The sequence below is a fragment of the Asanoa sp. NPDC049573 genome, assembly GCF_040676615.1.
In the GTDB taxonomy this organism is placed as follows: Bacteria; Actinomycetota; Actinomycetes; order Mycobacteriales; family Micromonosporaceae; genus Asanoa.
Window position 1 is genome coordinate 509067 of sequence record NZ_JBFAPI010000001.1, and the last position, 224777, is coordinate 733843.

A 224777-nucleotide genomic window follows, 5' to 3' on the forward strand; every position below is an offset into this window, starting at 1 on the left:
GGCCGCACACACCGTCTCGACCTGAGCGACCCGACGCTGCGCGAGTGGGAGTGCATACCCACATGCGAAAACATGTGCGCGCCGAGACACCTACCCGTCCCCGGTCGTTGCCTCTCCCGCGACGTCCGGTCGTACCCGTGCGCGTTTTGGCTCGGCCCCACCCGGCCGGAGTTGCTGCCTAGGCAGACTGGTTGTGCGACACCTGGGCTGGACGCGCGAACGCGGACGACATCTAATAGCGCACATGCGTCGGTCGCGCTCTGTCGAAATGCGAGCACACTGCGTGTGCATTTCCGAGCGGGACCGTATCCGAGGCACGGATGGCCGGTTACCTACGACAAGGCCTAGCGAGCGGAGAATCAGGTGAGCATGGCTCCTGCCAGCGCGCGCACCATGCGCCCCATCGTCAAACCGGTGATCCCGTCGGGCTGGCGTGATCTTCGGAAGATGCGGATGCGGGCGCTCGCTGAGTCGCCTATGGCGTTCCTCAGTGACCCCGCCGCCGAAAGTGCCTGGTCCCAGGCGCAGTGGATGGCGGCGTGCGAGCAGTCGCACTGGTTCATCGCCCGGATCGGCGACAGTGCGGTGGGCCTGGGACGGGTGGCCGACTATCCGGACGAGTCGCCGCGGCTGCACCTCGAGGCGATGTGGGTCGATCCGCCGCGGCGCAAGCAGGGGATCGGGCTGGAACTGCTCGACTACGCGGAAGGCCACGCCCGCGGTCGCGGCGAGACCGCGCTGGGCCTCTGGGTCATCGGCGGCAACGACGCCGCGCTCCGGCTCTACGAGTCGCGCGGCTATGTCGCGACGGGCCGGGAAGGGCCGCTTCCTGACGGCCGCGACGAGCGGGAGTTCGCTCATCAATTGACCTAGCCTGGGCGGGCAACCCTGGGGAGGGCGCGGGAATGGGTGTTTCGCTCGACGTGGCGATCAATCTCATCGCCGCGTTCATCGGGCTCCTCGCCGGCTTGGCATGGCAGGCATTGGCACGGCGCTATCGATTCCGCGGCCGGCGCGAGTTCTGGCGGCCGTTCTCCGGAAAGGGCTGCACCTTCGTCGTCGGCCAGCTGAGGTCCGAGATCCTTCTCGACGCCGAGGCGGCCGACGAGCTGTTCCACGAGGTGCTCGATCGTGCCGACCGGCGGAAGATGGTCGAGCGGCTCACGACGCACCTGGACTCCCAGGAGAACTCCGGGCTTATCGGTTTGGGCGATCTCCAAGCGCTGATGTACATCAACCGGCGGCTCGCCGAAGCCGGCATCCCGCGGGTGCTGGCCGTCGTCAACGCGGCGACGCCCGAGGGGGACGACGGGCGCAACTTCGTGCTTATCGGCGGCGAAGACGTCAACGCGCGAACGCGGGCGCTGACCGAGCGGGTCGGCTGCAGCTACCGCAACGTCATCCGTGCCGGCCGCAACGCCGTCTTTGACTCGCGCCTCGACGAATACCACGGCATCCGCGAGGTGCACGCCGAGGCGACTAACGGCACCGCCACCGTCGAGCACGGCGTCATCGTCCGTGCCCTCCGCCGCGAGCCCACCGGCCGGCACAGCGCTTTCCTCGTCTTCGCCGGCGCCCACGGGCTGGGCACGCTCGCCACAGCGCGCGCGGCGTTCGACAACCTGGACGAGCTCGCGGCCTACCACCGCAAATATCCCTCTGGTTTCGAATGTGTCGTCCGGTATGTGCGGCAGCTCAACGCGCGTGGCGAGCTGCTGAAGGAGACGATCGAGACGTTCGGTGCGCGGCCGCTCGCGGAGGCCTGAAAAAGTTCCCGCCGGTTGTCGATTTGGGCACGTGCGGGTTCGTCGGTGCGGCAAAGGGGTTCCATCGGGGGCCCTGACACCGGGAAGGTGTGTCACATGGCGAAGTACATGCTGCTCATCTACGGCGACGCCGAGCAGTGGGATTCGATGACAGCGGAGCAGTGGCAGGCGCATGACGCCGCGCACGTCGCGTTTCGGGACGCGGCCGGTGCGCAGGTGATCGGTGGCCATCAACTCGTGTCGTCGCCGGTTGCGACGTCGCTGCGGGTCGACCCGGCCGGGGAGGTGTTGCTGACCGACGGGCCGTTCCTGGAGACGAAGGAGGCGCTCGGCGGCTACTACCTGCTCGAGGCCGACGACCTCGACGCCGTGGTCAAGCTGGCCTCGCTGCTGCCCGAGGTACGCGCCGGGCACAGCGGCGTCGAGATCCGGCCGGTGGTCGAGCACGAATGAGCGACGCGGTCGTCGCGGCGGTGGCGGTGGCCCACCGCCGCGAGTGGGCACAGGTGCTCGCCACCACGGCGCAGGCCACCGGTGACCTCGACCTGGCCGAGGAGTGCGCCCAGGACGCGTTCGAGCGAGCGCTCAAGGTCTGGCCGGAGACGGGCATACCGGCGCGGCCGGGTGCCTGGCTGACCCAGGTGGCGCGCAACCAGGCGCGCGACGAACTGCGTCGGCGGGCGGCGTTCCGGCGGCGGATGCCGCTGCTGGTGACCGGGGACGCCGCCGACGCGGCCGACGCGGGGCTCGACGACGACCGGCTGCGGCTGATCTTCACCTGCTGCCACCCGGCGCTCGCCCGGGAAGCACAGGCGGCCCTGACACTCCGGCTCGTCTGCGGCCTCTCGACCGGCGAGGTGGCGCGGGCGTTCCTGGTGTCGCCGGCGACCATGGCCGCGCGGCTCACCCGGGCCAAGAAGAAGATCGCGGCGGCCCGGATCCCGTACCGGGCGCCCGCACCCGACCAGCTCGGCGCGCGCGTCGGTGTCGTCCTCGAGGTGGTCCAGCTCATTTTCACGACCGGTCACGCCGCGCCCGCGGGCGCCGCGCTGATCCGGCACGACCTGCTCGACCGCGCTCTCGACCTGGGCCGGCTGCTGCACCTGTTGATGCCCACCGACACCGAGGTGAGCGCACAACTGGCCCTGATGCTGCTGATCGACGCCCGGTCGGCGACCCGGGTCGGCCCCGACGGCCGCATGCTGCTCCTCGACGAGCAGGATCGCAGCCGCTGGGACCGCAGGCGGATCGCCGAGGGCATCGCCCTTCTCACGCAGGCACTACGGCAGGCCGGGCCGAGCCGGTACGCGCTCCAGGCCGCCATCGCCGCCGTGCACGCCGAGTCGCCGAGTTGGGAGCGCACCGACTGGGTGGAGATCGTCGCCCTCTACGACCGGCTGCTGGCGCTCTGGCCCTCGCCGGTCGTCGCGCTCAACCGGGCAGCGGCCATCGGCATGCGCGACGGGCCGCGCGAAGGCCTCGCGGCACTGGACCCGCTGCTGGCCGATCCGGCCCTCGCGACCTACCCCTACCTGAGCGCCGCCCGCGCCGACTTCCTGCGCCGGCTTCACCGATGGGACACCGCCGCGGCCGCGTACGAAGAGGCCATCGCCCTCACCGACAACGACCCCGAGCGCCGCTTCCTCACCGAGCGCCTCGAAGCCGTGCGGCGGGCCTCCGCGTAGCCAACGCGTCAAGAAAGCCTCAGGCCGCGTATGGAAAGCGTCTGAGCCCGTTCCGCCGCGCCAACTCCCGCGTTTCGATGCCTCCGGCACCCGTCCTCGTCGACGGCTGCCCCGGTTTCGATGAATAGGAGTTATGCACGTGCCTGACGTGCTGTTCGTACTCGTGACGGTGGCCTTCTTCGCCATCCTCGCCCTCGTGGTGCGAGGGGTGGAGAAGCTGTGAGCGCCGTCAACCTGATCGGCCTGATCGTCGCGGCCGGCCTCGCGGTCTTCCTGCTCGCCGCCCTGCTGTTCCCGGAGCGCTTCTGATGAGCATGACTGTCGCCGGCATCCTGTTCGTCGTCTCGCTCCTGGCCGCACTGGCCGTCGCCTACCGCTACTTCGGCGACTACCTGTACCGGGTGGTGGTCGGGGCCAGGCACTCCGTGGTCGAGCGCGGCATCTACCGGGTGCTGCGGGTCAACCCCGATGGCGAGCAGAGCTGGAAGGCGTACGCCGGAAGCCTGTTGGCGTTCTCCGCGCTCTCGATTCTCTTCCTCTACGCGCTGCTGCGCCTGCAGGGTCTGCTCTGGGACAACCCGAACTTCCCGGGCGTCACCGACCACATCGCCTGGAACACGGCGGTCTCGTTCGTGACCAATACCAACTGGCAGGCCTACTCGGGTGAGTCGACCATGACCCACCTGTCGCAGATGGCCGGTCTCGCGGTGCAGAACTTCGTCTCGGCCGGCGTCGGCATCGCCGTCGCGGTGGCCCTCGTGCGCGGGTTCGCCCGGCGCAGAAGCGGCACGCTGGGCAACTTCTGGGTCGACCTGACCCGGATCACGCTGCGCGTGCTGCTCCCGGTCGCGGTCGTCGCCACGGTCGCGCTGGTGATCGGCGGCGTGGTGCAGAACTTCTCCGGCGGCCACGACGTGACCACGCTGACCGGCGGGACGCAGACCGTCACCGGCGGCCCGGTGGCCAGCCAGGAGGCAATCAAGGAACTGGGCACCAACGGCGGCGGCTTCATGAACGCCAACAGCGCCCACCCCTTCGAGAACCCGACGCCGTGGACCAACTGGATCGAGTTGTTCCTGATCCTGCTGATCCCGGTCAGCATGCCGCGGGTGTTCGGCCGGATGGTCGGTCAGAACCGCCAGGGGTACGCGATCCTAGCGGTGATGGGCATCCTGGCCATCGCCAGCATCGGCCTGACCAACGTGTTCGAGATCGCCGGCAACGGCACCGTCCCACACGCGGTCGGCGCGGCGATGGAGGGCAAGGAGATCCGGTTCGGGGTGTCCGACTCGGCGACGTTCGGCGCGATCACGACGCTGACGTCGACCGGTGCGGTCAACTCCTTCCACGACTCCTACACCTCGCTCGGCGGCATGCTGCCGATGGTCAACATGATGCTCGGCGAGGTCGCGCCCGGCGGCGTCGGCGCCGGTCTCTACGGCATGCTCGTGCTGGCCGTGATCACGGTCTTCGTCGCCGGCCTGATGGTCGGCCGGACGCCTGAATACCTGGGTAAGAAGATCGGTTCGCGGGAGATCAAGTTCGCCTCGATGTACTTCCTGATCACACCGGCGGTGGTGCTGATCGGGGTCGCGGCGGCGATGGCGACGAAGAACCACACGACGATGCTCAACGTCGGTCCGCATGGTTTCTCCGAGGTGCTCTACGCCTTCACGTCGGCGGCCAACAACAACGGGTCCGCGTTCGCCGGCATCACGGTCAACACCGGTTGGTGGGACAGCGCGCTCGGGTTCGCCATGCTGCTCGGCCGGTTCTTGCCGATCATCATGGTGCTCGGCCTGGCCGGCTCCCTCGCCAGACAGCAACCGGTGCCCGAGTCGAAGGGCACGTTGCCGACCCACCGGCCGCTCTTCGTCGGCATGCTCGTCGCGGTGACGGTGGTCCTGGTGGCCCTGACGTTCCTGCCCGCCCTCGCCCTCGGCCCGCTGGCCGAGGGTCTCTGAGCCGCCACCATCCATAAAGGACACTGGAGATGACTGTCGTAACCCCAACGGCCGGCGCACCGCGCCGGATCGGCGGCGGGCTGCTCGACCCCCGGCAACTCTGGACGTCGTTGCCCGACGCGATCCGCAAGCTCGACCCGCGCACCCTGTGGCGCAACCCGGTGATGTTCATCGTCGAGGTGGGCGCGGTGTTCACCAGCGTGCTCGCGTTCGGCTACCCGAGCCTGTTCGCCGCTCTGATCACGGTCTGGCTCTGGCTCACCGTGCTCTTCGCCAACCTGGCCGAGGCCGTCGCCGAGGGGCGCGGCAAGGCGCAGGCCGCGACCCTGCGGGCGGCCAAGCGCGACACCATGGCGGTGCGGCTGACCGGTTGGAAGCAGGGCGCGCCCTCGTCGCAATACCGCGACGAGGTGGTCGCGGCCGGCGAGTTGACCCTGGGCGACATCGTCGTCGTCGAGGCCGGCCAGACGATCCCCGGCGACGGTGACGTCGTCGAGGGCATCGCCAGCGTCGACGAGTCGGCGATCACCGGCGAGTCGGCACCGGTCATCCGCGAATCCGGTGGCGACCGCAGCGCCGTCACCGGCGGCACCAAGGTGCTCTCCGACCGCATCGTCGTCAGGATCACCCAGAAGCCGGGCGAGAGCTTCATCGACCGCATGATCGCGCTGGTCGAGGGCGCCACCCGGCAGAAGACGCCCAACGAGATCGCGCTCAACATCCTGCTGGCCGCGCTGACCATCATCTTCCTGCTCTCGGTGGTCACGCTCCAGCCGATGGCGATCTTCGCGAAGGCGTTCCAGGCCGCGGCGCCGGACACCTTGTCGCTGGGCGCCGACGGCATCTCCGGCATCGTGCTGGTGTCCCTGCTGGTCTGCCTGATCCCGACCACGATCGGCGCGCTGCTCTCGGCGATCGGCATCGCAGGCATGGACCGGTTGGTGCAGCGCAACGTGCTGGCCATGTCCGGCCGCGCCGTCGAGGCGGCCGGCGACGTCAACACGCTGCTGCTCGACAAGACCGGCACGATCACCCTCGGCAACCGGCAGGCGTCGGAGTTCCTGCCGGTCGAAGGGGTCACCGCCGAGACGCTCGCCGACGCGGCGCAACTGTCCAGCCTCGCCGACGAGACCCCGGAGGGTCGCTCGATCGTCGTCCTGGCCAAGCAGGACTACGGCCTGCGGGCGCGCGAGGAGGGCGTGATGCCCCACGCGCAGTTCGTGCCGTTCAGTGCCGAGACGCGAATGTCCGGTGTGGACCTGGCCGGCCGCCGGATCCGCAAGGGAGCGGCCTCGGCGGTGATGAAGTGGGTACGGGAGAACGGCGGCCACCCGACCGACGCGGTCGGCGAAACGGTCGACGCCATCGCGGGCAGCGGTGGCACGCCGCTGGTGGTCGCGGAGCACGTCGAGGGGGAGCCGGCCCGGGCGCTCGGTGTCGTACACCTCAAGGACGTGGTCAAGGCCGGCATGCGGGCCCGCTTCGACGAGATGCGCCGGATGGGCATCCGGACCATCATGATCACCGGCGACAACCCGCGCACGGCCAAGGCGATCGCGGACGAGGCCGGCGTCGACGACTTCCTGGCCGAGGCCAAGCCCGAAGACAAGATGGCCCTGATCCGCAAGGAGCAGGAGGGCGGCCGGCTGGTCGCGATGACCGGCGACGGCACCAACGACGCGCCCGCGCTGGCGCAGGCCGACGTCGGGGTCGCCATGAACACCGGCACGTCGGCGGCCAAAGAGGCCGGCAACATGGTCGACCTCGACTCGGACCCGACCAAGCTGATCGAGATCGTCGAGATCGGCAAGCAGTTGCTGATCACCAGGGGCGCACTGACGACGTTCTCGATCGCCAACGACATCGCGAAGTACTTCGCGATCATCCCGGCCATGTTCGCCGGCATCTACCCGAGCCTGGACACGCTCAACATCATGAAGCTGTCCAGCCCGGAGTCGGCGATCCTCTCCGCGGTCATCTTCAACGCGTTGATCATCATCGTGCTGATCCCACTGGCCCTGCGCGGCGTGCGCTACCGGCCGAGCAGCGCGTCGAAACTGCTGACCCGCAACCTCTGGATCTACGGCCTGGGCGGGATCGTCGTCCCGTTCATCGGCATCAAGATCATCGACCTGATCATCCAAGGGATCTTCTGATGCGCCTACCTTCGTGGCTCTCCCAGCACCTGACGGCGTTGCGCGCCGTACTGGTCTTCACCGTCCTCCTGGGCCTGGCCTACCCGCTCGTGATGACCGGCCTCGCCCAGGCTCCCGGCCTGCACGACAGGGCCGACGGCTCGATGATCACCACCGCCGACGGCCGGGAGGTGGGCAGCGGTCTGATCGGCCAGTCGTTCACCGACGGTGACGGCAACGCGGTGCTGACCTACTTCCAGTCCCGCCCGTCGGCGGCCGGCGACGGCTACGACCCGACCTCGTCGGCCGCCTCCAACCTGGGCCCGGAAAGCGTCGAAGACGTGCTGCCCACACCCGGCGACGACGGTACGCAGAGCCTGCTCACCCAGGTCTGCGCCCGCAGTCTCGAGGTCGGTGCGCGGGAAGGCGTCTCCGGCGCCCGCCCGTTCTGCACCGCCGACGGCGTCGGCGCCGTGCTCCGGGTGTTCCGGGCCCAGGGCCTGACCGGCACGGTCACCCGGGCGGTCAGCGTCAACCAGGCCTGCCCGGCCACCCCGTTCGTCGCCACCTACGAGGGCGTCGCCGTCGAATGCGGCAAGCCCGGCGAGGACTACTCGGGCGGCGTGCTGACCGCGATCCGCGGCGACGCGCCGGCCGACCCGGCGGTGCCCTCCGACGCCGTCACGGCCAGCGGCTCGGGCCTCGACCCGCAGATCAGCACGGCGTACGCGGACCTGCAGGTCAACCGGGTCGCCCGGGAACGTGGTGCCGACCCGGCGGCGGTTCGCGCGCTGGTCGACGACAACACCGCCGGCCGCTCGCTGGGCTTCATGGGTGAGCCCGGCGTCAACGTGCTCAAGCTCAACCTCGCGCTGGACCGCGAGCTTCCGGCCCGCTGACGGGTCGCTGAGAAGGCGAGGGGCGGTTCCGATGGCACGCGGAGAACTGCGGATCTACCTCGGGGCCGCCCCCGGCGTGGGCAAGACGGTGGCCATGCTCGAGGAGGCACACCGCCGCCTCGACCGGGGCACCGACGTGGTGGTCGGGCTGGTCGAGACGCACGGCCGGGCGTACACCGGTCGGATGCTCGCCGATCTCGAAGTGGTGCCGCGGCGCGCGATGGACTACCGCGGCGTCGCGTTCACCGAACTCGACGTCGACGCGCTGCTCGCCCGGGCGCCCGAGGTGGCGCTGGTCGACGAGCTGGCTCACACCAACGTGCCCGGCTCGCGCAACGAGAAGCGCTGGCAAGACGTCCAGGAACTGCTCGACGCGGGGATCACCGTGTTGTCCACGGTGAACATCCAGCACCTGGAGTCGCTCAACGACGTGGTCGAGCAGATCACCGGCGTGGCGCAGCGGGAGACCGTGCCCGACAGCGTCGTGCGCGGCGCGGATCAGGTCGAGCTGGTCGACATGACGCCCGAGGCGCTCCGCAGGCGGATGGCGCACGGCAACGTCTACCGGCCCGACAAGATCGATGCCGCCCTGGGCAACTACTTCCGGGTCGGCAACCTCACCGCGCTGCGCGAGTTGGCCCTGCTGTGGGTCGCCGACAAGGTCGACGAGCAGCTCGAGCGCTACCGCGCCGCCAACCGGATCGGCGCTACCTGGGAGACCCGGGAGCGGGTGGTGGTCGCGGTCACCGGCGGGCCGGAGGGCGAGACGCTGATCCGCCGGGCCGCCCGGATCGCCGCCCGTGGCAAGGGCACCGACCTGATGGCCGTGCACGTGGCCCGCTCCGACGGGCTGACCGGCGCCGACCCGGCCCTGCTGGCCAAGCAGCGGCTGCTGGTGGAGAGCCTGGGCGGCAGCTACCACCAGGTGGTCGGCGGCGACATACCGCGGGCGCTGCTCCAGTTCGCCCGCGGCGTCAACGCCACCCAACTCGTGCTCGGGGTGAGCCGGCGCGGCCGGTTCGCCCAACTGCTCGCCGCCGGCGTGGGCGTGACGACCTCGGCCCGCTCTGACACGATCGACGTGCACCTGGTGCCGCACGACGAGGTGGGCCGGGGCCGCCGCCTGGCCGCGCCCGCGCCCGCGCTCTCGGCCCGGCGCAGACTGGTCGGCCTGGGGTTGGCGGTCGCCGGGCTGCCGGCGCTGACCGGGCTGCTGTGGCCGTTGCGACACGACCTGTCGCTGCCCAGCGAGATCCTGCTCTACCTGGCCGCCGTAGTAGGCATCGCGCTGGTCGGCGGCATCTGGCCGGCCCTGCTCGCCGCCGTCGCCGCGTCGCTGCTGATCAACTATTTCTTCACCGACCCGGTCAATACCTGGACCATCGCCGAGCGGGAGAACATCCTCGCCCTCGTCGTGTTCGTGCTGATCGCGGCGGCGGTGTCGTGGATCGTCGACGTCGCCGCCCGCCGGACCCGCGACGCCGCCCAGGCCAGCGCCGAGGCGCAGACGCTGTCCACGGTGGCCGGCAGCGTGCTGCGCGGCACCCGGCCGCTGGCCGCGCTGCTGGAGCGGCTGCGCGAGACGTTCGGGCTGGAGGCGGTCACGCTGCTGGAACGGCGGCCCGGCGCGCGGCCCGACCAGCAACGCGACCCGCGGGCCTGGTCGGTCGCCGCCTGTGTGGGCGGGCCGCCGTGCGCCGCGCCCGGCGATGCGCAGACCGAGGTGAGCGTCGACGACGGGCTGGTGCTCGCGCTGAGCGGGCGGACCGTGGCGGCCGCGGACCGGCGGCTGATCGAGGCGTTCGCCGCGCAGGCCGCGGTCGCGCTGCGGCACGAGCGGCTCGCGGCACAGGCGGCACAGGCCCGCCCGCTGGCGGAGGCAGACCGGATGCGTACCGCCCTGCTGGCGGCCGTCAGCCACGACCTGCGTACCCCGTTGGCCTCCGCCAAGGCCGCCGTCGACAGCCTGGTCAGCCAGGAGGTGGCGTTCTCCGACGACGACCGCGACGACCTGCTGGCCACCGCCGACGAGTCCCTCGACCGGCTGGCCCGGCTGGTCGACAACCTGCTCGACCTGAGCCGGCTCCAGGCGGGCGCGCTCGGCGTGACGCTCGCCGAGATCGGCCTGGAGGACGCGGTGCCGCGGGCGCTCGACGAGTTGGGCGAGGCCGGCCGGCTGGTGCGCGCCCAGATCACCGCCGACCTGCCGGCCGTCGCCGCCGACCCGGCCCTGCTGGAACGGATCCTGGTCAACCTGATCGCCAACGCGCTGCGGTTCAGCCCGCCCGGCCGCCCGCCGCTGGTCACCGCGCGCTACCACGGTTCGCTGGTGGAGTTGCGTGTCGTCGACCGTGGCCCCGGCATCCCGGAGGCCGACCGCGACAAGGTGTTCGTGCCGTTCCAGCGGATGGGTGACCGCGACAACCACAACGGTGTCGGCCTGGGCCTGGCCCTGTCCCGCGGGCTGGCCGAGGCGATGGGCGGCACCCTGGTGCCGGAGACCACCAATGGCGGCGGGCTGACCATGGTGCTCGCGCTGCCCGCCGCGGTGTCACCGGGCGACGGCGCGGCCACCGAGGCGGTCGAGCGGGCCGTGCGGGAGCGCCGCCACCGGCGATGACCGCCTAGAGCCGGTGCTTCTGGACCTTGCCGAGGGCGTTGCGGGGGAGTTCCTCGACGAAGACCACGTCGCGGGGTCGCTTGTGGTTGGACAGCTGTCCGGCCACGTGCTGGATCAGGTCGTCTCCGGTGGCGCCGTCGGCCACCACGTAGGCCACGATCCGCTGGCCCAGGTCGTCGTCGGGCCGACCGACGACCGCCGCCTCCCGGACGCCTGGGTGGGTGAGCAGGGCGTCCTCGACCTCGCCGGCGCCGACCCGGTAGCCGCCCGTCTTGATCAGGTCGGTCGAGGCGCGGCCGACGATCCGGTGCACGCCGTCGGCGTCGATCGTGGCCACGTCGCCGGTGCGGAACCAGCCGTCGCCGGTGAAGCTGGCCGAGGTCGCGTCGGGACGGCCCAGGTAGCCGTCGAACACCGTGGCGCCGCGGATCTCGAGCGCGCCCGGCGTCGTGCCGTCGTGCGGTCCCGGCGCGCCGTGTTCGTCGACCAGGCGGGTTTCGACCCCGGCGATCGGCACGCCGACGGCGCCGGGCTGCCGGTGGCCGTCGGCCCGGGTGGCGACGGTGATCAGGGTTTCGGTCATGCCGTAGCGCTCGACCGGGGCCTGACCGGTCAACTCGCGCAGCGCGGCGAAGACGCCGGCCGGCAGCGCGGCGCTGCCGGAGACCAGCAGGCGGGCCTGCCTGAGCCGCCGCGCGGCGTGGGGGGCCGCGGCGACCCGGTGCCAGACGGTTGGCACGCCGAAGTAGAGGCTGCCGCCCGCGGCCGCCAGCAGGTCGGGGTGTGGCCGGCCGGTGTGGTGCAGGCGGCAGCCGGTGCGCAGGGCGCCGAGCACGCCCAGCACGAGCCCGTGCACGTGGTAGAGCGGCAGCGCGTGGACGAGCAGGTCGTCGGCGGTCCACCGCCACGCGTCGGCCAGGCCGTCGAGGCAGGCGGCGATCGCGTCCGGGGTGATCGGTACGCCCTTCGGCGGGCCGGTCGTGCCGGAGGTGTAGAGGACCAGGGCCGGCTTCCCCCCGGCGCGCGGATCCGTCCACGATGACCGGTCGTCGGCGCTGACGGCGACCTGCTCGATCGCCGCGCCGGTCGCCGGCGCGCCTGGCGGGGTCAGCAGGAGGTCGGCACCCGAGTCGCGAAGGATGTGGTCGCGCTCGGCCGGGCCCGCGTCGGGTGGGACGGGGACGATCGGCACGCCGGCGCTCAGGCCGCCGAGCACCGCGGCGACGGTCTCCAGTGTGGGCGTGGCCAGCACCGCGGCGGCCCGTGCGCCGGTCAACCGCCGGGCCACGGCGCCACCGGCCGCGGCCAGGTCGGCGAACGAGAGCACGTGGTCACCGAAGCGGACGGCGCCCGGCTCGTCGGCGTCGTCGGCGGTCAGGGCTGGGAGCAGGGACACCCGGTTCACGCTGCCACATCGGGGTGGGCGGGCCGCCCGTACCCCCGTCCCGGTGTCCGTAGCCGAAGGACAACGCGCCGTAACCCTTCCGGCGGGCCGCGTGTCGTGGGAGCTTTGTGGGTACATCGGGTGGATCCCTCTCCGACGGGCGGTGACTGATGGGCGAAGAGGTCGACCAGCGGGAGTTCACCCGCGAAGACCGGGCGCGCTACCGGCAGAAGGTGCGCCGCTGCCTCGACGTGTTCGCGGAGATGCTGCGCGAGTCACGCTTCGACTTCGAACGGCCGCTGACCGGGATGGAGATCGAACTCAACCTCATCGACGACTCGGCCGACCCGGCGATGCGCAACGCCGACGTCCTCGCCGCCGTCGCCGACCCGGCCTTCCAGACCGAGTTGGGCCAGTTCAACGTGGAGATCAACGTCGCGCCACGCCGGCTCGGCACGCGCGGCTCGGCCGATTTCGAGAGCGACATCCGGGCCAGCCTCAACGCCGCCGAAGACAAGGCCCGGGCGGTCGGCGCTCACATGGTCATGATCGGCATCCTGCCCACGCTGCGGCAGAGCCACCTGACCGTCGAGTCGCTGTCGGCCAACCCGCGCTACGCCCTGATCAACGAGCAGATCTTCACGGCCCGCGGCGAAGACCTGACCATCCGCATCGACGGGGTCGAGCGCCTCAACACCACCGCCGACACGGTGGCGCCCGAGGCGGCCTGCACGAGCACCCAGTTCCACCTCCAGGTCAGCCCGACCCAGTTCGCGTCCTACTGGAACGCCGCGCAGACCATCGCCGGCGTGCAGGTCGCGCTGGGCGCCAACTCGCCGTTCCTCTACGGCCGCGAGCTGTGGCGGGAGACCCGGATCCCGCTGTTCGAGCAGGCCACCGACACCAGATCGGAAGAGATCAAAGCGCAGGGTGTACGCCCGCGGGTCTGGTTCGGCGAGCGTTGGATCACGTCGGTGTTCGACCTGTTCGAAGAGAACGTGCGCTATTTCCCCGCGCTGCTGCCGATCTGCGACCCGGCCGACCCCGCGGAGACGCTGTCGAACGGCGACACGCCGAGCCTGGCCGAGTTGCGGTTGCACAACGGCACCATCTACCGGTGGAACCGCCCGATCTACGACGTGGTCCGCAACCGCCCCCACCTGCGGGTCGAGAACCGCGTCCTGCCGGCGGGCCCGACCGTCGTCGACACGATCGCCAACGCGGCCTTCTACTTCGGCGCCGTCCGCACGCTGGCCGAGTCGGACCGTCCGCTGTGGTCGCAGATGTCCTTCAGCGCGGCGGAGGAGAACTTCCACAACTGCGCCCGCAACGGCATCGGCGCCCAGGTCTTCTGGCCGGGCCTGGGCTATCTCCCGGTGACCGAGCTGGTTCTGCGCCGCCTGCTCCCCTTGGCATCGACCGGCCTTGACCGGTGGGGCGTGGACCCGGACGAACGCGACCGCCTGCTGGGCATCATCGAGCAGCGCTGCCTGTTGGGCCGCAACGGCGCGAGCTGGCAGGTCGACACCCTGCACCACCTGGAGGTGGAAGGAAACCTCGACCGCCGCGAGGCGCTACGCGAGGTCGTCCGCCGCTACGTCCCGCTGATGCACAGCAACCAGCCGGTCCACGAATGGCCGTCATCCCCGTAGACCGCGCCGATCGCCTGGCCGCAACCCCGGTCCCGCCGGAGGCTTGTCCGGACCGACGCGGGTCGGCCGTGAACGGCCTCCTAGCGGGCTGCCGTCCAGACGGCGAAGGCGGCTCCCAGGAGAGTGAGGCCCAGCGTGGCCTGGAGAAGCAGCGCGGGGCCGAGGTGGGACCACAGGGTGGGGATGCGCGGGCGCAGGAGTTGGCCGGTCGTGATGTTGACGATGCGCTCCACTTTGGGGGGTGTGGCGCGGTCTTTCGGGCGGACGACCGTGACCTGGATGTGGTCGGCGGGTTCGAGGGCGCTCTGCGGCAGGTGCCCGTGGATCTCGACCTCGCAGAGGCGACCCGCGTCGTCGCGCAGGCGTAGCGGGGTGACCAGGAACTCCGGTGCCTTGCGGAGGTCTTTGAACCGCCTGGGCGCGCCGCCGCGGGTGCCGGACTGGAGGAGGGACATCAGGGCGCGGCCGATCAGGCGGCCTACTGTCGCCGCCGTCACGACCGCCACCAGGACTGGTTGGCCGACCTTCATCTCGCGGGCGTAGCCGGGCATCAGCCGCACGACGCGGCCGGTCAGGATCGGGCCACTGTGGTAGAAGACGGTGTCGTTCATCATCGCGGGCCACCACTTTGCGTCAAGCCGTGTTCACCCAGTGTATTGATCAACACGAATGATCGCCCGTGAATGAATCGTCCGCTGGATCACCCCACCGGGCGACCCGCCACCTCCTCGTAGAGCGCGACGTAGCGTTCGGCCATCGCCGCCGGGGTGAAGCGGCGGGCCGCCTCGCGCCGGCATTCGGCCGGGTCGAGCTTGCCTGCCGCCAGCACCAGGTCGGCGAGTTCCTCTTCGGACGTGGTGAGCAGGCCCGTGCGGCCGTGCTCGATCAACTCGGGCAGGCAGCCGCGGGCCGTTGCCACCACCGGGGTGCCCAGGGCCAGCGACTCGACGACGAACGTGCCGCCGGGCTCCTCCCAGCGCAGCGGGGCGAGCATGGCGCGGGCCTCGGCGACGAGGTTGTCGCGGGCCGCGCCGGTCAGCGTGCCGACCCAGCGAACCCGGCTGCCGTCGACGAACGGGCCGACCTTCTCGCGCCAGAAGCGGACGTCGGGGTTGGCGGACGCCGCGGGGTCGCGGAGGGCGGCGGCGAGGTCGTCGGGCTGCTTGTAGGGGCCGACCGGGCCGGCCAGCACGAGGTCGAAACCGGCTTCGTGCGCCAGGCGTACGCCCAGATCCTGGCCTTTCCCGGGGGTGATGCGGCCGAGCATGACGACGTGTTCAGCGCGGTCGGGGATCGGTCGTCGCTCGGCGTCGACGGCGAGCGGGGTCGCGAGGTGGACGTGGCCTATGGCGTGCGCGCGGAGCGCGCGCGGTGCCCTCCTCAGCTGAGCGGCGCTGACGCCGTTGACGCTGATCCGGCCGCCGCCGTCGAAGGCGCCGTAGAGCTCCGGATGCTTGGCCAGGTCCCAGTGCAGGGTGTGCAGGACGGGTGTCGCGGTCGGCTCCATCGCGGCCAGCATGGCCAGGCCGATCGCCTCGACGTGGTCGTGCACTAAATCGATGTCGTCGCGTTGCCGGACCGCGCGGACAACGGCCGCCTGGTGCGCGGTGGCCACGCCGTTGGCCTGGTTGTAGGGCCGCTGCAGCCAACCGAACTGCCCGTCCGGGAAGGGCGCGAGCAGTTCGTCGACGGGTTCGGTGCTGGTGCCCACGGAGGCGAGCACCACGGTGACGCCGAGCCGGCGTAGCTCCGGCACCAGCGTCGCGACGATATTCTCGATGCCGCCGTAGCCCTGCGGCGGGACGGGCAACCAGGGCCCGGCGTTGACCAGCACGGTGAAGGTCATGCCGGCGCCCCGGATATTCGTGGGTCGCGGCCGTTCTTCATGCCGCCACCCGGCTGCGACGTCGCCTGGTTTGCAGGTCGGCCATGTCGCGCATCGGTGGGCGCTCCTGCACGGAGACGTCGGTGACGACGATCTCGCGGTCGAGGTTGGGCAGTGAGTCGGTGCCGCCGCGGCGGAACTGGGTGAGCAGCGTCGAGGGCTGCGTATCGGCGGTGACCCAGCCTTGGCGCTGGAGGCGTACCCAGACCGTGTGCATGATCTGCGCCGACATCCGGCCGAGCGCCTCGGTGCTCTGGTGGCGGTGGCGCCGTTCGCCGAGGTCGACCTGGGCCAGGGCGTCGAGCCCGACCAGGTCGAGCAGGTCGATCAGCATGGCGATCTCGACCCCGTAGCCGGAGACGAACGGGAGCTTCTCCAGCAGCGTGCGACGGCCCGCGTACTCGCCGGCCAGTGGCTGGACGAACCCGGACAGCTCGGGCCAGAAGAGGTTGAGCAGCGGCCGGGCCGTCAGCTCGGTCACCCGGCCGCCGCCGTCGGCCTCGACCACACCGGCCGAATGGTGCAGGCCGCGGTGGTAGAAGCCTTTGACGTAGCCGACGCTCTGGTCGGTGAGCAGCGGCCCGACCAGCCCGGTGACGAACCTGGCGTCGAAGTCTTCGAGGTCGCCGTCGACGAACGCCACGACGTCGCCGCTGGCGGCCACGAGCCCGGCCCACAGGGCGTCGCCCTTGCCTTCCAGCCGCGGCAGGCCGCGGGTCATCTGGTCCTGGCTGACCACGTGCGCGCCGGCCGCGGCCGCCACCCGGGCGGTCGCGTCGGACGACCTCGAGTCGACCACGATCAGCTCGTCGACCAGGTGGACCCGTTCAACGAGCTGTTGCCGGATGGTCGCCACGATCGCTCCGATCGTGGCTTCCTCATTGCGGGCGGGAATGACCACGCTCACCGTCGTGCCGCGCTTGGCGGCGACGAGCTGGCGCGGCGTCCATTGCCCGGCTGATCCGGTGCGGTAGGTCGACCAGGCCTCGACCACTGGTGAAACGCTTGTTCGCGAGTGCCACACAGGCACACCCCCAGACGCGATCCGCTGTGCCTAATTAAGTTTCTTCTGTGCCATCAGCGGGGCTGTGGCCCTCGAAGCGCCGGTCAATTTCCCCGGTTTGCCCGCCCCAAACTGTGCCCGCTTTTACACATACTGATCATCGAATTGCGCATTGCCCACTCACCTGTGTGAACGTTTGATGACGCGGGAAGTGTCGATGGTTCCCGAGGTCCGCCACATATCAGATGTTTGATCCGAATACGCCGGTGGCAAAAGTAACCCCTGTGACGGTGACGTTCGAGGTGAAAGGTCGGCTTATGGCGTTTAGCGAAAAGTGTCGAGTAGGGATGATCGGTGCGGGAAATGTCGCTCAGCGCCATGCGCGCGTCCTGTCCGGTTTCGCCGACGTGGAGATCATCGGAGTGACCGACGTGGTGCTGCCCGCTGCTGAGGCGCTGGCCGCGACGCACGGCATACCCGCACTACCCGACGCTGCGGCCCTCCTCTCGCTCCAACCCGACGCCGTCTACGTGTGTGTTCCCCCTTTCGCCCACGGCCATGCCGAGGAAGCCGTGCTGGCCTCCGGGGCGGCCATGTTCGTCGAGAAGCCCATCGGCGTCGACCTGACGGTGCCGACCCGGATCGCCGCCGAGGTCGCCCGCCGCGGTGCGGTCACGGCGGTCGGGCACCACTGGCGATACCTCGACGTCGTACGCGCCGCCGCCGCCCTGCTGGCCGACCGCCCCGTGCGGTTGGTCAACGGTGTGTGGTGGGACAAGGTCCCGCCGGTGGCCTGGTGGATCCGGGCCGACCGGTCCGGCGGACCGGTGGTGGAGCAGGCGGCGCACGTGGTCGACCTGGCCCGCGCCCTGGTGGGGCAGGTCACCTCGGTGCACGCCGTCGGAACCGGGGCCCCGCCCCCGGTTGACGGCGCCGACGTCGACGCGGCGACGGCGGCGACGTTGACCTTCGCCAATGGTGCGGTCGGCACGGTGAGTTCGACCTGTGTGCTGGGTTGGAAGCAGAAGGCCGGCGTCGAGATCATCGCTGACGGATTGGCGCTCTTCGTGGGTGAGGACGAACTTCTCATCCGGGACGGATCGGGCGAGGAGCGGCGGATTGCCGGCGACCCGGACGGCGCGCGGACGGCGGTCGACCGCGCATTCGTCGACGCCGTGCGCGGCGTGGCCGACGACATCCGCGTCCCGTACGCGGAAGCGCTGGAGACGCACCGGGTGACCTGCGCGATCGCGGAATCGGTCAGGACCGGGCAGGTGGTCCCGCTGGTCGGCCAGGCCCCTGCCTCCATACCCGCACCACGCCCGGCGGAGCCCGCGGCGCGCCTTGAGCCAGGGCCGGCCGAGGGCACCCTCCGCCCGGCGGCCGGGATCCGAAGGGGCGGGGAGCGGGCGGATGGGTGACCGCGTGGTGGTGGTGACCGGGCCAGGGGAGGTCGCCATCCAGGACGTCGCCGCCGAGCCGGTGCGGCCTGGGACGTTTCGGGTCGAGACCGTCTTCAGCGGTGTGTCGGCCGGCACCGAGCTGAGCTATGTCAAGGGCACCAATCCTTACCTCGGGTCGAGGTGGAACGCCGAACTCGGGCTGTTCGAACCGGGCGCGACGGCCTCGCCGTACCCGGTGGAGCGCCTGGGTTATATGGAGGTCGGGCGGGTCGTGGCCAGCCGGACCGCGGCGGTCTCCGACGGTGACCTGGTCGCGATGACCATCGGTCATCGCACCGGCTATCTCGGCGACCCCCTGGTCGACCGCGTCGTGGCGCTGCCGGCCGACCTGGACCCGATGCTCGGCGTCTATGCCGCCCACATGGGGCCGATCTGCGCGAACGGGCTGCTGCACGCGGCCGCCGACCTGGCGGGGGGCGACGTGCGCGACCTCGGCGACGGCGTGCGCGGGCGGCGCGTCGCGGTCGTGGGCGCCGGCGTCGTCGCGCTGCTCACCGCCGCCTTCGCCCGGCACCACGGCGCGGCCTCGGTCGTCGTCGTCGATCCGACCCCGCAGCGCCGGGCCGTCGCGGCCGCGCTGGGCTTCGAAGTGCTCGACCCCGACGACGACCAGGACCCGGCCGTGGCGCTGAAGACCCGGTGGCGGCACGCCGCCGGTGACCGTGGCGCCGACGTGGTCTTCCAGTGCCGCGGGCAGGCCCATGCCCTGCACCTGGCGCTGCGGCTGCTGCGGCCGCAGGGCACGGTGGTCGACCTCGCCTTCTATCAGGGCGGCGCGGACGCGGTGCGGCTCGGCGAGGAGTTTCATCACAACGGCCTTTCTGTGCGCTGTGCGCAGATCGGGCGGGTGCCCCGTGGGCTCGCGCACTCCTGGGACCGGGACCGACTCTCCGCCCAGACCATCGACCTGCTCCGTTCTCCCTGGGGTGCGCTGCTCCGTCAGCACCTGGTGTCGGCCGTCGTGCCCTTCGAGTCGGCAGCTTCGCTGCTGGTCGATCTCGCCGACCGCAAACGCCAGGAGCTACAGGTGATTCTGAGCTTCTGAGGGAAGATCAGGTCGGTTATCCACAGGCAGTTTCGAACACTTGTCCACAGGGCCGTGCCGGGCTCCTCCAAACCGCACCTTCCGGGTACCGTTTCCGTCCATGGGAGTCATGCAGCGGTTGAAGAACAGGACCCAGCGGTTCCTCCAGCGTCCGGGCACGACGGTCGACCTGGCACCGCTGCAGAAGATGCTTCCCGAGATCGAGGCGTTCGAAGACGAGCTCAAGGAGCTCGACGACGAGGCGTTGACGGCACGGGCCGACGAGGCCACCAAGGTCGCCGAGATCTGCGCGATCGGTCGCGAGGCCGCCCGCCGGGCGATCGGCGAGCGTCCCTACGACGTGCAGCTCCTGGGCGCGATGGCGATGCTCGGCGGCAGCGTGGCCGAGATGGCCACCGGTGAGGGCAAGACGCTGACCGCGGCGATCGCGGCCTACGGTCACGTCCGCAGCGGCAACGGCCCGGTGCACGTGCTCACCGTCAACGACTACCTGGCGCGCCGCGACGCCGAGTGGATGGAGCCGATCTACAAGCTCCTCGGCCTGACGGTCGGCTGGGTCACCGAGGCGTCGACTCCCGAGGAGCGGCGCGAGGCCTACGCCAGCGACGTCACCTACGCGTCGGTCAGCGAAGCCGGCTTCGACTATCTGCGTGACCAGCTCGCCACCGACGTCGCCGACCGGGTGCACAGCACGCTGGCCACGGCGATCGTCGACGAGGCCGACTCGATCCTGATCGACGAGGCCCGGGTGCCGATGGTGCTCGCCGGCGCGGTGCCGGGCGAGCAGGACCCGGTGCACGTCGCGGCGGGTGTCGTCAAGGGGCTGCGCTCCGGGCGCCACTACGAGATCGCCGACGACGGGCGCAGCGTCGCGTTCACCAACGCCGGCCTGTCCGTCGTCGAGCGCAAGCTCGGCGGCATCGACCTCTACGACGACGAGCACGTCGAGCAGCTCTCCGCGGTCAACGTCGCCCTGCACGCGCACGCGCTGCTGCACCGCGACGTCGACTACATCGTGCGCAACGGCGCGGTCGAGCTGGTCGACGAGATGCGCGGCCGGGTGGCGCAGCGGCGCCGCTGGCCCGACGGCCTGCAGGCGGCGGTCGAGGCCAAGGAAGGCCTCGACGCGACCGCCGAGGGCGAGGTGCTGGGCACCATCACCGTGCAGGCCTACATCGCCCTCTACCCGACGGTGTGCGGCATGACCGCGACCGCGGTGCTGGTCGGTGAGCAGCTCCGCGAATACTTCAAGCTCGAGGTCGCGGTCATCCCGCCCAACACGCCCAACATCCGGGTCGACGAGCCCGACCGCATCTACGCGACCCGCGCCGAGAAGGAAGACGCGCTGGTCGCCGAGATCACCCTCAGCCACGAGAAGGGCCGGCCGGTGCTGGTCGGCACCCTCGACGTCAAAGAGTCGGAGAGCCTGGCCAAGGCGCTCGACGCGGCCGGCATCCCGTGCAACGTGCTCAACGCCAAGAACGACGACGAGGAAGCCGCGATCATCGCCGAGGCCGGCAAGTTCGGCGCGGTGACCGTCTCGACGCAGATGGCCGGCCGCGGTGTCGACATCCGGCTGGGCGGCAGCGACCAGGCCGACCGCGAACGCGTCGCCGAGCTCGGCGGCCTCTACGTCCTCGGTGGCGGCCGGCACCACAGCCGCCGCGTCGACGACCAGCTCCGCGGCCGCGCCGGTCGGCAGGGTGACCCGGGTGCGTCGACGTTCTTCGTCAGCCTCGAAGACGACCTGATCCAGCGCAACGCGCCTGACGCGATCCCGGCCTCGCCGAAGATGAACTTCGACGGCCTGGTCACCGACGAGCAGGTCGACTACGCCGTGGAGCACGCGCAGCGGGTGTCCGAGGGCGTGCAGCACGAGATCCACCGCAACACGTGGCGCTACAGCGTGGTGATCGAGCAGCAGCGCAAGGCGCTGTCCGAGCGCCGCGAGCGGGTGCTGACCACCGACGTGGCCGCCGAGATGCTCAAGAAGCGCAGCCCGGAGAAGGCCGAGGAGCTGGTCGAGCTCGACGAGGAGCTGCTGCCGCGGGTGGCACGGTCGATCGCGCTCTACCACATCGACCGGTTGTGGGCCGAGCATCTCGCGGAGCTGTCGGAGGTACGCGAGGGCGTGCACCTGCGGGCCCTCGGCCGCCTCGACCCGCTCGACGAGTTCCACCGCGCGGCGGTGCCCGCCTTCAACGCCGTGGTGCCGGCGATCGAGGAGCGCACCGTCGAGACGTTCGAGGAGAACGAGTTCGACAAAGACTGGGCGCCCGACGACAAGACCCTGGTCCGGCCGAGCGCGACGTGGACCTACCTGGTCCACGACAACCCGTTCGGCTCCGAGCTCGACCGCCTGATCGCCTCGGTGGGCCGGCGCCTCAGCTCAGGCGGCGGCAACTAGGCCAGGGCCGGCTGCGCGCTGGGGCCGGCTGCGCGCTGGGGCCGGCTGCGCGCTGGGGCCGGCTGCGCGCTGGGGCCGGCGGCGACCAAGGCGGCGGCTGCGGCCGTCCGCTGCGGCGTTCCGGCGATCCGGACGTCTGCGAACGGGCGGCAGGTGCGGTCGATTTGGTGACGAACGACGCAAAGCGCGCCGGATCATGCCCGAGCCGATCTCTGTCCGGGCAGGATGGCGTGGAGGCGGGCACCGGGGGTACTCGGTGTCGCGCGGCGCACAGGGGGGCCTAGGCGTCCGCGGTGCGGGGGGAGGACAACCGATATGGCGGGTCCGGGTTCGAATGGGGATCCGATCAGTCTGGTGGCCGTGGAGACCGCGGCTCTGCTCCGGGAACTGACCGCCGGTCTGTTGGCCAGCAACGACCTCGAGGAGGCGCTCGACCACCTGGCGAAGACCAGCCGGCACGCCCTGCCCGGTGTGTCCTGGTCGAGCGTCACCCTCCTCCGGGCGGGCGAGCCGGCCAGCGTCTCCGCCTCCGACCGCCGTGCGCGGCGGCTGGACTCGCTGCAGTACGCGGCCGACGGGCCCGCGATGAGCGCCATCCGCCAGCGCGAGGTCGTGCTCTGCGCCGACCTGATCACCGAGACCCGCTGGCCGGAATGGACGCCTCGGGCGGTGACCTACGGCGCCTGCGCGGTGCTGGCCGCGCCCGTCGACGTCGACGACCAGGTGCTCGGGTCGATCAGCCTCTACGCGTGCGAGCCGGGCGTGCTGGAGCAGAGCGCCCAGTTGACGGCGATGCTCCTGGCCGAGCACGCCGGTTTGCTGCTGGCCGCGGTCCGCGAGCGCGACCGCCGTGACTCGGTGCCGAGCGACCTCGCCGACACGCTCGCCTCGGGCGAGGTGATCGGCCAGGCCATCGGCGTGGTGATGATGCAGCGGCGCTGCCCTCCGGCGGAGGCCCTCGACGTGCTCCGTGGCGCGTCGACGGCGCTGTCGCTGCCGGTCGAGGACGTGGCGCGCCGCCTGGTGCATTCGGCCGAGGCCCGGGCCCGCGCCAGCTGACCGGGCGATCTCGTTGATCCGCATGGGATCCGCCGGGCAGTGTCGCGACTGTCGGTAGTGGAGGGTGCGAGAACCCGAACGGGCCAGGGGGTGGCGACGAACCGGCGAGCCCTAACGGATGGTGCTAACTGGGCTTAAGCCGTATCGATCGGGTGAATCGGGCGACGTGGGTTTTCGTCCGGCGGTTTCGGGTATGGCTGCGTGGCACCCTGACCTCGACAACAGGGGTGGAGGAGCTCGTGGATACCCGCCTTCGAATCTCCGGCCATCCGATCCAGCCGGTACTGATGACCTTTCCCGTCGGGCTTTTCGTGTGCGCCGTCGTGTTCGATGTCGGACGGTTGGTCGGTGCGCCGGCCGTCGTCGGAGAGGTGGGCTACTGGACGGCGGTCGCCGGGCTGGTCGCCACCGCCTTGACGATGGTCGCCGGGCTGGTCGACCTGTGGGACGTGCCCGCCGGGCCGGTCCGCCGCGACGTCGTGACCTTCAACGCGGTCAACGGCGCGATGGCCGGGATCTTCCTGGTGGTCTGCCTGATGCGTGCCGGCAGCGGGCATCCGCTGGCCAGCGTACCGATGGTGGTCATGGAGGGCCTGGCGCTCGGCGTCGGCTTCTTCGGCATCTGGCTGGGCGCCCGGTTGATGCGCCGGTTCGGCACGATGGCGGGGGACCGGGTCGGGCCGCCGCGGGGGCGGCGGCTCGTCGCCAGGCCGGACGCCGACGGATCCGGCACCGTCTACGCCACGAACCGCGCCGCGAGTCGGGCCGGGCTCCTTCGGCAGCCCGACGCGAGCGACCTCGACCTCACCACCGAGATCCGTCCCGGCCTCGCCGGCCTGGGCGGCCTCGGCACCGACAAACCAAACGCACCCGCCTGACGCCGGCGGCAACCCGGCAGCCAGGTCGTCGGCCGCCTGATGCTGGCGCCCGCGGAAACGACCGGCCCCCGGCGGTAACCGGCAGCCAGGTCGTCGGCCGCCTGATGCTGGCGCCCGCGGAAACGACCGGCCCCCGGCGGTAATCCGGCAGCCAGGTCGTCGGCCGCCTGATGCTGGCGCCCGCGGAAACGACCGGCCCCCGGCGGTAATCCGGCAGCCAGGTCGTCGGCCGCCTGATGTTGGCGCCCGCGGAAACGACCGTCCCCCGGCAGCAACCCAGCCGCCAGGTCGGCGGCCGACGCCCGTGGACAAGACCGGGGACATCCGCCAGGCCGACGATCAGAGGACGCGGGTCACGCCCTCGGCCGCTACCCGGGACTCGATCAAGGACGGGTCGAGGTTGGCGCACAGGACCACCGACGCGCCGACGGATAGTGGGGCCAGGAGCCACTTCAGGGGATGCTCGTGTTCCGCGGCGTCGATCAGCAGCCGGTCGCCGGCCACGAGCCCGGCGTCCGTCGCGATCCCGTGAGCCAGCGAGCCCCACTGCCCGTACGTCGTGCCGTCGACGGTGGCCGGGTCCGTCGGGAGCAGGGAGACCGGCGGCGCACCGGCGAACCCGGACAGCGACGGCAGGAACTCCCGGTAGCCCTCCGGCACGTCGACGGGGCGCTTCTCGTCACCGACCGCGAACAGGAACCGGTGGGTCGCCGCCGGGACGTCGACCAGCCAGTCGTCGAGTTGACCGCGGGAGACGAAGAGTGCGTCCAGCGGCTCGTGCGAACCCGGCCCCAGCGTCGGCAAGCCCGCGGTGGCCGACAGCCGGAACGACACCGAGACCCCGGCCGACCACGCACCCAGCAGCGCTGCCGCCGTCTGCCAGTGCGGCGGCAGCAGCACCGCCGCGCGGCTGCCGGCGCCCAGGCCGCAACCCGAGGTCAACAGCCCCGCGACGCGAGCGGCCCAGTCGCCCAGCGACGCCGCCGACAGAGCTGTGCGCTCCCCGGTCGCGTCGTCGAAGAACGTGAGCAACGGCCGCGGCTCGTCGGCCAGAGCGCCGGCACGGGATGCGAGAGACGACGACGCGGAGCTGTCCACGGACGACACGATATAGAAACTCAGCGGGGCAGCGCGCCCTCGGACACGCAGGCCGCCCGCAGGGCCGCGGCCTCCGCGTTCGACGGGCGCACCACCGCCACCATCGACGGGCCGCGCGACAGGCGGCCCGCCTCCAGTGCCCGCACGCCGTGCTCGCGCAGCGACGCCTTCGTCGAGCTTGCGAACATCTCCTGCAGCCGCCGGTATTCGGGCTCGCTCAGCTCTACCGACGCCCGCCGGGCGAACGATCCGCAGGCGCGCAGGCCCGGGTCCTGCCTGACCCGCTCGTCGTATGTCATCCAGACGCTGCCGGCCAGCAGCACGATCACCGCGCCGACGATCAGGCCGATGAAGGACTTGCGGGCGCGGGTGGTCATCTGCCACTCGGGCGTGGCGGCCGGAACCTGTGTCATCTGGGCAGCTCCGTCGCGCGGCGATGCGGGACTCAGCTATTGAACAGGACGAAAGCGCCCATGCCGCACCTGACGGGAACAACCACACGATCGACGCGGCGTCTCGACCGCCCGGATTAACCCGAAAGAAGCATGATCAGTGGTACGCCGACCGGTGCTCGGCCAGCAGATCCGCCCCGAAGTCGCTGGACGGCCGGCGCAGCACCGAGTGGGCGTGGTTGCCGGTGTCGGTGTTGTCGTACTCGATCAACAGATCCGAACCCTGGACCCGGTAGTAGTACGGCGCGCCGGGGCGCTCGGGCCCCGCCCACGCGAACCGCAACTCCTCCAGCCCGGGGCTCAGTTCCTCGGCCAGCGGGGCCGGAAGCCGATCGAGATAGACCTCCACCAGTGCGGCCAGCAGCGCACCGGCCGCCGGGTTCAGCACGGTCGCCGAAACACCGGCCGGCGACAGCGGCACGGCCGCGGCCGACGCGCCGCTCTCGATGTCGGCCGGCGGCACCTCCGACACCACCGCCAGCGACCGCTCGGTCGGCGACAGCGCGGCGAGCAGCGCGAACGCCACGTCCTCCTCCGGTGCCAGCGGCCGCGACACGACGTGCGCGCCGTAGGAAACGCGCGCCGGGTTGGCGCCCAGGAACACCGGCGCCGGCGACACCCGACCACCGACGACCGTCATCGACACCGACAGGTGGTGCCCCTCGAAGCGCCAGCCCCACGAGGAACCGGGCGTCCCGAACACCGACACCCAGAAGTCGTTGAGATGCCGGCCGCGGCGGTAGCCCTCCGAGCGGTCCAACACCTCCTCCAAGGACATGATCGACAGTGCCTGGGCGTACGCGTGCGGACTCAGGCCCGTGGCCAGCAGCCGCAGCGCCGCCTTGCGGGCCGGCACCTCCAGCGCGGCCAGGCTGACGCCGGGCCGGGTGCGCGGCCGGTATTCGATCCAGCGCCGGCCCGAGTCGTCGAACGGGTAGGGCAGCGGCGGACCGACCAGCGCCAGGAACTCGCGGGCCTCGGCCGCCATCGACTCCGCCAGATCGCCGGCGGAGGTGTCTTCGATGCTCACCGGAACAGCCTCACACACCCGCGGAGCCGCCCACCATGCAAGGATCAAGAACGTGGGAGACGTCCGCCGGATCGACCTCGGCTACTTCGTCCGCCCGGCCGAGGAAGCCGGCGCGCCCCATCCACGGGTCGAGCCGGTCTACGGCTACCTGGTCCGCCGCCCCGAGGGGCTGCTGCTCTTCGACACCGGCATGGGCACGCATCCCGACGTCGACGCCCACTACCGGCCGACCCGCCGGCCCGTGGAAGAGGCCCTCCGACGCGCGGGCGTCGGCACCGCCGACGTGACGATGGTCGTCAACTGCCACCTGCATTTCGACCACTGCGGCGGCAACCCGCTGTTCACCGGCCGGCCGATCCTGGTGCAGGCGAGCGAGCTGGCCACGGCCCGCAAGACCACCGACTACACGCTGCCCGAACTGGTCGACTTCGCCGGCGCGCACTACCTGGAGATCAACGGGGAGACGGAGTTGTGGCCGGGTGTGTGGGTCATCCCGACGCCGGGGCACACCGACGGGCACCAGTCGGTCGCCGTACGCCGCGCCGACGGCACCGTGGTCCTCGCCGGCCAGGCCCGCGACGACGCCACCAGCTACGGCCGGGACCTGCTGGCGCACCAGAGCGGGCACGACATCCCGTACCCGAAGTGGGTGGAAAGGCTGGTCGAGCTCGACCCCCGCGCGATCGTCTTCGCACACGACGCCGCGGTCTGGATGCCCGGCGAACGAAAGGACTAGCAGCGTGTTCCAGGTCCGGATCACCGTCCGCGGCTACGAGCTCGACAGCCTGGGGCACCTCAACCAGGCTGTCTACCTCCAGTACGCCGAGCACGCGCGGTGGGAGATCCTGCGCGCCGCGCAGCTGCGCCAGGAGACGTTGCTGGCCTCGGGCATCGCGCCGGTCGTCCTGGAGACCACCATCAAATACCGCCGCGAGCTGCGCGCCGGCGACGAGGTCGACGTGAGCTGCGAGTTCCGCTGGGGCGACGGGCGCACCTTCGGGGTGCACCAGGAGATCCGCAGGACCGACGGCATCCTGGCCGCCGAGGTCGACGGGGTCGGCGGGCTGATCGACCTGAAGACCCGCAAACTGGTCGCCGACCCCAGGGAACGGTGGAAAGCGATCACCCCGGAGCCCGCCACGCTGGGCCTCTAGCCAAATCGGGATACCGCCACGGCCTTGCGATCTGTCGTCGAGGCGCCCCCGGTCATAGGCTGAACGGATTCACGCTGGCCGGGGGACGAGGAGGTTCCGATGGCGGAGAGCATCCGTGCGGCACTGGTGCAGACGAGCTGGACCGGCGACCAAGAGTCGATGATCAAGGCACACGAGGAGTACGCCCGCCAGGCCGCCGCGCAGGGCGCCAGGGTCATCTGCTTCCAGGAGCTGTTCTACGGCCCCTACTTCTGCCAGGTCCAGGACAAGCAGTTCTACTCGTACGCGGAGAGCATCCCCGGCCCGACCACCGAGCGGTTCCAGGCGCTCGCGAAAGAGCTGGGCATGGTCATGATCCTGCCGATGTACGAGCAGGAGCAGCCGGGCGTCCTCTACAACACCGCGGCCGTGGTCGACGCCGACGGTTCCTACCTCGGCAAATACCGCAAGACGCACATCCCGCAGGTCAAGGGCTTCTGGGAGAAGTTCTACTTCCGACCCGGCAACCTCGGCTACCCGACCTTCGACACCGCGGTCGGCCGGATCGGCGTCTACATCTGCTACGACCGGCATTTCCCGGAGGGCTGGCGGGCCCTCGGTCTGGCCGGCGCGCGCATCGTGTTCAACCCGAGCGCGACCCACCGCGGCCTGTCCAGCTACCTCTGGAACCTGGAGCAGCCGGCCAGCGCCGTGGCCAACGAATACTTCATCGGCGCGATCAACCGCACCGGCATCGAGCCGCTCGGCGAGAACGACTTCTACGGCTCGTCCTACTTCGTCGACCCCGAGGGCAAGTTCGTCGGCGACGTCGGCGACGCACACGAGCCCGAGTTGATCGTCCGCGACCTCGACATGGGGCTGCTCGCCGAGGTGCGCGACCGGTGGCAGTTCTACCGTGACCGCCGCCCCGACGCCTACGACCAACTCGTCCAGCCGTAAGGGAGCGACAGATGACTCTCCTGATCACCGGCGGCGAGGTGGTCGGCCCGACCGGCCGTTTCGCGGCCGACGTCCTGGTCGACGGCGAGACGATCAGCGCCCTGCTGGCGCCGGGCACCGGGCCGGCGCAACCGGACAAGACGCTCGACGCCACCGGCAAGCTGGTCATCCCCGGCGGCATCGACGTGCACACGCACATGAAGCTGCCGTTCGGCGGCACCTTCGCCTCCGACGACTTCGACACCGGCACCAGGGCGGCGGCGTTCGGCGGCACCACCACGATCGTCGACTTCGCGGTGCAACGCACCGGCGAGGTGGTGCAGGACGGGCTGGCCGCCTGGCACGCGCTGGCCGACGGCAACGCGCACATCGACTACGGCTTCCACATGATCATCGGTGGGGTCGACGACGACGCGCTCAAGGCGATGGACCAACTCGTCGCCGACGAGGGCGTGACCAGCTTCAAGCTGTTCATGGCCTACCCGGGCGTCTTCTACTCCGACGACGGCAAGGTCCTGCGCGCGATGCAGACGGCGCGGGAGAACGGCGCGACGATCATGATGCACGCCGAGAACGGCATCGCGATCGACGTGCTGGTCGCCCAGGCCCTGGCGAAAGGCCAGACCGACCCCGTCTACCACGGCATCACCCGCCCGTCGATCCTCGAGGGCGAGGCCACCCACCGCGCCATCGCGCTGGCCCAGGTCGCCCGCGACACCCCGCTCTACTTCGTGCACCTGTCGGCCAGCGAGGCGCTGGCCGAGGTGGCCGCCGCCCGCGACGCCGGCCGCAACGTGTTCGCCGAGACCTGCCCGCAATACCTCTACCTGACGCTGGAGGACCAGCTCGGGGCGCCCGGCTTCGAGGGCGCCAAGTGGGTGGCGTCGCCACCGCTGCGCCCCAGGGACGAGCCGCACCGCGACGACCTCTGGCGCGGCCTGCGCACCAACGACCTGGCGATCGTGTCGACCGACCACTGCCCGTTCTGCATGAAGGACCAGAAAGAGCTGGGGCTGGGCGACTTCTCGAAGATCCCCAACGGCATCGGCACCGTCGAGCACCGGGTCGACCTGGTCTACCAGGGTGTCGCCGAGGGCAAACTGTCGGTCGAGCGCTGGGTCGAGACGATCGCGACGACGCCCGCCCGGATGTTCGGCCTCTACCCGCGCAAGGGCGTGATCGCGCCGGGCTCCGACGCCGACATCGTGCTCTACGACCCCCACGGCCAGACCACGATCAGCGCCGCGACGCACCACATGAACCTCGACTACTCCGCGTGGGAGGGCGTGCGGATCGCAGGCAAGGTCGACACGGTCATCTCGCGCGGCGAGGTCATCGTCGACCGCGACGGCGGCTACCACGGCCGCAAGGGCCGCGGCCGCTATCTCAAGCGCGGCCTGTCCTCCTACCTACGGTGAAGGTGATCCCGATGCGTCAGATTCCACATTGGATCGGCGGCCGCGAGGTCGCCGGCACCGGGTCCCGCCGGCTGCCCGTCTTCGACCCGGCCACCGGCGAGATCCAGGCCGAGGTGGTCGCCGCCACCGCCGAGGAGGTACGCACGGCGGTGCGGACCGCGCTCGCCGTGCAGCCGGCCTGGCGGGCCGCGAGCCTGTCCCGCCGGGCCGAGGTGATGTTCCGGTTCCGCGACCTGGTCGACGGGCACCGCAAGGAGATCGCCTCGCTGCTCTCCTCGGAGCACGGCAAGACGGTCGCCGACGCCTCCGGCGAGGTGGCCCGCGGCCTGGAGAACGCCGAGTTCGCGGCCGGCGCGCCCCACCTGCTCAAGGGCGGCTACAGCGAGCAGGCCGCCGGCGGCGTCGACGTCTACTCGATCCAGCAGCCGCTCGGGGTGGTCGCCGGCATCGCGCCGTTCAACTTCCCGGCCATGGTGCCGATGTGGATGTTCTGCAACGCGCTGGTCGCCGGCAACGGCTTCATCCTCAAGCCGAGCGAGAAGGACCCGTCGGTCTCGCTGCTGCTGGCCGACCTGCTGCGCCGGGCCGGCCTGCCCGACGGTGTGTTCAACGTCGTGCAGGGCGACAAGGAGGCGGTCGACGCGCTGCTGGCCGACCCCGACGTGAAGGCGATCAGCTTCGTCGGCTCCACACCGGTGGCCCAGTCGATCTACGAGACCGGCACCCGCAACGGCAAGCGGGTGCAGGCGCTCGGCGGCGCCAAGAACCACATGGTGGTGCTGCCCGACGCCGACGTGCCGGCGGCCGCCGACGCGGCGGTCTCCGCCGGGTTCGGCTCGGCGGGGGAGCGCTGCATGGCGGTCTCGGTCGTGGTCGCGGTCGGCGCGGTCGGCGACACGCTGGTGGAAGAGATCGCTACCCGGATCGGGAAGATCCGGGTGGGCGCGGCCAGCGACCCCGACGCCGAGATGGGCCCCCTGATCAGCGGGGCACACCGCGACAAGGTGCGCTCCTACCTCGACGGCGAGGGCGGCGACGTGGTCGTCGACGGCCGCAAATCCGAAATTTCGGATGGCCCGGGCTTCTTCCTGGCGCCGTCGCTGGTCGACAAGGTGGACACCGCGTCGCCCTACTACACCGACGAGATCTTCGGGCCGGTGCTCTCCGTGGTCCGGGTCGACACCTATGACGAGGCGCTCAAGCTGGTCAACGACAACCCGTGGGGAAACGGCACCGCCATCTTCACCCGCGACGGCGGCGCCGCCCGCCGGTTCCAGTACGACGTCGACTGCGGCATGGTCGGCGTCAACGTGCCGATCCCGGTGCCGGTGGCCTACTACAGCTTCGGCGGCTGGAAGGCGTCGCTCTTCGGCGACGTGCACATGTACGGGCCCGACGGCCTGCGCTTCTACACCCGCACCAAGGTCGTCACCTCGCGCTGGCCCGACCCGGCCACCAGCGAGGTCGACCTTGGGTTCCCGAAGGTGCGCTGAGAGAGGAACCTCTGGATGGACATCGGTGTCGTCTTCCAGTGCGACCCGCCCGCGAGCGAGGTCGTCCGCCTCGCCAGGCAGGCGGAGACGCTGGGCTTCAGTCACGTGTGGACCTTCGACTCCCACCTGCTCTGGGAAGAGCCGTTCGTCATCTACAGCCAGATCCTCGCCCAGACCTCGCGGGTGATGGTCGGCCCGATGGTCACCAACCCGGGGACCCGCGACTGGACGGTGACGGCATCGCTGTTCGCCACGCTCAACGAGATGTTCGGCAACCGCACGGTCTGCGGCATCGGCCGGGGTGACTCGGCGCTGCGGACCCTGGGCTACAAGCCGACGACGATCGCCGAACTGCGCGAGTGCGTCACGCTGATCCGCGAGCTGGCGCACGGCCGGGAGGCCGACTACAAGGGCCGCCCGGTGCACTTCCCGTGGGTCAAGGACGGCCAACTCGACCTGTGGATCGCGGCGTACGGGCCGCGCGCGCTCGCGTTGGCCGGCGAGGTCGGCGACGGTTACATCCTGCAGCTCGCCGACCCCGACATCGCCGCCTGGATGATCGCGTCGGTGCGGGCCGCGGCCGAGAAGGCCGGCCGCGACCCGCTGTCGGTGAAGTTCTGCGTGGCCGCACCGGCCTACGTCGGCGACGACCTGGCACACCAGCGCGACCAGACCCGCTGGTTCGGCGGCATGGTCGGCAACCACGTGGCCGACATCGTCGAGCGCTACGGCGAGTCCGGCGCGGTGCCGCAGGCGCTCACCGACTACATCCGGGCCCGCGAGGGCTACGACTACGCGGAGCACGGGCGGGCCGGCAACACGCACACCGACTTCGTACCCGATGAGATCGTCGATCGGTTCTGCCTGCTCGGCCCGGTCGAGGCGCACCTGGAGAAGCTCGAACGGCTGCGCGAGCTTGGCGTCGACCAGTTCGCGCTCTACCTGCAGCACGACGACAAGGAAAACACTCTCCAGACGTACGGAGAGAAGATCATCCCGGCGCTCACCACACCCCGATGAGACCCGGGCGGCGCCGACTGCGGTTGGTGCTCGGCATTCTCGGCGCCGTGTTGGTGGGCGTGCTGCTCTGGGAGGGTTACAAGGCCCTCGGGCCGGCCGACGGCGTCGAGCTGCTCGGCGCGCGGGTCCTGCCGCGCACCGACGACGCCGCGATGCCGCACGTCGGCACGATCCTGGCCCGGTTCGGCGACCCGGAGCTGGCCGGCGGCGACCCCATCTGGCTGGTCGTGCTCCGGGCCTGCCTGGTCACGCTGCGCAGCGTCGCGGTCGGCTTCGTCGCCGGCGGCGTGGTCGGGCTGCTGCTCGCGGTGCTCATGCAGCGGCTGCGGATCGTCGAGCGCGGCCTGCTGCCCTACGTGATCCTGTCGCAGACGGTCCCGCTGATCGCGCTCGCCCCGGTCATCGCCGGCTGGGGTGGTGCGCTGTCCATCGGCTCGTACCCGTGGCAACCCTGGATGTCGGTCTCGGTCATCGCGGCCTATCTGGCGTTCTTCCCGGTCGCGGTCGGCATGCTGCGCGGCCTGCAGTCGCCGGCGCCGATCGCCGAGGAGCTGATGCGCAGCTACGCGGCCGGCTGGTGGCAGACGCTGGTCAAGCTCCGGCTGCCGGCGTCGACGCCCTACCTGTTCCCGGCGCTGCGGCTGGCCGGCGCCGCGGCGGTGGTCGGTGCCGTCGTCGGCGAGATTTCCACCGGCACCCGTGGTGGAGTCGGTCGATTGGTGATCGAATACTCACGGGAGGCCACCACGGATCCCGCCAAGGTCTACACGGCGATGATCGGTGCGGCCGCGCTCGGTCTGGCGGTCGCCGCGGTCGTCGGGCTCAGCGAGTTCCTGGTCCGCCGGCGGAGGGCCGACGCATGACGGCAGTGGCACTAGCGGGGGTAACGAAGGTCTTCAACGCGGGCCGGGCCGACGAGGTGACCGCGCTGACCGGTGTCGACCTGACGGTCGGGCGCGGCGAGTTCGTCTCGTTGATCGGCCCGTCCGGCTGCGGCAAGTCGACGCTGCTGCGGCTGGTCGCCGACCTGATCCAGCCGACCGCCGGCACGGTCACCGTCGCGGGCAAGCCCGCCAAGCAGGCCCGGATCGACCAGGAGTACGGCATCGCGTTCCAGCAGGCCGGCCTCTTCGACTGGCGGACCGTGCAGCGCAATGTGGAGCTTCCGCTGGAGTTGCGTGGCTCCTCGAAAGCAGAGCGGCGGGCCCGGGCCCGGGAGATGCTCGACCTGGTCGGCCTGGCCGAGTTCGCCGGCCACTATCCGGCCCAACTGTCCGGCGGCATGCAGCAGCGGGTCGCGATCGCCCGGGCGCTGGCCGTGCACCCGCCACTGTTGCTGATGGACGAGCCGTTCGGGGCGCTCGACGAGATGACCCGCGAACGGTTGCAGGACGAGTTGCTCCGGATCTGCGCCCGCTTCGGCACGAGCGCGGTCTTCGTCACCCACTCGATCCCCGAGGCGGTCTACCTTTCCGACCGCGTCGTCGTGATGTCGGCACGGCCCGGCCGGATCACCGAGATCGTGCCGGTCGACCTCGGCGAACGCGGCGAGGCGACCCGGCAGTCGGCCGGGTTCTTCACCGGCATCACCAAGGTCCGCCGGGCCCTGCGCGGCGGACCGGTCCCGGCCGAGGCACAAGCATGACGCAGGCCGTCGATCCGGTGGTCGCGGCCGATCCCACCGCACCCGTGCTGTCGGCCCGGCGCCGGGGCGGCGGGCTGCTCGCCGTCGTGCCGCCGGTGCTCGTCGGCGTCGCCGGGCTGGTCGCCTGGGAGTTGGTCGTCAAGGTCGGCCGCGTCGCGCCCTACGTGCTGCCCGCACCGTCGGCGATCGGCGAGGAGTTCTGGGCGACCCGCGAGGTGGTCTGGCGCACCGGCCTGGCCAGCGGCGAGAACGCGCTGATCGGCCTGCTCGTCGGTGCCGTGGTCGGGCTGCTGGCCGCCATGGTCGCCGCGCGCTTCCGGTTTCTCGGTGAGGTGTCGATCCCGGTAGCGGCCGCGGCGGGGGCGCTGCCGATCATCGCGCTGGCACCCATCCTCAACAACATGTTCGAGTCGACCAGCAACGTGCCCCGTCGGCTGGTCGTCGCGATCGTGGTCTTCTTTCCCGTGTTCGTCAACGCGTTACGCGGGCTGCGCGAGGTCGACCCGATCCACCGGGACCTGATGGCCAGCTACGCCGCGCGTGGCTGGACGGTGACCCGACTGGTCCGCCTCCCCGCCGCCCTGCCGTTCGTCTTCACCGGTCTGCGCCAGGCGTCCTCCCTGGCGGTGATCGCGGCGGTGGTCGCGGAGTACTTCGGCGGTCTGCAGAACGGCCTCGGCTCCCGGATCACGTCGGCGGCGGCCAACACCGCGTACCCCCGCGCCTGGGCCTTCGTGGTCGGCGCGTGCGTGCTCGGTCTCGTCTTCTATCTGGCGGCCCTTCTCCTGGAACGGCTCGTGATGCCGTGGCGGAGGGTCTAGCGACAAACGGAGGACCATCGTGATGCGTACGAGAATCGCCGTGTTGGCCATGGCCACCCTGCTGCTCACCGTGGGTGCCTGTGGCACCGCGGACCAGCCGGCACCGTCGACCGGCAGCGGCGGCACGAAGAGCGTGAAGCTGCAACTCCAGTGGTTCGTGCAGGGTCAGTTCGCCGGCTACATCGCCGCGGCCGACCGGGGTTTCTACCAGGAGCAGGGGCTTGACGTCGAGATCCTCGAGGGCGGCGTCGACATCGTCCCGCAGACCGTGCTGGCCCAGGGCCAGGCCGACTTTGCGATCGCCTGGGTGCCCAAGGCGCTGGCGTCCCGCGAGCAGGGCGCGCAGATCACCAACATCGGCCAGATCTTCCAGCGCTCCGGCACCTACCAGGTCTCGTTCGCCTCGTCCAACATCAAGTCGCCGGCCGACCTGAAGGGCAAGAAGGTCGGCAACTGGGGCTTCGGCAACGAGTTCGAGTTGTTCGCGGCGATGACCAAGGCCGGGCTCGACCCCGGCAAGGACGTCACGCTGGTGCAGCAGCAGTTCGACATGCAGGGTCTGCTGCGGCACGACATCGACGCGGCACAGGCGATGAGCTACAACGAGTATGCCCAGTTGCTGGAGGCCAAGGACCCGGCCACCGGCCAACTCTTCCAGCCGTCGGCGTTCAGCGTCCTCGACTGGCAGACGGTCGGCACCTCGATGCTGCAGGACGCGGTCTGGGCCAACACCAGCAAGCTCTCCGACCCGTCCTACCAGGACACCGCGGTGAAGTTCCTGACCGCGTCGATCAAGGGCTGGGCCTACTGCCGCGACAACCCCGAGGCCTGCCGTGACCTGGTCGTCAAGCGCGGCTCGAAGCTCGGTGCCAGCCACCAACTCTGGCAGGTCAACGAGGTCAACAAGCTCGTCTGGCCGGCCACGGCCGGCGCCGGCATGATCGACGAGGCGGCCTGGAAGGCGACGGTCGACCTGTCGATGACCACGAAGAACGCCGACGGCCAGACGGTGCTGACCAAGGCGCCGGAGGGCCTGGCCTACACCAACGACTACGTCAGCAAGGCCCTCGACACCCTCAAGCAGCAGGGCGTCGACGTCAACGGCGCGTCATTCACCCCGAAGACGGTCACCCTCGCCGAGGGTGGGGCGTAGGGATAAGCAAGGGTCCCTTGTTAACGCTTTTCGCATAACAAGGGACCCTTGTTAACACCCGCCACAGATTATCGTTATAAGGGGGGCAATAACGAATCGAGAATGTCATGACAGGCAACAAGGGTGTCGCCTATGTCAAGCCGGGTCAGGTCGAGGTCACCGAGATCGACTACCCGACATTCGAACTCAAGGACGGTCCTGGCGTCCACCCCGACAACGTCGGCCGCCAGGTGCCGCACGCGGCGATCCTGAAGTGCGTCGCGACCAACATCTGCGGAAGTGACCAGCACATGGTGCGCGGCCGCACCACGGCGCCCGAGGGGCTGATCCTTGGGCACGAGATCACCGGCGAGGTGGTCGAGACCGGCCCCGATGTCGAATACATCAGCGTCGGCGACCTGGCCTCGGTGCCGTTCAACATCTCCTGTGGACGATGTGTCAACTGCAAGGCCGGCAAGACCGGCGTCTGTCTCAATGTCAACCCGGAGCGGCCCGGTTCGGCTTACGGCTACGTCGACATGGGCGGCTGGGTCGGCGGCCAGGCCGAGTACGTGATGGTGCCGTACGCCGACTGGAACCTGCTGGTGTTCCCCGACAAGGACCAGGCGATGGAGAAGATCCTCGACCTGGCCATGTTGGCCGACATCTTCCCGACCGGCTATCACGGCTGCGTCGGTGCCGGCGTCACCACCGGATCCACGGTCTACATCGCCGGCGCGGGCCCGGTCGGGCTGGCGGCCGCGACGGCGGCCCAGTTGCTCGGCGCGGCCACGGTCATCGTCGGCGACCTGCAGGAGGACCGGCTGGCCCAGGCACGCAGCTTCGGCTGCGCGACCGTCGACGTGTCCAAGGGCGATCCGAAGGAGCAGATCGAGGAGATTCTTGGTACGCCCGAGGTCGACTGCGGCGTCGACGCGGTGGGCTTCGAGGCCCGCGGCCACGGCGAGAACGCGACGGTGGAACACCCGGCGACGGTCCTCAACTCGCTGATGGACGTCACCCGCGCCGGTGGGGCGCTGGGCATTCCGGGCCTGTACGTCACCGGCGACCCGGGCGCGCGCGAGGAGGCCGCCAAGCAGGGGTCCCTGTCGATCAGGCTGGGGCTCGGCTGGGCCAAGTCGCACTCGTTCGTCACCGGCCAGTGCCCGGTGATGCGCTACAACCGCCAGCTCATGATGGCGATCCTCAACGACCGGGTGTCGATCGCGAAGAACGTCAACGCGACGCCGATCCCGCTCGGCGAGAGCCCGCGGGGATACGCGGAGTTCGACGAGGGCGCGGCCCGCAAGTACGTGCTCGACCCGCACGGGATGCTGGCCACCGCGAGCTGAACTATGGTTGCCAATCGGCAACTGTGAGTTCCGCTCGCGGATGGGAAGCGCATGGAGGCTGGGCGGCGACTGGCTGATCGCTACGAGATCGGGGAGGTGGTGGCCAAGGGCGGAATGGGCGTCGTCTGGCTCGGTCGCGATCTGCGGCTGGGCCGGCCGGTCGCGATCAAGCTGGTGTCCGGCGAGGCGCTCGCCGACCCCACCGTGGTCGCGCGGTTCGACCGCGAGGCCAGCACGGTCGCGCGCCTCAACCACCCCAACATCGTGGCGGTCTACGACGTCGGCACGGACGGGGCCGACTCGTTCCTGGTGATGGAGTTCGTCGACGGAAGCAGCATCGCCGCCGCGATCGGCGACGGGCCGCTTCCGGTCGACGAGACGGTCGACATCGCGGCGCAGGCCTGCGCCGGCCTGGCGGCCGCACATGCCGCCGGGGTGGTCCACCGCGACGTCAAGCCGGCCAACCTGATCCGTACGCCGGACGGTGTGGTCAAGGTCTGCGACTTCGGCATCGCCCGGCTGCAGGACGCGGTCGGTCAGGCGTCGCTGACCGGCACCGCGATCGCCCTGGGCTCCACCAGCTACATGTCACCCGAGCAGGTCAGCGGCAATGCGGTCGACGCGCGGGCCGACCTCTACGGGCTGGGCTGCACGATCCACGCGATGCTGACCGGACGGCCGCCGTTCGTGGGCGACAGTCCGCTGGCCGTGGTGCACCAGCACGTCACGCAGCCACCGCCGGACGTGCGGGCCGTGCGGCCCGACGTGCCCGCGCCGCTGGCGACGCTGGTCGGCGAGTTGCTGGCGAAGTCGCCGGACGACCGGCCGGCGTCCGCGGCGAGCGTCGCCACCCGCCTGGCGGCGATGCGGGCCGCCGCGACGGTCCCGGAAGCGCCACCGCCCGGGTCGGGCCCGCCCGGGAACGGCCACCGGAGGTGGCTGTGGGGCCTGGCCGCGGGCGGGTGCGCCGCGCTGGCCGCGATCATCGTGACGTCCTTCCTCGTCACCGGCGACGAGGTGCCCACCGCGGTCAGCACTCCGTCGGCGCCAACCTCGCCGGCGGTGACGGCCTCCGCCGTGCCGGCCACGGCGCCGGCCGCTCGGCCGAGCCGGACCACCCAGGCGCCGGTCACCCCGACGCCGACCCCTTCGGCGGCCGCCTCGTCGTCCCCGCCGCCGGCGCCGCGGGAGCCGATCGCCGGCCTGCGGCTGTCCATCCGGACCCAGGTGGCGGCGGGGCACCTCGCCGAGGCCGCGGCACCCGACCTCAACAAGCGGGTCGACGACATCGCCAAGCGACTTCGCGAAGGGAACGACCGGGACGCCGCCAAGAAGATCAAAGAGCTGCGGACCAAGCTCGCCGACCTGCACCGCGAGGGCCGCTTGACCCAGCCGGGCTACGACGCGCTCGTCGACGACGTGGACCGGGTCGCGGCCCTGGTGCCGTCGATGCCACCGGCGCCGCCTAAGCCGTAGTGCCGGCCACCCGGGTCACGGCGGGCGGGGCGGCGGTCAACCCGCGCAGGTCCACCGCGGCGACGGCGGCCAGCAGCGGGGCCAGCGCCGCGAGCGTCCAGGTGAGACCGACGAGGTCGGCGACCGCGCCGATGACCGCCGGGGCCAGCAGGATGCCGGTGTAGGTCATCGTGCTGAACCGGGCCACCGCGGCGGCGGCACCCGCTCCGGTCGCTTCGCCGAGGCGGCCGGCCGCGCCGAACAGAAGCGGCAGGGGAGTGGCCAGGCCGAGACCGACGACGGCGAACGCGGCGATCGCCAGCAACGGCCAGGGGCTGGCCACGACCAGGACCAGGCCGCCGGCGGCGAGCAGGGTGCCGGCGCGGAGCAGCGTCTGTGGCTCGCGCCGGGCCGTGAGCCGGTCGCCGACCAGCCGGCCCGCGGTCTGGCAGGAGGTGAAGGCCACGTAGCCGACGGCGGCCAGCCCGAGCGGGGCGGCCAGGTGCTCGTGCAGGTAGACGCCGCTCCAGTTGGCCACGGCGGCCTCGACGGTCAGGACGGTGGCGCCCATCGCACCGAGCACGACCAGCGGGCGGCTCCAGCGGGCGCGGGGCGGCCGCGCGACCGGATCCCGGTCGTCGGCGGTGGCCGGCAGCAGGCCGCGCGTCCAGGTCGCGACCACCGGCACGAGCACCGCGGCGACCAGTCCATAGTGCGCGACCCGGGAGAGCCCGAGCCCGGCGGCGCCGGATGCCAACAGCGACCCGCCGACGGCCCCGATGCTCCAGGCGGCGTGGCACCCGTTGAGGATCGGCCGGCCCAGCGCCCGTTCGACGGCGACCGCGTGCGCGTTCATCGTGACGTCGAGCAGGCCGTGCACCGCGCCGAAGAGCAGGTGCGCCGCGGCCAGGGTGAGCAGGTCGCCGGCCAGGGCGGTGGCGAGCAGCGCGAGCGGCAGGACCACGGCGGTGGCCCGTACCACCCGGCGACTGCCGAACCGGGCGGCCAGCGCGGCGGCGCCCTGCATGGTGAGCACGGCGGCGATCCCGAACGCGGCCGTGACCAGGCCGAGCTGTCCGGGCGAGAGCCCGAGATCCTGCTTGAGCGACGGCGTCCGCGCCGCCAGGGTGGCGATCAGCAGGCCGTTGGTGGCGAATACCGCGGTGATCGCCCATCGTGCCGGTGCGGCCATGTCCGTCCTTCCGACGTGGTGCCCCGGGCGGGCACCGCACACAGATACGACGAATGGGCCTCCCCCCATATCTACCGCCGCGACACACCCGATAGGACGACCGACGCGGCGGCCCGCCGCCAGGTTCGGTCGTCGCACTACAACAAGGATCGTGCGGTCTCTTTCCTCCCGGACCGGCTCCTCATCCGGTCCCGCCCAGCGGCCGGCGCATGTCGGCGCGAAGCAGCTGGCAGTCGGCCGCCGGGCCGCCGCGCAGCCCGCGGGCGGGCCGCCGGGCCGCCGCGCAGCCCGCGGGCGGGCCGCGAGCCGCCGCGCAGCCCGCGGGCGGGCCGCGAGCCGCCGCGCAGCCCGCGGGCGGGCCGCGAGCCGCCGCGCAGCGCGCGGGCGGGCCGCGAGCCGGACGACGGCTCGGGGAGGTCCGTCGCGACAGGATCGTTGTGACCTGCCGGCCGGAGTCGGGGGCTTCCGGCCGGCAGGGGGCGGGGGGCGCCGCGCTGCCCAGCCGGCGCGCCCCCGCCTGTGGACGCGCGTCGGTCACAAAAGGCGCCAACCGGAAGTGAACCGTCGCGTTCCACGGGACAACTTATTCCAACTGGTTCCACCTGGTCAATGTGCAATCTCAACTTGTTGCAACAAGATGACATGACAAGGGCGGGTGTGGTGGACTCGCGGTGGCCAACTGGAAAGCGAGCGACTCCACCGTGGAACCCACGACCGAATACCGCCGCGTCCTCGACGACCTGGTCCGCCGGATCGGGTCGGGCGAGCTGGCGCCCGGCGAGAAGCTGCCGTCCACCGTCCGACTAGCCGCCGAATACACCGTCAGCATCTCCACGATCCATCGCGTCACCACGACGCTCGAAGACCGCGGCCTGATCCGTGGCGTCCCGGGCAAAGGGCGCTACGTCCGCCAGTGACCGGTGTCCCAGATCGCGGGATACACTACTAAGTCAGTAGGATTAGTAGGCTAACCTCGGAACCATGTTCCTGACACCTGACCTGCTCGGCGTCGCCCGGCGGCACGCCGGCGACCCGGCCGCCTGGCCGGTCGCGCCACGCTTCGACCCGGTCGAACGCTGGTACCACCGCATCGCCGCCACCGCGCAGCACGAGGTCTGGCTGCTCACCTGGCTGCCCGGCCAGCACACCGACCTGCACGACCACGGCGGCGCCAGTGGCGGGTTCACCGTCGTCTCCGGCACGCTGACCGAGGAAACGGTCGGCCGCGACGGCCTGAAGGCGAAGCCGCTGCCGCCCGGGGCCGGCCGCCGGTTCGGCCCGCGCTACGTGCACCGGGTCAGCAACCTCGGCACCGACCCGGCGATCAGCGTGCACTGCTACGCGCCGGAATTGCGTAGCATGACCAGATATGACCTGAACGACGGCGTCCTTCGGGTCGCCGCTGTGGCTCGTGCGGGGGTGGCCTGGTGAGGCGTTCCATCGACGAGATCCTGGAGGCGGCGCGGGAGCGGCTGGTGCGGCTCGACCCCGAGCCGGCCCACCTCGCCGCCCGCGAGGGCGGCGCGGTGCTGATCGACACCCGCCCGGTCGGCCAGCGGGACGCGACCGGCACGATCCCGGGCGCCGTCATCATCGACCGCAACGTGCTGGAGTGGCGCCTCGACCCGCGCAGCGACGCCCGGCTGCCGTTCGCCGACTCCTACGACACCCACTACATCCTGTTCTGCCAGCAGGGCTACTCGTCGTCGCTGGCCGCGGCGTCGCTGCAGGACCTCGGCCTGCACCGGGCCACCGACCTGGCCGGCGGGTTCATCGCCTGGCTCGGCGCCGGCCTGCCGGTCCTGCAGCCCGGCACACTGGCCGGACGCCCGCCCCAACTCGTCGGCGCACACCCCGCCCCCCGGGAGGACCCGTGACCGTCACCGCACACACGTCGCTGCTCGCCTTCGCCGCCCCGCCGGTCACCGACGAGGTCCTGATCGACGTGCCGGCCCGCCAGGTCGTGCGGCAGGGCCGCGAGGTGCCGCTGACCCGGCTCGAGTTCGACCTGCTGCTCTTCCTGGCCCGGCATCCGCGCCGGGTGTTCACCCGCGACCAGTTGCTGCGCAACGTCTGGGGCTACGAGATCGCCGGCCCGCGCACCGTCGACGTCCACATCAGACGGTTGCGGGGCAAGCTGGACGCGCCGGTGGTGCGCACGATCTACGGCGTGGGCTACCGCCTCGCCGACGCCGCTCCGGTCACCCTCAGCGGCGACGACGAGCGGTGATCAGGTAGGGCGCGCCGCCACCGAGGTCGAGTTCGGGCCGGACAGTCGCGGCCGGGTCGGCGAAGCCCGCCGCCGCGAGCGCGACCAGGATCGGCCCCGGCCCGTCGAGGTGCATGAACGGCAGCTCACGCCGGGTGTCGGCGGTGTAATGCGAGGCGAAGACGGCGGGCACCTCGCCCTCGTTCCAGTCGGTGAACCAGAAGCCGTCGACCGCCACCAGGAGGCCGCCGGGGCGCAGCACCTGCCGCCAGTTGACCAGCGCCCTGGCCGGCTCGCGGAGTGTCCACAGCAGATGCCGGCTGGTCACCGCGTCGAAGCTGGCCGGCGGGAAGGCCGGCGCCACCGCGTCGCCGACCCGGGCGTCGACGGTGAGGCCGCGGGTGGTGGCGGTGGCGACGAGTTCGTCGAGCATGGCCGGCGACAGGTCGGTGGCCGCCACCCGGTGGCCGAGGCCCGCTGCGGCCAGGGCGAGATAACCCGTGCCGGCGGCCACGTCGAGGACGTCCGCCGGCGGGTCCGGGAGGACCGAGGCGAGAGCGTCCAGCCAGCGTCGGTACGCCGGAGACCCGTATTCGGCCACATTTCCGCCGTGTGCCTCGTAGCCACCCGCGGCCATGCTCCAGAAGGCGGTGATCTGCTCCTGCGCCTCGCTCACGACTCGGCGCCGAGCAGGCCCAGGAAGGTGTCGGCGTTGCGCTGCGCGTAGTCGGAGTAGCAGTTGTTCATCAACACGTGCGTCTCGTCGGCCGAGGACGCCAGCTTGCGCAGCTTTGGCACCCACTGCTTCAGTTCGCGCTCGGAATACTCGTACCCGAACTTCTCGTAGATGTTCTTGCTCGTCCACTTGAGACTGTGACCGTGGAAGCGCATCACCGCCAGCTCCGCGGTGGCCTCCAGGATCGGCGGGATCGAGGAGCGGTGCCCCTGCGGCATGTCGACCGCGACGTAGGGCAACCGGTGGTGGCGTAGGAACTCGAGCGTCTCGGCGTGGTTGTCGCCGTCGAACCACGACGCGTTGCGGAACTCGAACACCGGCCGCAGCGGCTTGACCCGGTCGCGCACCTCGACGAGGAAGTTCTTGTTGGACCGGCGGATGCCGAACCACGGCGGGAACTGGAACAGCAGCGCGCCGAGCTTGCCCGCCGCGACGAGGGGGTCGAGCGCGGTCAGAAAATCGCGTCCAGATCTCCTCGTACGCCTGGGTAGGTAGATCCTTGGGGTAGACGTTGGTCTTGTCGGTCGATGGCCGCAGGTCCTTGAAGATCGAGTTGACCCTGGTCGGATGACCGGTCAGCAGGCTGTAGGCCTTGACGTTGAAAGTGAACCCGGGTGGGGTGCGGGCGGCCCACAGGGTGGCGGTCTGCTCCGACGGCGGCGCGTAGTAGGTCGCGTCGACCTCGACGAGGGGGAACCGCCCGGCGTAGTAGGCGAGCCGCTTCTCCGGCGTGTCGGCGTCGGGCGGATACCAGCCCGACGCGAGCAGCGTCTTGTCGGTCCACGACGCGGTGCCGACCTTGATGTCGCCCACACGAAAACCCTAGGCCGCCCGGCGCTCCCGCGTCTGCTTGCAGGCGACGCAGGTCGTCGCCGCGGGGAAGATTTCCAGCCGCTCGACCGGGATCGGTGCCGCGCAGGCCTCGCAGGAGCCGTAGCCGCCGGCGGCGAGCCGGTTCAGCGCGTGCTCGTACTGGTCGCGGCGGTCCAGGATCGTCCGCAGCACCGAGCCGGCGGTGTCGCGCTCGGCGGCCTTCGAGCCGCTGTCGGCCTGGTCGTCGCCGGCCGAGTCGCTGACCTCGACCAGCCGGAGCACCTGGCCACGGTCTCGTTCGGCTTCGTATTCGGCGGTCAGCTCGTCGTAGCGGGCCAACAGGGTCCGCCGGATCTGCTCGGTCCGGGTCGCTTCGTCGACAGGCATGGCGGCCGCCTTCCGGGTTGTCGCGGATGCGGGCTCTTACCCAGCGGCCACACCCGCCAAACCGGTCACGGGCGTTCCACCAGCGCCGGGTGTCGCGGGTCGTCGGTGCGTACCACCACGTCGGCCCAGCCGGCCGGGTCGACCTCGTCGGCGTAACGCTCCCAGGCCGGCAGCGTCCACGCCCAGTCCGGCGGCGTGCGGCGGGCCAGCGCGGCCGGCGACACCACCAGGTGGACGGTCAGGTCGAACGGCAGCCCCCCGCCGAGCAGGAAGCCGCCGGTGACCAGCACCACCGCCGCCGGCTCGAGCGGGAGATAGCCCGCGCGGCTGGCGCGGTCGGTCGCCGGGTCCCACAGCGAGGGCAGGATCTGGCCGCTGCCGTCCGGCCCGGCCGGATCGAGCACCTCCCGGCGCAGCCCGGACTCGTCGAGCCAGTCGGTGTAGAACGCGTCCGGATTGGTCCGGCCCTGCTCGAAGCGCAGCGACGCCGACCGCAGAAACCCGTTCGCGGGTACGACGTGCGCCGGCCGCCCGCGCAGCCGCAGCTCCTCGACCAGCGCGGCGGCCAGCGGCTGGGGCCCGGCCAGCGCGCTGCCAGCGGCCACGTCGCGGCTCAGCGGCGTGGCACCCGCCGGCGGCGGACCGTCGATCGCCACTCTCGATCGGGCACCGGAAGGGCCGGCGGCGATCCGGTCGGCGAGATCGTCGACGAACAGTTCCGGAGTGATCGGCCGCACACGCACCCGCCCATGATCTCTCGGCACGGCAGGATGGCCGGCATGCGGGCGGTGCTCACCGGGTTCGCCGGGATCTGGCTGGTGACGCTGGCCGGCTACCTGGCGGGCCGGTTCGGCGTGCTCGGCCCGGACGCGACCGCCCTGCTCGCCCGCCTGGTCTTCTACCTCGCGGCCCCGGCCCTGCTGTTCTCCACGCTGGCCACATCGAGCCTCGACAAGGTGTTCACGCCGGCGCTCGCGGTGTTCGTGCTCAGCACGGTCGTGGTCGCCGCCCTCTACGTGGCCTGCACGCTCCGGCGTCAGCCGGCGGCCGAGACGACCGTCGGCGCGCTCTGCGCCTCCTACGTCAACGCTGGCAACCTGGGCCTGCCGATCGCGGCCTACGTACTCGGCGACGCCTCGCTGGTCGTACCGGTGCTGCTCTTCCAGCTCCTGATCGCGACACCGACCGGCCTGGCCGTGCTCGACGTGACCGCCGCCGGCCACCGTCCGAAGCCGTTGCGGCTGTTGTCGGCACCGTTGCGCAACCCGATCAGCGTGGCCTGCCTCTGCGGGCTGGTGGTGGCGGCCGCCGGCTGGCGCCTGCCGCCCGAGGTGCTCCGCCCGTTCGACCTGGTCGGCGGCGCCGCCGTGCCGCTGGCCCTGATCGCCCTCGGCCTGGCGCTGCGCGGCAGCCGCCCGTTCGCCGCCGGCACCCAGGCCGGGCAGCGCTACCTGGCGGTCGTGCTCAAGGTCGCGGTGCAGCCCACGGTCGCCTGGGCGATCGGCCACTTCGCCTTCCACCTCGACGGACACGCGCTGCTCGCCGCCGTCGTGCTCTCGGCGCTGCCCAGCGCGCAGAACCTCTTCGTGTACGCCACCCGCTACGACCGCGCCACCGCGCTGGCCCGCGACGCGATCGTGCTGTCCACCCTCGCGGCCGTCCCGGCGCTGGTGATAATCGCCGCGCTGCTGACGTGAAAGCTTGTTAGTGTCGCGCGGGTGACGGTTACCCCCGCTGACGTGACGACCGCGGTCGCGCTGCTCCGCACCACCCTGCGCGACGTGCCCGACGACGCCTGGGACGTGCCGGCCGGCACGCTGACCTGGACGTGCTGGGAGACGATCGAGCACACGGCCGACGACCTGTTCGCCTACGCCCTGCAGATCGCCCCGAGCGACCCGCCGCGCGACAGCCATGTCCCGGCCGGCTGGCGCTACCTGCGCGAGGGCGGCCCGGCCCTCACCATCTTCGTCGAGCGCGACAGCGGCACGCAGGGCCTGCTCAGGGTGCTCGAGGGCTGCGGCGCGATGCTGGCCGGCGTGGTCGCCGGCGCACCCGCCGACCGCCTGTCCCACCACTCCTACGGCATCAGCGACCCGGCGGGCTTCGCGGCCATGGGCGTTGTCGAGACCCTGGTGCACGGCTTCGACGTGGCCGGCACGCTGGGTGTCACCCTGCAGCCGCCCGCCGACCTGTGTGAGCGGGCGATCGACCGGCTGTTCCCCGATCTGCCCGAGCACCCCGACCCGTGGGAGCGGCTGCTCTGGGCCACCGGCCGCGGCACGCTGCCCGGCCACCCGAAGCGCGAGTCATGGCGCTGGGACGGCCGCCCGGAGGCGCTGCGCCTGGCCGCGACGGCCCAGGGCTGATGCTGACCGCGAGGCCCACTAGCATGTGGCGCAACCGCTACGAGATCGCTGTCGACGGCCGGCCGTTGACCACCTGGGACCAGTCGTTCTGGAAGCACGGCGGCACGTTCACCCTCGACGGCCGACCCTACGAGGTGCGCGGCAACTTCTGGGGCACCCGCTCGTCGCTGCTCGACCAGATGGGCGGCGAACTCGCGTCGGCCGAGCGGGTCGGTCGCCGGCGCTGGACCGTCACGTCGGCCGGCCAGACCTACCAGTTCCGCCGCGGCTCGTGGTGGGGCAACCGGCAGGACCTCTATGTCGACGACCGCCCGGTCGGCTCGGTGGCCCAGCAGAGCGCCTGGCGTCGCGACGTCGACGCCGACCTGCCCGGCATCCCGGTCCCGGTGCAGGTCTTCGTCCTGGCCGTGGTCCTCGCGATGTGGGACGCCCGACGGGCGGCGGCCGCGTCGAGCTGATCGGCGTCTACACCCGGCGTGCCGCGCGGAGCTAGCCTGGCGGTGTGCTGGTCGCACGCGAAATCAGCAGGTGGACCAACCGCTACGCGGTGAGCCGCGACGGCCGGAGGGTCACCACGCTCGACGCGATCGTGCGCGACACCGACGCCGGTTCGTTCACACTCGACGGTCACCGCTACGCCCTGCCCGGCGCCATCTGGGACGACCACTTCACCGTGCGCGACGGGCGGCGCGACGTCGTCGCGGAGGCCCACCGGGTCGACCGCACACGCTGGACCATCGTCGCGGCGGGGCAGACCTACCACCTGCGCCGCGGCAACTTCTGGGGCACCCGGCACCAGCTCGACGCCGGCGACCTGCCGCTGGGCATGGTCTACCGGGTCGGCGGCGCGGAGCGGGCGGTCGAGGCCGACCTGTCCGGCGTGCCGGCACTTGTCGAGATCTTCGTGCTGGCGCTGGTCCTGGCCATCCGCGACAACCAGACGACCAACCGGGTCGGGATCAGATCGCGCTGGTGGTGACCGGTCAGAGCCCCGGCAACTCCACGTCGGTGGCTTCGCCCAGGGCGCGCAGCGGGGTCACCGCCGCGTAGCCCTCGCCCAGCAGCGCCAGGTCGGTGCCGGCCACCAACTCCTGCTCCGACTGGCGCAGGGCCGTCCGCACGAATCCCTCGCCCGTCTCGACCACCGTCATCACGACCTGACCGAACGCGGCCAGCGTGGCCCGGCGTACGCCGCGCAGCCGGCCGGCGGGCAGGTCCGGTGCGTTGACGTTGAGCACCACGCCCGGCGGGGCGGCCAGCAGCGCGTCGACCAGGCCGACCGCCGTGGCCGCGGCGGAGTCCCAGTTGCGGGCCGCCTCGTCCTCCGGCGACAGTGTCACCACGCCGCCGCCGCTGGCCGTTGTCGCGTTGGACGCGGAGAGGATGTCGAGCGAGACCGCCATCGCCCGGCAGCCCGCGGCCGACGCCGTCAGCGCCGCGCCGACCGTGCCCGAGTGCAGCACCGCCCGGCCCGCGTTGGCGCCCCGGTTGATACCGGAGAAAACCAGGTCGGGCGGGGGACCGAAGGCGCCGCGCAGGCCGAGCAGCGTGATGTAGGCCGGTGAGCCGGCGATCGCGTAGCCGACCAGGCCGTCGAGATCGCGCCGTTCGATCAGCACCCGGCCGTCGTCCTCGGTCGCCCGCAGCGCGGCGCTCGTGCCGCTGGAGTCGGACCGCGGCGCGGCGACCACCGGGTCGCAGCCGTGCGCCGCCAGCGCCGCCACCAGCACCCGGATGCCGACGGCGTCGATGCCGTCGTCGTTGGTGACCAGGACCCTCATGGCGTACGCGACGGGTCCAGCCCGACCGCCGACGCCTGGCGCGCGAACGCCGCCGCGTCGACGACGGCCGCCCCGCCGTGGTCGTTGTTGAAGTAGACGTACGCGTCCGTGAACCCGTCCTTCAACCGCTTGGCCCAGGTGCGCAGCGCGGTCCGCCCGTACCGCGGCCGGGGTGTCGCCCTTCCCTCGTGAAACCGCAGGTATCCCCAGTCGGCCGTGCGCCACAACGGCGTCATCGGCCGGCCCAGCCGATCGGCCCAGGCCAGCGCGGCGTGATGCCGTTCGAGCACCGACCGCACCTCGTCGGTCCACCAGCTCGCGTGCCTCGGCTCGACCGCCACCCGGACGCCGCGCGGGAAACGGGCCAGCACGGCATCCAGCGCGGCCGGCGAGCCCTTCAGGTTGGGCGGGAGCTGGATCAACACCGGCCCGAGGCGGTCACCCAACCCGGCCGCGTGGTCCAGGAAGCGCTGCACGGGCTCCTCGGGGTCCTTGAGGCGCTTGATGTGGGTGAGGTAGCGGCTCATCTTGACGGCCACGGTGAAGTCGCCGGGCGTCCGCGACCGCCACTGGACGAACGTGGACCGCTCCGGCAGCCGGTAGAACGCGTTGTTGACCTCGACCGTCGCGAACCGGTCCGCGTAGTGCTCCAACCAGGCCCGCTGCGGCATCTTCTCCGGGTAGAAGGGGCCGCGCCAGTCCCGGTACTGCCACCCCGAGGTGCCGACGAGAATCACGGGTCCTCCATACCCCGCATTCGTCCCCCCAGCCCCGCGCCCACGGGTCATTCTGAGGTTGGTCGACCGGTTACAGGTGATCGTTGGCCGGGTACAGGGGCGTCTGGAGCGCCCCTTTGATCCGGGGCGCCGCAAGCGCGAGGGGGCAACTCGATGACACTCGACGACGACGACATGGCCACGACCGGATCCGGTAGCGCGGAAGGCCCGGCCGACGGCGGAGCCATGCCCGGCCGCCAGGACGGCGGTGCGGACGGCAGTGCCGAGGGCCCGGCGGACGGCGGCACCAATCCGTCCGGCCACGACGGAGGCGCCGACGGCAGCGCCGAAGGGGTCGCCGACGGCGGCACCAACCCCCAGGGCCACGACGGTGGCGCCGACGGCAGTGCCGAAGGCCCGGCCGACGGCGGCACCGACCCGAACGCCCGCGACGGCGGCGCCGACGGAAGTGCCTGACGGGTACCGCGGGATGACAGCTCGCGGGATGACAACCGGAGCGCCGGGCGGTGTACATCGCCCGGCGCTGTCCCGCTGTGTCAGCGTCGACCCGGCGAAGTTCGCCGGCGCCTACTGGGGCCGGGCGCCGTTGCTCTCGCGGGCCGGCGAACTCGACGGGTCCGACGGCTTCCGCGACCTGCTGTCGCCGGACGACGCCGACGAGTTGCTCAGCCGGCGCGGGCTGCGTACCCCGTTCATCCGGGTCGCCAAGGACGGTGCGATCGTGCCGCCCGGCCGCTACACCGGCGGCGGGGGAGCGGGCGCTGAGATCGACGACCAGGTGCTCGACGAGAAGATCCTCACGCAGTACGCGGACGGCGCGACCCTGGTCTTCCAGGGCCTGCACCGCACCTGGCCGCCGCTGATCGCGTTCGCCGGTGAACTCGGCGCGGCCCTCGGCCAACCGCTGCAGATCAACGCCTACCTCACGCCGCCCGGCAACCAGGGCTTCGCCACCCACTACGACACCCACGACGTGTTCGTGCTCCAGGTCGACGGTCGCAAGCGCTGGAAGATCCACCCGCCGGTGCTGGCCGACCCGCTGGAGCGGCAGAACTGGAACGGCCGGGCCGACGAGGTCACCGCCACCGCGGCCGGCGAACCCGCGCTCGATGTCGTGCTCGAGCCCGGCGACGCGCTCTACCTGCCGCGCGGCTGGCTGCACAGCGCCGCCGCGCAGGACGACTCCTCCCTGCACCTGACCGTCGGCATCCGCGCACTGACCCGCTATGCCCTGGTGGAGGCGCTGCTCGGCGAGGCTGCCGACGACCCGCGGTTGCGGGCCACGCTGCCCTACGCCCTCGACGTCAGCGACCCGGACCAGATCGAGCCGGAGCTGACCGAGACCATCGAGGCGCTGCGCGACTGGCTCGACACGGCGTCGCCGGCGGCGGTCGCCGAGCGGCTGCGCCGCCGTTCCTGGCCCGCCGCCCGCCCGGCCGCCCTGCGCCCGCTGGCCCAGGCCGCGGCGATCCGCACGCTCGCGCCGGACGATGGGATCGTCCCGCGGGAACGGCTGCGCTGGCGGCTGGAGCCGGCCGGCGACGACCGGATCACGTTGCGCGTGTTCGACCGCGCGGTGACCTTCCCGGCCGGCTGCGCGCCGGCGTTGCGGGCGTTCCTCGACGGCGCCGTCACCCGGGTCGGCGACCTGCCCGGCCTCGACGGCGACGAGGACCGCCTGGTGCTGGCCCGCCGCCTCCTGCGCGAGGCGATCGCAGTCCCGGCCGGTTAGGCGTCGGCCGGCGCCGTCATGAGCTCCTCGGGTGCCGACTCGAGCAGCGCCCGTGTCGTGAAGGAGATGTGCTTCGTCAGCGCCGCCTCGGCCTGCTCGACGTCGCGCGCCAGGACCGCGTCGCGCAGCGCCCGGTGCTCGCCCGCGATGTCGCGGGTGTCTTCGCTGCCCAGATGGCGTGACCAGCGCCGGTAGAGCTCGGCCGAGTCGCGCAACGACGCGGCGATGTCGCGCAGCCGGCGGCTCGGGCAGCCCTCCAGCACAGCGGCGTGGAACGCGGCGTGCGCGGTCGCCCAGTCTTCGTTGACCGCGCGCGGCTGCACGGTCGCGAGCTCCGGCGTGCGGTCGAGGGTGTGGTAGGCCGCCACGACGCGCGACTCCCAGGCCAGGTCGCCGTGGTTGATCGCGTGCCGCAGGCAGAGCGTCTCGATGTCGATCCGGGTGTTGGTCAGGTCGCGCAGGTCTTCCTCCGACACCGGCGTGACCCGGAACCCGAGCTGCGGCTCCGACAGCACCAGGCCCTGCTCGACGAGCCGGGACAGCGCCTCGCGGAGGACGCCGACGCTCGTGCCGTAGCGGACGCCCAGGTCAGCGAACGGCAGCCGCTGCCCGGGCAGCAGGCGCCCGGTCAGGATGTCGCCGCGGAGGTTCATATAGATGCGCTCCGCTCGGGTTTCACTGCGTGGCATGGTTGACACTCTAGCGGACTCGCGAATGTGGCGGGCGAAGTAACAGATCCCCTCTGGGATTCGAAAATGTATTGACACCTCGAACGTAGGCTGAACATACTCGGCGATCACAGGGGCCCAGCGGCGGCGGGCGGCCTTTGACCGACGAGGAGCGTGGGCAATGGCGATCCAGCGGGTCGAGGTTTTCCGGCTCAGCCAACCCATCGCCGCGGCGGCGGGTCCGTCGGGCGCCACCTACCGGGAGCGCAACAGCATCCTGGTGCGCCTCCGCGACAGCGATGGGCTCGACGGCTGGGGCGAGACCTACGCCCGCGCCGGCGTGGCCGCCGCGATCGAAGAGGTGGGCGGGCTGCTGGTCGGCCGCGACGCCGCCGACGCCCGGCCCCTGCTTGACGCGCTGCGCATCGCGACCCCCGACGGGTTGGCCCTCAGCGCGCTCGCCATCGCCCTCGACGACCTGCGCGCCCGCCGTCTCGGCGTGCCCGTGTCCACTCTCTACGGCGGCCGCCGGCGCGAATCCGTCCGGGGCTACGCCTCCAGCGGTGGCTACGTCGAGGGCGTCGACCCCGAGCGGACCTGGCCCGACGAGGTTGCCGCCGCGGTCGCTGACGGCTTCACCGCTTGCAAGATCCGGATCGGCCGCTTCACACCCACCCGCGAGCTGCCGATCCTCGCCAAGGTGCGCGACCAGGTCGGCCCCGACGTCGAGTTGATGGTCGACGCCAACGGCGCCTACGCGGTGCCGCGCGCCCGGCAGGTCGCCCGCGGCCTGGCCGACCTCGGCTTCCGCTGGCTCGAGGAGCCGCTGATCCGGCACCGTGGCGGCCTGGCCTACCCCGGCTACGAGCACCTCGGCGGCCTCGGCATCGCGATCGCCGCCTACGAGGGCCTGGAGACCCGCGGTGCGTTCGACTCCTATCTGACACACACCCCGGTCGACATCGTCCAGCCGGACGTGGCGATCTGTGGCGGGATCGGCGAGTTGCTGTTCGTCGCCGACCTCGCCGCCTTGCGTGGCCGGCAGTGCGTCCCGCACGCCTGGGGCGGCGCGGTGCTGCTCGCCGCCACCCTTCAGGCGATCAGCCTGCTGCCCGAACCCTCCGAACTGGACGGACCGGACTCGCCCGTGCTCGAGGTGGACCGGTTCGAGAACCCGATGCGCACCCGGCTCGCCCACGAGCCGTTCACCCTCACCGCCGGCCGGATGACCATTCCGGACGGCCCCGGCCTCGGCATCACCGTCGACGAGGACTTCGTGCGGCACGCCTCCGCCGGCTGAACACCACGCCTTGCACTGATCGCGATCGGAGACCCCCCTCATGACGAATGTGATCAATCGACGCACGCTGTTGAAGACGGGCGCGGGCGCCGCGCTCGGCCTCGGAGTCTTCGGGCTCGCCGCGTGCGGCGACGACGGTTCACCGGCGCCCGCGGGCGCCGGTGCCGCCGGCGGCCCGAAGAAGGGCGGCACGCTGCGCTGGGCGGTCGCCGCCGGTAACGCCACGCAGGTCGCCGACCCGGCCAAGGCCGGCGGCACCATGCCGCTGCTGATCGCCACCAACTGCTACGACACGCTGGTCCGGGCCGACCAGAACTACCAGCTCACCCCGGCGCTGGCCACCGAATGGTCGTCCACCCCGGACGCGCTGACCTGGACCTTCAAGCTCCGGCCCTCCGTCACGTTCCACGACGGCAGCCCGCTGACCGCACAGGACGTCGTCTACTCGTTCAAGCGGATCCTCGACCCGGCGCTGGCCGCGGTGGGCCTGGCGCAGATCGGGCCCTACCTCGACGCGTCCGGCATCGCGGCGGCCGACCAGAGCACGGTCAAGCTGACGCTGAAGAAGCCCAACGCGTTCATCCCGGTGATGGTCTCGCACGCCGGCTTCAGCATCGTCAAGGACGGCACCACCGACTTCAGCAAGGGCAACGGAACCGGCCCGTTCACGCTGGCCGGCTTCGACCCGGCCGCCCGCACCTCGCTGGCCCGCTTCGACGGCTACTGGCAGGACAACAAGCCCTACCTCGACCAGATCCAGATCGTGGTCATCGCCGAGGACGCCACCCGCCTGCAGGCCGTCACCTCGGGCAGCCAGGACGTCGTCGACAACATCACCGGCGCCAACACGCTCCTGCTCAAGGGCAGCGTCGAGCCCTACATGCTGAAGAACGGCGGCTGGGTCGGGCTGACCATGTTCGGTGACACCGCGCCGTTCGACAACCAGAAGATCATCCAGGCGATGCAGTACGCCGCCGACCGCAAGAAGATCATGTCGGTCGTGGCACCGGGCATCGACATCATCTCGCCCGACATCCCGATCCCGCCGGACGACCCGTTCTTCCCGTCCGGCATGCAGCCGCGGGCCTATGACCCCGACAAGGCCAAGGCGCTGCTCAAGGAGGCGGGCGTCGGCGGCAACTTCAGCTTCGACGTCTACGCCTACGAGGGCGACAAGCTGGACACCGCCGTGAGCTTCAAGAGCACCGCCGAGGCGGCCGGCATCAACGCCAACGTGATCACCTGGCCGCACGCCACGTTCTTCACCGACATCTTCAAGAAGAAGCCGGCGATCGGGATCAGCGTGGCCCGCCTGCACATCTCGCAGGCCCTGCCCCGGCTCTACGGCAAGGGCGGCGACCTCAACATCACCCACTTCAGCAACCCGCGGTTCGACGACCTGGTCGCGCAGGCGACCGCGTCGGCCGACCCGGCGAAGCAGAAGCAACTCTTCACCGACGCGCTGACGATCGTCAATGACGGTGCCGCCAACGTGATCCCCGGCTGGGAGGGTCAGGTGTACGGCAAGAACAAGCGGGTGCAGGGGTTGGACGCCGCCAACGGCGCGCACATGTACCTGGCCGGCGCCTACCTGCGCTAGCCATGACACAGACCGCACAGCAGGCCGGGCGCCCTCGGATCCAGCGGGCGCCCCGCCGCCTGCCCTACCTCGTCCGCCAGCTGATCACGCTCGTGGTCACGCTGTTCGCCATCACCATCGTGATCTTCGGGCTGACCGCCATTGCCGGCGACCCGGCCCGCGACATCCTCGGCCAGTACGCCACCGACGAGCAGGTGACCGCGTTCCAGCACCTGCACCACCTCGACCAGTCGGTGGTGGTGCGCTACCTCGAGTGGCTCGGCGGCGTGTTCCGCGGCGACCTCGGCGTCTCCTACCAGTCCAACGGGCCGGTCTGGGACGTCATCTCGCCGCGTCTCGGCCCGTCGATCGTGCTGGTGCTGCTCTCCTGGGTGCTCACCGTCGTCGTCTCGGTGCCGATCGGCCTCTACTCGGGTGTCCGGCTGCGCGGCAAGCGGGACGCCTCGCTGACCTTCGTGACGCTGATCGTCGCGGCGTTCCCCGAGTTCGTGCTCGGCCTGATGCTGGCGATCCTGCTCGGCGTCTGGCTGGCCTGGCTGCCGGTCGACTCGACGGCGGTCAGCTACGGCGGCCTGTTCGACAGCCCGTCGGCCTACGTGCTGCCGGCCATCACGATCGCGCTCGGCACGATCCCCTACATCATCCGGCTCATGCGGGCGAACGCCCGCGAGGTGGCGTCGGAGACCTATGTGCGGGCGGCGGTGCTGCGCGGCGTCACCGAGCCGTCGCTGTCGCTGCGGCACATCCTGCCCAACGCGGCCCCGCCGGTGGTCACCGCGCTGGGCCTGCAGTTCGCCGGTCTGATCGGAGGCGTGGTGGTCGCGGAAACGCTGTTCGGCTTCCCGGGAATGGGCCAACTGCTCGCCCAGTCAGCGGCGTCCCGCGACGCACCGGTGGTCGAGGCACTGGCGCTGATCATCGGCGCCGTGTTCGTCATCGCCAACCTGGCCGCCGACGCGATCGTGGTCTACGTGACCCCCAAGCTCCGGGACTCGGTGCGATGAGCGTCCTCGACAACGTGACCGCGGCCGACCTGCCGATGCCGAGGCAGCGGCGGTGGCGCAGCTTCCTGGCGATACCGCAGGGCGGCTTCGGCGTGGGCCTGCTCCTGCTGCTGCTGGCGCTCGTCGTGGTCGGGCCGTTCATCGCGCCCGACTCGCCCAACGAGATCAGCGACCAGCCGATCCTCGGCCCGTCGGCGCAACACTGGCTGGGCACCGACTCCTACGGCCGCGACATCCTCAGCCGGGTGCTGCACGGCGGCGCCTCGGTGATCCTGCTGCCGCTGGTCGCGGTCGCCGCCGCGATGGTGGTGGCCACCCTGGTGGGGCTGGTCGCCGGCTATCTCGGCGGCAAGGTGGACGCGGTCGTCACCTGGGTGATCAACATCGCGCTGGCCATCCCGTCCTACCTCGCGGTGCTGGTCGTGGTCGCGGCGTTCGGCGGCGGCGGTGCGGTGGTCGTCACCGCGGTCGCGGTGGTCTACGCGCCCTACATCACCCGGGTCATCCGCTCGGCCACCCAGGCCATCGCGCCGCGCGAGTTCGTGCTGGCCGCCAAGGCCCGCGGCGAGTCGCTCGGGTGGATCCTGTTCCGCGAGATCACCCCGAACATCGGGCCGACCCTGTTGGTCGAGATCGCGCTGCGGTTCACGTACGCGATCATGTTCATCGCCTCGCTGAGCTTCCTCGGTCTCGGCGTCCAGCCGCCCAGCGCCAACTGGGGCGTGATGGTGGCCCAGAACCGGGCGCTGCTGCTGGTCTCGCCGGTCGGCGTGCTCGTGCCCGCGCTGCTGATCGGCGTGCTCGCGATCGCGGTCAACCTCATCGCCGACGCACTCACCCAGTTCTTCGGCGACCGCATCCACGAACGGCTGATGGTTTGACATCCTTCGCCGCCCTAAAGAGCGGGAATTCCCTTGGTCGCCCTTGGGTTTTCCTGCTTCGGCACCGACTGCCTCGTGCGGGCGTGTGCCCGTTGAGGACTGTTGCGTGCCGCGTTCACGTCGCGGTCGTGGATGGTGCCGCAACGGCACGTCCACTCCCGCACGCTCAGCGGCATCTTCTCGGCGAGTACGCCGCATACGGAGCACAGCTTGCTCGAGGGGAACCAGCGGTCAACGACGATCAGGTTCCCGCCGTGCCAGTCGGTCTTGTACTCCAGCATGGTCCGCAACTTTCGCCAGGCAGCGTCGCTGATTGCCCGGGCAAGGCTCCTGTTTCTGACCATGTTGCGGACGCTCAGATCCTCGATCACGAGCGTTTGGTTTTCGCGCCCGAGTCGAGTAGTCAGTTTGTGCAGATGGTCGTGCCGGCGGTCGGCGATCCGAGCCTGGACGCGGGCGACCTTCACCCGGGCCTTGGCCCGGTTGTTGGAGCCCTTGGCCTTGCGGGCGAGCCGCCGTTGAGCACGGGCGAGCCGCACCCGGTCCTGGCGTTCGTGGCGCCGGTTTGGGACCTTCTCCCCGGTCGACAGGGTGAGCAGGGAGTCGAGCCCGGCGTCGATCCCGACCGCGCTCGTGGCGATGGTTTCGGCGATCACGTCGTCGCAAAGCAGCGACACGAACCAGCGGCCGGTCGCGTCCTGCGAGACCGCCACCGTGGACGGCGTGTGAGCGACATTCGTGGAGGCGCGCCGTCCGGGTGCCTTCGTTTCCTACCCGCCCTGAGGGATCGGGTATCCATGGAGGTGATCCGATGACGACGCAGACAGCGCAACGCGACGGTGACCTCGCGGCGGAGGGCCTCTCGGTCGGCTACCGGTCGCGTGACGGGCTGACCCAGGTGCTCGCCGACGTCTCGGTGCGGTTGCACGCGGGCCGGATCCTCGGCCTGGCCGGCGAGTCCGGTTCCGGCAAGAGCACGCTGGCCCTGTCGCTGCTGGGCTACCGGGTCGCCGGGCAGGAGACGCTGGCCGGCAAGGTCGCGTTCGACGGCCGCGACCTCGACCGGGCGTCCGTCAAGGACCTGCGCAAGGTGTGGGGCGCCCGGCTAGCCTACCTGCCGCAGGACACCGCGACCTCGCTCAACCCCGCCCTGACCATCCGCCGGCACTTCGTCGAGGGGCTGCGCCGGCACCGCGGTCTCGACACGGCGGCCGCCCTGGCGCGTAGTGCGGAGTGGCTCGGCCGGGTGGAGATCCCGGAGCCCGAGTCTGCGCTCCAGAAATATCCGCACCAGTTCAGCGGCGGGCAGCAGCAGCGGATCGCGCTGGCGCTGGCGCTGTCGGTCGAGCCCGAGGTGCTGATCCTCGACGAGCCGACGACCGGGCTCGACGTGGTCACCCAGGCACACGTCAACCGGCTGATCGTGGCCCTCGCCCGGGACGCCGGCATCGCCGCCCTCTACGTCAGCCACAACCTCGCGCTGCTGGCCACCGTCTGCGACGAACTGGCCATCATGTACGCCGGCCAGATCGTCGAACAAGGCAATGCGGCCAGCCTGTACGCGGCGCCGCGGCACCCGTACACCGCCGCCCTGATCGGTGCCGTGCCCACGATCGCGTCCGACCGGCCGCTGCACGGTATCCCCGGCATCCCGCTGCCGTCGGTGCCGGTGCACACCTGCGGTTTCGCGCAGCGGTGCGGGTTCCGCAGCGATGCCTGCGCGACCGACATCCCGCTGGTCAGCCTGGCCGACGACCGCGCGGCCCGGTGCGTCCGGCTCGACGACCTGCCGCCGTTCGACCCGGCCGCCGAGGCGGGGCCGGCGGTGGTGACCTCGCGCCCCGCGGCCGCGGCCGGCCTCGACGCGATCCTGACCGTCGACAACGTCGGCGTCGTGTTCGCCCGGCCCGGCTCGGGTGATCCGTTCGTGGCGGTCGACGACGTCTCGGTGCGGGTGCCGGCCGGCCGCGCGCTGGGCATCGCGGGGGAGAGCGGCAGCGGCAAGTCGACGCTGCTGCGCGCGATCGCCGGCCTGGTGCGCCCCTCGTCGGGCACGGTCACCTATCGCGGCGCGCGACTGGCCGGGCTGGCCGGCGAGCGACCGGTCGCGCTGCGCCAGGCGATCCAGATCGTCTTCCAGAACCCGGACTCGACGCTCAACCCGCGGCACACCGTCTACCAGTCGCTGGAACGGCCGCTCAAGCTGTTCCGTTCCGATATCGCCAAGCGCGACCGGCGCGAGGCCGTCGCGGCCATGATGCGCCAGGTCCGGCTCTCGCCCGACCTGCTCGACCGCTATCCCCGCAACCTGTCCGGCGGGCAGCGGCAGCGGGTGGCGATCGGCCGGGCGCTGCTGGCCGAGCCCGAGGTGCTGCTCTGCGACGAGGTGACCTCGGCGCTCGACGTGTCGGTGCAGGCCTCGATCCTGGAACTGCTGGTGGGCCTGCAGGCCGACCGGGAGCTGACGGTGGTCTTCGTGACCCACGACCTGGGCGTGCTGCGGGCGGTCGCCGACGAGGCGATCATCCTGCAGAACGGGGTGATCCGGGAGGAGGGGCCGACGACCAAGCTGCTGCGGGAGCCGACCCACGCCTACACGAAGGAGCTGATCGCGGCGGTGCCCAGCCCGGAGCGGTCGACCGAGTTCCTCGGTGGAGGCTCCTAGTGCATCCGTCCGCGCGCGCCGAGTTCGCGCCGCTGTCCCGCACCTACCTCAACACCGCCGGCTACGGCCTGCCGTCGCGCCGCACGGTGGCCGCCCTCGAGGGCGCGCTCGCCACGTGGCAGGACGGGTCGGCCGACTGGGTCGACGACTGGGACGTGCGGGCCGAGCGCTGCCGGGCCGCCGCCGGGCCGCTGCTCGGCGCACCGGTCGACGAGATCGCACTGCTGCCGGCCGTGTCGGTGGGTGCCGGGGTCGTGCTCGGCTCACTGTCGCCCGGCGACGAGATCCTCGTGCCGTCCGGTGAGTTCGCCTCGGTGTTGCTGCCCGCGCTGGTCGCGGCGGCCGCGCGGGGCCTGCGGGTCCGGCAGGTTCCGTTCGACGCGCTCGCCGACTCGGTTCGCGCGGATACCGCGCTGGTGGTGACCAGCCAGGTGCGCTCCAACGACGGCCGGGTGCAGGACCTGGCGGCGGTCGCGTCCGCCGCCCGCGCCGTCGGTGCCGCCGTGCTGGTCGACGCGACCCACGCGGCCGGCGTGCTGCCGGTCGACGCCGAGTCGCTCGGGCTCGACTACGTGCTCGTCGCCGCCTACAAGCACCTGCTCTGCCCGCGCGGCGTGGCGCTGATGCGGGTCGCCCGCTCGCGCTGGGACCAGGTCCCGGCGGCCGTCGCGTCGTGGCGGTCGGCGGGCGACGCCTACGCCCACTACTACGGCCCCTCGCTGGCCGACCTGGCGCCGACCGCGGCCCGGTTCGACGTGTCGCTGGCCTGGCACGCCTGGGTCGGCGCGGTGCCCGCGCTGGAGTTCCTGGCCGCCGTGCCGGCCGAACAGCGGCGCGACTGGTGTGTCGGCCTCGCCGACGAGGCGGCCAAGCTGCTCGGCCTGCCGCCCACTGGCTCGTCGGTGCTCGCGGTCCCGGTCGCCGACCGGGCCGCGGCCGCTTCCGCGCTGCGGGCGGCGAACATCGTGACGTCGGTGCCCCCCACCGGCCCCGGCGCCGTGATCCGGTTGTCGTTCCACCTCTACAACGACCTGTCCCAGGCGCGACTCGTCACCGACGTGCTGGCGCCGCACATGGAAACCCGGAGGTAGCCCGCGATGAGTTCGGTCGTGCAGCTCGAGTACGTCGGCGATCTCGCGCCGTACGACGAGGAGACGGCGGCGCTGGCCGAGGTCGGCGCCGAGCTGACCGTGGTCCGCGCCGCGGACGGCGACGCGCTGGTCGAGGCGGCCCGCGACGCCAACGTGATCTGGGTCGAGTGGACCCCGCACCTGACCCGCGACGTGCTGGAGCGGCTGCCCAAGCTGGGCCTCGCGATCCGCTGGGGCGTCGGCTACGAGCAGATCGACGTGGCCGCGGCGACCGAGTTGGGCATCGCGGTGGCCAACGCGCCCGCGTACTGCACCGAAGACGTCGCCGAGCACGCCCTCGCCCTGCTGCTCGCGGTCTCCCGCCAGGTGGTCTACCGCGATCGGCAGGGCCAGCAGGGCCTGTGGCGGCACGGCCCGGCCCAGCAGCGGCGGCTGGCCGGCAGCACGGTCGGCGTGGTCGGGCTCGGCCGCATCGGCCGGCACGTGGCCCACGTCGCGGGCGCGTTCGGCGCGACGGTGCTCGGCTACGACCCGGTGGTCACCTCGACCGACCCGGCGGTCCGCCAGGTCTCGTTCGAGGAACTGCTGGCCGCTTCCGACTTCGTCAGCGTGCACGTGCCACTGACCGACGGCACCCGCCACCTCTTCGACACCGACACGCTGGCCCTGATGCGGCCGCACGCCACGCTGGTCAACACCAGCCGCGGCGGCGTGGTCAGCCAGGCGGCGCTGGTCGAGGCGCTCGACGCCGGCCGGCTGGGCGCCGCCGCGCTCGACGTCTTCGAGCAGGAGCCGCTGCCGGCCGACAACCCGCTGCGCGGTCGCGCCAACGTGATCCTCACCCCGCACGAGGGCGCCAACTCGCCGCAGTCCGGTCGCGACCTGCGCCGCGCGGTGTACGGCGCCACCGTCGAGTGGCTGACGACCGGCTGGACGGACGCGATCGTCAACCCGTCGATCCGCCCGCACGCCCGGGGTGTGCGCTGATGGCCCGCCGGGTGCTGGCCCAGGGTGGTGGTGTCATCCTGCGCGACGTGCCGGACCCGACGCCCGGCCCCGGCGACGTGCTGGTCCGCCCGCGCTACTCGGTGATCAGCCCCGGCACCGAACGGTCGATCGTGCGGGCCACCCGCACCAGCATCGCGGCGGCGCACGAGTATCCGAACGCCGCGTACGAGTGGCGCACCGTCCGCTCCGGCGCCGTGCGCGGCCAGACCCGGATGCCGCAGCCGCCGCCCGACGACGCGGCGTCGCTCGGCTACAGCCTGGCCGGCACGGTCGTCGCGGTCGGTGAGGACGTGCTCGACCTGCGCCCGGGCGACCTGGTCGCGTGCAGCGGCAGCCAGTGCGCCTACCACTGTTCGCTCGTCGCCGTGCCGCGCAACCTGACCGTGCCGGTGCCGGCCGGCGTCGACCTCGCCGCCGCCGCCCACGTCACGCTCGGCGCGGTCTCGATCGAGGCGCTGCGCCGCACCGAGTGCCGGTTCGGTGAGACGGTCGCGGTCTTCGGCAGCGGCATGCTCGGCCTGCTGATCGCCCAACTCGCGGCGTCGGCCGGCGTCTACGTGGTCGCGCTGGACACCAACACCGAGCGGCTCGCGCTGGCCACCCGGCTGGGCGCGGTCGCGACGCTCACCGACACGGGCACTGCCGGGCTCGACCGGGTACGCGCCCTGACCGGCGGCTTCGGCGTCGACGCGGTGATCGTGGCGGCCGCCGACCCGGGCAGCACGCTGGTCAACTTCGCCTTCGACCTGCTCCGCCCCGGCGGGCGGGTGGTCGCGCTGGGCGACTTCGGGATGGACCTCGACCGGGCGAGGTTCTTCGGCGCGCAGGCCACCTTCGTGCCGTCGATCGCCTACGGTCCCGGCCGTTACGACCCGGTCTACGAGGAGAACAACGTCGACCTGCCGATCGGCGTTGTGCGCTGGACCGAGAACCGCAACATGGGTCACTTCGTCCGCCTGCTGGCCGAGAAGCGCGTCGACCTCGACGTCATGACCGCGGCCCGGGTGCCGTTCGACGACGCGCCGGCGGCTTACGCGGCCCTGTTCGCCGCCGACTCGCCCCTGACCGCGGTGCTCGACTTCGGTGACTGACCTCCGCTGGCTGGCCGACCCCCGCCTGTCACCAGACGGCACCCGGGTGGCGTACGTGGAACGCACCTTGGACCACACCACCGATGCGGTGGTATCCCGGGTGGGTGTGGTGCCGGCCGCCGGCGGCCCCACGGCGTGGCTCGGCCCCGGCGAGGCCCCACGCTGGGCCCCGGACGGCACCCGGTTGGCGGTGTCACGCGGCGAGACGCTGTGGCTGATCGACCCGCACAGCGGCGAGGCGACGCGACTGGCCAGGCAGGCCGGCGGCCAGATCACCGAGGCGGCCTGGGCCCCGGACGGCTCGATGCTGGCGCTCGCCCGCTCCGCGGTGGTCGAGTCGCTCGACGGCGTCCGAGTCGACGGCCGGCCCGGCCGCTGGCGCCGGCACCGCCGCATCCAGGTGGTCCGGGCCGACGGCCATCCGCTGTGGACACTAGCCGGCGACGCGCACAGTCCACAGTGGTCAGGCGACCGGCTGGCCTTCCTCACCGACGAGTTCGGCTCCGGCGGCGACCTGTGCGTCGCGACCGGCCCGGACGAGGTCACCCGCCGCACCGACGGTTCCGGCCCCGTGCGCGGCTTCGCCTGGAGCCCCGACGGGACCCGGCTCGCCTACCTGGGACATCGCCATGGCGACGCGGGCGACGTCAACCTGCGGCTCTGGCTGACCGATCCCGACGTCGAGTTGACCGCCGACTGGCGCCACGGCCTGGGCAACCCGGTCCGCGGCGACGACCCCAGAGGCACCGGCGACGCGACCGTGGTCTGGTCGGCCGCCTCGGGCCGCGTCTACACCGAGGTCGCGATAGGCGGCCGCGGCCCCCTGGCCTGGTTCGCCCCGTCATCCGGACGCAGCGGCCGCGCGTTCGACGGCGGCCACACCTGCCTGTCCCCATCCGTCGCCGCCGGTCGGATCGCCTTCATCCGCACCGACCCCCGCGACCCGGGCGACATCCACGTGGCCGAGGAAACCACGGAACGCCCGCGAGCCCTGACGGAAGCCAACCCGTCGGCGGTACGCGCGGCCGCCCCGACGGTCCCGTTGGAGGTGCACGCGTCCGACGGCGTCGAGATCGACGCCTGGCTGACCACGAGGCCGGGAGGACGCCGACCGCTGCTGGTCAACATCCACGGCGGCCCACACGGCGCGGTCGGCTGGCGCCACACGGCCGAGGTCCAACGCCTGGCCGCGAGAGGCTACGCGGTGCTGACCCTCAACCCGCGCGGCAGCCAGGGCTACGGCGAGGACTTCGCGACGGCCATCAGAGGCGACTGGGGCGGCAAGGACTGGTCCGACATCACCGCGGCGGTGGACGAGGCGGCCGGGTTGCCCGGCGTCGACCCGGCGCGCATGGCGATCTGGGGCGTCAGTTACGGCGGCTTCATGGCCCAGTGGGCGATAGCCCACACCGACCGCTTCGCCTGCGCGGTGAGCGAGAACGGCCTCAGCAACTTCCTGGCCGCCTGGGCCGCCCCCGGCTTCTGGGACCTGCCCATGGCCGGCACCCCCTGGACGTCGAAGCGCTACGTGGACCGCTCACCCCTGCTGGAAGCTGACCGGATCAACACACCGTTGCTGCTCATCCACGCCGAGCACGACCAGGTGGTGCCCCTGTCGCAGAGCGAGCAGATGCACGCCGCCCTGCGGCTGCTCGGTCGCGAGGTCGACCTGGTCCGCATCCCCGGCGAGGGCCACCTGATGAACCTCCTCGGCCGCCCGTCAGCCCGAGCCCGCCGCGCGGCGGCGGTCGACGCTTTCCTGGACCGCCACCTGCGCCCCGAGTCGAAGGATGCCTGTCCGTAGGCCCGCCGGGGCGGCGGGGCGGGCGATCCAGGTCGCGAGCGTTCAGACGGCCGCGTGAACGCCCACGACGCAGCGCTGGCGGATCGCGCCGATGCCTTCGACCGTGCTGACCACCTCGTCGCCCGGGCGCAGGAAGACCGGGGGAGTGCGGCCGGAACCCACTCCGTCCGGGGTGCCGGTGAAGATGAGGTCGCCCGGCAGGAGGGGGCACACCGCCGACAGGCGGGAGACGAGCGCGGGGACCGACATCAGCATGTCGCGGGTGCGCCCGGACTGCATCACCTCGCCGTTGACGGTGCAGTCCAGGGCCAGGTCGTCGACGTCGTCGAACTCGTCGAGGGTGACCAGCCAGGGCCCGGTCGGGCCGAAGCCCGGGAACGACTTGCCCAGGCTGAACTGTGGCGACTGCCCGAGGGTCTGCACGCGGCGCTCGGAGTAGTCCTGGCCGACGGTCAGGCCCGCGATGTGCGACCAGGCGTCGTCGGTCGTGACGTGGTCGGCCCGGGTGCCGACGACCGCGACCAGCTCGACCTCCCAGTCGACGGAATCGCCCGGGATCGGCAGCTCGCCGTGCGGGCCGGTGATGCAGGTCGGAAACTTGGTGAAGGTGATCGGCACCTCGGGGATGTCGTAGCCGGCTTCGAGCGCGTGCGCGCCGTAGTTGAGGCCGACCGCGAACACCTGCGCCGGCCGCGGCGACGGCGCGCCCAGGTCGGTCTCGTCGAACGGCGTCGCGTCGCCGTCGAGCACGGCCGCCCAGGCGGTGAACTCGGCCCAGCGGGCGTAGACCGCGGCGGGGTCGGCCGCGAAGCGGCCGCCGCTCGCGCGCTCGACGTCGATGCCGCCGGACGGCGTGACGACCGTCAGCCGGCCGGCGACGTTGGCAATCCGCATGTGCCGCTCCTTGCTCGCCAAAAGGGCCGGCCGCCCGGCCCGCCTCAGCATCGACCGCAAGTGTTCGAGTAGTCAATAGACTTTCGAAAACAGGCCGACATTTCCTTGAGCGCGGCTGACAACGAAAGCTAGTCTGTGGCTCGAATGTGGTCCACAGGGGAGGCAACCGATGACGACCGAGTCCCCACCCGAGACGGCCGGCCGCGCCCGCGCCGTGCTCAGCGGCCTCGACGGGGTCATGCCGGCCGTCGACGCGATCTACCAGGACCTGCACGCACACCCCGAGTTGTCGGGGTGTGAAGCGCGCACGGCCGGGATCGTCGCGGAGCGCTACGCCGCCGCGGGCCTGGCGGTGACAGCCGGCTTCGGCGGGCACGGCGTCGTCGGCGTGCTCGCCAACGGGCCCGGGCCGGTGGTCGGGGTGCGGGCCGACTTCGACGCGCTGCCGATCGCCGAGGACACCGGCCTGGCCTACGCGAGCATTGCGGTCGGCGACCGCCCCGACGGCACGACCGTGCCGGTCATGCACGCCTGCGGCCACGACCTGCACACCGCCAGCCTGATCGGCGCGGCCGAGTTGCTGGCCGCCCGCCGCGACCTGTGGCGCGGCACGCTGCTGCTGATCGCGCAGCCGGCCGAGGAGACCATGCAGGGCGCGAAGGCGATGCTCGGCGAGGGACTGTTCGAGAAGTTCCCGCGCCCCGACGTGGTGCTGGCCCAGCACTGCGCGGTGACCCGCACCGGCATGGTGCACCACCGGCCGGGGGTCGCCTACTCGGGTTGCCGCAACTTCCGGGTCACCATCCACGGCCGCGGGGCGCACGGCGCGGCACCGCACTGGTCGGTCGACCCGGTGCTGCTGGCCGCGCAAACCATCGTGTCGCTGCAGGGCATCGTCGCCCGCGAGATCGATCCTGGCGAGATGACCGTGGTCACCGTGGGTTCCGTGCACGCCGGCACCCGGCCCAACATCATCCCGCCCGAGGCGGTGCTCGAGGTGACGTTGCGCGCCACGAGCGAGCCGGTGATGGACACGCTGCAGGCCGCGATGGAGCGGATCGTGCGGGGCGTGGCCGAGACCGGCCGGGCGCCCCGGTCACCGGACATCGAGTTGCTGGAGCACACGATCCCGGTCGACAACGACGCGGCGGTCACGGATCGGGTGCGTGCCGTGCACACCGAACTGTTCGGGGCCGGCGACGTGATCGACCTGCCGTCGGCCAACAACGGCAGCGAGGACTTCGCCTACTTCTCATCGTGGGACGGCGTCTCGATACCGGCCACGATGTGGTTCTACGGCAGCACCGACGCCGCGCTGTGGGACGCGGCGCCCGGCGACCTGCGCGAGCGGATGGCGCGGATGCCGGGCCAGCACACCCCGTTCTACGCGCCGGACCGGTTGCCGACCCTGCGCCGCGGCATCGAGACGCTGGTCAGCGGCGCCCTCGCCTACCTGCCGGGGCGGCCGGCATGAGGGCGGAACTGGAAGAGATCGAGCGGCGGGTGCTCTGGCTCGCCGTGCGGATGGTCGACGCCGCCAACCGGGAGCGCGACACCGGCGACGGCGTCAAGGTCGGCGGGCACCAGGCCTCGTCGGCGTCGCTGGTCTCGGTGCTCACGGCCCTCTACTTCGGGCACCTGCGGGCCGCCGACCGGGTCTCGGTGAAGCCGCACGCCGCGCCGGTCTTCCACGCGATCAGCTACCTGCTGGGCAACCTCGACCGGTCCTACCTGACCCGGTTGCGGGCCCGGGGCGGCCTGCAGGCCTACCCCTCGCGCACGAAGGACCCCGACGGCGTCGACTTCTCGACCGGCTCCGTCGGCCTGGGCGCCGCCGCTCCGCTGTTCGCCGCCGCCACCCGGCGCTACGTCGACGCGCACTTCGGCGAGCGCGAGCCGAGCCGGTTCGTGGCCGTCATCGGTGACGCCGAACTCGACGAGGGCAGCGTCTGGGAGGCGGTGGCCGACCCGGCGACCGCGGGCCTCGGCAACGTGATGTGGGTCGTCGACCTCAACCGCCAGTCGCTCGACCGGGTCGTGCCCGGCATCCGGGTCGCGCAGTGGGCCGCCCAGTTCGCCGCGGCCGGCTGGCACGTGGTCGAGGTCAAGTACGGCTCCCGGTTGCGCGCGGCGTTCGCCCGGGAGCACGGCGGCGCGCTGCGGGACTGGCTCGACGCGATGCCCAACGAGCACTACCAGTCGCTCTTCGGCCTCGGCGGCGAGGAGCTGCGCAAGCGGTTCCTCGACGGCGCGCCGGCGCCGGTCACCGCGGCCGTCGCCGGCGTGCCCGACCCGGAACTGGCGGCCCTGCTCCAGGACCTGGGCGGGCACGACGTCGAAGCGCTGCTGGCGGCGTACGCCGAATGCGACGCCGTGACCGACCGGCCGAGCGTCGTGTTCGCGTACACCGTGAAGGGTTGGCACCTGCCCGCCGCCGGCCATCCACGCAACCATTCGGCGTTGCTCAGCGGCGAGCAGATCGACGCGCTGCGGGAAGCCAGCGGGCTGACGGCCCGGACCGAGTGGGACCGGCTCGACCCGTCGTCGGCCGCGGGCGCGCTGGTCGAGGCCCGCCGTGCGGCGCTGGCCCGGCCCGAGGCGGCGGCGCCGCAGCGGGCCACGGTGCCCCGGCGCTCCGGCGTCCGGGTCGGTGCCCGGGCGTCCACCCAGGAGGTGTTCGGCCGGGTGCTCACCGACCTGGCCCGCGACCCGGCCGTGGCGCCCTACCTGGTGACCACCGCACCAGACGTGGCCACGTCGACCAACCTGGCCGGATTCATCAACCGCACCGGAATCTTCGCGCCCGACCCGCGCACGACCTGGTCGACCGACCCGGTGCTGCGCTGGGTGGAAGGGCCCGGCGGGCAGCACATCGAGCTTGGCATCTCCGAGATGAACCTGTTCATGCTGCTCGGCCAGCTCGGCCTGGCCGGCGAGCTGTCGGGCCAGCCGCTGCTGCCGGTGGGCACGGTCTACGACCCGTTCGTCTGCCGCGGGCTGGACGCGTTCATCTACGCGGCCTACACCGGCGCCAGCTTCGTCGTCGCCGGCACGCCGTCCGGTGTGACACTGGCGCCGGAGGGCGGAGCGCACCAGTCGACGCTGACCGCCTCGATCGGGCTGGAGCTGCCCGGAGTCACGTTCGCCGAACCGGCCTACGGCACGGCGCTCGACTGGCAGCTGTGCGCCGCGCTCGGTGCGGTGGCGTCGGGCCAGGGCGCCTTCTACTTCCGGCTCACCACCCGGCCGATCGACCAGGCGCCCTTCGACGCCGCCCGGGACCGGCTCGGCGACGCGGTGCTGCGCCGGCAGGTGCTGGCCGGCGCCTACCGGCTGCGCGACGGTGGCGCGGCGGCCACCGTGCAGCTGGTGGCCAGCGGCGCGGTGCTGCCCGAGGTGCTCGCCGCGGCCGACGAGCTGGCCGGCGAGGGCGTCGCCGCCCATGTCGTCGACGTCACCTCGCTCGACCGGCTCTACACCGACTGGCAGGCGGCATTGCGCACCGGCATCCGATCGGCGCGGGTGCCGGCGCTGCCGGGTGTGCTGCGCGGTGTGTTCGCTGCGGGCCTGCCGCTGGTGACCGTGCACGACGCGGCCTCGCACGCGATGGCCTGGCTGGGTTCGGCACTCGGCGTGCCGTGCGTGCCGCTCGGCGTCGACGGCTTCGGGCAGTCCGGCAGCGTGGCCGACCTCTACGCCCTGCACGACCTGGAGCCGGGCGCGATCGTCAACGCGGCCCTGTCCGCGCTGGCCCTCCATGGCTGAGCACGAGCTGGTGCTGGCCGGCGGCACCGTGGTCGACGGCCCTTTGGGCCCGCCGGTCAGGAGTCGCAGCCGATGCCGTCGCCGTCGCGGTCCAGGTCGTAGATGTCCGACCCGATGACCCTGACCGGACCCTGGACGTACGCCGGCCCGTTGCCGCCGCCGCCCGAACAGTCCACATCGGACGCTATCGGCACGCAGCCACTGTAGTTCGGGTCGCACGCGCGGGTGCTGGTCTTCGTGCCGACGGCGACGACCTGGGTCACCGGCGCCTTGGTGATAGTCGAGCTGACCTGCTTCTTCGCGGTCTGCTTCCCGTCGGTGTAGGTCACCTCGTAGGTGATCGTCCGCTGCCCGGCGACGCCCTTGGTGCGCACCTTCTTGGTGCCCGAGGCCAGGCTGGAGTCCTTCACCGTCCGGGTCGAGAACGCGATCCGCTGTGTCTCGCGGACCATCTTCTTCTCCACGACCGGCTGCGCGGGCGCCTCGGTGGTCGGCTCGGCCTCGGGGGTCTGCGCTGCGGAGGTCTCCGGGGCGGCCGTTCCCAGGCCGGCCGGGATCGGCACCGCCACGTCGACCGGTCGCGTCGCGGTGTCCTGCGGACTGCCGCAGCCCGCGACGAACACCACTGCCGCGACGACCGCCAGCAACCCGAGTCGCGCCCCTCGATACGTCATCGTCGCAGTCTGCCGATGATCCATGCGGGAAACGACAAGCGGTCGTGCGGACTCTGACGCTCAAGTGACACGTCCCGCCGCCGGCCCGGCGGTAGCCGCCAACCGATCGACGTGATCAACCTCGGACATCCGGCCGTACGGCTGACAAGACATTCGGCCGATCCGGGGTACGCGGAAATCCGGTCGCCGGCACCTGAGTGCCCGGCTCGGTGGCTGACCAGGTGCGTGCCGGGGGTAGGTTCGGAGCAGTCGCCGACCCCGGGAGGACTGCCATGACGGAGGAACTGTCGCGGCGGCGGCCGCGCTCGGGGCGGGCGCGCAAGCGGGCCATCCGGGCGCATGCCGCGCGGTCCGGTCTGCCCTACTCGATCGCGGCCCGGCAGATCGCCGCGGGCCTCGGCGCGGGCGAGACGCCCGGCACGCACGGCCGCACGGTGTACCCGATCGCCTTCAACGGCCGCGGATCGCTCGGCCTGCGCGCCGCCCGCCCGGCGGCCGAGCAACTCGCCGACGCCCGCCTGGCCGCCCGCCTCCCGCTGGGCCGGGCCGAGCACCTGGTCGGGCGCTTCCCACCGGGCGAGGCCGGCCACGGCCCCTGCTACGCGGGCGCCGGCCGCGCCGACCTGCTCGCGATGCTCTACCTGGTCGCCGCGGGGTACGGGCACACCGCGGACGGCCGTGCCCGGTCCGCCGGCACCGGCGAGCACACCCTGGACCGTCATGCCCGGTCCGCCGGCACCGGCGAGCACACCGCGGACCGTCATGCCCGGCCCACGGGGACCGGCGACGACACCGCGGACCGTCATGCCCGGCCCACGGGGACCGGCGACGACACCGCGGACGGCCGGGCCTGGGCGGCCGAGACCGGCCAGGAGACCGCGGTCGACCTGGTCTGCGGTGACCTCGACCGGGCCGCTCGGCGCCTGCTCGACGGCGACTGGACGATCCTCTGGGACCGCATCGACGCGGCCCTGACCGGCGGCCGCGGCGCCCGGCTCCGCGACGCGTTCCGCGCCTTCCGCGACGAGGCCGGCGCGCCGTGGACCGGCGTACGCCAGATTCTGGACGCGCTCCTCGTGGTTGCCGACGACGGGCACGCGGCCGGCACCCGGGTCCGCACGCCGGCCGGGGCCGAGGGGTCGATCGTCGGCGCCTGGTGGGCCGCCGCCGGGCCGCCGACCGGCTACGACGTGTGGTTCGACGGCGCCGCCGGGCCGCGGCGGATGCGGCCCGGCGACATCGTCGTGCTGGCGGGGCAGGAGACCGGCTACCCGACCTGACCGACGGCGGGCTCGCCGACCCGGAACTCCAACTCGGAGTCGGGGCAGTCGACCACCACCCGCTGGCCCGGCCGGAGTTCCTCGAACAGGATCCGCTCCGACAGGGCGTCCTCGACCGCGGTCTGGATCGTGCGGCGCAACGGCCGGGCACCCCACGCCGGGTCGAAGCCGAGCCGCACCAGGTGGGCCCGGGCCCGGTCGGTCACCTCCAGTGTCATGTCGCGGGCCGCCAACCGCTGCGCCACCTGGGCCAGCATCAGGTCGGCGATGGAGCCCAACTCGGCCTCGGTGAGCTGCCGGAAGATCACCGTCTCGTCGATCCGGTTGAGCAGCTCCGGGCGGAACTGGCGCGCGAGCTCGTCGCGTACCAACCGCTTGACGTGCTCGTCACCACCCACGCTGTTGAAGCCGACCGGAAGAGCCCGCGCCAGGTCCCGGGCGCCGAGGTTGGTGGTCAGGATGATCACCGTGTTCCGGAAGTCGACCTTGCGGCCCTGCCCGTCGGTCAGCGCGCCGTCCTCGAGCACCTGCAGCAGCGTGTGGAACACGTCCGGGTGGGCCTTCTCCACCTCGTCGAAGAGCACGACCGAGAACGGCCGGCGGCGCACCCGCTCGGTGAGCTGGCCGCCCTCGTCGTGACCGACGTATCCGGGTGGCGCGCCGACCAGCCGCGACACCGTGTGCCGGTCGTGGAACTCCGACATGTCGAGCTGGATCAGCGCGTCCTCGGTGCCGAACAGGAACTCGGCCAGCGCTCGGCACAGGTCGGTCTTGCCCACGCCGGTGGGTCCCGCGAAGATGAACGACCCGGCGGGGCGGCGCGGGTCCTTCAAACCGGCACGGGTACGCCGGATCGCCCGCGCGACCGCGCCGACGGCCTCGTCCTGCCCGACGACGCGGCCGTGCAACTCCTCCTCCATGGTGGCGAGCCGCTGGCTCTCGGCCGCGGTCAACCGCCGCACCGGCACGCCCGTCCAGTCGGCCAGCACCTCCGCGATGTCGTCGGCGCCGACCTCGGCCCCCGCCGGCAGCCCGCGCAGGTGGGTGCGCGCGCCGGCCTCGTCGATCAGGTCGATCGCCTTGTCGGGCAGGAACCGGTCGGCGACGTAGCGGTCCGCCAGGGTCGCGGCCGCGACCAGGGCGGCGTCGGTGAACACCACCCGGTGGTGCGCTTCGTAGTGGTGCCGCAGGCCGGTGAGGATCGCGACCGTCTCCGGCACCGTCGGCTCACCCATCGCGACCGGCTGGAACCGCCGTTCCAGGGCGGCGTCGCGGGTGAGGATCCGCCGGTACTCGTCGGTGGTGGTGGCGCCGATCAGCTGCAGCTCGGGGCGGGCCAGCAGCGGCTTGAGGATCGACGCGGCGTCCAGCGCGCCCTCCGCGGCACCGGCGCCGACCATCGTGTGGATCTCGTCGACGAACAGGATGATGTCGCCGCGGCCGCGTACCTCCTTGACCACCTTCTTGAGACGTTCCTCGAAGTCGCCCCGGTAGCGCGAACCGGCGACGAGCGCGCCCAGGTCGAGCGTGTAGAGCTGCTTGCGGCGCAACCGGTCGGGCACCTCGCCGGCGGCGATCCGCTGTGCCAGTCCCTCGACCGCCGCGGTCTTGCCGACGCCGGGCTCCCCGAGCAGGACCGGGTTGTTCTTGGTGCGCCGGCAGAGCACCCGGATCACCCGCTCGATCTCGGTCTCCCGGCCGATCACCGGGTCGAGCCGGCCGTCGCGGGCGGCCTGGGTGAGGTTGGTGCCGAACTGGTCGAGCACGGCGCTGCCGGTCGGCCCGGCCTCGTCGTCACTGCCGCGCCTGGCGAGCACCTCGATCACCTGCCGGCGGACGGCCGCGGCGTCGGCGCCGAGGCCGGCCAGCACCTGGGCGCCGACCCCGCCGCCGTCGCGGACCAGGCCGAGCAGGATGTGCTCCGGTCCGATGTGGCCGTGGCCGAGCTGCAACGCCTCCCGCAGGGCCAGCTCCAGCACCTGGCGGGCCCGCGGCGTGAAGGGCATGTGCCCGGCCGCCACCTTGCCGCCCAGGCCGACGACCTCTTCGACCTGCTGGCGGACGGTGGACAGGGACAGGCCGAGCGCGACCAGCGCGTCGGCGCCGGCGTTGTCGCCTTCGTGGACGATGCCGAGCAGCAGGTGCTCGGTGCCGATGGTGCCGTGGTTGAGCATCCTGGCTTCTTCCTGAGCCAGCACGACGACCCGGCGGGATCTGTCGGTGAACCGTTCGAACATGCCGTCACGCCCTCGCGAGGCCCCACGCGCCTCAGTCCGGGGACGCGGCAGGGCCGCGCGGAGCTGGGGCGCTGAGTCGAAGCCTCTTGGCCGCAACGGCGGTCGGCGTGGGCGACCGCACGAGGCGCGGGCAGGCGCACTACCCGCCTAGACGGTAGCCCCACGCGGGTCGATCACGCCCGTCATGGTCGTTCGCCTACAGCGAACCTCATCGCCCGATGGCCGCCGCCATCCGGTCGACGGCCGCTTCCAGGATCTCCGCGCTCGTGCCGAAGTTGAGCCGGACGTGGCCGTCGCCCGCGGCGCCGAAGCGTGGGCCCGGCTCGAGTGCCACTCGACCCTTCTCGAAGAACAGGTCGCGCGGCGCGGCGCCGGCGCCGATGGTGGAGCAGTCCAGCCACGCCAGGAACGTCGCCTCGGGCGGCGCCCAGGAGATCTCGGGCAGCCGTTCGGCCAGCAGCCGGCCGAGCAGCGCCCGGCGGTCGTCGAGCGTGGCCAGCAACCGGTCGAGCCAGGCCGATCCCTCGGTGTAGGCGGCCACGCTGGCCAGGACCCCGAAATGCCCGACCCGCCACGGGGTGTCAGGCGGCAGGCGGTCGGCGAGAGCGGCCATCCTCGGCGACGCGGTCACCAGGGTGGCGCACTTCAGCCCGGCCAGATTCCAGGCCTTGCTCGCCGACACCAGCGACACGGCCACCGCGGCCGCGCCCGGGATCGTCAGGATCGGCGTGAACGTCGCACCGGGCAGCACCAGCGGTGCGTGGATCTCGTCGCTGACGACCGGCACGCCGTACGCCGTCGCCAGGCGCACGATCTCGGTCAGTTCCTCGCGGCTGTGTACCCGGCCGATCGGGTTGTGTGGGTTGCACAGCAGGAACGCCGCCGACTGCGCGGCGAAGGCCCGCTCCAGCCCCACGAGGTCGAGCCGCCCGTCGCGCAACGGCACCTCGTGCACCCGGCCGCCCGCCTCCGGGATCCAGCCGAAGAACGGCGGGTAGACCGGCGGGCAGATCACCACCGGGTCGCCGGGCCGCACCAGCACCCGGAGCAGTTCGACGACGCCGACCCCGACGTCGGCGACGGCGGTCACCGCGGCCGGGTCGATCTCCCAGCCCCAGCGCTCGCCGGCGAAGCCGACCAGCGCGTCGGCGAGCGTCGGCGCCGGTGCCGGGTAGCCGGTGTCGGACCGTTCGACGGCCGCACGCAGCACGGCCTGGACCGGCGGTGCGAGGTCGACGTCCATCTCGGCCACCGGCAGCGGCAACACGTCGTGCGGATGAAAGCGCCATTTCGCGCTCCGGCGCTGGCGCAACGTCTCGATCGGGGCGACAGGCAGCAGGTCCATGCGGCCCAGCCTGCCATCCCCGGGCCCACCCCGGATCTCCCCGGGGCGGGCCCGTGCGGCGGTCAGCCGACCCGGTAGGAATACAGGTCGGTGTCGACCAGCGAGAAGCGCAGCTTGATCTGCTGCCCGGCCAGGGCCGCCAGGGTCCCGCCGCCCTTCCAGCGCACCTGCGCGTCCAACCGGTCGCCCGTGACCGGGATCGACGTGTAGCCGGGTACCGTGTTTCCCGCCGCGTCGAGCACCTCGACGGTCAGCGAGCCCTTGCCGCGTACGACTGCGTTGACGTGCAGGTTCTCGCCGTCGGTCACGAGCGGCCTGGTGGTGACGGTGCCCGGGTCGCCGGCGCCCGGCGTGGCGGCGTTGGTCAGCGATACGAACCCGTCGCGGCGCCAGGTCGCCATGCCGACCCCGCTGGTGTACGGCACGGACCCGGCGACCTGTCCACCATGCCCGGCGTTGAAGGCGCCGTAGTACATCGTGATCTTCTTGTCGTCGACCACCACGTTGGACGCGGTGTAGAGCGCGCCGTCGTCCCACGCGCCCGGCAGGCCCGGCCGGATGACCGGGTCACGTACGGGCCGGCTCCAGTCGACCAGGTCGCGCGACGACGCGATCTGCGGCAGCACCGGACCGTCACCGGCCGACGCCTGCGAACCGTGTGTGAAGTTGGTGATCAGCAGGACCCAGGGGATGCCGATGTAGGTGCTCTCGTACGGCAGGACGGGCATGCCGTAGATCTGGCCCTCGAGCCCGTTCAACGCCTGCGCCGCACCGTCGTCCGCGTAGTCCCCGGCGACACCGAGGATCGGCGTGCTCCAGGTGAGAAAGTCCGTGCTGGTGGATACGAACGCCGCCCGGTCGTAGACGCCCGGGGTGCGCGAGGTGAACATCCGCTTCTTGATGGTGGCGATGTAGCGCCGCGTCTTGGCGTCCCAGGCGACCTGCGAGACGTCGCCGTCGAGCAGCACCGGCGCGGTGCTGGCCTTCGTCCAGGTGTAGCCGTCGGGGGAGAAGTAGGCGTAGTAGCCCAGCGTCTGGTTGACCACGCCGGTCTGGAACTGCAGCAACGAGAAGCGGCGATCGGCCGGCGCGCTCGGGTTGTAGGCGATCGTCCCGCCGCCCGCGATGATCAGGTTGGTCCGCGAGGCCGGGATGTCCTTGTAGCCGACGTTGCCGCGACCCAGCGGCTTGGTCCACGTCACGCCGTCCCTGCTCTCGGCGTAGCAGAGGAAGTAGCCGGGGGAGACGTCGTTGTTGCAGTCGTACCACATGCGGTAGACGTCGCCGATCTTGAACACCGACCCGTAGATGTAGGCGTTGCTCTCCCACGGGTAGGTGGCCCGGATGACCGGCTCGGGCCGCTTGTCGGCCGCGTGCACCACCCGCCCGACGTCGCTGCTGGACTCGATCCGGTAGTCGTCGAGGAACAGTTCCCGCTCGGTGCCGAGGTGCGGGTCGTAGGCGGGCGGCGCCTCGGTCAGGCTGACCTCGTCGACGTAGGACCATCCCGCGTCGGCCCCGGTGATCCGCACGGTCACCTGCGCCGTGTTGGCGGGCGCCGTGCCGGTCACGGTGACGGTCTGCCAGTCGGCGCTGTAGGTGACGTCGGCCGCCTTGACCGCCAGTTCGGCGCGGTTGAAGTCGGTGAAGGACATGGCCAGCTCCGCGGGCGTGCCGCTACGACCTTTGACCCGGGCCTTGAGCGTGTACGCGCGGTCCGGCGCGGCGACGATCCGGTCGCTGGTCAGGGTGACCGGGTTGCCCGCCGGCACGTTCACCTCCAGCGAGCCCTGACCCGCGGTGCGGTAGGCGGCGAGGTTGACGACGTTGGCGGCGCCTTCGTTGCCCTCGACACTCCAGCCGATCGGATGCCCGTCCGGGTCACCGACATCGAACCCACCGTTGGCCACCATGTTGCCGTCCTGCGGCACCCCGAGATCGACAGGCGTCTGCCCACTGGCCGCGGTCGGCACGACCAACGCCCCGACGCCCACCAGCCCGACGAGAACCCCTGTTCGGACGCGCCTGCCAGTGGCCGTGCGCCACCACCCTTTGTGCACCACGCCAACCTCCCGTGTACCCACTGTGCGGAGATCAGCAGTCCACCTGGAACACCGTTCCATGTCAATGCCGGTTGCATCATGACCATCCAACATAGACTGGGCTACTTGATCTCACCGCCAAAACAGTCCTGTGACGGCGCTTGATGGGTTGCTGGTAGCAGGGCGCAATCAGCCGGCGCTATCACCCTGACCCAGTTGTGTGGAGGCCGGCGGTGGCCGGGCCGCTCAAGCGACGGGGCGCGGCAACCGTCTTGGTCAGCCCGACGCGTGCTGGCCGAGTGGAATGACTGTCATTCAAACTGCCTGGCCAGACCTAGATCGTCGACCGACGACCCGAACTAGCCACGTAGGCCCAGAGGATCGCCGTTCCGGCCGTCAACCCAACCGAACCTGCAACCCAACGAACGAAGATCGTATCGCTCCCGAAAAAAACACTGAGTGCGATCAGCAAACACGTCAGCAGCGGGGCCACTGGGCTGGCTGTCGGCACCGGGGAAAGGCCAGAACTCGATTGGTCGGATCTACGACCGACTCGTGGCGATCTTGGAATCACTTCCCTAGCCTCTCATCGGCTAATGCTCAACGTCCAACTACATGACATCTTACGCCTTCCCTAATCAAAATCAATGCCATACTGGGCGGCGGAATTTGGGAAAGGCAATACCCTTGAATGATTTCGCCGCTTTGATCGCCGCGATAGCTGCGCTCTTGACCGCAGTGCCAGGCCTTATAACCATCTCGCGCCGGACATCCGGTCGCCAGGATCCTCCAATTGACGCTTCTGCGCCACGCGAGAACGGTTTCCCGGTGGGCCTCGCCAGCGTCGCCGCGCTTGTGCTCGGTATCGTGGCGGTGGGCCTGTTCGTCTGGCCGAGACTCAACACTGGTCCCAAGTCAGACCCAATTCCTCAAGCGGCTACTGCCGTAGTCCTTGACAGGATCGCAACGGCACCGATGTGCGCAACATTTAGCGGCAAAGGAGCGCCCCCGGACGGTACGATCTTGTGGCTTGCGGTGCTCAGTGACGAGCCTAAGTACTACTTCTTCCCCGTCCAGGTGGATGTCGACCGGTGGCGAGCGGACAACGTAACCCTGGGAGTCGTCGGTGAGGGCGCGGGCGAGCCATTCGGGATATCGGCCATTCTGGCAAACGAGTCCGCGAGTGACGCGATACGTGGCGGTGCTTTCGAATCAGGGATAAGTCAACTGCCTTCCGGGGCAACGGTAGCCGATAGCATGAATATTCGCAGAAACCAAACGAACAAGCCCTGTCCGGGATAATCGGGAAAGAGCACACCTGAGCCATGGACTGGGCTTTCCGAGCGACGCGGTCGAACAACGCACAGCCGGCCCGCGGGAGAGGTTAGGGCCCTAGCCAACGCGGGCCGTGGACGGTCGCGCCGAGGGCGGCCACCCGGCCGCGTAGCTCGCGGTCGGCGGTCACCACCACGACCGGGCGGTCAGCGCCCCGGTCGCGGACCACCGCGACGATCGCGTCGTCGCCTGAGCCCGGCGCGGAGACCACCTCGACCCCAGGCACCGGCCCGACCCCGCCGGCCCGGCCCTCGACGACCAGCACCAGATCGACCGGCGGCGGTAGGTCGCCGATCGGATGCCCGGCGGCGACCGCCGCGGCCAGGTCGTCGCGGATCCGGGTGGCCGCGGCCGCGCGGTCCCGCCACCAACCGTCAGGCCGCGAGCCCATCACGTTGGCGACGTCGACCACTACCAGCGGCGCGACCTCAGGGCTCCTCGTCGATGCTGGGCGCGCTCAGGCCGAACGCGTCCAGGGCGTCCTGCCGCTCGGCGCGGATCTCCTCCTCGCGCGCCAGCAGGGCGGCGAACTCGACGACGTGCTGTGGCTCCGGCAGTTCGGGCACCCGGCGCAGGAACGCCTCGATCTCGCGGGACGCCTCGGTGTGCGCGGCGGCGGCGCGGCGCGCGTTCTCGTGGTCGCTCATGATTCGCAACCTACCCCGCCCGCCGCGGATGATCGCGGCGGACGGGGCGGTGTGGCGGAAGCGAAACCGGGCTACGGGTTCGAGTAACCCAGCGAGTAGCTACCCGAGCCGCTGTACGCGTGCACCTGGTAGCGGTAGTAGCCGGCCGTTCCGTTGTAGGAGAGCGTCTCGTCCGCCGCCGGCGTCGTGCCCTCGGCCACCGTCACCCACGTCGACCCGCTGTACTTCTGCAGGTAGATGTCGAAGTCGGCACCGGTCGGGCCGTCCAGGCAGGCGCGGTGCGTGCCGGACAGCGACGAGTAGTAGTAGCTGCCGTTCGGCTGGTAGACGGCGCCGCCGGAGGACAGCGAACCGCTGACCGTGAACTCGTAGCCGGTGCAGCCGGTCGGCGGGGGCGGCGGGTTGCCGCCGCCGGAGGTGCGCAGCGTCAGGCCGAACGCCGAGAGGATCTCGTTGACCGGCTGGAAGTAGGTGGTGCCGCCGCTCGTGCAGTTCCCTGAACCACCCGAGGTGACGCCCTGGCCCTGCTGGCCGCTCATCCAGCCGCCGCCCGAGTCGCCGGGCTCGGCACACACGTTGGTACGGGTCAGCCCGCTCACCGAACCCTGCGAGTAGTTGACCGTCTGGTTCTTGGCACCGACCGTGCCGCAGTGCCAGCCGGTGGTGGAGCCCGACCGGCAGATCGCGGCGCCGACGGCCGCCTCGGTCGATCCGGCGACCGTCACGTTGCCGCCGCTGTAGTTGTTGACCCACGGCTGCGGCGTCCAGTTGCTGTTGACCGAGACCCACGCGTAGTCGTTGCCGGGGAAGGAGGAGCCCTGGAACGTACCCTGGGAAACCTGGTTGTAGCCCTGGGTCGTCGTGCCGCGGGTGCCGCAGTGCCCGGCGGTGACGAAGCCGCCGTCGACCGACAGGCCGACCGAGCAGCGCCCGCCGCCCATGTAGTAGGCGTCGCCCCCGCGGACGTCGTAGAGCGGGCGCGGCGCCTCGGTCGAGGCGACCACCCGCACCGCGGAAGGGTCGGCGCCGCTGGCCCGCACGAAGCGTCGGGCCGCGGGAACCGAGCGGGCCAGCACGACGACCGTGTTGGTGGTGACGTCGACATACCAGCCGGCGACGCTCGCGGCCGGCGCGCCGGTCTTGTCCAACGAAGCCTTGACCGCGTCGAGGGACGCCGAACTGCGGCCGACCACGCGGGCGGTGGCGCCGGCCGCGGTGACCTCCGCGGCCCGGGCCGGGGAGGTCACGTTGACCACGAACGAGCCGGACGGGGTGAGGTAGGCGCCGGCGAACGCGCCGCCGAGCGACTTGCGCAGCCGGGCTTCGGTGCGGCTGGCCGCGTCGTCCCTGGCGATCCGGACGCGGGCCTGGTCGGCGGTCAGGCCGAGGTCGCGCTGCATCGCGGCGAGCATGTCCGGCGACGCGGCCTCGGCGGGCGCCGGCGCGGGTGCCGGAGCCGGTTTCGCCATGGCCGGTGCGGCCATGGCTACGGTGATGCCGGCCGGCAGCAGGGTGGCTGCGGCGAGGCCGGCGAGAAGACGGTTCACGGTGCACTCCTCGGGGGCGTAAGGGAGCGAGGAAAAGCACCGTCAACGTAGCGGCGAAGAATCGATGGCGGTATATACCACCTGACTCATACCGCCGGTTCGAACTCCGGGTTGACCTGGGCGCCGAAGCCCGGGTGGCCGGCCAGCCAGGCCCGGTAGGGCGGGTTGCGGTCGAGGATGTCGGCGTAGCCGCCGGCCGCGTGCTTGATGACCCGGTCGGCGAACTGGCCGGCCTGCGCCTCGGGGTGCCAGCCCAGCAGCAGCCGCCAGCGCAGCGGCGAGCCCTTGATCGGCCGGCTGGCCAGCCCGGGCACCGGGCGGAAGGTGGCCTGGCACAGGGCGATCGCCTCGCCGGCCTCGACCAGGTCGATGCTGCCGCGCACGTCGGTCTCGTACATCTTGCGCGGGGTGAATCCCGACCGCGCGCAGGCGGCCGCGAAGCAGTCGCCGAAGCAGCCGTCGCCGGGCGCCGCCACCCAGCGCTCCTCGGCCAGGTCGGCCAGGTCGACCTCGTCGGCGGCGGCCTGGGCGTGGCCCTCGGGCAGCAGCACCCAGACCGGGTCGATCGCGATGGCGAGCCAGGACAGCCCCAGTTCGGCGCTGGGCACCGCGTCGCCGCAGACGCCGGAGAGCGCGAAGTCCAGCCGTCCCGAGAGGATCATCCGGGCCAGCTCGTCGACCGACCAGCTCACGTAGGTGGTGATCTGCGAGGTCGGCTGGTCGGCGGTCAGCCGGTGCACCAGCCGGCCGAGGATCGGGCTGTTGACGCCGCCGAGCCGGTAGCGACTCATCGCCGCGTCGCCGCCGGCCAGCCGGGCGGCCTCGTCCTGGAGCCCCTTCATCGCCGGCAACAGCACCCGGGCCCGGTCGAGCACCAACTCGCCGAGGGCGGTCGGCCGGGCGCCGCGGCGGTCGCGCTCGAACAGCGGGCCGCCGAGGGCGCGCTCGATCCGCTGGAGTTGGGCGGTCAGGGCCGGTTGGGCGAGGCCGAGCATGGAGGCGGCCTTGGTCACGCTGCCGGTCTCCGCGATGGCGGTAACCACCCTCAGGTGCCGCAGCTCCAGGTTCATAGCGTGACGGTAGGACTCCGGAAGGATCCATCGGAAGACCTTGATATGTCCTTTCAGAAAATCTGGGGCCATGTGTCGAATCCGACGGAGCCCGTTCGAGCTAGGGGTGAGAGCACCCGAACGGGCCGAAGAAGGAGATCGACATGACCACCACGACCGCCGCCGTCAGCTGCGCACCCGCCGAGCGGGTGACCAAGAGCCTGCTGGGGTACGGCGTCATCGCCGGACCGCTGTATGTCACGGTCTCGCTGGCACAGGCCTTCACGCGGGACGGATTCGACCCCAGCCGGCACGCCTGGAGCCTGTTGCAGAACGGCGACCTCGGCTGGATCCAGACCGCCAATCTGATCATTTCCGGTCTCATGGTCATCGCCGCGGCCGCCGGTGTGCGGCGCGCGGTCGGCCGCGGCGGCGTGCCGCTGGGGATCTACGGCCTCGGCATGGTCGTCGCCGGCGTCTTCCGGGCCGACCCGGGCCCGGGTTTCCCGCCCGGCAGCGCGGGCGGCACGGTCAGCTGGCACGGCCTGATCCACCTGGCGGCCGGCGGGGTCGGTTTCGTCGCCCTCGCGGCGGCCTGCTTCCTGCTCGCCGGGAGCACCGGCTTCCCGCTGCTCACCCGCGCGGTCGGGGTCGCCCTGGTCGGCACGTTCCTCGCGCTCAACGCGAGCGGCGGCGCGGCCTGGGGGATCATCGCCTTTACGGCCGCCGTGGTGCTGGTCTCGGCGTGGCTGTCCGCCGTCTCGGTCCGTTTCTACCGCTCGATCTGAAGAATGAGCCCACTAGGAGGAACCATGCGTTACGTCGTCCTGCTCACCGCCACCCGTCCGGACACGCCCCCGCCGCCGGAGCTGCTGGAAGCGATCATGAAGCTCGGTGAGGACGCCACCAGCGCCGGCGCGCTGGTCGACCAGGCCGGCCTGTCGCCGAGTTCGTTCGGCGCCCTGGTCGGGGTGTCCGGCGGCGAACTGACCGTCACCGACGGGCCGTTCGCGGAGGCCAAGGAAGTGATCAGCTATGCCGTGTACGACGTACGCGACAAAGCCGAGGCCGTCGAGTGGACCTCCCGCTTCATGCGCGTGCACCGCGACCTGTGGCCCGGCTGGGAGGGCGAGTCCCAGGTGCTCAAGGTGATGGGCCCGGAGGACTTCGCGCCACCGGCGTGATCGCGCACGTGGCAGGATCGGTGGTCGTGACGGCCGCCGATCCTGCTGTTGTGCACCGCACGGTCGAGGCGGTGTGGCGGATCGAGGCCGCCCGCATCGTCGCGGTGGTCGCCCGGCTGACCGGCGACGTCGGGCTCGCCGAGGAGATCGCCCAGGACGCCCTGGTGGTGGCGCTGGAGCAGTGGCCGCGCGACGGCGTACCCGATGACCCGGGTCCGTGGTTGCTGGCCACCGCGCGGCACCGGGCGATCGACCAGATCCGCCGCCGGCAGAACTACGCCGCGAAGCTGCAACTGGTCGGCCGGGCCACCGCGGAGACCGATGACGGCGGCTTCGACGAGGTGCTCGACACCCGGATCGGCGACGATCTCCTCAGATTGATCTTCACGGTCTGCCATCCCGACCTGCCGGCCGAGTCCCGGGTCGCGCTCACGCTGCGCTTGCTCGGTGGCCTGACGACGGCGGAGATCGCCCGGGCGTTCCTGGTGCCCGAGCCCACCATGGCCGCCCGGATCACCCGCGCGAAGAAGGCCCTGGCCGGCGTCGAGTTCGCGCTCCCGCCCGCCGAGGAGCTGGCCCCCCGCGTCGCGTCGGTCCTGGCCACGGTCTATCTGATCTTCAACGAGGGTTACGCCGCCACGGGCGGCCCGGCGTGGGCGCGGCCGGAGGTGGCCGACGAGGCGGTGCGGCTGGGCCGGCTGTTGCAGGGGTTGCTGCCCCGCGAGGCCGAGGTGCACGGGCTGGCCGCGCTGATGGAGTTGCAGGCCTCCCGGCTCCCGGCCCGCCTCGGCCCGGCCGGCCGGCCGGTGCTGCTGCCCGACCAGGACCGGCGGCGCTGGGACCGGCTGCTGATCCGGCGCGGGCTGGCCGCCCTGACCCGGGCCGGCGAACTGGGCGGCGGCTACTACACGATCCAGGCCGAGATCGCCGCCTGTCACGCCCGGGCCCGCTCGCACGAGGAGACCGACTGGGAGCGCGTCGCGGCCCTCTACGAGGTGCTGTTCCACCTGCGACCGTCGCCGGTGCTGCGGGTCAACCAGGCGGTGGCGTACGCGATGGCCGGTGATCCCGCCCGCGGCCTGGCCCTGGTCGACGCGGTCGCGGGGGAGCGGTCGCTGCGCGACTATCCACAGTTGCCGGCCGTCCGCGGCGACCTGCTGGCCCGTCTCGGCCGGGCCGACGAGGCCCGGGCGGCGTTCGCGCGCGCAGCCGAACTGACCCGCAACGATGCCGAACGGACGCTTTTCCAGGCCCGGGCCGCCGGTGGCTGAGTTATCCACAGCGAACCGTGCCCGGTCGGGCACCGCGCCCGCCGTGCTGGTAAGAAAGACCGCATGACCAGCCCCGCCCTGTCCAGTGCCGACGAGGTCGTCGACATCTGCCGCGACCTCATCCGGATCGACACCACCAACACCGGTGACACCCAGACGTCGGCGGGCGAGCGGGTGGCGGCCGAATACGTCGCGGAGATGCTGGCCGAGGTGGGTGTCGAGGCCGAGTTGCGCGAGTCCGCGCCCGGCCGGGCCAGCCTGGTCGCCCGCATCCCGGGCTCCGACCCCTCGCGCGGCGCGCTGCTCGTGCACGGCCACCTCGACGTGGTGCCGGCCGACCCGGGCGAGTGGTCCGTCGACCCGTTCGGCGGTGAGATCCGCGACGGCTACCTGTGGGGCCGCGGCGCCGTCGACATGAAGGACTTCGACGCGATGGTGCTCGCGGTGATCCGCGACTGGCAACGCCGCGGCGTCCGCCCGCCGCGCGACCTGGTGCTCGCGTTCACCGCCGACGAGGAGGCCGGTGGCGACTACGGCGCCCACTTCCTCGTCGACAACCACGCCGACCTGCTCGAGGGCTGCACCGAGGCGATCGGCGAGGTCGGCGGCTTCTCCTTCACGGTCTCCGAAGACCTGCGGCTCTACCTGATCGAGACCGCCGAAAAAGGCATCCAGTGGCTGAAGCTGACCGCGCACGGTCGCCCCGGCCACGGCTCGATGATCCACGACGACAACGCGGTCACCGCGCTGGCCGAGGCGGTCGCCCGGGTCGGCCGGCACAAGTCACCGATCGTGCTGACCGACACCGCCCGCACCTTCCTGGCCGAGGTCTCCGGCCTGCTCGGCATCGAGTTCGACCCCGCCGACCCGGAGGCGACCATCGGCAAGCTCGGCCCGATCGCCGGTTTCGTCGGCGCCACGGTGCGCAACACGGCCAACCCGACCCGGCTCGACGCGGGTTACAAGGAAAACGTCATCCCGAGCCGGGCCAGCGCCACCCTCGACTGCCGCAACCTGCCCGGCCAGGCCGAGTCGTTCCTCGCCGAGATCCGCGACCTGATCGGTCCCGACATCGACGTGGCACACATCCAGCGACAGCCCGCCGTCGAGACCACCTTCGACGGCCCGCTGGTCGACGCGATGTCGGCGGCGCTGCTGGCCGAAGACCCGGGCGCCAAGGCGGTGCCCTACATGCTGTCGGGCGGCACCGACGCCAAGGCCTGGCAGCGGCTGGGCATCCGGTGCTTCGGCTTCGCACCGCTGCGGCTCCCGCCGGACCTCAACTTCGCCAACCTGTTCCACGGCATCGACGAGCGGGTGCCCGTGGAGGGCCTCCGGTTCGGCGCGCGGGTGCTCGACCGCTTCCTCCGCAGCTGCTGATCTTCTTTCTTTCTCCCCGAGGGATGGTTTCACCATGACCGACCAACACGCTTCGCTCGACGCCGCGCTCGAGGAGGTCATCGCCGCCGCCCGGGCCCACCTGACCGCGGTCAAGGCCGCCGAGGGCCGGGTCGACGACGACGACGTGTGGCAGGCCTACGTCACGCTCAACAACGCCTCCTACGCCTACGACGAACTGCTGCTCGAAGCGTTCGGCGAGGTCACGCCCTGGGACGTCGAGTCGATCGACCCCGACGAGGTCGAGGGCCAGCTCGGCGGCATCCCGACCGTCGACGGTGTCGAGGTCCGCGACGCCCACCCGCACGTGATCTCGGTGCGGCAGCGCCGCGACTACCGGGTACCGAGCGTGATGGCCCTGGTCCGGCGGGCCGAGGAGACCCGCACCGAGGTGAGCCCCGACGAGGTCGGCGGCCCGGTGGAGACGGTCGGCGAGGCCGTGCTGGAGCTGCTCCAGGCCGGCGATGGGTCGCTCAGCGCCCTCGACGTGCCAGAGCTCGAACCGCTCGACGGCGTCGTGATGGTCAGCGAGGTGACGACCGCGCTCGACCTCGAGGTCTTCGAAGAGCACGACAGCCACGGCCCGTTCCGCCCGGCCGGCGAAGACCGCCTGGTCGGCCGCCTCGACGAGCACCCGTTCCTGCCGGGCGACCTCGACGGCGAGGTTCCCGACGAAGAGGACGACGAGGACGAAGACGGCGAGGGACGCCCGGGCGCCTGACGGCCGGTGCCCGGGGCCGAGCGCTTCGGGCTAATAGGAGAGGCCCGGTTGCGGCTTGTTGACCATGCGGCGCCGCAGAACCACCTGCCGCGTCCCGTCACGGAACAACCGCACCCGGGCCAGCTCCCACCCCGAGAACTCCGCCTGGATTGCCAGCTGCGCCTCTGCGGTCGCCCGATCGACATTCGGCGGCAACCGCAGGGGCGCGTACTCGTAGTCCATGGCACCTATCCTGCCCACTCCCAGCGGCCGGAATCCAGCCCTTCCCCCAACCAGCGCAGCCCCCGCTGCCGCGGGCCGCGCACCTGCCTACCCGAGGCGCAGCAGCCCGGTCGGCGGGACGCGCTGCCACGTCTGTCACATCGGCCCCTCCGGTTCGTCAGGTTTGATCTTGTCTCGCCTCTGGTTAGGCTGGCGGGATGCAGTCTTGGACCGGGCACGAGGTGCCGCGGTTGCCGGGTACCGGTCAACCGCTCGTGTTGTTCGACTCGGCGCGGCGCAGCGCCCACCCGACCCGGCCACAGCCGGAACCCGGGGCGACCATGTACGTCTGCGGGATCACGCCCTACGACGCGACGCATCTCGGCCACGCGGCCACAATGATCACCTTCGACCTGGTGCAGCGGGCCTGGCTCGACGCCGGGCATCCGGTGCACTACGTGCAGAACGTGACCGACATCGACGACCCGCTGCTGGAGCGGGCCGCCCGCGACGGCGAAGACTGGGTGGTCCTCGCCATGCGCGAGACCGCGCTGTTCCGGGAAGACATGGAGGCGCTGCGGCTGATCCCCCCGGCGCACTACGTCGGCGCGGTCGAGTCGATCCCGGCGATCGTCGACCGGGTGGTCGAGTTGCTCTCCGACGGCGCGGCCTACGTGCTCGACGACGGCACCGGCGACGTCTACTTCGACATCGCGGCCGCGCCCTCGTTCGGCTACGAGTCCAACCTGAGCCGCGAGGAGATGCTGGTGCTCGCGGCCGAGCGGGGCGGCGATCCGGAGCGGGCCGGCAAGCGCGACCCGCTCGACCCGCTGCTCTGGCGCGGCGCCCGCGACGGCGAGCCGGCCTGGCCGGGCGGCCCGCTCGGCCCGGGCCGGCCGGGCTGGCACATCGAGTGCGCGGTGATCGCCCTTGGCCTGCTCGGCGACACGATCGACGTGCAGGGCGGCGGCAGCGACCTGCTGTTCCCGCACCACGAGTTCTCCGCCGCGCACGCCGAGCGGCTCACCGGGCAGGGGCCGTTCGCGTCGCACTACGTGCACGCCGGCATGATCGGTCTCGACGGCGAGAAGATGTCGAAGTCGAAGGGCAACCTGGTCTTCGTCTCCCGCCTGCGGGCCGACCACGTCGACCCGATGGCGCTGCGGCTGGCGCTGATCGCCGACCACTACCGCGCCGACCGGATCTGGACCGACGACCTGCTCAAGACCGCCCAGGAGCGGCTGGGCCGCTGGCGCGCGGCCGCGTTGGCCACCGCCGGGCCGTCGGGTGCCGACCTGCTGACGGGGGTACGCGGCCGGATCGCCGACGACCTCGACACCCCGGGCGCGCTCGCGCTGGTCGACGCCTGGGCCGACGCCACGCTGGCCGGTGCCGGCGACGACCCCGACGCCCCGAAGCTGATGGCACACATGGTCGACGCCCTTCTCGGCATCACCCTGCGCCACACCGCGATCTAGAACCAGTTCCTGCTCTGCACCCCTGCAGGAAGCACCTGTCAAGCTGGGGCGCTTCCCACAGGGGTGCGGAGCAAAGCCTGGATCGGCCGCTCGCGATCTACATCGGGGGCCAGGGCACCGACGGCCAGTCGGTGCCCGGCTCCGGGAAGCTCGCGTTCTCCAGCAGCCGGCGCACCCGGCCGCGGACCCGGGCCACCTCGGCACCGGTGAGGTGCTCGCGCAGCGCCCCGCCCAGCTCGCCGCGCAGCCCGCTGGTCAGCCGGCCGAGCACGTCGACGGCCTCCTCGGGGAGCACGGCGCCGGTCCAGCCCCAGAGGACGGTGCGCAGCTTCGGCTCCACATTGAACGTCACGCCGTGGTCGACGCCGTAGACCCGGTCGTCAGGGCCGATCAGCACGTGGCCGCCCTTGCGGTCGGCGTTGTTGATGATGATGTCGAGGACGGCCAGCCGGGCCAGCCGCTCGTCGTCGGCGTGGGCGAGCGAATAGGCGTTGCCGTCTTCGTCGCGGGCCGAGGCGATCCGCTTCCAGCCGGTCGGCAGCTGCCGCGCGGGCACGAAGCCGACCAGCGGCTGGGCGCCCTCCGGCTCGTCGATCCAGAGCTGGCACATGCCGGGCCCGAGCGGCCCCTCCTCGCGCAGCAGCGTCGGCGGCACCAGGTCCCAGCCGGTCGCCGCGGAGACCAGGTAGGCGCTGACCTCGCGGCCGGCCAGCGTGCCGTCGGGGAAGTCCCACAACGGGCGCTCGCCGCTGATCGGCTTGTAGACGCAGCGCGCCGTGACGCCGTCGAGCGAGACGAACGCCCGCATGGTGGTGTTGGACGCGTCGACGAGCCGGCCTTCGAGCTCGATCTCGCCCGAGCGCAGCAGCGTCAGTGCGTCGAGCTCGGGGAGCCGGGACGGAGAGCCCACCGGCGCGGCGCCGTCACCGGTGATAGCCATTGTGGCGCGGGCAGAGGTGGCCGCGGGGGTCGAGCGGTTGGCCGCAGAGCGGGCAGGGCGGGCGGCCGGCGGCGACGACCCGCTTGGCCCGGCTGATGAACTCGCGGGTGGCCTGCGGGGTGAGCCGGACCCGGAGCCGGTCGAGGTCGTCGTCGGGCTCGTCGTCGTCGTCCTCGTCGTCTTCGACCGCTTCGGCCTCGGCCTCGTCGACCTCGAGCTCGCCCTCGCCGGCGGCGATCGCCTCGATCACCACGGTGGCCGAGTCGACGTCGAACGCGAGGCCCAGCGTGCCGACCCGGAACTCCTCGTCGACCGGGCTCTCCAGGGGCTCGTTGTCGGACGAGAGCGGCTCCTCGGTGGGCAGCTCCAGGTCGACCCCGAACCGGCGGGCCGCCTCGGTAAGCAGCTCTTCGAGCTTCTCGGCCAGCAGCGAGACCTGCACCTTCTCCAGCGCCACGCTGACCACGCGGCCGCCGCCGCGAGCCTGCAGGAAGAAGCTGCGCTCGCCCGGCGGGCCCACGGTTCCAGCCACGAACCGCTCCGGCGGCTCGAACGCATGCACCTGGTGGGTCATATGAAGACCCTATCCGCCCACTCGTACGCGCGCGTAGCGCACCGGCTCGATTGTGGGGAGCGGATCAGCCGCGTTCGCCCAGAGCGAATTTCAGGTCGTGCCGGCGCCGCCGCCGACCACCGCGTCCGAGGAGGTGGCGGCGCTTTTGCGCGGTCGCCGGCGGCGTTTCGGGGGTACGAGCGCGGCCAGGTCACCGCCGGTGTCGTTGAGGCGCATCAGGAAGGGGCGGGTGGGTGTGTAACGGATCACGGTCACCGACGCCGGGTCGGCCACGATCCGCTGGAACTGGTCGAGGTGCAGGCCCAGCGCGTCGGCCACGATCGCCTTGATGATGTCGCCGTGCGTGCAGGCCAGCCAGAGCGCCTCGGCGCCGTGCCTGCGCGTGACGTCGGCGTCCCAGCGGCGCACCGCGGCGATCGCGCGGCCGGCCATCGCGGCCATCGCCTCGCCGCCGGGGAAGACCACCGCCGACGGATGCAATTGGACGACCGGCCAGAGCGGGTCCTTCGCCAGCTTCTTGAGCGGCTGGCCCTCCCAGTCGCCGTAGCCGCACTCGATCAGCCCGTCGTCGACGGACGGCGCACTGTCGGGCAGGGCCAGGTCGAGGGTCTGCCGGCAGCGGATCAGCGGGCTGGAGACCACCTCGGCCAGCGGGAGGCCGCGCAGCCGGGCTCCGACCGCGACCGCCTGTGCCCGCCCGGTGTCGTCGAGTTCGACGGGCTGCCGGCCGGCCAGGCCGCCGTCGGCGTTGGCGGTGGTCCGGCCGTGTCGCAGGAGGAGGAGGGTCGCCACGCGCCAACCCTACGTGGCGGCGATGGTGCCGTTGATCAGCAGCGCGAGGACGATCGCGCCGAGGGCTACGCGGTACAGCACGAACGGGTAGAACGTGTGCGCCGACACGTACTTCAGCAGCCAGGCGATCGAGGCGTAGCCGAGCACGAACGCGATGATCGTGGCGACCACCATCTGCGCGCCCGACGGCACGAGACCGCCGCCGGTCTTGTCGAACACGTCGGGGAGGCTGAACACCCCCGACATGACCACCGCCGGGATGGCCAGGAGGAACGAGAAGCGCAGCGCGGCCTCGCGGGTCAGGCCGAGGAACAGGCCGGCGCTGGCGGTGCCACCGGAGCGGGAGACGCCGGGGATCAGCGCCAGCGCCTGCGCGAAGCCCATGGTGACCGCGTCCGGCATCTTGAAGCGTTCGAGGTTGCGGGTCTGGCGGCCCCAGTATTCGGCGAACGCGAGCACGAACGAGAAGACCACCAGCACGATCGAGACGAGCCACAGGTTACGGGCCGCGGTGCGGATCTGGTCCTTGAAGACGAAGCCGATGATGCCGATCGGGATCGACCCGACGATCACGTACCAGCCCATCTTGTAGTCGAACTCCTTGCGGGCCGACTTGTCCCAGATGCCGACGACCCAGGTCTTGCTGATTCGCCAGATGTCCTTGGCGAAGTAGACGAGCACGGCCGCCTCGGTGCCGAGCTGGGTGACCGCGGTGAAGGAGGCGCCCGCGTCCTGACCGAAGAAGATGGCCGAGGTGATCCGCATGTGCCCGGACGAACTGATCGGCAGGAACTCGGTGAGCCCCTGCACGATCCCCAGCACGATCGCCTCGGTCCACGTCATGCCCCGACCCCCGACATTTCCAGCGCCTCCGCCACAGTGCGCAACGTCTGAACCCCCGATTCGGCGTCGGCCACGAACGGACTCACCGAAAGGGTGGTGACGCCCGACTCGGCGTACGCCTTGAGCCGGTCGGCGATCCGTTCCTTCGGCCCGAGCAAAGACGTGCGGTCGATGAACTCCAGGGGTACGGCCGCCGCCGCGTCCCGCTGGCGCTTGTCGAGGTAGAGGTCCTGCACCGTCTTCGCCGCGTCCGCGTAGCCCATCCGGACCGCGAGGTCGTTGTAGAAGTTCTGCTTGCGGCTGCCCATCCCGCCGACGTAGAGGGCGGCGTACCAGCGGATCAGCTCGGCCGCCATCGCCACGTCGTCGCCGACCACGACCGGCACGCTGGGCACCACGTCGAAGCCCTCGGTCGGCAGGCCGGCCTTGGCCCGACCGGCGTGCCAGGAGGCGTGCTGCTCGCCGGCGAACTCGGGGGAGTAGAAGACCGCCAGCCAGCCGTCGGCGATCTCGCCGGCCAGCTCCAGGTTCTTCGGGCCGACGGCGGCCAGGTAGATCGGGATGTGCTCGCGCGGCGGATGGAAGCCGAGCCGCAACGCCTTGCCCGGGCCGTCGGGCAGCGGGAGCGTGTAGTGCTCGCCGTCGTACTGCACCGGCTTGCGGCCGACGGCCAGCTTGACGATGTCGACGTACTCCCGGGTGCGGCCCAGGGGCTTGCCGAAGCGGACGCCGTGCCAGCCCTCGGAGACCTGGGGGCCGGAGACGCCGAGCCCGAGCCGGAACCGCCCGCCGGACAGGTTGTCGATCGTGGTCGCGGTCATCGCGGTCGCGGCCGGGGTGCGGGCCGGGATCTGCATCACCGCGGCGCCCAGGTCGATCGTCGAGGTCTGGCCGGCCAGCCAGGCCAGCGTCGACGGCGAGTCGGAGCCGTAGGCCTCCGCCGCCCACACGACCGTGTAGCCCAGCCGCTCCGCCTCCTGGGCCAGCGCCAGGTCGGTCGCCGGCGAGCTCCAGGCGGTCTGGTATCCGAGGTTCAGTCCGAGTCGCACCGTGCCCCTCCCCAATGCCGCCGTGTGAGGGGCGACGCGGGACCAGGGTACGAAATGCCGGCGCGACGGTTGGGGACGGCGTCCCCAACACGCGGGCGCCATGCCTGCATCATGCACTGACCGGCCGGCTATACCGCTCCGCGCGCGCGGCATAAGGTGCACCCATGCAGCTAAGACCGCTAGGCCGTAGCGGGCTCGCGGTCTCCCGGCTCGCGCTCGGCACCATGACGTGGGGTGCCGACACCGACACCGACGACGCGGCCGCCCAGCTCAAGGGCTTCGTCGACGCCGGTGGCAACCTGGTCGACACCGCCGACGTCTACGGCGACGGCGAGGCTGAGGCCGTGATCGGCTCGCTGCTGGACACCCTGGTCTCCCGCGACGACATCCTGATCGCGACCAAGGGCGGCCTGCGCCCCGGCCACGGCCGGCGCCGCGACGGCTCGCGCGGGCACCTGCTGCGGTCGCTGGACGCCTCGCTGCGCCGGCTCGGCACCGACCATGTCGATCTCTGGCAGGTCCACGGGTACGACGAGACCACGCCGCTGGAGGAGACCCTGGCGGCGCTGGACTTCGCGGTCAGCAGCGGCCGGGTGCGCTATGCCGGCGTCTCCAACTTCGCGGGCTGGCAGACGGCGCGGGCCGCGGCCTGGCAGCAGGCGGTGCCCGGGCGGACCCCGGTGGTGGCCACCCAGGTCGAATACTCGCTGCTGGAGCGGGGCATCGAGCGCGAGGTGCTGCCGGCCTGCGAGGCGCTGGGGCTGGGCGTGCTGGCCTGGTCGCCGCTGGGCCGCGGTGTGCTGACCGGCAAATACCGGCACGGCCGGCCGGCGGACAGCCGCGCGGCGTCGCCGCATTTCGGGCCTTTCGTGGCCAGTTATCTGGATTCCCGCTCGTCCCGGGTCGTCGAGGCGGTGGCCACCGCGGCCAGCGGGCTCGGCGTCTCGCCGCTGGAGGTCGCGCTGGCCTGGGTCCGCGACCGGCCGGGCGTGGTCGCACCGGTGCTGGGCGCGCGCACGGTCGGGCAGCTGCTCGGTGCGCTGAAGGTCGAGGAGATGACGTTGCCGGCCGAGATCGAGACCGCGTTGGACGACGTCTCGGCCATCCCGATCGGCTATCCGGAGCGCGACGCGTAGCTCGCCCCACCCCGCCTTCCGTCCGCGCCTCGGCCTCGGCCTCCGCTCGCGCCTCGGCCTCCGCCGCGCCTCGGCCTCCGCCGCGCGCCGGCCTCCGCCCGCGCCGCCGCCTCGGCCGCGCCTCGCCCTCCGCCTTGGCGCCGCCGCCTCCGCCGCGCCGCCGCCTCCGCCGCGCCGCCGCCTCCGCCGCGCCGCCGCCTCCGCCGCGCCGCCGCCTCCGCCGCGCCGCCGCCTCCGCCGTGCCGGCGGTGCCGGTGTGGAGCGCCGCGCCGTGCCGCTCGCGGAAGGCGGCTAGCCGGCGAACCAGCCGGGGACGTCGAGGCGGAACGGTTCCGAACCGGTGACCGTGGCCAGGTCGGCCTCGAGCGCGCGGAGACGGTCGGAGCCGATCTGGGCCGCCCACTCGGCGCGCAACTCGTCGAAGATCCGCGCCGACCGGGCCAGCATGTCGACGCCGCGGTCGGTGAGGCGGACCAGCTTGCGCCGGGCGTCGGCGGGGTCGGTGGCGCGCTCGACGTAGCCGAGGCGTTCCAGCCCGTCGACGGTCTTGCCGGCCGCCTGCTTCGAGACGCCGAGCCGGCGGGCCAGTTCCACCGCCGTCGTGCCGTCGCGGCCGATGGCCTGGAAGACGAAGCCGTGCAGCGGACGCACGTCGGGGTGGCCCTCGCGCGCCAACTCGGCATGGACGGCGTCGATCAGCTGGCGGAAGCCGATGAACAGCCGCAGCGGCAGCAGGAACCCGGGTGGGTCGACGGTTGACACGTTAGACAACCAGGTTTACGTTTTGGACAACCACGTTGACTATCTTAGGAGACGCGAACCATGACTGTCATCCGCCAGGACCAGACCCGTCGCTTCGAGACACCCGCCGGAGTGATGACCACCCTCGGCTCGCCGACCCTGGGCGGCGCGACCCGCCCGATCTGGCGGGTCGAGATGCTCGCGGGGAGCGCCGGCCCGGTGCACACGATCGACGCGGAACAGATCTGGACGGTGCTGTCCGGCGGCGCGGAGGTCCGGGTCGACGGCGCGGAGGTGCGGATCGGCACGGGGGACACCCTGGTGCTCGCGCCCGACGTCGAACGCCAACTGACCGCCGACGCCGAGACCGGCCTCACCGCGATCGTCACCAGCCCCGCCGGCAGCACGGCCACCGCGGCCGGCAACCGCGTCCAACCGCCGTGGGCCGCCTGACCCGTCGACCCCTTCCTTGCTCTGCTGCCATATAGGCAGCAGCCGACCGAGGCGGTGCTGCCTATATGGCAGCAGAGCAAACGCAGCCGGCGGCGGCCCTCGGCCGGGGGTCAGCCCAACGCCAGGCCCGGCCCGTCGTCGGGCAGGTCCTCGACCGGGCCGGGGATCTTGTAGTTCTCGGTGAGCGTGGTCATCGGCCCGGGCCAGGTCGCCTGGCTGACCTCGATGGCGCGGTGCTTGTCGTCGTACGCGACGTGCAGCAGGTGCAGCACCGGGGTGTCGGCGCGGATCTGCAGGATCTCGGCCTCGTCGCGGTCGGGCTGGCGGGCGGTGATCACGTCCGACGCGGTCGCGTAGCGGCGGCCGATCGCCTCCTCGGCCTCCTGGTAGAGCGGGCGGCCGAAGCCCTCGAACCGTTCCAGGCTGGTGCCGGCCGCGTCCTCGACCCGGAACCACGCCGCACCGATCTCGACCGGCACGTCGTCGGTGCGCACCAGGTGGCGGCGGACCAGCAGCGGGGTGTGGTCGGCGACGCCGAACGCGTCGGCCACCTCCGGCGGGGCCGGCGCCCGGCCCACCTCGGTCAGGTGCTGGCGGTAGCGGGCCGCCAGATCCGCGTGGTAGCCGCGATGCCCGCCGTAGCGACCCCGGGACAGGCGGTTGAGGCGGCGTTTGGTGCCGCGGACGTACGTACCCGATCCGGGTTTGGTGATCAGCACGCCCTCGACCCGGAGTTGGTCGATGCTGCGCTGCAGGGTCTGCTTGGCCACGCCGAACGTCTCGGCCAGCGCGGGGATCGATGGCAGGCGCTCGCCGGCGGCCCAGTCACCGCGGCGGATCTGGGCCTTGATCTGCTCGGCTATCTGGCGGTGCGGCGCCTCGGCGGCACCCGGGTTGAGTTGCTGCATGGCGCGACCTCCCGCGGAGCGATGATCCTAGGATGCACCACTACGCGGCGGGTCGCGCCCGACACGCCGGCTTTACCAGGAGCCGGCGGTGGGGCCGGCCGAGCCGCCCCGGCGCCGCAGGTATTTCTCGAACTCCTGGGCGATCTCGTCGCCGCTGACCGACTGGATGCCCGCGTCGCCGGCGCGTTCCTCCAGCTCGCGGACGTATTCGCCGAGTTCGGCGTCCTGCTCGGCGGCGGCCCGCACGCGCTGCTCCCACTCGGCGGACTCTTCGGCCAGGTCGGCCATCGGCACCGGGAGGTCGAGCACCTCTTCGACCCGGTGCAGCAGCGCGAGCGTCGCCTTGGGGCACGGCGGGTTGTTGGCGTAGTGCGGCACGTGGACCCAGAACGACAGCGCGTCGACCTCGGCCCGGTGGCAGGCGTCGTGCAGCACGCCGACGATGCCGGTCGGGCCGTCGTAGCGGGTCGGGGTGAGCTGGAAGCGGTCGGCGGCGTCCTTGTCGGACGCGCTGCCGCTGATCGGCAGCGGCCGGGTGTAGGGCACGTCGGCCAGCAGCGCGCCCAGCAGCACCACCCGGTTGATCTCCAGGCTGTGGCAGACCTCGAGCACCTGCTCGCAGAACGTGCGCCAGCGCATGCTCGGCTCGATGCCGCGGATCAGCACGACGTCGCGCTCGGTGCCCTCCGGGCTGGCCCGCATGAACCGCGTGGTCGGCCATTCGATCCGCCGGGTCTCGCCGTCGGCCATCGTGATGGTCGGCCGGCTCACCTGGAAGTCGTAGAAGTCCTCGGGGTCGAGGGCCGCGATCTCGCGGGCGCCCCAGACCTGCTCGAGGTGTTCGACCGCGGCGGTCGAGGCGTCGGCGGCGTCGTTCCATCCTTCGAACGCCGCGATCGCCACCGGGGAACGCAACTCGGGCAGGCCATCGAACTCGGTCATGCCACGCCCTCCGTCCACCATGTCGCTGCGGTCACCTGGTCGGTCCACACGTTCACCCAGCCAGCCTACGTGGCCCCGCCAGCGAGGGCTCGGCGGCGCGACGCGGGCCGGGCCGGCAGGCGACGCCGGTCACACAACAGGACCGGGTTGGATCATCACTTCCTTCGCGAATCGGACGACGCCGTAGCCTGAAGGGGTGTCGAACTCGTTTCTTGACGCGCTCGCCGACCGGGTGCTCATCGCCGACGGCGCCATGGGCACCATGCTCCAGGCCGCCGACCTGACGCTCGACGACTTCGAGGGCCACGAGGGCTGCAACGAGGTGCTCAACGCGACCCGGCCCGACGTGGTCGGCGAGGTGCACGACGCCTATTTCGCGGCGGGCGCCGACTGCGTGGAGACCAACACCTTCGGAGCCAACCTCGGAAACCTGGGGGAGTACGGGATCGAGTCGCGGATCCGCGAACTGGCCGAGGCCGGTGCCCGGATCGCCCGCGCGTCGGCGGACCGGTTCGCGACCGCCGAACGGCCGCGCTTCGTGCTCGGTTCGATGGGGCCGGGCACCAAGCTGCCGACGCTGGGGCACGCGGCGTACCGGACGCTGCGCGACGCGTACCAGGAGAACGCCCAGGGTCTGATCGTGGGCGGCGCGGACGCGTTGATCATCGAGACCTGCCAGGACCTGTTGCAGCTCAAGTCGGCGGTCAACGGCGCCCGGCGGGCGATGAGCGACGCGGGGCGCGAGGTGCCGGTGATCGCGCACGTGACCGTCGAGACCACCGGGACGATGCTGCTGGGCAGCGAGATCGGTGCGGCGCTGACCGCCGTCGAGCCGCTCGGCGTCGACCTGATCGGGCTCAACTGCGCCACCGGGCCGGCGGAGATGACGGAGCATCTGCGTTATCTGGCGCAGCACGCGCGCGTACCCCTGTCGGTGATGCCCAATGCGGGGTTGCCGCAACTGACCGCGGACGGCGCGCACTATCCGCTGACGCCCGAGGAGTTGGCCGCGGCGCTTTCCGACTTCGTCTCCTCCTACGGCGCCGCCTTGGTCGGTGGGTGTTGCGGCACCACCCCCGCCCACATCGAGGCCGTTGTCGGCGCGCTGGGTGTCGGCGCCGCGCGGGTTCCCCGGGAGGCGCGGGTCGAGCCCGGCGTGTCGTCGATCTACCACCACGTGCCGTTCGCGCAGGACGCCAGCGTGCTGATGATCGGTGAGCGGACCAACGCCAACGGCTCGAAGGCGTTCCGCGAGGCGATGCTGGCGTCCGACTGGCAGGCCTGCGTGGAGATGGCGCGGTCGCAGGCACGCGACGGGTCGCACCTGCTCGACCTGTGCGTCGACTACGTGGGCCGGGACGGCACCGTCGACATGCGCGAACTCGCGGGCCGCTTCGCGACGGCGTCCACGCTGCCGATCATGTTGGACTCGACCGAGCCGGCCGTGGTCGAGGCCGGGCTGGAGATGCTCGGCGGGCGGTGCGTGGTCAACTCGGTCAACTTCGAAGACGGCGACGGGCCGACCTCGCGCTACGCGCGGGTGATGCCGGTCGTGCGGGAACACGGTGCGGCCGTGGTGGCCCTGTTGATCGACGAGGAGGGGCAGGCGCGCACCGCGGAGTGGAAGGTACGGGTCGCGCGGCGGCTGATCGACGACCTGACCGGGCGGTGGGGCCTGAGCCGATCCGACATCCTCATCGACGCGTTGACGTTCCCGATCGCGACCGGGCAGGAGGAGACGCGGCGGGACGGCATCGAGACGATCTCCGCGATCCGCGAGATCGCGTCGTTGTATCCCGGCGTCAACTTCACGCTCGGCGTCTCCAACATCTCGTTCGGGCTGAACCCCGCCGCCCGGCAGGTGCTCAACTCGGTCTTCCTCCACGAGTGTGTCGAGGCCGGGCTGACGAGCGCGATCGTGCACGCGAGCAAGATCCTGCCGATCTCCCGCATCCCGGACCGGCAGCGTGAGGTGGCGCTCGACCTGGTCTACGACCGCCGGGCGCCCGGCTACGACCCGGTGCAGGAGTTCATCTCGGTCTTCGAGGGCGTCGACGTGGCGTCCGCGCGCGCGTCGCGGGCGGCGGAGCTGGCGGCCCTTCCGCTCGACGAGCGGCTCAAGCGGCGGATCATCGACGGCGAGCGCAACGGGCTGGAGGACGACCTCTCCGCCGCCCTCGCCGACCGGTCGGCCCTGGAGATCATCAACGACACGCTGCTCGACGGCATGAAGGTGGTCGGGGAGCTGTTCGGCTCGGGCCAGATGCAACTGCCGTTCGTGCTCCAGTCGGCCGAGGTGATGAAGAGCGCCGTCGCCTATCTCGAGCCACACATCGAGACGACCGACGACGACCAGGGCAAGGGTCGGATCGTGCTCGCCACCGTGAAGGGCGACGTGCACGACATCGGCAAGAACCTGGTCGACATCATCCTTTCCAACAACGGGTACGAGGTCGTCAACATCGGCATCAAGCAGCCGATCGCCTCGATCCTGGAGGCCGCCGAGTCCCACGACGCCGACGCGATCGGCATGTCCGGCCTGCTGGTCAAGAGCACGGTCGTGATGAAGGAGAACCTGCAGGAGATGCAGGCCCGCGGTGTCGCCGAGCGGTGGCCGGTCCTGCTGGGCGGGGCGGCCCTGACACGGTCCTATGTGGAGGATGACCTGCGGTCGCTGTATTCCGGCGGCGAGGTGCACTACGCGCGCGACGCGTTCGAGGGCCTCTCGCTGATGGACCGCGTGATGGCGGCGCGCCGCGGTGGTGCGCCGGTGGTCGATCCCGCGCGCGAGGCGGCGCTGGCCGAGCGCCGGGCCCGCCGGGAGCGGCAGCGCGCCCGGGTCTCCGACGCGTTGCCACCGCTGGAGGACGACTCGGTCCGGTCCGACGTGGCGACCTCGGTCGACATCCCGACACCGCCGTTCTTCGACACGCGCGTGGTCAAGGGCCTGCCGCTGGCGTCGTACGCCGCCCTGCTCGACGAGCGAGCCCTGTTCCTGGGCCAGTGGGGCCTGCGTGGCGGCCGGGGCGGCGGACCGTCCTATGAGGAGCTTGTGGAGACGGAGGGCCGCCCGCGGCTGCGCTACTGGCTGGACCGCCTGACCGCCGACCAGGTCCTGGAGGCGTCGGTCGTCTACGGCTATTTCCGGGCCCGTTCCGCGGGCAACGACCTGGCCGTGCTCTCGGAGTCGGGTGCGGAGCTGACCCGGTTCTCGTTCCCGCGCCAGCGCCAGGAACGCCGCCTGTGCCTGGCCGACTTCTTCTCCTCGTCGGGCGACGACGTGCTCGCGATGCAACTGGTGACGGTGGGCCAGCCGATCAGCGAATACACGGCGAAACTGTTCGCCCGCAACGAGTATCGCGACTATCTCGAGGTGCACGGCCTGTCGGTGCAGCTGACCGAGGCCCTGGCCGAGTACTGGCACCAGCGGATCCGCTCGGAGCTGACCCTGCCGTCGGGCGAGACGGTGGGCTCGTCGGACCCGTCGTCGCTGGCCGGCCTGCTCCGCACGGAATACCGCGGCTGCCGCTACGCCTTCGGCTACCCGGCCTGCCCCGACCTGGAAGACCGCGCGAAAGTGGTCACGCTGCTGGACGCCTCGCGGATCGGCGTGACGCTGTCGGAGGAGTTCCAACTGGTCCCCGAACAGGCCACCGACGCGATCATCGTCCACCACCCGGAGGCCAACTACTTCAACGCCAAGTAGCGGATGCGGCGCTGAGCGAGACAGGGACGCCGTCGTTACGGAGCCTCGTCTGCCGTTCGGGTCGTGCGGCGCAGCTGCTCGATGACGTTCACGGTCTGCGCGACGAGTTCGTGGACGAGCCGGCCCGCTGGCCGGACGTCGCGGACCAGCTCGACCGATTGGCCGGCGTAGAGGGCCATGTCCGCCAGGTCGCCGGTCATGCCGGGTAGGGGAATCAGATCCTCGTACCGGTAATGGGCCTGGCCTGCGCTGTCGAGGGCGACGACGTCGCCTTCGTCCGGGCGCACTGGCGCTGGCGGCGAACCGGCCAGTTCCCACCGTCGCAGGGTCCGATTCCGCAATGCGCGGTGCGCGGCGTCGGGCCATCCGCCGTCGAAGCAGCGGGTATGGACGGTGTCCTCGGCGGTGCCGTCAACGAGACGTTGCCGATACAACGGGTGGGCGAAGGCTTCGGTGGTCGCCAGGAAACGCGTGCCCAGCCACGCGCCCTGCGCGCCCAGGGCCAGGACGGCGGCGAGGCCGCGGCCGTCGCTGATGCCGCCGGCGGCCATGACCGGAATCGGGCCCACCGCGTCGACGACGGCCGGCACCAGCACCATGGTGGCGGTCGTGCCGCGAACATGGCCGCCGGCCTCCCAGCCCTGCGCCACGATGACGTCGACGCCGCAGCCGGCGGCGTGCACCGCCTCCCGCAGGCTGCCGACGGTGTGCATATGCAGCGCACCGGCGTCACGGATCCGGCGGCTCACGGGTTCGGGATCACCCCAGAAGGTGGAGATGACCGGCACGGCCTCGTCCAGGCACACCGCCAGCGTGTCGATGACAGGAAAATCCAGCACCAGATTCACCCCGAACGGCCGCGAAGTCCGCCGCCGAACGTCGCGGATGCCGAGGCGTGCGCGTTCGGGACTCTGCCAGGTCGCGGCCAGCATGCCGAGCCCACCGGCTTCGGCCACCGCCGCAGCCAGTTCGGGCGCGGCCGCGGAACCTATCGGCGCCTGCACCACCGGCACATCGATGCCCAGCCGCTCGCACAACGCGGTGCGCAACCTGGGCGTCATGCCTGCCTTCCCGTGCTTCGGAAATCGAATCACTGGCGAGGGGCTACTGTATCGGAAAGAGAAGCACCGGGAGAAGTGGGGCGAGATCTGTATGGCGACGCCGAGGCCGGGCAGGCCGGTTCGCGGGTCGAGCACGGGGCGCCCCTTGATGGTGGCACTCGACCTCTTCGGACGTCGATGGAGCCTGCGCATCGTCTGGGAGTTGCAGCGCGGCGCACTCGGCTTCCGCGCGCTGCGGCAACACTGCGACAACATGTCGTCCAGCGTCCTGCGGCAGCGGCTGACCGAGTTGATGGAGGCACGCATCGTCAAGCAGGAACCGGACGCCGCATACGCCCTCACCGACTTCGGGCAGGGCGCCTACCGGGCCCTGCGCCCCCTCGCCCGGTGGTCGGACGACTGGGCCGGCGCCCTCGCCGACGGCTACCCGGCCACCGAGCAGGAAACACCGACATGACCGGGAGCAACGGCCACGACGTGACGATCGTCGACGCCTGCACCCGGCGCGGGGAAGGCGGCAGCCCCACCGCCGTGCTGGCCGACGACATCGCGCTCAGCGACAGCACTCGGCGAGCGATCGTCCGGCAAGCCGGCACCTCGCACGCCGCGTTCGTCGACGCCCGCGCGGGAACCACGCCGACGGTGCGGTTCTTCACCGCACAGGGTGAGCTCACCAACTGCGGGCACGGCACCATCGCCGCGCAGGCGTTCCTGTTGCACCGTCGCCGGGCCAGGGAACACCGCGCACGTCAGCGGACCGGTGGCCGCACCTTCGACACAACCGCGATCCGCCGCGACGACGGCATCGAGGTCTGGTTCGACCAGGGCACGGTGGAGCTTCAGGGCTGCGCCGCCGCAGGACTCGACGGCATCCTCGCCGCCCTCGGCATCAGACCGGACGACATGGCCACCGACGACTCACCCTGTGTCGCCTCACCGGGGACGCCGCGCCTGCTCCTACCGGTCGCGGCGCTGCCGACCCTGCTCTCGATGCGGCCCGACCTGCGTCGACTCGCGGCCGAATGCCGTCGCCTCGGCTATCTCGGCTGTTTCGTCTACACGCTCTCCCCGACCCGCGGCGCCGCGGCCGCGCGCATGTTCGCACCGGCGATCGGGGTCGGCGAGGACATCGTCAACGCCAACAGCACAGGATGCCTCGCCGCACACCTGTTCGCGACCCACCGCGACAGCAGCATCGAAGTCGAGCAGGGGCACACCGCAGGCCGCCCCTCGTCGGTCTTCGCCACCGCGACCGCCACCAGGGAAGGCATTTCCGCCAGAGTCGGCGGGATGGCCACCATCCGATCCGGCTCCAACGGCGCGGCAAGCGGAGAAGCACCATAACTGCTCGACTCCATGGATCGGTTCAACGCCACGTCGCGGCCAGCATCGCCGGGAGGGCGAAGAGGGAGAACCGGATCACCCGGCCGAGCAGGCACGCGGCGGCGAACTCCCAGCGGCGCAGGCCCGCCGTCCCGGCGGCGAGGCTGACCACGGCCAGCGGCGGGATCCCGGCGGCGGCCGAGACGAACACCGTCGGGAGCCCGGTGCGGCGGCTCGACAGCCAGCGCCGGATCGGCTCGGCCCAGCGAGCCGTCCGGGCCGCCGCCCGGCTGCGGCGCTCGAACCGCCGGGCCGCCGCCCGGCCGCGGCGCTCGAACCGCCGGGCCAGCCAGCCGGTCCCGCCCCGCGCGGATTCGAACAGCAGCAGCTTGCCGGCGGTCTGCCCCAGCGCGAGGGCGAACACCGCGACCAGGCCCTGGCTGCCGTGCCGGCCGGCGACCACGGCGTACGCCTCGGCGTTGACGAGTGGAACGAGGGCCGAGCCGAGACCGTACCCGAGGCCGGAGACCGCCTCGACGAGGCCGTTCACGCCCGGCCGTCGCGGGCGAGCAGCCCGGCGACCTCGACCGCCGACCACAGCTTGACCGCGACGACGGCGAGGGCGATGCCCAGGGCGATCGCGTCGTGGCCGAGCACGACCGCGGCGATCACTCCGGCGGTGTTGGCGGCCTTGGCCGGTGGCGACCAGTTCCACGCCCACACCCGCCGGTCGACCTCGTGGAAATAGTTGGGGCCGGCGATCGGCCAGCACAGGAACGCGAGCGACAGCATGGTGTCCAGCACCATGAACGAGAGCAGGAACACCACGGCCACGAGCGCGATGCCGGGTACGAGCGAGACCAGGCCCACGCACAGCACGGCGGTGCACGCGCGGTCGCAGACGATGTCGAGGACCGCACCGGCCCGGGTCTCCTGACCGAGTCGCCGGGCGGCCCAACCGTCGAGCACGTCGCCGAGCCAGTAGACCGCGTACGCCACCGCGATCAGCGCCACGGAGCCGGCGGCGAGAGCGGCGACACCCACGGCGACGGCGACGACCGTACGGCCGGCCGTGATGTAGTTGGGCACCGTGCGGAGCGGGCCGACGCTCAGGGTGGCGCGCGGCGGGGCAGGAGTCATGGTCCCGAGCGTCGTGCGCGGGCGCGTTCCCGCGGAACGAGCCACGGTGCCGTCCCGGACGCGGGGTCGGCACCCGGGTTCCGCCGTGATCCGGTACCCGGGTACCTGGTCGGTACCGTGCCCCGTGGCCAAGAATGTGCTGGTGGTGACGGATCTGTTGGGCAACCCCGAGCGGGTACGCCGGGTCGCCCGCGCGGTGGTCGCCTTGATTATCGGCGTCGTGGTCGCGACCGTCGACGGCGGCATGACGCTGCCGCCGGGCTGGGTGTGGCTGGTGCTCCCGGCCGGCCTGGGAGCGACGGCGCTGCCGCCCCGCCACCGGGCCTGGATCTTCGCGCTCTGCGCCGGGTTCGTGGTCGCCCTGAGCACCCAGGAATCGGTGCAGCTCGGCCTCGTCGCCGCGGGTTTCGTGTTCCTGTCGACCAGCGACGATCCGACACCGCGCCCGTGGCGGGGATGGGTGGGCGGCCTGGCCGGCGCGGCCTTCGCGCTCGGCCTGTCGCTCCTCGCCGGTCGGGGGTTCTACGAGCAGCCGATCATCTTCGCGACGGTCGGGTACCTCCTGGGCGTCCTCTGGCGATCATGGTCACGGGGCCGGGCCCTCGCCGTGGAGACCGGCGAGCTGCGGGGCCAGGCGGCCTGGCTCGAACAACGCACCCACCTGGCGCGCGAGCTGCACGACGTGGTCGGTCACCACGTCACGGCGATGGTCGTCCAGGCCGAGGCGGGCCAGCTCGGCAACGACCCGGCCGCCGCGCTGCGGGCGATCGCCGAGACCGGCCGCACGGCCCTCGGCGAACTCGACACGCTCGTCGTACACCTTCGTGAACCGGAAACGGCGATCGCGGTGAGCGCGCCGCCGCGCCTGTCCGACATCGACGAGCTGCTCGCCCGGCCGCTGCGCCAGCAGGGCGTGACGGTGCGGGTGCACCTCGATCCCGACCCGGGCCTGGACGAGGTCAGCGTGCTGACCGCCTACCGCATCGCCCAGGAGGCCATCACCAACATCGCCCGCCACGCGAAGGCCACCACCGCCTGGGTGGAACTGGTCCGCGTCGGCGACCGGGCCCGCCTGCGGGTCAGCGACGACGGAATCGGGCCGGCCCGGCCACCCGGCCGCGGGTCGGGCCTGATCGGCATCGGCGAGCGGGTCCGCGCATGCGGTGGCGGTTGGCAGATCGGCGAACGCGCCGGCGGCGGCACCGTCCTGCAGGCCGACCTGCCGGTGGCGACGCCGTGATCCGGGTCGCGATCGCCGACGACCAGCAACTCGTACGCGACGGATTCGCCCTGATCCTGCGCTCCCAGCCCGACATCCACGTCGCCGCCGAGGCGGCCGACGGCCGCCAGTTCCTCGACGCGGTGCGCCGCGACCCCCGGATCGACGTGGCCCTGGTCGACATCCGGATGCCGGTCCTCGACGGGCTGCGGGCCACCCGCGCGCTGGCCGACGTCCCACAGGCCCCGGCCGTGATCATCGTGACCACCTTCGACGACGACGCCTACGTCCTGGACGCGATCGCCGCCGGCGCACGCGGGTTCCTGCTCAAGCGCTGCAGCGGCGCCGACCTGATTGCCGCGGTCCGCACCGTCGCATCCGGCGAGGCCATCCTGTCGGCGGAGGTCACCGGCGCTGTGCTCGACCGGGTCCGGGCGGCCGGCCCGGTTGCCCGGGTGGACCTGTCGCCCTACCAGCTCACCGGCCGGGAGGCCGAGGTGCTGGCCCTGATCGGGGCCGGCCTCAACAACAACGAGATCGCCGAGCGCCTCTACCTGTCGATGAGCACGGTCAAGTCCCACGTCACCAACGTGCTGTCGAAGACCGGGAGCCGCGACCGCGTACGGGCCGCGATCCTCGCCATCCAGGCCGGCCTGACAGTCTGAGGGCACTCAGGTCGGTCGGTGACGTTGCATCGCCGCGATGGACAGGAAGCGGCGGGCGACCGGCCCCAGCGGCCGCCCGGCGGCCCGGGCGATCGCGATGCGGTAGGTCGGCCGGGCGCCGCGGATCCGCAGGAAACGCAGGTCGTCCGTGCGTTCGGCGACCGACAGGGGCACGAAGGCGATCCCCAGACCCAGCCGGACCAGGTCCAGGATCGTCGCCATGTCGTTGAGCTGCACGGTGATCCGCCGGGAGACGCCGGCGGCCGCGAAGGCCATGTCGACCGAACTGCGCACGCCCCAGCCCGGCGGGAACTCGATGAACGGTTCGTCGGCGACCTCGGCCAGATCGAGATCGGGGCGTGACGCCAGCCGGTGCTCCGCCGGCACGGCCAGCACCACCTCGTCGGTGGCCAGCACCTGCTGGTCGATGTCGGGCACCGGGCCGTGGGTGATCACGATGGCGAGGTCCAGGGACCCGTCCCGGATCCGGTCCAGATGGTCGAGCGTCCCCCGTTCGCCGGGCGCCGTCAGCCACAACTCGACGGCCGGCAGTTCGGCGCGGAAAGCGGCCAGCGCCTCCCGCACCCGCCCCGGCGTCAGCGCGTAGAGGATCCCCAGCCGCAGCCGCCCGCGCAGCCCCTGGCCGACCTGGGCGACCGTCTCCCGCGCCGCCTCGACCGCGGCCAGGATGCGCTGCGCTTCCGGCAGCAGCGCCAGGCCGGCCTCGGTGAGCGACACCCGCTGCGTGGTCCGGTCGAGCAACGGCGTCGCCAATTCGCGTTCGAGAGCCCGGATCGCCGTCGACACCCCCGACTGCGCGGTGTGCAGGCGCGCGGCGGCCCGGGTGAAGCTGCGCTCCTCGGCCACGGCGGTGAAGACCTCGATCTTGCGGATGTCCACACGGCCATTATTCCAAGATCCGATAACCGTATCCAAACTTGATATTGGATGGCGATGGAGCGGCGCGCCAAACTCGCGATCATGGCTCGCACCACCCACCGCGCCGGCTTCGCGCTCGTCGCCCTCGCCTATGCCGCCACCACCGCGGGCGGCTCCGTGCCGACCCCGCTCTACGTGCTCTACCAGCGGCGCGACCACTTCGGCACCACCATGATCAGCGTCGTTTTCGCCGTGTACGTCATCGGCGTCATCGCCGGCCTCGTCCTCGCCGGGGCGCACGCCGAGCGGGTCAGGCGACGGCCGCTGCTCGGCGCCGCTCTCGCCGTGCAACTCCTGGCCTGTGCCGTCTTCCTCGTCTGGCCCGACCTGGCCGGCATCCTCACCGGCCGGGTGCTGTCGGGCCTGTCGATCGGCCTGCTCTCCGGGCCGGCGACCGCCTACCTGATCGAACTGCGCCGCCGCGCCCTCCCGGACGGCGACCCGCGGCAGGCCGAGGTCGTCGCCACCGCGGCCAACCTCGGCGGAATCGCGGCCGGCCCGCTGCTGTCCGGCGTGCTCGCCGAATGGGCACCCGCCCCGCTCCGCCTGCCCTTCCTGGCCATCGGGGCCCTGCTCGCGCTGGCCACCGTCCTGCTCGCCACGGTGCCGGAAACCACCGACAACAGGGCCACGGCACCGGCCCGCCGCCCGCTGGACACGGCACCCGGGCAACGGCACCTCTTCGTCGCCTCCTGCCTCGGCGGGCTGCTCGCCTTCGCGATGTTCGGCCTGTTCAGCGCGCTCAGCCCGTCGTTCCTGGCCGGAACCCTCGGCTACCACTCGCACGCGCTGGCCGGCCTGGTCGCGTTCGTCGGCCTCGGCGCCGCCGCCTCAGGCCAGGTCGGCCTGCGCAAGCTGCCGCCGCGGCAGGCGATGACCGCCGTGGCCGCGGCCATGCCGGTCGGGCTCGCGCTCCTGGTCGCCGGCGTGTGGGCCGGCAGCCTCGGGCTGTTCGTGATCGGCGGCGCGCTCACCGGCGGCGCCGCGGGGCTGCTCTTCCGTGCCTCGCTCACCACCGTCGTCCAACTCAGCCCGCCGGAGCGCCGGGCCGGCACGCTCGCCACCCTGTTCGTCGTCAGCTATTCGGGTCTGGCCGTCCCGGTGATCGGGCTCGGCCTGGCCACCCAGTTGGCCGGCACCCGCGGTGCCCTGGCCGGCTTCGCCACGTTGGCCCTCGCCGGCCTGGCCGCGGTCGCCGCGGTCCGGCTCCGCCCGGACCGACCCAGCGACCCGGTGGAGATCTAGCGATGCTCCTTAATGGACCACCGACCCCGCCTCGATCGCCGCCGGCGATCCCGCTCGCGGTGGCGAACGCGGGACCCTAACCTGGCGGCCTGAAACCGGCGAAGACGATGTCGAGGGTGCGCTGCTGCAGGTCGCTGTCCCAGCCGCCGTGCAGTGCGCCCTGCACGGTGCTGGTCAGCAGCGCCATCGTCTCCGGCACGCCGACGTCGGCGCGGACGGTGCCGGCCGCCTGGGCGATGGCCAGCAGGCGTGCGACGGCGTCCGTGAAGCCGTCCAGGGAACCGACCGGAAAGCCGAGCAACTCGACCACCGCCCGCTTGGCCGCCGCCTCCGCGACGAGGCTCGCGAAGAAGCGGTAGAACGCTGTGCCGCCGTCGGCGTCGGCCAGCGCGCCGACCTCGTCGACCAACCGGGCGAGCAGGTTCTTCATGATCGCCCTGAGCAGGTCGTCCTTGGTCGGGAAGTGCCGGAACACCGTGCCGATCGCGACGCCGGCCCGGCTCGCGACCTCGTCGGTGGACGCGCTGGCGCCCTGCTCGGCGAAGACCTCTTCGGCGGCGGCGAGGATGCGCGCCCGGTTGCGCTCCGCGTCTGCTCGCACGACCCTCAGCCTAACTTCCACCACGCCGGGGGTACGAGAATGGCCCGATGAGCCAAGCGCCCACCGGCACGCTGCACCACGTCGAGCTCTGGATCCCCGACCTCGGGCGGGCGGTGACCAGTTGGGGCTGGCTGCTCGGTGCGCTGGGCTACGACCAGTTCCAGGACTGGCCGGGTGGCCGCAGTTGGCGGCTGGGCGCCACCTACGTCGTCGTCGAGCAGTCGCCGGCGCTCAGTGCCGACACCCACGACCGGCTCCGCCCCGGCCTCAACCACCTGGCGTTCCACGTGGCCAGCCGGGCCGAACTCGACGCGCTGGTCGACGAGTCGCCCAGGCACGGCTGGGCGCTGCTGTTCCCGGACCGTCACCCGCACGCCGGAGGCCCGGACACCTACGGCGCCTACCTGGAGGACGCCGACGGCTTCGAGGCCGAGTTGACCGCCCCGTCCTAGAGGTCGCAGGCGGCCAGCGACTTCTCGTACCCCAGGAAGAACGACTCGGTGCGCTGCTCGGCCGTGCCGTGCGCGCCCGGCGCGAACCAGGGCACGCTCGGGTCGTCGCCGACGGCGAGCAGGCCGCGCTGGAACTCGTCGAGGTCACCCTTGTCGATGGTCAGCCCCCCGGCTTTCACCGAGTCGCCCAGATAGGCGCCGGCCATGCAGTCGGCCTGCAACTCGTGGTCGATGGTCAGCCGGTGCTCGATGCCCAGCCGGGCCTGGATCGCGTGCGCGTATTCATGCCCCAGCAGGTAGTAGAGGAAGGCGTCGCCGACCTGCTGGAAGGCCGCGACCGCGAAGTTGACGTCGTAGGCGATGAAGTCGCCGTCGGGGCAGTAGACGGCGTTGTTGCGGGGCACCGCCTCGCCGCCGCAGTCGACCTCACCCTCGCGGGCGTAGGGTACGACCTCGCGGATCGGGCGGAACCGCTCGCCGGACTGCTTGAACACGTCGGACCAGTAGGCCTCGGCGGAGGTTTTCGCGCCCTCGATGTCTCTCTTGAACTCGGCGGCGGTCATCGTGCCGTCTTCCTCGGTGCCGCCGCTCGCCGCGGGCGGATTGTCCTCGGGCGAACCGGCGCCGTCACCGAGGCCGCAGGCGAGCGCGACGGCTCCGGCGGCCAGCAGGGCGAGCACCCGCATCACCACTGTTCTGGTCATCGCGACATCCCCTCCAACTCGGTCCTCATTGTTCACGGGCGGCACAAGCAGTACCCGTGGAGAACGGCCGATGAACACGAGCTTTACGTCGAGGTCGGTCGATCCGACGGCCGGGTGATGCTCGCCACCGGCTGGGGCGTCGATGCCGGGCGCGCGGGTCATCCGGGCGATACTCGTCCTGATGACTGATCTGGTGCAGGGCCCCGAGCAGCCCGCGGCGGTGCTGTTCGACATGGACGGCACGCTGCTCGACAGCGAGCGGGTCTGGGACATCGGGCTCCGCGAGCTGGCCCGCGAGTACGGCGGCGAGCTCTCCGACGCCGCCCGGTTGGCCATGGTCGGCGGCAGCATGGACAGCTCGATGGCGATCCTGCACGCCGACCTCGACCAGCCCTGGCGCGACACCGGGGCGAGCGCGGCCTGGCTGGTCCGGCGGATGGCCGAGCTCTACCAAACGGAGCTGCGCTGGCGCCCGGGTGCCCAGGAACTGCTGACGGCGACCCGCGCGGCCGGGATACCGACGGCGCTGGTCACCAACACCGGCCGCTTCCTGGTCGATATCGCCCTCGACGTGATCGGGCGCCACTGGTTCGACGCGGTCGTCTGTGGCGACGAGGTCGCGGCCGGCAAGCCGGACCCGGAGCCCTACCTGATGGCCGCGCGCCTGCTCGGCGCACCGGTCGAGCGCTGCGTCGCGATCGAAGACTCTCCGGTGGGCGTCACGAGCGCCCTCGCGGCGGGAGCGGCGGTGATCGCCGTTCCACACGACGCGGCGGTCGCCCCGCGCCGCGGCGTACACCTGATGGACAGCCTGACCGACGTCGACCTGCCGCTGCTCGCGGCGCTGGCGTCCCGGTCGGTCCCGACGCCATGACGGCGTCGGGCCGGACCAGGTTCCCCTGATCCGGCCCGTTCCCCCTATTCGTGCGCGATCGCGCCCAGCACGTTGAGTCGCGCCGCACGGACGGACGGCAGGATCGCCGCCACGACGCCAACCACGGCCGCTACGCCCAGGTAGAGCAGCATCGTTCCCCAGGGCAGGGTGAAGTCGGTGAAGCCCTGGTCGCGCAGGGCGCGGACCACCGCCGCGCCCAGGCCGGTGCCGACCACGACGCCCATCAGCGCGCCGAAAACCGAGATCACCACCGCCTCGACCGTGATCATCCAGGTGGTCGCGCCGCGGCTGAGGCCGATCGCCCGGAGCAGGCCCAGCTCGCGGGTCCGCTCCATGACCGACAGCGCCAGCGTGTTGATGATGCCGAGCACCGCGATCAGGATCGCCAGCGCGAGCAGGATCTGGATCATGACCAGGATCTGGTTGACCTGACCCTTCTGCTGCTCGATGTAGGCGGCCTGGTCGACCACCGAGACCTCGGGGCTGTCCGCGACCAGCGCCTCGATCCGCGGTTGCACCGACGCCACCGAGGCGCCGTCGTCGAGCCGGATGTAGCCGGCGAACGGCGCCGGATGTGCGAAGTCCCGCATCGCGGCCGCCGGCAGCATGATCTCGCCGATCGACTTGTCGGTCGGCGCGATCCCGCTGACGGTGTAGCGGTGCTCGTCGCCGCGGGCCAGCTGCACGGTCAGCACCGAGCCGATCGACCAGCCGTTGTCGGTCGCCGCCTTCTCGTTGACGATGACCTGGTCCGGGCCCTGCGCGGAGATCGATCCGGCCACCGCCGTGCTGTGGTACATGCCCGGCACCGGCGCGGCGTCTGTCACCGACGTCACGTACTCCCTCTTGCCGTCGACCGTGGCGAGGTCGGACGCCACGCCGACCACGTCGCGCACACCGGGGACCTGCTTGGCCCGGTCGACCACCGCCGGGTCGAAGGTCGGCGGCTGCGGGCTGTTCTGCTCGCCCATGATGATCAGCTGGGCGTCGGTCGACTCGACCGCGCCGGCGATGCTGGTCTTGGCCGACGAGACGATCACGCCGACGCCGACGACCAGCGCGATGCCGACCATCAGCGCGGCCGCGGTGATCGCGGTGCGGCGCGGGTTGCGGCCGGAGTTGAGCCGGCCCAGCTTGCCCGGCACCGACCACGCGAACACCCGGCCGAGCAGCCCGACGACCGGACGGCTGAGCAGCGGCGTCAGCAGGGCCACGCCGATGAACGCGAGCAGCACACCGCCGGCGACCAGCAGCAGGCTGCCCGACCCGAACAGGCCGACTCCGAGCAGGGCCGCCGCGGCCGCGGTGACCACCGCGCCCATGACGGTGACCCGGGTCAGCGGGCGGTCCGGCGTCGCGACGTCCTGCATCGCGGCGATCGGCGGGATCCGGGAGGCGCGGATGGCCGGCACGATCGCGGCGATCACGGTGACCACCAGGCCGACCGCGAAGGACGCGATGATCGCGGCGGGCGGCACGCCGAGCCCGGCCAGGGTCAGCCCGCCGGAGAACGTGCTGAACAGATAGGCGAGCAGCGCGCCGACCCCGATGCCGGCGCCGAGGCCGATCACCGACGCGACCATGCCGACGATCACCGCCTCGGTCAGCACCGAACCGATCACCTGCCGGCGGCCGGCGCCGATCGCCCGGAGCAGGGCGAGTTCCTTGGTCCGCTGGGCGACCACGATCGAGAACGTGTTGACGATCAGGAAGATGCCGACGAACAGCGCGATCCCGGCGAAGCCGAGCAGGATCTTGTTGAAGAACCCGAGCGCGTCCTGCAGCCCCTCCGCGTCGGCGGCGGCCGCCTCGTCGCCGGTGCGCACGGTGTAGTCGCCGCCCAGCGTGGCCGCGACGCGCTCCTTGAGCTCGGCCGGGCTGGTGCCGTCGGCGGCCCGCACGTCGATGCTGCTGAACACGCCGGTCTCGCCGAGCATCAGCTTCTGCGCCACGGGGTCGGTGAACGCGATCTCGTTGGCGCCGCCGATGCTGTCCCGGCCGCCGCTGTAGCCGAACGTGCCGACGATGGTGAACATCTTCTTCGGTTCGAGCGTCAGCACCCCGACCCGGTCGCCGACCTTCACCTTGGCCGCCTTGGCCAGCCCGACGTTGACCACGATCTCGTCGTCGGCGGTCGGGCCGCGTCCCTCGCGCAGCTCGGTCATCTCGTTCTCGCCCAGCCAGTTCTCGCCGACCCGCGGCGGCCCGGAGGTCGCGACCACCTTGCCGTTGCTGCCGATCAGCCGGGCGCCGTCGGCCGCGACCACGCCGTGCGCCTGCGCGACGCCGGGCACCGCGGCCACCTGGTCCACCGCTGACGCCGGGATAGGCGCCGGCACCTCCTCGCCGTCCATCTCCCCGACCTGGATCTTGGGCTTGCCCTTGACGGTCACGTCGGTCTGCGAATAGACGTCGGAGAAGATCGAGTCGAACGACCGCGACAGCGTGTCGGTGAGCACGAACGAGCCCGCGACGAACATGACGCCGAGCACGACCGCGAGGCCGGACAGGACCAGGCGGACCTTGCGGGCCAGCAGGCTCTTGAGCGTGGCGCGCAGCATCAGCGCTCCACCTCGACCGGCGTGTCGAGCTTCTTCATCCGGTCGAGCACCATGTCGGGCGTCGGGTCCTGCAACTCGTCGACCACGGCGCCGTCGGCCAGGAAGATGACCCGATCGGCGTACGACGCGGCCACCGGATCGTGGGTGACCATGACGATCGTCTGCCCGTGCGTCTTCACCGAGTCGCGCAGGAAGCCGAGCACGTCGGCACCGGAGCGCGAGTCGAGGTTGCCGGTGGGCTCGTCCGCGAAGATCACCTCGGGCCGGGCGACGAGCGCGCGGGCGCACGCGACCCGCTGCTGCTGGCCGCCGGAGAGCTGCGCCGGCCGGTGGCCGAGCCGGTCCTCCAGCGCCACCGTCTTGATCACCGTGTCGAACCACGCGCCGTCGGGCTGGCGCCCCGCGATCGACAGCGGCAGCAGGATGTTCTCCTTCGCCGACAGCGTCGGCAGCAGGTTGAACTGCTGGAAGATGAAGCCAACCTTGTCGCGGCGCAACCGGGTCAGGCCGGCGTCACCGAGCCCCGTCACCCGGGTGTCGCCGATGTGCACCTCGCCCCGGGTCACCGAGTCGAGCCCGGCCAGGCAGTGCATCAGCGTCGACTTGCCGGAGCCGGACGGCCCCATGATCGCGGTGAAGACACCCCGCTGGAAGGTGACGCTCACCCCCCGGAGCGCGACCACCTCCGCCTCACCACTGCCGTAGATCTTCCACACGTCGTTCGCACGGGCCGCCACCGAGTCGCTGGCCGTCGCCGTCACCTGGTTCCCCCTCGTCAACAGGTCATGGTCCGGCCGGACCAGGGCGGTCCGGCCGGCATGTTCCATGCTGGGGGAGGGGGTCAACCCGTTTCGTCCGCCCCGCGGTGGAGGCCGGGCGGATTTTCCGGTGCGGGTTACCCGTACCCCACCTCAGGGTTTGTCCCCGAGTCCTTACTCGTACGCGATGGCTTGCAGGACGTTGAGCCTCGCCGCCCGGATCGCCGGGAGCACGGCCGCGATGGCGCCGGCGAGCACGGCCAGGGCCAAGGTGATCACGAGGTACGCGTAGGGCACGGTCAGCGAGAGGAACTCGTCGCCGAGCGCCGCGACGATCGAGACGCCGAGGCCGACGCCGATCACGATGCCCAGGGCGGCGCCGAACACGGAGATCAGCACCGACTCAACGGTGATCATCCGGGCCACCTGCGACCTGCTCATCCCGACCGCGCGGATCAGGCCGAGCTCGCGGGTGCGTTCGAAGACCGACAGCAGCAGCGTGTTCACCACGCCGAGCACCGCCACGATGATCGTCAGCGCCAGCAATGTGTTGACGATGCCGAGCAGGATGTCGACGAAGTTGTTGGCCTGGTCGATCAGCTGCGACTGGTCGTTGACGGTGACCTCGGGGTTGTCGGCGAACAGCTTGTCCAGCTCGGCGCGTACCTGCGGCACCTGGCTGTCGTTGGCCACCTGCACGAAGCCCGACTGCGCGAACGGCGACCGGAACCCACCCGCGTCGGCGCTGCTGATCAGCGAACTGGAGATCGCCTGGTTGGGCTTGAAGATCCCGACCACGCGCAGACCGATGGGCTGGCCGCGGGCGGTCCGCATGGTCACGGTGGTGCCGACGCCCACGTGCAGCGCGTCCGCGGTGTTCTGGTCGAGCAGCGCCTCGCCCGGGTTGAGCTGCCGGACGTTCCCGGCGACCGGCTTGAGGTTGAAGATGGTCGACGCCGCCTGCGCGTCGCCGGCCTGCACGAACCGGTCGCTGCCGTTGAGGTTGACGGTGTCGCCGCGCAGCGCGACCGCGGTCTGCACGCCCGGCAGCGCGGCCATGGTCTGCTCGAGCTGCGGCGGGAAGCCGGCGGCGGCGCCCGGCCCGTTGCTGAAGCTGGTGGTGACCGCGAGTTGGGCGTTGACGTCACGCTCGAACGCGTTGCTGATGCCCGCCTTCGCGGACTGGGCGAACACCCCCGCGCCGGTGGCCAGCGCCACCCCGATCATCAACGCGGCCGCGGTGACGGCGGTGCGGCGCGGGTTGCGCCCGGTGTTGCGGGCACCGAGTTGCCCCGGCGCCGACCACGCGAACGCCTTCCCCGCGGCGGCGGTCAGCGGCCGGCTGATGATGGGTGCCAGCAGCGCGACGCCGAGGAAGCACAGCGCCGACCCGACCCCCAGCGTCAGCCAGGTGGGCGGGTCGCCGACGTGCCCGACGCCGAGCCCGAGCAGCAGCGCCCCGGCCAGCAGGATGACCGCGCCGCCGACGGTGAGCCGGGTGAGCGGCTTGTCCGGGGTGACGGCCTCGCGCATGGCCGCGATCGGCGGCACCCGGCTCGCGCGCAGTGCCGGGATCAGCGCGGCGACGACGGTGAAGGCGGTGCCGACGGCGAGCGTGGTGAGCACCGCGTAGGCCCGGACCACCACGCCCGAGACCGGCAGGCTGGCGTCGATGAACGACTGCAGGGCCTTGTTGAGGATGTAGCCGACCAGGATGCCCAGGCCGAGCCCCACGATGCTGGCGCCCAGCCCCACGAGCACCGCCTCGGCCAGCACGGACCGGTTGACCTGCCTCCGACTCGCACCGAACGATCGATAGAGCGCAAGTTCCCGGGTCCGCTGCGCGACCAGCATCGAGAACGTGTTGAAGATCAGGAACGCGCCGGTGAACATCCCGATCAGCGCGAACACCACGAGCCCGGTCTTGAGGATGTTGACGAAGCTGGAGGTGGCGCTCTGCTGCTCCTCGGCGACCTGGGCCCCCGTGCGCACCACCTCGCCGGGCAACGCCGCCGCGATCCGGTCCCGCAACGCGTCGTTGCTGACCCCGCCGGCCGCGGTCGCGTCGATCGAGGTGAACTTGCCGGGCGCGTTGAGCAACACCCGCTGCGCCTGCGCGAGCGTGAAGGCAACGGTCGTCTCGCCGGCGAGCGAGGGCCGGTTGCCGGGAAAACCGAAGATCCCAACCACGCGATACGGCGTACGCGGCTGCAAGGTGATCACATCCGCCGTCTGCCCGAGGGCAAACGGCCCGGCCTCGGCGAGCCCCTGGTTGATGGCGATCTCGTTGTCGGCGGCCGGTGGTCGCCCCTGGCGGAGCTGGATCAGCGGATCGTCGTTCTGCCAGTTGATACCCTGCTGCGGCGGCCCGTTGCCACCGATCACCTTGCCGTCGCCGCCGACGACCCGGGCACCGGCGGAAAACACGCCCGGCGTGACCTTGGCGACCCCGTCCACCTTTCGCACGGTGTCGACGTCGTTCTGGTCGAGCAGCGCGGTCGGGCTGCCGAACTGCTGTTGCTGCCCGCCCGGGGTGGTGTCCTTGGCCGTGACCTCGACGTCGATGTCGCGGTTGACGGTCGAGAAGAGCGCGGTGAAGCCCTGGGAGAAGGTGTCACCGGCGACGAACGCCCCGGACATGAACATGGTGCCGAGAACGACGGCCAGCGCGGACAGCGCGAGCCGCAGCTTGTGGGTCAGGAGCCCTCGCAACATGGACCGGAACATCTAGACCCCCTCAGTCGTCGGCCGCCGGCGGCTGCTGCCGCGTCCCGGCACCACTGTCGCGAGTGGACGCCGCGGTGGTCTTCTTGGTGCCCCTCCGCGGCGCGACGTCGCTGTCGGCGGCGCCGGTCGGGGTGGTCGCTGTTCCGCTCGCGTCACTCGCCGCGGCGCCGGCTCCACCCTCGTTCCGCGCCGGCGGCGGTGATTCTGCTTGGGCGTCCGCTGAGCTGGATCGCTTGCGCGGTTTGCCCTTCGGCGGCCGCGTGGCGGCAGGCCCGGCGCCGACGCCGCGCGGGGCCTTGCGCCGTGCGGCCCGCACGGGCGCATCACGTCGGCCGGTTTCCCCGGCTTGGGCCGGGGTGTCGGCTTGGGCCGGGGTGTCGGCTTGGGCCGGGGTGTCGGCTTGGGCCGGGGTGTCGGCTTGGGCCGGGGTGTCGGCTTGGGCCGGGGTGTCCGCTTGGGTCGCGGTCTCAGCTTGGAGTTGGGTCTTGGCTTGGGCCGGGGTGTCGGCTTGGGTCGCGGTCTCAGCTTGGGCTTGGGTCTTGGCTTGGGCCGGGGTCTTGGCTTGGGTCGCGGAGTTGACTTGGGCCGGGGTCTCGGCTTGGGCTTGGGCCGGGGTCTCGGCTTGAGTGGCGGTGTTGTCTTGGGCTGGGGCCTTGGCCCGGGTTGCGGTCTCGGCCCGGGTCGCGGTCTCGGCTTGGGCCGCGGTCTCAGCTTGGGCTTGAGTCTTAGCCTGGGCCGGGGTCTTGGCTCGGGTCGCGTTTTCGGCCCAGGTCGCGGTCTTTGCTCGGGTCGCGGTCTTTGCTCGGGTCGCGGTCTTTGCGCGGGTCGCGGTTTCGGCTTGCGTCGCGGTGTTTGCCTGGGCTGCGGTCCCCTCCTGCGTCTGCGTCGCGGTCTCGGTCAGGGACTCGACGTGAGCGTGAGCGGCGGTGTCGAGCTGGCTCGCCGTGTTGGCTTGGGTCGCGGTGTTGGGCGGCGTGGTGGTTTCGGCGGTGTCGGCCCGCGTCGCGGTGCCGCCCTGCGTCGGGGGTTCGGGCAGGGCGGCGGCGGTGTCGGTCGGCGCCGTTGACTCGGGCTGCGTCCGCTCCTGCGGCTGTGTCGGGGTCGCCCCGGCGTGGTTGTTCTTCGTGCGGGCCTGCCTGGGCGCCGGTTGGCTCTGCACCGCGCGGCCTTCAGGCTGCGTGGCGGTCCTTGTGGCGCGGGCGCTCGGCCGGGCTGTCGTTACCTGGTTGCTCGTGCGCGCTTGCCTGCCGGCCGCCGCCTGGGTGCTCGTGCGCGCTTGCCGGCCGGTCGTTGCCGTCCGGGTGGCTGCCGCTTCGGGCTGCCCGACCGTTGTCCCGCCCGGCGGCGCGGTCGTCGTCGCCTGGGTGTCGGACCCGCTCCGCGTGGCGGTTGCTTCCGGCGGCGTCGCGGTGGTCGCCGCCCGCGGGCCGGTCGCGCGCGTTCTCCGGGCGCCTGCCGCTGAGCCTGCCCGCACGGTCCGGGGCGCCGACCGGCCGCCGGCGCGGGCGCTCGGAGACCCCCGATCCCCATGCCCGCCGTCGTTGCCGGCGTCCGGCGTTGTCCGATGTGGATCCGTGACGTCGGCCTGGTCGCCGGCGCTGTGGCCCGGGTGGGGGGTGCGGCCGGTCGGGTCCGTCGTGCCGCGGCTTTCCGGAGGCTGGCCGCCGCCGCTGACCGGAATCGGTCCGGCGGCCGAGCCGTGGTCCTCAGGCGTGTCGATGGTCCGCATGCGGTCGAGCACCCCGTCGGCCGTCGGGTCGATGATCTCGTCGACGACGGCGCCGTCGCCGAGGAAGAGGACGCGGTCCGCGTAGGAGGCGGCCACCGGGTCGTGGGTGACCATCACGATGGTCTGGCCGTGGGTTTTGACCGAGTCGCGCAGGAAGGTCAGCACGTCGGCGCCCGAGCGGGAGTCGAGGTTACCGGTTGGTTCGTCGGCGAAGATGACCTCGGGGCGGGCGACCAGGGCGCGGGCGCAGGCGACGCGCTGTTGCTGGCCGCCGGACAGCTGTGACGGGCGGTGGCCCAGGCGGTCGCCGAGGTGGACGGTTTCGATGACCGTGCGATACCAGTCGGGGTCGGGCTTGCGGCCCGCGATCGAAAGCGGCAGCAGGATGTTCTCCTCGGCGGTCAGCGTCGGCAGCAGGTTGAACTGCTGGAAGATGAAACCGATCTTGTCCCGCCGAAGGCGGGTCAGGCCGGCGTCGCCGAGGCCGGTCACCTTGGTGTCGCCGACGAAGACCTCGCCGCGGCTGACCGAGTCGAGGCCCGCCAGGCAGTGCATCAGCGTCGACTTGCCGGAGCCCGACGGGCCCATGATGGCGGTGAACTTCCCGCGTTCGAGCTCGACGGTGACGTCGCGGAGGGCGACGACCTCGGTCTCGCCTTCGCCGTACACCTTCCACACCTGGACGGCCCGCGCGGCCGCCCCCATCCCGGCTGTCGTCGTCACGACTCCCGATCTTTCCGCAGCACCTCTCGATAAGCGGACATTTGACCCTTAAACACCCGACCGCGTCCTCCCGAGGCACATCGCGCGGGGCGAAGGCTGGGAAGATGTTCCGGGGACACGAAGGGGTGAGAGGTGGCGATGACGGCGGAGGGGCCGGGCGAGGTCGCGGCCCCGGCCGTGCGGCCGGTCCGGGTGTTGCTGGCCGACGACCAGCCGCTGCTGCGCACCGGGTTCCGGATGGTGCTCGGTGCGCAAGGCGACATCGACGTCGTCGGCGAGGCCGGTGACGGGGTCGAGGCGGTCAACCTGGCCCGCCGGTTGCTGCCCGATGTGGTGCTGATGGACGTACGGATGCCCCGGATGGACGGCGTCGCCGCCACCCGCGCGATCGTCGAGTCCCGCTTACCCGTGCGGGTGCTGGTGCTTACGACTTTCGACCTCGACGAATACGTGGTCGGTGCGTTGCGGGCCGGCGCCAGCGGGTTCCTCGCCAAGGACGTGCCGGCCGACGACCTGGTCACCGCCATCCGCACCGTCGCCGCGGGCGAGGCCGTCGTCGGGCCGCGGATCCTCAAGCGGCTGCTCGACCGGTTCGCCGCCGCGTTGCCCGACCCGCACGAGACCAGGCCGCCGGCCCTGGCGACCCTCACCGAGCGGGAGCGCGAGGTGCTGGTGCAGGTCGCGCGGGGCCTCTCCAACGCCGAGATCGCCAAGAAGCTGTCGGTCAGCGAGACCACGATCAAGACGCACGTCGGCCACGTGCTGACCAAGCTCGGCCTGCGTGACCGGGTGCAGGCCGTCGTGCTCGCCTACGAGTCGGGCCTGGTCCGACCCGGAGCCTGAGGAGCTAACGCCGCGGCGGCAGATCGCCCTCCGCCGTGGGCGGGTCGGTCAGCCCCGGCACGTAGTCGGCCAGCAGGGCCGGCGTCAGACCCGATTTGTGGATCGCCTTGAGCGCACCCAGCAGGTCGTCCATCAGCGCCGGGCGGAAGTGCATCAGCAGCACGTCGCCGGGCTTCACGACCTTCTCCGGGGTCTGGTAGCGCACGTACCCCTCGTTGACCGTCTCCGTCCAGTTGACCATCACCGTCGCGCCGCAGTCGCGGGCCGCCTGCGCCGTCGTGTGGTCGTATTCGCCGAACGGCGGGCGGAACAGCGCCGGCCGCTTGCCGAACAGCTGCTGCAGCTTGTCGGCGGAGCCGCAGATCTCGCGGCGCTGGTAGTCGTAGGACCGGCCGCGCAACTCCGGGTGGTCGATCGTGTGGTTGCCGACGACGGCGCCGGTCGCCTCGATGCGCGTGAAGTAGTCGGTGTATTCCGTCGCCGCCGGCGAGTTGAGGAACATCGTCACCGGGATGTGTGCCTGCCGGATGAACTCGGGCACGTCGGCCGGGCGGGCCAGCGCCCCGTCGTCGATGGTGATGAAGGCGACCTTCTGGTCGGTCGGCACGTGGGACCACACCGTCGCCGGCCCGCTCGAAGCGACCTGCACCGGCACCGGCACCGGCGCGGGAGGAAAGGTCGGCACCTGGGCCACGTACCACGCGAGGCTCTTCGGTTTGGGCTTCGCCGTCGGTGACGGGCTGACCGTCGGGATGGCCGACGACGGCGTCGGGCTCGGTGTCGTCGCACGGGCGAACGCGTGGCTCGGTTGGGCGGAGCAGGCACTCAGCGCCAGCGCGGACAGGAGCACGGCGACCGCGCGTGGAGCGGTGTTGGACGGCACGCCCGGAACCGTAGCGGCCCCATGTCATGAAACGGCAAGCACCCTCGCGGTGATCGGGCCTATTCGTCGGCCCCCGGCGTCACCACCTCCTCGACCGGCTGGCGTGGCGCCGGGAACGGTGGCGGGGTGCCGCCGAACGCCGGGCAGACCGCCTGGTGCGCACACCAACCGCAGAGCTTGCTCGGCTGGGGCCGGAACTCCTTGGCCTCCGTGGCCCGCTTGATCGCCTGCCACAGCGCGAGCAGGTTGCGCTCGAAACGGGCCAGCTCGTCGGCGTCGGGGGAGTAGTCGCAGATCTCCTGGTCCTTGAGGTAGAGCAGCCGGAGCACCCGCGGCACCACGCCCCGGGTGCGCCACAGCACCAGGGCGTAGAACTTCAACTGGAACAGCGCCCGTGCCTCGAACGCCTCGCGCGGCGCTCCACCGGTCTTGTAGTCGACCACCCGCAGCGCGCCGTCGGGCGAGACGTCGAGCCGGTCGATGTAGCCCCGGATCAGCAACTGGTCGTCGACCACGGCGCTGATCAGGCTCTCGCGCTCGGCCGGCTCGAGCCGTGACGGATCCTCGACCGTGAAATAGCCGGTCAGCAGCGACCGCGCCGAGGCCAGGAAGTCGTCGGTCGTCCACGGCCGGCGCACGTCGACGGCCTCGTCGGCGACCAGAGCCGCCGGCTCGCCGGAGAACAGCGCCGAAAGCTCGGGCGAGTTCTCGATCATCTGAGCCCAGGCCGGCCCGACCAGGTCGGCGGCCGCCGCGGCGGTGCGGTCGCCCGCCGGCAGGTCGAACAGTCGCTCCAGCACCGCGTGCACCAGGGTGCCCCGGGCCTGGTCAGGGCTGGGTGTCTCGGGCAGGCGGTCGATCGTGCGGAACCGGTAGAGCAGCGGGCAGGTCTTGAAGTCGGCCGCGCGGGACGGGGACAGCGAGGGATAAACCGGTGCGTCACCGTCGTGCGCGTCGAGAGACACAGCCTGCGTTGTCATGCCCCAGACGCTAATCGAGGGGTACGACGAAACCGCGGGGGTGGGTCGTGTCGATAGCATCGATACGATGTCAGACAACGCGAGCGGCGAAGAGCGGCCCGAGCGACGGCCCGGGTTGGTGGTCGGCCGCCTCTGGGGCGTCCCGCTCTACCTCAATCCCTCGGTCATCCTGCTCGCGGCCCTGATCACGCTGCTATACGGCAACTTCGTCCGCAACCAGCTCAACCTCAGCGGCGCCGCCGGCTACCTGGTCGGCTTCGGCTTCGTCGTCTGCCTGCTGGTCTCCGTCCTGCTGCACGAGTTGGGCCACGCGATAACCGCCCGGCGCTTCGGCATCGGGGTGAAGGGGATCACGCTGGAACTGCTCGGCGGCTACACCGAGATGGACCGCGACGCGCCCAACCCGCGGGTCGACCTGCTGGTCTCGCTGGCCGGCCCGGCCGTCTCGCTGGTGCTCGGCGCCGGCGCGCTCGGCGTCACGCTGGCCCTGCCCGACGGCACCCTGCTCAACGAGCTGAGCTTCCAGGTCTCCTTCAGCAACCTGGTCGTCGCGGTCTTCAACGTGCTGCCGGGCCTGCCGCTGGACGGCGGGCGGGCGCTGCGCGCGGTGGTCTGGTGGGTCTCCAAGGACCGCCACATCGGCACCGAGGTCGCCGGTTGGACCGGCCGCGGGCTCGCCGTCGCGGTGGCGATCACGGTGGCCGCGCTCGCGTACTTCGACATCCTGTCGCTGTTCGGTCTGGTGTTCATGCTGTTGATCGCGTTGACCCTGTGGCAGGGTGCCGGCCAGAGCATCCGGTTCGCGCGGATCAGCCGCCGGTTCCCGCTGATCGACCTGGCCCGGCTGGCCCGGCCGGTGTTCAGCGTGCAGAGCGGCACCCCGCTGGCCGAGGCCCAGCGGCTGGCCCTGGCCGCCGGCCGGCAGGAGTACGCCCTGGCCACCGTCGACTCCGCCGGGCGGCTGGTCGGGCTGGTGGAGAAGGCGGCGGTCGAGGCGGTGCCGATGGAGCGCCGGCCCTGGGTCTCGGTCGACACGGTGGCCCGTGGCATCGACGGCGTGCCCACCATCCCGGTCGGCACCAGCGGCGATCAGGTGATCAACACGGTGCAGCGCAACCCGGGCTCGCAGTATCTGGTCACTTCGGGCGAAGATGTGGTCGGTGTGTTGCGCCTCTCCGACCTGGCGCAGCTCCTGGAGCCCAACGGAAAGATGAGGACGTGAGCACGCTGCACCCGACGACCACCGAGACCGAGCCCGACACGACCCCGCACAACCGGGGTCCGTTCCGGGTCGGCGAGCGGGTCCAGCTCACCGACCCCAAGGGCCGGATGCACACCGTCACCCTGGAGCCCGGGCGCGAGTTCCACACCCACCGCGGCGCGCTGGCCCACGACGAGATCATCGGGCTGCCCGACGGCAGCGTCGTGCGCTCCGCGGGCGGCACCGAATATCTGGCCCTCAGGCCGCTGCTGTCCGATTACGTGCTGTCGATGCCGCGCGGCGCCCAGGTGATCTACCCGAAAGACGCCGGCCAGATCATCACGATGGGCGACATCTTTCCCGGCGCCCGGGTGCTCGAGGCCGGCGCCGGTTCCGGTGCGCTGGCCAGTTGGCTGCTGCGCGCGGTCGGCCCGTCCGGTGACCTGATCTCCTACGAGCTGCGCGACGACTTCGCCGCCATCGCCCGCAGGAACGTCGAGGCGTTCTTCGGCGGCCCGCACCCGGCCTGGACCCTGCGCAACGGCGACGTGCTGAGTTGCACCGAGACCGGTTTCGACCGGATCATCCTGGACCTGCTGGCCCCCTGGGACGCCGTCGACCTGATCTCCCGCGCGCTGGTGCCCGGCGGCGTGTTCATCGGCTACGTCGCCACCACCACCCAGCTCTCCGACCTGGTCGAGGCGCTGCGCGAGAAGGGCGGCTTCACCGAGCCGCGCGCGTGGGAGTCGCTGGTCCGCGACTGGCACGCCGAGGGCCTGGCCGTGCGCCCCGACCACCGCATGATCGCGCACACCGCGTTCCTGGTCTCCGCGCGCAAGCTCGCCCCCGGCGTGATCGCTCCGCCGCGCAGGCGCAAACCGTCCAAGGGCGCAGAGGCATATGCGATACGAAAGGCCGCGAACCGGGCGCCGGTGGACCCGCCGGGCGACGGGGCCGCCGGAGCAGAGGGCGGCTCGACGCCGGGCGACCTTCCGGGCGAGCCGAGATGAGCCGCCCCTCGTTCGGCGGCGGCAACGACCTGCCCGCCGTCTTCCCGGACTGGTCGCCCTACCCCGACCTGGACTCCGCCGCCCGGGCCTACCTGCGCGACCCCGACGTCGCGCTGGAGGCCCTGAGCGGCGTGCTCAACGGCGCCACCGTGGTCTGTTTCACGCTGGAACGTTTCGTCAACGAGGTCAACGGCGTCTGGCAGGAGGTCGTCGTCTGCGACGGCAGCCGGCTGATCCTCTGGCACGGCGAAGACGTGCCGCCCACCGACGGCCCCGCCGGCTCGATGACCTCGTCGCTGCGGGTGGTGCCGCTCTCGACGGTCACCGAGGTCGGTTGCCGGCGGCGGCTCTCGCGCTCGCCAAGCGGCCAGGCCCGCACCGACTCGATCGACGTCTACCTGTTGCTCAGCTCGATGGACGAGGCCGGCTCCGCCGAAGACAGCCAGGTGCCCCGGCACGACGCGCTGCGCTTCGGCAAGACGCTCGACGACGGGGGAGCGGGGCAGATCGGGCGGCTCGAAGACTTCGCCCGGCTGGTCGCCTCGCTGGTCGGCCGTCCCACTCTCTGAGACGGCGGCCGGGTTATTCGACCGGGGCGTTGGGCCCCGCGACCTCGTCGTCGGAGTCGCCGCGGGTCACGTGAATGCACTCGCCGGGGCAGTCCTTGGCCGAGTCGATCACGTCCAGCCGCAGGTGGGCGGGCACGTCAACCCGGACACCAGGTGACACCTGGAGCTCTCCGGACGCGTCCTTGACGTAGGCCAGCCCGTCGATGTCGAACTCGAAGACCTCGGGCGCGTACTGCACGCAGAGCCCGTCGCCGGTGCACAGGTCCTGGTCGACCCAGACCCGCAACTGATCAGTCTCGGTCTGAGTCGTCACTTCGCCTCCCACGCGCTACGTTCGTACGTTCCGACCGTACCCGACGATGTTTTTGATGGCTCCTCGCCGGTGGGAAACCCGAACCGGACGAGATCAAGAGTCGGTGACGAGGGTGTTGCCTGGGTCTAAATCGTCGTCGGAGCGGTTAGTGTTATGACAGAACGTTTTTAGCCCCCCGGGGAGGTGGGACGTGGCACGCAGCGACGACGCGGATGCGCGCGCCGCACGGTGGGAGAAGGAGACCCACGATCTCTCCACCCAGGTCGCGTTCCTTCAAGAGGAACTCGCTCTGGTGCGGCGCAGGCTCACGGAGAGCCCCCGACACGTCCGTCAGCTCGAGGAGCGGCTCGCGGCAACGCAGGCGCAGCTGGCCCGAGTGTCCGAAAACAACGAGCGGCTGGTCACGACTCTCAAAGAGGCGCGGGCCCAGATCGTCACACTCAAGGAAGAGATCGACCGGCTGGCGCAACCGCCCAGCGGTTACGGCGTCTTCCTGACCCGCCACGACGACGGCACGGTGGACGTGTTCACCGGTGGTCGCAAGCTGCGCGTGGCCGTGTCTCCCTCGATCGAGACCGAGGAGCTCAAGCGCGGCCAGGAGGTTCTGCTCAACGACGCGCTCAACGTCGTCGACGCGTTCGGTTACGAGCGGGTCGGCGAGGTCGTCATGCTCAAGGAGATCCTGGAAAACCCGGGTGGCGGTGCTGGTGACCGCGCCCTGGTGATCTCCCACGCCGACGAGGAGCGCATCGTCCACCTGGCCGAGTCGCTGATCGGCGCACCGCTGCGCACCGGCGACTCGCTCATGATCGAGCCGCGCTCGGCCTACGCCTACGAGCGCATCCCGAAGAGTGAGGTGGAGGAGCTCGTCCTGGAGGAGGTCCCCGACGTCGGCTATGAGGACATCGGCGGCCTGCACACCCAGATCGAGGCGATCCGCGACGCGGTGGAGCTGCCGTTCCTGCACGCCGACCTGTTCCGCGAGCACCAGCTGCGGCCGCCGAAGGGCATCCTGCTCTACGGTCCGCCCGGTTGCGGCAAGACCCTGATCGCGAAGGCGGTCGCCAACTCGTTGGCGAAGAAGATCGCCGAGCGGCGTGGTGAGGAGAAGCACACCAGCTACTTCCTCAACATCAAGGGTCCGGAGCTGCTCAACAAGTACGTCGGCGAGACCGAGCGGCACATCCGGCTGGTGTTCCAGCGGGCCCGTGAGAAGGCCGGCGAGGGCACCCCGGTGATCGTGTTCTTCGACGAGATGGACTCGGTGTTCCGCACCCGCGGCTCCGGCGTCTCCTCCGACGTGGAGAACACGATCGTCCCGCAGCTCCTGTCGGAGATCGACGGTGTCGAGGGGCTCGAAAACGTCATCGTGATCGGCGCGTCCAACCGCGAAGACATGATCGACCCTGCGATCCTGCGGCCCGGCCGGCTCGACGTGAAGATCAAGATCGAGCGTCCGGACGCCGAGGCGGCGAAGGACATCTTCAGCAAATACATCCTGGCCGGCCTGCCGCTGCACGGCGACGACCTGGCCGAGCACGGCGGCGACACACAGGCCACGGTCGAGGCGATGATCGAGGCGGTCGTGCTGCGGATGTACTCGGAGTCCGAGGAGAACAGGTTCCTCGAGGTCACCTATGCCAACGGTGACAAGGAGGTCCTCTACTTCAAGGACTTCAACTCCGGCGCGATGATCCAGAACATCGTCGACCGGGGCAAGAAGATGGCCATCAAGGAGTTCCTCGCCTCGGGCCGCAAGGGCATGCGCCTGCAGCACCTGCTCGACGCCTGCGTCGACGAGTTCCGCGAGAACGAGGACCTGCCCAACACCACCAACCCCGACGACTGGGCCCGCATCTCCGGCAAGAAGGGCGAGCGGATCGTCTACATCCGCACGCTCGTCTCCGGCGGCAAGGGCACCGAGGCCGGCCGCTCCATCGAGACGGCCTCCAACACCGGTCAATACCTGTAGCAAGGCACACACTGACGGGGCGGTGCCGACCGGCACCGCCCCGTCGGCGTGCCCGGCGCGTTGCCGAGGGGTGACGTCACGGCGGTTATCACTTCGGTCCCGGCCGGGTAACGGGCGGTTCCGCCGGTGCTCCTGAGCGTTACCGTGCTGGCATGCGTCGATCCGCCGCGCGGGCGCGGGTGGCCGAGCCGATCCCGTGGCGGCTCTACCTCCTCACGTTCGTCTCGTGGGTCCTGCTGTCCTTGCTGGGCGGGCCCGACACGGTGCCCGGCTCGGGGAGCGGGCCGTTGCCCGAGCAGCCGGTCGTGGCGGTGCAGGAGGCTGTGGCCCGCACCATGAGGTCTACCTTCCGGGTGACGGTGGCCGACGATGACCAGACTCAACCCGAGTTGGCTGTCGCGCTCGACGCGCGGGCCGATGTGCTGATCCTGTGGAACGGCGACCAGCTGTACGCGTTCCGCCACCGGCACGACGCCTATGCGATCAACGAGAGCCCCGGCAAGCCGTGGTACCACTTCGAGTGGCCGCCCAGGACCCCACCCCAGGAACTCGGGGTCCTCTATTACGCGGCGTTCGACCTCGAGGCGTGGCAGCCCACGCTGTGGCTCGACGGGGTGACCCAGGCCCAGCGGACCGGTCGACGGACCTACGCGGGCACCATCGACAAGCGGCGGGCCGGCCCACGCCATCCGGGTCTCGTTCGCGACGTCTGGGGCGACGGCACCTCATCGGTCGATGACGACGCCACCGTGCCGTTCGAAGCGGAGGTCGACTCCCGGGGCCGCCTGGTTCGCCTCACGCTCACGACCGGCGACAAGGGCGAGACCCAGACGTTCCGACTCTCCGGCTTCGGCGAGCCGGTGCGCCCGCCGTCCCCGCCACCTTCCGACATCGAGGAGATCACCCCCTGAGAACGTTACGGCCGGTATCGTCACGATCGATGGCCCCGGGCCCACCGTCGCTCCGTACCCCCGCTGCCTTTGTTCTGGACAGCTCCGCCGGAAGTTCGCATGCGGCCCGGGGGCGGGTCGGGGCGTAATCGGACTACGCTTTGACGTCATGGGGCAGCGGAACGAGGTGGCGACGTGACGGTACGTCGGATCATGGGCACCGAAGTCGAATACGGGATCTCGGTGCCGGGCCAACCCGGTGCCAACCCGATGGTGACGTCGTCGCAGGTCGTCAATGCCTACGGGGCCCGCCCGGAGCTGACCCGCGGTGGTCGGGCGCGCTGGGACTACGAAGAGGAATCGCCGCTGCGCGACGCGCGGGGCTTCACCTACTCGGGCGCCGCCTACGATCCGGCGGAGGCACTGGCCGACGAGGATCTCGGGCTCGCCAACGTCATTCTGACCAACGGCGCCCGGCTCTACGTCGACCACGCGCACCCCGAATACTCCACGCCCGAGGTGACCAACCCGATGGACGTGGTCCGTTGGGACAAGGCCGGCGAGCGGGTGATGGCCGAGGCGTCCCGGCGGGCGGCGACGATCCCGGGCACCCACCCGATCCACCTCTACAAGCACAACACCGACAACAAGGGTGCGAGCTACGGCGCCCACGAAAACTATCTGATGCGCCGGCAGACCCCGTTCGCCGACATCGTCGCCTACCTGACGCCGTTCTTCGTGACCCGCCAGGTGTTCACCGGCGCCGGCCGCGTCGGCATCGGGCAGGACGGTTCGCAGCCGGGCTACCAGCTCACCCAGCGCGCCGACTTCTTCGAGGTCGAGGTCGGTCTGGAGACGACGCTCAAGCGGCCGATCATCAACACCCGTGACGAGCCGCACTCCGACGCCGACAAATACCGCCGGCTGCACGTCATCATCGGTGACGCCAACCTGTCGGAGATCTCGACCTTCCTCAAGGTCGGCACCACCTCGCTGGTGCTGACGATGATCGAGGAGAAGGTGCTCACACCCGATCTCGGCATCGCCGACCCGGTGGCCGAGCTCAAAGAGGTCAGCCACGACACGACGCTGACGCACCGGATGCGGTTGCGCGACGGCCGCCGGCTGACGGCGCTCGACCTCCAGTGGGCCTACTTCGAGCGGGCCAAGGCGTTCGTCGACGACCGTTACGGCAACGACGCCGACGCCGACACCGTGCAGGTGCTCGACCACTGGGAGGGCATCCTCGACAAGCTCGGCCGCGACCCGATGTCGTGTCAGGACGAACTCGACTGGGTGGCCAAGCTGCGCCTGCTCGAGGGCTACCGCGAGCGCGAGAAGCTCGCCTGGGCCTCGCCCAAGCTCCAGCTCATCGACCTGCAATACAGCGACGTGCGCCCGGAGAAGGGCCTCTACCACCGGCTGGTCGCCCGCGGCTCGATGAAGACGCTGCTGACCGACGAGCAGACCCGCTCGGCGATGGTCGAGCCGCCGGAGGACACCCGCGCCTACTTCCGCGGCCGCTGCCTCGCCCAATATCCGTCGGAGGTGGTCGCCGCGTCGTGGGACTCGGTGATCTTCGACGTCGGGCGCGAGTCGCTCGTGCGGGTGCCCATGATGGAGCCCGAGCGCGGCACCAAGAAGCACGTCGGCGCCCTCTTCGACCGCTGCCCGAGTGCCAAGGACCTCCTCGAAGCCATAACGGGGGGCTAACCCCAGTTATTTGGTACGCCCCGGCGCGCCGCCGTGCGTACCCCATCGGGATCTGGCATTGTCCCCGAACCGTCCGCCGTGCGCGAAACATCGCGCGCGGCGGGCCAGTTTGTCGTACCGGCGAGGTAGGTTTTTCGCAGGGCACAGTTGAGGCCTGTTGAGGGAGGGCACGCATGGCAACTCGGGACAGCGGCGGCCAGTCGCAGTCGGGCAAGGCCCGCCGCGATCAGGAGACAGAGGACGTCACCACCGAGGCCAACCCCGAGGTGGCCGAACGGCAACAGGAGATCACCGAAGACGTCGACGACCTGCTTGACGAGATCGACTCGGTTCTCGAGGAGAACGCCGAGGAGTTCGTGAGGGGGTACGTCCAAAAGGGCGGCCAGTAGGCTTTAGTCCGGTTTGGTGCGGCGCGGCGGGTCTCTCCCGCGGCGCCGTAACCATTGCGGTCAGGGGCGTATGGCGCGCATCGTCGCGTCTACGCCGCGCCCAAGATAGTCTGCTCCAGCGCCGCTCGATCGCGGCGCCTACATCTGAAAGGGACCACGTGGCAACGGGATTCGATCCTTCCGGGCGCCTACCCGACGTGTTCACCAACGCGGGCACCTCGTCGTTCACGCAGTTCCTGAGCCAGGTTGCGCCCGAGCTGATGCCCGGCCGCCGGCCCCTGCCGCCCGGCACCGCCGCCGAGCTCGCTCCCCACGCGACCACGATCGTGGCGATCGCCGCGAGCGACGGCGTGGTGATGGCCGGCGACCGCCGCGCCACGATGGGCAACCTGATCGCCAGCCGTGACATCGAGAAGGTCCACCCCGCCGACGAATACTCGCTGGTCGGCATCGCCGGCACCGCGGGCATCGGCATCGAGCTCATGCGCCTGTTCCAGGTCGAGCTCGAGCACTACGAGAAGATCGAGGGCGCGATGCTCTCGCTCGACGGCAAGGCCAACCGGCTGGCCGCGATGATCCGCGGCAACCTCGGCGCCGCGATGCAGGGCCTCGCGGTGGTGCCGCTGTTCGCCGGCTACGACCTGTCGGCGAAAGACCCGGCCAAGGCCGGCCGCATCTTCAGCTACGACGTCACCGGCGGCCCTTACGAGGAGCGCGGCTACGACGCGATCGGCTCCGGCTCGATCTTCGCCAACTCGGCCCTCAAGAAGCGCTTCCGGGCGGGCCTCAGCGTCGCCGACGCGACCCGGCTCGCGGTCGAGGCCCTCTACGACGCGGCCGACGACGACACCGCCACCGGCGGCCCCGACCTGACCCGCCGGATCTTCCCGGTGGTGATGACGGCGACGGCCGAGGGCACCCACCGGCTGACCGACGAGGAGACCTCCGCGATCGCCAACGCGGTGGTCACCGCCCGCATGGAAAACCCGGGCGGCTGAGACCCGATGGCTGATCTGTTGTCCGACCTCGACCACCGCTAGGAGCCGCCGCCGTGGCGATGCAGTTCTACACCAACATCGACCAGATCATGCGGGACCGCTCGGAGCTGGCCCGCAAGGGCATCTCCCGCGGCCGCAGCGCGGTAGCCCTGACCTACACCGGCGGCGTCCTGTTCGTCGCGGAAAACCTGTCGAGCTCGCTGCACAAGATCAGCGAGATCTACGACCGCATCGGCTTCGCGGCCGTCGGCCGCTACAACGAGTTCGAAAACCTTCGCCGCGCCGGCGTCCGCATGGCCGACCTCAACGGCCTGAGCTACGACCGCCGCGACGTGACGGGCCTGGCGCTGGCCAACGCCTACGCGCAGACGCTGGGCGCCATATTCAGCGACCAGCAGAAGCCGTTCGAGGTCGAGATCTGCGTGGCCGAGGTCGGCCTCACCCCGGCCGACGACCAGATCTACCGCCTGGCCTACGACGGCTCGGTCAACGACGAGCCCGGCTTCATGGCCATGGGCGGCCAGGCCGAGGCCATCGCCAACGTCCTCAAGGGCGCACACCAGTCCGACATGTCGCTGGCCGACGCCGTCAAGCTCGCGGTGCGCGCGCTGAGCAGCGTAGGCGGCGACGGCGGCGCCGCCCGCACCATCGCGGCCAACCAACTCGAGGTAGCCATCCTCGACCGCGCCCGCCGTGGCCGCACCTTCCGCCGCCTGACCGGCACGGTGCTGACCGACCTCCTGAACGGCAACGGCGGCGGCGCCGCCGCTCCGTCGCCCTCCAAACCGTCCGGCAACGGCGGCGAGTCGGGCGACGACAAGGCCGCGGAAGGCACGGAGAACGCCAAGCCTCCGGCCAAGGGGCCGGACAAGCCGACCTCGTCGGCGGGTTCTGCCGACCTGGAGTAGCGGGCGGGGTTGGTCTAGCGCCTCGCTTCACCCCCCGGGCCGCCGGCTGCGGGGTGGGCATGGGGTGGGTCGTGCGTGCGGGCGGAGTTGCCGGCTCGCGGAGCGTGGGTGGCGGCTTAGGTTGCCGGTCTTTCGCTTCGTCGCGCCGCTGCCGGTCCGTCGTGGGTTGGCTCGGCGTTGCTGCCGCCGCTACTGCGGGCGGGCGATGCGTTGGAGCTTGCGCGGCGTGCAGTGGTGCGTTCCGTCGCGCGCGGCGATCGTTGACCTTGCGAGCGGTGCCGCTGCTGCTGGCGGCTTGCGGGGCATGAGCCTGCGGCGTGCAATGGTCCGTTCCGTCACCCGCCGCGACCGCTGACCTTAGTGCCGCTGTCGGGTGCCGGTGCCGGGTGCCGGGTGCCGGGTGCCGGGTGCCGGGTGCCGCTGGCAGCTTCCGCGGCGTGCAGTGTCCGTCAGCCGCCGCGACAGCGGCCCTGGCAAGCGCTGCCCGCCCCTTGCCCGCGTCACCGTCGTGGCTGCCCGCCGCGGCGGCGGTGGCTGCAGGGCATCGTGGCAGGCCCCCATGGTTTCACTGCTGGTCCCGTGCCGGCTGGGCCGCCTCCGTCTCGACAGCGGCCGTCATCCTAGGATGCTCAGGGCGTGTTGCCCGCCCGGCAGCAGCGAATGTGCCGGCCCGGGAGGCGGTCCTGAGCCGGTCGGTCGCCCGTAGCCGCTTTCGGCTGCCGATGAGCCGCTGGCAGGCCACACCGGGCGGCGGCCACACCGGGCGGCGGCCGCACCGGGCGGCGGCCGCACCGGGCGGCGGCCACATCGGGCGGCGGCCACACCGGGCGGCGGCCACGGCTGGGGCACCCTGGCCGCGAGCGAGCCACCCGGACGCCACGGACGGTCGGAACCGCGGGCCGGCGCCGGGGCCTGCCTCGTGGATCATGCCGACCATCGGCCGGGCCTGATCCACGAGACGAGCCCTAGCGGGATGGGAGCTGCTCGTAGAGCGCCGTCAATGCCGCGCCGTAGATCTCGGAGAACGTGGGGAAGGGCTGGATCGTGTCGCGCAGGATGTCGAGGGGGATCTGGGCCCGGATCGCCAGCGTCGCCTGCTGTAGCCACTCGGCCGCCTCCGGGCCCACGCCGTACGCGCCCGTCAGCGTGGTGCCGTTGCTCAGCAGGGTGAGGAAGCCGTTGGACTCCGCGTACTTCTCCGTGTAGGTCGCGGTCTTGGCCACCTCCGACAGCTTCGCCGTCGCCGTGAACTCGGCCTCTGACGCGCCTACCGCGCCCACCGCCGGGTCGGTGTAGACCACCCGCGGCACCGCGGTGTAGTTGGCCTCTCGGGGGTCGCCCAGGATGTTGGCCGCCACCACGTCGCCCTGGTACTTGCCTACGTGGGTCAACGGCCATAGGCCGGTCACGTCGCCGATCGCCCAGACGCGGTCGGCCACCCGCAGGTGTTCGTCCACCGGGATGCCGTGTTCGTCCGCGGTCACGCCGATCGTTTCCAGGCCGATGTCGCGCACCCGTGGGCGGCGGCCGGTCGCCACCAGCAGGCGGTCGCCGCGCAGTTCCTTGCCGTCGGCCAGGGTCAGGACGTAGTCGTCGCCGTCCATGCGGGCCGCGGTCGCGTGTGGGCCGGGCACCAGTTCGACGCCGTCGCGGCGGAGGATCTCGGCCATCGCCTCGCCCAGCGGGCCGGGCTCGCGTGCGAGCAACCGGCCGTTGAGGACGACCTCGCCGCCCATCCGGCGGACCACCTGGGCCATCTCGGCGCCCACCGGGCCGCCGCCGAGGACGATGAGGCGGCGTGGGACCTCTTTCATGCCCGTCGCCTCGCGGTTGGTCCAGACGCCGGGAAGGTCGGCCAGGCCGGGGATGGGCGGCTTGAAGGCGTACGCGCCGGTGGCCACGACCACGTGCCGGGCCGTGTGGCGGGTGCCGGCCACCTCGACCGCGCCCGTGCCGGCCAGCTTGCCGCTGCCGCGGAGCAGGGTGATTCCCTTGGTGTCGAGCCAGCGGGTGGCGCCCGTGTCGTCGTAGTCGGAGACCATGAAGTCGCGGTAGGACAGCGCCGTCGCCACGTCGATCGTCGCGGTCGCGCCGGCGTCGCGGGCGGCCTGCACGGCCTCGCCGGGGCGCAGGAGCGTCTTCGACGGGATGCAGGCCCAGTAGGAGCATTCGCCGCCGACGAGCTCGCGTTCGACCAGGGCCACCCGCAGGCCGCCGTCAGCCAGGGCGCCCGCACAGTGCTCACCCGGGGAGCCGGCGCCGATGACGATCACGTCGAAGTCTTCGGTCATCCCAGCAGTCTCCTCCATAGACCGCGACGAGCGGGCGGCCACGCCGGGGGCGACCGGGCCGGGACCCCGGAGACAGCCCGGTCGGGCCGTCTCCATGCGGGGTGCGGTCGTGGTCTGCGAGAGTTTCGTCATGCGTAGTGACATCATCCCGGGCGGCGTGTTCCCCGACTACGCGTTGCCTGACCACACCGAGACTGTGCGGTCGCTGAGCGAGCTGCAGGGTGACGATCCGATGATCCTCACGCTGGCCCGCGGGCATTTCTGCCCGAAGGAGCACCAGCAGCACCTCGACCTGGCCTCGTTCCAGTCGAAGATCGCCGTGGCCTACACCCAGGTCGCCACCATCGCCACCGACGAGCACCACGTGCTGCAGGAGTTCCGGGCGTCGGTGGGCGCGCAGTGGACCTTCCTGTCGGACCCGGGGCGCACGGTGCAGCAGGACCTCGACATCAAGGAATACACCGACCCCGAGCACGACCCGATGATTCCGCACACCCTGGTGCTCAAGCCGGGGCTGATCGTCCACAGTGTCTACAACGGCTACTGGTTCTGGGGGCGGCCGTCGCTCGACGACCTCTGGCGCGACCTGCGCGCCGCGACCCGCGACATCCGGCCCGACTGGGACCTGAGCACGCCCGGCCTGCGCGAGGCATGGGACGCGGGGGACTGGTCCCGGTTCCACGGCTACGACCGCCGACCGAAACCGAACGACTAGGCCGACACCGGGCCTGAACCGACACCGGGCCTAGACCGACACCGGGCCTAGACCGCCCCGAACAGCTCCAGGCAGGGCGCGAGGCCCTCGATCACGACCGGTGGCCGCCGGGTCGCCGCCCAGCGGTCGCGGGTCAGCCGGAGCCGCTGGGAAACCACCACCGAACCATCGAGAAGGTCGCGGGTGATGCCGTCGTCGGTGTAGCCCAGCTTGCGCGAGACGCCCAGCGGCGCCGGGTTATCGACGAACGACGCGGTGGTGGCGTCCGACGCCGACAGGCCCTCGAACGCCAGGTGCAGCACACCGTGCCGCATCGCCGTGCCGATGCCGCCGCCCTGGTGGTCGAGGCCGAGCCACGACGACGTGGCGACCTCGCGCAACGAGCCGAACGACGACGCCCGCAGGCCCTGCATGCCCACCGGCACCCCGTCGGCGAACACGCCCAACCCGAGCCACCAGCGCTCCGGCGTCCACTCGCCGCGGCCCGACCAGGACGACTGCACGACCCACCGCGCCCGTTCCGCGGGAGGCAGGTCCGTCCACGGCGTCAGGAACGTCCGCGTGCCGGGCTTCTGGATCCCCGCCGCCGCCACGGAAGCCAGCAGCGACAGTTCGGCGTCCGTCGGCAGCCGCAGTTCGACGGCACCGACCCGGATCCGCAGGCCGAACAGCGGCCAGTGCTCAGCGAGCACGGACCGCACCCGCCGCCACCGCGGCGGAAAGCGACGCCCGCCAGTCCGGGAGCGGCGACAGACCCGCCGACGACCAACGATCATGACCCAGCACGCTGTACGCCGGCCGCGGCGCCGGCCGCACGAAGGCGGCACTGGTGGTCGGCCGGATCCGGGCCGGGTCGAGACCGGACAGCTCGAACACCGCCCGGGCGAAGCCGAACCAGGTCGTCTCGCCGGATGCCGTGCCGTGGTAGATGCCCGCCGGCGCCGAGGTCGCGGAGGCCAGCGCGACCAGCTGCCGGGCCAGCGCCAGCGACCAGGTCGGCTGCCCGCGCTGGTCGTCGACCACGTCGAGCGTCTCCCGCCCGCCGGCCAGCCGCAGCATCGTCGCCGGGAAGCTGTTGCCGTGCTCCCCGTAGAGCCAGGCCGTGCGGACCACATAGCCCGACGAGGGCAGCAGCGACAGCACAGCACGTTCGCCGACCAGCTTGCTGCGCCCGTAGGCGTTGACGGGGGAGGGCACCGCCGACTCCGGATAGGGCGACGACGCGGAGCCCGCCAGCACGTAATCGGTGGACACGTGGATCAGCCGCGCGCCGGACGAAGCGCAGGCGGAAGCGAGCGACGAGACCGCGGTGCCGTTCAGCGCGGTCGCCGCGTCCTCCGCGGTCTCGGCCCCGTCGACGTCGGTCCACGCCGCGGCGTTGATCACCACGTCGTGCCCGGGCACCGCCGACCGCACCGCGGCCGGGTCGGTCAGGTCGAGATCCGCCCGCCGGGCCGCCGTCACCGTGAACGCCGGCGACGCGGACAGCACCGAGACCAGGTCCGACCCCAGCATGCCGCCGGCGCCGGTGAGCAGGACCTTGGTCATCGGGCCGAGGCCGCCTTCAACGGCTCCCACCACGCGCGGTTCTCCTTGTACCAGGCCACGGTCGCCGCGAGCCCGCGGTCGAGGTCGACGCTCGGCGCGTACCCGAGCTCGCTCTGGATCTTGGCAATCGACAGCGAGTAGCGCCGGTCGTGCCCCTTGCGGTCGGCCACCGGCACGACCTGGTCCCAGGACGCCCCGCACGCGGACAGCAGCCGCCCGGTCAGCTCCTTGTTGGTCAGCTCCGTGCCGCCGCCGATGTGGTAGACCTCGCCGGCCCGGCCCTTGTCCTGCACCAGCGCGATGCCGACACAGTGGTCGTGCACGTGCAGCCAGTCGCGGATGTTGCCGCCGTCGCCGTAAAGCGGGACCGTGCCGCCGTCGAGCAGGTTGGTCACGAACAGCGGGATGACCTTCTCCGGGAACTGGTAGTGCCCGTAGTTGTTGGAGCAGCGGGTGACCACCACGTCCATGCCGTGCGTGCGGTGGTAGGCCAGGGCCAGCAGGTCGGAGCCGGCCTTCGAGGCCGAGTAGGGCGAGTTGGGCGCGAGCGGCCAGTCTTCGGTCCAGGAGCCCTCGTCGATCGAGCCGTAGACCTCGTCGGTGGAGACGTGCACGAACCGGCCCGTGCCGTGCCGCAGCGCCGCGTCGAGCAGCGTCTGGGTGCCGAGCACGTTGGTCGTCACGAACACGCCGGCGCCGTCGATCGAGCGGTCCACGTGGGACTCGGCCGCGAAATGCACGATCACGTCGTGGTCGCGGACCACCTCGTCGACCAGCGCGACGTCGCAGATGTCGCCCTCGACGAAGCGCAGCCGCGGGTCGGCGACGACCGGCGCGAGGTTGGCCCGGTTGCCCGAGTAGGTCAACTTGTCGAGCACCGTCACCGCGCTCGGAGCCAGGTCCGGCCCCGACCCCGGGGTCAGCAGCATGCGGACGTATTCCGAACCGATGAACCCGGCACCGCCGGTCACGAGGATCCTCACGGGTTCCGGAGTCTACGCGACGGGCACCACCCAGTAGGCTGCCCGCCGTGCGAGGGATTCTTCTGGCCGGTGGCACCGGATCGCGACTCTGGCCGATCACGATGGCCGTCTCGAAGCAGCTCATGCCGATCTTCGACAAGCCGATGATCTACTACCCGCTCTCGACGCTGGTGATGGCCGGGATCGACGAGATCCTGATCATCACCACGCCGGACGACCAGGCGCAGTTCCGCCGGCTGCTGGGTGACGGCAGCCAGTTCGGGCTCACGCTGGAATACCAGGCCCAGGCCCGGCCGGAGGGCATCGCCCAGGCGTTCCTGCTCGGCGAGGAGTTCATCGGCGACGAGTCGGTGGCGCTGATCCTCGGCGACAACATCTTCCACGGCGTCGGCCTGGGCCGTCAGCTCGGCGACACCAGCCCGCTGGTCGGTGGCCGCGTCTTCGCCTATCCCGTCGCCAATCCCCGCGAATACGGCGTCGTCGAGTTCGACGCCGACGGCAAGGTGCTCTCGATCGAGGAGAAGCCGGTCAAACCCAAGTCGCGGTACGCCGTACCCGGCCTCTACTTCTACGACAACCGGGTGGTGGAGATCGCCAAGGGGCTCAAGCCGAGCGACCGGGGCGAGTTGGAGATCACCGCGGTCAACGAGGCCTACCGGGAGTGGGGCGAGTTGACCGTCACCGTGCTCGACCGGGGCACCGCCTGGCTCGACACCGGCACGTTCACCTCGATGATGCAGGCGGCCGACTACGTACGCGTGATCGAGGAGCGCCAGGGCCTCAAGATCGGCTGTGTCGAGGAGGTCTCCTGGCGCGCCGGGCTGATCGACGACGCCACCCTGCGCGACCTGGCCGGCCCGCTCACCAAGAGCGGTTACGGTGACTACCTGTTGAGCCTGCTGGCGGAAAAGGCCGAGGCGGAGAAGGCGGAGGGCGGCGCGGCATGAAGATCCGTGAGCTGGGCATCGAGGGCGCCTTCGAGTTCACCCCGCAGCAGCACGGTGACCAGCGCGGCACCTTCCTGGAACTGTTCCGGGCGGATCTCTTCGAGGCGACGGTCGGCCACCCGTTGACGCTGGCCCAGTCCAACATCTCCACCTCGCAGCGCGGCGTGCTGCGCGGCATCCACTTCGCCGACGTGCCGCCGGGCCAGGCCAAATACGTGACGGTCACGCGCGGGGCGGGCATCGACGTGATCGTCGACATCCGGGTCGGGTCGCCGACGTTTGGCCGGTGGGAGGCGGTCCGCCTCGACGACGTCGACCGCCGGGCCGTCTACATCTCGGAGGGCCTCGGCCACGCCTTCTGCGCGCTGACCGACGACGCGACGCTGACCTATCTCTGCTCGACCGGCTACAACCCGACCGGCGAGCACACGGTCAACCCGCTCGACCCGGACCTGGCCATCGAGTGGCCGACGGAGACGCCGATCTTGTCGGCGCGCGACGCCGCGGCGCCCTCGCTGGCGACGGCCAAGGCCGACGGGCTGCTGCCGGACTACGAGGCCTGCCGGGCCTACATCCGCTCGTTGGGCTAGAAAAACCCGACGAACCGGGCGCCGAACGTACGTCGTGAATGTTTTCGGCCATCGCGAAGATGACCGGGCGTCGCGGCACTGACCACCGATGGGTTTTGCCGGCTAGTGTCTTGCTATGGAGCGGCGAATCTTCGGGCTCGAGACCGAGTACGGCGTCACCTGCACCTACCGCGGGCAGCGCCGCCTGTCCCCGGACGAGGTGGCGCGCTACCTGTTCCGGCGGGTGGTGTCGTGGGGCCGATCGAGCAACGTGTTCCTGCGCAACGGCGCGCGTCTCTACCTCGATGTCGGGTCCCACCCCGAATACGCCACGCCCGAGTGCGACTCGGTGGCCGACCTGGTCGCACACGACCGCGCCGGCGAGCGGATTCTCGAGGGGCTGCTGGTCGACGCGGAGAAGCGGCTGCACGACGAGGGCATCGCGGGCGAGATCTATCTCTTCAAGAACAACACCGACTCGGCCGGCAACTCCTACGGCTGCCACGAGAACTACCTGGTCTCCCGGCACGGCGAGTTCGGCCGGCTGGCCGACGTGCTCATCCCGTTCCTGGTCACCCGGCAGCTCATCTGCGGCGCCGGCAAGGTGCTGCAGACCCCCCGCGGCGCGGTCTACTGCCTGTCGCAGCGCGCCGAGCACATCTGGGAGGGCGTCTCCTCCGCGACCACCCGCTCCCGGCCGATCATCAACACCCGCGACGAGCCGCACGCCGACGCCGAGCGCTACCGCCGGCTGCACGTGATCGTCGGCGACAGCAACATGAACGAGGTCACCACGCTGCTCAAGGTCGGCACGGCCGACATCGTGCTGCGGATGATCGAGGCCGGCGTGGTGATGCGCGACCTGTCGCTGGAAAACCCGATCCGGGCGATCCGCGAGGTCTCACACGACGTGACCGGCCGCCGCAAGGTCCGCCTCGCCAACAACAAGGAGATCAGCGGCCTCGAGATCCAGCAGGAATACCTGGCCAAGGCGACCGAGTTCGTCGAGCGCCGGGGCGGCGACCAGACCGCCAAGCGGGTCGTCGAGCTCTGGGGCCGGGTGCTCCGGGCGATCGAGACCGGCGACCTGGAGCCGGTGTCGCGCGAGATCGACTGGGTGACCAAGCTCCGGCTGATCGAGCGCTACCAGGACAAGTTCGACCTGCCCCTGTCCCACCCCCGGATCGCCCAGATGGACCTCGCCTACCACGACCTGCGGCGCGGCCGCGGGCTTTACGGGCTGATGGAGAAGCGCGGCCAGGTCGACCGGGTCGCCACCGACCTGGAGATCTTCGAGGCCAAGGAGACCCCGCCGCAGACCACCCGGGCCCGATTGCGCGGCGAGTTCATCCGGCACGCCCAGGAGAAGCGGCGCGACTTCACCGTCGACTGGGTGCACCTCAAGCTCAACGACCAGGCGCAGCGCACGGTCCTGTGCAAGGACCCGTTCCGGGCCTACGACGAAAGGGTCGAGCGGCTGATCGCGAGCATGTGACGCGTCCGGGTAGTCTCTGGGCACCATGACCGTCCACGAGCGGCGCGACGACGCGCCCGACACCACGGCCGCCCGGCGGTCCGGTCTGTCCATGCCCGAGACGCGGCCCGACGTGATCAGGCAGGGCTGGTTGCAGAAGCGGCGCCAGAAGGTGATCGAGGAGATCGAGCGCAACCGGCGCGGCGACTACCGGGTCCCGACCTGGGTGCTGGCGGTCCTACTGGTCGCGGTGCTGGCCGGCTGGCTGTTGCTGATCTTCCTCAACGGATAGCACCGCCGCGTGCCGGCCGGCGGCGGCCGCCGTGAGGAAATAGCCGTAGTCGGCGTCGAGCCCGCGGCCCATTGTCGACAGCGGCACGGGTGAGGCCCGCAGCGCCGCGTCGAGGCCCTCGGTGGCCACCCGGACGATCCGGTGCCGCACCGACAGGTCGGCGATCTGGCCCGCGACCCGGTCGGCGAGCGGCGCCGCCAGGCCGTCCGGCAGGGGCAGGTCACAAGGAGCGAGCGCGACCCGCCCGTACGCGGTCAGGCTGTGATGGGAGATCCCCTGGTGCCGTTCCCGCGGGTCGGCCGCCGAGATCCGCAGCGCGCCGACCGCCCGGCCGCCGAGCGCGGCGGCCGCGTTGACCGCCTCGCCGACCGCGACACCGGAGAACGCCCAGGGCAGCCCCGCGCCGAGGTTGCCCGGCCCCTGCGCGACCACCGCGATGTCGGCGCCCAGCGCGTAGCGGGCCGCGAGCAGCCCGCTATGGGTGGTGACGGCCTCCAGGTCGCCGCCGAACGCCTGCCCGACGGTGACGGTGCCGGCCAGCCGGTCGCGCAGGCCGTCGAGGGTGCGGGAGAACCAGGCCGGCAGCGCGCCGCCGTCGGTCATCACGTAGGCGATCCGGGCCTCCGGCCGGTCGGCGTGGATGCCGGCGACCACCGCCGGCAGGGCCGAGTGCAGGTCGGCGGTGACCACCGGCATGCCGCCGAGCGTGCCGGCGGCCGCGATCGCGGCGTGGTGCGGCGACGACGGTTCCTCGACACCCCGCACGATCGCCTGCAGCGGCGTGTAGCGGGCCTTGACCACGTGACCGCCGTCGCGGTCGGTGCCGGTGCCCGGCGGGTCGGGTGGCAGCCGGTCGGGCAGCGCCACGACCAGCGCGTATCCGCCGGTGCCCAGGCCCATCAGCTGGGCGTTGACGTTGAGCAGCACCCGGTCGCCGGGCTCGGGCTCGCCGACCAGGGCGGGGTAGGCCAGCGCCCGGGTGACCACGCCGTCGACGGTGACCGACAGCTCCACGGCGCCGCGCCAGCGCCGCCGCACCTCCGCGACCACACCCGAACGCCACCTGACCATGGCAGGAAAGGCTACCGGTCGGGCCGGTCGCGTCCCGAGCGGCGCCGGGTCGGGTCGAGGAACACGTAGCGGATCGACGGGTAGACGCTGATCAGGCGCCGTTCGGCCTCGTCGGCGGCGGCCTCGATGTCGGCGCCGCTGGCGGCGTCGTCGAAGTCGACCTTGGCGGCGACCAGGACGTCGTCGGGGCCGAGTTGCATGGTCAGCAACTGGTCGATCCGTTCGACGGTGGGCACGCCGGACAGCTCGCGGCGCAGCCGCTGGTGCAGCCGGCGCGGCACCGACTGGCCGACCAGCAGCGACACGTTGGCGACCGACAGCGTGAAGGCGACCACCAGCAGCAGCACGCCGATGCCGATCGACGCGATGCCGTCCCACACCGAGTCCCCGGTGGCCTCGGTCAGGCCCAGCCCGGCGGCGGCCAGCGCGAGGCCGACCAGGGCCGCGCTGTCCTCCAGGAAGACCGCCTTGACGGCGGTGTCCGGGGTCGCCCGCAGGAACCGGGCCGGGGAGGTGCGCCAGCGGGTCGCCTCGCCGCGGACCTGGCGCAGCGCCCGGAAGAAGGAGATGCCCTCCAGGACCGCCGAGACGATCAGCACGATGTAGCCGACCAGGAAGTCGCCGATGTCTTCACCGTTCCGGATCGTCTCGATGCCGTGGTAGATGGAGAACCCGGCACCGGCGACGAAGGTGAACAGGGCGGCCAGGAACGCCCAGACGTAGCTCTCCTTGCCGTAGCCGAACGGGTGCCGGTCGTCGGGGTCCTTCGCGCCGCGCCGCAACGCCGTGTAGAGCAGCCCCTCGGTGGTGGTGTCGGCGACCGAGTGGGCCGCCTCGGACAGCAGCGACGCCGACCCGGTGAGCAATCCCGCGACGAACTTCGCGACCGCGATGGCCAGGTTGGCCAGGCCGGCGATGATCACGGTGAGCACGGATTCCGGCGGCTCGTCGTCCTGGTCGGGGATCGCGGCGTGGCGTACCTCGGGCTCGCCCTCCAGATCCACGTCGTCGTCGAGGTCTGACGGCCGGTCCGGGTGCTCCGAGGTCACGAACGCAAGGCTATGCCCCGCACGGGTGTGCGCACACGCGTACCAACACTGCTAGCGTCTTGGGAGTGTCGCGGACCCGCACCGAGCGCCTGGTCAACCTGGTGATCTGCCTGCTGTCCACGCGACGGTTCCTCACCGCCGCGCAGATCGCCGCGACCGTTCCCGGCTACGAGCACGACCCCGAGGATCCCAAGGACCACGAGGCCTTCCAGCGCAAGTTCGAGCGCGACAAGTCCGAGCTGCGCGAGCTGGGCGTCCCCTTGGAAACCGGCGCCGCGAGCGCCTTCGACACCGAGCCCGGCTACCGCATCGCCCGGCGCGACTACGCGCTGCCCGACATCCCGCTGGCGCCCGACGAGGCCGCCGCCGTGGGCATCGCCGGCCGGCTCTGGCAACACGCCGGCCTGGCCGCCGCGGCGTCGTCGGGGTTGGCCAAGCTGCGTGCCGCCGGCGTCGACGTCGACCCGCAGGCGACCCTCGGCGTCGAGCCCATCGTCCGGGTCGACCCCACGTTCGCGCCGCTGACCGCGGCGGCCCGTGACCGGCGCACGGTGGCGTTCGACTACCGGGTTCCCGAGCAGGACGGCCCGACCAGCCGCCGGCTCCAGCCGTGGGGCGTGGTGTGCTGGCGGGGCCGGTGGTACGTGGTCGGGCACGACCTCGACCGCGACGCACCACGCTGCTTCCGGCTCTCCCGCGTGGTCGGCGCGGTCCGGGTCACCGGCCGGCCGGGCGCCTACCAGCCGCCCCGCGACCTCGACCTGATCAGCTACGTCGCCCGGTTCAGCGGGCCGATCGAGCGCACCGGCCGCACCACCGTGCTGGTCCGCAAGGGGCGGGCGGCGGGGCTGCGGCGCTGGGCGCAGGAGACCATTCCCGGCGCCGAGGTTGACACGGTCGTGCTGCGCTACGCCGACGTCGACTTCATCGCCACCCAGCTCGTCGGCTACGGCCCCGACGTGCGGGTGGTCGAGCCGCCCGAGGTGCGTGAAGCGGTGATCCAGCGGCTCAAGGAGACGGCGGCCCGACACGAGACCCCGGTGCTCGCATGACCGTCCCCTTCGGGCGCGGCGGGGCGGTGCGGCCCAGTGCCGACCGGCTCGGCCGGCTGCTCAACCTGGTGCCCTACCTGCTCGCCCGGCCCGGCATCGAGGTCGCCCAGGCCGCCGCCGACCTGGGCGTCACCGAGCGGCAGCTGCGCGAAGACCTGGAGCTGCTCTGGGTCTGCGGCCTGCCCGGCTACGGCCCGGGCGACCTGATCGACATGGCGTTCGACGGCGACCGGGTGACGATCACCTACGACGCCGGCATCGACCGGCCGCTGCGGTTGACCCCCGACGAGGCGCTCGCGCTGGTGGTCGCGCTGCGGATGCTGGCCGAGACCCCGGGGATGGCCAACCGCGACGCGATCGAGCGGGCCCTCGCCAAGATCGAGAATGCCGCCGGCGACCTGGCCGACGCGCCGGTCGCGGTGCGGATGCCGGGCAGCGACGACCGGCTGGCCACGCTGCGCGGCGCGGTCGAGCGGGGCCGGGCCCTGCGGATCACCTACTACGCGCAGACCCGCGACCAGACCACCGAGCGCGTGATCGACCCGATCCGGCTGCTGATGGTCGAGGGCCGGGCCTACGTCGAGGCGTGGTGCCGCCGGGTCGAGGCGGTCCGGCTGTTCCGGGCCGACCGGATCGACGCGCTGGTCGAGCTCGACGAGCCGGCCACGCCGCCGCACACGGCCGAGCTGCATGACGTCAGCGACGGCGTCTTCACGCCCGGCGCCGAGCTGCCGCTGGTCACCCTCAAGGTCGGCCGCGGCGGCCGGTGGATCACCGAGTACTACCCGTGCGAAGACGTGCGCCCCGACCCGGCCGAGCCCGACGAGTGGGTGGTCTCGCTGCGGGTCACCGACCTGGCCTGGGCACAGCGCTTCGTGCTCGGTCTCGGCCCCGACGCGACGGCCGTGTCCCCACCGGAACTGGTCGAGCGGGTGCGGGGCGCCGCCACGGCGGCACTCGACGCGTACGCGGCACCGGTCGGCGAAACGCTCTAAGCTGTCGGCCGTGGTGCTCTGGATCGTTATCGGCGCTGCGGTGCTCGGCCTGCTGATTCTGGCCCTCGCCGCCCGCCCGGTGCTCGCCCGCCTGCCCGAGCTGGCCCGCGCGCTGCGCCGCCTCGAAGACCGGCAGATCCGGGCCCAGGCCCTCGGCGACGAGCTGGCGCTACTGCAGCAGCGGGCCGAGTCGGTGCGACAACAGACCGTGGTCGCGCAGGAACGCATCGCGGTCATCAAGGCCGCCCGCGGTCGCGCATAAGACCCGAATTGTCGGCGTAGGCCCGGAAGTCGACCACTCTTCACCGGCTATTGAGGTCCACCGGGCAGTGGCATCGGGGCGTGTCACCCGTAGGATGGGCTCGTCACCCCGTTAGCTGATCGACTTTGGAGTCACCATGGGCGCCGTCAGGCCGTGGCATATCGCCGTACTCGTGGTTCTGCTGGTTCTGCTCTTCGGCGCGAAGCGGCTTCCTGACGCGGCCCGCTCTCTCGGCCGTTCCCTGCGCATCATCAAGGCGGAGACGAAGGGCCTGGTCGACGACGGCAAGAGCGACGACGACCTCGCCGAGAAGGCCGACGCGCAGGCCGGTCGCCAGCCGCTTCCCCCCGTGCAGGCCTCGCCGCCGCCGGTCGTCGACCCGGTGCAGCGCTCGCGCGACGTGATCTGACGAGGGAAGACCTCCTCCGGTCATGGCCGCCATCTCCCTGCGCCGCAAGGGGCCGACCGACTTCCAGCGGGCGTCCGACGGCTCGATGACGCTCATCGAGCACATCCGCGAGCTGCGCAACCGGCTGTTCAAGGCGTCGGTCGCGCTGCTGGTCGGCCTCGTCATCGGCTATCTGCTCGCAGACTTCGTCTTCGGCATCCTCAAGCAGCCCTACTGCGCGCAGTTCCCGGAAATCCGCTGCGAAGACGTCAAGTTCCTCCAGCTCGGTGCGGCCGACGGCTTCCTGCTCAAGCTCAAGCTGTCGCTGTGGATCGGCCTGATCGTCGCGTCGCCGGTGTGGCTCTACCAGCTCTGGGCGTTCATCGCGCCCGGGCTGCACCGCCACGAGCGCAAATACGCCTACTTCTTCGTCGCGCTGGCGGCGCCGCTGTTCGCCGCGGGCGCCGTGCTGGCCTACTTCGTGGTCTCCAAGGGCCTGCACTTCCTGCTGCAGTCCGGTGTCACCGGCGTGGAGACCCAGCTCGAGGTCACCCGCTACATCTCGTTCGTCACCAACATGCTGCTCATCTTCGGCGTGGCGTTCGAGTTCCCGCTCATCGTGCTGATGCTCAACTTCGTCGGCGTGGCCAGCGCGAAGCGGCTGCTCGGCTGGTGGCGGGTCGCGGTCTTCGTGTTCTTCCTGTTCTCCGCCGTCGTGACGCCGACGCCCGACCCGTTCGGCATGACCGCGCTCGGCGCCTGCCTGAGCGCGCTCTACTTCGGTGCGGTCGCCATCGCGTTCGTCAACGACCGGCGGCGCGGGCGGGGCAAGGAGATCTACGCCGACCTCGACGACGACGAGATCTCGCAGCTCGAAGACGACCGTGAGCCGGTCGCCGCGGGCGCACCGATCGAGCCGATCGCCCCGGTGGCGGCGCCGCTCCCGATCGACCGCCGCTTCGACGACGACATCACCTGATCTGGATGATCCACAGGCGCCCCACCTGCGTGTAGGGTGCCGCCGTGAAGATCGATGGGGCGCTGTCGGTGCTGGCCAACCCCACCGCGGGACGCGGCCGGCACCGGGGGCTGCTGCCCGTCGTGCTCGACCGGTTGCGCGGCACCGGCCGGCCCGTCGACCTGCTCGACGCCCGCACCCCGGATGAGGCGCGCGCCGCGTGTCAGGCGGCGGTCGCGGGAGGCGCCGGCGCGCTCGTGGCGGTCGGCGGCGACGGCACCGTCCACCTGGCGTTGCAGGCGCTCGCCGGCTCCGGCGTGCCGCTCGGCATCGTGCCGGCCGGCACCGGCAACGACTTCGCCGTCGCGACCGGCTTCACCGCCGAACCGCTTGCCGCCCTCTCGAAGATCGTCGCGGCCGTCCAGAAGGAGGGCGGCGGAGTCGACGTCGACCTGGCCCGGCTCACGGCCGGCGACGGCACGACCCGCTGGTTCGGCGGTGTGCTCGCCGCCGGCTTCGACGCGGCCGTCAACGAGCGCGGCAACCGGATGCGCTGGCCGCGCGGCCCGGTCCGCTACGACCTCGCGATCATGGTGGAACTGGCCAGGCTGCGGGCACGGCACTACCGGATCACCCTCGACGGCGTGGTCAACGAGCTCGACGCGGTGCTGGTCGCCCTGGCCAACGCCGGCAGCTACGGCGGCGGCATGCGGATCAGCCCCGACGCCGACCCGGCCGACGGCCTGCTCGACCTCACCGTGGCCGGGCCGATCAGTCGCGCCACGCTGGTGCGGGTCAAGCCGCGGATCTACGCGGGCACCCACGTGACCCATCCCGCCGTCAGCACCTACCGCGCCGCCCGCGTCGAGATCGAGGCCGAGGGCATCATCGGGTACGCCGACGGCGAGCGCGTCGCGGCCCTGCCGGTGCGGGTGGAGTGCGTACCGGCGGCGCTGCGGGTGTTGCGGGCTACGACCGGGTGAGGGCGACCGCGGCGGCCAGGCCGTTGACCGCGCCGGGGTCGCCGGCCGGGAGCACCAGGGCGGCCAGCCCGGCGCGCACGGCACCCGCGTCGGCCGGGGTGTCGCCCACCATCAGCGCCCGCTCCGGGTCGACGCCGAGCGCGCCGCAGGCCCGCAGGAAGATCGCCGGGTCGGGCTTGCAGCGGCCCACCTCGTAGGAGAGCACGAACGCGTCGACGAGATCGGCCAGCCCCCATGCCTCGAAGTGCGGGCGGATGTCGAATCCGATGTTGCTGACCACGGCCACCGGCACCCCGCTGGCCCGCAGCGCCTTCAGCGACTCGGCGGTGTCGGCGTAGGGAAGCCAGCCGTCGGCGCCGAGCAACCGGTCGTAGAGCGCGTCGGCCAGACCCTCGATGTCGGTGCTGACCGTCTCCGCCAGGCCCACGTAGGCGGCCCGGTGGGCGTGCGGGTAGAGATCCCGGTCGGCCCACACCTCGGCCAGGTGCACCGGCACCCGGTGCGGCAACGGCCCACCGGCCCGGCCGGCGGTGACCAGGCGGTCGGCCAGCACCGTGGCCTTGCCCCGGTCGAGGGTGGCACCGCAGGCCACGGCGGCGGCGGCGACCCACGCGACCGGGTCCTCCACCTGGGCCAGCGTGCCGTGGAAGTCGAAGAGCACCGCCTCCACGGGGTAGCGACCCGGGTGGGCCGGACCGTCGGGCGCACGTGGACTGGGCGGCTCCACATGTTCTGGCAATGGCACGCCGTGGACCTTACCTACGACCTACCTGGCGGGTCCCGCACGGCCTACCGCGTCGGCGCGGCGTGCACGCCGTAATCTTGGATACATGTCGAGCCCTGCCGAGCGCTACTCCGCCGCGCGCCGCCGGGCCGCCAGGGCCAGCGCCTTCCCGGCCCTCGAAGAATTCGCCCTCGGTCTCGGCTTCGACCTCGACGACTTCCAGCGGGAAGCCTGCGAGGCCCTGGAGCGCGGCAGCGGTGTGCTGGTGTGCGCCCCGACCGGCGCCGGCAAGACCGTCGTCGGCGAGTTCGCCGTGCACCTGGCCCTGGCCAAGGGGAGCGGCGAACCGGACACGCCGCCCAAGAAGTGCTTCTACACCACGCCGATCAAGGCGCTGTCCAACCAGAAATACCACGACCTGGTCGAGCGGCACGGCGCGGCGAACGTCGGCCTGCTGACCGGCGACAACGCGATCAACGGCGACGCGCCCGTGGTGGTGATGACCACCGAGGTGCTCCGCAACATGTTGTACGCGGGCTCCACCACCCTCACCGGCCTGGCCTATGTCGTGATGGACGAGGTGCACTACCTGGCCGACCGCTTCCGCGGCGCCGTGTGGGAAGAAGTGATCATCCATCTGCCGGCTTCGGTGACATTGGTCTCACTCTCGGCCACCGTCTCCAACGCCGAGGAGTTCGCCGACTGGCTGGTCACCGTCCGCGGCCACACCGACGTGGTGGTCAGCGAGCACCGGCCGGTCCCGCTCTGGCAGCACATGCTGGTCGGCCGCCGGATGTTCGACCTGTTCCACGACGCGGCCGCGGCCCGCAAGCACGACGTGCATCCCGAGTTGCTGCGCTACTCGCGCGAGATGCTGCGCCGGCTCGAGATGGGCCGCGACACGTTCGGAGGCAGCCGGGGCGGCCGGTCGCCGCGCTGGAAGGGTCCGCTGCGGGCCGAGGTGGTCGAGCGGCTCGACCGGGAGAACCTGCTGCCGGCGATCATGTTCATCTTCAGCCGGGCCGGCTGCGACGCCGCCGTCCAGCAGTGCCTGGCCGCCGGGCTGCGACTGACCAGCCCCGACGAGCGGCTCGAGATCCGCCGCATCGCCGAGGAGCGGATCACCGCGATCCCCGGCGAAGACCTGTCGGTGCTGGGCTACTGGGAGTGGCTCGACGGCCTGGAGCGCGGCCTGGCCGCACACCACGCCGGCATGCTGCCGGCCTTCAAAGAGGTCGTCGAGGAACTCTTCGTCCGCGGCCTGGTCAAGGCCGTGTTCGCGACCGAGACGCTGGCGCTGGGCATCAACATGCCGGCCCGTTGCGTGGTGCTCGAGCGGCTGGTCAAGTTCAACGGCGAGGCACACGTCGACCTCACGCCGGGCGAATACACCCAGCTGACCGGCCGCGCCGGCCGACGCGGCATCGACATCGAGGGCCACGCGGTCGTGGTCTGGACGCCGGAGGTCGACCCGCGACACGTGGCCGGCCTCGCGTCGACGCGCACCTACCCGCTGCGGTCCAGCTTCCGGCCCTCCTACAACATGGCCGTCAACCTGGTCGGCACCGTCGGCGCCGAGCGCGCCCGGTCACTGCTGGAGGCGTCGTTCGCGCAGTTCCAGGCCGACCGGTCGGTGGTCGGGCTGGCCAAGCAGGTGCAGCGCAACGAGGAGACCATCGCCCAGTACGGCGAAGAGGTCACCTGCAGCCACGGCGACTTCGACGAATACTTCGACCTGCGGATGCAGATCGGCGAGCGCGAGCGGGCGCTGGCCCGGCAGGGCCAGACCCAGCGCCGCGCCCAGGCGGTGTCGGCGCTGGAGCGCCTGCGGATCGGCGACGTGATCCGGGTGCCGTCGGGGCGGCGCGCCGGGCTGGCCGTGGTGCTCGACCCGGGCACGGGCGGGTTCGGCGACCCGCGGCCGCTGGTGCTCACCCAGGACCGGTGGGCCGGGCGGGTGACGTCGGCCGACTTCACGACGCCGGCCGAGGTGCTGGCCCGGATCCGGGTGCCCAAGCACTTCAACCACCGCAACCCGTCGGCGCGGCGGGATCTGGCCGCCGACATCACCGGGACGGGGCTCGACCGGCACAGCCGGCGGGGCCGCCGGTCCCGCGGCACCGGTGAGGACGCGCACCTGGTCGAATTGCGCGACAAGCTGCGCAAGCATCCGTGCCATGCCTGCCCTGACCGGGAGGAGCACGCCCGCTGGGCGGAGCGGCGGCGTCGGCTGCTGCTGGACACGGAAGAACTGCGCAAGCGGGTGTCGTCGCGGACCGGGTCGCTGGCCCGGACGTTCGACCGGGTGTGCGCGCTGCTGACGGCCCGGGGTTATCTCAGCGAGAACGGCGAGGTCACCGAGAACGGGCGGATGCTCTCCCGCATCTGGTCCGAGGCCGACCTGCTTGTCGCGGAATGCCTGCGGCGTGGGGTGTGGGACGCGCTGACGCCCGACGAACTGGCCGGGGCGGTGTCCGTCGTGCTCTACGAGGCGCGGCGGGAAGGCGACGAGCGGGCGTCGGTGCCGCGCGGGCCGATCACCGAGGCGATCGACGAGACCATGAAGACGTGGGTCGAGATCGAAGCCGACGAGGCCGCCAACGGGGTCGACCGCACGCGGGAGCCCGACCTCGGGTTCGTCTGGCCGATCGTGCGGTGGGCCCGGGGTGAGGCGTTGGCCAAGGTGTTGGCCAGCGGCCACAACCTCGACGGGGATATGCCCGCCGGTGACTTCGTCCGGTGGGCGCGGCAGGTTGTCGACCTGCTGGGGCAGATCGCCGATGCGGGCGGCGCGTCCACGACGGTGCGCTCGACCGCGCGGCAGGCCATCGGCGCTATCAACCGGGGCGTGCTCGCCTACATCAACGCCTAGGAACGCCCCGGCTGGGCCGCCTGGGCATTCTCTCTGTTCGGGCACATGTTTTCGCATGTTGGTACATGCCAAAGCATGTGGGGGCCAGCGGACCCACTTGCCTGCTGGCGTGCGGCTGGTGAATGGCGTCAGCCGGCGTTGCTGATGGCGTCGACCAGGCGGCGGCAGGGGCCGGCCAGGTTCCATTTCTCGGCCAGGGCCAGGAGTTCGTCGCCGTCCGCCGGTGCGGGCGGCAGGGCGGGGTCGAGGTCGGGCAGCGCCACGTCGCGGGCCACCTTGACCACCGTCGGTGCGACCGCCAGGTAATCCCTTGCGGCGTCGAGTTTGCCGCGCAGGCCCGGTGCGAAGCCGGCCTTCGGGTCGTCCAGCGCCGTCAGCATCGCGTCGAGCGTGCCGTAGCGGGAGACCAGGCGGGCGGCCGTCTTCTCGCCCACGCCGGATACGCCCGGCAGGCCGTCGCTCGGGTCGCCGCGCAGCGCCGCGAAGTCGGCGTAGCCGGCCGCCGGGACGCCGTATTTCGCCTGGACCGCCGCGTTGTCGCAGTCTTCGAGCTTGCCGACGCCGCGTCCGCAGTAGAGCAGGCGGACCGGCTTGTCGTCGTCGATGAGCTGGAACAGGTCGCGGTCGCCGGAGGCCACCTCGACCGGGCCGGGCTGGGTCGTGGCCAGCGTGCCGAGCACGTCGTCGGCCTCGTAGTTCTTCGCGCCGATCGCCGGGATGCCCACCGCGGCCAGCACCTCCAGGATCAGCGGGACCTGGGCCTCCAGGCTCTCCGGCACGACCTCCGTTGACGGGCCACCGCCGGGCGCCAGGCGATGGGCCTTGTAGGACGGGATCAGCTTGACCCGCCACGCCGGGCGCCAGTCATAGTCGAGGGCGCAGACCAGGCGGTCGGGGCGGCGGGTGCGGATGAGCTGGGCGACCATGTCGAGGAAGCCACGGACCGCGTTGACCGCGCTGCCGTCGGGCGCGCGGGCCGCCGACTCCGGGATGCCGAAAAAGGCCCGGAAGTAGAGGCTCGGCGCGTCAACGAGCAGCAGTGGTCGTCGTGTCATCGTCACAGCCTGCCATGCCCACCGATCACCTCCGCGACGACCTCCGCGCGCGGTGCGGCCACCGGCGGGAGTGTGCGGCGGCGGGCCTGGTGGGCGTCGAGCAGGGCGACCGCCAGGGCGGTCAGCACCAGCAGGCCGCCGACCAGCGGCAGCGGCCGGGTGCCGGCCGCCGGGAGCAGGGTGCCACCGAGCAGGGAGCCGCTGGCGATGCCGGCGTTGAAGGCCGAACCGACGCCGGCCGAGGCCAGGTCGGTGTTGCCGGGCGCCAACTGCAGCGTGCGGCCCTGCACCGCGGCCGCCAGCGCGCTGAACGCGAGGCCGGCGAGCGCCAGCAGCACCACCGTGACCGGCTTGACCGGGCCGAAGGCGTACAACAGCAGGAGGCTGCTGCCGACCAGCGTGAGCGGCGTCGCCATCGCGACCACCGGCCGGCTGTCGATGAACCGGCCGACGAGCATCGTGCCGAACACGCCGGCGACGCCGGAGACCAAAAGCAGCACCGACAGCGCGGCCGATGCGAAGCCGCTGACGTCGAGCAGGAACGGCGTGATGTAGGTCTGGGCGGTGAAGAATCCGGTGATGCCGACGGCGGTGATCACCAGCAGCGTGCGGTAGCGCGCCGCGTCCGGCGTGGTGCCCCGGGCGGCGCCGCCGTCGGCCGGGGGGAACGAGGGGAGCAGCGTGGTGACCACCGCGCCGGTGACCAGGCCGACCGCGGCCAGCACGGCGAACGCGGTGCGCCAGCCCGCCTGCTGGCCGATCCAGGTGGCCAGCGGCACGCCGAGCACCGGCGCCAGCGCGGGGCCGACGGAGAAGCGGGCCACGATGCGCCCCCGGACCTCGGCCGGGAACAGACCGGTCACAGTGGACCCGACCACCGACCAGAACATCGCCTGGGTGGCCGCGGCCGCGAGCCGGGCTCCGGCCAGCACCCAGTAGCTGTGTGCCAGCGCCGCCAGGGCGGTGGCCAGGACGAAGATCGCGAACGTCGCGGTCAGCAGGCGGCGGCGGGGGACCCGCTTGGTCAGGTAGGTCAACGGCAGCGAGGCGACGACCACGACGAACGCGTAGCCGGTGACCAGCAGCCCGACCGCGGATCTGGACCGGCCCAGGTCGGGCGCGATGAGCGTGAGCAGGCCGATCGGCACCAGCTCGGTGGTCACGTAGGCGAACGCGGCCAGGGAGAGTGCGACCAGGGCGGCCGTGGCACGGGCGGGGGAGAGCTGCGGTGCCATCGTTCCTCCTATGCGTCGCCACCGTAGACTCGAACGGTGGTAGCATATCGAACATGGTCGCAGAAGGCATCACCGATCTGCCGCTGGTCGCCGGTCACCCGGTGCTGGACCTGGTCAACACAGTGGAGCCGCGCGGCGAAGAGCCGCCCGAGCGAGACCACCTGGTCTCGCCGCACAATCTGTTGGTCTGGGCCGGGCGGGCCGGCGTCGTCGACGCCGCGGAGGCCGCCCGGGTGGGCGCGGCGTGGTCGGCGGACCCGGGCAAAGGCGATCGAGCCCTGGACGCCGTCCGCGACCTCCGCGAGATGGTCTACGGCGTGCTCCGCCGCGGCGCGAGCGCCGACCCGCTGCTGGGTTGGTGGCGCGACGCGCTGGGCCGGGCCGAGCTCGTGCCCGCGAAAGCGCCGGTCGAGGTCGTGGCCCGCGGCGACGCCACGCTGATCACCGACCGCCTGGTGCTCGCGGCCGCCGACCTGCTGACCACCCTCGACCGCGCGGCCCTGAGCGAGTGCCCGCTGGCCGAAGGCGGCTGTGGCTGGTTGTTCCTCGACCACAGCCGCAACCACTCGCGGCGCTGGTGCGCGATGGCCGACTGCGGCGCCCGGGCCAAGGCCCGGCGGCTCACCGAGCGCCGGCGGGCCGTCAGGAGTGGTGGCGGGACAGCGCGACGGCCGGGCGCTCCTGCTCCGGGCGGGGCGGCGGAGCGCCGCGCCAGCGGAGCACGCCGTGATACATGATGGTCAGGCAGGCGGCCGCGTTGAAGAACGACGCGAGCACGTCGGTCGGGTGGTGCATGCCGCGGTAGAGGCGGGTCAGCGCGACACCGACCGGGATCAGCACGAAGACGGTCCAGACCAGCGTCTCCCAACGCCGGTCGGTCGCCCGCAGCGCGAAGAGCAGCGCCAGCCCGCAATAGAGCGTGGCCGCGGCCGACGTGTGGCCCGACGGGAAGCTCGACGTGGGCGGCGAGGCGTCCATGTGCGCGACCTCCGGGCGGTGCCGGTCGATCGCCAGCGTCGTGCACAGGAAGACCAGGGCCTGTGCCGCGACCGCCGAGGCGAGGAAGATGGGCTCGCGCCACGGGCGGCGGGTGACCAGCAGGATCAGCACGGCCAGCGTGCAGACGGCAATCACCGACCAGGTGTCGGCGATCGTGCTGAACACCTGCGACGCCGCGGTCAGTGGGCCGGATCGGGCCGCCTCGAGCGACTCGTTGGCCTTGTCTTCCACGGTCAGCGGCCACCAGTTGTCGGCGACCTTGGTCACGAACAGGCCGAACGCGACCATCAGCGCGTAGAGCGCGACGAGGGGGAGCAGCAATCGCAGCAGAACGTGACGCATGGCAGGTGTCCTTACCCGCTCGCGCCGCCCGCCACGCCTAACGCGGCGGGCGACTCCGCGCCGGGTACCAGCAGCGCGGGTGCGCCGCTGCCGTCGGCGTTGGTCGTCGCGCCCACGGCGTCGCCTGTCGCAGGCAGACCCCGGTGCCGCCGGCGGCGTACGCGCGGACGCACTCACCCGGCGACACGGTGCGCGGCCCGTCCGTGTCCACCATGGACACCAACACGAGATGCCGGCCTGGGGCGCCTTCAAGTCGCGGACCCGCCCGGCACCGGGCAACCACGACTACAACACCTCGGGCGCCAGCGGTTACTACGGCTACTTCGGCTCGCAGGCCGGCCCGTCCGGGCAGGGCTACTACTCCTACAACATCGGCAACTGGCACATCGTCTCGCTCAACTCCAACATCAGCATGACCGCGACCGCGGCCCAGGTGACCTGGTTGCGCAACGATCTGGCCGCCAACGCCCGGCCGTGCACGCTGGCCTACTGGCACCACCCGCTGTTCACCTCCGGCGCCAACCACGCGCGGCGCCGACCACTACGGCTTCGGCACGATCCAGCCCAACAGCCAGGCCCGCAACAGCGACACGTTCGGCGTCCTCACGTTCACCTTGCACACCAACTCGTACGACTGGCAGTTCGTGCCCCAGGCGGGCAAGACCTTTGCGGACAGCGGAACAGGTGCTTGCCATTGAGCTAGCGTCAGACATGTCATGACTGTTCCGCAGCTCGGCACCACCGTGCGCCTCATGGTCAACGGGGCGCCGGCGGTGCTCGCGGTCGACAACCGCACCACGCTGCTCGACCTGCTCCGCGACCGGCTCGACCGGACCGGCACCAAGAAGGGCTGCGACCACGGCCAGTGCGGCGCGTGCACGGTGCTGCTCGACGGCCGCCGCGTCAACTCCTGCCTGCTGCTGGCCGTCGCCGTCGACGGCCGCGAGGTGACCACGGTGGAGGGGCTGGCCGACGACGAACCGCACCCGATGCAGGCGGCGTTCATCGCGCACGACGCGTTCCAGTGCGGCTACTGCACCCCGGGCCAGATCTGCTCGGCGATCGGCATGCTCGACGAGCTCGCGGCAGGCTGGCCCAGCGCGGTCAGCGACGGCGTCGGGCACCTCGACGACGCGGAGATCCGCGAGCGGATGGCCGGCAACATCTGCCGGTGCGGCGCGTACGCCAACATCGTCGCGGCGATCCGCGAGGTCGCGGGGGGCGACTGACGGTGCGGGAGTTCGCCTACACCCGGGCCCACGACGTCGACAGCGCCGTCGCGCTGGTCGCCGACAACCCGGGCGCCCGCTACCTCGGGGGCGGCACGAACCTGGTCGACCTGATGAAGCTCGGCGTCGAGCGCCCCGACCTGCTGGTCGACGTCACCGGCCTGCCGCTCGACGAGGTCACCGAGGACGAGGCCGGCGGCCTGCTGATCGGCGCCCAGGTGCGCAACAGCGACCTGGCCGCGCACCCGCTGGTCCGGCACCGCTATCCGATGCTCAGCGAGGCGGTGCTGGCGGGCGCGTCGGGCCAGTTGCGCAACGTGGCGACCACCGGCGGCAACCTGGTGCAGCGCACCCGCTGCGGCTATTTCACCGACCCGAGCAAACCGTGCAACAAGCGGTTGCCCGGCTCCGGCTGCCCGGCCGTCGAGGGCCTGCATCACAACCACGCCATCCTCGGCGCCTCCGACCACTGTGTCGCGACCCATCCGTCGGACCTGGCGGTCGCCCTGGCCGCGCTGGACGCCCGGGTGCTGGTCCAGGACCTGGCCGGGCCGCGCGAGGTGCCGCTCGACGACTTCTACCGCCCGGTCGGCGACCGACCCGACCGGGAACTCACCGTCAGCGACGGCGCCCTGATCACCGGCGTCCTGCTGCCGCCACCGGTCGCCGGCCGGTCCGGTTACCGCAAGGTCAGGGAGCGGGCGTCGTACGCGTTCGCGGTCGGCTCGGTCGCCGCGCTGCTGGCCGTCGACGCCGGCCGGGTCGGCGAGGTGCGGATCGCTCTCGGCGCGGTGGCCTCACACCCCTGGCGGGCCCGGGTGGCGGAGCGGTCGGTGCACGGCGGCCCGGCCACCCCCGCCGCGTTCGAGGCGGCCGCCGAGGCGGAACTCGACGCGGCCCGCCCGCTGCGCGACAACGCCTACAAGGTGCCGCTGATGCGCAACCTGATCGTCGCGGTCCTCACCGAACTGGCCGGAAGATGACCCGCACCTGGCAGACCGCGCCGGCCGTCGGGCACCCGCTGACCCGGATCGAGGGTCTCGACAAGGTGACCGGGCACGCCCGCTACGCCGGCGACATCGCGCTGCCCGGTCTGGTCCACGGGTGGGTGGTGCCGGCAACCGTTGCCCGCGGCCGGGTCCGGGCCCTCGACGTGGGCGCGGCGCTCGCCATGCCGGGTGTGCTCGCGGTACTGCACCGCGAGAACGCGCCCCGGCTGGCCGACATCGGCGAGGGAACGCTGTTCCTGTTCCAGAACGACCGGGTGCCCCACCACGGCGCGCCGGTCGCGCTGGTCATCGCCGACACGCCGGAGCGGGCCCGCGAGGCCGCCGAACGGATCCGGGTCGACTATTTCGAGGAGCCGCACGACGTGCTGTTCCGCCCGGACCATCCGGGGCTCTACGAGCCGGACCACGTCAACCCGCGCCTCCCGACGGTGACCGACAAGGGCGACGTGGACGCGGCCCTGGCCGGCGCCGCGGTGTTGGTCGACGGTGAATACCGCACACCGGCGCAGCACAACAACGCGATGGAACCCCATTCCTCCACCGCCGCCTGGGCCGAACGCCGGGTCACCGTCTTCACCTCGACGCAGCACGCGTTCGGCACGGCGCGGACGCTGACCCGGCTGTTCGGCTTCGACCCTGGCACCGTCCACGTGGTCTCGGAGCACGTCGGCGGCGGCTTCGGCAACAAGGGCCTGCCGCGGCCGGACGTGGTGCTCGCGGTGATGGCCGCGACCCTGGTCGGCCGCCCGGTGCGGGTCACCCTGACCCGGCCGCAACTCTTTGCGCTCACCGGCTACCGCACGCCCACCGCGCAGCGGGTCCGGCTCGGTGCCGACGCCGACGGCCGGCTGGTCGCGCTGGAACACCGGGCCGCGTCGCAGACCTCGACGCTGCTGGAGTTCACCGAGCAGTCGGCCAGCTACTCCCGGGCCATGTACGCGTCCGGCAACCTGCGCACCAGCCACCGGGTGGTGGCGCTGGACGTGCCGACGCCGCGCTGGATGCGGGCGCCGGGGGAGGCACCCGGCTCGTTCGGGCTGGAGTCCGCGATGGACGAGCTGGCCGAAGCGTGCGGCGTCGACCCGGTCGAACTGCGGCTGCGCAACGACACCGGAACCGAACCGGAGTCCGGCCTGCCGTTCAGCAGCCGGCGGCTGGCCGACTGCCTGCGCGAGGGTGCCCGGCGGTTCGGCTGGGCCGGCCGCGACCCCCGCCCGGCCGCGCGCCGCGACGGTCGCTGGTGGCGGGGGACCGGGGTGGCCGGCGCGCACTACCCGGCCCGGACCGCGCCGACCGTCGCACACGCGACCGCCCTGCGCGACGGTGGCTATGTCGTCCGGGTCGGTGCCGCCGACATCGGCACCGGGGCCCGCACCGCCCTGACCCAGCTCGCCGCGGACGCCCTCGAGGTGCCGGTCGACCAGGTGCGGCTGCTGGTCGGCGACAGCGACTTCGGCCTGGCCCAGGTCGCCGGCGGCTCGATGGGAACCGCGTCGTGGAGCTGGCCGGTGATGACCGCCTGCCACGACCTGGCCCGCCGGCTCGCGTCCGGCGAACCCATCCCGCCGGACGGGCTGACCAGCACGTTCGACTCGACCGAGGCGGTGGGCGCCCGCCGCGACGTGGCCCGCTACGCGTTCGGCGCGCACTTCGCCGAGGTGGCCGTCGACGTCGCGACCGGCGAGGTGCGGGTGCCGCGGTTGACCGGCGTATACGCCGTCGGCCGGGTGGTCAACCCACTCACCGCCCGGTCACAGCTGGTCGGCGGGATGACCATGGGCCTGTCCTGCGCCCTGCTGGAAGAATCCATGATGGACGCCGGCACGGGCGACTTCCTCAACCACAACCTGGCCGACTATCACGTGGCCACCAACGCCGACGTGCGGGACCTCGACGTCGCGTTCGTCGACGACCCCGACGACGAGCTCAACCCCGCCGGCGTCAAGGGTCTCGGTGAGATCGGCATCGTGGGTGTGCCCGCGGCGATCGCCAACGCGATGTGGCACGCGACCGGCGTGCGCCAGCGTGAGCTGCCGATCAACCCGGCGCGCGCCGCACTCTGACCGAACGCTGATCAATCTCACTCTGCCGTACGTGGACAGTCACTCAGACATGAGATTAGCTTGTCGATCGGCCGTACCCCCCTTTTCGACGAGGTGATCCGATGTCGGCACCGGCCGGTCATCCCCTCGCGCGGCTCAGCGCCGCCGAGATCGACTCCGCCCGAACGCTGTTCCAGAAGCACGATCTGCTCACTCCTACCACCCGGTTCGCCCTGCTCGCGCTCGAAGAGCCCACCAAGCCCGCGGTGCTCGCCTGGCGGGCCGGTGATCCCATCGACCGCCGGGTCCGCGCGCTGCTGCTCGACGTCGCGACCGGCCAGGTCCGCTCCGTGGTCGCGTCGGTGACCCGCGACGAGATCGACGAGGTCGACGAGATCGACCCGGCCGTCGACGGCCAGCCGCCGATCCTGCTCGACGAGTTCATCGCGGTCGACGAGATCGTCAAGGCCGATCCCGAGTGGCGCGCGGCCATCGAACGCCGCGGCATCACCGACTTCGACCTCGTACGCCCGTGTCCACTCTCGGCGGGTGACTACGAGCTCGAGGGCGAGCGCGGCCGGCGCCTGCTGCGGGTGCTCTCGTTCGTCGCCAACCGTCCCGAGGACCACTGCTGGGCCCACCCGATCGACGGCGTGGTCGCCTACGTCGACCTGATCGAGAAGAAGGTCGTGCGGCTGATCGACCACGCGCTGCTGCCCGTGCCGCAGGAGGAGGGCAACTACGACGACCCGGCCTTCACCGGCCCGGCCCGGGAGACCCTCAAGCCGCTGGAGATCACCCAGCCCGACGGCCCGAGCTTCCAGGTCGACGGCGACGAGGTGACCTGGGAGGGCTGGAAGTTCCGGATCGGCTTCGACCCGCGCGAGGGCCTGGTGCTGCACCAGCTCTCCATCCAGGACCGCCCGCTGGTCTACCGCGCCTCGATCGCCGAGATGGTGGTGCCCTACGCCGACCCCAGCCCCGTGCGGTTCTGGCAGAACTACTTCGACGCCGGGGAGTACCTGCTCGGTCAGCAGGCCAACTCACTGGTGCTGGGCTGCGACTGCCTCGGCGAGATCCGCTACTTCGACGCCGTGCTGGCCGACGGCGACGGCAACCCGCGCGAGGTCAGCAACGCGATCTGCCTGCACGAGGAAGACTTCGGCGTGCTCTGGAAGCACTCCGACCTGTTCACCGAGGCGGCCGAGACCAGGCGGCAGCGCCGGCTGGTCATCTCCTACTGGGCCACCGTCGGCAACTACGACTACGGCTTCTTCTGGTACCTCTACCTCGACGGCACCGTCGAGATGGAGGTCAAGGCGACCGGCGTGGTGTTCACCTCGTCCTACGCCGAGGGTGCCGAGTACGCGACCGAGATCGCGCCCGGCCTCGGGGCGCCCTACCACCAGCACCTGTTCAGCGCCCGGCTCGACATGATGCTCGACGGCGTCGGCAACGCGGTCGACGAACTCGACGTGCGTCGGGTGCCGGTCGGGGAGACCAACCCCTACGGCAACGCCTTCACCCGCACCGCGACCCGGCTGACCCGGGAGTCCGAGGGTGCCCGCGACGCCGACAACAGCGTCGGCCGGGTCTGGCGGATCTCCAACCCCGCGAAGACCAACCGGCTCGGGCAGCCGGTGGCCTACGTCCTGCGTCCTGAGGGGCAACCGGCGTTGCTGGCCGACGAGACCTCGTCGATCGCCCGCCGCGCGGCGTTCGCCACCAAGCACCTGTGGGTCACCCGCTATGACGCCGACGAGCGCTACCCGGCCGGCAACTACGTCAACCAGCACCCCGGTGGTGCCGGGCTGCCCGCGTTCGTCGCCGACGACGAGTCGATCGACGGCGAAGACATCGTGGTCTGGCACACATTCGGCAGCACGCATTTCCCGCGGGTCGAAGACTGGCCCGTGATGCCGGTGGACCGTTGCGGATTCGCGTTGCGGCCCGCCGGATTCTTCGATCGCAACCCCACACTGGACGTTCCGGCGACAACGGCTAAACACTGCCATTAACACCATTTCGGGGGTACGACCGCTGAGTGGTCGTACCCCCGAAACAATTATTTAACGTTAACGGCGAGTGATGACCGCCATCGCGGCGACCGCGCCTTCGACGCCGGTGATGACGTCACGCAGCGGAGCCGGCAACCGCGCGACGATCGCGCCGATGCTGTCTGACACCTCTTGCCTGCTCCACTCGAGCATGATGCGTTGTTCGAGGCCAGCGGCCCGCACGAGAGCGGCGAGGGTGGCCGTCTGCGCGTCGATCTGTGCCGGTCGCTGTAGGTAGTAGGACAGTCGCACCAGCGGCCTCGTTGCCGTCAATGCGTTGACCGCGGGGTAACGCACAGTAAGCTTCCTGGACAGCCCAGAACGCTGTTCGTCGCGACGGACCATCCCCGCGGCGACGACGCGTTGCGCGACCACTTCGCCGACGTTGCTGCGCAGGTGCTCCACCCAGGCGCGCGGGACGAACTCGCTCCCTCTGCTGTGGATCTCGCGCAGCACGACGTCGGTCACCGGGTCTCCCCAGGGGCGGGGGTCGTCGACGGCGAGCTTGCCCGCGACCACCGTGACCCGCCTCTGCAGGATCAGCTCCGCGAGAGCGGCGCCGGCCAGGCCGGCGTCGAGCATCTCGGCGTTGATGACTGTCTTGCCGGTGTATTCGTTGTGTCCGACCATGAAGAGTTCGTCGGCAAGCCCTAAGTCGCTCATAACCTCAGGCAGAGTGTGGGGGGTCGATGAGGGAACCGGCGACGGGAGGGAGCGCCGATTTTGTGCGTGCAAAGAGTACGCCGATCTTGAGGTGCATTCAACCGTTGTGATCCTTCGATAAGGACCCTCCACAGTCTTGAGTGGAAGAGTGCGTGGTCGTACGATCGGGCGTCGCGAAACCGATCAAAGACCCTCTGAATCGAGGAACCCCCCAGTGTCCGAACAGCTCGCAGGAACTCTAGCCAGGCGACGACTCGGTGTCGTACACCTGTTCTTCTTTGTCGTCGCGGCATCGGCGCCGCTGACGGTGCTCGGTGGCGGTGTCACCACCATGTTCGCGGTCACCGGCAACAAGGGTGTGCCGCTGTCCTTCCTGGTCATCGCGATCATCCTGGGCATCTTCGCCGTGGGCTACGCGGCGATGAGCCGCCACGTCGCCAACGCTGGTGCGTTCTACTCCTACATCGCGCAGGGCATCGGCCGCCCCGCCGGCGTCGGCGGCTCGTTCGTCGCCCTGACCGCCTACAACACCATCCAGATCGGCCTCTACGGCCTGTTCGGATACGTCGTCGGCGGCTTCATGAGCGAGAAGTTCGGCCTCGACTGGAAGTGGTGGGTCTGGGCCCTGCTGGGCTGGCTCATCATCGGCATCCTCGGCATGCTGCGGGTCGACCTCAACGCGAGCGTCCTCGCCGTGATGCTGATCCTGGAGATCATCGCCACCGCCGTGTTCGACCTCGTCGCCGTCGGCCACCCGGCCGGCGACAGCGTCTCGATGGCCGGCTTCGACCCGGGCAACCTGTTCACCAGCGGCTTCGGTGCCGTGTTCGCGTTCGCCATCGCGGCGTTCACCGGCTTCGAGTCCGGCGCCATCTACAGCGAAGAGGTCAAGGACCCGCGGCACACCGTCGCCCGGGCCACGTTCCTGGCCGTGCTGTTCACCGGTGTCTTCTACGCCATCTCGGCGTGGGCACTGCAGGTCGTCGTCGGCCCCGACAACGCCCAGCAGGCCTCGGTCGAAAACGGCCCGGGCGTGGTGTTCGGCACGCTGGCGCAATACACCAACAACGCGGTCACCGACATCGCCAACGTCCTGTTCTTCACCAGCGTGTTCGCCGCTCTGCTCTCGTTCCACAATGGAGTGGCGCGCTACTTCTTCGCCCTCGGCCGCGAGCGGGTGCTGCCGCAGTTCCTGGGCCGCACCAGCCGCCGCACGATGGCTCCGATCGCCGGCTCGGCGACCCAGTCGGTCATCGCGGTCGTCGTGCTGCTCGGCTTCATCGCCGCCGGCAAAGACCCGGTGATCGACCTGTTCACCTGGCTCTCGGGCGTCTCCGCGGTCGGCGTCGTGCTGCTGATGGCGGCGACCTCGGCGTCCGTGGTCGGCTACTTCCGGGTCCGCCGGGCTGACGAGTCGGCCTGGCAGGGTCGGGTCGCACCGACCCTGGCGACGATCCTGCTGACCGCGCTGCTGGTGACGCTGGTCGTCAACTTCAACTACCTGCTGGCGCCCGACGCTCCGGGCTACCTGCGGTGGCTGCTCCCCGGTCTGATCGGCGCCGCCGCGCTGATCGGCCTGATCTGGGGTGGTCTGCTCAAGTCGTCGCGGCCCGAGGTCTACGAGGGCATCGGTCGCACCGTCGGCCAGCCGTTGACGGCCGACGACGCGGGCTCCGACTCCGACTACGTGCCGGTGCACTGAGCCGGGTCAACGTGTGACGCACGCCCGCGCGGCCCTTGGGCCGCGCGGGCGCCGCGTCGTTCCGGAGTAGCCTCCACATCGAGTTTCCCCTCGGTGAACGGAGTGCCGCCATGGAATACACCCGCCTCGGCTCTTCTGGCCTGGTCGTCTCGAAGGTCGTGCTCGGCTGCATGGGCTTCGGCGACCCCCAACGCGGCCACCATGCCTGGAGCATCGGCCTGGACGCCTCGCGGCCGCTGATCCGGCAGGCGCTCGACGCCGGGATCACCACGTTCGACACGGCCAACGTCTACTCGCTGGGCGCCAGCGAGGAGATCGTCGGCCAACTTCTCGGCGAGTTCACCAGCCGCGACGAGGTGGTCATCGCGACCAAGGTGCACGGCCGGATGTCGGAAGGCCCCAACGGCGGCGGCCTGTCCCGCGGCGCCATCCTGACCCAGGTCGACGCGAGCCTGCGCCGCCTGCGCACCGACTACATCGACCTCTACCAGATCCACCGCTTCGACCCGCACACGCCGGTCGAGGAGACCATGGAGGCGCTGCACGATCTGGTCCGGGCCGGCAAGGTGCGCTACCTGGGCGCCTCGTCGATGTGGACCTGGCAGTTCGCGCGCATGCAGCACGCCGCCGACCTCGGCGGCTGGACCCGCTTCGTCGCCATGCAGAACCAGTACAACCTGCTGATGCGCGAGGAGGAGCGGGAGATGCTCCCGTACTGCCTCGACCAGGGCGTCGGGGTGATCCCGTGGAGCCCACTGGCCCGCGGCCTGCTGACCCGCGACTGGGACGCGACGACCGAACGTGCCCGCACCGACCGCTTCGGTTCCACGCTCTACCGCCAGTCCCAGGACGCCGACCGCAAAATCGTCGAGGCGGTGGCGTCGGTGGCACAGGACCGCGGCGTCTCCCGAGCGGCGGTGGCGCTCGCCTGGGTCGCCTCGAAGGAGGCGGTGACCGCTCCGATCGTCGGCGTGACCAAGGAACACCACCTGACCGACGCGGTGGCCGCCCTCGACGTCGAACTGACCGACGAGGAGATCGCCCTCCTGGAGGAGAACTACGCGCCACACGCCCCCGAGGGCTTCTGAGGTTTGCGGATCTCCGCACCTGGGGTCGCCGTGGGTGGCACGATCGAACGGGTGAGTGACGCCATCGATCTCGACCGCCACGTCTACGGCGACCCCGGCGCGGCGATCACCGTCATCGAGTACGGCGACTTCGAATGCCCGTACTGCGGCGCGGCCTTCCCCGTGCTGCGCAAGCTGATCGACGGCTCCGACGGCCGGGTCCGGCTGGTCTACCGGCACTTCCCGGTGTTCACCAAGCATCCCTACGCGCTGACCGCGGCCCTGGCGTCGGAGGCGTCCGGCGAGCACTTCTGGGCCATGCACGACCTGATGTTCAAGCACCAGGCCCGGCTGACCGACCCGGACCTGGCGGCGTACGCGGCCGAGGCCGGTGTGCCCGACCCGGAGTCGGTGGTCGGCGAGCCCGCGCAACGGTTCCAGCCGTTCGTGGCGGCGGACTACTCGACCGGCGTGGCCGACGGCGCCCGGGGCACGCCCACCCTGTTCATCGACGGCCGCCTCTACGAAGGGCGGGTCGAGCTCGGCGCCTTGCGCAGCACGCTCGGGCTCGGTCGTTAGGGGTGAGCACGGCGTCGTTGCCGCCGCGGCCGGGTCCGCGCAACCGGCTGTCGAGCGCCTTGCCGCTGGTGCCGCAACCGGTCACCCGGTTCCTCAACACCGAGGCCGGCAGTGGCCTGCTGCTGCTGGCCGCCGCGGTCGCGGCCCTGGTCTGGGCCAACATCCCGGGCGGGCACTACGAGTGGGTCTGGACGACCGAGGCGTCCCTCCAGCTCGGCGAGTGGGGGATCACCCTCGACCTGCGGCACTGGATCAACGACGCGGCGATGGCGATCTTCTTCCTCACCGTCGGGCTGGAGATCAACCGCGAGGTCACCGTCGGCGAACTGCGCCGCGGCCGATATGTGCTGGCACCGGTGTTCGGCGCCGCCGGCGGCGTGATCGTGCCGGCGCTGGTCTACTACGCGTTCAACTCGGGCACCCCGTCGGAGCACGGCTGGGGCATCCCGATCTCCACCGACACCGCGTTCCTGCTCGGCATCCTGGCGCTCTTCGGCCCGCGCTGCCCCGACCAACTGCGGCTGTTCTTCCTCACCCTGGCGATCGTCGACGACATCGTGGCGATCCTGGTGATGGCCATCTTCTACACACCCGACCTGAAGATGGTGCCGCTGGTCGTCGCGATCGCGCTGGGCGTCCTCCTGCTCGGCCTGCGCTGGATCGGGGTCTGGCAGCTGCGCTGGTACGCCTTCGTCGGCATCGCCCTCTGGTTCGCGGTCTACGAGTCCGGCATCCACCCGACGCTCGCCGGCGTCGTGATCGGCCTGGTGGTCCCGGCGACGCCGGTCGACCCGCGACTGCTCGAGTTCCTGCGCTTCTACGGCCGCGGCCTGATCGAACGGGCCTCGGCCGAACGCGCCCGGCTGACCGTGCAGGCCGCCCGCGCCACCGTGCCGGCGAACGACCGGATGCAGGACGTGCTGCACCCGTTCAGCGCGTACGTCATCGTGCCGGTCTTCGCCCTCGCCAACGCCGGTGTGGTGATCAACCAGGAGAGCCTGTCCCGGGCCGCCACGTCGCCGGTCACCATCGGCGTGCTGGTCGCGCTCGTCGCCGGCAAGACCGTCGGCATCACCCTGGGCACCTCGCTGGCGCTGTGGACCGGGATCGGCGAGCTGCCCGGCCGGGTCCGCTACGGCCACCTGATCGGCGGCGCGGCCCTGGCCGGGATCGGCTTCACGATCGGCCTGTTCATCACCGACCTGGCGTTCGACGACCCGGTGCTGATCGACGACGCCAAGCTCGGCGTGCTGGCCGGCTCGGTGGTGGCGGCGGTGGTGGGCTCGCTGGCCCTGCGCTACCTGGGCGAGCGGCTGCCGCTGTGCATGGTGGAGGACGACACCGCGATCCCGGACCTGCCGTCAGGACCGTGGCGCGACCCCACCCGCCCCTAGGTGCCCTACCCGAACCGGCGCCAGACGCTGCGGCGGTTGCGACCCGGCGCCGAGCGGTCGAGCCGGCGCAACGTCGAGGGCAGGTCGACCCGGCGGTCGGGGGTGACGTCGTGCAGGGTCAGCACCAGGCCCTGCACGGCCGGGTGGTTGCGCAGGTCGCGGCAGTTGACCTCGACCTGGATCCAGGAGCCGTCGGAGCGGCGCAGCGTCCACTCGGTGTTGACCCCGCTGCCGTCGAACGCCGACCGGGCCCGGTCGAGGGTGTTCTCCACCTGGCCGTGGTCGTCGCGGTGGACGATGTCGCGCCAGGTCGAGAAGATCGGCACCGAGACCTTGAGCAGGTCGGCCATCGACGGGCTGGCGTAGCGGATCCACTCGTCGGCGTCGAGCAGGATCACCACGTCGGCGGTGCGCTCGCTGACCGCGCTCAGGTAGGCGTCGCGTTCGCGCCGGTTGTTCTCCACCGTGTGGCCGAGCCGGCGCAGCGCCAGGGCGGCCTGGCTGGCCAGCACCTCGAGGGTGTCCTGGAGCCCGGCGAGCACTGAGTGCTCGCCGCCGATCGCGACGGCGTTGACCGGGTTGCGGTGCCGGCCCGGTTGCTCGGCGGCGAGCGAGGCGACCAGGGTGGCCGGCATCCCGGCCAGCGGCCCGCGCAGGTCGGGGTGCAGCAGGCGGGTGGCGCTCAGCCGGCTGCGCCGGCCGCCGGCGGCCGCGGGCGGCTGGTGGTCGAGCACCACCAGGGGTCGCCAGGCCATCGCGTCGGCCATGTCGACCCGGCCGATGATCGGCCCCGGAACCGCCGCGGTGCGGCTCGGCCCGGCGTGCCGCCGCTCGGCCGCGAGTGTCAGGTCGGCGGTCTCCTCGCTGGCGTCGCGCCAGGCGCTGGGCAGTCGCGGCGAGTCGACCGCCGCGGCCACGCCCGAAAGGGGCACCGTCTCGTCGGCCGTCGCCGGCGCCGCGAGGCTGATGAAGATGACCCGGTGCGGCTCGGCCCGGGGCAGCAGCCGGTCGATGCCGGCGACCAGCGTCGCGGCCACCGCCTCGGCGTCGGCGGCGGCGACCAGTTCGCCGCAGGCGTGCCGGAGCAGCCGCTCACGCTCGACCGCGCGGCGCTGTGCGGTCAGCGCGTCGCTGAGCCGGGTCGCCACCAGCACGGTCATCAGGGCCGAGCCGATCGCCACCACGGTGACGTCGCCGGCGTCGGAGATCAGCAACAGCGCCGGGCCGGTCAGGGCGATCGCCAGCAGCGGCAGCACGCCCAGGCCGCGCCCGGTGTCGACCCGCGGCTCGACCTGTTGGGTCAGCCGGGCCATCGACGCCGGCAGCGCGGCGGCGCCCCACGCGCCGTAGCCGACCAGGTAACCCAGCTCCCAGAGGTTGCCGCCGGGCAATGGGCTGTGCAACGCGGCGAACGCGTCGAGCGAGTCGGAGGCCAGCAGGCCGAGCGCGCCGACGGCGAGCAGGATCGCCGAGGCGTTGCGCGCCCGGGTGGCCACCACCAGGGCGGCGGTCACCACCACGACGACCATCGAGCCGAGCACATGCGCGGCGGCGAGCGAACGGTCGAACAGGGGCCAGGGTGACGACGCGGCCAGCGGGCCGGCGGTCAGCGTCCAGCCCACCAGGCCGGCGGCGACCATGAGGGACAGCAGGTCGACCACGGTGGACCGGCCGCGCAGCGCCGCGCTGGTGCGGGTCAGCCCGAGCAGTGCATAGGCCAGCAGCGGAAACAGCGTCAGGTAGCAGATCTCGGCGATGACCAGCCAGAAGCGGCCGTTGGCGGACAGCTGGTGGCCGACGTCGTAGGCGGTGTCACCGGCGCCGAGGGCGGCCACCGCCGCGGCCAGCACGATCCAGGGTGCGCGGCGGGCCGGCTGGTGCTGCCGGATGCCGAACAGGATGCCGGCGGTGGACAGCACGCCGGCGACGGCCCAGAAGAGGCCCTCCTGGGCGGGGAAGACGAGGATCGCGGCCCCGAGCGCGATGGTGGCCGCACCGGCGAACGCCAGAGCGCGTCTGGCCATGGTGCTCCGTTCCGGCGCGGCGTCGGGGGTGGACACCCCATCTTCACCTGTGGGTCCGCTGTGCGGAAGAGGGCCGTTGCGCGCACTAGCCGGTACGGATCAACGGAGGCAGCGCGTACGAACCGTCGAGGATCTCGGATCTTGGCTGGTAGAGGCGCATGAGCGGGCGGAACGCGCCGGGCGGGGCGGGCAGCCAGTTGGCCGTGTCGCCGTCGGCGGGCGGCGCATGACTCACCCGCAGGGTGACGGACCCGTCGGGTTCGGGACGCAGCCCGGGGGTGCGGTCGCCGATCGAATAGCGATCGATAGCGTTCGGTACGAGGTAATAGTCCGGCATGTCATACATGGTCAGCGACCAGAACGCGTCCACCGGCACGGGTGCCGGCATCCGGAGCTCGTAGGCGTGTGAACCGGACAGCGGCGCACCGTCGGCGTCGACGTAGGCCGGGGCGTACACCGCCTCGTAGCCGTGGTTGCCCCACAGCCCGACCCGCGCCGCCACCGCCCGCGCCAGGTAGCCGCTCACCCGGTCGGCCATCTTCCACCGTGGACTGTCCAGGGTCCCGGGGCCGAGGAAGTCGACGTTGTAGTCGAACGCGTGCGGCGCGAGCTGCCAGCCGGCGACGGTGTGCGCGGCCCGGGACGCCTCCTCGATCCGCGCCAGCCCCTGGGCCGCGCCCTCGACCAGCGCCTCGGCCAGGTCGGCGGGTGGATCGGCATAAGGCGGATCGGCGTCCAGCAGCCCGATCGGCCGGAACCGCTCCTGATAGGCCCGGTCCGGCACCGCGGGCGGGAACGCCGCCATCCAGACCCGCAGGTGCTCGAAGAACATCAGGTCCCCCGGTACGCCGGTCGCCGCGATCCCCGGCAGCGGGGGACGGGCCGCCGGGGTGGCCGCGTGCAGCCGCAGGCCCTTCTGCAGCCGCTCGACCCGGGGCAGGTCGTCGGGCCCGGTGCAGGCCAGCCGCCCGACGATGGCGAGCACCCCGGTCGAGGCCGGGATGACGGTCGCGTCGTCGGGCACCTCGCCGGTGTAACCACGGGGCGCGATCAGGAACGTGCCGGCGCCGGTGCCGGTCGCGCGCCGGCCCACGTACGCGATGTTGTTGGTCCAGGCGTCGACCACTTGGAGCACGTAGTAGGCGCCGCCGGTGTCCGGCACGCTCAGCCGGACCGCGCCGCCGCCGACGTCGACCTGCGCGACCGAGTAGACGGTGTCGTTGTTCACGCTGACGAACGCGTCGTCGGGGCCGGCCAGCCGGTGGGCGTGGCCGAACGCGTTGAACGGGGTGGCCGGCACCGGGCCCATCCCCTCGCGGGTGAACCGGCCGATCTCGGTCAGGCACGCGACCAGCGGGTACCCGTACACGTAGGCATCGGCGGCCAGCCGGGTGCGGTCCATATCTCCGAGGCTAGTGCCGGCAGCGGCCCGGTTTGTCGTGTTCAGGCGGCCTCGCGCCGCGCGGTCACCACGCTCGCCGTGGCGCCACCGCCGACCAGGCGCAACCGGGGCGGCCCGCTCGCGGCCGGCTCCTGGTCGAACGACACGCTCCAGCGGCGGGTGGTGCCCCGGGCCGGCGGCTCGCCCGGGTCGAGCGCCGGGCGGGACAGGGCCAGCGTGACCAGCCAGCCGGCGATCAGGAAGGCGTGGCTGGCCAGCCGGCCGGCCGCCACCCGGCCGTCGACGATGTCGCCGGCGGAGAGCAGCGTGAGCACCCCGACGAAGGCGGTCAGCGTGGGCAGCAGGCCGGTTGGTCGGGTGCGGCGCAGCGCGACGAACGCGAAGCCCGCGCCGAGGGCCAGGTTCCAGGCCGCCGACTCGTGCCAGAGGTGCCCGGCGCCGAGCACCGCGTCGTGCGCGTGGTCGTCGCGGCCGAGCCCGGCGACCTGGGCGGCGCCGAGCAGGAACTGGGCCAGGCCGATCGCGGCCAGCGCCACCCGCAGCCCGATCGCCAACCGCGGCCTGCGTGGTCGGGCCGGCGCGAGGTCGACCGGCGTGGCGGGCGGCACCGCCGCCGTGCGGGCCAGCCTGGTCACCTCGGCCGCCGCGTCCAGCCAGGCCGCGCAGTGCCGGCACCCGGCCAGGTGCCGATCGGTCAGTTCGCGCTCGCCCGGCGCGTCTTCGCCGTCGAGCCGCGCCGACAGCATTTCCCGGATCCGCTCACACTCCACAACCAGATAGTCGCGCGAGAGCCGCGTCGAGTTCCCACCGACGGCCGGGTGAGCGGGTTAAACCGGACAAGCTAGCCTTGCCGGCATGCGTCTCCCCGGATCCCCCCGGCCGCGCGGCGGTGAACCCGCCGGCGACGACCTCGACGAGGTCACCGGCTGGGCGCTCGCGGCGAAGGCCGGCGACCGGGCGGCGGCGCACCTGTTCGTCGAGGCGACCCAGCACCAACTCCGCCGTTTCGTCGCGCACCTGGTCGGCCCGGGTGAGGCCGACGACCTGACCCAGGAGATCTACCTGCGGGCGATGCGGGCCCTGCCGGCGTTCGACGCCCGCTCGACCGCGCGCACGTGGCTGCTGGCCATCGCCCGGCGGGCCTGCGCCGACCACATCCGCTACGTCTCCCGCCGGCCCCGGCTGGCCGCGCTCGACGACTGGCAGCCGGTCGCCGAGGCGGAGTTGGCCCGCGACCACGGCGGCGCCGGCTTCGAGACGGGCTTCGCCCTGACCGAGTTGGTCCGCGCCCTCGACCCTGAGCGCCGCGAGGCCTTCGTGGCCACCCAGATCGCCGGCCTGAGCTACGCCGAGGCGGCCGAGGTCTGCGGCTGCCCGGTCGGCACGATCCGCTCCCGGGTCGCCCGGGCCCGCGACGACCTGGTGGCCGCCCTGGCCGACCGCGACGGTCGCCGCCTGCGCCCCACGTCCTGACTCAGAGGTAACGGCCGGCCGGGGTGCGCTCGATGACCTGCCAGGCGAGCCAGAAGCACACCGGGATGCCGATGCCGCCGACCGCGATCGCCTTGGCCTCGGCCGGCAGGTCGAACGGCCGCAACAAGATCGAGAGGGACAGCAGGACCGGCGCCTGGAGCACGAACGCGGCGAACGAGCCACGGGCGCAGCGCTTCCAGAGGCGGCTTACGCCCTGGAGCCGGTCCTGCGCCAGGCCGAGCACCCAGACCGAGCCGGCGACGACCAGGATCGCCTCGACGGTCGCGAGCAGCAGCGCCTGCCAGTGCCAGCCGCCTTGGTAGGGGCTGGCGTCGTCGGCGAGGTCGCTGATGCCGACCGTGAACGCGTACACCGGAAGCGCCAGAACGGTCATCACCACGACGGCGCCGCAGCCGCGGCGCAGCCGCTCGGGCACCCGCTTGGCCCAGCCGAACCGGGCCGCGGCCACACCCAGGCCGAACATGGCCACGCACTGCGGCCACTGCCAGACGTGCAGGTCGAGGATCTGCTTGCTCTGCGCCGGGAACCAGAGCCGCACGATGAACGACGCGACCGCGACGAGCGCGACCAGCGTGGCGAGTTGCCGGGGGCCGATCTCCGCGGGCCCTTCGTCCTCGGCCTGCCCGTCGGCGCGGGCGCGGTCCTTGGCCCAGACCAGGGCGGCGTAGGCGAGCGAGACGTAGAGCAGGATCTCGGCGAACCACAGCGGGCCGGAGTCGAGGAACGGGTGCCGGTGGGTGAACTCCCACCAGAACGAGACCCGGTAACCGGCCGCCAGATAGGCGAACCACATGAAAAGCGGCCAGACCAGCAGAACAAAAAGGAGAAAAGGCACGCCTAGTCGTACGACCCGGTCGCTCGCGAACCTGCCCGGCCCTTTCCGGGCCATCGTGGCGGGCGCGAACAGCCCGGCGATGAAGAAGAAGGTCCCGATCACGAAAAGGGCCGTCGGTCCGACGACGACGGCCATGGCGAGTTCTGATTTCGGATGGAACGTCGACTCTTTGACCTCGTCGTAGGGCCACCCCCCGACCGCCGAGTAGCCGAGCAGCGCGTGGCCGCCGATGATCCAGGCGACCATCACGGCCCTCAGGTTGTCGACATGCGGAAGCCGTTCGACCCGCGTAGCCGAAGCCATCGTGGCCATCCGGACCCCCTCTCCAGAACAATGCCGCACATTCAAGATTGCCACCCAGGAACCGTCATGGGGGACACCCGAAGGGTCAGCGTGCCGTTCGTCACGCTATGGCGACAACCGCTCACACGGTTTGTCCCGATACGCTCGGTGGCCATGAGCGCGACGATCCGTCCGATGACGTCTGTCGATTGGCCCGCCGCCCGGCGCATCTATCAGGATGGGCTGGATACCGGCCTGGCCAGCTTCGAGACGGAAGCACCGGAATGGCCCGCGTTCGACGGTTCGCGTCTGCCTTCGCACCGCTTTGTCGCTCTGCTCAACGGCGCGATCGTCGGTTGGGTGGCGGTCTCCCGGGTCTCGACCCGCGCCGCCTACGCGGGCGTGGTCGAACACAGCGTCTATGTCGACCCCGCCGCGCGGGGGAACGGCGTGGGGTCGAGCCTGCTCGGCGCCCTGATCGCGTCGACCGAGGAAGCGGGCATCTGGACGATCCAGTCGGGGGTCTTCCCGGCCAACATCGCCAGCCTGCGCCTGCACGCCGCCGCCGGTTTCCGCGTCGTCGGCACCCGCGAACGCGTCGCCCGCCGCGACGGCGAATGGCGCGACGTGGTCCTCGTGGAACGCCGCAGCAAGGTGGTCAACTAACCGGCTCCGGTCCGGGTGGCCTGGCCCGTTGCGCCGCCGGCCGCGCCCCGCATCGCCGGTCTGGCGTCTCTTGTGGCCGCAGCCGGCCGGAAACCGGTGTTCGCGTAGCTCGCCCACTCGTCGACGGCCACGAGCGCGTCGCGGACGGCCCTTGCAGGCCCCGTTCGACGGCCACGAGGGCGTCGCGGACGGGGCTTGCAGGCCGCGTTCGACGGCCACGAGGGCGTCGCGGACGGGGCTTGCAGGCCGCGTTCGACAGCCACCAACGTGTCGGGCCGGCCTTGCAGGCCCGTTCGACAGCCACCAAACGTGTCGGGCCGGCCTTGCAGGCCCGTTCGACAGCCACCAAACGTGTCGGGCCGGCCTCGTAGGCGTGTTCGACAGTCACCAGCGTGTCGCGGGCCGGCCTCGTAGGCGTGCGCGCGGTGCGACGGCGCCGTCAGCTCGAGTCGGCAAACCGCGCGCCCCGATCCTGCCCGCGCGGTGCTGGACGCGTAGGCGTCCGATGGCCCAACGCGATGACCAGGCCATTGTCCGTTTAGGTAGATATGTGAGTCTCATGTCTTATGGTGGGGTCTTGGGGCATACCACAGTGACGCCCGAGGTCGATGGGAGAGCTGTGGCGTGTCCGGGTGATTCCCTCACGAAAGGGTCCTGCTGTGCCTGTTTCCGTCGCCCACCATGGGCGCCGCGCCATTCCGTCCGTACTCGCGGCCTGTGCGGCAGTCGCCATCACGGCCGCCCTGCTTGTGCTGAATCCGACCGACGCCCGGGCGGCCGACCCTCCAGTGGGCCTCGGCACGGCGGCGAACTTCTCAGTGCTCGCGGGCTCGACCGTCACCAACACGGGGCCGACGGCGCTGCAGCAGAGCCTCGGCGTGCACCCGGGCAGCACCGTGACTGGCGCGCCTGCTGTCGGAGGCGAAATCCACCTCGGCGACATGGTCGCGCTCGACGCGAAGAACGACCTGACGACCGCCTACAACGATGCCGCCGGACGCACCCCGTCCGCCAGCCTCGCGTCCGAACTGGGCGGTTTGACCCTCACCCCCGGCGTCTACCGGATCGGCGCCGCGCAACTGACCGGCACGTTGACGCTGAACACGCTGAACGACCCGCAGGCGGTCTTCATCTTCCAGATCGACTCCACGCTCGTCACGGCCGTCGCGAGCAGCGTCGTCTTCCTCAACAACGCCTCGACCTGCAACGTCTACTGGAAGGTCGGTAGCTCGGCGACGATCGGCGTCGGCACCATGTTCATCGGCACCATCATGGCCGCCGAGTCGATCACGATGCAGACCGGTGCGACGCTGCAAGGCCGGGCCCTGGCGCAAACGGCGGCCGTCACGCTCGACACGAACACCATCACCGAGCCGGTGTGCGCCCAGCCCACGCAGACTCCGACGGCCACGCCGACCGCGACGCCGACGGCGACTCCGACGGCGACTCCGACGGCGACTCCGACCGCGACGCCGACCGCGACGCCGACGGCGACGCCGACCGCGACGCCGACCGCGACGCCGACTGCGACGCCGACCGCGACGCCGACCGCGACTCCGACCGCGACTCCGACCGCGACTCCCACCTCCACTCGCCCGGGGTACCCGCACGGTCCGGGCTTCCCGAACGGCCCGGGCCGTCCGCACGGTCCGGACTTCCCGAACGGCCCGGACTATCCGAACGGTCCTGACTATCCGAACGGTCCGGACTATCCGAACGGTCCGGATTATCCCAACGGTCCCGACTTCCCGAACGGTCCCGACTTCCCGAACGGTCCCGACTTCCCGAACGGTCCCGACTTCCCGAACGGTCCGGACTCCCCGAACGGCCCTAACGGCCCGGACTCCCCGAACGGCCCTAACGGCCCGCACTCCCCGAACGGCCCTAACGGCCCGGGCTTCCCGAACGGCCCGAACGGCCCCAACGATGTCCGTCCCACGGTCGGCCCCGGCGTGGGACAGGGCAGTCTGCCCACCACCGGTAGCCCGGCCGTGCCCATCATGATCGCGGTGGGAGGACTCATGCTCGCGCTTGGCATCGTCCTCGCCTGGCTCTACCGGCGCCGCAAGGCCGAGGCGCGAATGCACCGCGCGGCCTGAGTCGCCACTCCTGAAGTCCGTTGAGCCGCGACGCCGAAACCGGCGTCGCGGCTCGACGTTCATGGCGTCGGCACAGCCTGTCCGGCACGTCGCGCCCAACCCGCGGCGCGAACGCTGTTGAAGGCGGGCGGACCGGCGGTAAGCGTGCCCGGACCGCCACGGCGGCGCTGCGTACGCCCAATTGCGTATGGAACCGCTCCGGGCGCCGTCCGTACCGTCTCGATCATGGTTATTCGTGCGGTGGTCTTCGATATCGGCGGCGTGCTGGAACTGACCGGCCCGATGGAGTTCGACAGCCGCTGGGAGGCTGACCTGGGCCTGGCGGCCGGCACGTTCGAGACGGCGCTGACCGACGTCTGGCAGGGCGGCGCCGTCGGCGCGGTGACCGAGGCGCAGGTGCACGCCGCGATGCGCGACCGGATCGGCCTGACCGACGCGCAGGTCGAGGCCGTCATGGCCGACATGTGGCGCGAATACCTGGGCACCCCGAACACCGAACTCATCGCGTACGCCGGGACGCTGCGACCCGCCGTCCGCACCGGCATCCTGAGCAACAGCTTCGTCGGGGCGCGCGAGCGCGAACAGCGGGCCTACGGCCTGACCGACCTGGTCGACGACTGCCTCTATTCGCACGAGGTCGGCCTGAGCAAGCCCGACCCGGCTCTGTGGGACCTCACCTGCCGGCGGATGGGCGTCGAGCCCGGCCAACTGCTGTTCGTCGACGACGTGCCCCGCCTGGTCGACAGCGCCCGGGCGTTCGGCATGAACGCGATCCTCTTCGAGACCACCGCACAGACGATCGCCGACATCGAGGTGTGGCTGAGGTCATGAAACCGGGCGGGATGCGGCGATGAGTCGGCCGGTCGTCGTGCGTCATACCGCCGTGGATGATTATCTGGTGAAAGAAGCGGGAGCGGGCGACCAGGGCGCGTTCGCACAGCTGACCGAGCCGCACCGCCGTGAGCTCAACGTGCACTGCTACCGGATGCTCGGCTCGATCGAAGACGCCGAAGACGCGGTCCAGGAGACCTTTCTGCGGGCCTGGGCCCGCCTCGACAGCTTCGCGGGCCGCGCGTCCTTCCGGGCCTGGCTCTACGGCATCGCGACCAACGCCTGCCTCGACATGCTGCGGCGCCGCCGGCATCCGGCGCGGCTCTGGCCGACCGACGTGGCGGGCCCGGCGGAGGTGGGCAGTGTGTCGGCGCCGACGACCGAGGTGGCCTGGTTACAGCCCTACCCCGACCGGCTGCTCGCGGTCCCGGCACCCGCGGAGGCCGAGCCGGAGGTCGCGGTGGCGGCCAAGGAGACCATCGAGCTGGCGTTCCTCGCCGCCATCCAGCGACTCCCGGCCCGGCAGCGGGCCGTGTTGATCCTGCGCGACGTCCTCGACTGGTCGGCGAAAGACACCGCGACCACGCTGGAGATGACCACGGCCGCGGTCAACAGCGCCCTGCAGCGCGCCCACGCCGGGCTCGCGGCACACGTGCCACCCGACCGCGACGAGTGGCTGGCACAGCACCGCGTGACGGCCGCCGCCACCGATAAGGCCCTGCTGCACCGGCTGGTCGAGGCCTGGGAGCGCACCGACACGACGGCGCTGGTCACCCTGTTGCGCGACGACGCCCGGCTGGTCATGCCGCCGCGCCTGACCTGGTTCGCCGGCAGCGCGGCCATCGAGCGCTTCTTCCGCACGCACGTCTTCGACGCGCGGGCCCGCGGCTGGCGACTGGTGCCCACGTCCGCCAACCGTCAGCCCGCGTTCGCGCTCTACCAGCGCGCCGAGGATGTCGCGGAGTTCCTGCCCTTCGGGATCGGCGTGCTGACGATCGACCGCGGCGCGATCAGCGAGCTGGCCCTGTTCGCCGACCCCTCGCTGTTCGACCGCTTCGGCATGCCGAAGACGTTGTGATGGACGACGGCGGGCCGCTCTCGTTTCTCGGCCGCCGGTCACCGCCGGGCGGTCGGGTCCGCACCGTCGTCCTGCCGCCCGCCGGCACCCTCGATTACCGGCCCGCGGAGTGGGCCGCCGCGCTCGTGGTGGTCGAGCGCGGGACCCTCGAGGTCGAGTGCGGCAACGGGGTGAGCGCGCGCTTCGGGACCGGCGCCGTGCTCAGCTTCGCGCACGTCGATCCGCGGCGCCTGCGCAACCCCGGCGCCGTCCCGCTCGTCCTGAGCGTGGTGAGACCCGCGTCTCACCCCGATGAGTCGTCGAACCCGTCGCCGTCACACCGGTAATCCATCCAGAAAGGCGCGGTTATCGTGACGAGCATCGCGGGCAAGGCCGTACTCATCACCGGTGCGAACCGGGGCATCGGACAGGCGCTGGTCGAGGCGGCGCTGGCCAGAGAAGCGAGCCGGGTGTACGCGGGAACGCGCGCACCCTTCACGCACAGCGACACCCGGGTCGTCCCGGTCACGCTCGATGTCACCAGCGACGAACAGATCCGGGCGGCGGTGGACGCCGTCGGCTCGCTCGACCTTCTGATCAACAACGCGGGCATCGCCGGCTACGACGACCTCAGCGACGCGGAGGTCATCGCCCGCCACCTCGCGGTCAACCTCTACGGCACGCACGCCGTGACCCGGGCCTTCACCCCACTGCTGGCCCGCAGCGGGGGAGCCGTCGTCAACAACCTGTCCATCACGGCGTTCGCGCCGCTGCCGCTGATCCCGTCGTACTCCATCTCGAAGGCCGCCGCCCTGGCCCTGACGCAGGCGTCACGGACGCTCCTGGAGCCGCGGGGCGTGCGGGTCCACGCGGTTCTCACCGGCTTCGTCGACACCGACATGACCCGCGGCGCCCAGAGCCCCAAGGCGACGCCGGCCTCGGTCGCCGAGGCCATCTTCGACGGCGTCGAGCAAGGCCGGGACGACATCTTCCCCGACGCGATGTCCCGCCCGATGGCCGACGGTTGGCGCGCCCTCGCGTCGTCGGTCCTCGAAGGCCGGTTCGCCGCACTGGCCGCGGAACTGCGGGCGGCGGCGTGATGGCGGCCCGCAGGCCCGCGTCCCTCGGGTTGGTGCTCGCCCTCACGGTGGTCGGCGCGCTGGTCGTCGCGCTCGACCAACTCGTGGTGGCCACGGCCCTGCCGACGCTGCAGCGTGACCTCAACGCGTCGCTGACCAGTCTGGAGTGGACGGTCAACGCGTTCAGCCTGAGCCTGGCCGCCCTGATGATCCCGGCCGCGGAGCTGGGTGACCGGCTCGGGCGCAGACGGACCTACCTGATCGGCCTGGTGGTGTTCGCGCTCGCCTCCGCCGGGTGCGCCCTCGCACCGGACATCGGCGTGCTGATCGCGGCCCGGGTGCTGCAGGGCGCCGGCGGGGCGATCATCATGCCCGCGGCGCTGGCGCTGCTCACCGCGGCGGCGCCGGCGGCGAGGCGGGGCGCCGTCATGGGGATCTACGCCGCGTTCATGGGGCTCGCCGTCGTCGGTGGACCGCTGGTGGGCGGTGCCGTCACCGAGGGCCTGGCCTGGCAGTGGATCTTCTGGATCAACGTACCCGTGATCGCGGTGGTGTTGCCGTTCATCGCCACGCGGCTCACCGAGATGAAGGGCAGCCCGCGCCGCCCGGACCCGCTCGGGCTGCTGCTCGTGGCCGCGTCGATGTTCGGCATCGTGTGGGCCCTGGTCCGGTCCGGCCCGGCCGGTTGGGACAGCGCTGAAGTGCTGACCACCCTGATCGGCGGCCTCGTCCTGCTGGCCGCGTTCGTCGCCTGGGAGCTGCGCACGCCCCACCCGATGCTCCCGATGCGACTGTTCACCGTGCGCGAGTTCGCGGCCGGCAACGCCTCCGCGCTGATGTTGACGGCGTCGCTGATGAGCACCGTGTTCTTCCTGGCGCAGTACCTGCAGGTGGCCCAGGGCTACTCGCCGCTCGAGACCGGGGTCCGCTTCCTGCCGTTCACCCTGCCGCTGTTCTTCGTCGCACCGGTCGCGGGCCGGCTGCAGGACCGGATCGGCCCCCGCTCGCTCATCTCGGTCGGGCTGACCCTGCAGGGCGTCGGGCTGCTCTGGCTCGCGATCAACGCCCACGACCACCGCGGCTACCCCGCGTCGGTCGCCGCGCTGTTCGTCGCCGGCTTCGGCACCACGATGGCCATGCCGGCACAGCAGAGTTCGATCATGACCTCGGTGCCGCCGGCGTCGATGGGCAAGGCCGCCGGGACGTTCAGCGCCACCCGCCAACTCGGCGGCGCGCTGGGCATCGCGATCCTGGCCGCGGTGTTCGCGGCGCACGGCGACGACCGGTCGCCGCAGGGGTTCGCGGACGGCTTCTCCGCGGCGATGGTCACCGCGGCCGGGCTGGCCGTCGTGGGTGCCGCGGTCGGCCTTCTCGCCCCGGGCCGCCGGCGCGCACCCGCACCAGCGGCGCATCGCGCGGCGACGGCGGAGAAGGTCGGTGTCGGCTGAGGCGCTCTCACCCGCGCTGCCGGGCGGCCAGATCGCGGAAGCGGTCGACCGCCCGGCCACGCACGGCCGGGCCGTGCCCGAACACCGCCACCTCGAAGTCGAGTTCCGCCAGCCGGGCAACGCTCGCCCGCCCGGCCGGCGGTCATCGCGCGTGGAGTGGCGCGGACCCGGCCCGCGGCGGCGGCGGCAGCTTCGCCGGCGAACAGCACACCGCCGCCGGTCGAGCAGATAGGAGAAATGACCCTGGGTGTGGCCCGGGGTGTGGAAGGCGCGCATGCCCGCGACGGCGATGGGCCCGTCGGCGAGGAGCACCTCATCGACCGGCGCCGACCTCACACATGCGGCCATCGTCCCACCGTCCTCCCGCCTCGGCGGGAGGGGTCAGTCCCACCAGTTGAAGACCAGCTCGCCGAGGGTGGCGGGCGCCCAGAACGCGACCTGGTCGCGTTCGCTCCGGTCGAGGGTGGACAGATCCAGGCGGCCCACCGGTGTCGCCAGCGTGGCCGTGTCCAGCACCCGGAAGGGCGCAGTCCGCTCCAGCGCGCTGACCAGCGCCGGGTCGTCGCGGAACGTCAGTGGGCGACCGGCGTCGCCGGGTGGGCGGGTCAGCGCCAGCCAGGGCAGCAGCGGGTGACAGACCACCCCGGTGAGTTCCTGCCCGACGGCGATCACCATCAGATCGAAGTTCGGCGTGATGCCGGGCGGCTCGAAGCGCTCGACCCGCCCGCCGACCTGCCTGGCCGCCTCGTGGACCGCGGCGCGGAACGCGGCCGCGTCGACCCTGGCGGGAGGCCCGTCGCCGGCATCCCAGAACCCGGTCGCGCCGCGCGGTAACGTCACCGGACCGACCCTACGTCGGGAACGTGTCAGGCGGGCATGTCCATGGGACTCCGTCCCTTACTCCGGTGGCTCGAACGCCTCCAACTCGGCCACGCCGAGCCCGATCCGGGCCAGCATGTCGAGCGGTGACGTGCCCTCCTGGTCGGCGGCGACCTCGGTGAGCCGCCCGGCGATCGCGCCCAGGCCGACGATGATCTCCGCGGCGTCGGTGGCCGCGGGCAGTTCGCCGCCCGAGTTGATGACGTCGATCGCGAAGTCCGCCATCCGGCGGACCACCTCGGAGCGCCCGTCGGCCACGGCGGCGATCACCTCCGCCGGCCCGGCGTTCTCGCGCTCGGCGACGATCTTCGCGAGCAGGCTGACCAGATCGAGCATCCCGCCCGCCACGGCGACCGCCTCGTCCGGCGTCATCCGCAGCAGGATGGACAGCGCGTCCCGGTCTTCGCGCAGGCCGGCGGCGACCGAGGCGACGGCCTGGCCCATGGCCTCGACAGGTGTCATCAATACCGACGATACGCGTCAGTAGTAGATCGACTGGCCGACACCGCCGCCGGCGGCGATCACGTCGCCGTTGACGGCCACGGACCGGGGAGAGGCGAGGAAGGTGACGAGCGCGGCGATGTCGTCGGCGTGGATGACCCGGCGCAGCGCGTTGTCGGCGAGCATCCGGCGGGTCGCCTCCTCCTCGCTGATGCCGTGGCGTTCCGCGGACGCCCTGACCAGGGCCGGGATCCGTTCCGTATAGGTCGTCGACGGGTGCACAGCCGTCACGTTGATGCCGGCCGGGCCCAACTCCTCGGCCAGGTTGCGGGTCATGGCGACCACCGCGACGTTGCGCATGCTGGCGATCGTGTCGCCGGTGCGCCGGGCAGCCAGACCGGAGATCGAGACGATCCGGCCCCAGCCGGCCCGGCGCATGTGCGGCGCGACCGCGCGGGCGCACCGCAGGTAGCCCATCACCTTCGTGTTCATCTCCTCGTGGAACCGCTCGTCGGTGATGTCGTCGAGCGGCAGCGCGCCACCGGCGCCGGCCGGCCGGGCCGCGCAGTTGATCAGAATGTCGATGCCGCCGAGCAACTCCATCGCGCCGGTCACCATCGAGTCGACCGCGGCGCGGTCGGTCGTATCGGCGACCAGCGGCACGACCCGCACGCCGACCGCGTCGTGCAGTTCCCGTGCGGCACCGCCGACCGTGTCGTGGTGGCGGGCGACCAGGCCGATGTCGCAGCCTTCCTTGGCCAGCGCCCAGGCGATCGCGTTGCCGATGCCGCGGCTGCCGCCGGTGACCACCGCCCTCTTACCGGCAAGCTGGAGGTCCATGCCGGACATTCTGGCCCGGCCTCGACGCGCGGCCCACGACCGCGAGAATGTCGGGCATGTCGTTCCCGGTCGCCCTGCAGGACAGCGTCCACCGGTTCGCCCGCTCGCTCGAGGTGCCGCGGCGGTTGGCCAGCCTGCACCCGCGTACACCGGGAAATGCCGGCAACTTCTCCGCGTTGCCACCGGCGGTCGTGCTCGGCGTCATCTCCGCGTTCGAGGGGTTCGTCGAAGACTTTCTGGCCACCGCTCTGCACCAGCGGGGATACGGGTTGGGCCAGATCGCCAAGCGGGTGTCCACCAACAACCCCACGCTGGCCGACTTCCGCCGCAAGGCCGCGGCCGAGTTCCCCGGCATCGAGCGCGCGACGGCCACCGCGCCGGGCGTCCAGGTCTGGACCGCCCCGGGCGGGACGGCCCGCCCCCAGATCGAGACCATCGACCTGGCCGAGGCCGAACGCCGCGCCGACGGCTGGATGCAGGTGCGGCACTGCCTGACCCACGGCCTGGTCTCCGGGTGGCGGGCCGAGGTCTGGCCCGGTCCCTTGCGTGGCTCGACCGCCGCGAGCAGCGTGCTGCGCCCGCGCCCCGGCGGCCGCCACGCGATCGGCCTGATCGGCGCGATCTCCTGCGCCCGCATCCACCTGCACGGCGCCCGGGTGGTCGCCGACGCGGTCGCGACCGAACTCGGCGCGACGCTGGCGTGGGAGCCCCTGCCGGACTTCCCGCTGGAGAAAGCGGTCAGCCCGGATCGGGGCGAGCGGCGGCCAGCGCCAGCCGGGGCTCGGCGGCCGGGTCCGGTGCGGGCGCGGGGCCGCGGCGGAACGTCCACCACCGATACAGCACGTAGTTGAAGACCAGGTTGCTGCCGCCGGAGGCGATCCGGCTCGGCACCAGGCCCAGCCCGAGCATGCCGAACACGGTCACGCCGACGACGGTCAGGACGAAGTCCCCGAGCACCTGCGGCGCGAAGCGGGCCAACTGGCCACGCACCCCGCTGTCGTCGGCGTGGAACGCGAACGTGCGGTTGAGCGCGAAGTTGAGCGCGTAGGTGACCCAGAACGCGATGCTCACCGTCGCCGCGTTCGGCAGTGCGGTGACGGCGTGCAGGATGGCCAGCAGGGTCAGGTCGAAGCCGAAGCCCAGGGCCGCGACGGCCAGGAACCGGGTCAGTGAGTGGCGGTAGGCGAGCCGCGCGATCTCCGAGGCCCGACCCACGCCGCACACCCTAACGGCGCGAGCTGTGGATCACCGGCGTGGGTCGACGTGAACTTTTGGTGCCGCGCCCCAGGCGGTGGGGCGACGGCCGGCCAGCACGGAAGCCGCCTCGGCCAGGCCGACCGTGGCGGCGACCAGCGGGCGGGGGTCGACGGCGCCGGTCGCGTACAACTCGATCGTTCCGGACAGGCCGCCCGACGCGGAGAGGACGCCGACCGCGGTCACGTCCTTGAGCACGAGGTCGCGCGAGTCGACCAGCGACGGCTCCTCGGCGATGCCGATGTAGACGACCCGTCCACCCGGCTCGACCCGTCGGACCGCGAAGCCCGGCAGGGCCGTGGCGTTGGTCGCGTCGACGACGGCGTCGAACGCCAGCGAAGCGGGCAGCCCGGCCGACGTCCAGGTGTGTGCGAAGCCCAGGCCGCGGGCGAACGCCAGCGACGGCTCGTCGCGGCCCAGCAGGTGCACCTCGGCACCCCGGGCCGCCGCGATCTGCGCGACCAGCAGGCCGATCGTGCCGGGGCCGAGGACCAGCAGCCTGGTCGTCGCGGTCACCGCCGCCGCCTCGACCACCCGCAGCGCGTTGCCGCCGGGCTCGACCAGGGCGCCGAGCGTGGCGTCGACCGAGTCGGGCAGCGGGTGCAGGGCCCGCACCGGGACCGGCAGTTGCTCGGCCAGCGCGCCCGGCCAGCCACCCCGGATGCCGATCTCGAAGCGGTCGGCGCACAGGTGTTGCCGGCCGCCCAGGCAGCGCAGGCACTCGCCGCAGCCGAGCATGGTGTCGCCGGTGACCCGCCGGCCGAGCCAGGAATCGTCGACCGAGGCGCCCACGGCGGAGACCACCCCACACCATTCATGACCGATCCTGATCGGGTACGCGGCGTCGCCGCTGCGCAGGTAGGCCATGTGCCCGGAGTAGAACTCGGCGTCGGTGCCGCACACCCCGGCCCGCTCGACATCGACGATGACCTCGCCGATGCGGGGCACCGGCGGCGCCACCTCGCGCACTTCCGCCCGGCCCGGCCCGACGACGACGAAAGCGCGCACGGCCACCCCCTGCCACCCGATCAGGCGAATCTTGATAATGGGCAGTATGCCTGCCCCTCTCCGCTCTGACGCGTGGTATGCCGGCCAGGACCGGAACTCCTACATCCACCGGGCCTGGATGCGCCGCGGCGCACCCGACTCGGCGTTCGACGGCAAGCCGCAGATCGCGATCGCCAACACCGCTTCCGACCTCACGCCCTGCAACATGCACCTCACCGAGGTGGCCCGTAGCGTCGCCGACGGCATCTGGGCCGCGGGCGGCGTACCCCTGAACCTGCCCGTGGTTTCCCTGGGTGAGACGCAGGTCCGGCCGACCGCGATGCTCTGGCGCAACATGGCCGCGATGGCCATCGAGGAGATGGTCCGGGCCAACCCGATCGACGGCGTGGTGCTGCTCGGCGGCTGCGACAAGACCATCCCGTCGCTGCTGATGGGCGCCGCGTCGGTCGACCTGCCGGCGCTGGTGGTGTCCGGCGGCCCGATGCTGACCGGCACGTTCCGGGGCGTGCCGCTGGGCTGCGGCACCGACGTCTGGCGGCTCTCCGAGGAGGTCCGCGCCGGCACGCTGTCGAACCGCGACTTCCAGGCGTCGCAGTCGGCCATGATCCGGAGCAAGGGGCACTGCAACACGATGGGTACGGCCTCGACGATGGGCCTGCTCGCCGAGGTGCTGGGCACCACGCTCCCGGGCACCGCCGGCCTGCCGGCACCCGACAGCCGCCTGCTGGCACAGGCACACGAGTCCGGCCGGCTCGCGGTCGAGATGGTGCACGAGGGCCGGCGACCGAGTCAGATCATCACCAAGGCGTCCTTCCACAACGCGATCGTGGCGCTCGGCGCGCTGGGCGGCTCGACCAACGCGGTCGTGCACCTGCTCGCGATCGCCGGTCGGCTCGGCGTGCCGCTGACGCTCGACGAGATCGACCGGGCCGGGAACGGCATCCCGCTGCTGGTCGACCTGCAGCCGGCCGGGCGGCACCTGATGGAGGACTTCCACCGCGCCGGCGGCCTGGCGGCCGTGCTGCGCGAGATCTCCGACCTGCTCGACCTCGAGGCGCTGACCGTGACCGGCCGGCCGCTCGGCGAGTATCTCGCGGACGCCACCATCCACGATCCCGAGGTGATCCGGCCCCGCACGCAGCCGATGATGGCCGACGCCGGCATCGCGGTGCTGCGCGGCGACCTGGCACCGGACGGCGCGATCATCAAGCCGGCGGCGGCGACCCCGGAACTGCTCCAGCACCGGGGCCGCGCCGTCGTCTTCGACTCGGTGGAGGACCTGCACCACCGGATCGACGACCCCGGTCTCGACGTCGACGCCGACTCGGTGTTGGTGCTGCGCGGCTGCGGCCCGAAGGGCTATCCGGGCATGCCGGAGGTGGCCAACCTGCCGCTGCCGCGCAAGCTGCTCCAGCAGGGCGTCCGCGACATGGTGCGGGTCTGCGACGGTCGGATGAGCGGCACGGCGTACGGAACTGTCGTGCTGCACGTGGCACCCGAGGGCGCGGCCGGCGGCCCGCTGGCGAAGGTGCGCGACGGCGACCCGATCGTGCTCGACGTCGAGGCCCGGCGGATCGACGTCGACGTCCCGGCGGCCGAGTTCGCGGCCCGCGAGCCCGCGCCCGCGATGGTCGCCGCGCTGGCCCGCCCGACCCGCGGCTGGGAAAAGCTCTACGTCGATACGGTTCGTGGCGCGGAAACTGGTGCGGATCTGGACTTTCTCGTCGGGGGCAGCGGCGACCGCGTACCCCGTGACTCGCACTGACTACGGTTGGCGACTGGCCTGTCGCTTTGTGCACCAGTTGCGACGGGATCTCCCTTGGGTATGCTCGTGCGCGGTTTGACGGAGGGAAACGACGAGTATGACCGCCGCGCGACGACGCTGGCTCGCAACTGCCCTGGCCCTGGTCGCCGCCGCAACGGTCGCCGTGCTGCCGCCCGGGGTGAGCCACGCCGCGCCCAACCCGTCGCCGTCGCCGGCCGCACCGAAGGAAAAGGGCGTGCCGTTGCTCGGCGACGTGCTCGAGGCGACCGGCAAGCAGTACGTGAAGGCGAAGAACGTGCTGGAGAAGTCGCGCAAGCGCCAGCTCCAGCTGGACCTCCAGCTCCAGCAGGCCGAGGCCAAGGTCGAGCAGCTGCGCCCGCAGGTGGCCGAGTTCGCCACCGAGACCTACCGGACCGGCCGGCTCACCCCGATGGTCGCGATGCTCAACGCGTCGGCCGAGGGCGGCTTCCTGGAGAAGGCGACCGTCCTCGAGCGGCTCAACCAATACAACGCGGGCAAAATGGACGCGCTCGTCGACGCCGAGAAGCAGGTCGCCGCCGCGAAGGCGGAGATCGACGCCGAGGTGGCACAGCAGAAGGCCGCCGCCGACTCGATGGCCAAGCAGAAGCGGGCCGCCGAGAAGGAGCTCGACAAGGTCGGTGGCCTGCTGCTGACCGGCGGTGACGTGGTCGCGACGTCGCCGAAGGCCCGCCCGGCCCCCCGCGCGCCCGACGGCAGCTGGCCCGACGAGTCGTGCAGCGTACAGGACCCCACCACCAGCGGCTGCATCACGCCCCGCACGATGCACGCCTACCAGGAGGTCAAGCGGGCCGGCTTCAACCGGTTCGTCGGCTGCCACCGCAACGGCGGGCCCTACGAGCATCCGAAGGGCCGCGCCTGCGACTGGTCGCTGCTGAGGAGCGGCTTCGCTTCGGCATCCAACCGTGACATGAAGAAGTACGGCAACGACCTGGCCGCCTTCCTCGTCCGCAACGCCGACGCGCTCGGGATCCTCTACGTCATCTGGTACAAGCGCATCTGGTTCCCGGCCACCGGCTGGAAGTCCTACAGCGGCGACAGCGACCATACGGACCACGTACACATGTCACTGCTTTAGCACCGGTTCCCGTTCCTGGGCCGCCGGCTGCTGGCCCACGCGCGGGAGGTGCCGCAGGGTCCGCAGGCAGAGCAGCGCGGTGATGGCGATGGCGACCGCGCTGATGGCCGCGACGACGTGCAACCCGTCCGTGTACGCGGCCCGGGCCCCGTCGAGCAGCGCCGCCGGCGCGGTGGCCAGCGAGTCGCCGGCGCCGGCCGGCGCGGCGGCGCGGTAGACGGCCGCGGCCACGCTGCCCAGCACGGCGACACCCAACGCGAACCCGAACTCGTTGGCCGTCTGGGCCAGCGAGGCGGCCGACCCAGCGCGGGACGGCGGCACGGCGCCGACCACGATCCCGGTGCCCTGCGTGACCAGCGGTCCGGCACCGACGTTGAACAGCGCGAACCCGGTGATCACGGCGGCCGGGTCGCCGGCGACGGCGAGCAGGAGCAGGCCGGCGACCGAGATGGCCAGGCCGCCGGCGATCAGCGGTGCCGGGCGGATCCGGCGGGCCGCCAGCGGTGCGATCTGGGTGGACAGGATCCCGGCGGCGACGGCCGGCAGCATCGCCAGGCCCGCCCGCAGCGGCGGGTAGCCGGCCACCAGCAGCAGGTACTGCGTGATCAGCACCATCGTCGCGCCGGGCAGCATCGTGTTGACGAACATGCTGCCGAGCGCGGTGCGGAACGTGGGCCGGCCGAACAGCCGGAAGTCGACCAGCGGGTCGTCCAGGGCGCGCTGGCGGCGGACGAAGACCACCGCGACCAACAGGCCGAACACGAGAGCGGCCAGCGGGACCGGCCGGTCGGCACCGTGCCGGGCGAGTTCCTTGATGCCGTAGACGGCGGGCAGGATCGCGGCCAGCGACAGGGCGACGCTGACCAGGTCGAGCGGCGCCTTCGGGCCGTCGGCGACGCGCTCGTCCCGTGGCAGCAGGGCCGGGCCCAGGGCCAGGAGCAGCACCATCGCGGGTACGGCGATCAGGAAGACCGAACCCCACCAGAAGTGGGCGAGCAGCACGCCGCCGACGACCGGGCCGATCGCGCTGCCGCCCATCAGCGAGGTCAGCCACACGCCGACCGCGGTGGCCCGCTGCTTCGGCTCGCGGAACATGCTGAAGATCAGGGCGAGCGTGGTCGGGCCCAGCGCGGCGCCGGCGATGCCGAGCAGCGCCCGGGCCGCGATCAGCAGGATCGGGTCGGTCGCGTAGGCGGCGGCCACCGAGGCCACCCCGAACACCGCGGCACCGCCGAACAGCAGCCGCCGCCGGCCGAGGCGGTCGCCGACGGCGCCCATGGTGATCAGGAAACCGCTCAGCAGGAACCCGTAGATATCGATGATCCAGAGCTGTTCGGTGCTGCTCGCGGCGAGGTCGCCGCTGAGCCGCGGCACGGCCAGGAGCAGCACGAACAGGTCGATCGAGACGAGCAGCGAGGGCAGGGCGAGGACGGCGAGTCCCACCCACTCCTTCCGCCCGGCACGTGTATTACTCATTGCGCAGGTTCCCTCCGGTCGTGTTCTGTTCACCCCGGAGGTCGGAGCCGGGGCTCCGGTTTTCGACAGTGATCCGCAAAATTTTCCGGAGGCACCGTGACCACCTACGTCAGCGACGACGAGATGCGCGCCGGCATGACCACGACGAAGACCTACACGACGGTGATCCTGCGTGCGGGCCCGAAGTACGGCACGCCCGAGGCCGGCCCGATCATCTGGGAGCACGGCCGGCGCAACTTCGGCCTGCGCGCAGACGGCGACCTGCGCATCGTCTGCCCGGTCGCCGACGACACGGAGGTGTGCGGCATCGGCATCTTCGACCGCGACCTCGACGCCACGGTCGCGCTGATGGAGGAGGACCCCGGCGTCATCGCGGGCGTCTTCACCTACACCGCCCACCCGGTCCGCAGCTTCCCGGGCGACAGCCTGCCCTAGCCTTCGCCGACCACCCGGTCGAGGCGTTCGACCGGCGCCGGCGGCTTGGTCCGCACCAACTCGGCCGCCATCGCTTCGTTGTCGCCGAATGCCTCGACCACCTTGTCGAGGTATTCCCGGCGGATCCGGGCCGACCCGCGGCGGATGGCGGCACGCGCTTTCGTTTCGCGGTCGCCCTTACCGACGTAGGTCCAGACGACCGCCGGTCGTTCGCGTGCGGCCGGCGTGACCTGGTCGGTCACCGGCACCCGGTCGTAGTTGCCCTCGCGGGCGTCCAGCGCCGCCAGGTGGTGCGCCTCGACGAAGATCAGGTAGCCGGTGGTCTCCTCCGCGGCGGGTTCCAGGTTGAGGAACAGGACCTGCACCGGCGGGCGTTCTTTCGTACCCGGCGTGTGGTAGCGCACCGCGCGCGAGGTCGTGTTGTCGGTGCACACGTTCCAGGTCCGCCGCCAGCCGGCGAGGCTGGCCAGGACGTAGTCGACCCCTTCGACCGCCACGTCCTTCCCCAGCAGGCCGGCGATCTCGGCGGGCGAGGCCATGGACCCGTAGACGAACACGCCGTGGTTCATGCCGGCGAACTGTGTTCGGCGGCCACCAGGTGCCAGTGGCCGGGCCGGCGGGACCAGGCGCGGGTGGCCGGGTCGCGCTCCCGGGTCGGCGTCAGGTCCAGCGCGACGTCCACGTCGGCCTCCTCGTCGGGCGCGAGTGCCACCCGGCGGAAACCGACGAGCCTGGGCACCGCCTCGGCGACAGCGTATATCTGGACCACCGTCGAACCCGCGCGCGCGCCGGTGTTACGGACGCGAACCGTCGCGACGTCGTCCAGATGGGACAGAAGCGTCAGCGCGAAGGTGGTGTAGCCCAGACCGAAGCCGAAGGGGTACGCGGCGCGGTGCCCGTCGCGGTCCAGCTTGCGCTGGCCCCACCAGGCGTCGTACTCGATGCGGCGGGCGTCCGGGTCGAAGGACGGCAGGTGGTCGGCGTGCGTGGGGATGGCCACCGGCAGGCGGCCGCCGGGCTCGGCCGCACCCGTCAGGATGTCGCCGATCGCCCGCCCGCCGGCCATCCCCGGATACCAGGCCAGCAGGATGGCCGGCACCCGGTGCTGCCAGGCGGTCATGATGATCGCGCTGCCGCCGATGACGACGACCACGGTCCGCGGGTTGGCCGCGGCCACGGCGGTGATCAGTTCTTCGTCCTCGCGGTGCAGGGTCAACGAGCGGCGGTCGCCGCCGGGGCTGAGCCGGGCCGCGCCCCACCGGGCCACCAGCGCCGCCAGCCGCCGCACCGGGCGCAGGGTGAACGGGAAGCCGAGGAACGCGAACGCGTCCGGGTTGTCGTTGGTGATCCGCTCGCCCTCGTCGGCCGGTCCCATGCCGACCACGACCACGGCCACGTCGGCGGACGCCGCCGAGACGGGATCGGTGGCGTGCGTGACGGAGGCGTGGGGCAGGGCCTCCCGCAGGCCGTCGAGCGGCGGCGACGTCGACGGCGGGTCGACCCGCGAGGAGCCGCGGTCGCCGAGGTTGGCCGCGGTGGCGAGCCGGCCGAACACCGCGACCCGCCGAACCCCGGGCGCCAACGGCAACAACGGGACGCCGGCCGCTGGCGCTGCCGATCGCGGCGGGGCGTCGGCGGCCGGGCCCGGCGTTGTGTCGGCGGCCAGGTCCGGGGCGACCGGCGTGGCGTGGCCCACCGGCTCGTTGCGGAGCAGCACCGCGCCGCGGACGGCGGCCTCGTAGGCGAGCGCCGCGTGTGCGGCCGGGTCCGGTGCCGGCTCGGCGGGGTCGCGGTGGGCGTAGTGGCGCAGCGTGGTCGCGAGGATCCGGCGTGCCGAGCGGAGGACCAGATCGTCCGGCAGGCGCGCCGCGCGGGCGCGGTGCATGCGCAGCGGCATCTCGATGTCCAGGCCCGCCGCCAGGCCGGCCAGCGCGTCGTGCGTCCCCCACACCCAGTCGCTGGTGACGAAGCCGGTGAAGCCCCACTCGTCGCGCAGGATGTCGGTCAGCAGGACCCGGTTCTGGTCGGCGAACTCGCCGTTGACCGAGTTGTAGGCGCTCATCACCGACTCCGCGCCCGCGTCGAGCACGGCCTTGAAGTGCGGCAGGTAGACCTCGTGCAGGGCGTGCTCGTCGACGACGACGTCGACGGTGAACCGGGCGTTCTCCATCGAGTTGAGCGCGAAATGCTTCACGCACGCCATCACGTTGCGGCGCAGGCCGCGGGTCAGCCCGGCACCCATCCGGCCGGTCAGCACCGGGTCCTCGCCGTAGCATTCCTGGGCCCGTCCCCACGCCGGGTGCCGCAACAGGTTGACGCAGACCGCCGCGGAGTAGTTGGCGCCCAGCGCGCGCGCCTCGCGGCCCATCGCCAGCCCGACCCGCTCCTCGAGTTCCGGATCCCAGGTCGCGGCCCGCGCCATGGTGACCGGGAACGCCGTCGACCGGCTGATCACGACACCGCGCGGTCCGTCGGTGAACCGGATGCCGGGGATGCCCAGCCGGTGCACCCAACCGGCGACGACCGGGCCCGCCTTGACCAGCGCCGGCAGCCGGATGGCGGCTCGCACGGGCAGGTCGCCGTCGAGCAGCCAGCGCGACTCCGCCGGGCTCAGCTCCGCGACCAGCGACTCGGCGGCGGCCTCGGCGCCCGCGGACCCGACCGCGCGGACAGCGTCGTCGAACATCGTCACCCGCTCATGATCCCCCAACCGCGGACGTTGACAACCATCACTGTCTGGAGTGTGGTGGACCTATGCGACGACTTCTGACGCTGCTCATCGCGGCCCTCGTGACCACCGCCACGCTGACCGGCTCCGCGGGCGCCACGGGTGGCGGCCAGACCTGGATCGCCACCTGGGGCACGGCCGTGCACGGCGCGGCGGCACCGCCGCAACCCGCGACGACGTTCGACAACCAGACCCTGCGGCAGGTCGTCCACGTGAGCACCGGCGGCGCCGCGCTGCGGGTGCGGCTGTCCAACGAGTACGGCGCGGGCCGGCTGTCCATCGGCGCGGCAAGAGTGGCCAGGAGCGCGGGCGGCTCCGCGATCGTCCCCGGCACCGACCGCCCGCTGACCTTCGGCGGCCGCACCGCCTTCGAGATCCCGCGCGGGGCGCCCGCCCTGAGCGACCCGGTGCGCCTCGGCGTGCCGGCCCGGTCAGACCTGGTGATCAGCATCTTCCTGCCCCGGGAGACCCCGGCGGCCACCCAGCACAGCGCGGCGTTCCAGCGCACCTTCGTCGCGGCCGGCGACGCGACCCGGGCCGCGAACCTGCCCGGCGCCCAGGAGAGCACCTCCTGGTACTTCCTGTCCGGGGTCAGCGTCACCGGCAACGCGCGGGCCGGCGCCGTGGTCACGTTCGGTGACTCGATCACCGACGGCGCCGTCACCACCGTCGACGCCAACCACCGCTGGCCCGACTTCCTGGCCCGCCGGCTCCAGGCCGACCGCGGCCTGCGCGACGTCGGGGTGGTCAACAAGGGCATCGGCGGCAATCGCCTGCTCTACGACGGCAACACCCTCCCGGGTACGGGCTTCGACGGCCTCGGCCCGATCTTCGGCGACAGCGCCCTGTCCCGCTTCGACCGCGACGTCGCCGCGCAGGCCGGCGCCCGGCACGTGATCGTGCTGCTCGGCATCAACGACATCGGCCAGCCGACCTCGTTCTCCCCACCGTCGGAGGCGGTCAGCGTCGACGACCTGAGCTACGGCTATCGCGAACTGATCGCCCGGGCACACGAGCGGGGCCTGAAGATCTACGGCGCGACCATGACGCCGTTCCAGGACACCACGATCGCCGGTTACTACACCCCGGCCAACGAGGCCAAGCGGCAGGCGGCCAACGCGTGGATCCGCACGAGTGGCGAGTACGACGCGGTGATCGACTTTGACCGGGCCGTGCGCGATCCGGCCCAGCCCGGCCGGATGCTCCCCGCCTACGACAGCGGCGACCACCTGCACCCCAACGACGCCGGCATGGCCGCGATGGCCGACGCCATCCCGCTTCGCCTCTTCCGGTGACTACTGGGCGGCGACCCAGTTCAGCCAGGTGTCCAGGCCCTCGCCGGTGGTCGCGGAGAGGGTCAGCAAGGTCAGGTCGGGGTTGACCGACCGGGCGTGCTTGACGCACAACTCCAGGTCGAAGTCGACGTAGGGGAGCAGGTCGAGCTTGTTGACCACGACCAGGTCGGCGGCCGCGAACATGTAGGGATACTTCAACGGCTTGTCGGTGCCCTCGGTCACCGAGATCACCACCACCTTGCGCTGCTCGCCGAGGTCGAACATGGCCGGGCAGACCAGGTTGCCGACGTTCTCGATGAAGACCACCGAGCCGGTCTTCGGGTCGAGCCCCGACAGCGCCGAGCGCACCAGGGCCGCGTCGAGGTGACAGCCGGCCCCGGTGTTGACCTGCACCACCGGGGCGCCGGTGCGGCGCAACCGCTCGGCGTCGAGCGACGTGGCCTGGTCGCCCTCGATGACCGCGGCCGGGCGGGTCCGGGCCAGCGCGTTGAGCGTGCGCTCCAGCAGCGTGGTCTTGCCCGACCCGGGCGAGCTCATCAGGTTGAGCGCCACGGCGTCGCGCTTGCGCAGCCAGGCCCGGTTGTCGCGGGCGATGGCGTCGTTCTTGGCCAGCACGTTCTGTTCGAGCGTCACGTGCTCGTGCTGATGTTCCGCCGCTGAGTCAGAAGCGCAACCGCAGGTTCCGCACACCGGTCAACCCACCTCCATCGAGACGATCTTCAACTCGCGGCCGGCGAGCACCGAGACGTCGGCGCTCCCGCACGCGCACAGCAGCACGGGGTCGGGCAGGTCGAACGACGCGCCGCAGGAACGACACGCCGCCCGGCCGGGTGTCACGTCGATGTCGAGGCTGGCGCCCTCGAGGACGGTTCCCGCGGTGACCAGGTCGAAGCAGAAGAGCATCGACGACGGTACGACCGCCGTCAGCGCGCCCACCTCGAGCCGGACGCGGTGCACCCGCCGTTCCCCGGCGCGGGTCCGGACCTCGTCCACCACGCTCTGGGTGATCGACAGTTCGTGCACGCGGCTCCGTCCATTCGAGATTTGTCAGCGTTGCGCCCTCTTGTGGCCTAGGTCCGATATTACGCTGAGCACCGAGCTAAGTACGTTCAGCGACGCCGGACGCGCTCGGGAAGGCGGACACCATGCCGACAGAGGAAGCGATCAAGGCTGAGGACACCCTCATCCACGTTCTGTGGATCAACGCCGGCCTGAGCTGCGACGGCGACTCGGTCTCGCTGACCGCCGCGAGCCAGCCGAGCATCGAGGAGATCGCGCTCGGGGCGCTACCGGGCCTGCCCAAGGTGGCCGTCCACTGGCCACTGATCGACTTCGAGTGCGGGCCCAACGGCGGCGCCGACGACTTCCTCGAGTGGTTCTTCAAGGCCGACCGCGGCGAACTCGACCCGTTCGTGCTCGTCGTCGAGGGCTCGATCGCGAACGAGGAGCTCAAGAGCGAGGGCTACTGGACCGGCTTCGGCAACAACCCGGCCACCGACCAGCCGATCACGATGAGCAGCTGGCTCGACCGGCTCGCGCCCAAGGCGACCGCGATCGTGGCGACCGGCACCTGTGCGACCTACGGCGGCATCCACGCGATGGCCGGCAACCCCACGGGCGCCATGGGCGTGGCCGACTATCTCGGCTGGGACTGGAAGTCGAAGGCCGGCATCCCGATCGTCAACGTGCCCGGCTGCCCGATCCAGCCCGACAACATGTCGGAGACGCTGGTCTACCTGCTCTACATGGCCACCGGCCAGGCCCCGATGATCCCGCTCGACGACGCGCTGCGGCCGACCTGGCTGTTCGGTCAGACCGTGCACGAGGGCTGCGACCGCGCCGGCTACTACGAGCAGGCCGATTTCGCGACCGAGTACGGCTCGCCGAAGTGCATCGTCAAGCTCGGCTGCTGGGGCCCGGCGGTCAGGTGCAACGTGCCCAAGCGCGGCTGGATGAACGGCCTCGGCGGCTGCCCCAACGTCGGCGGCATCTGCATCGGCTGCACGATGCCCGGCTTCCCCGACAAGTTCATGCCGTTCATGGACGAGCCGCCCGGCGGCAAGCTGTCCTCGACCACGGTGGCGGCCTACGGCAACACGATGCGCCGCCTCCGCAGCATCACGACACACACGCTCGACCGCGAGCCCAAGTGGCGCAAACGCGGCCGTGAACTGACCACCGGCGCGCAGCGCACCTGGTGACCCGACGAGAGAGGCCGAACCCATGACGGTGACGCAACCGCAGCGCGCTGCGGGCCAGGGCACCGAATCCCTGGTGGACATGGCGTGGGACCCGATCACCCGCATCGTCGGGAGCCTGGGTATCTACACCAAGATCGACTTCAGCCAGCGCGTGGTCGCCGAGTGCCACAGCACCAGTTCGATCTTCCGCGGTTACTCGATCTTCATGAAAGGCAAGGACCCCCGCGACGCGCACTTCATCACCAGTCGCATCTGCGGGATCTGCGGCGACAACCACGCCACCTGTTCGTGCTACACGCAGAACATGGCCTACGGCGTCAAGCCGCCGGCCATCGCCGAGTGGATCGTCAACCTCGGCGAGGCGGCCGAATACATGTTCGACCACAACATCTTCCAGGAGAACCTGGTCGGGGTCGACTACTGCGAGAAGATGGTCGCCGAGACCAACCCCGGCGTGTTGGAGATGGCCAACCGCACCGACGCGCCCAACGCCGGCGCGCACGGCTACCGCACCATCGGCGACATCATGCGCGCGCTCAACCCGTTCACGGGTGACCACTACCGCGAGGCGCTGCAGGTCAGCCGGCTGACCCGGGAGATGTTCTGCCTGATGGAGGGGCGCCACGTGCACCCCTCGACGCTCTACCCGGGCGGCGTCGGCACGGTCGCGACGATCCAGCTGATGACCGACTACCTGAGCCGGCTGATGCGCTACGTCGAGTTCATGAAGAAGGTCGTGCCGATGCACGACGACCTCTTCGACTTCTTCTACGAGGCTCTCCCCGGCTACGAGATGGTCGGCAACCGGCGGATCCTGCTCGGCTGCTGGGGCTCGTTCCAGGACCCGGAGCACTGCAACTTCGAATACAAGGACATGACGGACTGGGGTCGCAAGATGTACGTGACCCCCGGCATCATCGTCGACGGCAAGCTGGTCACCACCGACCTCGTCCGGATCAACCTGGGCATCCGCATCCTGCTCGGCTCGTCCTACTACCAGGACTGGGAAGGCCAGGAGATGTTCGTGACCGAGGACCCGCTGGGCAACCCGGTCGACCGGCGACACCCGTGGAACCAGCACACCAACCCGCGGCCGCAGAAGCGCGACCTGGACAGCAACTACAGCTGGGTGATGTCGCCGCGCTGGTTCGACGGCAAGGACTATCTCGCGCTGGACACCGGCGGTGGCCCGCTGGCCCGGCTCTGGTCGACCGCGCTGGCCGGCCTGGTCGACATCGGCTACGTGCAGGCGACCGGGCGCAGCGTGAAGATCAACCTCCCGAAGACCGCGCTGAAGGGCCCGGTCGACCTGGAGTGGCGCATTCCCCAGTGGAGCAACACGCTGGAACGCAACCGGGCCAGGACCTACTTCCAGGCGTACGCGGCCGCCTGCGCGCTGCACTTCGCCGAGCAGGCGCTGGTCGAGATCCGCGCCGGCCGCACCAAGACCTGGGAGAAGTTCGACGTGCCCAAGGACGGTGTCGGCGCCGGGTTCACCGAGGCCGTGCGCGGCGTGCTCTCGCACCACATGGTGATCCGGGACGGGAAGATCGCCAACTACCACCCCTACCCGCCGACGCCGTGGAACGCCAGCCCGCGGGACAGCCTCGGCACCCCCGGCCCCTACGAGGACGCGGTGCAGGGTCAGCCGATCTTCGAGGAGAACGACCGGGAACACTTCAAGGGCATCGACATCATGCGCACGGTGCGCAGCTTCGACCCGTGCCTGCCCTGCGGCGTACACATGTATCTCGGTGATGGCAAGAAGCTCGAGCTGTTGCACTCGCCGACGCAGACAGCCGGCGCCGAGTGACCACAGTGGAATCCGAGGCGCCAGCCGCCGCCCGGTTCGACTGGACGGCGGCCGGCGACCGCATCGAGGCGCTGGTCACGGCGAGCGCGGCCGGCGGCGCGGTGGCCCGGGAACGGGCCGAGGAACTGGTCCGGCTCGTCGTCGACCTCTACGGCGCCGGCCTGGAACGGCTGCTCGAACTGTTGCACGAGCGCGGTGCACTCGGTGACGACGTGCTCGACGCGCTGGCCGCCGACGGACTCGTCGCCAGCCTGCTGCTGGTGCACGGCCTGCACCCGGAGAGCGCGTCGACCCGGGTGGCCCGGGCCCTCGCGGCGGTCGCACCCGGCGGGGAGGCCTCGCTGGTCGACATCACACCCGACGGAGTCGCCCGGGTACGGCTGACCGCCAGCGGCTGCTCTTCGGGCGCACTCAAGGCCTCGGTCGAGTCGGCGATCGCCGACGCCGCACCGGAAGTGGTGACCGTCGAGGTGATCGAGCCGGACCGGTCGGTCGGCGCGGTCATCCCGGTCGACTCGCTGTTCAGCCGGGTCGGGCCGGCGGCGTCGTGACCCCGCCGCTCGGCGCGCTGCGCCGGATCAGCCGCGACCGGCCGCAGCCGCGGGTCGCGGGGGAGCGCTGCGACCTGTGCGCCCAGCCGGTGACCGAGTCGCACCCGCACGTCGTGCACCTCGAAGGCCGGGCACTGATGTGCGCCTGCCGCCCGTGCTACCTGCTGTTCGCCGGCGACGCCGACCAGCGCTACCGCGCCGTCCCGGACCGCTACCTGCGCTTTCCCGACGTCGCCGTCGACGGTCCGGCGTTCGACGCGCTCGACATCCCGGTCGGGCTGGCGTTCCTGTTCCGCAACTCGGTGCAGGAGCGCCTCGTCGCGTTCTACCCGGGCCCGGCCGGCGCCACCGAGTCGGAACTGCCGATGGGTGCCTGGGACGGGGTGCTCGCCGCCCACCCGGCGCTGGCCACGCTGCGTCCCGACGTCGAGGCGCTGCTGGTCCGCCGCCCGACACCGGGCGCCGCGCACTCCGGTTCGTGCCATCTGGTGCCGATCGACGTCTGCTACGAACTGGTCGGCACGCTGCGCCAGGGCTGGCGCGGTTTCGACGGCGGAAGCGAGGCCCGGGCCGCGCTGGCCGCGTTCTTCGCCATGGTCGACGAGCGGAGCGTCGACGGATGAGCCTGCAGTTCACCGTCCGGGACATCGTCGCCGAACCGCACGCCGTGACACCGCAACTGACCGCGAAACTGCGGATCGACGACGACGCCGGCCGGCGGGTGCACGCGATGGTGCTGCGCTGCCAGGTGCGGGTCGAGCCGCAGCGCCGCGGCTACGACGAGGCCGAGGGCGAGGCGCTGCGCGGGCTGTTCGGCGGCCGGGAGCGCTGGACCGACACGGTGCGACCGTTCCCCTGGTTGCGCTGCGACACCACCGTGCCCGGCTTCGCCGGCTCGACCGAGGTCGACCTCGGCCTGCCCTGCACCTACGACCTCGACGTGGTCGGCTCGGCCTACCTGCACGCGCTGCACGCCGGCCCGGTGCCGCTGTCGCTGCTGTTCTCCGGCACGGTCTTCGTGCCGGGCGCGACCGGCTTCTCGGTCGAGCCGGTGCCGTGGGACCAGACGGCCAGCTACGACCTGCCGGTGCGGGTCTGGCGACAGATGATCGAGCAGTATTTCCCCGGCACCGGGTGGATCCGGCTGGACCGCGAGGTGCTCGACGCGCTCGCCGCCGTTCGGGCCCGGCACGGGCACGTGAGCTGGGACGAGACACTGCGTTCACTGATCGGGGTGCCGGCATGAGCCTGGACGCCGTCCGCGCTGTCGCCGACGCGGTGCTCTACGAGGGTTACCTGCTCTACCCCTACCGGGCCAGCGCCGCCAAGAACCGGTCGCGCTGGCAGTTCGGGGTGCTCGGGCCGCCCGGCGCCGCCGAGCGCGGGCTGGGCGAGGAGTCGAGCATGGCGACCCAGTGCCTGCTCGGCCCGGGTGCGTCCACCGTGGACGTGCATCTGCGCTTCCTGCAGCTGCAGACGCGTCAGGCACAACGGCTCGGCGCCGACGGCCGGTATGCCGACGTCGAGGCGCTCAGCGTCGCCGGGCGGACGGTGCTCAGCTGGGACGAGGCGGTGGAGCGGGAGGCGGTGTTCGCCGCGCAGCCGGTCGGGCCCGACGGCGAACTCCGGGTGGAGATCTCCGGTGGGTCCGACATCGAGGACCTGCACGACGAGGCCGGGACCGTGGTGGGCCGCGTCGTCCGCCGGCGGTGGCCGGTGTGTGCGCACGTCCGGCTGGGCGCCGTGACCGACGGCGGCTACACCCGGCTCACCGTGGCCGTCGAGAACGCCTACGACGGCCCGGTGTCCACGAAGGACGACGCCGTGCGCGGCTCGCTGCTCGGCGCCCACCTGGTGCTCCGCGCGGAAGGCGCCGGGTTCGTCTCTGTCATCGACCCGCCCGACGACGCGGTCGCGGCCGCGGCCGGCTGCGTGCAGCACCGCTGCTGGCCCGTGCTGGCCGGCCCGCCGGGCACGACCGACCTGGTGCTCGGCTCGCCCATCATCCTGTACGACCACCCCGAGGTGGCCGAGGAGAGCCCGGGCGCGCTGTTCGACTCGACCGAGATCGACGAGATCCTGGTCCTGCGGATCATGACGATGACCGAGGCGGAGAAGGCCGAGGCGCGGGCCACCGACCCGCAGGTGGCGGCCATCATCGACCGCTGCGACGGCCTGACGCCGGAGGATCTGCAGCGGTTGCACGGCGTCTTCCGGCCGCCGGCTGACGGGTCCGCCGACGTACGCGACCTGGAGCCGCCGTCGTTCGACACCGGCGGGGCGCCGTGGTGGGACCCGGCGGCCGACGCCGCCGTCTCGCCGGAGACCGACTCGGTCATGGTCGACGGTGTCCGGGTGGCCAAGGGCAGCCTGGTGCGCGTCCGCCCGCGCCGGCGCGCCGACGCGCAGGACATCTTCTTCGCCGACCAGGTGGCCCGGGTGACGGCGGTGCTGTCCGACGTCGAGGGCGGCGTACACGTGGCGCTCGTGCTCGTCGACGACCCGGCCGCGGACCTGCACGACTGGTACGGCCGGTACTTCTACTTCGCGCCGGACGAGATCGAACCGTTGTCCGGTGGCGCGGAACCGATCCAGAGAGAGGAGAGCCGGTCATGAGAAGACTCGGCATGGTGACGGCAGGTCTGGGCGCGGCGCTCGCTGTGGTGGCCCTCGTGGTCACCGTGCAGTCGATTCCCGACATCCGCCGTTACCTGAAGATCCGTTCGATGTGAACCCGGTCGACGGCCGGGTGCTCGTCGCCGGCATCGGCAACGTGTTCCTCGGCGACGACGGGTTCGGGCCGGCCGTCGCCCGCGCACTGCTCGAGCGGGGTTTCCTGCCCGACGAGGTGCGCGTGGTCGACTACGGCGTCCGCGGCCTGCACCTAGCCTACGACCTGCTGGACGGCGTCGCGGCCCTGATCCTGGTCGACGCACTGCCCGGCGAGGCCGCGCCGGGCACCATCAGCGTGCTCGAGGTCGGCACCGGCGACCTGCTCGCGGGTGCCGGCTTCGACGCGCACGCGATGGACCCGGCGACCGTGCTGGCCACCCTGCGCCGGCTCGGCGGCACCCTGCCACCGACCTATGTGGTCGGGTGCCGGCCGGCCGACCTCGACGAGCGTCTCGGCCTCAGCCCCGCCGTCACCGCCGCCGTGCCCCTGGCGCTGGCGGCCGTCGACGCGCTCTTCGACAAGCTCTGCCCGCCCATCACCGAAGGGACCTGACATGTGCCTGGGCATCCCGGGACAGGTCGTCGAACTCGTGCCCGGGTACGAGGGGCAGGTCGCCCTCGTCGACGTCGAAGGCGCCGCTCGCCGGGTGAACGTCGGCATGCTCGACACGCCGCCGGAGCCGGGTGCCTGGGTGCTCATCCACATGGGCTTCGCGGTCGAGGTGATCGACCGCGACCGGGCCCGCACCGCCCGTGACGGCCTGGAGCTGATCGGCCGGGGCCGCGACGCCGCGCAACGCGCGCGCCGCCGCTACGAGGTGACCGGGGTCGTGCAGGGCGTCGGCTTCCGCCCGTTCGTCTACGCCACCGCGACCGCGCTCGCCCTCAGCGGCCGGGTGTCGAACACCGCCGCGGGCGTGACCGTCGAGGTCGAGGGCGGGCCGGACGCGCTCGACACGTTCGGCCGGCGGCTGCGGACCGACGCACCACCGCTGGCGGTCGTGGAGAACGTGGTCGAGTCCACCATGGACGTGGTCGGGGGCACGGGATTCACCATCGAGGCGTCCGGTCCCGCCGGCCGGTCCCGCACGCTGGCCTCACCCGACGTGGCCACCTGCGCCGACTGCCGCGCCGAGTTGCGCGACCCGGCCGACCGCCGCTACCGGCACCCGTTCATCACCTGCACCAACTGCGGTCCGCGGTTCACCATCATCACCGCCCTGCCCTACGACCGGTCGTCCACGACGATGGCCGGCTTCCCGATGTGCCCGGCCTGCCGCGCCGAGTACGAGGACCCGGCCAACCGTCGCTTCCACGCCCAGCCGATCGCGTGCCACGACTGCGGTCCGCGCCTCGAACTGGTCACCGGCGACGCGGGCCGGCACGCCTGGCCCCCGGTGCACGGCGAGGCGGCGCTGAGCACCGCCCGCGACCTGCTGGCACAGGGCCGGATCCTGGCGGTCAAGGGGCTCGGCGGCTACCACCTCGCCTGCGACGCCCGCGACGAGAGCGCGGTCGCCACCCTGCGGCTGCGCAAGCGCCGCGGGGACAAGCCGTTCGCGGTGATGGTCCCCGACCTGGCCACCGCCGGTCGGATCGCGGCCCTCGGACCGGAGGCGGAAGCGCTGCTCGCCGGCGCGCAGCGGCCGATCGTGCTGGCACCCAAGCGCGAACCGCTCGCCGAGGGCGTGGCGCCGGGCAACCCGGACGTCGGCGTCATGCTGCCCTACACGCCGCTGCACGAGTTGCTCTTCGGCCTCGACGACGACCCGCCGATCACCGACGTGCTGGTGCTGACGTCCGGCAACCTGTCCGGCGAACCGATCGTCACCGACGACGCCGACGCGCTGCGTCGCCTCGCCGGCCTCGCCGACGCCTGGCTGCGCCACGACCGGCCCATCCACGTGCCCTGCGACGACTCGGTCAGCCGGCCGGTCGGCGGGTCGCCCGTCGCGGTGCGGCGGGCCCGCGGCTACGCGCCGCTGCCGATCGCTTTGCCGGTCGAGGTACCCCCGACGCTGGCCACGGGCGCCGACCTGAAGAACGCGATCGCCCTGGCCGAGGGTCGCTACGCCTGGCTCAGCCCGCACATCGGAGACATGGACGACCTCCGCACCGTCGAGGCGTTGACCGCGGTGGAGCGCCACCTCGAAGACCTCACCGGCGTGCGCCCGGAGCGCTTCGTCGCCGACGCGCACCCGAGCTACCGCAGCACCGGATGGGCCCGCGACCACGCCGGCGGGCGGCCGGTGCTGCTCGCCCAGCACCACCACGCGCACGTCGCCGCCGTGATGGGCGAGCACGGGCTGGGGATGGGCGAGCACGTGATCGGGGTGGCGTTCGACGGGACCGGCTACGGCACGGACGGCGCCGTCTGGGGTGGCGAGGTGTTGGTCTGCGACTACAAGTCGGCGGACCGGTTCGCGCACCTCGGCTACGTGCCGCTGGCCGGCGGCGACGCGAGCGTGCGCCGGCCCTACCGGATGGCGCTCGCACACCTGCGGCACGCGGGCATCGAGTGGGCCGACGACATCCCGGCCGTGGCGGCCTGCCCGCAGGCCGAGCGCGACGTGCTCGCGCACCAACTGGACACCGCGTTCGGCAGCGTGCCGACCTCCAGCATGGGCCGGCTGTTCGACGCGGTGGCCTCGCTGGTCGGCGTGCGGCATACGGCCGAGTACGAGGCCGAGGCCGCCATCGTGCTCGAAGGCCTGGCCCGTTCCTGTGGTCGGGTGCCCCGCCGGGCGTACCCGATGGACGTCGACGGTTCGGTCGTCTCTCCGGTCGAACTGATCCGGGCCGTGGTCTCCGACGTGCGCGCGGGCGTGCCGGCGGCGGAGGTCGCGGCGGTCTTCCACCAGACGATCGCCGGCCTCATCGCGGATCTGGCCGACCTGGCCCGCGACCGCACCGGCCTGGCCACCGTTGCGCTGGGTGGCGGGGTATTCCAGAACGCCGTCCTGCTCGACGCGGCCGAACGGCTGCTCGCCGACCGGGGCTTCACCGTCTTGCGCCCGCGCCTGCTGCCGCCCAACGACGGCGGCATCGCGCTGGGGCAGTTGTTGATCTCCGCAGCATCGTAGGAGGGAACCACCACCGTGTGTCTGGCAGTACCCGGGCAGGTCATGAGCATCAGTGAGCGGGACGGCACCTTGATGGCCGACGTCGACTTCGGCGGGGTGCGCAAGGACGTGTGCCTGCAGTACGTCCCCGACGCGGCCGTCGGCGAGTACGTCGTGGTGCACGTCGGGTTCGCGATCCAGCGGCTCGACGAGGACTCGGCCAAGCAGACCCTGGCCAACTTCGAACAGTTGGGCATTCTCGAAGAGGAGTTCGGGGCGAAATGAAGTATCTCGACGAGTTCAGCGACCCGGTGTTGGCGCGCCGGCTGCTCGACCAGATCCACGCGGTCGCCACCCGCCCGTGGGCGTTGATGGAGGTCTGCGGCGGTCAGACGCACTCCATCATCCGGCACGGCATCGACCAGTTGCTGCCGCCGGGCATCGAGATGATCCACGGGCCGGGCTGCCCGGTCTGCGTCACTCCGCTGGAGATGATCGACCGGGCCCTCGCCATCGCCGCGTCGCCGGGGGTGATCTTCTGCTCGTTCGGCGACATGCTGCGGGTGCCGGGCAGCGGTCGCGACCTGTTCACCGTCAAGAGCGCCGGCGCCGACGTGCGGGTGGTCTACTCGCCGCTGGACGCGCTCGCCATCGCCCGGGACAACCCCGACCGCGAGGTGGTCTTCTTCGGGATCGGCTTCGAGACGACGGCACCGGCCAACGCGATGACCGTCTACCAGGCGCGCCGGCTCGGCGTCCGCAACTTCTCGCTGCTGGTCTCGCACGTGCTGGTGCCGCCGGCCATCGCGGCCATCATGGAAGCGCCGAACTGCCGCGTGCAGGCCTTCCTGGCCGCCGGCCACGTGTGCAGCGTGATGGGCACGTCGCTGTACCCGGAGCTGGCCGCGCGCTACCGGGTGCCGATCGTGGTGACCGGGTTCGAGCCGCTGGACATCCTGGAGGGGATCCGCCAGACGGTCGTGCAACTGGAGTCGGGCTCGTTCGCGGTGACCAACGCCTACCCGCGGGTGGTGCCGCCGGAGGGCAACCTGGCCGCGCGCCGGATGCTCGACGACGTCTTCGAGGTGACCGACCGCACCTGGCGCGGGATCGGCATGATCCCGGCCAGCGGGTGGCGGCTGTCGTCGCGGTATCGCGAGTTCGACGCGGAGTCGCGCTTCGCCGTCGGCGAGATCCGGACGGACGAGTCGCCGCTGTGCCGGGCCGGCGAGGTGCTACAGGGGCACATCAAGCCCCACGAGTGCGCGGCGTTCGGCAAGGAGTGCACCCCACGCAACCCGCTCGGGGCGACGATGGTCTCGTCGGAGGGCGCGTGCGCGGCCTACTACGCCTACCGCCGGCTCGACCTGGTGGAGGTCGGCGCATGACCACCGTGGACTTCTCGTCGTGGACCTGTCCCGTCCCGTTGCGGGACACGCCGAACGTGGTGATGGGGCACGGCGGCGGCGGTGCGATGTCGGCCGAGCTGGTCGAGCAGATCTTCCTGCCCGCGTTCGGCGGTTCGGCCGCCGATCTCGCCGACTCCGCCGTGGTGCCCGCGGGCGGGGCGCGGCTGGCGTTCTCGACCGATTCCTATGTGGTCAGACCCATGTTCTTCCCCGGCGGGTCGATCGGGGATCTGGCCGTCAACGGGACGGTCAACGACCTGGCGATGTCGGGGGCGACGCCGCTCTACCTGTCGGCGGCGTTCATCCTGCAGGAGGGCACCGAGCTGTCCGTCGTCGGCCGGATCGCCCAGGCGATGGGGCTGGCGGCCGCCGCGGCCTCAGTTCGGCTGGTCACCGGAGACACCAAGGTGGTCGACAGCGCCAGTGGCGACGGCGTCTTCGTGACCACGGCCGGCATCGGGCTGGTGCCGCCCGGGGTGCAGATCGCGCCGCGCCGGGCCCGGCCCGGCGACGTCGTGCTGGTCAGCGGCGACATCGGGGTGCACGGGATCGCGGTGATGAGCTGCCGCGAGGGGCTGTCGTTCGGCACGTCGGTGCACAGCGACACCGCGCCGCTGGCCGGGCTGGTCGCCGCGATGCTGGCGGCCGGCGGCGAAGCGGTGCACGCGTTGCGCGACCCGACCCGGGGCGGCGTGGCCGCGTCGCTGAACGAGATCGCCCGCGCCGCCGGGGTCGGTGTGTCGCTGGTCGAGCGGGACCTGCCGGTGCCGGCCGCGGTGCGCGACGCGTGCAGCCTGCTGGGTCTCGACCCGCTGCAGGTGGCCAACGAGGGCAAGCTGATCGCCATCGTGGCGCCGTCGGCCGCGCCCGCGGTCCTCGAAGCGATGCGGGCCCACCCGTTGGGCGCCGGCGCGCAGGCCATCGGCACGTGCGTGGCGGAACATGCCGGGATGGTCGTCGCGCAGACGGCGCTGGGCGGCAACCGCGTGATCAGCCTGCCGATCGGCGAGCAACTGCCGCGGATCTGCTGAGGTGACGGCCGAGGGCGCGCTGATGTTCGCGCGGTACGCGTACCCGCCGAACGCCCTGGGCTATTGCGGTCCGGCCGGCGCCGAGGCGATGCTGCGCGGCGACGCGACCGCGGACATCGCCCGGCGGGCCCGCCGCTTCGAGGGCGCCTGGTCCTATCTGGAGTTCCTGGCGTCCTCGGCCGGCATCGCGGATCCGCTCGACGAGCGGGTGGTGGAGGCCTACTGGGTGGGCGGCGACCTGCTGGCCGGGGTGTCCTCGGCCGACCTGGTCGCGTTCCTGTCGGATCGCTTCGCCGGCCAGTCGGGCGGCAGTTGGCGCACGGCGGCCGACCGCGCGCTGCCGCACCACACGTTCCAGGTGTTCGAGGTCTACCCGTGGGCCGGGCTGCTCGCGTCGACCGGCCACTCCCAGGCATTGTCGGTGCTCGACCAGTGCCGCATCCGGACCGGCGTGGTGACGGCGGTCTCCGGCGAGACGGCGACGGTCGAGTCGCGGCCGCTGGTCTCCTTGCCCGGTGGCGGCCTGGTGCCCGGGCCGCCGCGGCGGGAGACGGTGCGGTGGTCGGTGGAGGGCTGGTCGCTGCTCCGCGGCCTTGGTGCGGGCGACCGGGTGGCCCTGCACTGGAACTGGGTCTGCGACACGCTCACCGGCGACCAGGCCGACCGCATCGAGGCCATGGAGAGCCGCTATCACGCCGTGGCCAGTTCCCAGTAGCGGCGGCGTCGGCGCGGTCGATCAGATCCTTCAGCCGGTAGGTGGTGCCGCCGCCTCGCGGCCCGCGTCGTAGGCCGCGTGGAACGCCGGGCCGAGCGCGGCGCGGGCCGCCGTCTCGATGCGGTGCAGGTCGGCACGTTCGGCCGGTCCCGGCGGCAGGCCGGTCGGCTCGCGGGTCGCGGCCGCCTGGCCCAGCAGGTGGGCGGCCTCGCCGTAGCGGCCGGCGGCGGCGGCCGCGGCGGCCAAACCGCCCAGGGCGAGCGCCACGTCGCGGGTGGCGCCCAGGGCACGGGCCGTCACGAGCGCGGCGCGGTGGTGGCGGGCCGCCGCGGCCAGGTCGCCGCGTTCGGCGGCGACGAACCCGAGTTCGACGAGGACACTCGGCAGGTAGAGCGGCTGGCCGGTCGCCGCGTCGCTGCGGGCGGCGGTGTCGAGCAGCCAGCCGAGATGGGTCGCGGCGGCGTCGAGGTCGCCGGCGCGACGGGCGGCGAACGCCAGGCCCATCGTGGCGAACACGGCGAGCAGCGGGGCACCCTGCTCCTCGGCCAGGGCCAGGGCTTCGGTGCACCGCTCGCGGGCCGTCGCGTGGTCGCCATGCTCCATCGCGATCCAGCCCAGCCAGCCGAGCCGGCCGGCGACGTCGGCCCACAGGCCCAGCTCGCGGGCGACCTCGAGGCCCTCGGTGTGCAGGCTGACCGCGGCGGCGTGGTCGCCGGTCAGCGCGGCGTGGGCACCGAGCCATTCGGTCGCCTGGAGCAGGCCCCAACGGTCGCCGAGGTCGCGGAACATCGCCGCGCTGCGCTCGCCGTCGCGGCGCAGGGTGGCGGCGTCGCCGCGGATGTGGGCGAGCTTGGCGGAGAGGGTGAGTGTGGCCGCCACCCCCCAGCGGTCGGCCGCTCTGGTGAACGCCCCCAGGATCGCGTCGACGAGCTTCTCGGTGGCGGCGACGTCGCCGAGGTCGACCTCGGCGTAGGCCAGGAACCACTGCGCGCGGCTGGGCTCGTCGAGGGTGCCGAACGCGGCCGCGTGCCGGGCCGGCCAGTCGGCGGCGTCACCGAGCAGGAACGCGAAGCCGGTCAGCCAGGCGGTCGCGCGGGGGCTGGCCCGCACGGCGAGCGCGGCCCGCAGCGACCGGCGGGCCTCGCCGAGGCGGCCGCGCAGGAACCAGTACCAGGCCAGGGCCTCGACCAGCCGGATGGCCAGCGCGGGGTCGTGTGCGGGGTCGAGCGCGGCGCGCAGGTTCGCCGACTCGGCGTCGAGGACGCCGAGCCAGTGCGCCTGGTCCGGGCCGCGCAGCCGGGTCTCGGCGCGCTCGGCCAGCGCGGTGTAGTAGGCGCGGTGCCGCTGCCGGGTGGCCGCCAGGTCTCCGGCGTCGCGTGACCGGTCGAGGCAGAAGGCCGACACCGACTCCAGCAGGCGGTAGCGCGGGTGGCCGTCGCCGCGTTCGGAACGGACCACCAGCGACCGGTCGACCAGCCTGCCCAGCAGTTCGGGGACGTCGGCCCGGACGACATCGCCCGCCGCGCAGACCGCCTCGGCCGCCTCCAGGGTGCAGCCGTCGGCGTGCACGGCGAGCCGGCGCAGCGCGATCCGCTCCGGCGCGGTCAGCAGCCGCCAACTCCAGTCGATGGTGGCCAGCAGCGTCTGCTGCCGGGCCGGTGCGCCGCGCTGCCCGGCGGCGAGGAGCCGGAACCGGTCGTCGAGGCCGGCGACGAGACGGTCGAGGCCGAGCCCGCGTACCCGGGTGGCGGCCAGCTCCAGCGCCAGCGGGATGCCGTCGAGCCGGCGGCAGAGCAGGGCCACCTGATCCGCGTCGCCCTCGAAGCCCTTCGCCGCCGCCGCGGCGCGGTCCACGAAGAGCCGCACGGCGTCGGCCAGCGACAGCGGCGGCACCGGCCAGACGTTCTCGCCGGCCAGCCCGAGCGGCTCCCGGCTGGTGGCCAGCACCCGCAGCTCCGGCGCCGCACGCAGCAGCCGGGCGGTGAGCTCGGCGACCGCCTCGACCAGGTGTTCGCAGTTGTCCAGGACGAGCAACATCCGCCGGGTACGCAGGGCGGCGGTCAGCGGGTCGGCCCCGGCGGAGTCGCGCAGGCCGAGCGTGCCCATGACGGTGTCGGCGACCGCGTCGGCGCCCCCCTCGACGCCGGCCAGCTCGACCAGCCAGGCGCCGTCGGGGAACGACCCGCGGGCGGCACCGGCCACCGCGACCGCGAGCCGGGTCTTGCCGACGCCGCCGGTGCCGGTCAGCGACAGCAACCGGTGCTTGCCGAGCAGCGCGGTCACCTCGGCCACCGCCTCGTCGCGGCCGACCAGCTCGCCGAGCGCCGCGGGCAGGTTGCTGGTCGGCGGCCGGCTGTCGGGGCGGGCCGCGGCGGGCGGGTCGAGGCCCGGGTCCTGGGCCAGGATCGCCTGGTGCAGCGCGGCCAGCTCGGGCGACGGGTCGAGGCCGAGCTGCTCGGCGAGCTGGTGCCGCAGGTCGGCGTAGCTGTCCAGCGCCTCGGCCTGCCGCCCCGACCGGTAGAGGGCAACCATCCGCAACGCGCGGGTGCGCTCGCGCAGCGGGTGCCGGGCGACGAGGTCGGCCAGCTCGCCGGCCACCGCGGTGTGCCGGCCGAGCGCAAGGTGGGCCTCGGCCCGGTCGTCGAGAGCGGTCAGCCGGCGCTCGTCGAGGCGCACCACGTCGGCCCGGGCGAACTCCGCGTCGCGGTAGCCCGCGAAGGCGTCGCCGCGCCAGAGCGCGAGCGCGTCGTCGAGCAGCGCCGCTCGGCGCGCCGGCAGGCCCTCCTCGGCCGCCCGGGCGAGCAGGTCGTCGAACTCGACGGCGTCGACGGCCCGGCTGCGCAGCAGGTAGCCGGCCGGCCCCGACTCGACCAGCGCCCGGGACCCCGGCTCGGCGTCGTCGAGGGCCTTGCGGAGCTGGGAGACCTTGACCGCCAGCGCGGCGGCCGGGTTGCCGGGCGGGTCGGCACCCCAGATGTCGTCGACCAGCCGGTCGGCGCTGGCCGGCCGGCCAGCGCCGGCGAGGAGGGTGGCCAGCAGCGCGCGCACCTTCGCGCCGGGGACGGGCACCGTGGAGCCGTCCGCGGTCCACACCGCGAGCGGCCCGAGCACCCCGAAACGCATGCCCGCCACCCTAGAGCCTGCCCCGCGCCCCGGCCGTAAGGATTCGGTAATCGGCGTCCGCAGGATGGTGTGCGTCGGGCGGAGGACGCCGCCCGATCACGAGGGGAGAGGGTGCGATGAGCGACATCGAGCGCCAGGTGGCCGACGTCGTCGAGCGGCTTGTCGAAGACGGTGCCGAGCGGGGCGTGCAGGTCGCCGTGTATCGCCACGGTGAGCAGGTTGTCGACGTGGTCGCCGGTGAGGCGGACGCCGGGCGGGCGGTCACGCCGGACACGCTGTTCCACGTCACGTCGACCGGCAAGGGCGCCACCTCGACGGTGGTGCACGCGCTCGTCGAGGACGGCGTACTCCACTATGACCTGCCGATCGTCGAGGTGTGGCCGGAGTTCGGCGTCAACGGCAAGGACCGGGCGACATTGCGGGACGCCCTCACGCACTCGGCCGGTGTGCCGGCGGTGCCGGTGGACACGACGGCGGCGGATCTGTGCGACTGGGACCGGATGTGTTCGTTGATCGCCGGTGCCACGCCGTGGTGGGAGCCCGGGACCCGGACCGGCTATCACCCGCAGACCTACGGGTTCCTGGTCGGTGAGATCGTGCGGCGGGCGACCGGGAAGACGATCTCGACGGTGCTGCGGGAGCGGGTGGCTTCGCCGCTGGGGGTGGGTCGGGAGCTGTTCTTCGGCGTACCCGATGATGATCTTGGCCGGGTCGCCCGGCACGAGGATGCCGCCGACCTGGCGATCACGCCGGAGATGGCCGCGTCGATGGCCGAGACCGTGCCGTTCTTCCGGGTGCTCGACGGCTGGACCGCGGCGCCGCTCGGCGCACTGCCGGACGCCGCCTTCTGCAACCGCCGCGACGTGCTCACGGCCGACATCCCGGCCGGTGGAGTCATGACGGCGCGGGCGATCGCCCGGATGTACGCGGCGTTGCTCGGCCCGGTCGACGGCGTCCGGTTGCTGTCGCCCTCGCGGTTGCGCGAGGTGACCACCGTCGCCGCCAGTGGCACCGATGCGGTGATCGGGTTTCCGGCCCGGCGCGGACTCGGGTTCGACATCGGGTTCCAAGGTGCGCTGGACAGCCCGACGCTGTTCGGCATGGCCGGCAGCAGTGGCACCGCGGCCTATGCCGACCCGGCGACCGGCGTGGTCGTCGCGGTCGCGAAGAACCGGGTCACGGCCGGCGACTACGCGACGTTCGGTGCGGTCAGCGGCGTCGTCGCCGCGAACCTCTGAGGAGAGATCATGAAGGACATCGACGAGTACGTCGCGACCTACCTCACCGAACCGCAGGCCTCGATCGTCGGTGCGGTGCGGGCGCTGATGGCCCGGCACGCGCCCGGGACCCACGAGGTGATCAGCCGTGGCTCCCCAGCGTGGCAGGGCAGGAAGATGGTCGCCATCATCAGCCGCAGCCGGACACACATCACGCTCGCGTTCGCGCGGGGTGCCGAATTCGACGACCCGCACGGGCTGCTCGCCGGGGAGGGCAAGACGACCCGGCACGTGAAGCTCAAGAAGCCGTCTGATGTGGACGATGCGCGGCTGGCCGACTACGTGCGACAGGCGGCCGCGCTGGACGAGCGGTAGGATGATCGGGATGGACGCAGAGGCCTTTACCCGCGAGCTGGCCAACCAGGCGATCGCGGAAGGTGACGCGACCGCCTGGTTCGAGCGGCTCTACTCCGCGGCCGCCAACGGCGAGGCCATCGTGCCGTGGGACCGCGAGGCGCCGCACGCCCTGCTCGCGGAGTGGGCGGCGCGGTCCGGGGTCACCGGCGCGGGCCGGCGGGCCCTGGTCGTCGGCGCCGGCCTGGGTCGCGACGCGGAGTTCGTTGCGGGGCTCGGCTTCGAGGTGGTCGCGTTCGACATCTCCTCGACGGCGATCGACTCGGCCCGCCGGCGGCATCCCGACTCACCGGTGCGCTACGTGGCCGCCGACCTGTTCGACCCGCCGGGGGAGTGGTTCGGCGCGTTCGACCTGGTGGTCGAGAGCATGACGGTCCAGGCGTTGCCGGACCCACCCCGGGCCGGGGCGATAGCCCAGATCGGGCGGTTCGTCGCGCCGGGCGGGATGCTGCTGGTCATCGCCGCGGGTCGCGATCCATCGACGGTCTTCGAGGGCCCGCCATGGCCGTTGACCCTGCGGGAGGTCGAGGCATTCGCGGCCGGCGATCTGGCGGCGGAAACGCTCGAGGAGATACGCGAGGGCGACGACCCGATCTTCCGCTGGCGCGCGCAATTCCTGCGCCTTCATCCTAGGACGCCTTAGGGGTCGTGCCGCCGGACATTGGCGAGGAATGTCGCCGGGGCCGCCGCCCGGTCTGGAACGATTGGCCGTATGGGGTTCCTGGAACGCGCGCCGGCGCAGCCCGCGCCCGGGTCCACGGTGGACAGCTGGCGTCGGTGGTATCACCGGCACAGCACCCGCTTCTACGGCCCCAACCGGCGCAACTCCTGGCTCAGCTGGATCGGCGAGGAGCGCCTCGCCGTCGGCAGCCTGCCCACGGGGGTCACCCTGCCGCTGCTGCGCGACGAGGGGATCACCGACGTGGTCAACTGCCGCTCGACGGTGCAGACGTGGTTGTCGCAGGACCTGGCGGCCGAGCGCGCGATCTTCGGCCCGGGCCACGTGGTGCACGCCCCCATGTGGGATTTCGGCCAGCCGCAGCATCCGCGGCTCTGGTCGGCGGCGGCGCGCTACGTCGCCGACCTGCTGACCGACGAGCCCACCGCGGGCGTCCTGATCCACTGCCACCAGGGCCGGCGGCGGTCGATCCTGCTGACCTACGCGGTGCTGCGCCTGCGCGGTCACGACCCCGACGAGGCCGCGGCGCTGATCGCCGACCACCGCGCGGAGGCGCAACTGGTCCGCGCGTACGCGCGCAGCGTCGAACGCTGGCTCGACGAGGGCGCAGCCCCGGTCGGCCGCCTCCGCTGAGGCGCCTCCCGACGAGGGCAGACGGAAGGGGCCGGCGTCGGCCGGCCCCTGTCCGCGGTGAGTTGATCAGCGCGTCGCGAGGCGGCCTCCGCCGCGGTTCATCATGCGCGTTCGGGAGCCGATTCTGGCCGGCCGGCGAATGAGGTTGCCGGCCGCGCCGAGCAGGCCGAAGAAGATGATGAAGCCGCCGACGATGATGTCGCTCCAGCCGGGGCGTCCGCCGCTGCCGAAGTGCGGGTAGCTGAACACCCATGGCGACGCCATCATCCAGGCGCCGGCCACCACCGTGACCAGGTTGATCATCGGGTTCGAGCGGTACGCGGACATCCGCACCAGCGCCATGACCGCCACCGCGATGCCGATCACGACACCGTTGAGGACTCCGCCTGCCGTGGCGCCGGCGAGCGGGAAGTCGAACACGAATCGCGAAATGATCAGCCAGACGCCGGCGATCAGCAGGAGCGCGTTCGGCGCGGAGATGGTGCTCTGCTGGACGCGGTCGGAGATCCCCGCCGCAGCGGCCGCTTGTGCGTAGCCGCCGTCGTCGTATCCGCCGTCGGGCATGCGCGAGGCCGAACCTTCGGTGTAGGACCCTGCCTGGCCGCCCTGCGTCGCTGTCGGATCCGCGGCGTGCCGGGCGGTCATGCCGTTCCTGCCGGCCATCCCGTTCCCGCCCATGCCGTTCGCGGAGGTGCCGTTCGGCGCCCGGTCCGTGACCCCGTCACGGACCGGGTCGTCCGGCCGTGGTCTGCGTGGGCTTGCCATTGTTCCCTCCAGGTGCGTGTAGTTACTCCTCGCCTCGGATCGGCTACCCCCTGTGACCTGCGGCAAAACGCCTTAGGTTAGGCTCAACTGCCCCAAGCGCCGCAGATCACACCGCTGGCGGGCGGTCGGCCCACCGCATGACCGCCCCGATCCCGTGCTCCAGCGGGACCTCGTCGGGCCCGACCAGAACCAGCGAGGCGTCCGTACCCTCGATCGCGCGCAGCAGGGCCTGATCCGCGCGTACCCGAAGCGGATCTTCGACGCCCTCGGAGCGCAACGTGTCGGCGTCGACCGCGAGCAGCGACGGGTCGTCGAGTCCGACGAACAGCGTGTCCGTCGAGGACAGGTCGTTGACCATCAACACCGTCTCCACCTGCCGCCGCTGCAACGCCGACACCACGTCCGGCAGGCCGGTCGCCGAGACGTTTTCGCCGCGCTGCGTCTGATAGCGGTCGATCGCCTCCTGGGCGTGCCGGTCCGCGAGGTCGGCGATCGCCTGGATGGTGACGTCGTCGAGCGCTTCCTCGTCGGCGCCACCACCGCGGGATCCGGCGTCGGTCCGCACCACCCGCTGCTGCCAGCGCTTGGGCAGTTTGGCGACGAACATCGGCACGGTCGACACGTCACCGCCGACCACCACGACCTCGGCTCCGACCGCCTCGGCCAGTTCGGCCGTGGCCGCCGCGACGTCGCCGGCGTTGTGCTTCCACACGTCGTCGATGCTCTGTGTGTCGCCGACCCGGCCCTGGCCGCCGCTGCGCGCCTTGTGCAGCGGAAATTGCTCACCGCCGCGCACCGTGCGGTCGACCTCGCGGAGCCGGGGCGCGGTGGCCACCGCGAGCCCCTCCAGGTCGGCACCGGCCCGGTCGGCGATGACCCGGACATACGGGATGTCCTCCCCACGGAGGGCGACCAGCGGCATCGCGTGCGGAAGCTCCGAATAGCGCGCCTCGTCGGCGGCCGGCGGCGCGTTCATCGGCTCGACCAACGCGACCCGACCGGCCCGCGCGAACGCCGCCAGCCCGTAGCGCCCCTCCTGGTTCGGGTAGTTCAACAGCGCCTCGCCGGTCACGTCGATCGTCGGCTGGTCGGCGCCCTGCGCCTCGAGTCGCGCCGCCAGTGCGCGCCAGCGCAGCGCGACCTCCCGGTCCCCGCTCTCGTCGTTGCGGGACGCGTCCAGGTAGACCGACGCCCAGGGCCCGGGCTGCGCGTAGATCGGGTGCAGGTAGTGGAGGTCCATGCCCTGGCGTCTACCCGCGATGCGCCGCTTTTCACGCTCCAGATCTGGATCATGAACATGACGGTGTACGGGCGAGGGTGCGCACTGCGCCCTCGCCCGACCCGTCAGGCCTCCGCCGACGCAGGCTCCACTGTGGACGCGCCCGAGCCGATGGCCTCGTAGACGGCCGGCCGGCGGCCGCGGAGCCAGGTCGCGTAGCCGGCGCCGAGTAGGCCGATCACCACGAACGCGACCGGGATGGCCCACGCCAGCGCACTGTCCGGCGCGACGCCGAGCAGCGCGTCGAAGTTGCGGACGGCCAGCACGACGACCACGACCAGCACGATCAGCGCGACCGCGGGTGCGACCTGCCGCGACCACAACGACTCGCCGTGCCGGTCGCGGCGGAAGAACAGCAGCACCGCGAGCGCGGTCAGGGTGATCAGGAAGAGCACACCCAGGCCGCCCGAGGTGCCGGCCCAGAAGAACAGGTGCACCGTCGGCTCCCAGCCGCCGATGGCGTACACGATGATGACGACGAGGCCGATCACCGACTGCACCAGCGACGCGTTGCGCGGCGCCTGCGTGCGCTCGCCGGTCCGGCCCAGCGCGGCGGGCAGCATCCGTTCCCGGCCGAGGGCGAACATGTAGCGCGCGATGGTGTTGTGGAACGAGATCATCGCGGCGGCGATCGAGGTGGCGAACAGGACCTCGCCGATCGTCACCCAGGTGCTGCCGAGGTTGCCGCCGGCCAGGCCGAAGATCAGCCCCACGCTCTCGTCGCGGGACCGGTCGACGATCGCGTCCGGGCCGGTCGCGACCGTCATCGCCCAGGACGCGAAGGTGTAGAGCACCGCCGTCGCGCCGACCGCGACGTAGGTGGCGGTGCGGATCGTGCGCTTCGGGTCCTTGGCCTCCTCGGAGAACACCACCGAGGCCTCGAAGCCGACGAAGCCGAGCAGCGCCAGCACCAGGATCGCGCCGACCCCGTCGCCGAACAGGTTGCCCGGGTCGAGGGTGGCGGTGCTGATCGCGCCGCCGGCCGGGCTGGTCAGGTCGGCGATCGAGTAGACCAGGATGATCAGCACCTCGGTGCAGAGCAGCACGGCGAGGATGGTGCCGTTGACGTCGATGCGGAGCACTCCGAGCACGGCGACCAGCGCCCAGGCGAACAGCGCGATCACCCACCAGTCGGGGTTGATGCCGAACCAGTCCTTGAGCAGCGGCCCGGCGGCACCACCGATCGCGCCGTAGAGGCCGACCTGCAGCGCGTTGTAGGCGACCAGCGCCACCCAGGCGGCACCCACGCCGGCCGGGCGGCCGACGCCGCGCGAGACGAACGTGTAGAAGGCGCCGGAGTTGGCCATGTGCCGCGCCATCGCGACGTAGCCGACCGAGAACACCGCGAGGACCAGACCGACGACGACGAACGCCACCGGGATGCCGATCAGGCCGGTCGTGGCGAAGCCGGTGGTCACCACGCCGGCGACCACGGTCAGCGGGGTCGCCGCCGACATGACGAAGAAGAGGACCGCGGGCACGCCGAGCCGGCCGGCGGCCAGCGATCCGGTGGGCTGGGCGCCGACGGCGCGAGGGGGAGCGGACATGGAGAGCCTCCAGAATGGACAACAACCGAGTGGATATTGATCTCCGTCGCGCCTCGCGTCAAGGACAATGACCGGCATGCTGTCGACCGAGACCGTTGCCCTGGTGACCGCCCGTTACGGTCTGGGGAGCGTGACCCGGCCACCGGTGTACGCGGCGCGCGGCGAACTGGGCCGGATCTGGCGGTTCGAGACCGAGCGCGGTGCCTGGGCGGTCAAGGAAGCGCTGGTCCCGGTCGACGAGGCCGACGCCGCGGCCGACGTGGCGTTCCAACTCGCCGCGGCCGGAGCCGGGCTGCCGTTGCCCCGGCCCGTGCGCACCACCGACGACCGGGTGACGGTGCGTGGCGCCGACGCCGTGCTGCGGGTCTACGAGTGGGTCGACCTGGACACCGCCGCGCCGGCCGCCGGCGACGTCGGCGCGCTGCTGGCCCGGCTGCACCGGGTCGAGCATCCGCCGCGCGGCCCGGTCGGGGAGTGGTTCGCCGCGCCACTGGGGAAGGACGCGTGGCGGGCGCTCGCCACCACGGCGACCGGGGCCGGTGCGCACTGGGCCCCGTCCCTGGCCGCCGCCCTGCCCGACCTGGTCGCCCTCGACACGCTGGTGGTCCCGCCGGACCCGGCCCGGGTCCGCACCTGCCACCGCGACCTGCCGGACAACGTGCACCGCACCGTCGACGGCGGCCTGGTGGTGCTGGATTGGGAGAACAGCGGCCCGGCCCAACCGGAACGAGAACTGGCGGCCCTGTTGTGGGACCTCGGCGACACGGCGGCCGAGGCCGCCGCGGCCTACGGCGGGGCGAAGCTCGAGCCGGAAGACTTCGCGATGGCCATCGCGGTCCAGGGCCATCTGCTCCAGTTCTACGCCCGGCGGGCGTTGGACACCGCCGAGTCGGCGGAGAACCGCTCGCGGGCCGAAGGCCGGCTCACCGCCATGCTGGCCCGGCCGCTGACCCCGGCCGGGGTGACCGCGCTGCTCGACGCGGTGCGCTGAAGGCCGCGGCCGCCCGGGGCCCCGATGCCCCGGGCAGCCGCGACTGCCTAGAAGACCCCGATCGACAGCCGCAGGTCGACGTCGGTCCGGTCGACGAACGCCACCCGCTGCCCGAATTGGATCTCCACATAGGTCTTGTCGCCCTGGATCACCGTCCAGTCGCCGGGCGAGGTGCCGGCGAACGTGGTGGCCCGGTAGTACTGGCCCGGCAGGACCGCGCCGACCGCGTAGCGCTGCCCGGCCGCGAGCGTGTATTGCAGCGGCGAGATCGCCTGCACCGGCACGCCGGCCGGATAGGCCGCCGCTTCCGGATACGCCCGCCCGTACACCGGGATCGTGGCCTTGTCCTTCTTCGGGATGGCCACCAGCCCGACCTGCCAGTTGGCGGTCGGCGCCGAGGGCGGGTTGAGGAACCAGCCCTTCTGGCCCAGGTACCAGATCGCGGTCCAGTCGCCCTGCCGCCCGGCCAGCGCGAAGGTCTGCCCGGCCGAGGCGCGGGCCCCGTGGTCGGAGATGTGCATCGTGGACGGTGCGCCGTTGGGGTGCAGGCCGAGGTCGGTCAGCAGTGGCGCGTCGGCGGACGGCGCGGTGTGCAGGATGACCGCGGAGGAGCCGTGCGGGGCGCACGGCACGCCGGCCGTGACGCAGCCGGTGAACGCGGGCTGGTTGCTGGCGTAGTCGGGGTCGATCTGCACCAGCCCGGTCAGCGCGGTGCCGGTCGACCAGAGCGGGGCGCCGAGCAGGTCGAAGTAGTGCGACCAGTCCCAGTAGGGGCCCGGGTCCCAGTGCATGCCGGCGACGGTCGCCGCGGTGGTGCCGGGAACCGTGTCGTGGCCGAGGATGTGCTGCCGGTTGAGCGGGATGCCGAAGCGCTGCGCCAGGTAGCGGACCAGCTTCGACGAGGAGCGGTAGAGCGCCTCGGTGTACCAGGAGCCGTCGGCCGCGAAACCCTCGTGTTCGAGGCCGACCGAGCGGGCGTTGACGTCCCAGTTGCCGGCGTGCCAGGCCACGTCCTTCGTCTTGACGTGCTGTGCGATCTGGCCGTCGACCGACCGCAGCGAGTAGTGCCAGCTCACGTACGTCGGGTCCTGCACGAGATCGAGCGTGGTCGCCCAGGACGCCTCGGTGTCGTGGATGACGATGTATTCGATCTTCTGCCGCGCCGGGCGATCGGACAGGTCGTGGTTGCCGTAGGCGCCGGGGGTGGCCCCGTACTGCTCGTAGGGCGCCGGGACCCACTCGCAGGCCACGGTGACCGGGCACTCCAGCCCGTCGGGCCGGGTGGTCCGGCGCAGCCCGAGCCGGTCGGCCTGGGCCCGCTGGGGTGCGACCGGGCGCCCGTCGAGCCGCACGGCCTGGCCGTCGTCGGTGGTGCGGGCGGCACCGTCGCGGATGGTCGCGAAGACCTCGTCGGCGAAGGCGGTCGCGGCCTCCGCGGTGTCGGCGCCCGAGTAGCGGGCCACCGCGCCGAACCAGGCCGCCGGGTCGCTGCCCGCGCCGGTGGGCGCGCCGAGCGCCGCCTGGTAGGAGGCCAGCAGCGCGGCGCCGCCGCGGATATTGGTCGCCGGGTCGGTGCGCAGCGCGGCGGGTGCGGCGCCGGTCAGGTCGGCGGCCGCGTCCAGGGTCTGCAGCGCGGCGGCCGGGGGCGCGGCGTCTTCCGGCGACGCCGGCGTCCCGGACAGCGGCCGGCTCTCGTCGCCGCGCGGGTCGCCGGCGGCCGTGTCGCCGTCGGGCCGGCTCGCCGCCGACGCGGCTCGGATCCCGTCGGCGTCGGTCAGGTGCATCGGCCCGTAGCCGCCGCTGGTGCTGGGCCTGCCGGCGTTGCTGTCCCAGCGGGACTCCAGGTAGGACACGCCGAGCAGGACGCTCTCCGGCACGCCGAACTCGGCCGCCGCGCCGGCGTAGACCTGTTGGCGGCCGGCCGGCGCGGCGTCCGCCGTGCCGGGCGTGACCAGGGTCAGTCCCGCGAGCGTGAGGGTCGCGGAGGTGAGATAGCTGAGGGTTCGTCGCATGGGTGCGCCTCCCGGGGGTGCCTCGGGCCACCTTGCTCCATCGACGCGGATCACGTCAATACCTGCCACGCCGTACGTCCATCTCGTAAGTAAGTTTCATTGCGCGGCCAGCCCGACCCACGCGGACTGCGGGTCAACTGCGGGTCAGTTGCGGATCGGCTACGTGGTCCGGCGTCGATGCGTGCGGCAGCGTGGGGCCATGCGGATCGCACTGCTCGGCCCCATGCGGGTGCAGGCCGCCGGCGTTCCCCTGGAGGTTCGCGGCCTGCGCGCGCGACGGGCGATCGCCCTGCTCGCGCTGAACGCGGGCCGGCCGGTCGCGCTCACCCAACTGGTCGACACCCTGTGGCCGGAGGATCCGCCGGCCACCTTCCGGGAACAGGTCTACAACTGCGTCGCCGGGCTGCGGCGGATGCTCGGCGCCGGCCCGCGGCCGGAGGTCGACGTGGTCCGCACCGACGGCGGCTACGCGCTGACCATCGCGGCGGACCGGGTCGACGCCCTCGCGTTCGAGGCGGCGCTGCGCACAGCCGCCGCGCGGGCCGCCGCCGGCGACCGGGCCGGCGCGGGCGCGGTGCTCCGGTCCGGGCTGCGCCTCTGGCGCGGTGAGGCGCTGGAGGGTGTCGTCGACGGGCCGCTGGGCTTCGCCGCGACCCGGCTCGACCGGCTGCGCGGCGAGGCGTGGGAGCGGCTGTTCGAGATGGAGATGGGGGTACGCCGCGACCCCGGGCTGATCGCCGAGATGTCGGCCGTGGCCGAGCGGTATCCGCTGCGCGAGGTGTTGACCTGCCAGCTCGGCACGGTCCTGTGGCGGGCCGGGCGGGCGGCGCAGGCACTCGAGGTCTGCCGGGAACACCGGCGCCGGGTGCTGGCCGAGTTCGGCGTCGAGGCCGGGCCGGCCGTGCGCGACCTGGAGGCCCGGATCCGGGCCACGCAACCCGCCGCCGAGCCGCGGCCGGCGGCCGCCGTCGATCGGCTGATCGCCGACGTGGAGGTGCTGCTGGCGGAAGTACGCGGCCTGCTCACCAGTGCCCGGTGCCCGGCCTGCCACCCGGGCTAGCCGAGGGTGATGGCCTGGCGCCAGGAGCGGCGGGCGCCGTCGAGGTCGCCGAGGGCCCGTTGGGCCAGGCCCAGCACCACCCGGTAGGTGTCGGCCGCGTTGGCGTCGCCGAGGCGCTCGAACTCGCCGACCGCGACGGCCAGCCGCGCGCGGGCGGTGTCCGGCTGGCCCGCGGCGACGAGGGTCAGGCCCAGTTCGGCCAGGGCGTACGCCGAGCCTTCGCGCATCCCGTGGCGTCGGGTCAGCTCCAGGCACGCCTCGTGCTCCTCGATCGCGTCGGCGTAGCGGCGCAGGGCGTGCAGGCAGCGCGCCGTCTGGTGGCGCAGCATCACCGACGCCACCTCGGGGCCCGGCCGCAGCAGCCGGCGGGCGGGGTCGAGCACCACCAGGCCCTCGGCGCCGCGGCCCTGGGTGGCCAGGCACTTGGCCAGGTTGATCCGGGCGCTGATCACGCCGGGCACGTTGCCGAGCGTCTCGTAGAGCGCGAGCGCGGCCCGGTGCGCCTGGATCGCCAGCCGCGGGCTGGCCTCGCTGAACCGGAGCAGGCCGATCAGGTTGAGGGTGCGCGCCTCGGCGGCCCGGTCGCCGAGGGCACGGGCCAGCCCCGACGCGGTGGCCAGGTGGCTGCCGGCCAGCGTGTAGTCGTTGCGCAGGATGGCCAGGTGGCCCAGTTGCATGCCGGCCAGCAGCGCGGCCGGTCGGTTGCCGTCGCGGACCGCGACCTGGCGCACCGAGTCGGCCAGCCGCTGCCACTCGTCCCACTCGCCGGCGGCCCGCAGTTGCGGGCCGAGTGCGCGGGCCAGGTCGGCGCATGCCTCGGCGTCGACGTCGGCCGCCAACTCGGCCGCCAGGCAGACCGCCGCCACGATCAGCTGCCCCTCCGCGGCGAGCCAGGCCGTCGCCGCGGCCGCGTCGCGGAACGGCGGCGACGGCAACTCCTCGATCGTCTGCAGCGCCGCGACGGCGGTCTTGCGGTAGCCGTCGACCAGCCGCCGCACCAGCCGGGCGGCCACCTCCGGCGGATCGACGGCCCGGGACCGCTCCTGGGCGAAGAGCCGCACCAGGTCGTGGTAGCGGTAGCGGCCCGGCCGCGGCGAGAGCAGCAGCCGCGCGTCGACCAGGTCTTCCGCGATGCCGGCGGCGATGGCCGCGTCGACGTCGCAGGCTGCGGCCACGGTGTCGACCGAGATCTCGCCGAGCCGGGGCCAGGCCAGCTCGCGGAACGCCTGGGCCAGGTGCGGCGGCAGCGCCCGGTAGCTGAGGTCGAAGCTGGCCCGGATGGCCTGCTCGCTGCCGCCCAGCTCGTGCAGCCGGCGGTCGCCCGCCGCGAGCCGGTCGGCCAGGTCGCGCATCGACCACGCCGGCCGCGCGGCCAGCCGGACGGCGGCGAGCCGCACGGCCAGTGGCAACCGGCCACACGCGTCGACCACCTCGGCCGCCGCGGCCGGGTCGGCGAAGGCCCGGTCGGTGCCGGCCACCCCGGCCAGCAGCCGCAGGCTCTCGTCGGCCGAGAACAGGTCGAGGTCGACGGCCAGCGCCGCCGGCAGGGTGGGCAGCGGCTTGCGGCTGGTCACCACCAGGCCCGCCGGGCCGGCGCCGGGCAGCAGCGGGAGCACGCCGCGGGCGTGCTCGACGTCGTCGACCAGCACCAGCACCGAGCGCTCGGCCAGCACCGAGCGCAGCAGCGCCGCGCGCTCCTCGGCGTCGGTCGGCACCGCACCGGCCGGGGTGCCCAGGGCGCGCAGGAACGACCCGGCGGCGCGGTAGGGCTCGTCCGGCTCGCGACCGGTCCGGCGCAGGTCGACGTAGAGCTGGCCGTCGGGGTAGTGGGCGCGGACCCGGTGCGCGACGTGCAGCGCGAGGCTGGTCTTGCCCACGCCGGCCATGCCGGAGATCGACACGACTACCGGCCGGTCGCCGGGCCGCAGGGCCGCGGCGAGCCGATCGGCGACCTCCTCGCGGCCGGTGAAGTCGGGCAGCTCGGCCGGCAGCTGGGCCGGCCGGGGCAGCGTGTCGTCGCTCCCCGGCAGCAGGCTCAGCGCCCGGATGAACTGCTCGCGTTCGGCGCCGGCCAGGCCCAGGGCGTCGGCCAGCAGCCGGACGGTCGAGGAGCGCGGCGCGCGGTTGCGGCCGGACTCCAGCGACTGGATGCTCCGCACGCTCAGACCGGTCGCGGCCGCCAGTTCCTCCTGCGACAGCCCCAACCGTCGGCGGTGCACCCGTAAGGGATGTGCCGGCATGACCACATCGAACACCATCTGTGCTCTGTCGCGCAGTCTCCGGTCCGAACGGTGGGAGGCCCCTTATCTTGGGATTTAGCGGTATCCGATCCAAAAGGTGGTCATGAGCTCAGACCAGCCGTTCGCCGCCGTCGACGCCGAGGGACACCCCGGTGAGGAAGGTGTTCGTCAGGGCGAAGACGACCGCGTCGGCGACGTCGTCGGAGGTGCCGACCCGATGGGCCGGGTTGTGGGCGCGGCGCTCGTCGTAGAGCTTGGCCTTCTTCTCCTGCCCGAGCGCGTCGTAGGCGCCCGTGTCGATGGTGCCCGGCGAGATCGCGTTGACCCGGATCGGCGCCAGTTCCACCGACAGCGACCGGGTGACGGCGTCGACCGCGCCGTTCGTCGCGGCCACGGCGAGCATCCCGACCGTCGGCTTGTCGGCCGTGGCACCGGAGAACAGCACGAACGAGCCGTCCGGCGGCATCCGGCCGGCGAAGTGCTTGGCCAGCAGGATCGGCCCGACGACCTTGGTGTTGAGCGAGTCGGTGACGACCTGCGGCTTCAGGTCGCCGACGGTGCCGCGGGCCCGGGCCGACGCCGTGCAGACGACATGGTCGACGTGGCCGAGCCGCGCAGCCAGCGACTCCACACTGGACTCGTCGGTCAGGTCGACGGTCTCGGTCACCACACCGGAGTCGGCGTAGGCGTCGTCGAGGGCGGACCGGTCGCGGCTGGCCGCGACGACGGTGCCGCCGGCGGCCCGGACCGCCTCGGCGGTCGCGCGGGCGATGCCGCTGCCGCGGCCGACGACCAGCACGGTGCGGTCCTTGAGTGCGGTGGACATGGTCGTACCCCCTCGCTGTCAGGTTCTGGTCAGGGCCTCGTCGACGTCGAAGCCGCGGTCGATGCCGTGCGGCACGACGGCCTGCCCGGGCTCGAGCGCGAGCCGCCGGTCGTCCAGGAATACGTCGATCTTGTCGGGCTCGAACGAGACGTAGGTGGAGATCAGGCCCACCTCGGGCCAGGCCTCCTCGTAGGACCACGCGGCCCGGGCCCGGTCACCGATGTCGTAGTAGCTGGCCAGCCCCTTGTAGGGACAGAACGTCTGCCGCTCCACGGGGGTCAGCGCGGCCGGGTCGATGTCGTCGCGCGGTACGTACCAGCGCGGCGCGAAGCCCGATTCGAACAGCACCCGCGGGTGTACGGAGTCCGCGACCACCCGGTCGCCGTCGCGCACCACCAGGTGGCGCGAGGTGCGCCGGATGTCGATGCGGTGGTAGAGGTCGGCGGCGTGCCCGGTGATCCGCTCGTCCTCCTCGTAGAAGGCGTCCATCGGGTGCCAGGCGAAGGCGATCCGGCCGCGCAGCGGGCCGGCGTAGGTGGGCAGGTCGGCGAACCGCCAGGCCGCCCGCTCGGCCCGCGACCCTCCACGCTGGACGGTGAACCAGTCGACCGGGCCGAGGTCGCGGTGGGTGGTGACGTGGCCGGCCGGTTCCAGCACCGTCGGGTCGATGGCCGCCTCGGGGAAGTAGGCCACCGGGTAGCGGCCCGGCTCGTGCAGCAGCGTGACGTCGTCGCTGTCCGCGATCCAGTCGCCGCCGAACCGCACCCGCAGGCGGCGGCGCAGCGGTTCCGCGTACAGCAATCGCTCGGGTAGTGGGTCCGGGGTCAGGAACCGGCCGACGCTGCGCTGCGCCAGCGGGCCCTGCTGCCAGGAGAGTCCCATCGGTCGTCCTTCCGTCAGGTGAGCGGCTCGCCGCCGTCGACGTGCAGCGTCGTGCCGGTCAGGAACGGGCTGGTCATGGCGAACAGCACGCCGTCGGCGATGTCGCCGGTGGTGCCGATGCGGCCCGCGGGATTGCGGCCGCGGATGCGCGCGAAGTAGGCGGCCTTGCCCTGGTCGCCGAACTCGTCCCAGGCGCCGGTGTCGACCACGCCGGGGGAGATGGCGTTGACCCGGATCGGCGCGAGTTCCAGGGCCAGGGAGCGGGCCAGCACCTCGACGGCGCCGTTCGTGATCGCCACCGCCAGCGTGCCCACCGCGATCTTGGCGGCGGCGACGCCGGAGAACAGCGTGATCGAGCCGCCGTCGCGCATCCGCGGTGCGAGGTGCTTGGCCAGCATCAACGGGCCGATCACCTTGGTGTCGAACGACGTGCGCACCTTGTCGCGGTCGAGGTCGGCCAGCTGGCCGCGGGCCCGGGCCGACGCCGTCGACACCACGTGGTCGACGCCGTCGAGCCGCCGGCCGAGCGCGGCGATGGACTCCTCGTCGGTCAGGTCGACCCGCTCGGCGATGATGTCCGGCTCGCCCGCGTAGGCGTCGGCCAGGCCGTCGCGGTCCCGGCCGGCTGCGACGACCCGCGCCCCCGCGTCACGGGCGGCGACCGCCACCGCGCGGGCCATCCCACCGCCCCGGCCGACGACGAGAACCCGCTGGTCCTTGAGCAGTCCAGACATCGGTTCTCCTTCCTTCCGGCCCAAGCGTCCGGCCGGACCGCGGCGCGGCGCATCCGCCAGTGGCCAGCGATCGACGCCGGCCTGCCGGACCGGGCGATAGCGTGGTTCTGTGCACCGGCCCACTTACCTGCCGGGGTGGAACGGCGCGGCGGAGCTGACCGGCCGCCGCGGCGAGTGTGTGGTGCTCGACGACCTGGTCCGGGCCGTGCGTTCGGGTGACAGCCGTGCACTGGTGTTGCACGGTGAGGCCGGTGTGGGCAAGACCGCCCTCGTCGACCGTCTGGTCGTGCGGACGCAGGGTTGCCGGGTGGCCCGCGCCGCCGGCATCCAGTCGGAGATGGAGCTGCCGTTCGCCGGCCTCCACCAGCTCTGCGCGCCGATGCTCGACCAGCTGGACCGCCTCCCCGCGCCGCAACGCGACGCGCTGCGCACCATCTTCGGCCTCAGCGCCGCTCCGGCGCCGGACCGGTTCATGGTCGGCCTGGCCGTGCTGGGGTTGTTGTCGGCGGTCGCCGAGCAACGTCCGCTGCTGTGTCTCGTCGACGACCAGCAGTGGCTGGACCGCGCCTCCACGCAGGTGCTGGCGTTCGTCGCGCGGCGGCTCGGCGCTGAGTCGGTCGGGCTGGTCTTCGCCGCCCGCACCGTGCACTCCGAGCTCGCCGCGCTCCCGGCGCTCGAGGTCGGCGCGCTGCCCGACGCCGACGCGCGCGCGCTGTTGGACGCGGCGCTGGCCGGACCCCTCGACGCACGGGTACGCGACCAGATCGTCGCCGAGGCCCGCGGCAACCCCCTCGCGCTGCTGGAACTGCCGCGGGGGATCACACCGGCCGAACTGGCCGGCGGGTTCGGGCTGCCGGGTGCCGGAGTGGGTGGCATGGAAGAGCAGTTCCAGCGCCGGGTGGCCGCCCTGCCGGAGCCGACCAGACGGTTCCTGCTGCTGATGGCGGCCGACCCGACCGGTGACCCGGCCGTGCTGGCGCGCGCGGCGGCCAACCGGGGCATCGACTCCGGATCAGCGGTGCCGGCCGCCGACGCCGGCCTGGCCGACTTCGGCGCCCGGGCCCGCTTCCGCCACCCGCTGGTCCGCTCGGCGGTCTACCGCTCGGCACCCGCGAACGAGCGACGGGCCGCGCACCGCGCCCTGGCCGACGCGACCGACGCCCGCCGCGAACCCGACCGGCGGGCCTGGCACCGGGCCGCGGCCACGGCCCGACCGGACGAGGACGTGGCAGCGGAGCTGGACCGCTCGGCCGATCGGGCCCGGGCACGCGGCGGCCTGGCCGCGGCGGCCGCGTTCCTGCAGCGGGCCGCGTCCCTGACCCCCGACCCCGCCCAGCGGGCCGGTCGGGCGTTGGCCGCCGCCGAGGCCGAGGTGCGGACCGGCGGCTTCGACGCCGCGCTGGAGCTGCTGGACGTGGCCGCCGACGGCCCGC

The 224777-nt window shown here is 72.1% G+C and carries 208 protein-coding genes and 3 pseudogenes (1 of these 211 only partly in view); 130 read left to right on the top strand and 81 right to left on the bottom strand.

Going from position 1 to position 224777, the window contains the following annotated elements; translation table 11 throughout:
- Positions 1–369: 369 nt before the first annotated feature.
- The 9 genes from AB0J74_RS02325 to AB0J74_RS02365 all read left to right on the top strand — a co-directional run bounded on the left by AB0J74_RS02325 (position 370) and on the right by AB0J74_RS02365 (position 11069).
- The gene (locus AB0J74_RS02325) at positions 370–873 is read left to right on the top strand and encodes a GNAT family N-acetyltransferase (protein WP_363444052.1); all 504 of its coding nucleotides are present in this window, start codon (positions 370–372) and stop codon (positions 871–873) included.
- A gap of 32 nt (positions 874–905) precedes the next feature.
- Positions 906–1766, top strand: a complete 861-nt coding sequence (locus tag AB0J74_RS02330) for a hypothetical protein (protein ID WP_363443402.1) — start codon at positions 906–908, stop codon at positions 1764–1766.
- Between the two features lie 96 nt (positions 1767–1862).
- Positions 1863–2219, top strand: a complete 357-nt coding sequence (locus AB0J74_RS02335; protein ID WP_363443404.1) for a YciI family protein — start codon at positions 1863–1865, stop codon at positions 2217–2219.
- Positions 2216–3451 (top strand): sigma-70 family RNA polymerase sigma factor, encoded by a 1236-nt coding sequence (locus AB0J74_RS02340; protein WP_363443406.1) that lies wholly within the window; start codon positions 2216–2218, stop codon positions 3449–3451. Before AB0J74_RS02335 ends, AB0J74_RS02340 begins: the two co-directional genes overlap by 4 nt.
- 219 nt (positions 3452–3670) lie before the next feature.
- On the top strand, positions 3671–3760 hold the full coding sequence (gene kdpF / locus AB0J74_RS02345; RefSeq protein WP_363443408.1) for a K(+)-transporting ATPase subunit F: 90 nt from the start codon (positions 3671–3673) through the stop codon (positions 3758–3760).
- Entirely contained in the window at positions 3760–5415 is a 1656-nt protein-coding gene (gene kdpA, locus AB0J74_RS02350; RefSeq protein ID WP_363443410.1) for a potassium-transporting ATPase subunit KdpA, read from the top strand. The genes kdpF and kdpA overlap by 1 nt, the downstream gene beginning before the upstream one ends.
- 29 nt (positions 5416–5444) lie before the next feature.
- A complete protein-coding gene (gene kdpB / locus AB0J74_RS02355) occupies positions 5445–7571 on the top strand; it encodes a potassium-transporting ATPase subunit KdpB (RefSeq protein WP_363443412.1) in 2127 nt (708 codons plus the stop codon).
- On the top strand, positions 7571–8449 hold the full coding sequence (locus AB0J74_RS02360; protein WP_363443414.1) for a potassium-transporting ATPase subunit C: 879 nt from the start codon (positions 7571–7573) through the stop codon (positions 8447–8449). Before kdpB ends, AB0J74_RS02360 begins: the two co-directional genes overlap by 1 nt.
- 31 nt (positions 8450–8480) lie before the next feature.
- Positions 8481–11069, top strand: a complete 2589-nt coding sequence (locus AB0J74_RS02365; RefSeq protein WP_363443416.1) for a DUF4118 domain-containing protein — start codon at positions 8481–8483, stop codon at positions 11067–11069.
- 4 nt (positions 11070–11073) lie between these two features.
- Here the strand turns inward: AB0J74_RS02365 and AB0J74_RS02370 are convergent, their stop codons facing one another.
- Positions 11074–12465: an acyl-CoA synthetase gene (locus AB0J74_RS02370; protein ID WP_363443418.1), complete on the bottom strand. Its 1392-nt coding sequence runs from the start codon at positions 12463–12465 to the stop codon at positions 11074–11076.
- A 158-nt stretch (positions 12466–12623) separates the two neighbouring features.
- Here AB0J74_RS02370 and AB0J74_RS02375 point away from each other — a divergent pair, with 158 nt between their 5' ends.
- Complete coding sequence (locus AB0J74_RS02375) at positions 12624–14105, top strand: glutamate--cysteine ligase (protein WP_363443420.1); 1482 nt, start codon at positions 12624–12626, stop codon at positions 14103–14105.
- Between the two features lie 80 nt (positions 14106–14185).
- Here the strand turns inward: AB0J74_RS02375 and AB0J74_RS02380 are convergent, their stop codons facing one another.
- From AB0J74_RS02380 to AB0J74_RS02390, 3 genes are all read right to left on the bottom strand, one after another.
- Positions 14186–14719: a hypothetical protein gene (locus tag AB0J74_RS02380; RefSeq protein WP_363443422.1), complete on the bottom strand. Its 534-nt coding sequence runs from the start codon at positions 14717–14719 to the stop codon at positions 14186–14188.
- A gap of 86 nt (positions 14720–14805) precedes the next feature.
- Positions 14806–15951 carry a glycosyltransferase gene (locus tag AB0J74_RS02385; RefSeq protein WP_363443424.1) on the bottom strand — a complete coding sequence of 382 codons (1146 nt, stop codon included), beginning with the start codon at positions 15949–15951 and terminating at the stop codon, positions 14806–14808.
- Between the two features lie 37 nt (positions 15952–15988).
- The gene (locus AB0J74_RS02390; RefSeq protein ID WP_363443426.1) at positions 15989–17014 is read right to left on the bottom strand and encodes a glucosyl-3-phosphoglycerate synthase; all 1026 of its coding nucleotides are present in this window, start codon (positions 17012–17014) and stop codon (positions 15989–15991) included.
- 263 nt (positions 17015–17277) lie between these two features.
- On the opposite strand from AB0J74_RS02390, the gene AB0J74_RS02395 reads away from it, so the two are divergent.
- The 5 genes from AB0J74_RS02395 (at position 17278) to AB0J74_RS02415 (ending at position 23845) form a co-directional block, all read left to right on the top strand.
- On the top strand, positions 17278–18414 hold the full coding sequence (locus tag AB0J74_RS02395) for a Gfo/Idh/MocA family oxidoreductase (RefSeq protein WP_363443428.1): 1137 nt from the start codon (positions 17278–17280) through the stop codon (positions 18412–18414).
- Positions 18407–19501, top strand: a complete 1095-nt coding sequence (locus AB0J74_RS02400) for a zinc-binding alcohol dehydrogenase (RefSeq protein ID WP_363443430.1) — start codon at positions 18407–18409, stop codon at positions 19499–19501. Before AB0J74_RS02395 ends, AB0J74_RS02400 begins: the two co-directional genes overlap by 8 nt.
- 100 nt (positions 19502–19601) lie before the next feature.
- The gene (gene secA2, locus AB0J74_RS02405; RefSeq protein ID WP_363443432.1) at positions 19602–21908 is read left to right on the top strand and encodes an accessory Sec system translocase SecA2; all 2307 of its coding nucleotides are present in this window, start codon (positions 19602–19604) and stop codon (positions 21906–21908) included.
- 315 nt (positions 21909–22223) lie between these two features.
- Positions 22224–22967 (top strand): GAF and ANTAR domain-containing protein, encoded by a 744-nt coding sequence (locus AB0J74_RS02410; RefSeq protein ID WP_363443434.1) that lies wholly within the window; start codon positions 22224–22226, stop codon positions 22965–22967.
- 239 nt (positions 22968–23206) lie between these two features.
- Positions 23207–23845 (top strand): DUF2231 domain-containing protein, encoded by a 639-nt coding sequence (locus AB0J74_RS02415; RefSeq protein ID WP_363443436.1) that lies wholly within the window; start codon positions 23207–23209, stop codon positions 23843–23845.
- 339 nt (positions 23846–24184) lie between these two features.
- On the opposite strand, the gene AB0J74_RS02420 is transcribed toward AB0J74_RS02415, so the two are convergent.
- The 3 genes from AB0J74_RS02420 to AB0J74_RS02430 form a co-directional block, all read right to left on the bottom strand.
- On the bottom strand, positions 24185–24943 hold the full coding sequence (locus AB0J74_RS02420; RefSeq protein ID WP_363443438.1) for a TIGR03089 family protein: 759 nt from the start codon (positions 24941–24943) through the stop codon (positions 24185–24187).
- 20 nt (positions 24944–24963) lie between these two features.
- Positions 24964–25356 carry a hypothetical protein gene (locus tag AB0J74_RS02425; RefSeq protein WP_363443440.1) on the bottom strand — a complete coding sequence of 131 codons (393 nt, stop codon included), beginning with the start codon at positions 25354–25356 and terminating at the stop codon, positions 24964–24966.
- Between the two features lie 136 nt (positions 25357–25492).
- A complete protein-coding gene (locus tag AB0J74_RS02430; RefSeq protein WP_363444055.1) occupies positions 25493–26383 on the bottom strand; it encodes a DUF3500 domain-containing protein in 891 nt (296 codons plus the stop codon).
- Between the two features lie 94 nt (positions 26384–26477).
- On the opposite strand from AB0J74_RS02430, the gene AB0J74_RS02435 reads away from it, so the two are divergent.
- The 12 genes from AB0J74_RS02435 to AB0J74_RS02490 all read left to right on the top strand — a co-directional run bounded on the left by AB0J74_RS02435 (position 26478) and on the right by AB0J74_RS02490 (position 38875).
- The gene (locus tag AB0J74_RS02435; protein ID WP_363443442.1) at positions 26478–27161 is read left to right on the top strand and encodes an N-acyl homoserine lactonase family protein; all 684 of its coding nucleotides are present in this window, start codon (positions 26478–26480) and stop codon (positions 27159–27161) included.
- Between the two features lie 4 nt (positions 27162–27165).
- A complete protein-coding gene (locus tag AB0J74_RS02440) occupies positions 27166–27579 on the top strand; it encodes a thioesterase family protein (protein ID WP_363443444.1) in 414 nt (137 codons plus the stop codon).
- 99 nt (positions 27580–27678) lie between these two features.
- Positions 27679–28518 (top strand): nitrilase-related carbon-nitrogen hydrolase, encoded by an 840-nt coding sequence (locus AB0J74_RS02445; protein WP_363443446.1) that lies wholly within the window; start codon positions 27679–27681, stop codon positions 28516–28518.
- A gap of 11 nt (positions 28519–28529) precedes the next feature.
- Positions 28530–29936: a dihydropyrimidinase gene (hydA, locus tag AB0J74_RS02450; RefSeq protein WP_363443448.1), complete on the top strand. Its 1407-nt coding sequence runs from the start codon at positions 28530–28532 to the stop codon at positions 29934–29936.
- 11 nt (positions 29937–29947) lie between these two features.
- A complete protein-coding gene (locus tag AB0J74_RS02455) occupies positions 29948–31429 on the top strand; it encodes a CoA-acylating methylmalonate-semialdehyde dehydrogenase (protein ID WP_363443450.1) in 1482 nt (493 codons plus the stop codon).
- A 15-nt stretch (positions 31430–31444) separates the two neighbouring features.
- Positions 31445–32449, top strand: coding sequence for a TIGR03842 family LLM class F420-dependent oxidoreductase (locus AB0J74_RS02460; protein ID WP_363443452.1), 1005 nt, complete (start codon positions 31445–31447; stop codon positions 32447–32449).
- A complete protein-coding gene (locus tag AB0J74_RS02465) occupies positions 32446–33312 on the top strand; it encodes an ABC transporter permease subunit (protein WP_363443454.1) in 867 nt (288 codons plus the stop codon). The genes AB0J74_RS02460 and AB0J74_RS02465 overlap by 4 nt, the downstream gene beginning before the upstream one ends.
- Positions 33309–34094 carry an ABC transporter ATP-binding protein gene (locus tag AB0J74_RS02470; RefSeq protein ID WP_363443456.1) on the top strand — a complete coding sequence of 262 codons (786 nt, stop codon included), beginning with the start codon at positions 33309–33311 and terminating at the stop codon, positions 34092–34094. Before AB0J74_RS02465 ends, AB0J74_RS02470 begins: the two co-directional genes overlap by 4 nt.
- The gene (locus tag AB0J74_RS02475) at positions 34091–34915 is read left to right on the top strand and encodes an ABC transporter permease (protein ID WP_363443458.1); all 825 of its coding nucleotides are present in this window, start codon (positions 34091–34093) and stop codon (positions 34913–34915) included. Before AB0J74_RS02470 ends, AB0J74_RS02475 begins: the two co-directional genes overlap by 4 nt.
- A gap of 22 nt (positions 34916–34937) precedes the next feature.
- Positions 34938–36068, top strand: a complete 1131-nt coding sequence (locus AB0J74_RS02480) for an ABC transporter substrate-binding protein (RefSeq protein ID WP_363443460.1) — start codon at positions 34938–34940, stop codon at positions 36066–36068.
- Between the two features lie 107 nt (positions 36069–36175).
- Positions 36176–37399, top strand: coding sequence for a formaldehyde dehydrogenase, glutathione-independent (gene fdhA, locus AB0J74_RS02485; protein WP_363443462.1), 1224 nt, complete (start codon positions 36176–36178; stop codon positions 37397–37399).
- Between the two features lie 51 nt (positions 37400–37450).
- On the top strand, positions 37451–38875 hold the full coding sequence (locus AB0J74_RS02490; RefSeq protein ID WP_363443464.1) for a serine/threonine-protein kinase: 1425 nt from the start codon (positions 37451–37453) through the stop codon (positions 38873–38875).
- Here the strand turns inward: AB0J74_RS02490 and AB0J74_RS02495 are convergent.
- Complete coding sequence (locus AB0J74_RS02495) at positions 38865–40046, bottom strand: MFS transporter (RefSeq protein WP_363443466.1); 1182 nt, start codon at positions 40044–40046, stop codon at positions 38865–38867. The two genes, AB0J74_RS02490 and AB0J74_RS02495, sit on opposite strands and share 11 nt — an antisense overlap.
- Positions 40047–40747: 701 nt before the next feature.
- Here AB0J74_RS02495 and AB0J74_RS02500 point away from each other — a divergent pair.
- From AB0J74_RS02500 to AB0J74_RS02515, 4 genes and pseudogenes are all read left to right on the top strand, one after another.
- Entirely contained in the window at positions 40748–40963 is a 216-nt protein-coding gene (locus AB0J74_RS02500) for a winged helix-turn-helix domain-containing protein (protein WP_363443468.1), read from the top strand.
- A gap of 64 nt (positions 40964–41027) precedes the next feature.
- Positions 41028–41477 carry a cysteine dioxygenase family protein gene (locus AB0J74_RS02505; protein ID WP_363443470.1) on the top strand — a complete coding sequence of 150 codons (450 nt, stop codon included), beginning with the start codon at positions 41028–41030 and terminating at the stop codon, positions 41475–41477.
- Complete coding sequence (locus AB0J74_RS02510) at positions 41474–41923, top strand: rhodanese-like domain-containing protein (protein ID WP_363443472.1); 450 nt, start codon at positions 41474–41476, stop codon at positions 41921–41923. Before AB0J74_RS02505 ends, AB0J74_RS02510 begins: the two co-directional genes overlap by 4 nt.
- A 74-nt stretch (positions 41924–41997) precedes the next feature.
- Positions 41998–42276, top strand: a pseudogene (locus AB0J74_RS02515) (winged helix-turn-helix domain-containing protein); the annotation flags it as partial.
- On the opposite strand, the gene AB0J74_RS02520 reads toward AB0J74_RS02515, so the two are convergent.
- The 4 genes and pseudogenes from AB0J74_RS02520 to AB0J74_RS02535 all read right to left on the bottom strand — a co-directional run bounded on the left by AB0J74_RS02520 (position 42254) and on the right by AB0J74_RS02535 (position 44934).
- Positions 42254–42931, bottom strand: a complete 678-nt coding sequence (locus AB0J74_RS02520) for a class I SAM-dependent methyltransferase (protein ID WP_363443474.1) — start codon at positions 42929–42931, stop codon at positions 42254–42256. The pseudogene AB0J74_RS02515 and the gene AB0J74_RS02520 overlap by 23 nt on opposite strands.
- Positions 42928–43804: pseudogene (locus AB0J74_RS02525) on the bottom strand (DUF72 domain-containing protein). The gene AB0J74_RS02520 and the pseudogene AB0J74_RS02525 overlap by 4 nt, the downstream one beginning before the upstream one ends.
- Positions 43805–43813: 9 nt before the next feature.
- Complete coding sequence (locus tag AB0J74_RS02530; RefSeq protein ID WP_363443476.1) at positions 43814–44191, bottom strand: TraR/DksA C4-type zinc finger protein; 378 nt, start codon at positions 44189–44191, stop codon at positions 43814–43816.
- A 65-nt stretch (positions 44192–44256) separates the two neighbouring features.
- Complete coding sequence (locus AB0J74_RS02535; protein ID WP_363443478.1) at positions 44257–44934, bottom strand: uridine kinase; 678 nt, start codon at positions 44932–44934, stop codon at positions 44257–44259.
- A gap of 6 nt (positions 44935–44940) precedes the next feature.
- On the opposite strand from AB0J74_RS02535, the gene AB0J74_RS02540 reads away from it, so the two are divergent.
- Genes AB0J74_RS02540 through AB0J74_RS02555 form a run of 4 tightly spaced genes read left to right on the top strand, consistent with a single transcriptional unit; the run spans position 44941 to position 47539 of the window.
- Complete coding sequence (locus AB0J74_RS02540) at positions 44941–45888, top strand: AEC family transporter (protein ID WP_363443480.1); 948 nt, start codon at positions 44941–44943, stop codon at positions 45886–45888.
- Positions 45889–45909: 21 nt separating this feature from the next.
- Positions 45910–46560: a DinB family protein gene (locus AB0J74_RS02545; RefSeq protein WP_363443482.1), complete on the top strand. Its 651-nt coding sequence runs from the start codon at positions 45910–45912 to the stop codon at positions 46558–46560.
- A gap of 23 nt (positions 46561–46583) precedes the next feature.
- On the top strand, positions 46584–47018 hold the full coding sequence (locus AB0J74_RS02550; protein WP_363443484.1) for a hypothetical protein: 435 nt from the start codon (positions 46584–46586) through the stop codon (positions 47016–47018).
- 44 nt (positions 47019–47062) lie between these two features.
- Entirely contained in the window at positions 47063–47539 is a 477-nt protein-coding gene (locus tag AB0J74_RS02555; protein ID WP_363443486.1) for a hypothetical protein, read from the top strand.
- A 4-nt stretch (positions 47540–47543) separates the two neighbouring features.
- Here the strand turns inward: AB0J74_RS02555 and AB0J74_RS02560 are convergent, their stop codons facing one another.
- Together AB0J74_RS02560 and AB0J74_RS02565 are read right to left on the bottom strand one after the other, a co-directional pair.
- Complete coding sequence (locus tag AB0J74_RS02560) at positions 47544–48341, bottom strand: 5'/3'-nucleotidase SurE (RefSeq protein WP_363443488.1); 798 nt, start codon at positions 48339–48341, stop codon at positions 47544–47546.
- Complete coding sequence (locus AB0J74_RS02565) at positions 48338–49078, bottom strand: DUF72 domain-containing protein (RefSeq protein WP_363443490.1); 741 nt, start codon at positions 49076–49078, stop codon at positions 48338–48340. The genes AB0J74_RS02560 and AB0J74_RS02565 overlap by 4 nt, the downstream gene beginning before the upstream one ends.
- A gap of 153 nt (positions 49079–49231) precedes the next feature.
- Here AB0J74_RS02565 and AB0J74_RS02570 point away from each other — a divergent pair, with 153 nt between their 5' ends.
- Both AB0J74_RS02570 and AB0J74_RS02575 read left to right on the top strand, forming a co-directional pair.
- Positions 49232–49534 (top strand): hypothetical protein, encoded by a 303-nt coding sequence (locus AB0J74_RS02570; RefSeq protein ID WP_363443492.1) that lies wholly within the window; start codon positions 49232–49234, stop codon positions 49532–49534.
- Positions 49535–49562: 28 nt separating this feature from the next.
- Positions 49563–50810 (top strand): cupin domain-containing protein, encoded by a 1248-nt coding sequence (locus tag AB0J74_RS02575; RefSeq protein WP_363443494.1) that lies wholly within the window; start codon positions 49563–49565, stop codon positions 50808–50810.
- On the opposite strand, the gene AB0J74_RS02580 is transcribed toward AB0J74_RS02575, so the two are convergent.
- Positions 50807–51499 (bottom strand): GntR family transcriptional regulator, encoded by a 693-nt coding sequence (locus AB0J74_RS02580; protein WP_363443496.1) that lies wholly within the window; start codon positions 51497–51499, stop codon positions 50807–50809. The genes AB0J74_RS02575 and AB0J74_RS02580 overlap by 4 nt on opposite strands.
- Before the next feature lie 160 nt (positions 51500–51659).
- On the opposite strand from AB0J74_RS02580, the gene AB0J74_RS02585 reads away from it, so the two are divergent.
- From AB0J74_RS02585 to AB0J74_RS02600, 4 genes are read left to right on the top strand one after another with little or no spacing between them, the layout of a single operon-like run.
- Entirely contained in the window at positions 51660–52778 is a 1119-nt protein-coding gene (locus AB0J74_RS02585; protein WP_363443498.1) for a mandelate racemase/muconate lactonizing enzyme family protein, read from the top strand.
- A gap of 40 nt (positions 52779–52818) precedes the next feature.
- Positions 52819–54378, top strand: coding sequence for an ABC transporter substrate-binding protein (locus tag AB0J74_RS02590; protein WP_363443500.1), 1560 nt, complete (start codon positions 52819–52821; stop codon positions 54376–54378).
- 2 nt (positions 54379–54380) lie between these two features.
- The gene (locus tag AB0J74_RS02595; protein WP_363443502.1) at positions 54381–55382 is read left to right on the top strand and encodes an ABC transporter permease; all 1002 of its coding nucleotides are present in this window, start codon (positions 54381–54383) and stop codon (positions 55380–55382) included.
- Positions 55379–56263 carry an ABC transporter permease gene (locus tag AB0J74_RS02600; RefSeq protein WP_363443504.1) on the top strand — a complete coding sequence of 295 codons (885 nt, stop codon included), beginning with the start codon at positions 55379–55381 and terminating at the stop codon, positions 56261–56263. Before AB0J74_RS02595 ends, AB0J74_RS02600 begins: the two co-directional genes overlap by 4 nt.
- 14 nt (positions 56264–56277) lie before the next feature.
- On the opposite strand, the gene AB0J74_RS02605 is transcribed toward AB0J74_RS02600, so the two are convergent.
- Entirely contained in the window at positions 56278–56976 is a 699-nt protein-coding gene (locus tag AB0J74_RS02605; protein WP_363443506.1) for an RNA-guided endonuclease TnpB family protein, read from the bottom strand.
- Positions 56977–57074: 98 nt separating this feature from the next.
- Between AB0J74_RS02605 and AB0J74_RS02610 the strand changes: the two genes are divergently transcribed.
- From AB0J74_RS02610 to AB0J74_RS02630, 5 genes are read left to right on the top strand one after another with little or no spacing between them, the layout of a single operon-like run.
- A complete protein-coding gene (locus AB0J74_RS02610) occupies positions 57075–58928 on the top strand; it encodes an ABC transporter ATP-binding protein (RefSeq protein ID WP_363443508.1) in 1854 nt (617 codons plus the stop codon).
- Complete coding sequence (locus tag AB0J74_RS02615; protein ID WP_363443510.1) at positions 58928–60019, top strand: aminotransferase class V-fold PLP-dependent enzyme; 1092 nt, start codon at positions 58928–58930, stop codon at positions 60017–60019. The genes AB0J74_RS02610 and AB0J74_RS02615 overlap by 1 nt, the downstream gene beginning before the upstream one ends.
- A 6-nt stretch (positions 60020–60025) precedes the next feature.
- Positions 60026–61006, top strand: coding sequence for a C-terminal binding protein (locus AB0J74_RS02620; RefSeq protein WP_363443512.1), 981 nt, complete (start codon positions 60026–60028; stop codon positions 61004–61006).
- The gene (locus tag AB0J74_RS02625; RefSeq protein WP_363443514.1) at positions 61006–62118 is read left to right on the top strand and encodes a zinc-binding alcohol dehydrogenase; all 1113 of its coding nucleotides are present in this window, start codon (positions 61006–61008) and stop codon (positions 62116–62118) included. The genes AB0J74_RS02620 and AB0J74_RS02625 overlap by 1 nt, the downstream gene beginning before the upstream one ends.
- Positions 62111–63922 carry a S9 family peptidase gene (locus AB0J74_RS02630; protein ID WP_363443515.1) on the top strand — a complete coding sequence of 604 codons (1812 nt, stop codon included), beginning with the start codon at positions 62111–62113 and terminating at the stop codon, positions 63920–63922. Before AB0J74_RS02625 ends, AB0J74_RS02630 begins: the two co-directional genes overlap by 8 nt.
- 42 nt (positions 63923–63964) lie before the next feature.
- Here the strand turns inward: AB0J74_RS02630 and AB0J74_RS02635 are convergent, their stop codons facing one another.
- Positions 63965–64816 carry a fumarylacetoacetate hydrolase family protein gene (locus AB0J74_RS02635; protein ID WP_363443516.1) on the bottom strand — a complete coding sequence of 284 codons (852 nt, stop codon included), beginning with the start codon at positions 64814–64816 and terminating at the stop codon, positions 63965–63967.
- A 169-nt stretch (positions 64817–64985) separates the two neighbouring features.
- Here AB0J74_RS02635 and AB0J74_RS02640 point away from each other — a divergent pair, with 169 nt between their 5' ends.
- Together AB0J74_RS02640 and AB0J74_RS02645 are read left to right on the top strand one after the other, a co-directional pair.
- A complete protein-coding gene (locus tag AB0J74_RS02640; protein WP_363443517.1) occupies positions 64986–66290 on the top strand; it encodes an amidohydrolase in 1305 nt (434 codons plus the stop codon).
- Positions 66287–68581, top strand: a complete 2295-nt coding sequence (locus AB0J74_RS02645; protein ID WP_363443519.1) for a transketolase C-terminal domain-containing protein — start codon at positions 66287–66289, stop codon at positions 68579–68581. The genes AB0J74_RS02640 and AB0J74_RS02645 overlap by 4 nt, the downstream gene beginning before the upstream one ends.
- A 56-nt stretch (positions 68582–68637) precedes the next feature.
- Here AB0J74_RS02645 and AB0J74_RS02650 read toward each other — a convergent pair whose 3' ends face one another.
- Positions 68638–69255, bottom strand: coding sequence for a G5 domain-containing protein (locus AB0J74_RS02650; protein WP_363443521.1), 618 nt, complete (start codon positions 69253–69255; stop codon positions 68638–68640).
- Between the two features lie 272 nt (positions 69256–69527).
- Here AB0J74_RS02650 and AB0J74_RS02655 point away from each other — a divergent pair, with 272 nt between their 5' ends.
- Positions 69528–70535 (top strand): hypothetical protein, encoded by a 1008-nt coding sequence (locus AB0J74_RS02655; protein ID WP_363443523.1) that lies wholly within the window; start codon positions 69528–69530, stop codon positions 70533–70535.
- Here AB0J74_RS02655 and AB0J74_RS02660 read toward each other — a convergent pair.
- From AB0J74_RS02660 to AB0J74_RS02690, 7 genes are all read right to left on the bottom strand, one after another.
- On the bottom strand, positions 70523–72772 hold the full coding sequence (locus AB0J74_RS02660) for an ATP-dependent Clp protease ATP-binding subunit (protein ID WP_363443525.1): 2250 nt from the start codon (positions 72770–72772) through the stop codon (positions 70523–70525). The two genes, AB0J74_RS02655 and AB0J74_RS02660, sit on opposite strands and share 13 nt — an antisense overlap.
- A 208-nt stretch (positions 72773–72980) precedes the next feature.
- Positions 72981–74117, bottom strand: coding sequence for an aminotransferase class I/II-fold pyridoxal phosphate-dependent enzyme (locus AB0J74_RS02665; RefSeq protein ID WP_363443527.1), 1137 nt, complete (start codon positions 74115–74117; stop codon positions 72981–72983).
- A gap of 62 nt (positions 74118–74179) precedes the next feature.
- Positions 74180–76111 (bottom strand): hypothetical protein, encoded by a 1932-nt coding sequence (locus tag AB0J74_RS02670; RefSeq protein WP_363443529.1) that lies wholly within the window; start codon positions 76109–76111, stop codon positions 74180–74182.
- A 1432-nt stretch (positions 76112–77543) separates the two neighbouring features.
- The gene (locus tag AB0J74_RS02675) at positions 77544–77885 is read right to left on the bottom strand and encodes a hypothetical protein (protein ID WP_363444058.1); all 342 of its coding nucleotides are present in this window, start codon (positions 77883–77885) and stop codon (positions 77544–77546) included.
- A gap of 37 nt (positions 77886–77922) precedes the next feature.
- Positions 77923–78141 (bottom strand): hypothetical protein, encoded by a 219-nt coding sequence (locus AB0J74_RS02680; RefSeq protein WP_363443531.1) that lies wholly within the window; start codon positions 78139–78141, stop codon positions 77923–77925.
- Between the two features lie 71 nt (positions 78142–78212).
- Positions 78213–79688, bottom strand: coding sequence for a S1 family peptidase (locus AB0J74_RS02685; RefSeq protein ID WP_363443533.1), 1476 nt, complete (start codon positions 79686–79688; stop codon positions 78213–78215).
- Between the two features lie 86 nt (positions 79689–79774).
- Complete coding sequence (locus AB0J74_RS02690; RefSeq protein ID WP_363443535.1) at positions 79775–80758, bottom strand: LysR family transcriptional regulator; 984 nt, start codon at positions 80756–80758, stop codon at positions 79775–79777.
- 143 nt (positions 80759–80901) lie between these two features.
- On the opposite strand from AB0J74_RS02690, the gene AB0J74_RS02695 reads away from it, so the two are divergent.
- The 5 genes from AB0J74_RS02695 to AB0J74_RS02715 all read left to right on the top strand — a co-directional run bounded on the left by AB0J74_RS02695 (position 80902) and on the right by AB0J74_RS02715 (position 85311).
- A complete protein-coding gene (locus AB0J74_RS02695; protein WP_363443537.1) occupies positions 80902–81525 on the top strand; it encodes a DUF998 domain-containing protein in 624 nt (207 codons plus the stop codon).
- Between the two features lie 24 nt (positions 81526–81549).
- On the top strand, positions 81550–81921 hold the full coding sequence (locus tag AB0J74_RS02700; protein ID WP_363443539.1) for a YciI family protein: 372 nt from the start codon (positions 81550–81552) through the stop codon (positions 81919–81921).
- 50 nt (positions 81922–81971) lie between these two features.
- Entirely contained in the window at positions 81972–83192 is a 1221-nt protein-coding gene (locus AB0J74_RS02705) for a DUF6596 domain-containing protein (protein WP_363443541.1), read from the top strand.
- Between the two features lie 63 nt (positions 83193–83255).
- Entirely contained in the window at positions 83256–84572 is a 1317-nt protein-coding gene (locus AB0J74_RS02710) for a M20/M25/M40 family metallo-hydrolase (protein WP_363443543.1), read from the top strand.
- A gap of 34 nt (positions 84573–84606) precedes the next feature.
- Positions 84607–85311: a hypothetical protein gene (locus AB0J74_RS02715; protein WP_363443545.1), complete on the top strand. Its 705-nt coding sequence runs from the start codon at positions 84607–84609 to the stop codon at positions 85309–85311.
- A gap of 30 nt (positions 85312–85341) precedes the next feature.
- Here AB0J74_RS02715 and AB0J74_RS02720 read toward each other — a convergent pair whose 3' ends face one another.
- A complete protein-coding gene (locus AB0J74_RS02720; RefSeq protein WP_116073863.1) occupies positions 85342–85533 on the bottom strand; it encodes a DUF5703 family protein in 192 nt (63 codons plus the stop codon).
- A gap of 197 nt (positions 85534–85730) precedes the next feature.
- On the opposite strand from AB0J74_RS02720, the gene mshC reads away from it, so the two are divergent.
- A complete protein-coding gene (gene mshC, locus AB0J74_RS02725; protein WP_363443547.1) occupies positions 85731–86990 on the top strand; it encodes a cysteine--1-D-myo-inosityl 2-amino-2-deoxy-alpha-D-glucopyranoside ligase in 1260 nt (419 codons plus the stop codon).
- A 97-nt stretch (positions 86991–87087) separates the two neighbouring features.
- Here mshC and AB0J74_RS02730 read toward each other — a convergent pair whose 3' ends face one another.
- From AB0J74_RS02730 to AB0J74_RS02750, 5 genes are all read right to left on the bottom strand, one after another.
- A complete protein-coding gene (locus tag AB0J74_RS02730; protein ID WP_363443549.1) occupies positions 87088–87930 on the bottom strand; it encodes an SCO1664 family protein in 843 nt (280 codons plus the stop codon).
- Positions 87914–88504, bottom strand: a complete 591-nt coding sequence (locus AB0J74_RS02735) for a DUF3090 domain-containing protein (protein WP_363443551.1) — start codon at positions 88502–88504, stop codon at positions 87914–87916. Before AB0J74_RS02735 ends, AB0J74_RS02730 begins: the two co-directional genes overlap by 17 nt.
- A 90-nt stretch (positions 88505–88594) precedes the next feature.
- Complete coding sequence (locus tag AB0J74_RS02740) at positions 88595–89296, bottom strand: MSMEG_4193 family putative phosphomutase (protein WP_363443553.1); 702 nt, start codon at positions 89294–89296, stop codon at positions 88595–88597.
- A gap of 9 nt (positions 89297–89305) precedes the next feature.
- Positions 89306–90139 (bottom strand): undecaprenyl-diphosphate phosphatase, encoded by an 834-nt coding sequence (locus AB0J74_RS02745; protein ID WP_363443555.1) that lies wholly within the window; start codon positions 90137–90139, stop codon positions 89306–89308.
- Complete coding sequence (locus AB0J74_RS02750) at positions 90136–91188, bottom strand: LLM class F420-dependent oxidoreductase (RefSeq protein ID WP_363443557.1); 1053 nt, start codon at positions 91186–91188, stop codon at positions 90136–90138. The genes AB0J74_RS02745 and AB0J74_RS02750 overlap by 4 nt, the downstream gene beginning before the upstream one ends.
- Positions 91189–91352: 164 nt before the next feature.
- Between AB0J74_RS02750 and AB0J74_RS02755 the strand changes: the two genes are divergently transcribed.
- Positions 91353–92324, top strand: coding sequence for an aldo/keto reductase (locus AB0J74_RS02755; protein WP_363443559.1), 972 nt, complete (start codon positions 91353–91355; stop codon positions 92322–92324).
- A 291-nt stretch (positions 92325–92615) separates the two neighbouring features.
- Here the strand turns inward: AB0J74_RS02755 and AB0J74_RS02760 are convergent, their stop codons facing one another.
- Positions 92616–93086, bottom strand: coding sequence for a MarR family winged helix-turn-helix transcriptional regulator (locus AB0J74_RS02760; RefSeq protein ID WP_363443561.1), 471 nt, complete (start codon positions 93084–93086; stop codon positions 92616–92618).
- 60 nt (positions 93087–93146) lie between these two features.
- On the opposite strand from AB0J74_RS02760, the gene AB0J74_RS02765 reads away from it, so the two are divergent.
- Positions 93147–93518 carry a cupin domain-containing protein gene (locus AB0J74_RS02765; protein ID WP_363443563.1) on the top strand — a complete coding sequence of 124 codons (372 nt, stop codon included), beginning with the start codon at positions 93147–93149 and terminating at the stop codon, positions 93516–93518.
- Positions 93519–93628: 110 nt separating this feature from the next.
- On the opposite strand, the gene AB0J74_RS02770 is transcribed toward AB0J74_RS02765, so the two are convergent.
- Positions 93629–94426, bottom strand: coding sequence for a GntR family transcriptional regulator (locus AB0J74_RS02770; RefSeq protein ID WP_363443565.1), 798 nt, complete (start codon positions 94424–94426; stop codon positions 93629–93631).
- A 72-nt stretch (positions 94427–94498) separates the two neighbouring features.
- Positions 94499–95368 (bottom strand): PAC2 family protein, encoded by an 870-nt coding sequence (locus AB0J74_RS02775; protein WP_363443567.1) that lies wholly within the window; start codon positions 95366–95368, stop codon positions 94499–94501.
- A gap of 196 nt (positions 95369–95564) precedes the next feature.
- Between AB0J74_RS02775 and metH the strand changes: the two genes are divergently transcribed.
- Positions 95565–99074, top strand: a complete 3510-nt coding sequence (gene metH, locus AB0J74_RS02780) for a methionine synthase (RefSeq protein WP_363443569.1) — start codon at positions 95565–95567, stop codon at positions 99072–99074.
- A gap of 35 nt (positions 99075–99109) precedes the next feature.
- Here metH and AB0J74_RS02785 read toward each other — a convergent pair whose 3' ends face one another.
- Entirely contained in the window at positions 99110–100135 is a 1026-nt protein-coding gene (locus AB0J74_RS02785; protein WP_363443571.1) for a nitronate monooxygenase, read from the bottom strand.
- Positions 100136–100283: 148 nt separating this feature from the next.
- Here AB0J74_RS02785 and AB0J74_RS02790 point away from each other — a divergent pair, with 148 nt between their 5' ends.
- Complete coding sequence (locus AB0J74_RS02790) at positions 100284–100592, top strand: helix-turn-helix domain-containing protein (protein ID WP_363443573.1); 309 nt, start codon at positions 100284–100286, stop codon at positions 100590–100592.
- Entirely contained in the window at positions 100589–101479 is an 891-nt protein-coding gene (locus tag AB0J74_RS02795; protein ID WP_363443575.1) for a PhzF family phenazine biosynthesis isomerase, read from the top strand. Before AB0J74_RS02790 ends, AB0J74_RS02795 begins: the two co-directional genes overlap by 4 nt.
- A gap of 22 nt (positions 101480–101501) precedes the next feature.
- Here AB0J74_RS02795 and AB0J74_RS02800 read toward each other — a convergent pair whose 3' ends face one another.
- Both AB0J74_RS02800 and AB0J74_RS02805 read right to left on the bottom strand, forming a co-directional pair.
- Complete coding sequence (locus AB0J74_RS02800; RefSeq protein WP_363443577.1) at positions 101502–102008, bottom strand: hypothetical protein; 507 nt, start codon at positions 102006–102008, stop codon at positions 101502–101504.
- Complete coding sequence (locus AB0J74_RS02805) at positions 102005–102598, bottom strand: CDP-alcohol phosphatidyltransferase family protein (RefSeq protein WP_363443579.1); 594 nt, start codon at positions 102596–102598, stop codon at positions 102005–102007. Before AB0J74_RS02805 ends, AB0J74_RS02800 begins: the two co-directional genes overlap by 4 nt.
- A gap of 145 nt (positions 102599–102743) precedes the next feature.
- Between AB0J74_RS02805 and AB0J74_RS02810 the strand changes: the two genes are divergently transcribed.
- Together AB0J74_RS02810 and AB0J74_RS02815 are read left to right on the top strand one after the other, a co-directional pair.
- Positions 102744–103838 carry a sensor histidine kinase gene (locus AB0J74_RS02810; RefSeq protein ID WP_363443581.1) on the top strand — a complete coding sequence of 365 codons (1095 nt, stop codon included), beginning with the start codon at positions 102744–102746 and terminating at the stop codon, positions 103836–103838.
- Entirely contained in the window at positions 103835–104482 is a 648-nt protein-coding gene (locus AB0J74_RS02815) for a response regulator transcription factor (RefSeq protein WP_363443583.1), read from the top strand. The genes AB0J74_RS02810 and AB0J74_RS02815 overlap by 4 nt, the downstream gene beginning before the upstream one ends.
- A gap of 6 nt (positions 104483–104488) precedes the next feature.
- On the opposite strand, the gene AB0J74_RS02820 is transcribed toward AB0J74_RS02815, so the two are convergent.
- Positions 104489–105382, bottom strand: coding sequence for a LysR family transcriptional regulator (locus AB0J74_RS02820; RefSeq protein ID WP_363443585.1), 894 nt, complete (start codon positions 105380–105382; stop codon positions 104489–104491).
- 81 nt (positions 105383–105463) lie between these two features.
- Here AB0J74_RS02820 and AB0J74_RS02825 point away from each other — a divergent pair, with 81 nt between their 5' ends.
- A complete protein-coding gene (locus AB0J74_RS02825) occupies positions 105464–106666 on the top strand; it encodes an MFS transporter (RefSeq protein ID WP_363443587.1) in 1203 nt (400 codons plus the stop codon).
- A 76-nt stretch (positions 106667–106742) separates the two neighbouring features.
- Here the strand turns inward: AB0J74_RS02825 and AB0J74_RS02830 are convergent, their stop codons facing one another.
- Positions 106743–107267 (bottom strand): helix-turn-helix domain-containing protein, encoded by a 525-nt coding sequence (locus tag AB0J74_RS02830; RefSeq protein WP_363443589.1) that lies wholly within the window; start codon positions 107265–107267, stop codon positions 106743–106745.
- A 47-nt stretch (positions 107268–107314) separates the two neighbouring features.
- Between AB0J74_RS02830 and AB0J74_RS02835 the strand changes: the two genes are divergently transcribed.
- Positions 107315–107719, top strand: a complete 405-nt coding sequence (locus AB0J74_RS02835) for a VOC family protein (protein WP_363443591.1) — start codon at positions 107315–107317, stop codon at positions 107717–107719.
- On the opposite strand, the gene AB0J74_RS02840 is transcribed toward AB0J74_RS02835, so the two are convergent.
- Positions 107716–108423 (bottom strand): neutral zinc metallopeptidase, encoded by a 708-nt coding sequence (locus tag AB0J74_RS02840; protein ID WP_363443593.1) that lies wholly within the window; start codon positions 108421–108423, stop codon positions 107716–107718. The genes AB0J74_RS02835 and AB0J74_RS02840 overlap by 4 nt on opposite strands.
- 220 nt (positions 108424–108643) lie before the next feature.
- On the opposite strand from AB0J74_RS02840, the gene AB0J74_RS02845 reads away from it, so the two are divergent.
- Positions 108644–109297 carry an HAD family phosphatase gene (locus AB0J74_RS02845; RefSeq protein ID WP_363444060.1) on the top strand — a complete coding sequence of 218 codons (654 nt, stop codon included), beginning with the start codon at positions 108644–108646 and terminating at the stop codon, positions 109295–109297.
- A 44-nt stretch (positions 109298–109341) separates the two neighbouring features.
- Here AB0J74_RS02845 and AB0J74_RS02850 read toward each other — a convergent pair whose 3' ends face one another.
- The 3 genes from AB0J74_RS02850 to AB0J74_RS02860 all read right to left on the bottom strand — a co-directional run bounded on the left by AB0J74_RS02850 (position 109342) and on the right by AB0J74_RS02860 (position 115352).
- The gene (locus AB0J74_RS02850; RefSeq protein WP_363443595.1) at positions 109342–111879 is read right to left on the bottom strand and encodes an FtsX-like permease family protein; all 2538 of its coding nucleotides are present in this window, start codon (positions 111877–111879) and stop codon (positions 109342–109344) included.
- Entirely contained in the window at positions 111879–112640 is a 762-nt protein-coding gene (locus tag AB0J74_RS02855; RefSeq protein ID WP_363444063.1) for an ABC transporter ATP-binding protein, read from the bottom strand. Before AB0J74_RS02855 ends, AB0J74_RS02850 begins: the two co-directional genes overlap by 1 nt.
- Positions 112641–112811: 171 nt before the next feature.
- Positions 112812–115352 carry an ABC transporter permease gene (locus AB0J74_RS02860; RefSeq protein WP_363443597.1) on the bottom strand — a complete coding sequence of 847 codons (2541 nt, stop codon included), beginning with the start codon at positions 115350–115352 and terminating at the stop codon, positions 112812–112814.
- Positions 115353–115667: 315 nt separating this feature from the next.
- Here AB0J74_RS02860 and AB0J74_RS02865 point away from each other — a divergent pair, with 315 nt between their 5' ends.
- Positions 115668–115943, top strand: coding sequence for a hypothetical protein (locus AB0J74_RS02865; RefSeq protein WP_363444066.1), 276 nt, complete (start codon positions 115668–115670; stop codon positions 115941–115943).
- A 1132-nt stretch (positions 115944–117075) separates the two neighbouring features.
- Here AB0J74_RS02865 and AB0J74_RS02870 read toward each other — a convergent pair.
- Positions 117076–117798 (bottom strand): annotated as a pseudogene (locus AB0J74_RS02870) (ABC transporter ATP-binding protein); the annotation flags it as partial.
- A gap of 156 nt (positions 117799–117954) precedes the next feature.
- Here AB0J74_RS02870 and AB0J74_RS02875 point away from each other — a divergent pair.
- Positions 117955–118659 (top strand): response regulator transcription factor, encoded by a 705-nt coding sequence (locus tag AB0J74_RS02875; RefSeq protein WP_363444069.1) that lies wholly within the window; start codon positions 117955–117957, stop codon positions 118657–118659.
- Positions 118660–118663: 4 nt separating this feature from the next.
- Here the strand turns inward: AB0J74_RS02875 and AB0J74_RS02880 are convergent, their stop codons facing one another.
- Together AB0J74_RS02880 and AB0J74_RS02885 are read right to left on the bottom strand one after the other, a co-directional pair.
- Positions 118664–119542 carry a polysaccharide deacetylase family protein gene (locus AB0J74_RS02880; protein WP_363443599.1) on the bottom strand — a complete coding sequence of 293 codons (879 nt, stop codon included), beginning with the start codon at positions 119540–119542 and terminating at the stop codon, positions 118664–118666.
- Between the two features lie 59 nt (positions 119543–119601).
- Positions 119602–120522 (bottom strand): PD-(D/E)XK nuclease family protein, encoded by a 921-nt coding sequence (locus AB0J74_RS02885; RefSeq protein WP_363443601.1) that lies wholly within the window; start codon positions 120520–120522, stop codon positions 119602–119604.
- Positions 120523–120589: 67 nt separating this feature from the next.
- Here AB0J74_RS02885 and AB0J74_RS02890 point away from each other — a divergent pair, with 67 nt between their 5' ends.
- The 3 genes from AB0J74_RS02890 to AB0J74_RS02900 are packed head-to-tail and all read left to right on the top strand — an operon-like array spanning position 120590 to position 123302.
- Positions 120590–121744, top strand: a complete 1155-nt coding sequence (locus AB0J74_RS02890; RefSeq protein ID WP_363443603.1) for a M50 family metallopeptidase — start codon at positions 120590–120592, stop codon at positions 121742–121744.
- Positions 121741–122733 (top strand): tRNA (adenine-N1)-methyltransferase, encoded by a 993-nt coding sequence (locus AB0J74_RS02895; RefSeq protein WP_363443605.1) that lies wholly within the window; start codon positions 121741–121743, stop codon positions 122731–122733. Before AB0J74_RS02890 ends, AB0J74_RS02895 begins: the two co-directional genes overlap by 4 nt.
- On the top strand, positions 122730–123302 hold the full coding sequence (locus tag AB0J74_RS02900; RefSeq protein WP_363443607.1) for a hypothetical protein: 573 nt from the start codon (positions 122730–122732) through the stop codon (positions 123300–123302). The genes AB0J74_RS02895 and AB0J74_RS02900 overlap by 4 nt, the downstream gene beginning before the upstream one ends.
- Before the next feature lie 13 nt (positions 123303–123315).
- Here AB0J74_RS02900 and AB0J74_RS02905 read toward each other — a convergent pair whose 3' ends face one another.
- Positions 123316–123615, bottom strand: coding sequence for a ferredoxin (locus AB0J74_RS02905; protein WP_363443609.1), 300 nt, complete (start codon positions 123613–123615; stop codon positions 123316–123318).
- Between the two features lie 190 nt (positions 123616–123805).
- Here AB0J74_RS02905 and arc point away from each other — a divergent pair, with 190 nt between their 5' ends.
- The 6 genes from arc (at position 123806) to prcA (ending at position 130485) form a co-directional block, all read left to right on the top strand.
- Complete coding sequence (gene arc, locus AB0J74_RS02910; RefSeq protein ID WP_363443611.1) at positions 123806–125587, top strand: proteasome ATPase; 1782 nt, start codon at positions 123806–123808, stop codon at positions 125585–125587.
- A 152-nt stretch (positions 125588–125739) separates the two neighbouring features.
- Entirely contained in the window at positions 125740–126498 is a 759-nt protein-coding gene (locus AB0J74_RS02915; RefSeq protein ID WP_363443613.1) for a hypothetical protein, read from the top strand.
- Between the two features lie 174 nt (positions 126499–126672).
- Positions 126673–128190 carry a depupylase/deamidase Dop gene (gene dop / locus AB0J74_RS02920; protein WP_363443615.1) on the top strand — a complete coding sequence of 506 codons (1518 nt, stop codon included), beginning with the start codon at positions 126673–126675 and terminating at the stop codon, positions 128188–128190.
- A gap of 173 nt (positions 128191–128363) precedes the next feature.
- Positions 128364–128579: a ubiquitin-like protein Pup gene (locus tag AB0J74_RS02925; RefSeq protein ID WP_116073798.1), complete on the top strand. Its 216-nt coding sequence runs from the start codon at positions 128364–128366 to the stop codon at positions 128577–128579.
- 158 nt (positions 128580–128737) lie between these two features.
- Complete coding sequence (prcB, locus tag AB0J74_RS02930) at positions 128738–129577, top strand: proteasome subunit beta (RefSeq protein ID WP_363443618.1); 840 nt, start codon at positions 128738–128740, stop codon at positions 129575–129577.
- 53 nt (positions 129578–129630) lie between these two features.
- Complete coding sequence (gene prcA, locus AB0J74_RS02935; RefSeq protein WP_363443620.1) at positions 129631–130485, top strand: proteasome subunit alpha; 855 nt, start codon at positions 129631–129633, stop codon at positions 130483–130485.
- A gap of 965 nt (positions 130486–131450) precedes the next feature.
- Here prcA and AB0J74_RS02940 read toward each other — a convergent pair.
- Positions 131451–132776 (bottom strand): NAD(P)/FAD-dependent oxidoreductase, encoded by a 1326-nt coding sequence (locus tag AB0J74_RS02940; RefSeq protein WP_363443622.1) that lies wholly within the window; start codon positions 132774–132776, stop codon positions 131451–131453.
- A 130-nt stretch (positions 132777–132906) separates the two neighbouring features.
- On the opposite strand from AB0J74_RS02940, the gene AB0J74_RS02945 reads away from it, so the two are divergent.
- Entirely contained in the window at positions 132907–133491 is a 585-nt protein-coding gene (locus AB0J74_RS02945; protein ID WP_363443624.1) for a redoxin domain-containing protein, read from the top strand.
- 47 nt (positions 133492–133538) lie between these two features.
- On the opposite strand, the gene AB0J74_RS02950 is transcribed toward AB0J74_RS02945, so the two are convergent.
- The 3 genes from AB0J74_RS02950 to rfbB are packed head-to-tail and all read right to left on the bottom strand — an operon-like array spanning position 133539 to position 136022.
- Positions 133539–134183, bottom strand: coding sequence for a GNAT family protein (locus AB0J74_RS02950; RefSeq protein ID WP_363443626.1), 645 nt, complete (start codon positions 134181–134183; stop codon positions 133539–133541).
- Entirely contained in the window at positions 134173–135039 is an 867-nt protein-coding gene (rfbD, locus tag AB0J74_RS02955) for a dTDP-4-dehydrorhamnose reductase (protein ID WP_363444072.1), read from the bottom strand. The genes AB0J74_RS02950 and rfbD overlap by 11 nt, the downstream gene beginning before the upstream one ends.
- Positions 135036–136022 carry a dTDP-glucose 4,6-dehydratase gene (gene rfbB, locus AB0J74_RS02960; RefSeq protein WP_363443628.1) on the bottom strand — a complete coding sequence of 329 codons (987 nt, stop codon included), beginning with the start codon at positions 136020–136022 and terminating at the stop codon, positions 135036–135038. The genes rfbD and rfbB overlap by 4 nt, the downstream gene beginning before the upstream one ends.
- A 47-nt stretch (positions 136023–136069) precedes the next feature.
- On the opposite strand from rfbB, the gene rfbA reads away from it, so the two are divergent.
- From rfbA to AB0J74_RS02980, 4 genes are all read left to right on the top strand, one after another.
- Positions 136070–136969, top strand: coding sequence for a glucose-1-phosphate thymidylyltransferase RfbA (gene rfbA, locus AB0J74_RS02965; RefSeq protein WP_363443630.1), 900 nt, complete (start codon positions 136070–136072; stop codon positions 136967–136969).
- Positions 136966–137559, top strand: coding sequence for a dTDP-4-dehydrorhamnose 3,5-epimerase (rfbC, locus tag AB0J74_RS02970; RefSeq protein WP_363443632.1), 594 nt, complete (start codon positions 136966–136968; stop codon positions 137557–137559). Before rfbA ends, rfbC begins: the two co-directional genes overlap by 4 nt.
- 115 nt (positions 137560–137674) lie before the next feature.
- On the top strand, positions 137675–139033 hold the full coding sequence (pafA, locus tag AB0J74_RS02975) for a Pup--protein ligase (RefSeq protein WP_363443634.1): 1359 nt from the start codon (positions 137675–137677) through the stop codon (positions 139031–139033).
- A gap of 91 nt (positions 139034–139124) precedes the next feature.
- Positions 139125–139304 (top strand): hypothetical protein, encoded by a 180-nt coding sequence (locus AB0J74_RS02980; protein WP_363444075.1) that lies wholly within the window; start codon positions 139125–139127, stop codon positions 139302–139304.
- Here AB0J74_RS02980 and AB0J74_RS02985 read toward each other — a convergent pair.
- Complete coding sequence (locus AB0J74_RS02985; protein WP_363443636.1) at positions 139251–140375, bottom strand: DUF3866 family protein; 1125 nt, start codon at positions 140373–140375, stop codon at positions 139251–139253. The two genes, AB0J74_RS02980 and AB0J74_RS02985, sit on opposite strands and share 54 nt — an antisense overlap.
- 11 nt (positions 140376–140386) lie before the next feature.
- Positions 140387–141340: a cation diffusion facilitator family transporter gene (locus AB0J74_RS02990; RefSeq protein ID WP_363444078.1), complete on the bottom strand. Its 954-nt coding sequence runs from the start codon at positions 141338–141340 to the stop codon at positions 140387–140389.
- 149 nt (positions 141341–141489) lie between these two features.
- On the opposite strand from AB0J74_RS02990, the gene AB0J74_RS02995 reads away from it, so the two are divergent.
- The 6 genes from AB0J74_RS02995 (at position 141490) to AB0J74_RS03020 (ending at position 146062) form a co-directional block, all read left to right on the top strand.
- On the top strand, positions 141490–142476 hold the full coding sequence (locus AB0J74_RS02995) for a WYL domain-containing protein (protein ID WP_363443638.1): 987 nt from the start codon (positions 141490–141492) through the stop codon (positions 142474–142476).
- Positions 142473–143471, top strand: coding sequence for a YafY family protein (locus AB0J74_RS03000; protein WP_363443640.1), 999 nt, complete (start codon positions 142473–142475; stop codon positions 143469–143471). Before AB0J74_RS02995 ends, AB0J74_RS03000 begins: the two co-directional genes overlap by 4 nt.
- 10 nt (positions 143472–143481) lie before the next feature.
- Complete coding sequence (locus tag AB0J74_RS03005) at positions 143482–143733, top strand: hypothetical protein (protein WP_363443643.1); 252 nt, start codon at positions 143482–143484, stop codon at positions 143731–143733.
- Between the two features lie 136 nt (positions 143734–143869).
- Positions 143870–144142, top strand: a complete 273-nt coding sequence (gene tatA, locus AB0J74_RS03010; protein ID WP_363443646.1) for a Sec-independent protein translocase subunit TatA — start codon at positions 143870–143872, stop codon at positions 144140–144142.
- 85 nt (positions 144143–144227) lie between these two features.
- The gene (gene tatC, locus AB0J74_RS03015) at positions 144228–145100 is read left to right on the top strand and encodes a twin-arginine translocase subunit TatC (RefSeq protein ID WP_363444081.1); all 873 of its coding nucleotides are present in this window, start codon (positions 144228–144230) and stop codon (positions 145098–145100) included.
- Positions 145101–145144: 44 nt separating this feature from the next.
- Positions 145145–146062, top strand: coding sequence for a diacylglycerol kinase family protein (locus AB0J74_RS03020; RefSeq protein ID WP_363443649.1), 918 nt, complete (start codon positions 145145–145147; stop codon positions 146060–146062).
- Here the strand turns inward: AB0J74_RS03020 and AB0J74_RS03025 are convergent.
- Positions 146049–146801: an HAD family hydrolase gene (locus AB0J74_RS03025; protein ID WP_363444083.1), complete on the bottom strand. Its 753-nt coding sequence runs from the start codon at positions 146799–146801 to the stop codon at positions 146049–146051. The genes AB0J74_RS03020 and AB0J74_RS03025 overlap by 14 nt on opposite strands.
- A gap of 91 nt (positions 146802–146892) precedes the next feature.
- Here AB0J74_RS03025 and AB0J74_RS03030 point away from each other — a divergent pair, with 91 nt between their 5' ends.
- Positions 146893–149658 (top strand): DEAD/DEAH box helicase, encoded by a 2766-nt coding sequence (locus AB0J74_RS03030; RefSeq protein ID WP_363443652.1) that lies wholly within the window; start codon positions 146893–146895, stop codon positions 149656–149658.
- Between the two features lie 128 nt (positions 149659–149786).
- Here AB0J74_RS03030 and AB0J74_RS03035 read toward each other — a convergent pair whose 3' ends face one another.
- Both AB0J74_RS03035 and AB0J74_RS03040 read right to left on the bottom strand, forming a co-directional pair.
- Positions 149787–150713 (bottom strand): 5'-3' exonuclease, encoded by a 927-nt coding sequence (locus AB0J74_RS03035; RefSeq protein ID WP_363443655.1) that lies wholly within the window; start codon positions 150711–150713, stop codon positions 149787–149789.
- 2 nt (positions 150714–150715) lie between these two features.
- Positions 150716–151948, bottom strand: a complete 1233-nt coding sequence (locus AB0J74_RS03040; RefSeq protein ID WP_363443658.1) for an MFS transporter — start codon at positions 151946–151948, stop codon at positions 150716–150718.
- A 53-nt stretch (positions 151949–152001) separates the two neighbouring features.
- Here AB0J74_RS03040 and AB0J74_RS03045 point away from each other — a divergent pair, with 53 nt between their 5' ends.
- Complete coding sequence (locus tag AB0J74_RS03045; RefSeq protein ID WP_363443661.1) at positions 152002–152685, top strand: CGNR zinc finger domain-containing protein; 684 nt, start codon at positions 152002–152004, stop codon at positions 152683–152685.
- Here the strand turns inward: AB0J74_RS03045 and AB0J74_RS03050 are convergent.
- Positions 152591–153289 (bottom strand): phosphatase PAP2 family protein, encoded by a 699-nt coding sequence (locus AB0J74_RS03050; protein ID WP_363443664.1) that lies wholly within the window; start codon positions 153287–153289, stop codon positions 152591–152593. The two genes, AB0J74_RS03045 and AB0J74_RS03050, sit on opposite strands and share 95 nt — an antisense overlap.
- Before the next feature lie 229 nt (positions 153290–153518).
- Between AB0J74_RS03050 and AB0J74_RS03055 the strand changes: the two genes are divergently transcribed.
- The 5 genes from AB0J74_RS03055 (at position 153519) to AB0J74_RS03075 (ending at position 159588) form a co-directional block, all read left to right on the top strand.
- Positions 153519–153992, top strand: coding sequence for a hypothetical protein (locus AB0J74_RS03055; RefSeq protein ID WP_363443667.1), 474 nt, complete (start codon positions 153519–153521; stop codon positions 153990–153992).
- Positions 153993–154041: 49 nt separating this feature from the next.
- A complete protein-coding gene (locus AB0J74_RS03060; RefSeq protein WP_363444086.1) occupies positions 154042–154518 on the top strand; it encodes a 2Fe-2S iron-sulfur cluster-binding protein in 477 nt (158 codons plus the stop codon).
- 2 nt (positions 154519–154520) lie between these two features.
- A complete protein-coding gene (locus tag AB0J74_RS03065) occupies positions 154521–155501 on the top strand; it encodes a xanthine dehydrogenase family protein subunit M (RefSeq protein ID WP_363443670.1) in 981 nt (326 codons plus the stop codon).
- The gene (locus tag AB0J74_RS03070) at positions 155498–157591 is read left to right on the top strand and encodes a xanthine dehydrogenase family protein molybdopterin-binding subunit (protein ID WP_363443673.1); all 2094 of its coding nucleotides are present in this window, start codon (positions 155498–155500) and stop codon (positions 157589–157591) included. The genes AB0J74_RS03065 and AB0J74_RS03070 overlap by 4 nt, the downstream gene beginning before the upstream one ends.
- Positions 157592–157692: 101 nt before the next feature.
- A complete protein-coding gene (locus AB0J74_RS03075; RefSeq protein ID WP_363443676.1) occupies positions 157693–159588 on the top strand; it encodes a primary-amine oxidase in 1896 nt (631 codons plus the stop codon).
- A 57-nt stretch (positions 159589–159645) separates the two neighbouring features.
- Here the strand turns inward: AB0J74_RS03075 and AB0J74_RS03080 are convergent, their stop codons facing one another.
- Positions 159646–160290: a GPP34 family phosphoprotein gene (locus AB0J74_RS03080; protein WP_363443679.1), complete on the bottom strand. Its 645-nt coding sequence runs from the start codon at positions 160288–160290 to the stop codon at positions 159646–159648.
- A 214-nt stretch (positions 160291–160504) separates the two neighbouring features.
- Between AB0J74_RS03080 and AB0J74_RS03085 the strand changes: the two genes are divergently transcribed.
- From AB0J74_RS03085 to nhaA, 4 genes are all read left to right on the top strand, one after another.
- Positions 160505–161992, top strand: coding sequence for an APC family permease (locus tag AB0J74_RS03085; RefSeq protein WP_363443682.1), 1488 nt, complete (start codon positions 160505–160507; stop codon positions 161990–161992).
- A gap of 110 nt (positions 161993–162102) precedes the next feature.
- The gene (locus AB0J74_RS03090; protein WP_363443685.1) at positions 162103–163080 is read left to right on the top strand and encodes an aldo/keto reductase; all 978 of its coding nucleotides are present in this window, start codon (positions 162103–162105) and stop codon (positions 163078–163080) included.
- A gap of 51 nt (positions 163081–163131) precedes the next feature.
- Complete coding sequence (locus tag AB0J74_RS03095) at positions 163132–163638, top strand: thioredoxin domain-containing protein (protein ID WP_363443688.1); 507 nt, start codon at positions 163132–163134, stop codon at positions 163636–163638.
- 2 nt (positions 163639–163640) lie between these two features.
- The gene (nhaA, locus tag AB0J74_RS03100; RefSeq protein ID WP_363443691.1) at positions 163641–165032 is read left to right on the top strand and encodes a Na+/H+ antiporter NhaA; all 1392 of its coding nucleotides are present in this window, start codon (positions 163641–163643) and stop codon (positions 165030–165032) included.
- Between the two features lie 5 nt (positions 165033–165037).
- Here nhaA and AB0J74_RS03105 read toward each other — a convergent pair whose 3' ends face one another.
- The 3 genes from AB0J74_RS03105 to AB0J74_RS03115 form a co-directional block, all read right to left on the bottom strand.
- Positions 165038–167056 carry a PAS domain-containing protein gene (locus AB0J74_RS03105; protein ID WP_363443694.1) on the bottom strand — a complete coding sequence of 673 codons (2019 nt, stop codon included), beginning with the start codon at positions 167054–167056 and terminating at the stop codon, positions 165038–165040.
- Positions 167057–167141: 85 nt separating this feature from the next.
- Complete coding sequence (locus AB0J74_RS03110) at positions 167142–168458, bottom strand: DUF1254 domain-containing protein (RefSeq protein ID WP_363443696.1); 1317 nt, start codon at positions 168456–168458, stop codon at positions 167142–167144.
- A 41-nt stretch (positions 168459–168499) separates the two neighbouring features.
- Positions 168500–169228 carry a zf-HC2 domain-containing protein gene (locus AB0J74_RS03115; RefSeq protein ID WP_363443699.1) on the bottom strand — a complete coding sequence of 243 codons (729 nt, stop codon included), beginning with the start codon at positions 169226–169228 and terminating at the stop codon, positions 168500–168502.
- Between the two features lie 85 nt (positions 169229–169313).
- Here AB0J74_RS03115 and AB0J74_RS03120 point away from each other — a divergent pair, with 85 nt between their 5' ends.
- Complete coding sequence (locus tag AB0J74_RS03120; protein WP_363443701.1) at positions 169314–169931, top strand: sigma-70 family RNA polymerase sigma factor; 618 nt, start codon at positions 169314–169316, stop codon at positions 169929–169931.
- Between the two features lies 1 nt (position 169932).
- Here the strand turns inward: AB0J74_RS03120 and AB0J74_RS03125 are convergent, their stop codons facing one another.
- The gene (locus tag AB0J74_RS03125; protein ID WP_363443703.1) at positions 169933–171099 is read right to left on the bottom strand and encodes an acyltransferase; all 1167 of its coding nucleotides are present in this window, start codon (positions 171097–171099) and stop codon (positions 169933–169935) included.
- Between the two features lie 144 nt (positions 171100–171243).
- Between AB0J74_RS03125 and AB0J74_RS03130 the strand changes: the two genes are divergently transcribed.
- The 7 genes from AB0J74_RS03130 to AB0J74_RS03160 all read left to right on the top strand — a co-directional run bounded on the left by AB0J74_RS03130 (position 171244) and on the right by AB0J74_RS03160 (position 178249).
- Complete coding sequence (locus AB0J74_RS03130) at positions 171244–171735, top strand: N-acetyltransferase family protein (protein WP_363443706.1); 492 nt, start codon at positions 171244–171246, stop codon at positions 171733–171735.
- 659 nt (positions 171736–172394) lie between these two features.
- Positions 172395–173834, top strand: coding sequence for an ice-binding family protein (locus AB0J74_RS03135; RefSeq protein ID WP_363443709.1), 1440 nt, complete (start codon positions 172395–172397; stop codon positions 173832–173834).
- 225 nt (positions 173835–174059) lie between these two features.
- Complete coding sequence (locus AB0J74_RS03140; RefSeq protein WP_363443712.1) at positions 174060–174665, top strand: HAD family phosphatase; 606 nt, start codon at positions 174060–174062, stop codon at positions 174663–174665.
- Between the two features lie 67 nt (positions 174666–174732).
- Positions 174733–175743, top strand: a complete 1011-nt coding sequence (locus AB0J74_RS03145; protein ID WP_363443715.1) for an RNA polymerase subunit sigma-70 — start codon at positions 174733–174735, stop codon at positions 175741–175743.
- Positions 175743–176069: a hypothetical protein gene (locus AB0J74_RS03150; RefSeq protein WP_363443718.1), complete on the top strand. Its 327-nt coding sequence runs from the start codon at positions 175743–175745 to the stop codon at positions 176067–176069. The genes AB0J74_RS03145 and AB0J74_RS03150 overlap by 1 nt, the downstream gene beginning before the upstream one ends.
- Positions 176070–176093: 24 nt before the next feature.
- A complete protein-coding gene (locus AB0J74_RS03155; RefSeq protein WP_363443721.1) occupies positions 176094–176822 on the top strand; it encodes an SDR family NAD(P)-dependent oxidoreductase in 729 nt (242 codons plus the stop codon).
- Positions 176822–178249 carry an MFS transporter gene (locus tag AB0J74_RS03160; protein ID WP_363443724.1) on the top strand — a complete coding sequence of 476 codons (1428 nt, stop codon included), beginning with the start codon at positions 176822–176824 and terminating at the stop codon, positions 178247–178249. The genes AB0J74_RS03155 and AB0J74_RS03160 overlap by 1 nt, the downstream gene beginning before the upstream one ends.
- A 381-nt stretch (positions 178250–178630) precedes the next feature.
- On the opposite strand, the gene AB0J74_RS03165 is transcribed toward AB0J74_RS03160, so the two are convergent.
- From AB0J74_RS03165 to AB0J74_RS03175, 3 genes are read right to left on the bottom strand one after another with little or no spacing between them, the layout of a single operon-like run.
- Positions 178631–179089: a hypothetical protein gene (locus AB0J74_RS03165; protein ID WP_363443727.1), complete on the bottom strand. Its 459-nt coding sequence runs from the start codon at positions 179087–179089 to the stop codon at positions 178631–178633.
- A gap of 57 nt (positions 179090–179146) precedes the next feature.
- Positions 179147–179590 carry a hypothetical protein gene (locus AB0J74_RS03170; RefSeq protein ID WP_363443730.1) on the bottom strand — a complete coding sequence of 148 codons (444 nt, stop codon included), beginning with the start codon at positions 179588–179590 and terminating at the stop codon, positions 179147–179149.
- Between the two features lie 18 nt (positions 179591–179608).
- Positions 179609–180409: an SDR family oxidoreductase gene (locus tag AB0J74_RS03175; protein WP_363443733.1), complete on the bottom strand. Its 801-nt coding sequence runs from the start codon at positions 180407–180409 to the stop codon at positions 179609–179611.
- Between the two features lie 56 nt (positions 180410–180465).
- Here AB0J74_RS03175 and AB0J74_RS03180 point away from each other — a divergent pair, with 56 nt between their 5' ends.
- Positions 180466–181260, top strand: a complete 795-nt coding sequence (locus AB0J74_RS03180) for a hypothetical protein (protein ID WP_363443736.1) — start codon at positions 180466–180468, stop codon at positions 181258–181260.
- On the opposite strand, the gene AB0J74_RS03185 is transcribed toward AB0J74_RS03180, so the two are convergent.
- Both AB0J74_RS03185 and AB0J74_RS03190 read right to left on the bottom strand, forming a co-directional pair.
- Positions 181148–181624, bottom strand: coding sequence for a GtrA family protein (locus AB0J74_RS03185; protein WP_363443739.1), 477 nt, complete (start codon positions 181622–181624; stop codon positions 181148–181150). The genes AB0J74_RS03180 and AB0J74_RS03185 overlap by 113 nt on opposite strands.
- Positions 181625–181654: 30 nt before the next feature.
- Complete coding sequence (locus tag AB0J74_RS03190; RefSeq protein ID WP_363443742.1) at positions 181655–182671, bottom strand: alcohol dehydrogenase catalytic domain-containing protein; 1017 nt, start codon at positions 182669–182671, stop codon at positions 181655–181657.
- A 46-nt stretch (positions 182672–182717) separates the two neighbouring features.
- Here AB0J74_RS03190 and AB0J74_RS03195 point away from each other — a divergent pair, with 46 nt between their 5' ends.
- Together AB0J74_RS03195 and AB0J74_RS03200 are read left to right on the top strand one after the other, a co-directional pair.
- Complete coding sequence (locus AB0J74_RS03195) at positions 182718–184436, top strand: IlvD/Edd family dehydratase (protein ID WP_363443745.1); 1719 nt, start codon at positions 182718–182720, stop codon at positions 184434–184436.
- Between the two features lie 97 nt (positions 184437–184533).
- A complete protein-coding gene (locus AB0J74_RS03200; RefSeq protein ID WP_363443748.1) occupies positions 184534–185553 on the top strand; it encodes a hypothetical protein in 1020 nt (339 codons plus the stop codon).
- Here AB0J74_RS03200 and AB0J74_RS03205 read toward each other — a convergent pair.
- Positions 185542–187029 (bottom strand): MFS transporter, encoded by a 1488-nt coding sequence (locus tag AB0J74_RS03205; RefSeq protein ID WP_363443751.1) that lies wholly within the window; start codon positions 187027–187029, stop codon positions 185542–185544. The two genes, AB0J74_RS03200 and AB0J74_RS03205, sit on opposite strands and share 12 nt — an antisense overlap.
- Before the next feature lie 96 nt (positions 187030–187125).
- Between AB0J74_RS03205 and AB0J74_RS03210 the strand changes: the two genes are divergently transcribed.
- A complete protein-coding gene (locus AB0J74_RS03210) occupies positions 187126–187464 on the top strand; it encodes a hypothetical protein (RefSeq protein ID WP_363443753.1) in 339 nt (112 codons plus the stop codon).
- Here AB0J74_RS03210 and AB0J74_RS03215 read toward each other — a convergent pair.
- A complete protein-coding gene (locus tag AB0J74_RS03215) occupies positions 187461–188033 on the bottom strand; it encodes a gamma-glutamylcyclotransferase family protein (RefSeq protein WP_363443756.1) in 573 nt (190 codons plus the stop codon). The genes AB0J74_RS03210 and AB0J74_RS03215 overlap by 4 nt on opposite strands.
- Positions 188030–190150: a glycoside hydrolase family 3 C-terminal domain-containing protein gene (locus tag AB0J74_RS03220; RefSeq protein ID WP_363444090.1), complete on the bottom strand. Its 2121-nt coding sequence runs from the start codon at positions 190148–190150 to the stop codon at positions 188030–188032. The genes AB0J74_RS03215 and AB0J74_RS03220 overlap by 4 nt, the downstream gene beginning before the upstream one ends.
- A gap of 68 nt (positions 190151–190218) precedes the next feature.
- Here AB0J74_RS03220 and AB0J74_RS03225 point away from each other — a divergent pair, with 68 nt between their 5' ends.
- On the top strand, positions 190219–191487 hold the full coding sequence (locus AB0J74_RS03225) for an SGNH/GDSL hydrolase family protein (protein WP_363443759.1): 1269 nt from the start codon (positions 190219–190221) through the stop codon (positions 191485–191487).
- Here the strand turns inward: AB0J74_RS03225 and hypB are convergent, their stop codons facing one another.
- Together hypB and AB0J74_RS03235 are read right to left on the bottom strand one after the other, a co-directional pair.
- On the bottom strand, positions 191488–192120 hold the full coding sequence (gene hypB, locus AB0J74_RS03230; protein ID WP_363443762.1) for a hydrogenase nickel incorporation protein HypB: 633 nt from the start codon (positions 192118–192120) through the stop codon (positions 191488–191490).
- Between the two features lie 60 nt (positions 192121–192180).
- Positions 192181–192510, bottom strand: coding sequence for a hydrogenase maturation nickel metallochaperone HypA (locus AB0J74_RS03235; protein ID WP_363443765.1), 330 nt, complete (start codon positions 192508–192510; stop codon positions 192181–192183).
- A 122-nt stretch (positions 192511–192632) separates the two neighbouring features.
- Here AB0J74_RS03235 and AB0J74_RS03240 point away from each other — a divergent pair, with 122 nt between their 5' ends.
- The 12 genes from AB0J74_RS03240 (at position 192633) to AB0J74_RS03295 (ending at position 204942) form a co-directional block, all read left to right on the top strand.
- A complete protein-coding gene (locus AB0J74_RS03240; RefSeq protein ID WP_363443768.1) occupies positions 192633–193688 on the top strand; it encodes a hydrogenase expression protein HypE in 1056 nt (351 codons plus the stop codon).
- A gap of 22 nt (positions 193689–193710) precedes the next feature.
- Positions 193711–195501, top strand: a complete 1791-nt coding sequence (locus AB0J74_RS03245; RefSeq protein WP_363443771.1) for a nickel-dependent hydrogenase large subunit — start codon at positions 193711–193713, stop codon at positions 195499–195501.
- Positions 195498–196052 (top strand): hypothetical protein, encoded by a 555-nt coding sequence (locus tag AB0J74_RS03250; RefSeq protein WP_363443774.1) that lies wholly within the window; start codon positions 195498–195500, stop codon positions 196050–196052. Before AB0J74_RS03245 ends, AB0J74_RS03250 begins: the two co-directional genes overlap by 4 nt.
- Complete coding sequence (locus tag AB0J74_RS03255; protein ID WP_363443777.1) at positions 196049–196675, top strand: DUF5947 family protein; 627 nt, start codon at positions 196049–196051, stop codon at positions 196673–196675. The genes AB0J74_RS03250 and AB0J74_RS03255 overlap by 4 nt, the downstream gene beginning before the upstream one ends.
- Positions 196672–197298 (top strand): DUF6084 family protein, encoded by a 627-nt coding sequence (locus AB0J74_RS03260; RefSeq protein WP_363443780.1) that lies wholly within the window; start codon positions 196672–196674, stop codon positions 197296–197298. Before AB0J74_RS03255 ends, AB0J74_RS03260 begins: the two co-directional genes overlap by 4 nt.
- Complete coding sequence (locus AB0J74_RS03265) at positions 197295–198668, top strand: hypothetical protein (protein WP_363443783.1); 1374 nt, start codon at positions 197295–197297, stop codon at positions 198666–198668. Before AB0J74_RS03260 ends, AB0J74_RS03265 begins: the two co-directional genes overlap by 4 nt.
- A 112-nt stretch (positions 198669–198780) precedes the next feature.
- Positions 198781–199278 carry a hydrogenase maturation protease gene (locus tag AB0J74_RS03270; RefSeq protein WP_363443786.1) on the top strand — a complete coding sequence of 166 codons (498 nt, stop codon included), beginning with the start codon at positions 198781–198783 and terminating at the stop codon, positions 199276–199278.
- A gap of 1 nt (position 199279) precedes the next feature.
- Complete coding sequence (gene hypF / locus AB0J74_RS03275) at positions 199280–201808, top strand: carbamoyltransferase HypF (RefSeq protein WP_363443789.1); 2529 nt, start codon at positions 199280–199282, stop codon at positions 201806–201808.
- Positions 201809–201823: 15 nt separating this feature from the next.
- Positions 201824–202072 carry a HypC/HybG/HupF family hydrogenase formation chaperone gene (locus AB0J74_RS03280; protein ID WP_363443792.1) on the top strand — a complete coding sequence of 83 codons (249 nt, stop codon included), beginning with the start codon at positions 201824–201826 and terminating at the stop codon, positions 202070–202072.
- A complete protein-coding gene (hypD, locus tag AB0J74_RS03285) occupies positions 202069–203175 on the top strand; it encodes a hydrogenase formation protein HypD (RefSeq protein WP_363443795.1) in 1107 nt (368 codons plus the stop codon). Before AB0J74_RS03280 ends, hypD begins: the two co-directional genes overlap by 4 nt.
- Complete coding sequence (gene hypE / locus AB0J74_RS03290; RefSeq protein WP_363443797.1) at positions 203172–204227, top strand: hydrogenase expression/formation protein HypE; 1056 nt, start codon at positions 203172–203174, stop codon at positions 204225–204227. Before hypD ends, hypE begins: the two co-directional genes overlap by 4 nt.
- A gap of 1 nt (position 204228) precedes the next feature.
- Entirely contained in the window at positions 204229–204942 is a 714-nt protein-coding gene (locus AB0J74_RS03295; protein ID WP_363443800.1) for a DUF6390 family protein, read from the top strand.
- A 30-nt stretch (positions 204943–204972) separates the two neighbouring features.
- Here the strand turns inward: AB0J74_RS03295 and AB0J74_RS03300 are convergent, their stop codons facing one another.
- Positions 204973–208065, bottom strand: a complete 3093-nt coding sequence (locus AB0J74_RS03300) for a BTAD domain-containing putative transcriptional regulator (protein WP_363443802.1) — start codon at positions 208063–208065, stop codon at positions 204973–204975.
- A 116-nt stretch (positions 208066–208181) separates the two neighbouring features.
- Here AB0J74_RS03300 and AB0J74_RS03305 point away from each other — a divergent pair, with 116 nt between their 5' ends.
- The 4 genes from AB0J74_RS03305 to AB0J74_RS03320 all read left to right on the top strand — a co-directional run bounded on the left by AB0J74_RS03305 (position 208182) and on the right by AB0J74_RS03320 (position 211008).
- Positions 208182–209303 (top strand): serine hydrolase domain-containing protein, encoded by a 1122-nt coding sequence (locus AB0J74_RS03305; protein WP_363443805.1) that lies wholly within the window; start codon positions 208182–208184, stop codon positions 209301–209303.
- Positions 209304–209312: 9 nt separating this feature from the next.
- The gene (locus tag AB0J74_RS03310; protein ID WP_363443808.1) at positions 209313–209657 is read left to right on the top strand and encodes a DUF1801 domain-containing protein; all 345 of its coding nucleotides are present in this window, start codon (positions 209313–209315) and stop codon (positions 209655–209657) included.
- Positions 209658–209667: 10 nt separating this feature from the next.
- Complete coding sequence (locus AB0J74_RS03315) at positions 209668–210339, top strand: class I SAM-dependent methyltransferase (RefSeq protein WP_363443811.1); 672 nt, start codon at positions 209668–209670, stop codon at positions 210337–210339.
- 69 nt (positions 210340–210408) lie between these two features.
- Positions 210409–211008, top strand: a complete 600-nt coding sequence (locus tag AB0J74_RS03320; RefSeq protein WP_363443814.1) for a hypothetical protein — start codon at positions 210409–210411, stop codon at positions 211006–211008.
- A 66-nt stretch (positions 211009–211074) separates the two neighbouring features.
- Here AB0J74_RS03320 and AB0J74_RS03325 read toward each other — a convergent pair whose 3' ends face one another.
- From AB0J74_RS03325 to AB0J74_RS03335, 3 genes are all read right to left on the bottom strand, one after another.
- Positions 211075–211653, bottom strand: coding sequence for an SPW repeat protein (locus AB0J74_RS03325; RefSeq protein ID WP_363443817.1), 579 nt, complete (start codon positions 211651–211653; stop codon positions 211075–211077).
- A 226-nt stretch (positions 211654–211879) separates the two neighbouring features.
- Positions 211880–213013, bottom strand: a complete 1134-nt coding sequence (locus AB0J74_RS03330; RefSeq protein ID WP_363443820.1) for a peptide chain release factor 1 — start codon at positions 213011–213013, stop codon at positions 211880–211882.
- Positions 213014–213117: 104 nt separating this feature from the next.
- Entirely contained in the window at positions 213118–214599 is a 1482-nt protein-coding gene (locus tag AB0J74_RS03335; protein ID WP_363443823.1) for an APC family permease, read from the bottom strand.
- A gap of 76 nt (positions 214600–214675) precedes the next feature.
- Here AB0J74_RS03335 and AB0J74_RS03340 point away from each other — a divergent pair, with 76 nt between their 5' ends.
- A complete protein-coding gene (locus AB0J74_RS03340; protein WP_363443826.1) occupies positions 214676–215590 on the top strand; it encodes a phosphotransferase in 915 nt (304 codons plus the stop codon).
- 47 nt (positions 215591–215637) lie between these two features.
- Here AB0J74_RS03340 and AB0J74_RS03345 read toward each other — a convergent pair whose 3' ends face one another.
- Positions 215638–217602, bottom strand: coding sequence for an N-acetylmuramoyl-L-alanine amidase (locus AB0J74_RS03345; protein ID WP_363443829.1), 1965 nt, complete (start codon positions 217600–217602; stop codon positions 215638–215640).
- A gap of 199 nt (positions 217603–217801) precedes the next feature.
- Between AB0J74_RS03345 and AB0J74_RS03350 the strand changes: the two genes are divergently transcribed.
- Positions 217802–218662: a BTAD domain-containing putative transcriptional regulator gene (locus AB0J74_RS03350; protein WP_363443835.1), complete on the top strand. Its 861-nt coding sequence runs from the start codon at positions 217802–217804 to the stop codon at positions 218660–218662.
- Here AB0J74_RS03350 and AB0J74_RS03355 read toward each other — a convergent pair.
- From AB0J74_RS03355 to AB0J74_RS03370, 4 genes are all read right to left on the bottom strand, one after another.
- Positions 218659–220920 carry a helix-turn-helix domain-containing protein gene (locus tag AB0J74_RS03355; protein ID WP_363443838.1) on the bottom strand — a complete coding sequence of 754 codons (2262 nt, stop codon included), beginning with the start codon at positions 220918–220920 and terminating at the stop codon, positions 218659–218661. The two genes, AB0J74_RS03350 and AB0J74_RS03355, sit on opposite strands and share 4 nt — an antisense overlap.
- Positions 220921–221011: 91 nt before the next feature.
- Positions 221012–221728, bottom strand: a complete 717-nt coding sequence (locus AB0J74_RS03360) for an SDR family oxidoreductase (protein WP_363443841.1) — start codon at positions 221726–221728, stop codon at positions 221012–221014.
- 18 nt (positions 221729–221746) lie between these two features.
- Entirely contained in the window at positions 221747–222610 is an 864-nt protein-coding gene (locus tag AB0J74_RS03365) for a DUF427 domain-containing protein (RefSeq protein WP_363443844.1), read from the bottom strand.
- A 14-nt stretch (positions 222611–222624) separates the two neighbouring features.
- Positions 222625–223344: an SDR family oxidoreductase gene (locus AB0J74_RS03370; protein ID WP_363443847.1), complete on the bottom strand. Its 720-nt coding sequence runs from the start codon at positions 223342–223344 to the stop codon at positions 222625–222627.
- A gap of 109 nt (positions 223345–223453) precedes the next feature.
- On the opposite strand from AB0J74_RS03370, the gene AB0J74_RS03375 reads away from it, so the two are divergent.
- Positions 223454–224777 carry the 5' end (the start) of an AAA family ATPase gene (locus AB0J74_RS03375; RefSeq protein ID WP_363443850.1) on the top strand. The gene runs 1430 nt beyond the window's last position, so 1324 of the gene's 2754 nt are visible here — the first part of the coding sequence; its start codon is at positions 223454–223456; its stop codon lies beyond the right edge, outside the window.

Excerpts from the sequence above, each read along its gene's own strand:
- AB0J74_RS03050 (WP_363443664.1), bottom strand. The coding sequence starts at position 153,289 with ATGCGTCACGTTCTGCTGCGATTGCTGCTCCCCCTCGTCGCGCTCTAC.
- mshC (WP_363443547.1), top strand. The coding sequence starts at position 85,731 with ATGCAGTCTTGGACCGGGCACGAGGTGCCGCGGTTGCCGGGTACCGGT.
- AB0J74_RS03120 (WP_363443701.1), top strand. The coding sequence starts at position 169,314 with ATGCGTCTCCCCGGATCCCCCCGGCCGCGCGGCGGTGAACCCGCCGGC.
- AB0J74_RS03340 (WP_363443826.1), top strand. The coding sequence starts at position 214,676 with ATGCTGTCGACCGAGACCGTTGCCCTGGTGACCGCCCGTTACGGTCTG.
- AB0J74_RS02840 (WP_363443593.1), bottom strand. The coding sequence starts at position 108,423 with ATGACCAGAACAGTGGTGATGCGGGTGCTCGCCCTGCTGGCCGCCGGA.
- AB0J74_RS02825 (WP_363443587.1), top strand. The coding sequence starts at position 105,464 with ATGGCTCGCACCACCCACCGCGCCGGCTTCGCGCTCGTCGCCCTCGCC.
- AB0J74_RS02540 (WP_363443480.1), top strand. The coding sequence starts at position 44,941 with ATGATCTCTCGGCACGGCAGGATGGCCGGCATGCGGGCGGTGCTCACC.
- AB0J74_RS03180 (WP_363443736.1), top strand. The coding sequence starts at position 180,466 with ATGTCGTTCCCGGTCGCCCTGCAGGACAGCGTCCACCGGTTCGCCCGC.
- AB0J74_RS02755 (WP_363443559.1), top strand. The coding sequence starts at position 91,353 with ATGCAGCTAAGACCGCTAGGCCGTAGCGGGCTCGCGGTCTCCCGGCTC.
- AB0J74_RS02730 (WP_363443549.1), bottom strand. The coding sequence starts at position 87,930 with ATGGCTATCACCGGTGACGGCGCCGCGCCGGTGGGCTCTCCGTCCCGG.
- AB0J74_RS02940 (WP_363443622.1), bottom strand. The coding sequence starts at position 132,776 with ATGACCGAAGACTTCGACGTGATCGTCATCGGCGCCGGCTCCCCGGGT.
- AB0J74_RS02430 (WP_363444055.1), bottom strand. The coding sequence starts at position 26,383 with ATGGCGGCCGAGGCCCGCGAGTTCCTGGCGCTGGTCGGTCCGCCGCTG.
- AB0J74_RS02575 (WP_363443494.1), top strand. The coding sequence starts at position 49,563 with ATGACAACCGGAGCGCCGGGCGGTGTACATCGCCCGGCGCTGTCCCGC.
- AB0J74_RS02470 (WP_363443456.1), top strand. The coding sequence starts at position 33,309 with ATGACGGCAGTGGCACTAGCGGGGGTAACGAAGGTCTTCAACGCGGGC.
- AB0J74_RS02675 (WP_363444058.1), bottom strand. The coding sequence starts at position 77,885 with ATGGGCTCGCGGCCTGACGGTTGGTGGCGGGACCGCGCGGCCGCGGCC.
- AB0J74_RS03195 (WP_363443745.1), top strand. The coding sequence starts at position 182,718 with ATGCCTGCCCCTCTCCGCTCTGACGCGTGGTATGCCGGCCAGGACCGG.
- hypE (WP_363443797.1), top strand. The coding sequence starts at position 203,172 with ATGACCACCGTGGACTTCTCGTCGTGGACCTGTCCCGTCCCGTTGCGG.
- AB0J74_RS03205 (WP_363443751.1), bottom strand. The coding sequence starts at position 187,029 with ATGAGTAATACACGTGCCGGGCGGAAGGAGTGGGTGGGACTCGCCGTC.
- AB0J74_RS03370 (WP_363443847.1), bottom strand. The coding sequence starts at position 223,344 with ATGTCTGGACTGCTCAAGGACCAGCGGGTTCTCGTCGTCGGCCGGGGC.
- hypD (WP_363443795.1), top strand. The coding sequence starts at position 202,069 with ATGAAGTATCTCGACGAGTTCAGCGACCCGGTGTTGGCGCGCCGGCTG.
- AB0J74_RS02600 (WP_363443504.1), top strand. The coding sequence starts at position 55,379 with ATGAGCGTCCTCGACAACGTGACCGCGGCCGACCTGCCGATGCCGAGG.
- AB0J74_RS02700 (WP_363443539.1), top strand. The coding sequence starts at position 81,550 with ATGCGTTACGTCGTCCTGCTCACCGCCACCCGTCCGGACACGCCCCCG.
- AB0J74_RS03245 (WP_363443771.1), top strand. The coding sequence starts at position 193,711 with ATGACGGTGACGCAACCGCAGCGCGCTGCGGGCCAGGGCACCGAATCC.
- AB0J74_RS03110 (WP_363443696.1), bottom strand. The coding sequence starts at position 168,458 with ATGGACCGCACCCGGCTGGCCGCCGATGCCTACGTGTACGGGTACCCG.
- AB0J74_RS02330 (WP_363443402.1), top strand. The coding sequence starts at position 906 with ATGGGTGTTTCGCTCGACGTGGCGATCAATCTCATCGCCGCGTTCATC.
- AB0J74_RS03130 (WP_363443706.1), top strand. The coding sequence starts at position 171,244 with ATGAGCGCGACGATCCGTCCGATGACGTCTGTCGATTGGCCCGCCGCC.
- AB0J74_RS02720 (WP_116073863.1), bottom strand. The coding sequence starts at position 85,533 with ATGGACTACGAGTACGCGCCCCTGCGGTTGCCGCCGAATGTCGATCGG.
- AB0J74_RS02635 (WP_363443516.1), bottom strand. The coding sequence starts at position 64,816 with ATGCGGATTGCCAACGTCGCCGGCCGGCTGACGGTCGTCACGCCGTCC.
- AB0J74_RS02425 (WP_363443440.1), bottom strand. The coding sequence starts at position 25,356 with ATGACACAGGTTCCGGCCGCCACGCCCGAGTGGCAGATGACCACCCGC.
- AB0J74_RS02585 (WP_363443498.1), top strand. The coding sequence starts at position 51,660 with ATGGCGATCCAGCGGGTCGAGGTTTTCCGGCTCAGCCAACCCATCGCC.
- AB0J74_RS03000 (WP_363443640.1), top strand. The coding sequence starts at position 142,473 with ATGACCGTCCCCTTCGGGCGCGGCGGGGCGGTGCGGCCCAGTGCCGAC.
- AB0J74_RS02695 (WP_363443537.1), top strand. The coding sequence starts at position 80,902 with ATGACCACCACGACCGCCGCCGTCAGCTGCGCACCCGCCGAGCGGGTG.
- AB0J74_RS02680 (WP_363443531.1), bottom strand. The coding sequence starts at position 78,141 with ATGAGCGACCACGAGAACGCGCGCCGCGCCGCCGCCGCGCACACCGAG.
- AB0J74_RS02560 (WP_363443488.1), bottom strand. The coding sequence starts at position 48,341 with ATGAGGGTCCTGGTCACCAACGACGACGGCATCGACGCCGTCGGCATC.
- AB0J74_RS03225 (WP_363443759.1), top strand. The coding sequence starts at position 190,219 with ATGCGACGACTTCTGACGCTGCTCATCGCGGCCCTCGTGACCACCGCC.
- AB0J74_RS03030 (WP_363443652.1), top strand. The coding sequence starts at position 146,893 with ATGTCGAGCCCTGCCGAGCGCTACTCCGCCGCGCGCCGCCGGGCCGCC.
- AB0J74_RS02805 (WP_363443579.1), bottom strand. The coding sequence starts at position 102,598 with ATGACTCCTGCCCCGCCGCGCGCCACCCTGAGCGTCGGCCCGCTCCGC.
- AB0J74_RS03160 (WP_363443724.1), top strand. The coding sequence starts at position 176,822 with ATGGCGGCCCGCAGGCCCGCGTCCCTCGGGTTGGTGCTCGCCCTCACG.
- AB0J74_RS02665 (WP_363443527.1), bottom strand. The coding sequence starts at position 74,117 with ATGGACCTGCTGCCTGTCGCCCCGATCGAGACGTTGCGCCAGCGCCGG.
- AB0J74_RS02325 (WP_363444052.1), top strand. The coding sequence starts at position 370 with ATGGCTCCTGCCAGCGCGCGCACCATGCGCCCCATCGTCAAACCGGTG.
- AB0J74_RS02375 (WP_363443420.1), top strand. The coding sequence starts at position 12,624 with ATGGGCGAAGAGGTCGACCAGCGGGAGTTCACCCGCGAAGACCGGGCG.
- AB0J74_RS02690 (WP_363443535.1), bottom strand. The coding sequence starts at position 80,758 with ATGAACCTGGAGCTGCGGCACCTGAGGGTGGTTACCGCCATCGCGGAG.
- AB0J74_RS02915 (WP_363443613.1), top strand. The coding sequence starts at position 125,740 with ATGCGTCGATCCGCCGCGCGGGCGCGGGTGGCCGAGCCGATCCCGTGG.
- AB0J74_RS03320 (WP_363443814.1), top strand. The coding sequence starts at position 210,409 with ATGGGGTTCCTGGAACGCGCGCCGGCGCAGCCCGCGCCCGGGTCCACG.
- AB0J74_RS02340 (WP_363443406.1), top strand. The coding sequence starts at position 2,216 with ATGAGCGACGCGGTCGTCGCGGCGGTGGCGGTGGCCCACCGCCGCGAG.
- AB0J74_RS03090 (WP_363443685.1), top strand. The coding sequence starts at position 162,103 with ATGGAATACACCCGCCTCGGCTCTTCTGGCCTGGTCGTCTCGAAGGTC.
- AB0J74_RS02785 (WP_363443571.1), bottom strand. The coding sequence starts at position 100,135 with ATGACGCCCAGGTTGCGCACCGCGTTGTGCGAGCGGCTGGGCATCGAT.
- fdhA (WP_363443462.1), top strand. The coding sequence starts at position 36,176 with ATGACAGGCAACAAGGGTGTCGCCTATGTCAAGCCGGGTCAGGTCGAG.
- AB0J74_RS03125 (WP_363443703.1), bottom strand. The coding sequence starts at position 171,099 with ATGGCCACGATGGCTTCGGCTACGCGGGTCGAACGGCTTCCGCATGTC.
- AB0J74_RS02745 (WP_363443555.1), bottom strand. The coding sequence starts at position 90,139 with ATGACGTGGACCGAGGCGATCGTGCTGGGGATCGTGCAGGGGCTCACC.
- AB0J74_RS03365 (WP_363443844.1), bottom strand. The coding sequence starts at position 222,610 with ATGGGACTCTCCTGGCAGCAGGGCCCGCTGGCGCAGCGCAGCGTCGGC.
- tatC (WP_363444081.1), top strand. The coding sequence starts at position 144,228 with ATGACGCTCATCGAGCACATCCGCGAGCTGCGCAACCGGCTGTTCAAG.
- AB0J74_RS02925 (WP_116073798.1), top strand. The coding sequence starts at position 128,364 with ATGGCAACTCGGGACAGCGGCGGCCAGTCGCAGTCGGGCAAGGCCCGC.
- AB0J74_RS02770 (WP_363443565.1), bottom strand. The coding sequence starts at position 94,426 with ATGCAGCAACTCAACCCGGGTGCCGCCGAGGCGCCGCACCGCCAGATA.
- AB0J74_RS02710 (WP_363443543.1), top strand. The coding sequence starts at position 83,256 with ATGACCAGCCCCGCCCTGTCCAGTGCCGACGAGGTCGTCGACATCTGC.
- AB0J74_RS02380 (WP_363443422.1), bottom strand. The coding sequence starts at position 14,719 with ATGATGAACGACACCGTCTTCTACCACAGTGGCCCGATCCTGACCGGC.
- AB0J74_RS03040 (WP_363443658.1), bottom strand. The coding sequence starts at position 151,948 with ATGGCACCGCAGCTCTCCCCCGCCCGTGCCACGGCCGCCCTGGTCGCA.
- AB0J74_RS02570 (WP_363443492.1), top strand. The coding sequence starts at position 49,232 with ATGACACTCGACGACGACGACATGGCCACGACCGGATCCGGTAGCGCG.
- AB0J74_RS03170 (WP_363443730.1), bottom strand. The coding sequence starts at position 179,590 with ATGACACCTGTCGAGGCCATGGGCCAGGCCGTCGCCTCGGTCGCCGCC.
- AB0J74_RS02625 (WP_363443514.1), top strand. The coding sequence starts at position 61,006 with ATGGCCCGCCGGGTGCTGGCCCAGGGTGGTGGTGTCATCCTGCGCGAC.
- AB0J74_RS03035 (WP_363443655.1), bottom strand. The coding sequence starts at position 150,713 with ATGACACGACGACCACTGCTGCTCGTTGACGCGCCGAGCCTCTACTTC.
- AB0J74_RS03220 (WP_363444090.1), bottom strand. The coding sequence starts at position 190,150 with ATGTTCGACGACGCTGTCCGCGCGGTCGGGTCCGCGGGCGCCGAGGCC.
- AB0J74_RS02900 (WP_363443607.1), top strand. The coding sequence starts at position 122,730 with ATGAGCCGCCCCTCGTTCGGCGGCGGCAACGACCTGCCCGCCGTCTTC.
- AB0J74_RS02850 (WP_363443595.1), bottom strand. The coding sequence starts at position 111,879 with ATGCTGCGCGCCACGCTCAAGAGCCTGCTGGCCCGCAAGGTCCGCCTG.
- AB0J74_RS02765 (WP_363443563.1), top strand. The coding sequence starts at position 93,147 with ATGACTGTCATCCGCCAGGACCAGACCCGTCGCTTCGAGACACCCGCC.
- AB0J74_RS02480 (WP_363443460.1), top strand. The coding sequence starts at position 34,938 with ATGCGTACGAGAATCGCCGTGTTGGCCATGGCCACCCTGCTGCTCACC.
- AB0J74_RS03075 (WP_363443676.1), top strand. The coding sequence starts at position 157,693 with ATGTCGGCACCGGCCGGTCATCCCCTCGCGCGGCTCAGCGCCGCCGAG.
- tatA (WP_363443646.1), top strand. The coding sequence starts at position 143,870 with ATGGGCGCCGTCAGGCCGTGGCATATCGCCGTACTCGTGGTTCTGCTG.
- AB0J74_RS03070 (WP_363443673.1), top strand. The coding sequence starts at position 155,498 with ATGACCCGCACCTGGCAGACCGCGCCGGCCGTCGGGCACCCGCTGACC.
- AB0J74_RS02610 (WP_363443508.1), top strand. The coding sequence starts at position 57,075 with ATGACGACGCAGACAGCGCAACGCGACGGTGACCTCGCGGCGGAGGGC.
- AB0J74_RS03345 (WP_363443829.1), bottom strand. The coding sequence starts at position 217,602 with ATGCGACGAACCCTCAGCTATCTCACCTCCGCGACCCTCACGCTCGCG.
- AB0J74_RS02660 (WP_363443525.1), bottom strand. The coding sequence starts at position 72,772 with ATGTTCGAACGGTTCACCGACAGATCCCGCCGGGTCGTCGTGCTGGCT.
- AB0J74_RS02595 (WP_363443502.1), top strand. The coding sequence starts at position 54,381 with ATGACACAGACCGCACAGCAGGCCGGGCGCCCTCGGATCCAGCGGGCG.
- rfbC (WP_363443632.1), top strand. The coding sequence starts at position 136,966 with ATGAAGATCCGTGAGCTGGGCATCGAGGGCGCCTTCGAGTTCACCCCG.
- AB0J74_RS03200 (WP_363443748.1), top strand. The coding sequence starts at position 184,534 with ATGACCGCCGCGCGACGACGCTGGCTCGCAACTGCCCTGGCCCTGGTC.
- AB0J74_RS02980 (WP_363444075.1), top strand. The coding sequence starts at position 139,125 with ATGCCCGAGACGCGGCCCGACGTGATCAGGCAGGGCTGGTTGCAGAAG.
- AB0J74_RS03260 (WP_363443780.1), top strand. The coding sequence starts at position 196,672 with ATGAGCCTGCAGTTCACCGTCCGGGACATCGTCGCCGAACCGCACGCC.
- AB0J74_RS02775 (WP_363443567.1), bottom strand. The coding sequence starts at position 95,368 with ATGACCGAGTTCGATGGCCTGCCCGAGTTGCGTTCCCCGGTGGCGATC.
- AB0J74_RS02580 (WP_363443496.1), bottom strand. The coding sequence starts at position 51,499 with ATGCCACGCAGTGAAACCCGAGCGGAGCGCATCTATATGAACCTCCGC.
- AB0J74_RS02530 (WP_363443476.1), bottom strand. The coding sequence starts at position 44,191 with ATGCCTGTCGACGAAGCGACCCGGACCGAGCAGATCCGGCGGACCCTG.
- AB0J74_RS02860 (WP_363443597.1), bottom strand. The coding sequence starts at position 115,352 with ATGTTGCGAGGGCTCCTGACCCACAAGCTGCGGCTCGCGCTGTCCGCG.
- AB0J74_RS03215 (WP_363443756.1), bottom strand. The coding sequence starts at position 188,033 with ATGAACCACGGCGTGTTCGTCTACGGGTCCATGGCCTCGCCCGCCGAG.
- AB0J74_RS03330 (WP_363443820.1), bottom strand. The coding sequence starts at position 213,013 with ATGGACCTCCACTACCTGCACCCGATCTACGCGCAGCCCGGGCCCTGG.
- AB0J74_RS02490 (WP_363443464.1), top strand. The coding sequence starts at position 37,451 with ATGGAGGCTGGGCGGCGACTGGCTGATCGCTACGAGATCGGGGAGGTG.
- AB0J74_RS02455 (WP_363443450.1), top strand. The coding sequence starts at position 29,948 with ATGCGTCAGATTCCACATTGGATCGGCGGCCGCGAGGTCGCCGGCACC.
- AB0J74_RS02985 (WP_363443636.1), bottom strand. The coding sequence starts at position 140,375 with ATGGTCAGGTGGCGTTCGGGTGTGGTCGCGGAGGTGCGGCGGCGCTGG.
- AB0J74_RS03310 (WP_363443808.1), top strand. The coding sequence starts at position 209,313 with ATGAAGGACATCGACGAGTACGTCGCGACCTACCTCACCGAACCGCAG.
- AB0J74_RS02945 (WP_363443624.1), top strand. The coding sequence starts at position 132,907 with ATGCGTAGTGACATCATCCCGGGCGGCGTGTTCCCCGACTACGCGTTG.
- AB0J74_RS03335 (WP_363443823.1), bottom strand. The coding sequence starts at position 214,599 with ATGTCCGCTCCCCCTCGCGCCGTCGGCGCCCAGCCCACCGGATCGCTG.
- AB0J74_RS02885 (WP_363443601.1), bottom strand. The coding sequence starts at position 120,522 with ATGACAACGCAGGCTGTGTCTCTCGACGCGCACGACGGTGACGCACCG.
- AB0J74_RS03045 (WP_363443661.1), top strand. The coding sequence starts at position 152,002 with ATGGTCGCAGAAGGCATCACCGATCTGCCGCTGGTCGCCGGTCACCCG.
- AB0J74_RS03140 (WP_363443712.1), top strand. The coding sequence starts at position 174,060 with ATGGTTATTCGTGCGGTGGTCTTCGATATCGGCGGCGTGCTGGAACTG.
- secA2 (WP_363443432.1), top strand. The coding sequence starts at position 19,602 with ATGGGAGTCATGCAGCGGTTGAAGAACAGGACCCAGCGGTTCCTCCAG.
- AB0J74_RS02715 (WP_363443545.1), top strand. The coding sequence starts at position 84,607 with ATGACCGACCAACACGCTTCGCTCGACGCCGCGCTCGAGGAGGTCATC.
- AB0J74_RS02335 (WP_363443404.1), top strand. The coding sequence starts at position 1,863 with ATGGCGAAGTACATGCTGCTCATCTACGGCGACGCCGAGCAGTGGGAT.
- AB0J74_RS02835 (WP_363443591.1), top strand. The coding sequence starts at position 107,315 with ATGAGCCAAGCGCCCACCGGCACGCTGCACCACGTCGAGCTCTGGATC.
- AB0J74_RS02790 (WP_363443573.1), top strand. The coding sequence starts at position 100,284 with ATGGTGGCACTCGACCTCTTCGGACGTCGATGGAGCCTGCGCATCGTC.
- AB0J74_RS03105 (WP_363443694.1), bottom strand. The coding sequence starts at position 167,056 with ATGGCCAGACGCGCTCTGGCGTTCGCCGGTGCGGCCACCATCGCGCTC.
- AB0J74_RS02400 (WP_363443430.1), top strand. The coding sequence starts at position 18,407 with ATGGGTGACCGCGTGGTGGTGGTGACCGGGCCAGGGGAGGTCGCCATC.
- kdpA (WP_363443410.1), top strand. The coding sequence starts at position 3,760 with ATGAGCATGACTGTCGCCGGCATCCTGTTCGTCGTCTCGCTCCTGGCC.
- AB0J74_RS03060 (WP_363444086.1), top strand. The coding sequence starts at position 154,042 with ATGGTCAACGGGGCGCCGGCGGTGCTCGCGGTCGACAACCGCACCACG.
- AB0J74_RS02590 (WP_363443500.1), top strand. The coding sequence starts at position 52,819 with ATGACGAATGTGATCAATCGACGCACGCTGTTGAAGACGGGCGCGGGC.
- AB0J74_RS02645 (WP_363443519.1), top strand. The coding sequence starts at position 66,287 with ATGAGGGCGGAACTGGAAGAGATCGAGCGGCGGGTGCTCTGGCTCGCC.
- AB0J74_RS02655 (WP_363443523.1), top strand. The coding sequence starts at position 69,528 with ATGACGGAGGAACTGTCGCGGCGGCGGCCGCGCTCGGGGCGGGCGCGC.
- AB0J74_RS02475 (WP_363443458.1), top strand. The coding sequence starts at position 34,091 with ATGACGCAGGCCGTCGATCCGGTGGTCGCGGCCGATCCCACCGCACCC.
- AB0J74_RS03265 (WP_363443783.1), top strand. The coding sequence starts at position 197,295 with ATGAGCCTGGACGCCGTCCGCGCTGTCGCCGACGCGGTGCTCTACGAG.
- AB0J74_RS02460 (WP_363443452.1), top strand. The coding sequence starts at position 31,445 with ATGGACATCGGTGTCGTCTTCCAGTGCGACCCGCCCGCGAGCGAGGTC.
- AB0J74_RS02445 (WP_363443446.1), top strand. The coding sequence starts at position 27,679 with ATGGCGGAGAGCATCCGTGCGGCACTGGTGCAGACGAGCTGGACCGGC.
- rfbD (WP_363444072.1), bottom strand. The coding sequence starts at position 135,039 with ATGACCAAGGTCCTGCTCACCGGCGCCGGCGGCATGCTGGGGTCGGAC.
- AB0J74_RS03240 (WP_363443768.1), top strand. The coding sequence starts at position 192,633 with ATGCCGACAGAGGAAGCGATCAAGGCTGAGGACACCCTCATCCACGTT.
- AB0J74_RS02640 (WP_363443517.1), top strand. The coding sequence starts at position 64,986 with ATGACGACCGAGTCCCCACCCGAGACGGCCGGCCGCGCCCGCGCCGTG.
- AB0J74_RS02360 (WP_363443414.1), top strand. The coding sequence starts at position 7,571 with ATGCGCCTACCTTCGTGGCTCTCCCAGCACCTGACGGCGTTGCGCGCC.
- AB0J74_RS02385 (WP_363443424.1), bottom strand. The coding sequence starts at position 15,951 with ATGACCTTCACCGTGCTGGTCAACGCCGGGCCCTGGTTGCCCGTCCCG.
- AB0J74_RS03350 (WP_363443835.1), top strand. The coding sequence starts at position 217,802 with ATGCGGATCGCACTGCTCGGCCCCATGCGGGTGCAGGCCGCCGGCGTT.
- AB0J74_RS03150 (WP_363443718.1), top strand. The coding sequence starts at position 175,743 with ATGGACGACGGCGGGCCGCTCTCGTTTCTCGGCCGCCGGTCACCGCCG.
- AB0J74_RS02875 (WP_363444069.1), top strand. The coding sequence starts at position 117,955 with ATGACGGCGGAGGGGCCGGGCGAGGTCGCGGCCCCGGCCGTGCGGCCG.
- AB0J74_RS03325 (WP_363443817.1), bottom strand. The coding sequence starts at position 211,653 with ATGACCGCCCGGCACGCCGCGGATCCGACAGCGACGCAGGGCGGCCAG.
- AB0J74_RS02890 (WP_363443603.1), top strand. The coding sequence starts at position 120,590 with ATGTCAGACAACGCGAGCGGCGAAGAGCGGCCCGAGCGACGGCCCGGG.
- kdpB (WP_363443412.1), top strand. The coding sequence starts at position 5,445 with ATGACTGTCGTAACCCCAACGGCCGGCGCACCGCGCCGGATCGGCGGC.
- AB0J74_RS03300 (WP_363443802.1), bottom strand. The coding sequence starts at position 208,065 with ATGCGTTTCGGGGTGCTCGGGCCGCTCGCGGTGTGGACCGCGGACGGC.
- AB0J74_RS02795 (WP_363443575.1), top strand. The coding sequence starts at position 100,589 with ATGACCGGGAGCAACGGCCACGACGTGACGATCGTCGACGCCTGCACC.
- AB0J74_RS02735 (WP_363443551.1), bottom strand. The coding sequence starts at position 88,504 with ATGACCCACCAGGTGCATGCGTTCGAGCCGCCGGAGCGGTTCGTGGCT.
- pafA (WP_363443634.1), top strand. The coding sequence starts at position 137,675 with ATGGAGCGGCGAATCTTCGGGCTCGAGACCGAGTACGGCGTCACCTGC.
- hydA (WP_363443448.1), top strand. The coding sequence starts at position 28,530 with ATGACTCTCCTGATCACCGGCGGCGAGGTGGTCGGCCCGACCGGCCGT.
- AB0J74_RS03315 (WP_363443811.1), top strand. The coding sequence starts at position 209,668 with ATGGACGCAGAGGCCTTTACCCGCGAGCTGGCCAACCAGGCGATCGCG.
- AB0J74_RS03055 (WP_363443667.1), top strand. The coding sequence starts at position 153,519 with ATGCCGGCCTGGGGCGCCTTCAAGTCGCGGACCCGCCCGGCACCGGGC.
- AB0J74_RS02620 (WP_363443512.1), top strand. The coding sequence starts at position 60,026 with ATGAGTTCGGTCGTGCAGCTCGAGTACGTCGGCGATCTCGCGCCGTAC.
- AB0J74_RS02365 (WP_363443416.1), top strand. The coding sequence starts at position 8,481 with ATGGCACGCGGAGAACTGCGGATCTACCTCGGGGCCGCCCCCGGCGTG.
- AB0J74_RS02410 (WP_363443434.1), top strand. The coding sequence starts at position 22,224 with ATGGCGGGTCCGGGTTCGAATGGGGATCCGATCAGTCTGGTGGCCGTG.
- AB0J74_RS03305 (WP_363443805.1), top strand. The coding sequence starts at position 208,182 with ATGAGCGACATCGAGCGCCAGGTGGCCGACGTCGTCGAGCGGCTTGTC.
- hypF (WP_363443789.1), top strand. The coding sequence starts at position 199,280 with ATGTGCCTGGGCATCCCGGGACAGGTCGTCGAACTCGTGCCCGGGTAC.
- AB0J74_RS03175 (WP_363443733.1), bottom strand. The coding sequence starts at position 180,409 with ATGGACCTCCAGCTTGCCGGTAAGAGGGCGGTGGTCACCGGCGGCAGC.
- AB0J74_RS03080 (WP_363443679.1), bottom strand. The coding sequence starts at position 160,290 with ATGAGCGACTTAGGGCTTGCCGACGAACTCTTCATGGTCGGACACAAC.
- AB0J74_RS02495 (WP_363443466.1), bottom strand. The coding sequence starts at position 40,046 with ATGGCCGCACCGGCACGATGGGCGATCACCGCGGTATTCGCCACCAAC.
- AB0J74_RS02650 (WP_363443521.1), bottom strand. The coding sequence starts at position 69,255 with ATGACGTATCGAGGGGCGCGACTCGGGTTGCTGGCGGTCGTCGCGGCA.
- AB0J74_RS03360 (WP_363443841.1), bottom strand. The coding sequence starts at position 221,728 with ATGTCCACCGCACTCAAGGACCGCACCGTGCTGGTCGTCGGCCGCGGC.
- AB0J74_RS02465 (WP_363443454.1), top strand. The coding sequence starts at position 32,446 with ATGAGACCCGGGCGGCGCCGACTGCGGTTGGTGCTCGGCATTCTCGGC.
- AB0J74_RS03355 (WP_363443838.1), bottom strand. The coding sequence starts at position 220,920 with ATGGTGTTCGATGTGGTCATGCCGGCACATCCCTTACGGGTGCACCGC.
- AB0J74_RS02505 (WP_363443470.1), top strand. The coding sequence starts at position 41,028 with ATGTTCCTGACACCTGACCTGCTCGGCGTCGCCCGGCGGCACGCCGGC.
- AB0J74_RS02550 (WP_363443484.1), top strand. The coding sequence starts at position 46,584 with ATGTGGCGCAACCGCTACGAGATCGCTGTCGACGGCCGGCCGTTGACC.